Consider the following 230,686-nt stretch of genomic DNA (forward strand, 5'->3'; position numbering starts at 1 on the left):
ACGCCGGAAACCGGTCGCTGACTTCCTTCGCCTTCGCCTTGGCGAGGACGAGCGCCACAGTATCCGGCGTAGCGCCTTCTCGTTCGAGAGGCGCTTCAACCGCGCGCTCGTCAATCTGGGCTGCATGTGCGTCGAAGGCGAGCCCGGCATTTTGCATCAGCATGCGGCGGAACGGGCTGGAGGATGCGAGAATGAGCTTGGGTACCATGGAGCCTCGAACAGGTCTGATGTGACAGCGCTTAACGGAGCTTCGGACGGAGCGCAACAATCGCTGCTGCAGTCTCTTCGATGGAGCGGCGCGTCACGTCGATAAGGGGCCAGTTGTGCCGGGCACAGAGCGACCGCGCGTATTTCAGTTCCTCCGAGATGGCAGCCCGGTCGGTGTATTGCCCGCGGTCAAAGCCAGGAGTTGCTCCCAAAATACGGTTCTCGCGAACCTGCGATATCCGATCGGTCGTAGCAATCAGGCAGACAATCAGAGGTTTGGTCGCGGTGAGTAGTCCGTCCGGAAGCGGCACGCCGTGGACAATCGGGATGTTCGCCGTCTTGATGCCGCGATTGGCGAGGTAGATGCTCGTCGGAGTTTTCGACGTTCGACTGATGCCAATGATGACAACATCGGCGTCATTGTAGTCGTCGGGCATCTGTCCGTCATCGTGATCCATCGTAAAGTTAAGCGCTTCAATGCGGGCAAAGTAGCCGGCATTCATTACGTGTTGCGCACCGACGCGACGGCGTGACGGTGCACCGAGATAGATCTGGAAAGCGTTCATGACCGGTTCAAGCACGTTGACGGACGCAACGCCCATCTCCGCACAGCGCTGATCGATGAAGGTCGCGAGCTCGCGGTCGACAATCGTATAAAGAACGATCCCAGGCTGACTATCGATCGACTGCAGCACCTGCAGAAGCTGCTTGCGATTGCGGACCAACGGGTAGACGTGCTCGATCGGCTGTGCGGCTTTGAATTGTGCCGAAGCCGCGCGGCCGGCAGAAATCAGTGTTTCGCCGGTCGAGTCAGAAATCAGATGTAGATGGAAGAAGTTTGGGCGGTTCTCCACGTTATTATTGGCCACCTGTTGAAAAGACTGGACAGCCGAGAGCTAAGAGACACGGCGGGGATAAGGCAAGGGAAAACATGCCACCTTTTCCACAAATCGAATTTCGCGGAAGCTCAAAAAAGTCGCTTGTTGGTTCTGTGGATAGTTGGTGACCGTTCCACGAAAGTCGATACTTTTTCCACAGTTCCGCCCGAACTTGCGTTCTCTATCCGATTGTAAATATTCTCATATTTCCGTCTATCCCCGATTTTCGTGTAGCGGTTCTCCGTCTCCTCCCCTTGGCGCGGCGGCAGCGCGACAAAACGCTCCGGTAGTGGATCGATTTTAATCCTTGATAGAAACAGACTCTAAGAAATAGAAACCTTTTAAATTATCTTTGATTTTTTATAGGGAAGAGAAGCGTGGGAGACAGCCGCCGGAAAATCATGAGGGTCTTGGACGGCGAGACACTCAGCCCCCCTCCAATCTGGCTGATGAGGCAGGCCGGACGATACCTTCCCGAGTATAGAGAAACGCGCGCGAAGGCAGGAAGTTTCCTGGACCTTTGCTATACGCCTGACCATGCCGTTGAGGTAACGCTCCAACCCATTCGTCGCTATGGTTTTGATGCAGCCATCCTCTTTTCCGATATTCTCGTGATTCCGGATGCGATGAAACGCAACGTTCGCTTCACGGAAGGGCATGGACCGGAGATGGATCCGATCGATGAAACCGGAATCGGCCGACTGGAGTTCGACCACGTCGTCGACTACCTCAAACCGGTTCTCGAAACAGTTGAGCGTCTTCGAAATGAGCTGCCTGCCGAGACGACTTTGCTCGGCTTCTGTGGCGCTCCGTGGACGGTGGCGACTTATATGATAGCCGGTCACGGAACGCCCGATCAGGCCCCTGCCCGGCTCTTCGCCTACAAACATCCGAAAGCTTTCGAACACCTGCTTGCTGTTTTGGCGGAAGTGTCAGCCGACTATCTCGTCGCGCAGATCGATGCCGGGGCCGACGCTGTGCAGATTTTCGATTCCTGGGCCGGTGTTCTCGGTGAGCGGGAATTCGAGGCATTCGCGGTGAAGCCGGTCGCGCGGATGATCGCCTCCATAAAAGCACGACGGCCGAATGCCCGGATCATCGCCTTTGCAAAGGGCGCCGGCTTCCTGCTGAAGAGCTATCGTCAGCGGACGAAGGCGGATGCGATCGGTCTCGACTGGTCGGTGCCACTGAATTTCGCTGTAGAGCTGCAGAAAGACGGTGCGGTTCAGGGTAACCTCGATCCGATGCGCGTGGTGGCCGGTGGCGGAGCTCTGATGGATGGTATCAACGATATCCTCGACAAGCTCGGTAACGGCCCGCTGATCTTCAATCTCGGTCATGGGATTACCCCCCAGGCGAACCCTCAAAATGTCCAGCTGCTCGTGGACCATGTCCGCGGTTGGAGGCGATAGCCCATGGAGAAGCAGACCGATGAGAAACCTGGCGCCTACGCACGTCGCCGGGCGCATTTCGCGATCCTGTTCTTTGCACTTCTGGCTGTGGGGTTATTTCTCTGGAATCCGGATGATCTCTACCTTTGGATCAAGGCGCTTCATATCATAGCGGTGATTTCGTGGATGGCTGGCCTCTTCTACATGCCGCGCCTCTTCATCTATCATACCGATGCCGAGCCGGGTTCAACCCAGTCGGAAACCTTCAAGGTCATGGAGCGCCGTCTTCTGAAGGTGATCATGAACCCGGCAATGATGCTGACCTGGATTCTTGGCCTCTATCTTGCCTGGTCGGTCTACGACTTCCAGGGAGGATGGTTGCATGCAAAGATCGGTCTCGTCGTGCTTCTGACAGCCGTGCACGTCTTCTTCTCAAGCGCCGTCAAGGCGTTTGAGCGTGATGAAAACCGCCGGTCTGCACGCTATTGGCGTTTCATGAACGAGGCGCCGACCCTATTGATGATCGGGATTGTTATCCTCGTCGTCGTCAAACCGTTCTAAAGAGACGTTGTCGGTTAAATTTGCTTGATTTTAAGCAGCCCCCTTGCGGCGGTGAACCTTACTCGCTATTTTCCCTCCACCTCATCCTTGTGGCATGTATGTAAAGTTTGATCGTCTGCGATCTCTTCGCAGGACCGGTTACAGCCTCGACATCGCCTTCCCCCCAGAATTTAAGAGTAATGGTCACTTCATGGCTGAAATGAAGCTTCAAGAACTTAAGAGTAAGTCCCCGACGGATCTACTGGCGTTTGCCGAATCGCTCGAGGTCGAAAATGCAAGCACCATGCGCAAGCAGGAACTGATGTTTGCGATCCTGAAGGTGCTTGCCAGCCAGGATGTGGAGATTATCGGCGAAGGTGTTGTTGAGGTTCTCCAGGATGGTTTCGGCTTCCTGCGGTCCGCCAACGCCAACTATCTTCCGGGTCCCGACGATATCTATATCTCGCCCTCCCAAATTCGCCGCTTCTCGCTGAAGACTGGCGACACCGTTGAAGGCCCGATCCGTGGACCGAAGGAAGGCGAGCGCTACTTCGCACTGTTGAAGGTCAACACAATCAATTTCGACGATCCCGAAAAGATTCGTCACAAGGTGCATTTCGATAACCTGACACCGCTCTACCCCAATGAACGTTTCAGGATGGAGCTGGAGGTTCCCACCTCCAAGGATCTTTCGCCGCGCGTCATTGACCTTGTTGCGCCGCTGGGCAAGGGGCAACGCGGACTGATCGTCGCGCCGCCGCGCACCGGTAAGACCGTCCTTCTCCAGAATATCGCTCATTCAATTACGGCGAATCATCCCGAGTGCTATCTCATCGTTCTCCTCATCGACGAGCGTCCCGAGGAAGTGACAGACATGCAACGCTCCGTTCGCGGGGAAGTCATTTCGTCAACCTTCGACGAACCGGCCGTGCGCCACGTTCAGGTGGCGGAGATGGTCATCGAAAAGGCCAAGCGCCTCGTTGAGCATGGCCGCGACGTTGTCATCCTGCTTGATTCGATCACGCGTCTCGGTCGCGCCTATAACACTGTCGTACCCTCTTCCGGTAAGGTTCTTACCGGTGGTGTCGATGCTAACGCCCTGCAGCGCCCCAAGCGTTTCTTCGGCGCGGCCCGCAATATTGAAGAGGGCGGATCGCTCACGATCATCGCCACAGCTCTCATCGATACGGGTAGCCGCATGGACGAAGTTATCTTCGAAGAATTCAAGGGCACCGGTAACTCGGAAATCGTCCTCGACCGCAAGGTCGCCGACAAGCGTATCTTCCCGGCGATGGACATCCTGAAGTCCGGAACACGTAAGGAAGACTTGTTGGTACCGCGCCAGGACCTGCAGAAGATCTTCGTGCTGCGGCGTATCCTTGCGCCGATGGGCACGACGGACGCAATCGAATTCTTGATCGACAAGTTGAAGCAAACGAAGAATAATCCGGACTTCTTCGACTCCATGAACACCTGATCCTTAGCCGGATTCACCAAGGTAAACCGGTCACAGCGTGGCCGGTTTTTTCTTTTTATACACCTGTTATCTTCAGCCTTGCACTGGAGAAGGAAAATGCTGCCCAACATGGACACAATATTCGCGCTGTCGAGCGGTGCCGTCCCTGCGGGACTCGCGGTGGTTCGAATCAGCGGCGCTGATGTCCCTACGGTTCTGGCCTCACTGATTGGCGCGCCGCCCCCGGCTAGACAAGCAGCACTGAGGTCGATTCGGACTCGTAATGGTCTGGTGATTGACACCGCGCTCGTTCTATATTTCCCGGCGCCGCATTCTTTCACGGGCGAAAGCGTCGCGGAGATACATCTCCACGGCGGCCGCGCCGTGGTTGATGCTTTACATCGGGAACTTGCGGAATTCGAGAATCTACGACCAGCGGCGCCAGGAGAATTTTCGCGGCGCGCCTTCGAAAATGGCAAGCTGGATCTAATCGAAGTCGAGGGCCTGGCAGATTTGATTGCAGCCGAAACGGAGATGCAGCGGCGGCTGGCTGTCGAGCAGAGCTCGGGCGGCCTTTCATCGGTCTACAACGGATGGGCGGATCGGCTGACGCGCGCTCGCGCCCTAATCGAAGCAGAGCTTGATTTTCCGGACGAGGAGGATGTGCCGGGTTCCGTATCGGATCAAGTATGGGCTGACGTGGCGAGGCTGGTCACAGAAATGCGCGAGCATCTCCTACAGCTCGAGGCTGGTGAGATTATCCGAGACGGTTTCAAGGTTGTTATCGCCGGCAGACCGAATGCCGGTAAGTCGAGCCTGATGAACGCCTTGGCTAAGCGCGACGTTGCGATTGTCACCGATATCGCCGGGACAACAAGGGACGTACTGCACGTTGATCTGAACATGGACGGCTACCTGGTCAAACTTTACGACACGGCGGGCCTTCGCGCCGCAGCGGAGAGAGTTGAACGCGAGGGTATCCGACGGGCCGAGAAAGCGATTGCCGAAGCCGACCTCTTGATCTTTGTCGAGGATATGTCGGTAGATACCGCAACGAACACGTACCCTGAGGGTGCGTTGCTGGTCGGCGCCAAAAGCGACTTGCCCCGTAAGAGTATGAATGACTATGATCTCGTCATCTCGGCGGCGGACGGAACCGGCCTGGAAAGGCTGCGCGCCCTGATTGTCGAGCGTCTAAGAGCCAAAGTGCATCCGCAGTCGATGGCTATCCCGAGTCGGACGCGTCACAAAGATTCGCTGGCGAAATCACTCTCTGCTTTGGAGACGTCGTTACTAAACCCCACGCGAGGGTTGGATCTGCGAGCGGAAGACCTAAGAGCGGCCAGTGATGCACTGGGGCGCGTCACGGGACGTGTCGACGTGGAGAACTTGCTCGACGTGATCTTCGGAGAGTTCTGCATCGGAAAATGATTCACGTGAAACATCCGAATCGGTGCCGCCGCGGAGCGGTTTCACGTGAAACGCCTTGACTCGCTGCAACACTTCGATCATCACCGGACAATCTCAGGAGCTCGAAGAATGAACACCTCACGGTTCGATGTCATCGTCATCGGCGGCGGACATGCCGGATGCGAAGCCGCTGCGGCCGCTGCGCGTCTTGGTGCCAAGACGGCGCTGGTCACGCATCGCCGCGACACGATCGGTATCATGTCGTGCAATCCGGCAATTGGCGGACTTGGTAAAGGCCACCTGGTTCGAGAGATCGACGCCATGGATGGGCTGATGGGACGGGTGGCTGACGCCGCCGGTATTCAGTTTCGTATGTTGAACCGGAAGAAGGGGCCCGCGGTTCGCGGCCCGCGCACCCAAGCCGATCGCAAGCTGTATCGAGAAGCGATGCTCGCGGAAATCGAAAGCGTCGAAAATCTTACCGTCGTCGAAGGTGATGCGTTCGATCTGACGATAGTAGAAAATCGTGTTGCAGCTGTTGTCATGAAAGATAGCCGGATTCTTTCCTGCGGCTCTGTGGTGTTAACCACCGGAACTTTCCTACGCGGTCTTATTCACATCGGCGACAAGAAGATACCGGCTGGTCGCGTTGGTGAGGAACCGTCGCTCGGCCTCTCTCATACGCTTCTGAGCCTAGGTCTGGGGCTTGGACGCCTCAAGACCGGTACCCCGGCGCGCCTGGATGGCACTACCATCGATTGGCAGAGTGTTGGCCGACAGGGTGCTGATGACGAGCCCGTCCCGTTCTCGTTCATGACAGATCAGATCGTGAACCCGCAGATCGAATGTGGCGTGACACGTACCACCGAGGCAACACATCGGATCATCGTTGAGAATCTCAGGCGATCCGCAATGTACTCGGGTCAGATTGAGGGAGTCGGCCCGCGCTACTGTCCGTCAATCGAGGACAAGCTGGTGAAGTTCGGCGAACGCGACGGACATCAGGTTTTTCTTGAGCCTGAGGGTCTCGACGACAAGACGGTCTATCCCAATGGAATCTCGACCTCACTGCCTGCCGAGATCCAGGACACATTCATTCGAACGATTCCCGGTCTTGAGCGCGTTCAGATTCTGCAGCCGGGTTACGCGATCGAATACGATCATGTGGATCCTCGAGAACTGAAGCCGTCGCTGGAAGTCAAGAAGATGCCTGGATTGTTTCTGGCTGGGCAAATCAACGGTACAACGGGCTATGAGGAAGCGGCAGCTCAGGGTCTCGTCGCCGGTATCAATGCCGCCCGCCTGGCTGGCGGCCAGAGCGAGGTTCTCTTTAGTCGCACTGATTCGTACATCGGGGTGATGGTCGATGACCTAACATCTCGCGGTGTTGCTGAGCCATATCGGATGTTTACGTCCCGTGCCGAGTATCGTTTGTCGCTGCGGGCAGACAACGCAGATGTTCGCCTCACGCCGTTGGCTATTCAGATCGGGAGTGCTTCATCCCGCCGCCGTGATCGCTTTCAAGCCTATAGTGACGCGTTGGAGCGAGGCCGCTCGCACCTTAAGGCACTGTCAGTGACCCCAAACGAGGCCGGCCGCTTTGGACTCAAGTTGAATCAGGATGGCCAGCGCCGCTCAGCTTACGATCTTCTGTCGTATCCCGATTTTAGCTTGCAGGATCTTCGGCAGATTTGGCCTGAGCTGTCGCGTATTGACAGTCGGGTGGCTGATGCCCTGGAGATAGAGGCGGGCTATGCAGTCTACATGCAGCGGCAATCAGCTGATATCGCGCACGTGAAGCGTGATGAGGACCTGACGATACCGGGCGACTTTGACTTCAGCGTCCTCGCCGGTCTATCCAACGAGTTAAAGTCTAAGTTGCACAATACGCGCCCATACAACGTCGCGCAGGCCGCTAAGATCGACGGCATGACGCCAGCCGCCATCTCCTTGTTGCTCGTTCACTTGAGACGTGGTGTCTTTAGCGCCGCGGCATCAGGCTGAGGCGCCTATTGCAATTTACGAGAGTCCTATCATGCACCTAAACGGTCGGCGTGTTTCACGTGAAACACAGGAGCGCCTTGAACATTTCGTGGGCCTTTTCCAAAAGTGGGCAAAGGCTATCAATCTCACTGCGCCATCCACGCTAAATGACGCGTGGAACCGACATATTGCTGACTCCGCACAGGTCTTTCAGATCCAATCGTCGCCTCTCACGTGGGTTGACCTCGGTAGCGGCGGTGGCTTCCCTGGCGTTGTAACGGCTATTATGCTTGCCGAACTGGGTGGTGGATGGGTTCATTTGGTCGAGAGTAACCGCAAGAAGGCTGCGTTTCTCCGCACAGCACTTCGCGAGACCGGTGCTCGAGGGTCCATACACATCGAGCGAATCGAAGACGCTCCGCCGACTATCGAGAACTGCGATTTTGTCTCTGCTCGGGCGCTTGCAGACCTCACAAAGCTCCTGACCTATGTCGAGCCATGGTCGCAGAAGAATGCGGATCTTCGTGCTTATTTCCACAAAGGACGGGATTACCGTGCCGAGATCGAGAAAGCGCGTGGTGAGTGGCGATTCGATCTGTTAGAACATAAGAGCGCTGTCGAGGAGGATTCCGTGGTTCTGGAAATCTTCAACATTCGACGCTTGGCTTAACAGATCGGGCTTTGGCTATGGCTGGCGAACGAAATCGTATAATCACCATTGCAAATCAGAAAGGCGGCGTTGGTAAGACCACGACTGCCATCAACCTGGCGACGGCCCTGGCTGCGATCGGCGAGCGGGTTTTGATTGTTGACCTCGATCCCCAAGGCAACGCCAGCACCGGCCTCGGTATTGACCGGAAGCATCGCCGGCTATCTTCCTATGACTTGCTTTTGGGCGATTGCTCTGTGGAGGAGGTGGCGCAGGAGACTGCAGTACCCAACCTCTATATAGTGCCTTCGACAATGGATTTGCTCGGTGTCGAAATGGAGATCGCGAGCCAAAATGATCGCGTCTTCAAGCTGAAGAAGGCTCTCGCCAAAGAGGATGCTTTCCGCTTCTCCTATATTCTTGTCGATTGCCCACCCTCCTTTAACCTCCTGACGATGAACGCGATGGCTGCGGCGCATTCAGTGCTTGTGCCGCTGCAATGCGAGTTTTTCGCCCTCGAGGGTCTTAGTCAGCTCCTGGAGACTGTCGATCAGGTTCGACGTACCGTTAACCCCAACCTCGACATCCAAGGCATCGTGCTGACAATGTTCGATTCTCGCAACAATCTGGCGCAACAGGTTGTTAACGATGTGCGCACCCATCTCGGAGAAAAAGTCTACCATACGTTGATTCCGCGAAATGTACGCGTTTCGGAAGCGCCGTCCTATGGAAAGCCGGCAATTCTGTATGATCTGAAGTGTGCGGGGAGCCAGGCGTATCTCCAGTTGGCATCCGAGGTTATCCAGCGCGAGCGCCAACGTCTCGCCGCGTGATTTGAAGAAAGAATGGCGAGTTATTCATGAACGATGATGTCTCGAAGAGAAGACTTGGTCGCGGCTTAGCTGCATTGATTGGCGAGATGGACCAGCCGATTCCGGTTGATACTGCAAAGCCGGGAGTCAGCGCCGATCGTATGGTTCCGATCGAATTCGTCAGCCGGAACCCGCGCAACCCTCGGCGCTTCTTTGATGATGGCCAACTGCATGAACTCGCGAGTTCTATCCGCCAACACGGCATTGTCCAGCCGGTCGTAGTTCGCACGCTTGCAAGCAATCAGTTCGAGATCATCGCCGGCGAAAGACGGTGGCGGGCGGCGCAACTGGCCGGTCTCGTAGAAATCCCCGTGATCGTGCGCGACGTCGATGATAAAACCGCGCTCGAGATCGCGATTGTTGAGAACGTGCAGCGCTCCGACCTCAATCCGCTGGAAGAGGCGCTAGGCTATGATCAGCTGATGGCGGAATATGGTTATACGCAGAATGATCTCGGCGAAATTATCGGCAAGAGCCGTAGTCATGTTGCGAACTCGCTGCGTCTCCTGAAGTTACCGGAGCCGGTTCGCGATCTGTTGGCTGCGGGCAGCCTCTCGGCCGGCCACGCCCGAGCCTTGGTGCCGACCTCTGACCCGACCGCCCTCGCCCGTACGATCGTCGCAAAGGGCATGTCAGTGCGCGACGCTGAACGACTGGCTCAGAACGATATTAAGGCACAATCCGAGCCAAGGGCTCCAGGGCACCAGAAGGATCAGAAGGATTCGGACACGCTCGCATTAGAGCGGACATTGTCGGATGCACTCGGCCTCGATGTGATGATCAATCACAAAGCGAGCGGAGGACAAATTCGAATTTCCTATAAGTCATTGGAACAATTAGAAGAAATCTGCAGACTTTTGGAGCGTCGCTAAGCAGTTATCGACGTGCCGACTGTAATGTCGTTGAGAGCAGCGTTTGGAGAGCGATGCTGTCTTCCAGGGCTGCGCGCTTGCGGGTTTGTAGAATTGCAGCCTGCAGGCGATTTGCCTCCCGCGCCAAGGCCTCAGCGGACCAGGTTCGGAGTGCCTGTTCGATGATTGGCTTTCGTCGAAAGTGAAGATGGCGGCCTAACGTCTGCATGACCTGCGCAGCCGGCAATCGCTTCTCGTCCATCTCCGTCTTCATCGCGTCAAGCAGTTGAAATTGCTTTAGGCAGGCCTGAACAACAAGGAACACAGCGGTCTTGGAGGATATGATCTTCTGCATCGCGTGCAGAAAACTTGCTGGATTGCCGTTCAGCACCGCATCGACCGCATCATCTACCGATATTGCGCTAGCGTCGCCAATGATCTCTGTAACGTGGTGTTCTTCGATCGTCGGTTTTCCGCGGCAATAGAGTGCGAGCTTTCGCAGTTCATTGCGCGAGGCAATACGATCTCCCCCAATGAGTTCCAGCAAAGCTTGCCGTCCAGCCGGCGTGATGCCGATTCCAGCGCTGGAGAGTTCGCTGTCTATCAGGCTGTTTAGCGCACGGGTGTCATCCGCGTAACAGGGGATTGCCACCAAATTGCGCGCCGCTTCGGTTGCCTTTCGCAGTAGGGATCCTTTCTTCAGATCCCCAGCTTCGACGATCACGTACGTGGCTTCGGGCATGTTGATTGACAAAGCCTGGAGAGAGTCGACCAGATATTTCTCGTTCGCCGCTCCGCGTATCCAGATAAGTTTGTCCCCGCCGAAGAGGCCGATCGCCCCTGCCTCGTCCAGAAGACGGCCTTGATCCCGCTGCAAATCGGAGATGTCGAGCTTTATCAGGGAGAAGGGATCGTCAAGCGAAACTCTGGTCTTGCCCGCGAGCAGTGTCGCACGCTCAGAGACGAGGCCGCGGTCTGGTCCGTAGATGACGAACAGGCGGTAGTTGCGGGCGGATCGCTCAAGAAAGCCTTCAAATTCGTGCGATTTGATTTCCACCACGCTCCGGCTCCTCAGCGGCCGAGCGCAGCCGCAATATCTGCACCAACGAACTCGGCTGCCTGCCGCGCGGCACGATTTTCGGCATCACGAATGGCGCGCTGCTTCGCAAACTCCTGACCCGGAAAATCAAGCAGGGCGGTCGCATAGCGGTTGCCAGCCTTTATAACATGGCCGTCCTTCGTCGACTTCAGGGTATAGTCGACGCTAACCGTTGCACGGCCAGCCAGCGACTCATCCGACGACGCGACGAGCAATGTGCTAATGATGTTCGACCGCACGCTCAATTCCACCTTGTAGTCGGGGTTCTCAGGCTCGCCGGCCCCGCGCCCCGCGATAAAGATCAGCCGGTTGCGAACCTCCTGCCCGACACGGCTGGTCGCTTCGGAGAAGCCAACAGACGAGAGCTTGCCGGCTACGCCTGAGCTTTCGGAATAAAGGGGCCTAACTTGGCAGGATGCGAGAAAGGCCGTGGACGCAAGGATTGCGGCAATACCGGTGCCACGTACCAGCTTAAAAGCGATATCAAACGACAATGTTCACAATCCTTTGCGGAACCACAATGATCTTCTTGGGCGTCTGACCGCTCAGAGCCCTCTTAACGTCGTCCAATGCTAGTACGGCCTCGGTGACGGCATTCTGATCTGCGTCGCGTGAAATTGTCAATTCGGCGCGCTTCTTACCGTTGATTTGAACTGGCAAAACCACATCGTTTTCAACGACGAGGGCGGCATCGTAATGCGGCCAATCGGTGTGTGCCAGCAAACCATCGTTGCCGAGCGCTGCCCAGCATTCCTCGGCCAGGTGGGGCATCATCGGCGCTACCAGCTGGATAAGGATCTGCGCAGCGTCACGTACGGCGGCGCGATAGGCCAAATCGCCCTCGCCGGCAGCAACTTTGGTCAGAGGCGATGCAAGCGCATTGACCAGTTCGTAGATCCGCGCGACAGCCTTGTTGAACCAGAGACGATCATAATCGTTTTCAACGGCCTTGAGTGTCTTGTGAGCGATTTGCGAGATCGCTTGCCCTTCGCCATCCTTAGCCGGAGTCGCAGCCACATTCTTCAGAGCGTCCGCGGCTTCGGCGATCAGTCGCCACAACCGCTGGGTAAATCGGTGAGCGCCCTCGACGCCCGCTTCCGACCAGATGACATCCCGTTCCGGCGGCGAGTCCGAGAGGACGAAGAAGCGTGCAGTGTCGGCGCCATAAGACGCGATGATATCGTCCGGATCAACGACATTCTTCTTCGACTTCGACATCTTCTCGATCGACCCGATCGCGATTTCTTCCCCGCCGGAGAGGTGATAGGCGCGGCGTTTGCCGTCGAGCTCTTCAATGCGAATGTCGGCGGGCGCGACCCACTCGCGGCTCATTCCCGAGCCGCGGCTGTATGTTTCGTGCACGACCATACCCTGCGTAAAGAGACCCTTGAACGGCTCCCTGGCGTCGACGTGACCCGTCTCGCGCATCGCCCGGGTGAAGAAACGCGAGTAGAGCAGATGCAGGATGGCGTGCTCGATGCCGCCAATATATTGATCGACCGGGAGCCATCGATTGGCAGCGCTGACGTCGGTCGGCTTGTCCTCCCAGGGGGCGGTGAAGCGCGTGAAATACCAGCTCGAATCGACAAAGGTATCCATCGTGTCGGTTTCACGCCGCGCATCCTTGCCGCACTGCGGGCAGCCGACATGCCGCCACGTCGGATGACGGTCGAGCGGATTGCCGGGCTGATCGAAGGTAACGTCCTCAGGCAACTTTACCGGCAGATCCTTCTTAGGAACGGGAACGACGCCACAGTCATCGCAATGGATGACCGGTATCGGGCAGCCCCAATAGCGCTGGCGTGAAATGCCCCAATCGCGCAGGCGGAAGTTCACCTTGCGCTCCCCTTGAGGAGCATTCCCGAGCGTCATAGATGACAGGCGGTCGGCCACGATCTCGAATGCTTCAGTTGTGTTCTTGCCATCCAGGAAACGCGAATTGATCATCACGCCATCACCGTCATAGGCAACGTCACCGACACTGAACGTCGCGGCATCGCTATCCACCGGCATAACAACCGGAACAACGGGCAGACCGTACTTGCGTGCGAAATCGAGGTCGCGCTGATCGCCGGACGGGCAACCAAAAATCGCTCCAGTGCCATAGTCCATAAGAACGAAGTTCGCGACAAAGACAGGTAGTTCCCATGAGGGATCAAACGGATGCCTTACCCGAATCCCGGTATCGATGCCCTTCTTCTCCGCGGTTTCCAGTGCCGCGAGCGAGGTGCCGGCACGACGGCATTCCTCGCAGAAAGCATCGATAGCCGGATTTTTCGCCGCGGCATCCTTCGCCAGCGGATGGTCGGCCGCTATGGCCAGGAACGAAGCGCCAAACAAAGTGTCTGGTCGAGTCGTATAGACTTCGATCTCGGTTTCTCCGGTCGGAGCTGTCGGCTGGACGATCTCCCAGCGCAGCATCATGCCCTCGGATCGGCCGATCCAATTCTTCTGCATGAGCCGGACCTTTTCAGGCCACTGATCAAGCGTGTCCAGCGCGTCAAGCAGATCCTGACTGAAGTCGGTGATCTTGAAGAACCACTGCGTCAATTCTCGTTGCTCGACCAGCGCACCTGAACGCCAGCCTCGGCCGTCGATCACTTGCTCGTTGGCGAGAACCGTGTTGTCGACCGGGTCCCAATTGACCTTCGACTGCTTGCGATACACGAGCCCCTTCTCTAGGAAATCCAGGAAGAGATGCTGTTGGTGCTGGTAGTAGGCGACGTCGCAGGTTGCGAATTCGCGGCTCCAGTCCAACGACAGGCCCATCGCTTTCAACTGGGACTTCATGGAGGCAATATTCTGATAGGTCCAGGACGCGGGATGGACGCCTCGCTCCATCGCCGCGTTTTCAGCCGGCATGCCAAAAGCGTCCCAGCCCATGGGATGCAGGACATTGTAGCCGCGAGCGCGCTTGTAGCGGGCGACGACATCGCCCATCGCGTAGTTCCGCACATGGCCCATGTGGATGCGACCGGACGGATACGGAAACATCTCGAGGACGTAATACTTCTCGCGCGGATCGCTGTTGTCGGTCTCGAAGACCTTCGCCTCGTTCCATTTCTGCTGCCAGCGAGGTTCGGCATCGCGCGGGTTATAACGTTCGGTAGCCATGGTATTCGTATTTCCAGAAAATCAGGGGAAGTTGGTGGTGACCTTCACCATGAAACCGCGGTAGCGTCAAGTTTTGTGGGCGCCGTAGGCGCCGGATCTCGGTCTTCCGGCCACGATTTCAAGCATGTGGGCCTTGGCAAGCACAGCCCGGGCGTTTAGTGCATGGCCATCTTCTCACGCGACATCTCGAGGCGAACGATGGAACTAGAAGAGCGATTGAACGATGTACGCTCGCGTATTGCTGCAGCCGAGCTGCAAGGCAGACGACCGGATGGGTCGGTCCAGCTGGTTGCCGTCTCGAAGACATTCGACGCAGACGCGATTCGCCCAGCGCTCGAGGCTGGGCAGCGAATATTCGGAGAGAACCGGGTCCAGGAAAGTCAGGGAAAATGGCCTGACCTGAAAGCTGAAATACCCGGCATCGAACTTCATCTCATCGGACCCCTGCAGTCGAACAAGGCAGCGGAAGCAGTGGCGCTGTTTGATGTCATCGAAACTGTTGATCGCGAGAAAATTGCCCGCGTACTTGCCGATGAGATGAAGCGCCAGGCGAAGACCCCCCGCCTCTACGTTCAGGTGAATACCGGGCTTGAGCCGCAGAAAGCAGGAATCGCACCCAAAGAGACGATGCAGTTTATCGGTTTTTGCCGCGACGAGCTCGGCCTCACCATTGAGGGATTGATGTGCATTCCGCCCGCTGACGAAAATCCGGGCCCGCATTTCGCTTTGCTGGCGCAGCTCGCGAAGGCTTGCGGCGTCGAGAAATTATCGATGGGAATGTCCGGGGACTATGAAACGGCGATCGCCTTTGGGGCGACCAGCGTCCGCGTGGGGTCCGCGATTTTCGGCGCCCGCTGATACGCTGCTTTCGTCGGGCTTCCTCTCCTGCCCAGCCTCTCCTAGATTGCTAAGGTAACTTGCATATCCTGGGGAGGAGCAGATGCAGGGTGGCTATCAGCGAACCTATGCCAGATGGAAGGACGATCCCGAGGCCTTCTGGCAGGAGGCGGCGGCGCAAATTGACTGGTTCAAAGAGCCGGAACTGACGTTTTCACGGGAGGGCGGTCCATATGGCCGTTGGTTCCCCGGGGGCGAAACCAATACTTGCTATAATTGCTTGGATCGCCATGTTCGGGCAGGTCGCGGCGGCGACACCGCATTCATCTACGACAGCCCCATCAGCGGTGCGAAGACCATCTTTACCTACGGCGAAGTTCTCGCCGAAGTGAGTGCCATCGCCGCGACGCTGCGCGAACGGGGGATTGGCAAGGGCGACCGCGTTATCATCTACATGCCGATGGTGCCGCAAGCAGTCTTCTCCATGCTTGCATGCGCGCGCATCGGCGCTGTTCATTCCGTCGTGTTTGGTGGCTTTGCCGCAAACGAGCTTGCCGCGCGCATTGACGATTCGGGAGCGAAACTAATCGTGACCGCAAGTTGTGGGCTCGAGCCGGGGCGGGTGGTACCCTACAAGCCTTTGGTGGATCAAGCGATTGCCATCGCCAAGTCAAAACCAGCGCATTGTCTTGTCCTGCAAAGACCGCAGCTTGCGGCAGATTTGGTCGATGGTCGTGATGAGGATTTCGAGGCTGCTGTTGCGAGAAACCGTGGAGTGAAGGTGGAATGCGTTTCCCTCGGCGCTACGGACGAACTCTATATTCTCTACACATCGGGCACGACGGGCCAGCCTAAGGGCGTTGTGCGCGACAACGGTGGTCACATGGTCGCCCTTAACTGGTCGATGCGGAACATCTTCGGCATCCGGCAGGGTGAAGTCTTCTGGGCTGCCTCCGATATCGGTTGGGTTGTCGGGCATTCCTACATCGTCTATGCGCCGCTGCTGGCAGGCGCCACCAGCGTGATCTTTGAAGGAAAGCCGGTGGGCACACCCGATGCCGGCGCCTTCTGGCGGATCGCTTCGGAGCATGACGTTCGCGTTCTCTTCACCGCCCCCACCGCCTTCCGCGCCATTCGCCGCGAAGATAGCGAGGGTGTTCACCTCAAGGCGTATTCCATGCCGAATTTCAGGGCCCTGTTTCTGGCGGGAGAGCGCGCCGATCCGGAGACATTGAAGTGGGCCGAGCGTATGCTCGATGTTCCTGTGATCGATCATTGGTGGCAGACCGAAACCGGATGGCCGATGGTGGCGAATCCGCTCGGCCTTGAGGTGTTGCCGGTAAAGCATGGCTCCCCATCGGTACCCATGCCCGGATACAGCATCCACGTTCTCGATGACGCCGGCCACCCGGTTGCGCCGGGGATACTTGGCAATGTGGTTGTCCAGCTCCCCCTGCCCCCAGGTTGTCTGCCCACTTTGTGGAATGCGGATGCGCGCTTTCACTCAGCCTATCTGGCCGAATTTCCTGGCTATTACAAAACGGCGGATGCCGGGTATGTGGATGAGGATGGCTACCTCTTCATCATGTCTCGCACGGACGACATCATCAATTGTGCCGGTCACCGTCTGTCGACGGGGGCCATGGAAGAAGTTTGTGCCACGCATCCGGATGTCGCCGAATGCGCGGTGGTCGGAATTGCCGACCAGTTGAAGGGGCAGGTGCCCTGCGGTTTCCTTGTCCTCAAAAAGAATGTTTCACGGGAAACATCGGCGATCGAATCGGAGGTCGTTCAGCTCATCCGGGAAACGATCGGCCCGGTGGCTGCTTTCAAAACGGCGATAACCGTCGACCGCCTTCCCAAGACCCGCTCTGGCAAGATCCTGCGCGGCACGATCCAGAAGATTGCCGATGGCGTGCCGTGGAAAATGCCGGCGACGATCGACGACCCGGCAATTCTCGAGGAGATCGGTGAAGCGTTGCGCAAGCGCGGCTTCGGCTCGCTGCCGATGTAGATACAAAGTAAAAAGGCCCCGCTACGCAGGGCCTTCTAAATCATTCATCAAAACAATCAGTACTGATCGTCTTCGTCCTCATCCTTCGGAGAGGACTTCAGCGACTTGAGTTTTGCGAAGACGGCATCGGCGTCGATTTCCTTCTCCTCTTCGCGATCATGGCTCGTCAGACGTTCAGTTTCATGCGCCGACTGCAGGGTCGCGCCAAGCTCGGCCGCCGTCGGCAGCGGACGACCCTTTGCTGCCTTCTCGACTTCCATGTCGAGATCGATTTGGCTGCAGAGACCGAGTGTCACCGGGTCCATCGGCGCGAGATTTGCGGAGTTCCAGTGTGTGCGCTCGCGAATCTGTTCGATTGTCGATTTTGTGGTACCGACCAGCCGTGAAATCTGCGCATCCTTCAGTTCCGGATGGTTGCGCACCAGCCAGAGAATGGCGTTCGGACGATCCTGGCGCTTCGAAACCGGTGTGTAGCGCGGACCGCGACGTTTGGATTCGGGAACGCGAACCTTGGGCTCGGAGAGCTTCAGCTTATGCGCCGGATTCTTTTCCGCGCGGGCGATTTCGTCGCGTGAAAGCTGACCGGTTGCTATGGGATCGAGACCCTTGATGCCTTGCGCAGCTTCGCCATCGGCAATTGCCTTCACTTCGAGCGGATGCAGTCTGCAAAACTGAGCGATCTGGTCGAATGACAGGGCTGTGTTGTCGACGAGCCAGATGGCAGTCGCCTTCGGCATGAGCAATTGTTGAGCCATGGATATAGTCCTTCTGTCGTCCGCGCCGGTGTCGCGGTCCGTGGATTGTCACCACTATGTCCGGGAAATATGGCGCTATATAACCGCAGTGACGCAGAATTGCAATTGATCACGAATGAAATGACCTTTGTCTAATTGCCGGGCAAATGCGACCTGCTATGAATGCCTAGAGCCAAGCCGGACTGCTTCGTTCCGTCCGGTGTCCGAGTGAGGAGGAGTTCCATGTCCGAAAAGATCTACCCGGTGCAAAAACCGGTGAAGAACCATGCGCTTATCGATAGAGCCAAGTACGAACAATGGTACGAGGAAAGCGTCGAGAACCCTGACAAATTCTGGGGCAAGCATGGCAAGCGGATCGATTGGTTCAAGCCTTACACGAAGGTCAAGAACACGTCCTTTACTGGCAGGGTCTCGATCAAGTGGTTCGAGGACGGGCAGACGAACGTTTCCTACAACTGCATCGATCGGCACCTGAAGACCAACGGTAATCAGACGGCAATCATCTTCGAGGGCGACAACCCGTACGTCGACAAGAAGATCACTTACAACGAGCTTTACGAGCATGTTTGCCGGATGGCGAACGTGATGAAGAAGCACGGCGTCAAGAAGGGAGATCGCGTCACGATCTACATGCCGATGATCCCGGAGGCGGCCTACGCGATGCTCGCCTGCGCACGCATCGGCGCAGTCCATTCGGTGGTGTTCGGTGGCTTCTCTCCGGAAGCACTGGCCGGGCGTATCGTCGATTGCGAATCCACCTTCGTGGTCACCTGCGACGAAGGCGTCCGCGGCGGCAAACCTGTTCCGCTGAAGGACAATACCGACACGGCCATTCACATTGCCGCCCGCCAACATGTCATCGTCGACAAGGTGCTCGTGGTGCGCCGTACCGGCGGCAAGACCGGCTGGGCGCCGGGCCGCGACCTCTGGTACCATCAGGAAATCGCCACGGTTAAGCCGGAGTGCCCGCCGGTGAAGATGAGGGCGGAGGATCCGCTATTCATCCTTTACACTTCCGGCTCGACGGGAAAGCCAAAGGGCGTATTGCATACGACCGGTGGCTATCTCGTCTACGCGGCAATGACCCATGAGTATGTCTTCGACTACCATCCGGGCGATATCTACTGGTGCACCGCCGACGTCGGCTGGGTCACCGGTCATTCCTACATCGTCTACGGTCCGCTTGCGAACTGCGCGACGACGCTGATGTTCGAGGGGGTGCCGAACTTTCCGGACCAGGGTCGGTTCTGGGAGGTTATCGACAAGCACAAGGTCAACATCTTCTACACGGCGCCGACGGCGATCCGGTCGCTGATGGGGGCTGGCGATCACTTCGTCACCCGCTCGTCGCGCTCTAGCCTGCGTCTGCTCGGAACAGTCGGCGAGCCGATCAATCCGGAAGCGTGGGAATGGTATTACAATGTCGTTGGCGACAAGCGTTGCCCTGTCATCGATACCTGGTGGCAGACGGAAACGGGCGGTCACATGATCACGCCGCTTCCGGGCGCGACCGACCTGAAGCCGGGGTCCGCGACGATGCCGTTCTTCGGCGTGAAGCCGCAGCTGGTCGATAATGAAGGCAATGTACTCGAGGGTGCCGCCGACGGAAACCTCTGCATTACCGATAGCTGGCCGGGTCAGATGCGGACCGTCTACGGCGATCACGAGCGCTTCATCCAGACATACTTCTCGACCTACAAGGGCAAGTACTTCACCGGCGACGGCTGCCGACGGGATGAGGACGGCTACTACTGGATCACCGGTCGCGTCGATGACGTGCTGAATGTTTCAGGCCACCGCCTCGGTACCGCCGAAGTCGAATCCGCGCTCGTTTCGCACAACCTTGTCTCGGAGGCGGCTGTCGTGGGCTACCCGCATCCGATCAAGGGTCAGGGCATCTATTGCTACGTCACGCTGATGGCCGGCAACGAAGGTTCGGACGATTTGCGCCAGCAACTGGTCAAGCATGTCCGCAGCGAAATCGGCCCGATCGCTGCACCCGACAAGATACAGTTTGCCCCGGGTCTTCCAAAAACGCGTTCGGGCAAGATCATGCGCCGTATCCTGCGCAAGATCGCCGAAGATGACTTCGGCTCTCTCGGCGATACCTCGACGCTTGCCGATCCGGCAGTAGTCGATGACCTCATCGCCAACCGCCAGAACAAGGCGACCGCATAAAGAAGGAAGCCGCTCCGAGCGATCGGGGCGGCTTCAATTCTCTGCGCCGCAGGTTTCTCGCGGTTTTCGGCCGCCGTTGTAGGCCCGCACGATCCCGTCTTCCAGCATGTCTTGAGCCGGATTCCTGCCATCTGAAAGGGTGACGTTCGCCAGGATGCGGCCGAAATACTTGTCGCCCGCGATCTGCGTCAGCTGGATTTCCGATGATCCCGATGTCAGGGTTTCGAGGGCATGGCGCGCGTCGATCCCCGCGCGTCTTGTTTCAGCGCAGCTAGAGTGCATTTCGGGCGCGTCGATTCCGCGGATCCGGACATACACTTCCATTGTCTGCTGCGGCCAAGGACGCGCTTCGACCAGCAGCGTGTCGCCATCGATCACCCTCAGGATTTCCGCCGAAACAGGCCCTTCTATTTCGTCGCGAGCAACGGCCGTTACAGGGGTCGCAACAAGGGCAAGCGCAACGAGGGGAGCAATCTTTCTCATAAAAGGAATAAATTCCGATCATGAGTGAAAGTCAATAGGAATATTTACTTAGAAATCGATCGCCCTGCCATTGATTTCCCAATCTCCAAAGCGCGAGGGATCTGCGCCGCCGCGGCCACCTATCTCTGCAGGCATTTCTACCGGCTTCTCGTTTCGGCGCCGCTCTTCGGCCTCGGCAAGCGCGCGCTTGGCAGCCGGTGATAGCAACTTCCGAGGAGCCTCGGCAGCCTCAGTCGCCAGGGTTTCGTCGTTGTCGTTGTCTGCTGGCTGCATCATGCGATTCCGCCTGAAAAACATTGAAAATGGCTGGTGAATGACCAAATCATAGAGCGCCAGCGCCGCAATTGAAACCCTCTGGTTTTATGCGGTCCGCTCAGGGGCACTTTGGAGATAGCGATGAATCTTGTCCGTACAGCCATGTTGCTCGCCTTCATGACCGCATTGTTCATGGCCGTCGGCTTCCTAATTGGCGGGCGTGGCGGCATGATGATCGCGTTCGTGATCGCCGCCGGAATGAACTTCTTTTCCTACTGGAATTCCGACCGGATGGTGCTGTCGGCTTATCACGCCCAGGAGATCGACGAGCGCAATGCGCCGGAGTTTTTCACGATCATAAGGGATTTGGCGCGCAATGCTGGCTTGCCGATGCCGAAGGTCTACCTCTACGACAGCCCACAACCAAACGCCTTCGCGACAGGTCGTAATCCGGAAAACGCTGCCGTTGCCGCGTCCACTGGGCTACTGAGTGCGTTGACGCCCCAGGAAGTCGCCGGCGTGATGGCGCACGAACTGGCGCACGTGCAGAATCGCGACACCTTGACGATGACCATCACGGCGACGCTTGCCGGCGCGATTTCCATGCTGGGAAATTTTGCGTTTTTCTTCAGTGGCAACCGAGAAAACAACAACAATCCGCTCGGTTTCGTAGGGGTGTTGCTGGCGATGATCGTCGCGCCGCTTGCTGCAATGATGGTGCAGATGGCCATCAGCCGGACGCGCGAATACTCGGCCGATCGCCGTGGTGCAGAGATTTGTGGTAATCCGCTGTGGCTTGCATCGGCACTTGGCAAGATCGCACGTGGCGCCTCGCAGGTGCCGAACTACGATGCCGAGCGCAATCCGGCAACCGCCCACATGTTCATCATCAATCCGCTGACCGGTGCTGGGATGGATAATCTGTTCTCCACGCACCCGAACACGGAAAACCGGATCGCAGCGCTGCAGGAAATGGCGCGCGGTGGCATGAATATCTCGACGCCGCCGGTTCGCGCTGATAATCCGATGCGCAAATCGCGTTCGGTTCCGAATACCGGTATTGATCGCGGTGGTTCACAACCGCCAAAAGGTCCGTGGTCTTGAATTCTGACGGCAAGAAAAAGCCATTTCGCAAACCAAAGTCTTCCAATTCGGGCTCTGTCGCTGCTCCGGCAAAGCCCGGATTGCAGGTTCGCGCTGCCGCGGCCAAGATCCTGGCGGCCGTCGTCGACCGGAAGCTTTCGCTTGACGGTGCCTTGGACAATGAACATGGCAATCCGGCGTATAAGGCTCTCAATGAGGGTGACCGAGCCCTCGTTCGCGCCATTCTCAATGCGACGCTGCGCCATTTGCCGCGGATCGACGCCGCAATCGCCGGCTTGCTTGAGTCACCCCTTCCGGAAGGCGCGCGGGCCCTGCATCACGTTCTTGCGATTGCCGCCGCGCAAATTCTCTACCTTGATGTGCCGGATCACGCTGCGGTCGACCTCGCCGTCGAGCAATCAAATCAGGACCCCCGGAATCGCCGTTTTGCAAAGCTGGTGAATGCCGTTCTGCGCCGTCTTGGACGCGAGAAAGACCAGATCTTTGCCGAGATCAACTCCATTCCAGTAATGCCGGAATGGTTTCTCGACCGGCTTGAGAAGGCCTACGGCAAGGAAAGGGCGCGATCGATCTCTGACTCGCAGCTGGAGCCGGCGGCTATCGATCTTACGGTCAAGGATGACGCGCAGGGATGGGCGGAACGTCTGGGCGGCCTCGTGCTGCCGACCGGTGGTGTTCGGCTGGCTGCCTTCGAGGGTGGCGTCCCCTCACTGGAAGGATTTGCGGAAGGCGCGTGGTGGGTTCAGGACGCAGCAGCCAGCATTCCCGCCCAATTGTTTGGCGACTTGGCGGGCAAGCGCGTTGCCGATTTATGCGCAGCTCCCGGCGGTAAGACAGCCCAGCTCATCCTTGCCGGAGGCAACGTTACTGCGGTCGAACAGTCCGAAAACCGCATCAAGCGACTGCGAGGGAATCTCGATCGGCTTGGATTGAATGCCGAGACTGTTGCCAGCGACCTCACCAAATACGAGCCGACGGAGCTTTTCGACGCCATACTGCTCGATGCGCCCTGCTCATCGACGGGAACGACGCGTCGCCATCCCGATGTTCTCTGGGCCAAGGGACCGGATGACATAGCGAAACTTGCAAGTCTTCAGGAACGCCTGCTGCGACACGCGATAACCTTGTTGAAGCCGGGCGGGACGATCGTCTTTTCCAATTGCTCGCTTGATCCGGCCGAGGGCGAAGAGGTAATCGCGCGCGTACTTTCCGACACACCGATGCTTGAGCGTGTCGCCATTGATGCCCAGCAGTGGCCGGGCCTGGAATCTGCCATCAATGCCCTCGGAGAATTCCGCACCACACCCGACATGCTCGAAGCTCCCTCCGGTTTTGCCAGCGGACTTGACGGTTTCTACGCCGTCATGATGCGCCGTGTTGCCTGATTGAAAGGCAACTGGCATAGTTGAGCACCTGTCATAATTTGATACGTAAGTGTCACTGATTCCGGGCTTATTCACTTATTCTTAACGACGCGGGTCAATAGACAATAAACATGTGGTCCGGGTTCTCGACTCTTTACGTGGGAGAGGCTTGGCGGCGCACGCTGTGCCGCGGAGCAATCCTGCGGCTGCGTCTCTTCCGCCATACCGTTCACGCCCCGGAGCGGTTGATCGTCGCTCCCACCGACCTGCGCGCGGTCGATCCGCATGTGGCCGACGAGATTTTGAACGGTCGCTTCCCGCTCGCCGGTCGGCTCCTCGAAACCGGTGGCAAGTCGCCCTTCAATTTCAGTCTCCCATCCCGATCATTCGCCCTGCGGCTTCATAGTTTTGGCTGGCTCCGCCACATGCGGACCAAGAAGAGCGACCTGCATTCGAGCGTTGCCCGGTCCATCGTCAACAATTGGCTGTCGCTGCATGGCGGCCGCATCGAAGGTATCGCCTGGGAGATCGATGTTACCGCGCAGCGTGTTATTTCCTGGCTCTCGCATTCGCCTGTCGTTCTCCATAACGCCGATCGCGGCTTCTATCGCCGCTTCCTGCGCTCGCTAGCCTTCCAAGTGCGATTTCTGCGCCGCATGGCAAAGTACGCGCCACCCGGCGAGGTTCGCTTTCGATTGCGCATTGCCCTTGCAATGGCCTCTATTGCCATGCCGACGCGCGCAGGTGCCCTTCGGCGCGCTGCTGATGCACTGGACCAGGAGTTCGACAGCCAGATTCTACCGGATGGCGGGCATGTCTCGCGCAATCCGCGCGTCGGCCTGGAATTGCTCTTGGATCTTCTTCCGCTCCGGCAAACCTATGTCAATCTCGGGCATGATTTGCCGCAGAAGCTGATTTCCGGCATCGATCGCATGTACCCAGCGCTGCGGTTTTTCCGGCACCAGGATGGCGACCTTGCGCTTTTTAACGGCGCAACGTCGACGCTCGCGACGGAATTGATGTCGTTGCTTCGGTACGACGAGACTGCGGGTGATCCCTTCAAGGCGATGCCCCATTCACGTTATCAACGGTTAGCCTCAGGTAGAACGGTGGTCATTGCTGATACAGGATTGCCGCCGGCCGGCAGTCTGTCGCGCACGGCGCATGCGGGTTGCCTGTCGTTTGAGATGTCGTCCGGACGTCACCGCTTTATCGTCAATTCCGGATCGCCGAAGTTTGCCGGCAAGCGCTACGTGCAGATCGCTCGAACGACGGCTGCGCATAGCACGGTGACCGTCAACGACACTTCTTCCAGCCGTTTTGCGTCCTCCGACTTCGTCGCAAACGTTATCACTGACGGCGTGAAAAGCCTGAATGTGGATCGCGTGCTCGCCGATGACGGCCGCGACGTGATCAAGGCAAGCCATGACGGCTACCTCAACGCCTTCGGTGTTCTGCATGAGCGAGAGCTGACCCTGAACGCCACGGGATTGATCGTTACGGGCTGTGATCGGTTGGTTGCGCCGGAAGGCAAGGTCGATGAGGCCGTGCGTGCGGTGGCGCGCTTCCATGCTCACCCATCCATCAATCTGAAGCAGTTCGACAAAGAGTCGGTGATGATGACGGCGCCCGATGGAGAAACATGGCTGTTCTCGTCGCCCGGCAACGAGATCGTCATCGGCGAGGACGTTTTCTTTGCGGATGCTTCGGGCATTTGCGGTTCCGACCAGATCGAGATCGCCTTCTCCTATCCCGAGCGGCCGGAAATACGCTGGTTTTTATCGCGCAAGGGCTAGCGAGTGTTTCCGCGGCGGCAAAGCTGTGCTAACGCGGCGCCATCATCCGCTTATCCCTCGCCGGATATCTCCCGAAGACCAAACGGAGAAGCCTCATGGCCGTTGTTTCCAAGAAAATCCCCGCACCCGACAAGGTCGCAGTCAAGACCGCGTTGCTTTCGGTATCGGACAAGACCGGTATCGTCGAACTCGCGCGTGCGCTCGCCGACAAGGGCGTTCGCCTCCTGTCGACCGGCGGCACTCACAAGACAATTGCGGCGGCCGGTCTTACGGTGACCGATGTTTCCGAGGTCACGGGTTTTCCAGAGATCATGGATGGTCGCGTGAAGACCCTGCACCCGAAAGTGCATGGTGGGCTGCTCGCCATTCGGGACGATGCTGAACATCAGGCGGCAATGAAGGCGCATGGCATCGAGGGTATCGACCTGGTGGTCGTCAACCTCTATCCGTTCGAGGATGTTCGCGCTGCCGGCGGCGACTATGCGACGACTGTCGAGAATATCGATATTGGCGGCCCCGCGATGATCCGCGCATCGGCCAAGAACCATGCCTACGTGACGATCCTGACCGATCCGGCGGACTATCCTGAGTTGCTCGAGCAACTGGCTTCGGACGCCGGTCAGACCAGCTATCCGTTACGCCAGCGGATGGCCGCCAAGGCGTTCGCGCGCACGGCAGCTTATGATGCCATGATTTCCAACTGGTTTTCCGAAGCTCTTTCGATCGACACACCGCGTCATCGCGTCATTGGCGGCGTGCTCAAGGAAGAAATGCGTTATGGCGAAAATCCGCATCAGAAGGCGGCATTCTATGTGACGGGCGAGCGTCGCCCCGGTGTTGCCACCGCGTCGCTGCTGCAGGGCAAACAGCTTTCCTACAACAACATCAACGACACCGATGCGGCTTATGAACTCGTCGCCGAGTTCCTGCCCGAAAAGGCAGCAGCCTGCGCGATCATCAAGCACGCAAACCCCTGTGGCGTGGCGACCGGCACCAACCTGCTGGAAGCCTACAAGCGCGCGCTTGCCTGCGATTCCGTTTCGGCTTTTGGCGGTATCATCGCGCTCAACCAGACGCTCGATGCGGAAACGGCGGAAGAGATTATCAAGCTCTTCACCGAAGTTATCATCGCACCCGACGTCACCGAGGAAGCGAAAGCCATCGTTGCACGCAAGGCAAATCTTCGTCTCCTGACTGCAGGTGGCCTTCCGGATCCGCGCTCAGCCGGCCTGACGGCGAAAACCGTCTCCGGCGGCCTGCTTGTGCAGAGCCGAGACAACGGCATGGCCGAGGATCTGGAGCTCAAGGTGGTTACCAAGCGTGCGCCGACCCCGCAGGAACTCGAAGACATGAAATTTGCCTTCAAGGTAGCCAAGCATGTCAAATCGAACGCCGTGGTTTATGCCAAGGATGGACAGACGGCCGGCATTGGCGCAGGGCAGATGAGCCGCGTCGATTCTGCCCGTATCGCTGGCCTGAAGGCCGAGGAGGCAGCCAGGGCTCTCGGGCTTGCAGAGCCGCTGACACGCGGTTCGGCAGTGGCGTCTGAGGCCTTCCTGCCCTTCGCCGACGGCTTGCTGTCCATGATCGCCGCTGGTGCAACGGCAGTGATCCAGCCCGGTGGATCCATGCGCGACCAGGAAGTGATCGATGCTGCAAATGAGCACAACGTCGCGATGGTCTTCACCGGCATGCGGCACTTCCGCCACTAAACCCGTGGGCTGCCGTTACGCCCTGTCCGCTGGATAGGGCGTACGGAAAAGCAGGACCAGTCCTGCAGCGAGGAAGATTACCAGTGTTGCCATTCCCAAGCGCGACGAACCGGTCGCATAGGTTACGGCGGAAAAGAACAGCGTCGCCAGAAAGCTCGTAGCGCGCCCTGACAGCGCGTAGATGCCAAAATAGCGACCGGCCTCGCTCAGGCTTACGCTGCGCGCGAGATAGGACCGCGAGGACGCCTGCACCGGGCCGAAGGCAAGACCGATCAGCAGACCGTAGGCAATGTATGCCTTCTCCGCTGCCGTACCGAAGAGGCCGCCGGAATCGGCGGTTGGCAGCTTCAGCAAACCAAAGAGAGTGTATCCAGGCCCGGTCGACACTATCCCGATAGTGGCGATCAGCAACATTGTCAGGCTGATAACGATCGTCGACTTAGAGCCTATACGCCGATCAACGCGACCGGCAATGATGCAGCCGAAGATCGCAACGACGTTGAGTATGATTCCGTAGATCCCGATCTCAATCGTCGCCCAGCCGAACATTCCGGCAGCAAAAGCGCCGCCGAGGATCAGCAGCCCGTTGACGCCATCCTGATAGATCATCCGGGCGATGAGGAAGCGAACAATGCCACGGCGATGCTTGAGTTCGGCAAGTGTACTCTTCAACTCGGTAAAGCCGGCTCGCACCGCAGCGCCAAACGGAAGGCCCTTGCTGATGTCAGGTGTGAAAAAGAACATCGGCAGAATGAAGATCAGATACCAGACAGCCGAGATCGGCCCAGTGATACGGGCATCTTCGCCCTGGTGCGGATCGAGACCGAACAACGGATCGAGACCAAGAATTGTTTTGCCGGATTCGAGATTGCCGGCGAGCAGGACCACGACGGCGATAAGAACAATCATCCCGCCGAGATAGCCGAGGCCCCAGGCCGTATTGGATAGTTTGCCGACCTCGTCTTTGCTGACGAGCCGAGGCATCATGGAATCATTGAAGACGATCGAGAACTCGGCCGCGATCGAGGCCAGGATCATGAAGATTATTGGGTAGATCAACGGTGAGCCGGGCGCTGCAAACCAAAGGCCGAAGAGGCTCGCAATCTTGATCACCGCGAAAAACGCGATCCAGGGCTTTCGGGCGCCGGACTGATCGGCGATGGAGCCGAGGATTGGCGACAAAATGGCGATGATCACCGAAGAGATCGTCGCCATGTTGCTCCACATTGCCTGGGCGGAGACCGGATCGGCAGTCAGGCGCGACACGAAGTAGGGACCGAAGATGAAGGTCGTTACAACAGTGAAGAATGGCTGGGCTGCCCAGTCAAAGAGCATCCAGCCCCAGATGCCCTTCTCCGATGCCCTAGCCGGCTGCGTTCCCGTCCAGTCGATGCGATTCACAGTCCGCTCCTGATTCCGAGCGGAACTGTCTCACCTAGCCCCGTCGCGCGCAAGATCGGTCAACAGACCAGCCGCCACGGTGATACGGGCAAGGTTCGGGTCGCCGCTGTCGCTCAACCCCGACAGTTCCTCCGCTATCCGGTTGATCCTGATGCGATCGCCTGCATGCCAAGCTTGGACCGGAAGCTTGTCCTTACCGTGGTTGGCAAGTGCCGAAATGACGATATCGCGTCGCGCGCTTGCGATCTGGTCGATGCTGCGGGCCAGCGCCAGGTTTTCATAGTGGTCAGCCGTGATGATCCGTGAGCCGGCGGCAAGCAAGCGCCCGATCCGGAAGGTCTGGGAGACAGCAAAATAGCTTTCCGCGGCACGCGCCAGCGGTTCGCCCGTGCGGGCAGCGATTTGCATGATCTCAGGTACGAGGGCAAAGCCGAGCAGCCCCGAGATCTCGGCGGCCAACTTATCCGGCACACCGGCGTCACGATACTCCTGCTGCCGCGCTTCGAGCTCCGGCACCGTCTGGTTGGCGAAAATCGGCTTGAGCTTCTTGAGGGCAGTCTGAAGTCCCTCGACAGTTGCGGATATATCGCCCTTGGTCATCTGAGTCTTCAGGAGCAGGCGGGTCAGCACCGTGAACGTATGACTGATTTCCTCGTAGATGCGGTTCTGCATCTGGCCGGAAATCTTGCCATCCAATGCGTCTGTCTCCGCCCAGAGTCGGCTGAGGTCAAACCCATCGCGGGCGATTATCGCGGCCCGAACAACCTCAGGCGCGGATGCCGCCGTCGCATCCGTCATGCTGATGGCAAAGCTTGGGCCGCCGCGGTTGATGGCCTCGTTTGCCAACACTGTCGCAATGATCTCGCGCCGTAGACGGTGGGTATCGATATCCGACGCGTTCGTCTTGCGCATCTTTGCGGGGAAGTAGTTCGAAAGTGTTGCCGCGAAATAGGGATCGTCCGGCAGATCGCTGGCAGCCAATGCGTCGAACAGCACGATCTTCGCATAGGACAGCAGAACGCCGATTTCGGGTCGGGTGAGCGGCTTGCCAGCGGTATAGCGTTCCGCGAGGACCGTGTCGTCGGGAAGGGTCTCCACCTTCCGGTTCAGCTGCTTTGCGCCTTCGAGCACTGTCATGAGCCGAGCAAGTTCCAGCCCGTTGGCAGTGCCCTTGCGCTCGGTCAGCGATATCGCGAGAGACTGCAAATAGTTGTTCCGCAGCACGAGCCTGCCGACCTCGTCCGTCATGGAAGAAAGAAGCTGATCGCGCTTTGACCGAGTCAGGCGACCGTCGTGCATTGCTGCTGCGAGAGCAATCTTGATATTGACCTCGACGTCGGACGTGTTGACGCCGGCCGAATTGTCGATTGCGTCGGAATTGCAGCGCCCGCCTCGCATTCCATAGGCGATACGACCTTTCTGTGTGACACCAAGGTTTGCGCCTTCGCCGATCACCTTGGCGCGCACGTCTTCGGCAACAACGCGAATTGGGTCGTTGGCACGATCGCCGACTTCAGCATCGGTTTCCGACGGCGCCTTAACGTAGGTGCCGATGCCACCGAACCAAAGCAGGTCGACCGGGCTCTTCAAGATGGCCGTCATGATCTCGAACGGCGTTGCTACGGCCTTGTCGATGCCAATCGCAGCCACCGCTTCCGGCGTCAGAGTGACGGACTTTGCCGAGCGCGAAATAATCATCGCACCTTTCGAAAGGACGCTCTTGTCGAAATCCTGCCAGCTCGACCGTGCCAGGTTGAAGAGTCGCTGCCTTTCGGCAAGCGTCTTCGCCATATCTGGATCGGGATCGATGACGATGTCGCGATGGTCGAAGGCCGCAATCAGCCGGATTTTGGGCGACAACAGCATGCCGTTGCCGAAGACGTCGCCCGACATGTCGCCGACGCCGGCGACCGTGAACGGCGCGGTCTGGATGTCGATGTCCATTTCGCGGAAGTGGCGCTTTACCGTTTCCCAGGCGCCGCGAGCGGTGATCCCCATCTTCTTGTGGTCATAGCCAGCCGATCCGCCCGAGGCGAAGGCATCATCGAGCCAGAAGCCCGCTTCCTGAGCAAGCGCGTTGGCGGTGTCCGAGAAAGTCGCAGTTCCCTTGTCGGCTGCCACGACGAAGTAGGGGTCGTCGCCGTCGAGCCTCACCGTATCCATTGGCGGCACGATATCGGGGCCACTGATGTTGTCAGTAATGGACAGCAACGTGCGGATATAGGTCTTGTAAGCCTCGCGGCCGGCATTGAAGACTTCGTCGCGGCTGCCGCCAGCCGGCAGTTTCTTCGGGTAGAAGCCGCCTTTGGCGCCGACCGGTACAATGACGGCGTTCTTGACCTGCTGTGCCTTCACCAGGCCGAGTACTTCGGTCCGGTAATCTTCGGCACGGTCCGACCAACGCAAGCCGCCACGCGCCACCTTGCCGAAGCGCAGATGGACACCTTCGACTTCGACGCCGTAGACGAACATCTCGCGGAATGGTCGCGGTTCAGGGAGTCCGTCGACCAGATGCGGATCCAGCTTGAAGGCCAGCATCGCCTTCGGCGAGCCGTCCGCATTGCGTTGGAAGTAATTTGTCCTCAAGGTGGCGTCCACTACGTTGACGTAACGGCGAAGGATGCGATCATCATCGAGGCTCGGCACATCGGAGAGAGCCGCCTCGATCCTCTGATGATGCTCGGCCGCCTTCTTGATCCGTACCTTCTCGGAGATCTTGGGATCGAGCGCGTCGTAGAACAGCCGGAATATCATTGCCGCGATGACCGGATACTTGTCCAGCGTCGTAGCGATGTAATCCAGCGAGTAGGGAATGCCCGCCTGACGCAGGTAGCGCGCATAGGCGCGAAGTACGCTGGTTTCGCGTGCAGTCAATCCGGCCGAAACGATGAGCCGGTTGAAGTTGTCGTTGTCGATGACGCCGCTGAATGCAGCTAGGAATGCTTCTTCCAGCATTTCGCCATGACGGTGAAGGTCGATTTGTATGCCCCCCCGCGGCTCCAGTTCCATATCATGCAACACAACCAGCGTTTCCGCGCCGCCGTGGAGGGTTACGTCGATGTCGAATGTTCCCTCACTAATGACGTTGAAGCCGAGGTTTTCAAGCAGCGGTACGCGGCGGGACAGGGCAAGTTGGCCGCCGGAATGGAAGATCTTCAGGCAAAGCAGCTCAACGCCGTCTTTTTCCCGCGTGTAGAACGCGATGCGGATCGGCTCCCCGGCCGCGCAGGCGGCGATATCCTCGAGATCGTAAAAGGTTTCTTCCGGCGGGAAGAGATCCTGGAAGGCGTGGCTTACGTGCAACTGAGGGGCCTTCGGCCCGGCTAGGGCTTCGAACCGATCATCCCACCGCGCGGTGATGGCGCGAATGGCTTCTTCCAGCTTTGCCTGCGGTACGCGAGGGGTCTTGCCTCCGGACCGGCCGATGATGAAGTGGACGCGTGCGACACCACCCTCCGGGAAAGCCGGATAGTAGGCCGAGACACGGCCATCGTAGACGGTCTTCAGATAGGTCCCGATCTTCTCACGCACGATCGAGTCATACTCTTCGCGTGGGACGTAAACGATCACCGATACAAATCGGTCGAAATGGTCTATGCGCGGCAGGACTCGGACACGCGGCCGATCGGCAAGATCGTTGATCTGCTCGGCGAAGCCGGCCAGAAGCGGTGTGTCGATCTGGAAGAGGTCGTCGCGCGGATAAGATTCCAGCGTGTTATCGAGCATACGGCCCGAGTGGCTCATTGGGTCGAAGCCGAAATGTTCCTTCACTCGCTCGATCTTGGAGCGGAGCAGCGGGATATCGCTTGCAAGCGACGTGTAGGCAGTCGAGGTGAACAGACCGACAATACGCAGTTCGCCCGTCACATTGCCGTCGGCGTCGAAGCGCTTGACCCCCACATAGTCCATGTAGGCGCGGCGATGGACGATCGACTTCACATTGGCCTTGGTCACGATCAGGAAGTCCGGGCCATCCAGGAATGCCAGGATTTCCGGGGTCGTCGTCACCGCATCCTTGCCGGTGCGCAGAACGAGAACGTCGGGGTTCGACAGGATGCCAAGACCCGTGCCCTTGTCGCGTTCGACCTTCGCGCTCGCGCCCTTGCCGGAGTAGACATACTCCCGCATGCCGAGGAAGGTGAAATTTGCGTCGCGGAGCCAGGTCAGGAAGGCAAGCGCTTCGTCCCGTTCAGTCTTCCGCCGGCTGGCATTGTAGGCGGAAAGCTCATCGATCACCGTTCCAAGCTTATCCAGCATGGGTCTCCAGTCGGATACCGTTACCCGCACTTGCTCGACCACCGTTTTCACTCGCTTGACAAGCTCAGCGGCCTGGGCCGCTGTCAGGGGCGCAAGATGTAGCTGGATGTGACTGACGCGATTGGCCGGCTCGCTCGGGAGATCAGCGGAGTAAAGTTCGGGAGCCTTGCCGGGCTCCATCACCAGGATCGGATGCACGGCCATGTAAAGGTCGCGATAGCTGCTGGTAACCTCGCCCATCACCGATTCATACAGGAACGGCATGTTGCGGTCGGTCACCGAGAGAATGGATACCGCAACACCGCCCGGCTCCACGTCGGCAATCGTATCGATGGTGATACGTGCCGAGTTGCTGCCCCAGGCAGCCAGTTCCTTGGCCGAATGAACGGCGGAAAGCGCCAACATCTCCGGTGTGTATTGCTCCAGGTCATCGCCGCTGGCACGCCCAAAGAGGATATCAGGATCGAGATAGGTTTCCCCGGTTGCAGCCGCGATTTTGGTCGCGCTTTCAAGCTGTTTTTCTCGTTTCGGATTGTTTCGACCAGCCATCGCAGATACTCCCTCATCTCCTCGATTTGGCGCAAAGTAGCAGAAGATTTGACGAAAGAATCTCTAAATGAGCGCTTTCTGAGGCAGCTTTCATGCGTTTTTGGCCACCGCAACGCAAATTTTCGAAAGATTTTGCTTCGTCGTAGATATGTGGAAATTTCCCGAGCCGACGTTTTCATGTCTCTATGAAGAGCGGTTGACAGTGAAGCAGCAAAAAGGGGATCAACGGGTGTCGAAAGCTGAGTGGAGCATCATGTCGGAAAGTGCTGCAGGAACTGTCATCGTCATCTCCAGCCATGTTGTGCGTGGTTCTGTCGGAAATCGCGCGGCGGTCTTTGCGCTGGAGACCCTCGGCCACCAGGTCTGGGCGCTGCCGACGATCGTGCTCCCCTGGCATCCCGGCCATGGTCGGTCAACGCGGCTGACATTTACCGAAGCAGATTTTGACGCGGCGATTGAGGATCTCATCCGCGCGCCGTGGATCGGCGAAGTGAAGGCCGTTCTTTCGGGCTATTTCGGCAATGCGGCGCAGGCACGCTCGGTTGCCCGGCTCGTGACTGCTTTGCGCGAACGAAAGCCTGAATTGTTTTATGTCTGCGATCCGGTGATGGGGGACCTGGGTGGGCTCTATGTGCCGCAGGCAACGGCGGAGGCGATCAGGGATCATCTGATACCCCTCGCGTCGCTTGCGACGCCCAATCGCTATGAGCTTGCTTGGCTCGTTGGCGCCTCGCTGGATGACAATACGGCGATCATGGATGCCGCGCTGTCGCTGGGGCCGTCTCGCATGCTGGTAACGTCAGCCGTGCCGATGATGGCAGGCGGCACGGGGAACCTCTATCTTTCGGGGCGCCACGCGCTGTTGGCGGAACATCGCCTTATCGACAAGCCGCCGAATGGTCTTGGCGATCTCCTTGCGGCCCTGTTTCTATCGCGGCTTCTCTCCGGCATGGAGGACGAAAAGGCGCTCCAGCTTGCAACGGCAAGCGTCTATGAGGTGCTTGCTCGCGCTGTGAAGCGGGGCAGCGATGAACTGACGCTTGCGAGCGACTCCTCGAGCCTGACAACGCCGATGGCAATGGTTCAGATGAGGCGCCTGCTGCATCCGGCCCAAAGGCGCAAGGGCTAGCGGCTATCGTGCGGTGCGATATTGATCTTGTATTGCGCAGGCTGTAATCGAAGATCATGCAGCATTTTCCAAGCACCCTTCTAGACGGTTATCGCAACTTTATGAACGGGCGTTATGCGGACGCCCGTGATCGCTATCGGACACTAGCGGAGCACGGGCAGAACCCCAGTACGCTTGTGGTAGCCTGCTCGGATTCCCGTGCTGCGCCCGAACTGATTTTCGACGCCGGCCCGGGCGAACTTTTCGTCGTCCGGAATGTCGCCAACATGGTGCCGCCCTATGAGCCGGATGGGCATTTCCACTCGACGTCTGCCGCGCTGGAATTTGCGGTTCAGGCCCTGAAGGTTACAGATATCGTCGTCATGGGCCACGGCCGTTGTGGTGGCATTAGGGCGGCTCTGGACCCGAGCGCTGAACCTCTTTCTCCCGGTGACTTTATTGGACGCTGGATGTCGCTCGTGAAGCCTGCGGCAGAACAGATCGGCGCCAACGACGTGATGACTGCCGCCGAGCGTCAAACTGCACTCGAGCGAGTATCGATCCGCAATTCGATTGAGAATCTCAGGACATTCCCGAACATCAAGGCCTTGGAAGAGGCCGGTGAGATCGCGCTTCATGGAGCATGGTTCGACATTTCGACCGGTGAACTGTGGGTGATGGATGCCGAAACCCGCGACTTCATTCGACCGGATGTCTAAGCCCAAATAAAAAGCGCCGAACTTCAGTTCGGCGCTCGTGGCTCAGTGTTGGATTCTCAGTTTCCGTCGATCTGCTGGCCGATGTAGGCAATGGCCTGCTGATAGACCGTCGCGGCATTCCAGCCGGCGATCGCTGCAAAGTTGGGTTCGCCGGGCTGATAGCCGGCGCCGGCCTGCCAACCATGGCCCTTCAGGAAATTAGCCGTCGAGGCCAGCGCATCCGCGCGCGAGCCGACCATGTCGACGCGACCGTCGCCGTCGCCATCGGCGCCGAAGCGCACGACATTGCGTGGCAGAAACTGCGTCTGGCCAATCTCGCCGTGCGCGGCGCCTCGCGCCTGCGGGCTGAGGTAGCCTTCCGAGACGAGTTGAAGCGCTGCGTAAAGCTGATCGGTGAAATAATCAGAGCGCCGGCAATCGTAAGCAAGTGTCGATACGGCCGACATGGTGTGCTGGTTGCCCATGTAGCTGCCGAAGCCGGTCTCCATGCCCCAGATCGCGATCAGCGGGCCAGCGGGAACACCATATCGGCGTTCGATCGATGCAAAGAGCGCAGCATTGGCACGCTTCATACCCTTACCACGGGAAATGATCGTTGCACCGCCGCGCTTCTGCATGAAAGCGTCGAAGGAAAGCTTGAAGCTCTTCTGGCCGCGGTCTGCGGCGATGGTCGGTCTGTTATAGGAAACGTTCGCAAAAGCGCGATCAAGAACCGACGGGCTCACGCCGTTCGCAGCAGCCTCTTGCTTGAACTCGCCAACCCAGGCGTCGAAGCCGGCACCGTTATTGCCGCACTGGGCGGCTGTGGCCGCTGCCGGAACTGCGTGGAGAGTACAGGCCGCCGCAGCTGCCAGCAAAAATTTCGTCATGCGCATGGAGATACCCCGATCCCGATCTGACTAGCCTTCAAACCGGGCCAGCTGCCCGCTTCCGGCAATATTGTCACCGTCTTTGAATTGGCAAGCGCGGGAGGCCGAAAACGGCAAACCCGCGCCCAGCAAGCCCTACCTTAATAAGCGGGACTTAACAAATCACAGTTAACAGTTGGTTAGGCTGCCTTCTTGCGTGGCTTCACAAGTCCGCGATTGATGAGAAGCTCGGCGATCTGGATCGCGTTGAGCGCAGCCCCCTTGCGAAGGTTGTCGGAAACCACCCACATGTTCAGGCCGTTCTCGACCGTCGCATCTTCGCGGATGCGCGAGATGTAGGTCGCGTCTTCTCCGGCAGACTCGTATGGCGTGATGTAGCCACCGTTCTCGCGCTTGTCGATGACGAGGCAGCCCGGAGCTTCGCGCAGGATATCGCGTGCCTGATCGGCAGTGATTTCGTTCTCGAACTCGATGTTGACCGACTCGGAGTGGCCAATGAAGACCGGAACGCGAACTGCCGTGCAGGTCACCTTGATCTTCGGATCGAGCATCTTCTTGGTTTCGGCGAGAACCTTCCACTCTTCCTTCGTGTAGCCGTCTTCCATGAAGCTATCGATGTGCGGAATGACGTTGAAGGCAATACGCTTCGTGAACTTCTTGTTCTCGATCGGATCCGCTACGAAGACGGCGCGGGTCTGGTTGAACAGCTCGTCCATACCATCCTTGCCGGCGCCGGAAACCGATTGATAGGTCGAAACAACGACGCGCTTGATCTTGGCGAAGTCGTGCAGCGGCTTGAGAGCAACGACGAGCTGTGCAGTCGAGCAATTCGGGTTGGCGATGATATTGCGCTTGGTGAACTGGGTAACGGCGTCCGGGTTCACTTCCGGAACGATCAGCGGTACGTCCGCGTCGTAGCGCCATGCCGAGGAGTTGTCGATGACAACGCAACCCTGTGCGCCGATCTTGGGAGACCACTTCTTGGAGACCTCGCCGCCTGCCGACATCAGGCAGATATCGGTGTCGGAGAAATCGTAATTCTCGAGATTTGCGACCTTCAGCGTCTTGTCGCCGTAGGACACTTCCGTGCCCTGCGAGCGCGCGGACGCAAGTGCTACGACTTCATCGGCAGGGAAACCGCGCTCGGAGAGGATGTTGAGCATTTCCCGACCGACATTTCCGGTCGCTCCCGCAACTGCAACTTTAAAACCCATTTCTCAAGCTCTCTTTCTCTTCTCTCCTCTTGTCCGGTGAGGGGGGAAGCGCGAAAACATCGCGTCTTCCTTGTCCCCAGCCGAGCCGGGGAGAGAGCGGCAGGCCAGAGACGTTAGACGGTTTTCGTCGTCGTTTTGGCCTTGGTTTTGGAAGAAACCGGAACGGCAATATCCATCCCGGCACTAAGTGCCCGGTCATTGCATGCAGCAATGGCGTGTTCGTGGCGAACCATGGATATTCCTTTTCCGCCGTTGCTCTTAAAAGGTTTTCCACAGGAGTCAAGGTTTTTGCAATTGGAGTACGCAGCAGGATAGCGGGCTGGGAGCGTCGAACCGCCGAAAGCGTCTCGCCTCCTAACGCCGATCCCTAGAACGATCGACGTGCGCGGGAACCGGAACGAAACCTCGGTCGGGCAACCGCCTGTGGCTCCCGGCCTCCAATTTCCGCTTACGCTCAAGATGATAGGCATAGGCAAACTGGACAGCGATGCCGATCACCACAAAGATCGGGCCGACGATGCGATCGTGGTTGTTGATGTAGAGCACCACCTGACCCACCATCGCCAAAATCGTGCCGGCGACAAAAATGCTGAGCGAATGGCGACCAAGAATGGTCAGCGGGTTGTCCGTGGACCTGCGAAGCAAGCGCGAGATCGCTGGAATATTGAGGACGAGATAGGTGAGTGCCAGGACGTGCAGCAGCCTCGGCAGCGACAGGAATGTTTTGTCGAAGCCCGTCAGCACCGGCGGCAACCCGAACGACGCCAGCGCAATTCCGAAACTCCAGAGTTGACCGACAACCCAGGCAAAGGACAAGGTGACATAGGCGGCCGCAAGTCCAAAGAGAACGGGATGTTGCGGCAGTTTGCCGCCGCGGCGCACATGCATCATTCCGACAATGCCGATGGTGAAGAGGAATTGCCAGGACAACGGGTTAAGGAACCAATAGCCCTCAATCAGCATGTTGTGAGGAGCAATTTCGTAGACGCCGGCAACCAGCCATACGGCGCCCGAAACGGCAAGCGCAAGGAGCGGGCTTACGGCATTGAGCAACAGTATGACCGGCACCATCAACATCAGTGCGCCATACATCGGGAGAATATTGTTGTAGCCGATCTGGTGCCCAAGCAGTAGCAGCGAGGGAATGCCGGCCTTCAGATTGGTGAGAACGGCAAGGATGTTGATCTCACACAGAAGCCCAGGCCGATGGAAGATCCAAGCGCCGGTCAGAAAAAGAGCCAGCGTCATGAACGTCGTAATCATGTGAGCCAGGTAAAGTGTAAACGATCGCTTCGTGGCCTTCATCGCCGTCTGCCACCAGGTGGCCGGTTGAAAGCGCGATCCATAGGCCAGGCCGACCGCAATCCCCGAGATTAGGACGAAGCCTTCGGCTGCATCGGAAAATCCAAAATTCTTGGTTGTGAGATTCTCAAAAATCTGCCCTGGGACATGATTGATAAAAATCGTGATGAGCGCGAGGCCGCGCAGAACGTCCAATCTGGTGTCACGTTTCGGCGTCGCTACCGACACAGAAATTTGCTTGGCGCTGATCTTTCCTTCAAGCGCTACGGCCATGGACTTCTCCTGCTTTACGATTTGCAAACGCAGTTGCGGCCAAAAGGGTTCCCTTTTGGCCGCAACGAATCGCCGGATGATTAGCGTGGAAGAATGCTGTTATCCGACCGGATATCCCTCACCGGGATCGGTGACTTCGCGTCCGTTGATGGTCACATCGTAGCCCCTTGGTTGGGACGATTTTGAGACCGAAATGAGATATTTAGCACCTAAATGTTCGATCTCCGCAGAGAAGCCATCCCAAGTGCTCGGCAAGGCCGGACGCACATGCAAGCGGCTGTCCTTTATCCGGATACCGAGGATCCCCTCGGTCACCGCACGGTAGAGCCAGCCTGCGGAGCCGGTATACCATGTCCAGCCGCCGCGTCCTGTGAGGGAGCCTTCGCCGTAGACGTCAGCGGCAATGATGTAAGGTTCGACGCGGTAGCGTTCTGCCGAGGCCGGATCCCGCGCATGGCTGATCGGATTGAGGAGTTCAAAGCAACGCAAGGCCTCATCGCCGCGGCCAAGCTCGGCCAGAGCCATCACCACCCAGGTCGCGGCATGGGTGTATTGGCCGCCGTTTTCACGAACACCTGGCGGATAGGCTTTGATATAGCCGGGGTCCTTAGCCGAGTTAGCAAAGGGCGGGGTGAAGAGCCGGATGATCCGCGCTTCAGGATCGACCAGCTTGTCCAGCACTGAGTTCATTGCCTTTGCTGCGTGCGCCGGATCTCCCTCCCCGGAGAGCACGCTCCAGGATTGGGCAATCGAATCGATCTGGCACTCCAGGCTCTCCTTTGAGCCAAGGAGGCTGCCGTCGTCAAAGGTACCACGCCGGTAATAGCTGCCATCCCAGGCAACGGTTTCAAGCGCAGCCTTGAGCTCGGTGAGGTGCCTTGTCCACCGCTCGACACGTGCCGTGTCGCCGCGCTCTTGGGCATAGGCAGTGAAGGAGCGCAGCGCGCCGGCCAGGAACCAGCCGAGCCAGACACTCGTACCCTGTCCGCCGATGCCGACGCGGTTCATGCCGTCGTTCCAGTCCCCGCCGAGGAACAGCGGCAGACCGTTCTTGCCCTTCCGGGCGATGGCAAGATCAAGCGCGATGGCGGCATGTTCGTAAACGCTGACGGTGTCGTCGGACACCTCAGGCAAATAGAACGAGTCATGCTGGCCCTCGAGAAGTGCCGGACCTTCCAGGAAGGCGAGCTGTTCGTCGAGGACGCTCTTGTCGCCCGTAACGCTGCAGTAGTGGTGAATCGCATAGGCGAGCCAGACAACGTCGTCCGAAATGAGCGTTCGGACGCCTGCGCCGGTACCGGGCAGCCACCAGTGCTGCACATCTCCCTCGCGGAATTGTCGCGAGGCGGCGTTCAGGATCTGCTTCCGGGCGATCGACGGCTCGTGCACAATGAAAGCCAGCGTATCCTGGAGCTGATCGCGGAAACCAAAGGCACCGCTGGCCTGATAGAAGGCCGTGCGCGCCATGATGCGGCAACCGAGGCTCTGGTAAGGTAACCAGGTGTTGATCAGGTTGTTCATGCTCTGATCAGGCGTGGAAACCTGCAGCTTTCCAGTGAAATGCTGCCAGAAGCCGCGATTTGCCTGGACTACGTCGTCGAAGGCGACCTTGCGGATATCGTTGATTACCGCGCTCGCCTCGGCCCTCGTCTTGGTTTCGCCGAGGAAGAAGCAGACATCCCGCTCCTCGCCCGGCGCGATCTCGATATCGATCGCTAGCACCGCTGCCGGATCGCCGTCGAGCTCGGTGGCGCCGGAAAGGAGGGCGGCAGAGCTCACAGCGTGCGGTGCCTGGATCGTGCCTGTCTTGCCGATGAATTCCCGACGGCTGGCGGTAAAGCTCGACGGCTTTTCGCTCGCCACAAAGAAGGCGGTGCGACCGGAGTAGTCGATGCTGTAGTTGTTGCTGGCAAACAGCGCACCCGTCTCCGCGTCGTGCTCCGAGAGGATGAACGGCGCCGACTTTTGTGCATTGTTGCCGAGAATCCACTCGACATAGCCGTAGAGCCGCAGCTTCCTCGGCTTGGTGCCAGTGTTGCGTAGCCGGATTCTCTGAAGCTTGACCGGTTTTTCCCGATCGACGGTTTGCGTGACCTCAAGCGCGATTTCATTCTGGACGCTCGAGAATACGGAATAGCCCAGGCCATGCCGTGCTTCGAAGCGAATATCCTGCCGTTCCGAGAGGCTCGCAAACGGTGTCAAAACCGCTCCACTCTCGCGATCGACAACGTAGATCGCCTCACCCGGCCGGTTTATGACCGCGTCATTCGACCACGACGTCAGCTGATAATCGCGCGAGTTTACACTCCACGTGAACCCTGCGCCTTCTGCAGATACATGGAAGCCGAATTTTTCATTCGAGATCACATTGATCCAAGGCTGAGGCGTCGCGTGGCCACCGGGAAGACGCACGACATACTCGCGACCATCGACAGCGAAGCCGCCGATGCCGTTCCAGAAATTGAGATCGCCTTGCTCCTCGATTACGACCTTTGACGGACGTGGGGCGGGCGTCGGCGCAGCCCGCTTGACGGGCGCCTTTGCCCGATCGGCACGCTCCAGTTCCTGCTGTTCTTCCTTGGACGGAGCAAACAACGCGACGGCACGGTTGATCTGGTCAAGAATCTTGCCGTTCTTGGCGTGGAAGGTGACACGCGAGGCGGAGATGAGGGCGTGATACGTCGCTTCTTCCATCAAGTCCTTGCGCACCGTGAAGATATGCTGACGCAAACCATCGGCCTGGCCCATGCGGCGGACGTTTTCGGCCATCTGGTCGACGGCATGCTGCATGTCCTGGGCATAAGACGATGCACGTTCGTTCATGATGACCAGATCGGCAGTGACGCCGCGCGAGCGTAGGTATTCTTGCGCAAGCAGGGCTTCCCTGACGACGTCGAGGTCCATGTCGTCGGTGACGCGCAGCGTGAAGATCGGGAAGTCGCCCGAAATCGCGAGCGGCCAAAGCGATGACTGCGATTGCATGCCGGCTGCGACTGCGGCGGCATCGGCGCGCAGGTGCATGTCCGGATATACAAGGTGACGGCCAAGATGCTGAAAGGCCGCGGCCTGCTGCGATGTCACGCCGACATGGCGCATCTGCACCTGCGTGCGGGTCCATGCCTGGACCAGTTCGTGGTTGAAGGCGTCAGCATGCCGATAGCGATTGACTGCCTGGTCAACCTCGTTGCGGCTCGGCGCAGCAATGGTCCAGAAGATAACGCTGACCTTCTTGCCGGGGGGCACACGGACCGTACGGCGAAGCGAGAGAACCGGATCGAGGGTGAAGCCATCCGTGCCGGAAAGGGTCGCACCCGGGTCGAAGGCGGCAGCATTCGCGAGGCTGCGACCGCGGCCGAGGAACTTGCGGCGGTCCGTTTCGAACTCAGTCTCGCGCGTCGAGCCGGAGGTGTCGACGATAAGGTGAGCAACGGCCATGTTCGGCTCGTTCGGATCGCGCTTGTTGCGCTCGACGCGGATAACGTCACCGCGCTTTCCGACCTCCGTCTTGACGAACATGCGCGCGAATGCCGGATGGGCGTTGTCGACGTCGTCCGTCGCGAGAACGGGCTCGAGATAGGAGGTCACTTCGATAAATCGATCCTCCGTCCCGGAATTGACAAGGGTCAGGCGCCGCGCTTCGGCGTCATGCTCGGTGGCGACAATGCATTCGACTTCGCTCGTGATGTCGCCGACCGTCTTGGTGAACTCCGCCTTTTCGTCGGCGAAGAGAACCTTGACCTCTTCGCCTTCGACACTCTTCGGCTCCGTGGTTGCCGACCACCATTCGTTGGTCGCCGTATCGCGAAGGAAGAGGAAGGTGCCCCAGCGATCCTCGGTCGGATCAGCTTTCCAACGGGCGACCGATTGGCCGTTCCACCGCGAATAGCCGGCGCCTGTCGCGGTCAGCATCAACGAGTAGTGGCCGTTCGAGAGGAAGACCAGCTCGCGATCACGCGACGCGGGATCATAGATTTTGCGTAGTTCAGGGCGCAACAGATCGTCCTGAATGCTAGCGGGGGTGTCGGATTCGTGTTTGCCGCTCATGACCGGAATATCCCGCGGTGCCTTCTCTTGGAGAAGGAGCTCGGCAGCTTCGATCACTGGATCCGAGTGGAAGAGTTCGCGCAGGTGACCATTGAAGGCGACGTTCGCGACTGCAGCGATCGACATGCCATGGTGGTGAGCATAGTAGTTATAGACGACCGCGCAAGTCTTGCCTTCCGGCACGCGGGTCGGCGTAAAGTCGACGGCGTCGTGGTAGCCGAACTTGCCGAGCGCGCCGAGCTTGCGCAGGCGCTGTAGGTTTTCAAGCGCCGCGTCAGGGTCGTACTGGCTGGCAAGGATCGAAGCATACGGCGCGATGACCGCGTTGTGGCCGAGGCCGCGCTTCAGACCGAGCGATGGGACGCCGAAATTCGTGTACTGGTAGTTGAGGTTATGGTCGCGCGCATTGAAGGCCGCTTCCGAAATACCCCACGGGATGCCCAGCTTGCGGGCATGATTCATCTGCTCCACAACAACGAGATTATTGGTCTGGTTGAGGATGCCTCCGCCACGCTCCTGCATGACGAGCGGGGGCATGAGGTATTCGAACATCGAACCGGACCAGGAGACAAGCGCGCCGCGCGAGCCAACCGGAACGACCTGGCGGCCGAGACGGTACCAATGCTCCGTGGGCAGATCGCCCTTCGCGATGCCGAACAAGCTGGTGAGGCGGCATTCCGACGCCAGCAGGTCGTAGCAGGCCTGATCCAGCTCGGCGCTTTCGACGCGATAGCCGATCGAAAGCAGGCGACGCTCAGGTCGGAACAAGAAGCCGAAGTCCATCGAGAAGGCGAGGTCGCGGGCCTTGTCGCGCAGCGCAATCAGGCGAGGCCGTAGCGCGTCGATGTTGGACAGATCGAAGGTGCTGTCGGAGATATGGGCTTCGCAGACCTTAACCAGCGATTCCGCCCAGCGCGTGACTTCCGCGCTCAACGGGGACTTCACCTCATGGTCGAGGTTAGCGGCAAGTTTCTGAATGTCGCGCGCCAGGACGGCGAGGTTGATGATGCGGATCGATGCGAATTCATGTTCGCGTTTGACCGCGGCTAGCGCATTCTGGAAGCCGATGATGCGTTCCTCGAGGCGGCGGCGCAGCGGACGAACTGTCTTGCGATCATCCGGCAGCTCCGACAGCCCCTCGGCAAGAATACCCGCCGTATCGCCGACGCCGTCGAGGTTGCCCTGCATGTGGGCCGACGGCGCTTCTGCCCAGTCGCGGCAGGCGGACGAAATCGCGATCAAGTGGCCGGCAAGGTTGCCGCTGTCCACCGCTGAAACGTAACGCGGTCCGAGCGTCTGGAGCGTATCGGTGTGATACCAGTTGAAGAGATGGCCGCGGAATTTTTCCATCTTGTCGATCGTTGCGATGGTCTGCTCAAGCCGTTCGATCGTTTCTTCGAAGGAGAACCATCCGAATTGGCGGCCGGATACAACGGACAGCAGGTAGACGCCGATGTTCGTCGGAGACGTGCGTGTGGCCACAATCACATGCGGCGTTTCCTGGACGTTGTCCGGGGGCAAATAATTCTGCTCGGCGGTCGTAAACGTCTCGAAATACCGCCAAGTGCGGCGGGCGATCTTGCGAAGCTCGGTGGAGACAGATTCCGCAACTTCAAGTCGGTCTTCGGTCTCGGCCGACTGGCTGACATAGTAGGCGACCAACGGCGAGAGGATCCACAGGCAAGCGAAAGGGACGCCGACGAGATATGCATTGTCACCGGAGAGCGCCGCGAAGCCGAGCGCAAACAAGGCCAATACTGGTGCGTGCCACATGGCCCGGTAGTAAGACAGGATCGTTCCCTGCTTGCCCGCTTGGACGCTCGCCGCCGTGCGCCACTGCAGCATCAGCCTGTGGCTGAAAAACAGGCGATAGAGCGAGCGGCCGATAGCGTCGGCCATCATGCATGCGGAATCGGCGATGAAGATGATCCGCAAGGCGACTTGGGCATTGGCCGCACGAATGTCGGACCAAACGGTATAAAGGTGAGCGCTTGCGACCACATCGCTGCTGCGCGGAATGATGCCGTGAATAAGCGACAGGGTCGGGGCGACAAAGAGGCAGAAAATCAAGAGAATCTGCCACACGAGCGCGCCAAGCGGGCTCATGAAGTACCAGCCGAGCACGGAGGCGAAAAACCAGGCGATGGGCGTCAGCGAGCGGCGTAAATTGTCAAACATCTTCCAACGGCCGAGCCCGGTCACACCATGCTTCGGGTTGAACATATACGGCAGCAGCTGCCAGTCGCCACGCGCCCAGCGATGCTGACGCGAGGTTTCGACTTCATAGCGGATCGGGAAATCTTCAACCAGTTCCAGGTCGGTGACGAGCGCGCAGCGCGCCATCGAGCCTTCGAGGAGGTCGTGGCTGAGCACCGAGTTTTCGTCAATTCGCCCTTTCAGAGATGCCTCGAAGGCATCCACCTGGTAGAGCCCCTTGCCGGTGAAGGTGCCCTCGCCCGCAAGGTCCTGATAGACGTCGGACACGGTGAAGACGTAGGGATCAAGGCCGCGGTTGATCGAGAAGACGCGTTGGAAGACCGACGCGTCCTTGCCTGTCGTCAGCGACGGGGTGACACGTGGCTGCAGCACGCCATAGCCGCTTTCGACCCGCCCTGTAGCCTGATTGATGACGGGACGGTTGATCGGATGGTAGAGCTTGCCGGCGAGCTTCGTGACCGTGTCACGCATAAGGCGCGTGTCGGCATCGAGCGTCATCACGTACTGAATGTTTGCCGGCACGACATTGGCGCCCGGAAGGTAGGTCGTATCGCGATCACCGCGAAGCAGAAGGTTCAGTTCGTGCAGCTTGCCACGTTTGCGCTCCCAGCCCATCCAAGCGCCCTCGGACGGATTGTAGAGCCTGCGGCGATGCAAGAGGTAAAAGCGCGTCTTGCCATCAAAGGCATAGCGCGCTGAGAGGTTCGCGACCTCGCGACGGGCATAGTCTAGAACTTCGAGGTCGGCCGGCGTTTCCTCGACCTGGCTGTCCGGCCAGTCGCTGAGCAGCGCGAAGTAGATCTCGCCGCGGGGGTTGGCGAGGTAGTGTACCTCGAGATTGCGGACCAGCTCGTCAACACTGTCACGGTTCGAGATCAAGCACGGAACGACCAGAAGCGTACGGGCCTCCTCGGGGATGCCCTCCTTGAATTCGTAACCGACCAGTCGAGCCGGCGTCACGAAAAACGACAGCACGGTGTTGAAGAGGCCGGTCGCACCTTCGGAGGCCGGAAGCGAGAACATGATCAGCAGGATCGCGATCTCAAGTGGACCCATGCCCGCATTGGCCATGAACCTCCCGACGATCGCCATCGCGATGATGGTCAGAAGGATCACGGGAACGGCGATTGAGAGCCAGTTAAACCGACGAACGGTTCGAACAAAATGCTGCGTCAGAGTCGGGCGATAGTTTGACCGCGCTTCCAGCTTGGGTCTTTGCACGCCGGTCAGGAAACCGCCGACATTTGGTTCACGCTGCTGCGGTTCGTCGGAGGCCTTGGCCTCCTCGGTCATATCGAGCGCCAGCTGGGCGATCTCCATTTCCGACAGCGGCGAGCGCTTGGCAAGCTTTTCGATCTGCTTGCGGTATTTGTTGCGAGAGCCTGAATCGAGATCGCCATAATCGGAATGATCCCAAAGCAGCTTGTCGACGTGGCTGACCTGCTCCACCCAGACGGACCATTCGGTGTCGTCGATCTCGCGAAGACTGCGAATGATGTTGCCCATCGTGACGTTGCCGGAGGACAGGCGGCTGTGCTCCGCCATTGTCGTTTCTTCGGTATCGCGCCCGAGTGCCTCAAGGCGTTCGTCGAGCCAGGCGATCGCCACGCTGGACGCCTGAGAGCCGTCACGCATGCGGTAGAGGAACTGCGTCGCGAAGGTGTTGTCTTCCGCAAGCGATTCCAGCGACCTGAGATATTCGGCAGCCTTCGTCGGGTCCGTCAGCCGCACGAGCTCATCCGCAGCCTCATTGGCGCGTCGGCGCATCCGGCGGCTGCGTTCGACACGGATAGAGATGCGGCGCAGGTTCTCCACGAGAACGTAGCGGACCAGTGACGGCAGCGCCCAAAGCTCACCGATCTTCAGTGTCTCGCTCTGCTGAAATCCATCGACGAGGGCTGTGAGGCTTTCCTGCGAGATTGTGCTGTGGGTGTGGGCCACATAGAGCCATGCAAGCGCGAGCGTGCGCGGCACTTGTACGCCGTTGACGTCAAGCGTCGGCAGCTCTCGGTAGAAGCGACGCGGGAAATCGCGACGCACTTCCTGGATTGCTTCCTCGACAATGTAGTGGTTGTCGAGCAGCCACTCCGCCGCCGGAGTGATGGTTTCACCGGATTCCACGTCTGTTGCCGTGGTGCGGTAGACCCGCAGGATCTCCTTTTCGTTCTCCTTGTGCCGCGCGAAAAAATCGAAGGGCGCAAAAGCCGGCAGCGAGTCTATGCCGCGGGCAGCGACAGAGGCGCCTATGGCCTTGATATCTTCGATGGAAAGGTAAGTTGAGCGGATCGAGTCGTTATGATCGATCTGCTTCGTTTCGGGCTCGCGGGACGGGTTCGGAGACGTGGCGGAAATGTTCATGGGTTCGGTTCTGGATCCAAACAAAATTATGATGATTTTGCGTTGCCTTTTGCACTGCCGAATATGACTGCCGCATGAACAGCACCGGGGTTTCTAGATCCCGGACAGCAAGATCGGAACGGTAATCAACCAACGATGCGAAACGGTTTAAACGCGGACCTGTGTGGGCGACGCGCGACACGGCTCCGTTGTGCCCTCCACCCTTTTGGAGCCATTCCGGGAAAGTTGGACACCATTGCGATAATTCAAGTCAAGATGTTTCAAAGGAGGCATTTCGGCCGCACGTGGGATCGCACCTACCGACAAAAGGAAACCGGCGCTTGGGCAAGCGCCGGCTTTCACTTTGTAGATAGGTTTTCGTCAGGTGCGTCGCATGAGGCGCATGACCACAGACACGACGAACAGAATCAGGAACAGGAAGAAAAGAACCTGAGCGATCGAGGCGGAAGCGCCGGCAATGCCGCCAAAGCCCAATACGCCGGCGATCAGCGCCACAACGAGAAATACGAGTGCATAATAAAGCATGGCGATCTCCTTGTCTTAGCTGATGGAGTTAACGGGAGGTCGCTCTATTGGTTCCGTCAAAGCTACAAGACCGCCCCAGCCAAAAGAAAAGGCGCGCCCGTGACGCGCCTTGCCATAACCGCTAATCGATCGCAATTTTAGAATGCGTGGAAGAGGTAGAGCAGAATAATTACCGGGATCGGAATGCCGATCAACCAGAGTAAAATGCCTTTCATCGTCATTCTCCCTTTTCACAATGTCTGTGCGGAGAGAATGAGCAGCTAAGCGGATAGTTCCGCAGCGGCAGCCTTCAAGTGCCACTACGATATATTCTCTGGCTTAGCCTACGACGCCAAAGACGAGAGCTGCGACGAAAACAAATGCCGCCGTGACAAGCGTTGCGTTAATAGCAAGTTGGATCTTGCTGCGGGTCGTGCCCGGCTTCTTGGTTTGGACGGAACCATACTGATTCACATGAGCATGCGAGATACCCAGGTCTGCCATGTGTTGCCTCCGTTTCTCCGTGTTCTTTTTTGTTAGAGCGTTTTCGTATTTTCTCTATCTGATAGGTAGAGATAAAATTCTGTCCTGCTAGGGGGTGTTAAAAAATCCGCCCCTTTGGGTGGAATTAGACAAGAATCCGCCAGGCCCAGAGCAAGGAGCGGTCATCTTCCACCGCTTGGCGCGGGCTTCCTTTGGGTTCCGGTTTTTCGAGGAGCCGCCGGTCTTTCTCCGCCGGAATCGAGGTCGAAGCTGCAGCTTTTCTATCGGTCTTGGCCGGTGGGTGCAGATATCCCATGGTCATGCCGCCGAGAAAAAACATGCTTGATCTCCATGATCACGAAAATTAACGGGCGTTAACGGGATCATGACAGAAGTAAGGCGGGTGTCAATAGTCTAGTTGAATGGTCGTGTTTTAGCGGATCGTTAAGGCTAAGGCTCGCCGAGCCCTAGCGAAAACAATTCGTTGAAAGGATTGCGTTTCACGCTTTGACGAAACCTTTGCTGGCCACCATCAAATTTCGCGTGTAGTCCTCGGACACGGCCGCCCCTGCCAGCTGTGCGGATGTTAATCGTTCGACGACGGATCCATTGCGCATCACAGCGAGGCGATCGCACATATGGGTAACCACGCCGAGATCATGGCTGACCATAACGAAGGTCAGCTTGCGATCCCGCCGCACCTGTTCGAGGAGGTTCAGAACCTCGGCCTGCACGGAAGCGTCAAGGGCTGAGGTCGGCTCATCAAGCAGGAGGATGGACGGCTCGACGATCAATGCCCGGGCAATCGCAACGCGTTGGCGTTGGCCACCGGAAAGCTGATGCGGGTAACGGAAGCGGAAACCGTTTCCAAGTCCAACCTCATCGAGAGCGCGGGCGATCCGCATGTCGCTGTCGCGGATGCCATGGATAGCCAGCGGCTCGAGCAGGAGGCGATCGATGGTCTGGCGCGGGTGCAGGGATCCGTATGGATCCTGGAAGACCATCTGCACCTGTCTGTAAAAGGTCTTGGATCGCTTGGCGCCGACGAGAGGATCGCCATGGATCTTTATGGAGCCACTTGCCACCGGCGCCAGGCCGGCAACGGCACGAAGCAGCGTCGATTTTCCCGATCCGGACTCGCCGACCAGACCGAATGACTCGCCGGACTCGATATCGACGCTGACGTCTCTCAGCGCGTGGAAGTGATCATAGATCACGCTCAGCTTGTCGACTGAAAGTGCAACGCTCATGCGGCCCACTCCGGCTTGCGATCCAGAACCGGCAACGGATGCCTGCTTTCGCCGATTTGGGGCATGCAGTTCAACAAGCCCTGCGTGTAGGGATGGCGCGCATTCTTGAGCTCGGACGCCTTGAGTTCCTCCACGACCTTGCCGGCATACATGACGATGACGCGGTCGCAGAAGGATGAGACCAGGCGCAGGTCGTGGGATACGAAGATCAGGCCCATGCCGCGTTCCGAGACGAGCCGGTCCATGATCCTGAGAACATCGAGCTGGACCGTGACATCCAATGCGGAGGTCGGTTCGTCGGCGATCAGTAGCTCCGGATCGGCGATCAGCATCATGGCGATCATGGCGCGCTGACCCATACCGCCCGAGACCTCGTGCGGATAGAGGTCGAAGACCCGCCCTGGATCACGGATCTGCACGGCCTCGAGCATTGCGAGAGCGCGATCGCGCGCCTCCGCCTTGCCGACGTTTTCGTGGGTCCTCAGCGTTTCGCAGATCTGTCGGCCGATCGACATGACGGGATCGAGCGAATATTTCGGATCCTGTAAGACCATCGCGATACGTTTGCCGCGCAGTTTCCGGCGCTGTTTGGCGGACGCGCTGAGAAGGTCGATGCCATTGAAATCGAGCTTGTCGGCCGAAACAATGGCGTGCTTTGGGGTCAGACCCATGATGGCGCGCCCCGTCTGGGACTTGCCTGAGCCGGATTCGCCGACGATCCCGAGGCGTTCCTTGCCAAGCGTGAACGAGACGCCTCGAACGGCTTCGATCACGCCCGTGCGCGTGGGATAGCTAACCTTGAGGTTTTGAACGGTGAGGAGGTCGGTCATTGGCCGCTCTCCTTCGGGTCGAGCGCGTCGCGCAGGCCGTCGCCGAGAAGGTTGAAGCCGAGGCTGACGATGAGGATCGCAAAACCTGGCATGGCTGCCACCCACCACTGGTCGAGGATGAAGCGCCGGCCAGAGGCGATCATCGCGCCCCATTCAGGAAGCGGCGGCTGCGCGCCGAGGCCGAGGAAGCCGAGACCAGCGGCCGTCAAGATGATGCCAGCCATGTCGAGCGTGACGCGCACGATGAGTGAGGAAAGGCAGAGCGGCATGACATGCCGGACCACAATCCGCAGCGGCGATGCGCCCATCAGCTTGACGGCGGAGATGTAGTCGGAGCGGCGGACGGTCAGCGTCTCCGCGCGCGCAATCCGAGCGTAGGGCGGCCAAGAGGTGATCGCAATCGCGATGATGGCGTTCTGGATCCCAGGTCCGAGTGCCGCAACGAAGGCGAGCGCCAGAACCAGCTTTGGGAAGGCCAGGAAGATATCGGTTATGCGCATCAGCGTCGCATCCACCCAGCCGCCGGCATAACCCGACACCGTCCCGACGATCAGACCGATTGGCGCCGAGATGGCGGCGACGAGAACAACGACTAGCAGGGTTAGGCGGGAGCCGTAGATCAGGCGTGAATAGATATCGCGGCCCTGGTCGTCGGTACCAAGCCAATAACCCTCAGCGCCGGGCGGAAGCAGCCGCGCATTCTTCAGGTCGCCAACGATGGGCGAATGCGTTGCTAGGAGGTTTGCAAAGGCAGCCACGAACAGCAGGGCAATGATGATCAGCAATCCGACGACGGCCAGACGGTTTGCGGTGAACTGACGCCATGTCACATAGGCTCGGCCCAATTGCGCCTGTTTGCGCGACTGTGGCCGATCGGAAAGCAGCCACTCGCGGCGGCTCATCGGCGCTGATTGATGTGCGGGAACCGTCATCGGCTTCGCGTCCTAGGGTCGAGTGTCCGATAAAGAAGATCGGACAGAAGATTGATGCCGATGAAAACCGTGCCGATGACGATGGTGCCACCGAGAACAGCGTTCATGTCGGCATTCTGAAGGGAATTGGTGATGTAGAGTCCGATGCCCGGCCATGAGAACACTGTCTCTGTCAATACCGAACCCTCGAGCAGACCGGCGTAGGAGAGCGCGATGACGGTGACGAGCGGCACTGCGGCGTTGCGCAACGCATGGCCCCAGATCACACGTGTTTCGGACAACCCCTTGGCGCGCGCGGCAACCACATATTCCTGGCTGAGTTCATTGAGCATGAAGCTGCGGGTCATGCGGCTGATGTAGGCAAGCGAGAAGTATCCGAGCAGCGAGGCCGGCAGAATGATGTGGCGGAAGACGTCATAGAAAACGTCCCACTGCCCCTGCATGGCGCTGTCGATTAGATAGAAGCCGGTCACGGGCGTAAAACTGTACTCGAAGACGATGTCGATGCGGCCCGGGAAGGCGACCCATCGCAATTGGGCGTAGAAAATCACCAGCGAGATCAGCGCAAGCCAGAAGATCGGGACGGAGTAACCGATCAGGCCAATCACACGGACAACCTGGTCGGCAATGCTGCCGCGCCGAACAGCAGCAAGCACGCCAAGCGGCACGCCGATGACCGATCCGATAATGGTCCCGAGCGTCGCAAGCTCGATCGTCGCGGGAAACACACGCCTGATGTCGACCATGACGGGATTGGTGGTCAGGACGGAGGTCCCGAAGTCGCCCGACAGGATGCTCTTCAGGTAAATATAGAACTGCTGGTAGAGCGGTAGGTCGAAACCAAGCTCGCGACGAACGCGCTCGACGACGTGCGTGGGCGCACGATCACCGAGGATGGCAAGGACGGGATCGATCGGTACGACGCGGCCGATGAAGAAGGTTACAGCCAGGAGGCCAAGATAAGTCGTGACGGCGGCGACAAGAAATCGCCCGACCGCCTTGGCAATGGGAACGGCACGGCCCCGTTTGGGCCGTGCCTCCATCTTTGTTTCAACGATGCTCACGGATCAATCCTGCCGGATCATTCCTTGCCGATCGGGCCGACATAGTTGGTGTCGAAGCTCGGGCCGAGCTTGAAGTCCTTCAGGCTCTTGCGGGCGCCTGCGACTTCGATCTGCTGGAAGATGACCACGAACGGGCTGTTTGCGAGAAACTTCTTCTGAACGTCCTCGTACATGGCGGCGCGCTTGGCGCCATCACGTTCCAGCAGGGCGGCCTTCGTTTCCTTGTCGAGTTCCGGCGCTTCCCAGGTGTTGCGCCAGGCGAGCGTCTTGACGGTACCGGCATCCGAGTTGTCCGGATTGCTGGTGAACGTATCGGCGTTCGAATTTGGGTCGAAATAGTCCGAACCCCACTGACCGATGTACATGTCGTGGGTGCGCGCGCGGAACTTCGTCAGGGTCTGCTTGCCGTCGCCGGGGATGATCTCCATCTTGACGCCGGCCTGGGCGAGCGACTGCTGCATGGATTCAGCAATACCGGTTACCGGCTGCGTATTGCGGACGTCCATCGTTACCGAGAAGCCGTCCTTCAGGCCGGCCTTCGCAAGCAGTTCCTTGGCCTTGGCGACGTCGAGCTTGTACGGGTTTTCATCGAGCGCGCCGAGCTGGCCCTTCGGCAGGAAGGTCTGGTGGATTTCGCCGATGCCCTTGATGAGCGTCGAGCCGATCGCATCGTAGTCGACGAGATACTTAAAGGCTTCCTGGACCTCAGGCTTCTTCAGGTTCTCGTTCTTGGAATTGAGGCTGACGTAGTAGACAGTGCCCTTCGGCGCGCTGACAGTCGTCAGGTCGGCATTCTTGACGACTGCATCGAGGTCACCGGGCTCTAGGTTGCGCGCGATATCGATATCACCGGCTTCGAGCGCCAGGCGCTGCGCCGAACTTTCCTTCATGAAGCGATAGATAACCCGGTTGAGTTTCGCCTTGTCGCCGTAATAGTTGTCGTTGCGCTCCATCACGACGACTTCATTGGCGCGCCATTCGCGGAGCTTGAAGGCGCCGGAGCCGGCATAGCCGGTCTTCAGCCACTCGTTGCCGAAATCGTTGTCGTACTTGTAGTCGGCGCTCGGCGTCACGGACTTGACGTGATCCACGACCAGCTTCTTGTCGACGACGGATGCCACAGTTGCCGTCAAGCAGTTCAGCACGAAGCTCGGCGCATAGGGCTTGTCGACGGTGAAGACGAACGTGCTTTCATCCGTTGCCTTCGCCTTCTCGGTGACGTTGTCGCCGTTGATGCCGAATTGGGTGATGATGAAGGCCGGGCTCTTGTCGAGTTTGACGGCCCGTTCGAACGACCACGCGACGTCTTCAGCCGTGATCGGGTTGCCGGACGCGAATTTCATGCCGGGCTTCAGCTTGAAGGTATAGGTCAGGCCATCGTCGGAAACCGTCCAGCTCTCAGCAAGGTCACCCTTTACCTTCGAAGTGTCGCTCATATCGAGACGGACGAGCAGGCTGTAGGTGTTGCTCGTGACCTCAGCCGTCGACAGCTCGAATGCTTCGCCCGGATCCATGGTGATGATGTCATCGATGGCGAAGCCTTCGACCAGCGTGTCCTTCGGCGTTTCTGCGAAGGCGACCGGCGCGGCTGCCATCATGATCGAGAGCGCTGCCCCCGCAGAGAGTGCGCGGAAGGTGCGGTTGAATTTGCTGACTATCATGGTTTTGTTCCCCTGTTTTCCATTTCAACACAAAGCAATCGGCAGGCTTAGGCGTCCTGTTCTCCCCACGCCGAAGCCAGAATTCTCAGCCAGTTCCCGCTGGCCAATTTTTCAAGATCTCGGGCACCATAGCCAACGCGCTGGAGGGCAGCAATGAGCTTCTGATTGCCTGCGGCATCCCCTATTTCTTCAGGAATTGTCGCGCCGTCAAAGTCCGAACCGAGCGCCACGCAGTCGATGCCGACGCGCTCGACCAGATAGTCGATATGGCGCACCATATCCCTCAGTGGCGTGTCACCGTCGGAGCGTCCGTCGCTGCGCAGCATCGCAGTCGCGTAGTTTACGCCGACGAGACCGCGGCTTTCTCTGATGGCGTCGAGTTGTTTGTCGGTGAGATTGCGGGCAACCGGTGTCAGTGCATGGGCGTTCGAATGGCTAGCAACGAGCGGCTGATCGGTCGTCTTTGCGACATCCCAAAAGCCTTTCTCGGTGATGTGCGCCAGATCGATCATGATCCCAAGCCTGTTGCATTCGCGCACGAGGGCAAAGCCCGCTTCGGTCAGGCCGGGGGCCGTGTCCGGCGACATCGGGAAAGCGAAAGGCACACCGTGGCCGAAGATATTGTGGCGGCTCCATACTGGGCCGAGTGATCGCAGGCCGGCGGCATGGAACACTTCGAGCGCTGCCAGGTCGGGGCCTATTGCCTCGCAGCCTTCCATGTGCATCACCGCGGCGAAGACGCCGTCGGCCATGGCTTTGCGGATGTCCTTTACCGTGCGGCAAAGACGCCAGGCGCCGGCGCGGTCGAGGCGAAGCGCGATTGCGGCCATCTCCGTCGCGATATTCAGCGACGAAAGCGGCTCGAGCGGCGCGGCAAGGGGAGTCACGTAATGACCGTTCTTGTCGGGATCGGCGAAGACGAGATCGCCGGAAGGAACGTAGATTGCACAAAGGCCACCGGCCAGACCGCCAGCCTTGGCGCGTGGAGCATCGATGTGGCCTAGATCAGTTCCGTTTGAAAATTCAGCGATTGGATCGCCGCCATCCCGTTCATGTGTCCAAAGCCGGAGAAGGACGTCGTTATGGCCGTCGAATACGAATTGCATCTGCGTTCCTGTGTGCCCGAGCGGGCGATATGAAGAGCGCAGAATAGAAAAGCTGGCGGAATACGCTACCCCTTTTTTCAGAATTTTTGCGGTTCGGTAGCAATGGTTAGCGGAAACGAAAAACGGGAGCCGAGGCTCCCGTTCCAGAGTCCTTTTCGTCAGTGCTTCGCGCGTTTCTTTTGCCGGTAAACGTCGATCACGACAGCGGCCACGATGATCAGCCCTTTGACGATCTCCTGGTAATACGCATCAACCCTGAGGAAGGTAAAGCCTGAGGTCATCACGCCGAGGATGATCGTGCCGATAACCGTGCCGGTGATCCGACCGACGCCACCTGTCAGAGACGTGCCCCCGATGACCGTCGCAGCAATCGCGTCCAATTCGTACATGACACCCATGCCTGCTTGCGCGGTTTGAGCGCGGGCTGCGGTGACCACGCCGGCAAGACCTGCCAAGAGACCAGCGATGGCGTAAACCTTGATGAGGTGCGCCTCGATATTGATACCGGAAACGCGCGCTGCCTGAAGATTGGCGCCGATTGCATAGGTGAATTTGCCGTAGCGGGTATAGCGCAGGGCGATATGGAAGATCAGCGCGACGACGAGGAAGACGATCACAGGCCAAATGCCGGTGCCGATGAAATTGAATTGATCGGTGAGCCCCGAAACCGGCTGGCCTTTGGTGTACCACTTCGAAATGCCGCGTGCAGAGACCATCATGCCGAGCGTCGCGATGAACGGTGGGATCTTGGTTCTTGCGATCAGCTGTCCGTTGATGAAACCGGCCGCCAGGCCAATCAGGAGACCTACGCCGATCGGAATGAAGAATGGTAGGTCGGTCAACGACGGATAAAGTGCCCGAGGCCACGTCGACGCCTGCGCGAAGCTCGCCGCGATCATCGCCGTCATGCCAACGACGGAGCCGGACGACAGGTCGATGCCTCCGGTGATGATGACCTGCGTCACGCCCACCGCGATGATGCCAATGACGGAGACCTGGAGGATCATGATCGTCAGGCGCTGCGAATTGAACAGGAAGCTCTGGCCGATAAAGATCCAGCCAAGAACTTCGTAGACAAGCGCAATCCCAATCAGAACGAGGAAAATACTGAGCTCCGGCGGAACGCGTCGTCTGCGCGCCCGCGTTGCGAGTGGGGCTGCCGCCTCAGCTGCGTTGGTATTCATGATATCCTCCCTTCGGTTCCCGGAGCCCGCGCGTCATTGCGCGGCAAGCTCCATCACCTTGATCTGCGTTGCTTCGTCGCGATTGAGAAAACCGGTTACGCGTCCTTCATGCATCACCATGATGCGGTCGCTCATGCCGAGCACTTCTGGCATTTCCGACGAGATCATGATTACTGCCACTCCATTCCTCGCCATCTCCGACACAAGACGATGGATCTCGGCCTTGGCGCCGACATCGATGCCACGTGTCGGCTCGTCGAGAATGAGGATCTTCGGATTGGTAAGCAGCCAGCGACCGATCAGAACCTTCTGCTGGTTGCCACCGGACAGATTCTCCACGCGCTCATCGAGGTTTGGCGTCTTGACGCGAAGCTTCTTGGCCATGTCTTCACAGGTTGCCTCGATCGAGCCCTCCTGCACGAAGCCACCCTTGACGAACTTGTCCTGGAGAACGGCGATCTGCATGTTCTCGAGAACGCTGAGGATCAGCAGACAGCCCGTTTCCTTGCGGTCCTCGGTCAGGAACGCCATGCGGTTCTGGATTGCGACGGTTGGCGATGCGATATCTGTCTTCTTGCCGAAGAGTTCGATGGTGCCCGATGTCGCCGGCGTTACGCCGAACAAGGTCTCGGCGACATTCGATCGACCGGATCCCACAAGTCCGGCAACGCCGAGGATCTCGCCGGATCGTACGTCAAAGGAGACGTCGCGGAAAACATCGTTCAGCGAGAGGTTCTTGACCGAAAGGACGACGTCGCCGATCGGCACCTCCTCCTTCGGGAACATTTGTGTGATCTCGCGACCGACCATCATGCGGATGATGTCGTCGCGGGTGACGTCTGTCGACGCATGGGTGCCGATGTAGCGCCCGTCGCGGAACACCGAAAACTCGTCGGCAATCTCGAACAGCTCGTTCATCTTGTGCGTGATGTAGACGATGCCGATGCCTTGAGCGCGAAGGTCGCGAATGATCCTGAAAAGATGCTCGACCTCACGCTCGGTCAGTGCCGATGTCGGCTCGTCCATAATCAGAACGTCGGAATTGTAGGAAACCGCCTTGGCAATTTCGACCATCTGCCTGTTGGCAACCGAAAGATCGCGAACCTGGATCTCCGGGTCGATATCGATATTCAGCCGTCGAAACAGCTCGTCCGTCTGGCGGAACATTGCTGCGTGATCAACAAAGCCGAACTTGTTCTTCGGCTCGCGCCGGATCCAGATGTTCTCGGCAACGGTCATGAAGGGCATCAGGTTCAGCTCCTGATGGATCATCGCGATGCCATTTTCCAGCGCATCGAGCGGTGATTTCAGCTGAATCTCGACGCCTTTGAGGCGTACTTCGCCCTTGTCTGGGATGTATATGCCAGCGAGGATTTTCATCAGGGTCGACTTGCCCGCGCCATTCTCGCCCATCAAGGCGTGCACGGTACCGCGCTTCAGCCGGAACTGAACGTCATCAAGCGCGATGACGCCGGGGAATTCCTTGCGTACGCCTTCGGCGCTCAGCAGGTATTCCGCATTCGGAACAACGCCGCTTTGACGCACTGCGGCCATGGTAGACGGGCTGACAACCATCTCATTTCCTCCCGGACACGGACTGAAGGAAGGGATGCGGACCATGCCCGCATCCCGATTCTCTGAACGTTAGTTCTTCGCGACGAAGTCCTTGACGTTCTCAGGCGTGACGAGTTGGAAAGGAATATAGACCTTCTTTTCCACCTTTTCGCCCTTAGCCAGCTTCAGAGCTGCATCGAGCGCACCCTTGCCCTGACCTGCTGCATCCTGGAAGACCGTCACGTCGAGGTCGCCTGCCTGCATGGCGGCGAGTGCGTCCTGGGTGGCGTCAACACCGCCGATGACGATCTTGCTGAGATCCTTACCGGCTGCCTTGAGTGCCTGGATGGCGCCGATTGCCATTTCGTCATTGTTCGAGATGACAGCATCGAACTCGAGACCGCTGGAAAGCCAGTTGGTCATAAGGTCGGAACCTTGGGTACGGGACCAGTTAGCCGTCTGCTCTTCAATGATCTGGATGCCCTTGCACTCATCGGTCGCCACGACATCGTGGACGTCCTTGGTACGCATGCGCGCAGCCTGGTTGGAGAGTTCACCCATCATTACAACGGCCTTGCCCTTGCCACCGAGCAGCCGGCAAACTTCCTTGGCTTCGAGGGTGCCGGACTCCTGCTCATTCGAAGCAACGAAAGCCTGCTTGTCCGGAAGAGCGTCAACGTTGACCGGCTCGCGGTTTACGTAGACGAGTGGAATGCCGGCTTCGGCTGCGATCTTCGACATCGCCGCCGTAGCGTCGGTATCAACCGGGTTGACGACGATCGCGTCGACCTTGGACGCAATGAAGTTCTGGATCTGGCTCTGCTGCTTGGCCACGTCGTTCTGCGCGTCTTCAACCTGCAGTGTCACGCCGTTCATGGTCTTGGCGTAGTCCTGCATGCCGTTGCGTAGAACGGTCAGGAAGTTGTCGTCGAAGAGCGCCATAGAGACGCCGACCGTTTCAGCGTGAGCGGCCGTCGACAGGACGAGCGCCATGGCAGTGCCCAGGATAAATTTCTTCATTTTCTTTCCTCCACAAAGCGGTGTCCGGCTGCACCCTCCTCACGCCGGAGCTCCGGGCCATGCCCGAAAGCCAGTATATGTTCGTTGGGCCATCTCCCGTTGGCAGTCCGTCAAGAAACGGAACAAACGAACCGTAAAATGTGTATCACGGAATATTCATTCCATTTTCTGATAAAGGCGTCAAGTCCATTTCAATGATGGGTCCCGGACCGACCGCGAAAATCGCGCGAAGACACCTTGGCTGGCGCTGAAAAGCGTTCCCGCGCGAACTATATGCGCCAGCGGCAGCAGGTCGCTGCCTACCATGGAGAAACCGATGCCTATTTCGATGTACCGATTGACAGTTCCCGTCTTCCAGCACGGTCTTGAAAGCTTGAAGACCTATCTCGACAAAGCCGAGAACTTCGCGAAAGAAAGAGGGATCGATGGCGCGGATCTCGTTGCCGCGCGGTTGACTTCGGACATGTTGCCGTTCTCGGGTCAGTATCAGCGCGCGACCGATAGCGCCAAACTGGCGATCGCGCGGCTGACCGGCAGCGATGCGCCCAAATTTGAGGACAACGAGGCGACGATCGCCGAGTTGCGTGAGCGTGTTGCCAAGACGGAAGCCTATCTCGCTACCGTCGCGCCGGCCACGCTCGAGGGGACGGAAACGCGGGAAGTCACTCTGTCGCCAGGGGGCAATAAGCTCACGTTCCGCGGCGACGAATACGTGTTGACCTTTGCACTGCCGAACTTCTTCTTCCACCTTGCAACGGCTCACGCGATCCTGCGCAACCAGGGCGTACCCGTCGGCAAGATGGATTACCTCGGACGCCTCGGCGGATAGGTCGGAGGGCCATCGCGCCTAACTCGTTTCGTGCCGACTAGGCCTTGCCTTCAGCGTTGCCGTGCATCAGGAGCGGCCACGCACGTCAATCATCGCGCCGACTGAGCGCGGTGATTGACGTAACGTCTTCGACCGATCATGGATGCATTTCAGTGCTGATTTGATTTCGCGTGCCAGTTCCACGCCGACCGAATGATCTGAGATAGATCGTACTGCGGCGCCCAGCCGAGAATTTCCCGCGCCTTGTCATTGTTGGCAACGAGCGTGTGCGAGTCGCCTTCACGACGACCGACATATTCCACCGGAAACGGCCGCTCCGAGACGCGCTCGATTGTGCCAAGAAGCTCCTTAACAGTCGTTCCCGTGCCGGTGCCGAGATTGAGGGCAACCGACTCCCCGCCCCGAAGCAGATGTTCCACGGCACGAACGTGGGCGTCGGCGAGATCGAGGACGTGGATGTAGTCGCGGACGCAGGTGCCGTCACGCGTCTCGTAATCGGTGCCGAAGACCTTGAAGCCTTCACGGCGACCCAGTGCGGCGTCGATCGCCAGCGGTATGGCGTGGGTTTCAGGCTGGTGCCACTCGCCGATCCGACCCTCGAAATCGGCGCCGGCTGCGTTGAAGTAGCGAAGCACGACCGATCGAAAGCCCGTGTACTTGTCATAGTCGGCAAGCGCCTGCTCGACGATGTATTTCGTGCGGCCGTAGGGATTGATCGGCACCTGGCGATGCGTCTCGTCCAGCGGTACACTCTGCGGCAGGCCATAGGTTGCGCAGGTTGACGAGAACACGAACGCTTTCACGCCAGCAGCCTGGGCGGCTGCCAAAAGGGTCAATGTGCCGATGACGTTGTTTTCGTAAAAGGCTACCGGATCCTTGACCGATTCACCGACCTCGATAAGGGCGGCAAAGTGCAGGATGGCTGCTGGTTTGTGCTTGGCAAGGACCTCGTCGAGACGGGCTCGATCCCGGATGTCCCCTTCCTCTGCGGGTCCCCATTTCACAAATTCGCGATGACCGTTGGAGAAATTGTCGAAAACGACCGGTTTGAAGCCCTTGTTCGCAAGATCGAGACACGTGTGCGAGCCAATATACCCAGCGCCGCCCACGACCAGAACCGTTTCACCTGCCATGCACCACCTTTAATTCTCGTTTCGATGGAGAGGAGACTTAGGACAGGTCGATGGCAAGAAAAAGAAAGAAACGACCGGCGAGCGGCGAGGGCATCATTTTGTCAGCGATGGCATTAGCAAATTGATTGATCGAAGCTTTTCGGCCGGATTGACTGTCCGCCGGCTTAGTGGCGGCGCGGATTTCTCAATAGTTCTCTGCATCAAAACTTCAGACGCTTAAGCAACCTGATGCATCTCTAAAGACATATGCCGCTCCAGCTTAAATAGAATTGACTTATGTTCCTTTCTTCTGCGAAACATTGTCTCTCTCGGGGGGGCTGTTGATGCATCGGAAGGCGCGGTGCCATGAATTCATCGGTCAGAAAATTCATATTCCATGATCTTCAAGCGATTGAAGGATACATTGATCCGCCGGACGCGCTGGTCTTTCTTGCTATTTTGCGCTCCCAGCAATCAGCTTCCCTGCAAGGCGGCTTGGCCGAGATAGGTGTTTACTACGGCCGATCCTACTTCCTCCTGCGAAAGATCTGCGGAGACAGAGAGAAGATCGTGGCTATCGATCCGTTCGACATCGTCAAACCGGATCATAGTCTTACGCAGTATGAACGTTTTGCGGCGGGTGGCCGCCAACTCGGGCTTTCCGTAGATGAAGAGCGTGTCATCAAGAGCGATAGCACGCTGCTTCGGCCTGCGGACGTGATCGAGCGGGCCGGCCTGATTCGCTTCTTCAGCATCGATGGTGGCCACATGCTGCCCCATGTCGAGGCTGATAGCCGCCTGGCCGCCGCGTCGCTTGCCGAGCATGGCATCATCGTTTTCGACGACACGTTCAATCCGGCCTGGCCCGAGGTTACTGCTGGCGTGACCGACTTCCTGCGTGAAGAGGCCGGTCGCTATTCCGTCTTCTGCCTGACGAAATACAAGACTTACGTTTGCCGTCGGCCGTTCCATGAATTTTACGCGCAGACGATCAAGACTTCGCCCGAGCTAAAGACGTTCGATCACATTGAAACCGAGTTTCTGGGTTCTACGGCAATCCGACTGCACAATCCGATGCGCCGCCGCATCGCCTACGAAGTGATGGTGGGGCTCGGTATGCGAGCGTGGTCTGAGCGCGCGTACCGATGAACCGACTTAGGCCGGCGGCGGATCGGCTTCTTTCAACCTGTATCCGACACCGGTTTCTGTCGTGATGTATTGTGGCTGATCAGGGCTCTGTTCGATCTTCTGGCGCAGCTGGCGAACGTAGACGCGCAGATACTGGACATCGGCGGCGGGCCCCCAGATCTGCTTCAGCAGGAACTGGTGCGTCAGGACCTTTCCGGCATGCTGGGCAAGGACCCTCAGGATGTCGTATTCCTTCGGCGAGAGTTTGATTTCCCGGCCGTCGATCTTGACGATGCGCTTGACGAGATCGATGGACAGGCCGCCGGCCTGGAAGATCGCCCGCTCACCCTGCTGTTGTAGACGGTGGCGCAAGGCGACGCGTAGCCGGGCGCCGAGTTCGTTCATGCCAAACGGCTTCGTCAGATAATCATCTGCACCCGCTTCGAGGGCATTGACGATGCCGGTTTCATCTGTGCGGCTGGAAAGGATGACGATTGGCAGGGTGAGGCCCGCGTCTCGCCATTCCTGCAATAGTTCGTGGCCCGATTTGTCTGGCAGACCAAGGTCGAGCACAATCAGATCCGGCGGATCGTCTTTTGCCGATTGCAGGGCCGTCGCGCCGTTCGGCGCCTCGTTCACTTCGTAACCCTGTGCGGTTAAACCGACGCGAAGCAGCTTGCGGATCGGGGGTTCGTCGTCGACGACGAGAATTTTTACGGCTGAACCGGTCATTTGAGCTCATCCAATTTCGGAATTTCAGTTGGTCTCGGAAGACGGATTGTGAAGACGGCGCCAGAGCGATCGTTCCGGTTTCCGGCCGTTATCGTGCCGCCCATGGCCTCGACAAAACCTCGACAGATGGACAAGCCGAGGCCGGTTCCGGCGCGAACCTGGTCGCCTTTGCGCACGCGATAGAAAGTATCGAAGACCCGATCCACGTCTGCCGGCGGAATACCCGGCCCCTCGTCCAAGACCTGAATCATGACACTGTATGCGTCGGCCCAGGCTTCAATGCGGATCGATGACCCTTCCGGGGCATATTTGGCAGCATTGTCGAACAGGTTGAAAAGTACCTGCTCGAACAGCACGGGATCAACGCGGACCATAGGCAGGTCGGCGGGTATTCTTATCGCCGTCTGGTGGTGTGCGAGAATTTTCTCGGCACGGCGCAGGGCGCTTCCGGCAATGTCGCCGGGATAGTGCAGCGCGTAGTTCGGTTCCATTGCGCCGGATTCGATTTTCGTCATGTCGAGGAGGTTGGCGATAAAGCGGTTCAGCCGTTCCGATTCATCGATGACGGTCGACAGAAGATCGACACGATCTTCCGGAGGCATGGAATCGAGATAATCACGCAACGTGCCTGCCGCGCCAAGGATCGCGGCCAGCGGTGTCTTCAGGTCGTGTGAGATCGACGTCAGGAGGGCCGAGCGCAAGCGATCGGCTTCGGCGGCGAGTTTTGCGCGATCAACGTCTGCCACGAGTTGAATGCGTTCAATCGCAAGAGCGGCCTGGTCCGCCAGCGCGTCGAGAAGACGCTGTTGCTCAGGTGTCAGCAACGGCCCGTCTCGCCGGTCATTGTCCAGGCCGATCACGCCGACGGCCGCGCGTCCGGTTCGCAGCGGCACGTAGAGACGCTTGGCACCGGGCAGAGTGTCTGCACCGCGGCCGGCGGCGTGGTTGTGCTCCCACGCCCACCGGGCGGCGGCAATATCTGCCTCATCGAGGGTGTCGTCCGGCGGGTAGCCGGCTTTGACGGCAATGGTGCCTCCTTCCGGCAGCAGCAGAACGACTCGGACCTTGAGCATCGAGGCGAGCTGGAATGCCGTGGCCCAGAGAACGTCGTCCAGTGTGCCGGTGCCGGCCAGCTTCTTCGAGAAGAGGTAGAGGTCTTCCGTCGTTCTGGCGCGCTGTCGGGCAGCCGCGGCCTGGCGTTGAACCGTTGCCGTCAGATTGCTCGCGATAACGGCAACGCCCAGGAAGAAGAACAACGCCAGCACGCTTTCCGGATCATTGATCGTCAGCGTATAACGGGGCGGCAGGAAGAAGAAATTGAAGGATAGCGCGCTGAGGACGCAGGTGTAGAGCGCCGGACGTAGCCCGTGAATGACGGCCGCGGTGAGGACTGCCATCAGGAACACGAGGGCAAGGTTGCGGACGTCAAGAACCTGATCAAGCACAACGCCTGCGATGAGCGCGATCGCCACATAGGCTGTGGCGGAGACGTATGGCTGGATATTGAAGGCAGGGGACGACGGAGCGGCTTTCACACCGCGTGCAGACGTTCCATCCTTCTCGCTGCCGGAAATGACGTGGACGCTAATGTTGCCCGATGTTCGGATCAGATCGTCGGCAATGGAGCGGTGAAGCCAGTCCCGCCAGGTCGGCTTGCTTGGAGCGCCGATGACGATGTGAGTCACATTGTTGGCGGCGGCGTGACGGACCAGCTCTTCCGACACCTCGCGACCGGGAATGGTGAGGGCCTCGCCGCCGAGCTGTTCGGCTAGGCGCAGCGTTGCCGCAATCGTGTCGCGGTCGGCCTCGGTCAGGCTGATCGATTGATTGGTCTCGATATAGACGGCCGCCCACGGTGCGCGCAGCCGGGAGGCCATTCGGGACGCGTAGCGTACCAGCGAAGCTGAGCGCGCATGCTGATCGATGGATACAAGCACCCTTTCGCCGGCGGCCCAAGGGCCAGCGATGGCGTGTGCCTGCATGTGGGTCAGAAGCTGGTCGTCCACGCGCTGTGCGGTTTTGCGCAACGCGAGTTCGCGGAGCGCGGTGAGGTTTCCGGCGGTGAAATAATTCGTGAGGGCTTTTTCGGCGGTCTTTGGGACATAGACCTTGCCGTCGTGCAGCCGCTTGATCAGGTCTTCCGGCGTGAGATCGATGATCTCGACGTCATCGGCCATATCGATGACAGAGTCTGGCACTGTCTCGCGTACGCGGATGCGCGTGATCTGCGAGACGACGTCATTCAGGCTTTCAACGTGTTGGATGTTCAGCGTCGTATAGACGTCGATGCCGCGATCGAGCAGCTCCTTGACGTCGAGATAGCGTTTCGGATGCCGACTGCCTTCGGCGTTGGTATGGGCGAGTTCGTCGACCAGAACAAGAGAGGGTCTGCGCGCAAGAATAGCATCGATATCCATTTCCTCGAGAGGACGCCCCTTGTAGTCAATCTTGACGCGGGGAATGACTTCGAAGCCGTTGACGAGCGCCTGCGTTTCCTTGCGTCCGTGAGTCTCGACGATGCCGATGACCACGTCGACGCCATCGGACATCTTGGCGCGGCCCGATTCCAGCATCTCATAAGTCTTGCCTACGCCGGGCGCGGCGCCGAGGAAGATCTTCAGTCGGCCGCGGGTCTCCTGACGCGCTTTCTCGAGCAGCGCATCGGGCGAGGGCCTTCCAACCGTGTCGCGGTTGTCTTCCGGCATGCGTTTTATCTTTCCTTGACGAGCAAGCCCCGGGTGCACATAGGCGCCCGGGGCTTTTGACCTTACTCAGACATAGAAGCATCAAGGGACTGGTTCAATGCCAGCACATTGACGGTCGCTTCGCCGAGAATCCCTAGTTCAGGGTGCTCGACGGCGGCATCGACAATCGTCTTGAGCTTGCTCTCATCGATCCCACGTGCCTTGGCGACGCGTGGTATCTGGAAGTAGGCGGCTTCCGGCGAGATGTGCGGATCGAGGCCGCTGCCGGAGGCGGTCACGAGATCGATCGGAACCTCCGCATTCGGGTTGGTCGCTTTTGCCGCCTCGTAGTCAGTCTTTACGCGATCAAGCAGCTTCTGGCTCGTCGGGCCAAGGTTCGAGCCCGAAGACGCGGCGGCGTTGTATCCATCGCCTGCGGCCGAGGGACGGCCGTGGAAATATTTGTCGCTGGTGAACGCCTGGCCGATCAGTGTTGATCCGATCACCTTGCCGTCCTTTTCGATCAGGCTGCCATTTGCTTGCGCCGGGAAGAGTGCCTGCGCGGCGCCGGTCATGGCGAGCGGGTAAAGCAGGCCAGTGATTGCTGTGGTGGCAATGATCATGACGATTGCCGGACGAAGTTCTTTCAACATGATGTCAACTCCTTAGGCGAGACCGATGGCCGTAATGACCATGTCGATCGCCTTGATGCCGATGAAGGGGACGATGATGCCGCCGACACCGTAGATAAGCAGGTTGCGGGACAACAGCGCGCCGGCGCCGATCGCGCGATATTTCACGCCTTTGAGCGAGAGCGGGATCAGCGCGACGATGATCAGCGCGTTGAAGATGATCGCCGACAGGATGGCGCTTTGCGGCGTGGCGAGGCCCATGATGTTCAGCACACCAAGCTGCGGGTAGAAGGCCAGGAACATCGCCGGAATGATTGCGAAGTACTTGGCGATGTCGTTGGCGATGGAGAAGGTCGTCAGCGCACCGCGCGTCATCAGCAGCTGTTTGCCGATTTCGACGATTTCGATGAGCTTGGTCGGATCGCTGTCGAGGTCGACCATGTTGCCGGCTTCGCGGGCCGCGACCGTGCCGGTGTTCATGGCAACGCCGACGTCGGCCTGGGCAAGGGCAGGGGCATCGTTCGTGCCATCGCCGCACATTGCGACCAGCTTGCCCTTGGCCTGCTCCTCGCGGATCAGCGACAGCTTGTTCTCAGGCGTGGCTTGGGCAAGGAAGTCGTCGACGCCTGCCTCAGCGGCAATAGCGGCAGCAGTCATGGGATTGTCACCGGTGATCATCACCGTGCGGATGCCCATCCGCCGCAATTCGGTGAAGCGCTCGCGAATCCCGCCCTTGACGATGTCCTTCAGCTGGACGATGCCGAGAAGGCGTCCGTCGCGAGCAACAGCCAGCGGGGTGCCGCCTTGCTTGGCGATCTCATCGGCGATTGCCTGCAGTTCCCGCACGACCTCGGGGTTGCTGCGAATGGCGACGGCCGCATTGCCGGAAACCGGCGCTGGTGCGGCGCCCACGTAGGCAAGCACGGCATCCACCGCGCCTTTGCGGATGGACGAGCCCTCGACATCGACGCCGCTCATGCGCGTCTGGGCAGTAAAGGGCACGAAGGTCGCCTTCAGGCTCGTCATATCGCGACCGCGGATACCGTACTTTTCCTTGGCGAGCACGACGATCGAGCGGCCTTCCGGTGTTTCGTCGGCCAGCGAAGCAAGCTGCGCCGCATCGGCGAGGTCCTGTTCGGTGACGCCGCGGACCGGGCGGAATGTTGTCGCCTGGCGGTTGCCGAGAGTGATCGTTCCGGTCTTGTCAAGCAGCAGTGTGTCGACGTCACCGGCTGCTTCGACGGCACGGCCGGACATGGCAAGTACGTTGAAGCGCACGAGACGGTCCATGCCGGCAATGCCGATCGCCGAGAGAAGGGCGCCGATTGTGGTCGGGATCAGGGTCACGAAGAGAGCGACGAGGATGATGATCGGAATAGAGCCGCCAGCGTAGCTTGCAAAGCTCGGGATCGTGGCGGTGGCCAGAACGAAGATCAGCGTCATGCCCGCGAGCAAAATGTTGAGCGCGATCTCATTGGGGGTTTTCTGACGTTCCGCGCCTTCGACGAGCGAAATCATGCGATCGAGGAAGGTATGGCCCGCCGCAGCGCTGATACGGACACGAATCCAATCCGACAACACCTGTGTGCCACCGGTAACGGCCGAACGGTCGCCGCCGGACTCGCGAATGACCGGAGCCGATTCGCCGGTGATGGCAGCTTCGTTGACGGATGCGACACCCTCGATGACTTCGCCATCAGAGGGAATGATATCGCCAGCCTCGACGAGGACGAGGTCGCCCACCTTCAGGCTCGTGCCCGGGACCAGGCGATAGCCGGTGCCGTTATTGGCCGTCAGGAGCTTTGCCTGGGTTTCGGTGCGGGCCTTGCGCAGAGAGTCCGCCTGTGCCTTACCGCGGCCCTCGGCGACGGCTTCGGCGAAGTTGGCAAAAAGCACGGTGAACCAGAGCCAGAGGTTGATCTGGAACGAGAAGCCGAGATTTCCGCCGCCGCTGACGAGATCGCGGACGAACAGGATCGTCGTTAGCGCCGAAACCGTCGCCACGACGAACATCACGGGATTTTTGGCAAGGGTGCGTGGGTTCAGCTTCTTGAAGGCGGCGCCCACGGCCGGAATGAGAATGCGAGAATCCATGATGCTCGCTGATTTTGCCTGGCTCATAAGAGACTCCAGCTTGAAAGAGTAAGGCGACCGTTGTGGCGATCAGCCGTGTAGGATCCGAAAAACCGCGACGATGACGAGGAGCCCGGCGAGCATCACCAGAATGATGTCGGAGGCGCGGGTCATGCGCTGGCTGTCACGTCCCGGCGAACCGGGACGTGCGTTGAAGGATTTGCGAAGCTTGTGACGAAGGATCATTGCGTCCACCTCAGAAGGTCTGGCCGGCGATCATGACCAGGTGCTCGACGACCGGGCCAAGCGCCAGCGCCGGGAAGAAGGTCAGGCCGCCGACGATCAGGATCGTGCCGGTCAGAAGGCCCACGAAGAGCAAGCCATCTGTCGGAAACGTGCCTGCCGAGGCGGGGACGGTCTTCTTGGCGACCAGGGAGCCGGCGATTGCGAGCGCCGGGACGATTACAAGGAAGCGGCCCATCAGCATGCCGAGGCCGAGCGTGATGTTGTACCAAGGTGTGTTGCCGGTCAGCCCGCCGAAGGCCGAGCCGTTGTTGGCGGCGGCCGAGGTATAGGCATACAGAATCTCCGAGAAGCCGTGCGGACCTGCCGTGCCGATCGAGGCAACGGCCGACGGCAAAACGCTCGATATCGCGGTGAAGACAAGCATGGCGAGCGGCAGGCAAAGGATGGCAAGCACCGCCATCTTCATCTCCTTGGCTTCGATCTTCTTGCCAAGATATTCCGGCGTACGGCCGACCATCAGGCCAGCCACGAAGATCGCGATGATGATGAAGAGCAGGATGCCGTAGAAGCCAGCCCCAACGCCGCCGACGATGACTTCGCCAAGCTGCATGTTGATGAGCGGGATCAAGCCGCCGAGCGCAGTGAAGCTGCCGTGCATCGCGTTAACCGCACCGCATGAGGCAGCCGTCGTTATGACCGCGAAGAGCGAGGATATGGCGACGCCGAAGCGAACTTCCTTGCCTTCCATGTTGCCGCCTTGCAGGCCAAAGGCATGCATCAGCGGATTGCCGGCGGCTTCTGCCCAGTAGGTAACAGCCACGCCGGCGATGAACAGGATGCCCATGGTGGCGAGGATCGCCCAGCCCTGGCGCTGGTTGCCGACCATGCGGCCGAAGACGTTGGTGAAGGCGGCGCCGATTGCGAAGATCGATACCATCTGGATCATGTTCGAGATGTTGTCGGGGTTCTCGAACGGATGCGCCGAGTTGACGTTGAAGAAGCCGCCGCCGTTGGTGCCGAGCATCTTGATGGCAAGCTGCGAGGCGACAGGGCCGAGAGCGATCGTCTGCTTGGCGCCCTCGAGGGTCATCGCGTCGACATAGGGACCGAGGGTTTGCGGCACGCCAAGATAGACATAGACCAGCGTCAGCACGATGCAGATCGGCAGGAGGACGTAGAGTGTGCTACGTACCATGTCGACCCAGAAATTGCCGATTACCTTGCCGGATGCGCGCGAAAATGCGCGGATCAGGCCGATGGCGATCGCCATGCCGGTGGCCGCAGATACGAAGTTCTGCACGGTCAGGCCCGCCATCTGCGTGAGATAGGACATCGTGCTTTCGCCGCCGTAGTTCTGCCAGTTGGTATTGGCGACGAAGCTTGTTGCAGTGTTGAAAGAGAGTTCGGGGCCGACGGCAGCCATTCCAGCTGGATTCAGCGGCAAGACGTCCTGCATGCGCAGCAGCGCATAGAGGACGAGCGTGCCGAGCAGGTTGAACATCAGCATGGCGAAGGCGTACGACGTCCAATGCTGTTCTTCGCGTTCGCTGGTGCCGGCCAGCGCGTAAAGTCCCCGCTCTATTGGAACGAGGACCGGTGAGAGAAACGTGCGTTCGCCATTGAAGACGCGCGTCATGTAACCGCCGAGCGGTTTGACGAGCACGATGAGGATTCCGCAGAACAGCAGAATCTGAAGCCATCCGTTGAGGGTCATGGGAGGTAACTTTCAATACCCGATTGGTTCCACCTGTTGCGCGATGGGAGAGGCACGCGATGCTAGAAGCGTTCGGGGCGAATGAGAGCGTAGGTGAGGTATACCGTGAGGAACACGGTGACGGCACCGCTGAGAATATAGTCGAGGATCATGGCGCTTCCTCCGGTCAGAGCCGGTCGCAGGCTTTGGTGTAGGCAAAGCACAGAGCGAAAAATACGATTGCTGTGGCGAGTAGAACTATGTCCATCATCGATCTTGACTCCTGTTGTTCTTCTGGAGTCAGACAAGACAAAGGGCGCCACCCACCGGATGGCACCTTTCATGCTTTCTGGCGTGGAGATGATCCCTTGGATCTCTCGGACATTAATATGCGGCTGAAGCGCATAAGCGTTCGAGATTGGCGGCGGGCCGCGGATATAAAAATCTTATAAATACGGGAAAGAAAAATGCCTCGCCGAAGCGAGGCTAGTCCTAGGCCGCTTCGGGGAAAAGAAGAAGCGGCGCCGTTGTTCTATTGCCCGGCCGCACGGCTGCAAAGCGCACTTTCCGGCTTTTCGGTACGCTTGAAGACGAATGAGCAGATCTCATCAGCGACCAGCCTTCAGGCTTCGAACGATATTTCTGCCTCGCCGCAATGCTGTGAAGGCGGCGCCGATCGCGATCAGCCAGAGGCCTGCCTGCAAGACTTGATTGTGCCCGTTCCACAGCGGCTCGAGGATAGAGAGAACCGCCGCGGCCGTAATCGTCGCCATTCGGTGCTGCTTTGCCATCGGGCCTGAGAAGTCGCTCGGCGTCCCCGTTGCTCGTCCGAGCTCGCGAACATAGGCGGTCAACACCGCAAAGGCGGCTGCTGCCCAACCGAGGCCAGGGGATCCAACGCCATACCCCACGCCGACCAGGATCATGATATCGGCGATGCGGTCCGGGAATTCGTTCCAGAATGGTCCGTCAGAAGCGCCTTTGCCGCCTTCGACGGCAACCATGCCATCGAAGAGGTTGCACAGCAGCCGTAATTGGCAGAAGGCGGCCGCGAGAACGAGGACGACGACCCGGATCCATCCGATCTCAAATCCGGCAAGGCAAAAGGAGCCGCCGGCCAGCGCCGCCGCGATCATGCTCGCCTGCGAAATCTGGTTCGGCATGATCGACCGTGACGCTAGCCACTGCGCAATGCGCTTTGCCCATTGCGTGTCTCTGCTTGCCAGCGGCCGCCGATCGCCCGTTTCCGTCATGCCCCAATCCCCTTTTGGTAGAGAAAGTAGTTGTAGATGGCCGCATAGCTCGTCGAAACGGCCAGTGGCACCGCTATGGTCTTCAGGATTTCCGGCGTGCCGCTCAAGGCATGGATCGAGATCAGCACGCCAGTCGAGGCGAGGCATGCAATCAATGGCGGCGCCCAGAGCCTGGCGCGCCCCTTAAACTGCTTCGAGAGCCACTCGATCACGGTCTTGAGAAACAAGGTAAGACAGGCTGAGAGTCCGCCTTGTACAAAGCCGGCCAGCAGGGCCTGTTGCAGCGGATGGTTACCGTTGGCGAGGACCGCCCAGCCGCCCATGGCGACGAATGCGAAGAGTACGTGAGTCACACTGCTTTGGGCCAGGCGACGTGCCAACGCCATCATGTGGTCGACCACCAGTAGCGAACGATGTGAAAGAAGATCGGTGCGGAAAAGACCACGGAGTCGAGCCGGTCGATCAATCCGCCATGACCTTCGATCAGGTGGCCCCAATCCTTGACGCCGCGATCTCGCTTGATGGCTGACATGACGAGGCCGCCGAAGAACCCCATCATCGTGATAACGAAAGCCATGACCCCGGCTTGAAATGGCGTAAATGGCGTAATCCACCACAAGGCAGCACCGATCAATGTGGCGCTGGCCACGCCGCCGACAAAGCCTTCCACGGTCTTCGAAGGGGACAGGCTTGGCGCGATCTTCGTTCGGCCGAACAGCTTGCCCCAGACATATTGCAGGACATCGCTGAGCTGCACGATGATCACCAGGAAGGCGATCAGAAGAACGTTGCGCCCTTCGTAGCCCGGGATCGTCAAGGTCAGCAGCGCCGGAACGTGGGAGGCGCAGAAAACGCAGATCATCAACGCCCATTGAACTTCGGCGATGCGGATGAGGAAGCGTTCGGTATCGCCACGCAGGACGGAGATGATCGGCATCAAAAGGAATGCGTAGACCGGGATGAAGATCGAGAAGATGCCGTATTGTCTCTCCCACAACAGCCAATACTGAAGCGGTAGGACGATGAAGAAAGCGGCCGCGAGGGCCCAGTGGTCGGCGCGCTTGGTGTCGGTCAGGGTGATGAACTCGCGTAGCGCCGCGAAAGAGCAAAAGCCAAACAGCAGCAGCACGCCAATCCTACCGGCAAGAAAGGCGAGGCCTATCAGGATGACCATGATCCACCACGCCTTGATGCGTGCATTCAGATTCTCGATCGCGGCATTCGACTGACCGGCCGGCAGTCGCCGCTGCAACAGGTAGCCGATGGTCGAGGAAACGATGAGGAGCGTGAAAATGCCGAGGACGAGCGTCCACAGATCGGAGTTCGCTGCGTTCATTCTTTGCCGCCTGGGTGCGTTGGTGACAGATCGAGCAGTGCCGTACGCGCCCTGCCCAGGAAGGTCTCTTTATTCTCGCCGGCTTCAAGTTGTATGGCGTTGCCGAAGGTCACCGTGCAGATCAAGGGGATCGGGACAATCTCACCCTTGGGCATGACGCGATTGAGATTGTTGATCCAGACCGGCACGAGCTGAATGTCCGGTCGGGCCGAGGCAAGATGGAAAAGACCGCTTTTGAACGGCAATAGCTGCGCATCCGTCTGGTTGCGTGTGCCTTCGGGAAAGAGAATCAACGACGCGCCGGAATCAATGACCTCCGCCATGACTTCAATCGGATCACGTGTGCGCCTCTCGCGATCCCGCTCGATAAGCACAGCGTCAAAGACATCGCGGCCGATGAAGCGGTTGAACGACGACTTTAGCCAATACTCCGCGCCGGCAACGGGGCGTGTTCGCCGCCGCAAGCTTGGCGGCAGGACGGTCCAGACAAGAATGAAATCGCCATGACTGGAGTGGTTGGCGAAATAAACACACTGTCCGTCGGGAATACCGTCATTCGACCAGATGGCGCGTACGGCCGTTATTGCACGCGCGAATACCACGATGGCCGCCGCGACAGGCTTCGCGATTATCCTCCTCACCGATTTCCAGCCCCCCGCTGCACCGACAAAGCAGTCTGCAAAACCTAGCGACATTTTTGGCTATCCGGAAGTCCTGCCTATGGCGGAAGTGATTGGGGGCTTAATACTCCCATATCCACCCTTCAACTGGAGCTGGCATGATGTGCGACGAACCGAACGGGTGACTTTGTCGAGTATGAAAAGGAAAGCGTTAACCATGGTCAGCTAGGAATGAGTCGGACGCAACGGAATGAGTCGATGACAGTACAGTCAAACAAAACTCTGCAAGCAATGACGACGAGCGAGATCGTGCTTTTCCCGGTCGCTTCGCGCGCCGGTGACATCGAACGGTGCGCGGCCGAACTGGATCGCCGCCATGGCGAGGAAGCAGTCACCTTCTGGAAGACCGAGTGCCGCCGGCTCGCCGCTGAGCTGACGTCGTTTGGCTGCTCCGACGACGAGGTCCGTAACCAGGTCATGACATTCCAAGCCGAGGTCCAGGCTGAGCTGGTTCGCCGGCATCAAGTGCGGGCAATTGCCGAAAGCCGCAGTGGCCGCGCCATCAAGCGCTGACCGCATCACGATCGGTTCCAGCCGCATTTGGGCTGCCGCTTTGTCGGACAACCCTTGCGGTTGAACGCGTCGTCCCGACGACAAAATCTTTCCAAATTATGCGCGAGATGAACCGTCTTGGTTCAGAAATTCCGCGCGCCCGGTGCTAGCATCCCTTCGTTCTCGCGCGAATCTGTACAGATCCTGCGCGTATTCAGGTCGTTGCCTATCTCGGGAGGAAGGGCATATGCCGGCGGCAGATCTATCGGATATTCGCGGGAGCAAGCTGGCGGTCAGAATTGTCTGGCCGATCGGAAATGCTTGCCATTTTTGCGTTCTTCAACGAAATTTATAGGGCCGACCGGCAGTGGAGGAGCTGCCGACCAGATACGCGCGTGAAAACAATGACGGGAAAATAACGACACACGCATGCCGGACGCTGCGGTAACCGCGCGCCGGACTTGGGAGGGAAGGCATGTATTCCGGTGGTTTGAGATTTGGTCTGGCGGACGAGATCGAGGCGCTCCGCGACAGCGTTCGGCGTTTCGCGACGGAGCGCATCGCGCCGCTGGCAGCCGAGACTGACAGCAGCAACAGTTTCCCAGCGCCGCTCTGGCGCGAGATGGGCAACATGGGACTGCTTGGGATTACGGCCGAAGAGGCTTATGGCGGCGCCGGCTTAGGATACTTGGCCCATTGCGTTGCGATGGAGGAAATCAGCCGCGCTTCAGCTTCGGTTGGGCTCAGCTACGGCGCGCACTCCAATCTCTGCGTTAACCAGATCAGCCGCAATGGAACGGAAGCGCAGAAGTCAAACTATCTGCCGAAGCTTATTTCCGGCGAGCATGTCGGTGCGCTTGCCATGTCGGAGCCGGGTGCCGGGTCGGACGTCGTTTCGATGAAGCTTCGAGCGGAGAAGCGCGGCGACAGCTACGTTCTCAATGGCAACAAGATGTGGATCACCAACGGCCCGGATGCGGATGTGCTGGTTGTCTATGCGAAGACAGACCCCGATGCGGGACCGCGCGGCATCACCGCTTTCCTCGTCGAGAAGGCCTTCAAGGGCTTTTCAACCGGCCCGAAGCTCGACAAGCTCGGCATGCGCGGTTCCAATACCTGCGAATTGATCTTCGAGGAGTGTGAGGTTCCCGAGGCAAATGTCCTTGGTGCTCTCGGTGGCGGGGCACGCGTTCTGATGTCGGGGCTCGACTATGAGCGCGTCGTCCTTTCCGCTGGGCCGATCGGCATCATGGCGGCGTGCATGGATGTCGTCGTGCCCTATCTTCATGAGCGAAAGCAATTCGGCCAGGCGATCGGCGAATTCCAGCTGATGCAGGGCAAGCTCGCCGACATGTACGTCACCATGAACACGGCACGCGCCTATGTCTATGCGGTGGCGTCCGCTTGCGATCGCGGCGAGACGACACGCAAGGATGCTGCCGGCTGCATCCTCTATGCCGCGGAGAAGGCAACGCTTCTGGCCCTCGAAACGATCCAGGCACTTGGCGGCAATGGCTATACGAACGACTATCCTGCCGCCCGCCTGCTTCGCGATGCCAAACTCTATGAGATCGGTGCCGGAACCTCTGAAATCAGACGCATGCTGATCGGCCGCGAGCTCTTTGCCGAAACAGCCTGATCCGAACGTTCATCCGACAACCATGCTGGTGACCAATGACGGTTTTGAAGTCGCAGATTTCGACGAATTCGGAGAGCTTCAGGACAAATCGCGCGGCAATGGCCGAAGCGATCCGCGCTATCGAAGAGGCGGCCGTGAGCGCCGCAAATGGCGGCGGACCTGCAGCGCGCGAGCGCCATGTCGCCCGCGGCAAGATGCTACCGCGCGATCGGATCGCAGCCCTGCTCGATCCGGCTACACCGTTTCTCGAGATCGGGTTGACCGCAGCGCACGGCATGTACGGCAACGAGGCTCCCGGTGCCGGCCTGATTACCGGCATCGGCCGGGTTTCAGGGCGCGATTGCATGATCGTCTGCAACGATGCGACGGTCAAAGGCGGCACCTACTTTCCGATGACGGTGAAGAAGCACCTGCGTGCGCAGGAAGTTGCAGCTCAGAACAATCTGCCTTGCATCTACCTGGTGGATTCCGGCGGCGCGAACCTGCCGAACCAGGACGAGGTGTTCCCTGATCGCGATCATTTCGGCCGGATATTCTACAATCAGGCCAATATGTCGGCGGCAGGAGTTCCGCAGATTGCCGTCGTCATGGGCTCGTGTACGGCAGGCGGTGCCTATGTACCGGCCATGTCCGACGAGGCGATCATCGTCGAGGGGCAGGGAACGATTTTTCTTGCCGGCCCGCCACTGGTCAAGGCAGCAACCGGTGAAGTCGTCTCGGCCGAGGATCTCGGTGGCGGCGATGTGCACACAAGGCTCTCCGGTGTAGCGGACCATCTTGCGCGCGATGACGGACATGCGCTGGCGCTGGCGAGGCGTGCTGTCTCCAACCTCAATCGATCCAAGGCGGGTGGCGTCGAGCGCCAAGCGGTCGAGGCGCCATTGTTCGATCCCGCGGAAATCGCAGGGATCGTTCCGGCCGACTTGCGCGTGCCCTATGACGTGCGCGAGGTCATTGCCCGTATCGTCGACGGCTCGCGCTTCGATGAATTCAAGGCACGTTATGGGACGACGTTGGTCTGCGGCTTCGCCCATGTCCACGGTATCCCGGTGGGCATTGTCGCCAATAACGGGGTGCTGTTTTCGGAATCGGCCCTGAAGGGCGCTCATTTCGTTGAACTCTGCTCGCAGCGCAGGATACCGCTGGTCTTCCTGCAGAACATCACGGGCTTCATGGTGGGCCGCAAATACGAAACCGAAGGCATTGCGAAGAATGGCGCGAAGCTCGTTACCGCCGTCGCAACAACAGGTGTGCCGAAGGTAACGATGCTGGTTGGCGGTTCCTTTGGGGCGGGCAATTACGGCATGGCGGGTCGCGCCTTCTCGCCGCGCTTTCTCTGGACATGGCCGAACAGCCGCATCTCGGTCATGGGTGGAGAGCAGGCGGCAGGCGTGCTCGCGACTGTGCGGGGAGAGGCGCTTTCCCGCGCCGGCACGCCCTGGTCGCCAGAGGAGGAGAGCAGTTTCAAGCAGCCGGTGCTCGATCTCTTCGAACGGCAGAGCCATCCGCTCTACGCGTCGGCGCGGCTCTGGGACGACGGGGTGATCGATCCGGCAAAGAGCCGCGATGTGCTCGGTCTCTCGCTGTCTGCGGCGCTGAATGCGCCGATTGAAGAGACGCGCTTCGGCCTGTTCCGGATGTGAGGTAGCGATGTTCCAGAAAATTCTCATCGCAAACCGTGGCGAGATTGCCTGCCGGGTGATCCGGACCGCCAGACGCATGGGGATCGCCACCGTGGCGGTCTATTCGGATGCCGATGTTGGGGCACTGCATGTCGAGATGGCGGACGAGGCGGTTCGCCTTGGGCCGGCCAGTGCACAGGAAAGCTATCTCTCGATCGAACGGATCCTTTCCGCAGCGGAGCGGACCGGCGCCGAAGCCATTCACCCCGGTTATGGGTTTCTGTCCGAGAATGCCGACTTTGCGGCAGCCGTGGAGGCCGCGGGGATGGTCTTCATTGGACCGCAGCCGTCCTCCATCCGTGCCATGGGACTGAAGGACGCGGCAAAGGCGCTGATGGACCAGTCCGGCGTGCCCGTGGTTCCCGGCTATCATGGCGAGGAGCAGAATGACGGCTTTCTGGCCGATCAGGCGACCCTGATCGGTTACCCCGTGCTCATCAAGGCCCGGGCCGGCGGTGGCGGCAAGGGCATGCGCCGCGTCGATAGTGAAGAGGATTTTCCCGAGGCACTCGCGGCCGCACGGCGGGAGGCGAAAGCAGCCTTCGGCGACGATGCCGTATTGATCGAGCGGTATCTCATTCGCCCACGCCACATCGAAGTTCAGATCTTCGGCGATCGTCATGGAAACGTCGTGCATCTTTTCGAGCGCGATTGCTCGCTACAGCGTCGCCACCAGAAGGTGATCGAAGAAGCGCCGGCACCGGGGATGACGCCGGAGATGCGGCGCGCGATGGGCGACGCCGCCGTACGTGCGGCGCGTGCCATTTCCTACCGTGGGGCCGGCACCGTGGAATTCATCGCGGACGTATCGAACGGCCTCTGGCCGGATCGCTTCTACTTCATGGAGATGAATACCCGCCTTCAGGTCGAGCATGCTGTCACCGAAGCGATCACCGGCGTCGACCTGGTCGAGTGGCAATTGCATGTCGCTGCCGGCGAGCCCCTACCGAAGAAGCAGTCGGAGCTTGAGATCTACGGTTGGGCCTTCGAGGCCCGGATCTACGCAGAGGATGCCGCCAAGGGGTTCCTGCCCGCGACGGGAACGATCAGGCATTTGGACTTTCCGGATGTTACGGCGCGGATCGATGCCGGAGTCCGTCCGGGCGATACGGTCTCCGCCCATTACGATCCGCTGATCGCCAAGATGATTGTGCATGGACCAAACCGCAATGTCGCTCTGTCGCGGTTAACCCATGCGTTACAGAGTTCACATGTCGTTGGCGTCACCACCAATTTGGACTTTCTGGCCAGGTTGAGTGCGCAGGCGGAATTCGTCGCCGGCCATCCCGATACCGGCCTGATCGATCGCGATCTTCAATTGCTGACGGCAATCGAGTCGCCTGCAGACACGGTTGTTGCTCTTGCAGCGGTGCTGTCGCTGGGTGCGCTTAGGCAATCATCGGATGGCGATCCATGGCTGACGCTTGGGCACTGGCAGCTTTGGAGCGAAATGCAGCGCATCGTCGCGCTGACCTACGAAGGGGGGCATTCAACGCTACGGGTTGCCGCAAAGGGGTTTGATTTCTTTGCGGTACACGACGGCCGGCGCGTCATTCCGGTGAAAATCGTCAGTCGGCAGGAGGACGGATGCCGGGCTGAGATCGACGGCCGGCAAGTCCAGGTCAAGGCGAGCCTGGCGGCGCATCACTTGGTGGTCAGCGTCGATCACAGAACCCATATGTTCCACCTCGGAAACCCGCTCGATTTCAGTGCGAGCGATGTGGCGGATGGCAACAGGCTGATCGCCCCGATGCCGGGCTTTGTGAAAATCGTGCGCACGAGTTCGGGAGCCGCGGTCTCCAAGGGCGATGCGCTTGTCGTCATGGAAGCGATGAAAATGGAACTCACACTCGTTGCGGCCCGCGACGGAACGGTGGAAGCAGTCGAGGTGAGTGAAGGCCAGCAGGTCGATGAAGGCGCGGTGCTTCTGACGCTTCGGGTAGAGGAGACGTGATTGTGCAGCCCGGAGAATCGTCATTGCTGCCGCGGGATGTCTCGATCGTCGAGATGGCACCACGCGATGGGTTGCAGAACGAGAAGGATTTAATCCCGACCGCCACGAAAATTGCTCTGATCGACATGATCTCGGAATGTGGTTTCGAGCGGATCGAGGCGACAAGCTTCGTCAGCCCGAAGTGGGTGCCGCAACTTGCTGATGCGGCCGAAGTCATGGCCGGCATTAAGCGGAGACCAGGTGTTCGCTACGCAGTTCTGACGCCGAATATGAAAGGGTTCGACGCGGCAATCGCGGCGGGCGCGGACGAGGTCGCGATCTTCGCGTCCGCCTCGGAAAGCTTCTCGCAAAAGAACATCAACTGTTCCATCGCCGAGAGCATCGAGCGCTTCAAGCCGGTTGCCGAAGCAAGCCATGCGCGCGGCGTCCCGATGCGCGGCTATGTCAGCTGCGTCGTCGAGTGTCCCTATGAGGGTACGGTTTCGCCCGATGCGGCGGCGCGCGTCGTCGAGAGCCTGCATTCTTTAGGCTGCTACGAGATCAGCCTCGGTGATACGATCGGCAGAGGACGGCCGGAAGAGGTCGATCAGATGCTGGTCACGGTCCTCTCGTCTGCACCGGCGACGATGCTTGCCGGTCATTTCCACGACACCGATGGCTGGGCCCTCGACAATATCGAGGTTTCGTTGAAGCACGGGCTGCGGGTTTTCGACGCCTCAGTCGGCGGCTTGGGCGGTTGCCCCTACGCACCGGGCGCAAAGGCCAATGTCGATACATTGGAAGTCGCCCAGTTCCTTGCTCGCAAGGGTTATCGAACCGGGCTCTCGCCGCAAAAGCTGGAAGAGGCTGCGCGCTTTGCCCAGAGCCTCAGGAGTGCAGGGTAATGCCGGAAACGCTGATGATTTCGATCGACGAACACGGTGTTGCTCGGCTTACGCTGGCCCGCGAAGACAAACATAATGCCATGTCCGCCGGAATGATCGACGAACTGACGGAAGCGGCAAACGCTCTCGGATCGGATAGGAATGTACGCGTCATCGTACTTGCAGGGGCGGGTAAGAGCTTCTGTGCAGGCGGTGATCTGGAGTGGATGAGTGCCCAGTTCCAAGCAAGCCGGGCGGAGAGAATCGCCGAAGCCCGGCGGCTAGCGATGATGTTCAAGGTGCTGAACGAGGTTCCGAAGCCACTCGTTGGCTGCGTCCACGGGAGTGCCTTTGGCGGCGGGATCGGATTGATCAGCGTCTGCGATGCCGTGGTTGCTTCAGAAACCGCTCGTTTTGGCCTGACGGAAGTTCGGCTTGGCCTGATTCCAGCAACGATCAGCCCCTATGTCGTGGCGCGAATTGGCAGTTCTGCGGCGCGGTCCCTCTTTGCTTCCGGCCGAACGTTCGACGCGTCCCATGCCAAATCGATCGGTCTTGTTGCCTCCGTCGTGCCGCCAGGTGATCTCGAATGGGTCATCAATCAGGAAGTCGTCGAATTCCTCGCAGCTTCGCCGCAGGCCGCAGCGCGCGCCAAGGCCCTTGCACGTTCGCTTGCCACGCCAATCACAGACGAGATCATCGACAACGTGATTACCCAACTTGCCGACACGTGGGAAACAGAAGAGGCGCAAGCCGGCATTGCCGCCTTCTTCGAAAAACGCCGATAGAATTCCAGCGGGCGTCGACTGCCGGGGAAGACTGACTCAAGCCGGGTGTGGGATTTATGGCGGAGAGGGTGGGATTTGAACCCACGATACCCTTGCAGGTATGCCGCATTTCGAGTGCGGTGCATTCGACCACTCTGCCACCTCTCCGCGGTTTGGTCGGCGCTCGTTCGGCGCGGTGGGCTACATAGCGAGAGAATGACGGGCTGGCAAGACGAAATCTCAAAGCTTTTCATCCTTTTGCCTTGACAGTGTTTTTGGCCTCGCGTATCTCGGCTTCGCAATAGGTGTGGATAAGTCTGCGCCTTACCAGTCTCGCGTTCGCGCGGGGTGGATCACCGGCAGCGAGAGTTCTGGGCTAAGGCCTCTGAAATCCCTGCTTAACCTCGACTGATAAAAAGACGGCCACCTGCTTGTTGGGCGGGTATGAGCCGGAACGAACATGAAAGGATAAAAAATGTTCGCAGTCATCAAGACCGGCGGTAAGCAGTACCGTGTGGCGGCAAACGACGTGCTGACCATCGAGAAGCTTGAAGCAACCGCTGGCGACGCAATTGAATTCACCGAAGTCCTCGTAATCGGCGAAGGCGCCGACGCTGCGATTGGTGCTCCCTTCGTTAAGGGCGCTTCCGTCAAGGCCGAAGTGGTCGAGCACAACCGCGGCAAGAAGGTCATCGCCTTCAAGAAGCGCCGTCGTCAGAACTCGAAGCGTTCGCGCGGCCATCGCCAGCATCACACCGTTGTCCGCATCACGGACATCGTGGCTGCCAAGTAAGATCACGGGACTTAAGGTTTAAAGGAGAACACCAATGGCACACAAAAAAGCTGGCGGTTCATCGCGCAACGGTCGTGATTCCGAATCCAAGCGCCTTGGCGTGAAGAAGTTCGGTGGCGAAACCGTCATCGCAGGCAACATCATCGTGCGTCAGCGCGGTACGCAGTGGCATCCGGGCGCCAATGTCGGCCTCGGCAAGGACCACACCATTTTTGCGCTTACGGCCGGCAATGTGAACTACCGTACGAAGGCCAATGGCCGCGTGTACGTGTCTGTAATGCCGAAAGCGGAAGCAGCGGAATAAGCCGGTAGCGCTCTAAAACAGCCGGCGTCTCATCGACCCGGCTGAGCGTATCAGGTTCAGTCCAGAAAACAGGGGAGATGGGGCGCCATCTCCCCTTTTTTCTTGTCCAACGAAGGAGGACTGAACATGCAAGGCGAATTGTTGAGGGAAGGCCAATCGCGGTCTTTCAGGGAAGGCCAGCGGTCTCCCAAGGAACGGCTGAGGCCGGAGCCGTTAAGGACCGATTGCCCTGTCTTACTGTCGGAGCGGCTCGTCATGCGCGCGCCGCACGAAGAAGACATCGACGCCCTTGCCCATCTTGCCAACAACGCCAAAGTCGCCACCATGGTGTCGCGTATGCCGCACCCGTATACGGCCAATGATGCCGCCGACTTCGTGCGACGCACGAAAAACGGCGAGATTGGCAAGTGCGTCTATGCGATCACGAAAGCCGAAAATGGCGCCTTCATGGGGTGCTGCGGAGTTGAGCCGCATCTTGACGGGCGGACCGTCGAGATCGGTTACTGGCTAGGAGAACCTTACTGGAATCAAGGCTTTATGACTGAGGCGTGCCACGCCCTGGTCGATATGGTCTTTCGTACGAGGCAGGATGTCGATCAGATCGATGCTCGTTGCCGGGTGATGAACGTCGCTTCGCGGCGGGTCATCCAGAAGTGCGGCTTCCAGTTCCAGGGATCGGGCCTTGCGGCATCGCTGGCGCTCGGCAGTAACGTGCCGGTCGAGTGGTACAGGCTTGACCGCAAGACCTGGATGTCGCTGAGAAGCTGGGGGAGCGTCTTATGAACGCGATCAGTCTTCAAAGGCCCAGGAGCCAGTCGATGGCGCCCGGCTCGATGCCTGTCATTGCGACCGACCGGCTGGTTCTCCGGCCGCACCGGCTGAGCGATGCCGATGCGATCGCGGACACGTTGTCCGACTTCGCGGTGACCCGCATGCTCGCGCGTGTTCCTGCTCCTTACGACAAGCAGGACGCGCTCGACTGGCTGGTACCGGTGATGGCTGGCGGTATGCCCGACTGGCAGTTTGCGATCACGACTGGCGACGACGCCCATATCGGCGTCGTCGCGATCGAGCTTCGCCATGGTCTATGGCACCTCGGTTACTGGCTGAACCGTTTCTACTGGCGGCGCGGCTACATGAGCGAGGCGGTATCAGCTGTGTTGGAGCGTTTTTCGCGCCGCATGCCCGAGACCACGCTTCATTCCGGCGTGTTCGCCGACAACCCGGCCTCGCTGAAGCTGCAGGAGAAGCTCGGCTTCCGCATGACCGGTTGCAGCGAGATCTACAGCTTCGCACGCAACACCATGGTCACGCACGTCGAGACGATGCTGAAGCCGGGCGCGTTGCAACAGGCGAGGATTGCTTGAAGAAAGGAGAGGCGTCCCGAGGTGTTCGGGACGCCTGCCTATTCACCGTCGATCTCGACCCAGACGGGGAAGTGGTCGGAGCCGACCGAGTCGGTATCGATCTTTGCCGATTTCAAGCGGCCCACGAGGCCGCAGCTGACAAAGATGTAATCGAGATGCATGCGTTTGCCATGATCCTTGGGATCCATCCAGCTATAGCTGCCGGGCGGGTAAGCCTCCAACGTCGCAAGCGCGTCGACAGGCGTGCCGATGCGCGGGACGCGGCCGTAGTAGCCGTCCTTGGCGCCGGCAAGAATGCAGTATTCCGGCGACTCCGGCGTCATGTTGAAGTCGCCCATGATGAGGTAGTCCTCGGGCAACGGCGGATCATCGACGTCGACCTCTGCAGCGCCAGTGACGGAGCCGCCCTCGGAAACGAAGGCGTTGATGCGTTCGTTGAGGTGGGCGAGCTGGCGACTGCGCTCGTCGATGGAGACGTGATCGAGATGCACGGAGTAGACACGCAGCGCCCCCGCCGGCGTTTCGATCACGGCTTCAGTTGCGCCGCGCTGGAGATTGACCTTGGAGATCGTTCGGCTGCGCGGCAGAAGCAGCGTTCGGGTCGCGAGGATCGGCCAGCGCGAGAGTACCATGTTGCCGAATTGGAAGCGCGTTCCGCGTGGCGGCCAGCCATCGGAACCCTCTTCGATATGCAGGTCACAAGCCGGTCCATAGACCCAGAAATGGTTGGGAAAAAGCTCTGCAAGGTCGGCAACCATGTCGGCATAGTCGTTCCTGGCGAAGCCGCGAGTGACCTCCTGGAGCGCGATGATGTCAGCACCCTCGAGGCTCGCGGCGATTCGGTCGAGGTCGTAGATGCCATCAAGACCGAAGCCGTACTGTATGTTATAGCTCGCAAACTTCACGATAATCCTTTGACCTCCGATTGAACCGCCTATATCGAAAGCGGCAAGAGGGGCGATGAACAGCCACCGGACATGGAAGTAAAATGAAATTTCTCGACGAAGCAAAGGTCTATATCAAGTCTGGAGACGGCGGCGCGGGCAGCGTCTCGTTCCGACGCGAGAAATTCCTCGAATTCGGCGGCCCGGATGGCGGTGACGGCGGACGCGGCGGCGACGTCTGGGTCGAGGCAGTAAATGGCCTCAACACGCTGATCGATTTCCGCTACCAACAGCACTTCAAGGCCAAGGTCGGCACGCACGGGATGGGCAGGGACCGCACCGGCGCCAATGGCGACCACGTGACGCTGAAGGTGCCAGTCGGTACGCAGGTTTTCGAGGAAGACCAGGAAACACTGATCTGCGACCTCACCGAGGAAGGCCAACGCTTCCGGCTCGCTACCGGCGGCAACGGGGGCTTCGGAAACGCGCACTTCAAATCCTCGGTCAACCAGGCACCGGACTGGGCCAATCCCGGTCTTCCCGGTGAGGAAAAGACGATCTGGCTGCATCTGAAACTGATTGCAGATGCCGGTCTCGTCGGATTGCCGAATGCCGGCAAGTCTACGTTCCTTGCGGCTGTCACTCGCGCCCGGCCGAAGATCGCTAATTATCCCTTCACGACATTGCACCCGAACCTCGGCGTAGCGACGGTTGATGGCCAGGAGTTCATCCTTGCCGACATTCCGGGGTTGATTGAAGGCGCGCATGAAGGCGTCGGGATTGGGGACCGGTTCCTTGGTCACGTCGAGCGTACGCGTGTGCTGCTGCATCTTGTCTCCTCGCAGGAGGAGAAGGTTGGCAAGGCGTACACGACCGTGCGCCGTGAACTCGAGGCATACGGCGGTGATCTTGGCGACAAGCTGGAGATCGTTGCGCTTTCGCAGATCGATGTGCTTGATGATGCTACGCTGAAGAAGAAGACCAAGGAACTTGCCAAGGCCTGCGGCAGGACGCCGTTCCAGATTTCCGCAGCCACAGGCACGGGCATGACGGAAGTGCTGCGCGCCTTGCGGGACATCATCGTCGAGGCGAATGCCGGTACGGCCGAAAAACTCGCCAAGGCACCGAAGCTCCGCCACCGCGATATGGTGTCGGACGATGAAGGCGAGGCCAATGACGACGCGTAAGTCGCTCGAGCGCTATCGCCGCGCCGTCATCAAGATCGGCTCGGCCCTCCTCGTCGATCGCAAGACGGGCCTGAAGAAGGCGTGGCTCGACGCGATGTGCCGCGATATCGCAGCGCTGAAGGCCAAGGGCGTTGATGTCCTCGTCGTTTCCTCCGGTGCTATTGCACTCGGTCGCTCCGTCCTCGACCTGCCTTCGGGCGCCTTGAAGCTGGAGGAAAGCCAGGCGTCGGCGGCCGTCGGCCAGATCGCCTTGGCCCGCGCCTGGTCGGAAAGCCTGTCGCGGGACGAGATCGTTGCCGGTCAGATTCTTCTGACGCTCGGCGATACCGAAGAGCGCCGCCGCTATCTCAACGCGCGCGCCACTATCAACCAGCTTCTGAAGATTGGCGCGGTGCCGATCATCAATGAGAACGATACTGTTGCCACCAGCGAAATCCGCTACGGCGACAATGATCGCCTGGCCGCGCGTGTCGCGACGATGACCGGCGCTGATCTGCTCATTTTGCTGTCCGATATCGACGGGCTCTACACGGCACCGCCGCACCTTGATCCGCAGGCCGAGTTTCTCGCTACGATCGCTGAGATCACGCCTGAGATCGAAGCCATGGCTGGGGGCGCGGCATCCGAACTGTCGCGCGGCGGGATGCGCACCAAGATCGATGCCGGCAAGATCGCGACGACGGCTGGCTGTGCCATGATCATTGCGTCAGGCAAGACGGACAGCCCGCTTTCGGCAATCGAGAACGGGGCGCGGTCCTCTTGGTTTGCGCCCTCTGGGACGCCCGTAACAGCGCGAAAGACCTGGATTGCTGGTCAATTGCAGCCGGCGGGCGAACTTCACGTCGACGAGGGCGCCGTTGCGGCGCTCGGCGCCGGCAAGAGCCTGCTGCCAGCCGGCGTGCGCAAAGTGGTCGGGCTTTTCAGCCGCGGCGATACGGTGGCAATCGTTGGCCCGCACGGGCGCGAGATCGCGCGCGGGCTTGCCGGCTACGATGCCGAAGAGGCGCGGCAGATAACCGGTCGTAAGTCGGCGGAGATCGAGGCAATTCTCGGCTACGCGGGGCGAGCGGCAATGATCCATCGCGACGACATGGTGATGACGTCGCAGATCAGTTCGAAATCGGAAAGGCAGAAGAAGGACACAAGCTATGCTTGATACCGTTGCGCAGAGCCCTGACATTGACGCGCTGATGAATGACATCGGCCGCAAAGCCAAGGCCGCCGCGCGACCGTTGGGCTTTGCGTCCACTGAAGCCAAAAACAAGGCGCTGAACGCCATGGCGGATGCGATCCTCGCCAACAAGGATCATATCCTCGCCGAGAATGCCAAGGATCTGAAGGATGTCGCCGGTACGGATATGCTGGCCTCATTCGTTGACCGCCTGACGTTGACCGACAAGCGCATTGCCGAAATGGCCGACGGGATCCGCGCGATTGCGGCCCTCAAGGATCCGGTCGGCGAAGTGATCGCGGCCTGGGATCGGCCGAATGGTCTGAAGATCGAGCGCGTCCGCACGCCGCTCGGCGTCATCGGCGTGATTTTCGAGAGCCGCCCGAATGTGACTGCGGATGCTGGCGCCCTGTGCCTGAAGGCCGGCAACGCTGTCATTTTGCGGTGTGGTTCTGATTCCCGGCGTTCCTCGCAGGCAATCCATAGCTGCCTTGTGCAAGGCCTGAAGGTCGCAGGGCTTCCGGAGCATGCAATTCAGCTTGTGCCGGTAAGCGACCGGGCTGCCGTCGGCGCGATGTTACGCGGACTGGGTGGCGCGATCGACGTGATCGTTCCGCGCGGCGGCAAGAGCCTTGTTGCACGCGTTCAGAACGAGGCGAGAGTGCCGGTCTTCGCGCACCTTGAAGGGCTTTGCCATATCTACGTGGATGCCTCGGCCGACCTCGGCATGGCGAAGGAGATCGTCGTCAACGCAAAAATGCGGCGCACGGGTATTTGCGGTGCGGTGGAAACGATCCTCGTCGACAGCGCTGCGGCCAGTACCCATCTCCGCCCGCTGTTGGAGGCCCTCGCAGGCGCCACTTGCGAGATTCGCGGTTCTACTGCCGTCGTTCAAGCGATGCCCGGTGTGAGGGCCGCCACCGAGGAAGATTGGTCGACGGAATATCTGGATGCCATCGTTTCGGTTGCCGTTGTCGACGGCATCTCCGGTGCGATCCAGCATATCCAGACCTACTCCTCCAATCACACCGAGGCTGTTATTGCCGAGGATCCGGATGTGGTTGAGCGATTCTTCACCGAGGTTGATTCCGCAATCCTGCTGCACAATGCATCCACCCAGTTTGCCGATGGCGGCGAGTTCGGGATGGGGGCAGAGATCGGAATCGCCACGGGCAAGATGCATGCCCGCGGCCCCGTCGGCGTCGAGCAATTGACATCCTTCAAGTATCGGGTGCGCGGCACCGGACAAACCCGGCGCTGACGTGATCAACGACGAAATCGACCGACCTTATCTTCGCATGCCGCATACGGAGCGCGGCATGGTCGTCGGTCTTTTCGGCGGCTCCTTCAATCCGCCGCATGACGGCCATGCGCTGGTTGCCGAAATCGCGATCAAGCGGCTCGGCCTCGATCAGTTGTGGTGGATCGTTACACCGGGCAATCCCCTCAAGGACCGGCGCCAGTTGCTGCCGCTTTCCGAGCGGATTGCTTTGAGTGAGCGGCTTGCTCGGCATCCTTCGATCAAGATCACCGCATTCGAGCGTGATTTCGCGACGAGCTTCACGGCCAACACGTTGGCGCGCGTCAAGGCGCGAAATCCGCATGTCCATTTCATCTGGATCATGGGGGCTGATAGCCTGAAGACGTTCCATCTGTGGCAGCGCTGGCAGGACATCGTCAACACGTTTCCAATTGCCGTCATCGACCGGCCGGGTTCCACGCTGTCGTTCCTCTCGTCGAAGATGGCGCGGACGTTCGATTTCGCTCGTATTGACGAGGACGATTCTCAAGCCCTCTGGAAACGGCGCGCACCTGCCTGGACCTTCATACACGGTCCGCGCTCGGGCCTCAGCTCGACCGCTATCCGCGACGCCTTGAAATAGTTGGTTTTTTCGGGATCGAACAAACGAAAAGCCCGACGGGGGAGGAGATCCGTCGGGCTTCGTAAACTTGATCGACAACTGGGAGGAGGAGTGTTGCCGATCCATATCAAACGACTTTGGGAGGAGGAGGTCGTCGTTTGATGAGTGTGTTGTACCACATTTTCCGTGTTTTTAAAGCTAGTGTATTGCATTGCAGCAATGCGTAGAAGGCATATCTCTCGATCGAAGCCGCTTCTGTGATGCTCATTTCTTTTGCATTCTCAAGGATTTCGGCCAAGCCTCCGCGTTTTTGGCACGCCCTCATGCGGAATTCCAGCTCTTTTAGTGGACGGTGGTGCCCAGCCATGCACTTCACGAATGTGTGAAGTGCTGCGATCAAGCAGAATGGTTATGCCCTGGAAAATATAACGGTAGCCAAGGCGCGGGCGACGTTATATTTCTCCGGATATTGCGAAACTCGGGGAGAGATCATGTACAGTCGCCGCCAATGGATCAACGTTGCCGCCGCTGCCATTTCGGCAGTTCTTTTGGGTGTTGCAGCAACGCCGGCAATCGCCGCGGAAAAGGTTACCGTTTTCGCGGCAGCCAGCCTGAAGAACGCCCTTGATGCGGCGAATGCCGCCTGGGCGAAGGAAGGCGGCAAGGAAGCGGTTGCGTCCTATGCTGCGAGTTCGGCGCTTGCCAAGCAGATTGAAGGCGGTGCGCCTGCCGACATCTTCATGTCGGCAGATCTGGACTGGATGGACTATCTCGCAAAGAAGAACCTGATCAAGGCTGACACTCGGTCAAATCTCCTCGGCAACAAGATTGTACTCGTCGCACCCAAGGACCATGCCAAACCGGTCGACATCAAGAAGGGCTTCGACCTTTCTGCTCTGCTCGGTGATGGCAAGCTCGCGATGGGCGAGGTCAAGTCCGTGCCTGCCGGCAAATACGGCAAAGCGGCGCTTGAGGCGCTCGGCGTGTGGCCTTCCGTTGAAGGCAAGGTAGCCGGGGCCGAGAGTGTTCGGGCGGCACTTGCTCTGGTCTCGCGCGGTGAGGCACCGTACGGCATTGTCTATCAGACCGACGCATCTGCGGATCCGGGCGTTGCGGTTGTTGGAACCTTCCCGGCGGATTCGCACCCGCCGATCATCTATCCGGTTGCTGTTCTCTCCGAGAGCAAGAACCCGGATGCCGCTGCTTACCTGGAATTCCTGAAGTCGGAAAAGGCAGCTCATTTCTTTACCGATCAAGGTTTCACCATCTTGAAATGATTGCGAATTTTCGCACGAGGACTTAGCGTGAGAAGGCCCGCCGAACGGGCCTTCTGTTTTTGGAGAAATGGCTTGAACGCACTCGGCCTGAGCGACGACGAATGGACGGCAATCTTGCTCAGCCTGCGCGTGTCAGTGGTCGCGATGCTGGCGAGCCTGCCATTCGGCATCGGAGTGGCCCTGTTGCTCGCGCGCGGGCGGTTCTGGGGCAAATCTGTTCTCAACGGTGTCGTTCATCTGCCGCTGATCCTGCCGCCGGTGGTCACGGGTTTCATCCTGCTGATCCTCTTCGGGCGACGCGGACCGATTGGCAGCGTCCTCGATCAATATTTCGGCATCGTCTTTTCGTTTCGTTGGACGGGTGCGGCACTTGCCTGCGCAGTCATGGCCTTTCCCCTGATGGTGCGCAGCATCCGGCTTTCTATCGAAGCGGTGGATCGAAAGCTGGAGGAGGCGGCCGGCACACTGGGCGCCAGCCCGTTCTGGGTCTTTTTGACCATAACGTTGCCGTTAACGCTGCCCGGAATCATTGCCGGAATGATCCTTTCCTTTGCCAAGGCAATGGGGGAATTCGGGGCAACAATCACCTTCGTTTCCAATATCCCGGGGGAAACACAGACGCTTTCAGCTGCGATCTATTCCTTCACGCAGGTTCCTGGCGGTGATGTCGGTGCTCTACGGCTGACACTTGTCGCAGTCGCCATCTCCATGGTCGCTTTGCTCGCGTCGGAGTTTCTATCGCGTATCGCCGGTCGGAGGATCGATCCGGAATGACGCTCGTTGTCAACGCAAAGCAGCGTCTTGGCACCTTTTCGCTCGATGCCGCTTTTACCTCGGAACGCGGGATCACCGCGCTGTTCGGCCGGTCCGGTTCCGGCAAGACGTCGATGATCCGCATCATCGCCGGGTTGGCACGGCCCGACAGAGGACAGGTCATCCTCGACGGGCAGACGATGACGGACACCGACCGGCGGATCTTCGTGGCGAAGCACCGCCGAAGGTTCGGGTATGTCTTTCAGGAAGCACGACTGTTTCCGCATCTCAATGTTCGTCACAATTTATCCTATGGCAAATGGTTCGCCCAAGCTGCCGGCTCGCCGGAGGACCTGGACCGCATTGTTGCGTTGCTCGGTATCGAAAGCCTGCTCGATCGCCGACCCGAAAAGCTTTCAGGTGGCGAAAAGCAGCGCGTGGCGATTGGCCGGGCTCTGCTCTCGGCTCCCCGTTTGCTGTTGATGGACGAGCCGCTGGCGGCGTTGGATGATGCCCGAAAGGCTGAGGTGATGCCCTATCTCGAGCGGTTGCGCGACGAGATGGACATTCCGATCGTCTATGTCAGCCATTCGATCGCCGAGGTAGCACGCCTCGCCAACCAGGTCGTGGTCATGCGGGACGGCAAGGTCGAGGCGGTCGGCTCAGCGGCAGATGTCCTTAGCCATCCGCCGGCCTCGTTCGAGCGGCGTGAGGCGGGTGCGCTTCTTGAGGGAAAGGTGGAGAGCGTTGACGAACGGCATCGCATTGCGACGATTGCCCTGAAATCGGCAAGACTTCACATCCCTGGAGCAATGCTGGTGCCGGGCAAGACCGTTCGGGTGCGAATCCCCGCGCGCGATGTGATGCTCGCAATGAAAAGGCCCGAAGCCTTGAGCGCGCTCAACGTGCTTGAAGGTCACGTTCAGGCCATGACCCAAGCCGACGACGCGACAATCGACGTGTTCGTTGATTGCGGCGGAGATCCCATCCTTTCCCGGATTACCAGCTTTTCGGCAGAGCGGCTGGGCCTGCGTGTCGGGGCGCCGGTTTTCGCTGTCATAAAGACGGTTGCTCTAGAGCCGTGATCAGCGGCTGTTTTGGGTGGATCGGTTGGCCTCCAGCCATGCCAGGTCATCCGCGAGGGTCGCCTTCATGACTTGTTCCATCTTTCGAAAGCGGGCAAGCAGTTCATCGCCAAATGGTGTCAGCGCCGCCCCGCCTCCCTTTTGCCCTCCCCTTTGCGATTCGACCACGGGCTCGAGGAACATCCTGTTCATGTCGCTCACCAATAGCCAGGCGCGACGATAAGACATGTCCATCGCCCTGCCGGCTGCGGAAATCGATCCTGTTTCCCTGATGTGCTCGAGCAATTCCATTTTGCCGCGCCCGAGCCGGTCTTCGTGGGGAAAGCTGATACGGAGGACTGGAGTAAGCGTGTTTATTGCGGAGCTTTTCATGGCAAGGGTCTTTGCGATCGGAAACGGACTTACTTTACGTATGGTCGGAAGCACTGTACACAGCCGGCCATATACAGTCTTCCATCCAAGGATGAGTTGTCGCGCCAAAGCGGATATTCACGCTTTGTGATTGTGCGCGTCTTGAAACATTAATGGTTTGGTGCCTATCTTAACTATGATTTGGTTGTCCAAATCAGTGATGTGCATGTTTTGTCATTCCGAGAAAGGGAAAGCACTGACAACAGTACACGCCAAGGGAAAAACGCTTGCCGTTGTCCCGAAGAGCCCGGAACGTGGCGCCGATGCTGCCGCCCGCGCCCTACACGCCGTCCTCACAAGCCTTGAGGACTCTAAAGCTGAAGATATCGTCACCATCGACATCGCTGGAAAATCGGCACTGGGAGACTTCATGGTCGTCGTCTCCGGGCGCTCGAGCAGGCATGTCATGGCGATCTCCGACCACTTGCTGACCGATCTGAAAGACGAGGGCCTTGGAAGCGCCCGCGTCGAGGGTCAGGAAGGCGGTGATTGGATCCTGATCGACACCGGCGATGTCATCGTCCATGTCTTCCGTCCAGAGATACGCGAGTTCTACAACATCGAAAAGATGTGGGCCGCGCCCGACATGGACGAAGAAACGGTGCACTAACAGGCTGCCTGGACGCTGCGTCTGGTGCCGGATAGACGGCAAGCAATTTAGGCCGGATGATTGGATCCGGCCAGGTGGCATATGTGCGCCGCCCTTTGCCGAATTGCAGGAGCGGATAATGCGTGTTGGTCTTTTTGCAGTGGGGCGGCTGAAGTCCGGCCCCGAGAAGGATCTTGCGGCCCGCTATTTCGATCGTTTTGCCAAGGCCGGTCCTGCTGTCGGCCTCGAATTCTCCCGCGTCGCCGAAGTTGCTGAAAGCCGCGCGTCGAATGCCGATACGCGCAAGCGTGACGAAGCGGCAATGCTGCAGAAGTCGCTGGCGGATGGGAGTATCCTCATCCTGTTGGACGAGCGGGGCAAGGCGCTGGACAGCGAAGGCTTTGCCAATCTCCTTGGAAACTATCGCGACCGGGGCAAACGTGACCTGATGATCGCCATCGGCGGTGCTGACGGTCTCGATCCGTCGCTGTATGATCTTGCCGATGCCACGCTTTGCCTCGGCAAGATGACCTGGCCGCATCAGCTGGTTCGTACTCTGATTGCTGAGCAGTTATATCGAGCCGTCACGATCCTTTCCGGCCATCCCTATCATCGCGTTTGATGGGTTCCGTTGCTCACGCGAGCGTGTCCATCCTGGGGCGCGCAAACCCTCAATCGATCTGGCAAAGAATGTCAAATCAGCTTAATCTCCGCGCGATTTGAAAGGGATCTCGAAGTTCATATGCCGACGCGTGTGTTCAAGCCAAAATACGTCATTTTGTCGGCCCTGGCCGCAGGCTTGAGCATGTCTCTGGCGGCAGTTGTAAGCCGCCCTTTCGCCGCCAGCGCCTTCGCACAAGATGCGCCGGAAGTTGCAGGGATGTCGCCGGGCGAGGCGCCTACTGTGGCAGGTGCAGCCGTTGCCCAGCCGCCACCGGATCCGGCGGCCGACCTCGCGAAGAAACGAGACGAGACGCGAGCCGAGCTTGATGCCTTGTCGAAGACGATAGGCCTCTCATCCGGCAAGGTTGCCGAGTTGGAGAAGAGCATCGCGGATCTGGACAAGAGCAGCGGCAGTGTTCGTCAGGCGCTGATCGATTCAGCGACGCGGCGCAAGGCGCTCGAGAAGCAGATTTTGGAGAGTGAGAAGAAGCTTGCCGATCTGGGCTTGAAGGAAGATACGGTTCGGCGTTCCCTGTATGAACGACGCGGCTTGCTGGCGGAGGTGCTAGGGGCCTTGCAGCGGATGGGTCGCAATCCGCCACCTGCCCTGCTCGTCACACCCGACGACGCGCTCGCCTCAGTGCGCAGCGCGATCCTGCTCGGCGCCGTGGTTCCCGGAATTCGAAAGGAGACAGACAAGCTCGCTGGCGATCTTGCTAACCTTTCTGCATTGCAAGCAGCAAGTGCTGCGGAAAAGTCAGCGCTCACCACGACGATGACGAACAACATCGAAGAAGAGCGCCGCATGGATCTGCTTCTTGCCGAAAACGAGAAGCTGAGCCGCAGCAGCGCCGCAGAACTGAACGCGGAGAAGAAGCACTCGGAAGATCTTGCCAGCAAGGCGACAAGCTTGGAGGGTCTGGTGGCGTCGATGGAAACCGAGATTGCATCGGTTCGGGAAGCGGCGGCTGCAGCTCGCCAGGCCGAGGAGAACCGCAAGCTCTTGACCGAGGAGCAGCGTGCCCAAGCCAAGGCGCTCGCGGAGAGCGGTGTGCCTGATAAAAACCGCATTGCGCCCGCATATCCCTTCGGAGAATTGAAGGCGAAGCTGGAATTGCCTGTGGCAGGCGATGCGCTCCGCCAGTTCGGCGATGCCGACGGAACCGGCCATGAGGCATTGGGAGTGACGCTTGCCACCAATCCGGAAACGGTGGTTACCGCTCCCGCAGATGGCCTTGTTGTCTATGCGGGCGCATTTCGCAGCTACGGCCAAATGATCATCCTAGACGTCGGCGACGGCTACCATCTCGTCCTCTCCGGCATGGAGACGATCAGCACGCGCCAGGGCAAATTCGTCTTCGCTGGCGAACCGCTTGCCGCAATGGGTGCAAAAAGAGTGGCGAGCGCGACTGCATTGGCGCTGGAAACCAACCGTCCAACGCTTTACATTGAATTTCGAAAAGATGGAAAACCGGTCGATTCCCGGCCTTGGTGGACCGCTAAAGACACTGGAAAGGCACGCAATGATTCGTAGGGCTTCTCTTGTTCTGGTCGGCGCATTGATGGGTGCGACCGCGATGAGCGTCATCTATTCGGCGGGCGTGCCTGCGGAAGCAGCTGGAGCCTCCACCTATAAGGAGCTTTCCGTTTTTGGTGACGTCTTTGAGCGCGTGCGCGCACAGTATGTGACGCCGCCGGCCGAGGACAAACTCATCGAAAATGCCATCAATGGCATGCTTTCCTCGCTGGATCCGCATTCGAGCTACATGAATGCCAAGGATGCGGCCGACATGCAGACCCAGACGAAGGGTGAATTCGGCGGCCTCGGCATCGAGGTCACGATGGAAGACGAGCTTGTCAAGGTCATCACCCCGATCGACGACACGCCTGCGGCAAAGGCCGGCGTTCTTGCTGGAGACTACATCTCCGAGATCGACGGTCAGTCGGTTCGTGGCCTGAAGCTGGAAGACGCTGTCGAAAAGATGCGCGGTCCGGTCAATACGCCGATCAAGCTGACGTTGATCCGCAAGGGTGCCGACAAGCCGATTGAACTGACGATCGTCCGAGACGTTGTCGCGGTTCAGGCCGTCAAGTCGCGCGTCGAGGATGATGTCGGTTATCTGCGCGTCATCTCCTTCACGGAAAAGACCTATCCCGACCTCGAGAAGGCTATCGAGAAGATCAAGAAGACGGTCCCGGCCGACAAGCTGAAGGGCTATGTGCTCGACCTTCGCCTGAACCCCGGCGGTCTGCTCGATCAGGCGATCCAGGTATCGGATGCGCTGCTGCAGCGTGGCGAGGTGGTGTCGACCCGCGGCCGCAATCCGGACGAAACCCGCCGCTTCAACGCTGGCCCGGGCGATCTGACGGACGGCAAGCCGGTGATCGTGCTCATCAACGGTGGTTCGGCGTCTGCTTCGGAAATCGTTGCGGGTGCGCTGCAGGACCTGCGTCGTGCGACGGTTCTCGGCACGCGTTCGTTCGGAAAGGGCTCGGTCCAGACGATCATCCCGCTCGGTGAAAACGGCGCGCTGCGCCTGACGACTGCGCTCTACTACACGCCGTCGGGCCGCTCCATCCAGGGCACCGGTATCACGCCTGATATCAAGGTCGAGGAGCCGCTGCCCGATGATCTGAAGGGCAAGATGGTCACCGAAGGCGAGTCCAGCCTGCGCGGGCACATCAAGGGTCAGAGCGAGACGGACGAAGGCTCCGGTTCGGTTGCCTATATTCCGCCGGATCCGAAGGACGACGTCCAGCTCAACTACGCGCTTGACCTGCTTCGCGGCAAGAAGACCGATCCGGCCTTCCCGCCGAATCCGGACAAGGCCGTCAGCGCCAAGTGATTGCAATTTGAGGCGTCAGGCTGGATGGTGTGTCCGGCCTGACGCCTTTTTGCTGTCCTGACTCTGAAGCGGAAAAGAAGTTTGAATACCGATCTGCACGCCCCTCTGGGACAGAACCGAAAGGCCAAGCGCCAGCGGCCGGGTATTCTGCGCACCGGGCGCGTTGTCGCCGGGATTTGTCTCGTGCTGATCGGGGCTTCATCGCTCTACACTGCGTTTCGCGGTGACGGATTGAAACGAGAAAAGCCGCCGGCGCAAAACCAGACGACTGCCCCACCTTCTGACACAGTTCAAAATCAGGTGCCGCCGCAGCCCCCATCCGCAGCCGCTCCTGGCATGGCGCCATCCGGCCCTAGGTCGGGCGCGAATGTGGAGCAGATGGTCACCGGCGACGGATCGGTGGTCACGAAATACTCCCCAAGACAACGCGATGGAAATGGTCCAGTGCTGGTCGATGCCTCGCAGATCGGACAGGATCCACGGGTGGCGGCCTTGCCGAACGACGCGCTTCTGGAGGAGACGCCATTTGGGCGACTGCCGATCGTTGGGCCGGACGGACGGCGCCCGATGGACCAGTATGCACGGCCATGGTCGGGCGCTCACGGAACACGCATCGCGATCGTTGTCAGCGGTCTCGGGCTTAGCCAGACGGGCACGCAGCGGGCCATTCAACAGTTGCCTGAGGAGGTCACGCTCGCCTTTGCCGCCAGCGGCAACAGCTTGCAGCGCTGGATGCAGGAGGCGCGCCGTGGTGGCCACGAAATCCTGTTGCAGGTTCCGTTCGAGCCTTTTGATTATCCGGCAAACGATCCTGGACCGGATACGCTCCTGACCTCGACATCGGCTGCGAAAAATATTGAAAACCTGCACCGGGCGATGGGCGAGATCACCAACTATACCGGCGTCATGAACTATCAGGGCGGGCGCTTCCTTTCCGACCCCAATGCCATGGAGCCGGTTTTGCGGGACATCGAAAAGCGCGGGCTGTTGTTCCTTGATGACGGAACGTCAGCGCAGTCCAAGACCGCCGCGATCGCCAAAGGAACAGAAACGCCCTACGCCTTCGCAGATGTGCAGTTGGACAAGCAGCTTGACGTGAAAGCCATCATCCAGAAACTGGACGAGCTGGAGCGCGTTGCAAAGCGCAACGGCCAGGCGATCGGCGTCGCTGCCGCCTTCGATGAGAGCATTGACGCGATCGCGCAATGGACACAGGAAGCGGCGATGCGAGGCATTGAAGTCGTGGGTGTCGCAGCACTGACCAATGATCTCAAAAGACCTTGAATAGAGAGAGCCGATGAGCAAGCCGATCGTCAAAGCCGAGGACCTGCCGTACCGCCCCTGTGTCGGTGTCATGATCCTCAACCGTCAGGGCCTGGTGTGGGCGGGGCGACGGATTCCGGAAGAGAATTCCGAGTATGATGGATCGCCGCAGCTTTGGCAGATGCCGCAGGGCGGCATCGACAAGGGCGAGGATCCGCTTGAGGCGGCCTACCGCGAGCTTTACGAGGAAACAGGCATTCGTACCGTGACGCTGCTCGCGGAGGCGCGGAACTGGATCAATTATGACTTGCCGCCGCAGCTGATCGGCATCGGATTGAAAGGCAAGTTCCGCGGTCAGACGCAGCGCTGGTTCGCGTTCCGCTTCGATGGCGATGAGAGCGAGGTCGCAATCAATCCGCCGCCAGGCGGGCATGCGCCTGAGTTCGATGCCTGGGAGTGGAAGCCGATGGAGAGCCTGCCCGGTCTTATCGTACCCTTCAAGCGGGCTGTCTATGAGCAGGTCGTCGACGAGTTCAGGCACTTGGTTGGTCTAAGCGCCGCAGAGTGAATGACCGGCGGCCGGAGCTGCCGGTCACTACGAGGATTACTCGGCCTCGTTGGCAGAGTCGGCGTTGAGTTGGCCGTATTTCGATTCGCCGATCTTGCCGAGCAGATCAAGCTGCGTCTCGAGGAAGTCGATGTGGCCTTCCTCGTCCGCGAGGAGCTCTTCGAAAAGCTTCATCGAGACGTAGTCGCCGGCCTCATGACAGATGTCGCGTGATTTCTTGTAGGCCGTGCGCGCATCGTATTCGCCGGCAAGGTCGGCTTCCAGAACTTCCTTGACGTTCTGGCCGATGCGAAGAGGAGCGAGGGTCTGGAGATTGGGATGGCCTTCGAGGAAGATGATACGTGCAACCAGGCGATCGGCGTGGTGCATTTCCTCGATGGATTCCGCCCGCTCCTTCTTGGCTAGCTTGGTGTAGCCCCAATCTTCAAGAAGTCGGTAGTGGACCCAGTACTGGTTTACGGCGCCGAGTTCGAGAAAGAGGGCCTCGTTAAGCCGCTCGATGACTTTTTTGTCGCCTTTCAATGTCCGCTCTCCTGTTTTCTTCGTGGAATTCTCTGAGGCGGGACATGAAATCAAATATTTCGGCGTCCGTCGAGTCGTGACGGGCGTGATATTCTTCGGTTGTCTGGATGATGATATCGACCACATTCGGGAAGCAGCCGCAGCAGCGGCCCCGTTTTTCCATGGCGTGGTAGACCTTTGCTGGAACAATGAGCTGCCAACAGTCCTGATCGAGAAGCTCATTGATGACTTCCCGGATTTCGTGATCAGTTATGTAGTTGCAGCTGCAGACAAGCACGGCATCATTCCAAACATGACATTCACTATCCCCTTTTCTGCAAAAGAAGATGATATGTGTCAAGAAAAAATCGAGTCGCGGGGGGTAGTTCATTGGTCGCAGACCGTGTGGCGCTCGGAACAAGCTTTCAGGTGCATTGCGAATCCACCAGATCGCGATCTCAATGAAAATTGCGGCCCCTTGGCATAATGTTAGCTGTTTCTCTCGCTTCGGAATGGCTTGAAGTCAGCCTCTTCTCCATGGCAGCCTTTTCAAGTGAGTTTGCGAGTTTCCTTTGTCGCGGGTCCATCGTCGGATTGAGCGCTTCGTCCGAACGATCGCTCACGCCGAAGCGACGGGCTTCCTTCTGGAGGATGCCAAGCGCAGGGGTCATATCCTCGATATGGTCGACGACAGTGTGGATCACGCCGCTCTGGCTCTGAAGCTTGCCATATATTTTCACGAGCCGCGCACCCATGACGATCGGGCGATACTTCTCGAAGACCTTCTTCCAGACAATCGCATTGGCAACGCCCGTCTCGTCCTCGAGTGTCATGAAGATGACGCCCTTGGCTGAGCCGGGACGCTGACGCACCAAAACCAGGCCAGCGATCGTTACTCTTCTTCCGTTCGGGACGGTCAGAAGATCGACATTCCGCACCACCCCGGCCTTGCGGAACTCGTTACGAAGGAATGAGACGGGGTGGCCTTTCAAAGATAGCGAAAGGTAGCGATAGTCTTCAACCACCTGTTCACCAGCCAGCATTTCCGGCAGACGCGTCTCAGGCTCGAGCTGTAGATCGATGTGACTCACTTGGTCGAACAGAGGGAGTTTTTCAGCGGCGCTTTTCGCATCGAGCGCCCGCACGGCCCAGAGCGCTTCGCGTCGTGATAGTCTTATGGAATGAAAGGTATCCGCATCGGCGAGCCGTTCTATATCCGCTTTATGCAGGCCTGAGCGCAGCCAGAGATCGCGAATCGAGGAATAGCCCTTGCCTCTATTTGCGACGAGTTGCTGCATGCTCGCTTCCGAAAGGCCTTTTATCTGCCTGAAGCCAAGCCGAACGGCTCGCTTCGTCTGGATGATTTCCCGCATGGCGGCATGCCGGAAATCAACGGTCCGTCTGTTGAATTCGGCCTCCTCAAGCAAGCAATCCCAATTCGATTCATTGATGTCGACCGGCCGAATCTCAACGCCATGCTCCCGGGCGTCCCGGACGAGTTGAGCTGGGGCATAGAAGCCCATGGGCTGTGAATTCAGCATCGCTGCACAGAAGACGTCGGGGTAATAAGCCTTTACCCAGGACGAGGCATAGACCAGCAAAGCGAAAGAGGCGGCGTGGCTTTCCGGGAAACCATATTCGCCAAATCCCTTGATCTGGTTGAAACATTGCTGGGCAAAATCACGAGCGTAACCCTTCGCGACCATGCCTTCCATGAACCGCGTTTCGAAATTGCCGATGGTGCCTGTCCGCTTGAAGGTCGCCATGGCTCGCCTCAGTTGATCCGCTTCGGCTGGCCGAAAACCCGCTGCCGTGATGGCGATCTGCATGGCTTGCTCCTGAAAGAGTGGCACGCCAAGTGTTCGCTCCAAAACCCCCTTCAGTTCCTCGCTCGGGTAAGTCGCTGGGATGCCACGTGCCTCGGCTTCTCTGCGCTTCAGGTATGGGTGAACCATGTCACCCTGGATGGGGCCGGGTCTGACGATGGCGACCTCGATGACAAGGTCGTAGAACTCCTTCGGTTTCAGACGTGGCAACATGCTCATCTGCGCCCGACTCTCGATCTGGAAGACGCCAAGCGTGTCGGCTCGACACATCATCGCATAGACAGGCTTCTCGTCTTCATGCGTAGCGTTGCCGAGATCGGCAAGCGTCTTTTTGACGTCGTAGTGCAGGAGAAGCAGATCGAATGCCCGCTTCAATGCGGTCAGCATTCCGAGCGCCAGAATGTCGACCTTGAGGATTTTCAGATTGTCGAGATCATCCTTATCCCATTCGACCATATAGCGCCCGGGCATTGCCGTCTTCATGATCGGAACGACTTCATCCAGCCTGTCCCTTGTGATGACGAAACCTCCGACATGCTGGGTGAGGTGCCGGGGAAAACTGAGAAGCTCGGATGCATATTTCAGCACGTTCTTTGTCATGGGATCGGAGGTTTCGAGCCCGGCGGCCCTTGCTTCGCGCTCGGACAACTTCTCTTCCGACCAGCCCCAGACCAGGCTGCCGATTGCCGACTGGACGTCCTCCGAGAGGCCGAAAGCCTTAGAGACCTCGCGCCCGGCGGACCGGGTACGGTAGGTCGTTACCCCTGCCGTCAAGCCGGCATGTTCCTTGCCGTACGTCTGATAGATATACTGGATGACCTCCTCGCGCCTCTCGTGCTCGAAATCGACATCGATATCAGGCGGCTCGTCGCGGTCCATCGAGAGGAAGCGGTCGAAAAGCAGGGTGCTCTTCTCCGGATTGACCTCGGTTATCTCCAGGCAATAGCAAATCACCGAGTTTGCAGCGGAGCCGCGCCCCTGGCAGAGGATCCTCCTCTCGTGCCGGGCATACTGGATGATCCGATGGACCGTCAGGAAGTATGATTCATATTGCTTCCGGCGAACGAGATCCAACTCGTACTCAATGTTCTTCTGAACTTTCTCAGGTACGCCGTCGGGGAAGCGCTTTGCTGCACCTGAATTGGTCAGGCGTTCCAGTGTTTCATAAGGCGTTTCCCCCTCGTCATTCTCGGAGGGGTAATTGTGTTCCAGTTCGTCGAGCGAAAAGGAAAGGCTGCCAAAGAACTTCGCTGTGTTCGTGACTGCCTGCGGATAGTCTCTGAAGAGGCGCAGAATTTCGCTGCCACTCTTGAGATAGCGTTCGGCATTTGGAGCCAGGAGAAAGCCAGCCACGGGAATGGAAACGTGCTCCCGGATTGATGTCACGATATCGGCGAGAGGGCGGCGGGCGGTATCGTGGTAGAGCGGCTGGTTGGTTGCGATCAGCGGGATGCGGTTGCGGTCCGCCAGCATGGCGATGGTCGCAAACATGCGCTTATCGCGGCCGTCATAGGCGGGAGCGAGCGCCATGTGGATGTTTTTCCGGAAGCGTCTTCTGAACCGCTCCAGACAGGCTTCGAAAGCGGCGTGATTGTTATCATCGGCAATGGATGGATGCGGAATGATTGCAAGCATCATGCCGTCGCCCCATTCCATCAGATCCTCTTCCGACAGAATGCACTTACCCTTCTCGGCTCTCAGGTTTCCGTTGCTCAGCAACCGGCAAAGATGCGCCCAGCCTCGACGATTTCGGGGGTAGGCAAGAATGTCAGGCGTTCCGTCTGTAAAAACCAGACGGGCTCCCGGCTGGAAACGGATCGGATCGGGAATGATGTCCTTCTTCTCGCGCTCCTCCAGAAGCCCGGCTCTCATTCGTTCGAACTTTTTCCGGATCGCCTCTGCCTGGGCATGGGCCCGGACGACACCCGCAACTGAATTTCGGTCGGCAATGCCAAGGCCTCCAAGCTTCAGAACGGCAGCCTGAACGATCATCTCCTCGGGCTTGGAGGCGCCCTCCAGAAAGGAGAAATTGCTCCTTGCGCCGATTTCGAAGAAGGCGGACATCAGGCAATGATCCCATGCATGAACCAGCTCTGTGCGGTGTCCCGCTCATAATGGCCCTGGCGATAGATCCAGAAGCGACGTCCCTTATCGTCCTCGATCCGGAAATAGTCTCGATCCGCAGCTTCCGCACCATCTAGCCACCATTCCGTTGCCAGTCGCTCCGGTCCCTCGCTCTTCAAGACACGGTGCTGCATGCGTCGCCAATGAAAGCTCGCTGGTGCGCCATCGGGAATTTCGATGGCAAAGGCCTCCATCGGCTCCGCTTTCCGCAATAGCCGGATGGGCCGCTCGCTCCTGGCCGGCGGTGGATGTCCCTCCCGGGTTTTCGGGGCGGACAGATGATCGATCGCTGGCACTGTAACGGAGGCTCTTTCCGGTATGTGGCTCTCCCGCAATTGGAAGGTTTGCAGGCAGTCTTCTCCAAGGCGGGCGGAAACCCGATCCACGAAGGCAGCAAGAGAGGCATCCTTCTGCTGGCGGTGTTCGAAATCCCCCTGCGAGGTCACGAAGTCCTCGTGCAGGAGTACGTTGAGACGAAGGATCTCGAATCCGTAACCGGCATCGAAATCGTCGTGAATTGCCTGCAGGCGTTCGGCAAAGAGGGCGGCGATGCGGTTGGGCTCCCGCAAGGGCTGCGCGGTTCCGGCAGAAATCCGAAACACCTTGCCGTCGACACGGAACAGCACCAGTTCGAAGATGCGGCCGCCGGCGCCACGCGCTTCGAGCAAGGGCTTCAGGGAGACGGCAATCTGGTCGGTGAGCGCAAGGATATCGTCTTCGGCCGCGATCGGCTCAATCAGGCGACGTTCGACCGAGAGGCTTGCGACGGGCAGGCGTGGAGAAACCGGTTCCTCATCGGTTCCAAGCGCCTGATCGAGTCTCAAGAGCACCGTTCCGCCAAAGCGGCGGGTGAGCGGGGCGCGCGGCGCGGTCAGCAAATCGCCGACATATTTAAGGCCCATCTTGTTCAGGCCTCCTATCGTTTCTTCCTCTAGACGCAAGGCCGCGACGGGCAAGGGGGCCAGCGCCTGTTCGGCCTCTCCATACTCGATGATGCCGCCTTGGCCGAAACGGCTGATGGCCCAGGACAATCCAGGTGAGGAAGAGATCGCGCCGCGGGCGTCAATTCCCATCTGGAAGAGTCTTGCGAGAATATCCTTGAGAAGGGACGTCTCACCACCGAACAGATGGGCGCAGCCGGTTATGTCCAGAAACAGGCCATCCACGCCATCGAGAGCGACAAGCGGAGTGTAGCGATCGCACCAATCGGCAATCGCTTCCAGGAAGCGCCGGTTGGCGGCCGGGTCGTCCTCGATCACATCAAGCGTGGGGTGGATGGCGCGGGCTTCGGCGACGCCCATGTGCTTTCGGAGATTGAGGGTTTCGGCTGCCTCGTCCAGCGCTGTGAGCCGCATGGTATTGTTGAGACGGCTAGAACAGACGATCGGTGCGGCCTCAGGACGTCCGCGCGAACGCCAGGAGAGCCCCCATTTCTTTCTTGATATCCGGTCGGTTGGAAGATGTGGAAAGTGGAGTGCCAGAATGCGTTGCGCGTTCGTCTGGAAGGCGAGGGTCGACTGATCGGGAGACGGCGAAAAAACGGCGGTCATGAGGGTTCCACTCCAGTAGAAAGGAGAGGGGAGCCGGGTTGCGGCTCTTCTCCAGGGTGAGATGAAAAACCGGATTGCCGATGCTACCGCCCAGCATCGTGCCATCCGGCAAGGGTCGCGCCTGTGCCGGCGCGGGTGCCACAAGGAAGCGGAAGCAAGCGCTGCTGGCTTCTTCCTCTCCAGCTTGCCGCAACAGGAAAAGCGGGCGTTTAGATGCTTTCGCCCGCAAGCTCAAACGACGGCTTTCCGTCAGGCCGAAGGGCTTCGGATTGCCGCGAACCTCCAGAATCGTCGCAGGAAAGACGCCGCTTTCGACTGCGGCCTCGGCAAGCCAAAGGGCATCTTCAAGCTTGCGTGGGCTGGCATAGAAGAACTGGTCCGGTTTCAGGCCGAAATCGCGCAGGCCCACGGCGTAGGGGACGCCTGCTTCCATCGTGGAAACGATGTCTGCGATCCAGAGGATCGGCAGCGAAGCACTGTGGCTCTCTTCCACTTGGCGCTGCAGCATGGCGGCAAGCGCCAGCATGAAGCCACTGCCAGCGCCGGCTTCGCGTAAGAGGTCGGAACGAACCTCGGTGATCCCGTCGAGCGGCAGGCCGCCATCAACTGCCTCGTCGAGCGCGGGGATTCCAAGAGGAAGACGCAGGCCACTGTCGTTGTTGGTGGAGAGGTCCCTTTCGGCCAAGGCTTCGCCTTGCGCTGCAGCCAAGGCCGGCGCGGGCTTTCCTTCAAGCTTTGCAATGGTTTCGCGGAGCGCAAAAAGCCGCTCGCGCGTCACGGCCGACTGTGCCATGACGTTCTCCAAGTCTCATATGTTCCTGTTATGTTCTTATGGATTCCAGAGGCGGGCGAAAGAGTCAACAGGCATTCGATGTGAATTTATTCCTGCCTTTGATTCCGCTCTCGAAAATCGTACGCAAAGGTTCTATATGGGCGGCAAAGGAAGGGAATTTTTATGGCCCGCATAGACCAGAGCGATAATTGGCAGGATCGCCACGCTCCGACGATCAGTACTTTCGAGTCGTTGGCAATGGAGGCGTACAGCCACCTGCCGGAAGAGTTTCGCTCACTGACCACCAATCTGACGATCGAGATCGAGGACTTCCCTGACGACGACGTGTTCGAGGACATGGCGCTGGAAACGCCGTTCGACCTTCTCGGCCTCTTTGAAGGCCGAGGCATCTCCGAGCGTTTCACAATGGAAACCGGCGAATTGCCGAACCGTATCCGCCTCTACCGGCGGCCGATCCTCGACTACTGGGCCGAGAACGATGAGACGCTGGGCGACATCATTACTCACGTCCTCATCCATGAGATCGGCCACCATTTCGGTCTTAGCGACGACGACATGGAACGGATCGAGGCGAGCGCCGAAGAGGCGGCCGAACGCTAAGCCTTCGCTTACTGTTCGGACAGCTTCATGTCCGGGTGGTAATCCTTGCCTTCGACTTCCTTGACGATCGCCTGAGCACAAATCACCTGGCCGGTCTGGGTGTTGAAGGTCAGCGACGGCGAGCCGTTCAACGACCAGCCCTTGTTGAGGGCGTCGGTTACGCGGTGACAGAAAGCGGCATCATCCTGGCCGGTCAGAAGGCGATAAAGCTTCATCTAAAGTCGTCTTTCACTTCGCCGTTTGGCGTTCTGCAATCAGGCGGGCTTTATGAACCAGACTTTCCGCCTGGACAAGGTGTAGCCGCTCGATCATCCGACCATTGGCATTGATGACATTCAGGCCATCTGCAGCGGGGTCGGCAAAGGCGGCGATGATCGCCTCCGCCTCGGCAATTGCCGCCTCATCCGGGCCGAAATGCCGGTTGGCGGCTTCGATCTGAGCCGGGTGAATCAGCATCTTACCGTCGAAGCCCATGGCGCGGGCGTGCGCGCATTCGGCATCGAAGGCATCGGCATCCTTGAAATCGTTGAAGACGCTGTCGATCGCGTCGAGGCCATAGGCGCGCACGGCAAGTACCACCTGCATCAACCAGGGCACGAGATAGGTACGGCCCGGCTGTGGCAGGACGCCGGTCTGCTTGCGCAGGTCGTTGAGGCCGACGACGAAACAATCGAGCCGTGAGCCAGGCGTGCGCCCAGCTTCGGCAATCGCGGCCGCGTTCAGAATGCCACGGGGTGTTTCGATCATCGCCCAGATGCGGAGGCTTTCCGGCGCGTCGGCATCGGCAAGCCGGTCGCTTATGGACATCACATCCTGAGGCTCGTCCACTTTCGGCAGGAGTACGGCATCCGGCTCCAGTGCCAATACCAGTTCGATGTCCGCATTTCCGAATGTGGAATCCAGCGCATTGATGCGGATGATCCGCTCCTTGTTCACAAGAGGAGCGCCCGAAAAAAAGGCCTTTAGATTCTCGCGGGCTTCCTCCTTCCGTTCCGGGGCCACGGAGTCCTCGAGATCGAAGATGACGGCGTCGCAATCGAGCGCATGAGTCTTTTCCAGGGCGCGCGCATTGATGGCAGGGACGCTCAGCACCGAGCGGCGCAGGTTCAAGGAACGAGTCGGAGAATTGCGGGTCATCACAAATGTGTGCCAAGCTTTATGACAGGTGGCAAGACAACAAAAAGCCATGCTCACCTTGCAGAGAAAGAAAAGAAGGACCACATTCCTTTCCGAAGAAAGGTCTAAAACCATGCAAAGCATTCGTTCCGTCTTCCTCCTGCTCGCAGGCATCACCGCCTTCGTTGCGCTGGCGTTCGTCACATTTTCCGTGACGCTGGCAGTCGGTGGTATCCTGACGGTGCTTATGGTTGGCCGCGCGCTTTCGCTGAAGATGAAGCCGGCACCGGTCCGCGCCACAGCCAAGGCAAAACCACATTCCGGCGAGAACATGCGCATCTGGAATGACGGGCGCGGCACGATCATCGACCTCTAATCTCAGGTCGCTTCCAGAAAAATTTTGCATCGCTGTCGGCTCGACTGATCTTCCCGCGTCTTTGAAAGGTCAGGGTTTTACCCGAACCAATCAAATCATGGAGGACAGTATGGATACTGCAACGGAAACCGGCACGATGAAGATGCCACCGGTCAAGAATGGCTTGCTGCCTTATGTCACGGTCGACGGCGCGCTGAAGGCCGCAGAATTCTACAAGCGTGCATTTGGTGCTGAGGAGGCGTTTGTCGTCCCGCCTGACGAAAACGGGCGGACGATGCATGTCCACCTCTACATCAACGGAAGCTCGTTGATGCTTTGTGATGCCTATCCCGAGCATGGTCATCCCTTTGAAAAGCATCAGGGCTTCACGCTTCAGCTTGTTATCGACGACATCGATTTCTGGTGGGACCGCGCCGTTGCCGCCGGCGCCGAGGTGATCCTACCCGTCCAGCTGATGTTCTGGGGTGATCGATACGGTCAGCTCCGCGACCCTTTCGGGGTTCTCTGGGCGATGAATGCGCCAGCGAACGCAAACTGATCTCATGACGACCATGGCGGCTGTGCGTCGAATCCGCGCGCAGCCGCATAGACGATATAAATTTTCCTTCATTTCGGTCGAAATCTGGACTAAACGCAGATTAACAAAACTACGTCTGCTGACATTGGAGCCAGGCCATGGACAAATTCGCAAAGCTGACGGGCGTTGCTGCCCCTCTGCCGGTTGTCAACATCGATACCGACATGATCATTCCGAAGGACTACCTGAAGACGATCAAGCGCACGGGTCTTGGCAAGGGTCTTTTCGCTGAAGCGCGTTACAATGAAGACGGCTCCTTGAACCAGGATTTCGTGCTGAACAAGCCCGCCTATCAGAATGCAAAGATCCTCGTTGCCGGCGACAACTTCGGTTGCGGCTCGTCGCGCGAGCATGCGCCGTGGGCGCTCCTCGACTTCGGCATCCGTTGCGTCATCTCGACCAGCTTTGCCGACATCTTCTACAACAACTGTTTCAAGAACGGCATTCTGCCGATCAAGGTCAGCCAGGAAAACCTCGACAAGCTGATGGATGACGCCTCGCGCGGCTCCAACGCGATCCTGACGGTCGATCTGGAAAACCTCGAGATCACCGGTCCGGACGGTGGCTCGATCAAGTTCGATCTCGACGAGTTCAAGCGTCACTGCCTACTGAACGGCCTCGACGATATCGGCCTGACGCTCGAGAAGGGCGAGGCGATCGACAGCTTCGAAGCCAAGAACACGGCATCGCGCCCCTGGGCAGCGTAGTCCTGGAAAACATACCAGTCGTCAAAGCCGGGCCTTTTGCCCGGCTTTTTCTTTGGTCGGCTTACAGCAACAGCTCTTTCCACGTTTTAAGCTTCTCCATGGAAACGCCGATGCCGCCGCAGACCTCGATCAGCGGATTTTTGAACCGCTCGAGGATATCGGCATGGACGTCGGCGACCGCGAGCGCTGCGCCACAAGCGGGTTCGACCAGGATGCGATAGGCATCGGCGAACTTGATGCAGGCGGCGACTGCCTGTGCGTCGGTCACCGTCACGCTCTCGATCGGGTGGTGTTTCGGCAGGTTGAAGACGTGTCGGGCCACCTGGCGCGCACCGAGCGAGCTGGCGATGGAAGTAATCGCCGGCAAGGTGATGCATTCGCCTGCGGCAAGGCTGGCATGAAGGGACGCGGCTCCTTCGGTTTCAACGGCAATGACGGGCACATCAGACAAGCCGTTTCGCTGAAGTCCGGCAACGATCCCCGCAAGTAAGCCGCCGCCGCCGACGCTCGTGATGACGCAATCAAAGTGAGCGCCCTTTGCGACAACCTCGTCGATCAATGTGCCGTGCCCTTCCCACAAAAGCGGATGGTCGAACGGGTGCACATAGGCTGCGTTTCTGGCATTCGCACGTTCGATTGCGTAGGCATTGGCTTCGTCGAACACCGATCCGTGCACCAGAACCGTCGCGCCGGTCGCCTCGATCGATTGGCGCACTTCCGGCGACGTCGTCTCGGGCACGACGATCGTCACCGGAATGCCGAGCGCTCGTCCGGCATAGGCGGCGGCGATCCCCGCATTGCCACCGGAGGCGCAGAAAATCTCACGGGCGCCATTTTCGATTTCATGCTGACAAAGCCTGCCGACTCCGCGGAGCTTGAAACTGCCGGATGGCTGCAGCGCATCAAGCTTCAGCCAGAGCGGCTTGTTGCTTGCGCTGTAATCGGCGGAGGTGCGGAAAAGCGGTGTGTCGAGGTGGAGCGGTGCAGATGGCATGGTGGTACCCGATGAGCTTGGCGATACAGGCTCTCCTTGTGGACCCGCTTGCGCGGGTCGGTCAACGAGGGATCTCGGCCGTAATTCCGCAACCGTACCGAATCGGCCTCGCACTCGCTTGAAATGCCGATTTTGCAGGTCTAAGAAACCGCAACTTGTTTTTCCGCGGAGGGTTTCATGACAGCGCGCAATCTTTTCCTGCTGCCGGGCGACGGCATCGGCCCCGAGGCCATGGGTGAGGTCCGCAAGATCATTGCCTATATGAACGAGGCGATGAATGCCGGCTTCGTCACCGACGAAGGCCTCGTCGGTGGCAGCGCCTATGACGCGCATGGTGCCGCGATCTCCGAAGGCGACATGCAGAAGGCGCTTGCCGCCGATGCCGTTCTCTTCGGCGCCGTCGGCGGCCCGAAGTGGGATGATGTTCCCTATGAAGTGCGCCCCGAAGCCGGCCTACTGCGCCTGCGCAAGGATCTGGAGCTGTTCGCCAACCTGCGTCCGGCCATCTGCTACCCGGCGCTCGCTTCCGCTTCCTCGCTGAAGCCGGAGTTGGTCGAAGGCCTCGATATCCTGATCATCCGCGAACTGACGGGCGGCGTCTATTTTGGCGAACCGAAGACCATTACCGATCTCGGCAACGGCCAGAAGCGCGCGATCGACACGCAGGTCTATGACACCTACGAGATCGAACGCATCTCGGCCGTGGCCTTCGAAATGGCCCGCACGCGCCAGAATCGCGTTTGCTCGATGGAAAAGCGCAACGTCATGAAGTCGGGCGTGTTGTGGAACCAGGTGGTCACCGCGACGCACAAGGACAAGTATTCGGACGTCAAGCTCGAGCACATGCTGGCGGATGCCGGCGGCATGCAGCTGGTGCGTGCGCCGAAGCAGTTCGACGTCATCGTCACCGACAACCTGTTCGGGGATATGCTCTCCGACGTTGCCGCCATGCTGACGGGCTCGCTCGGCATGTTGCCTTCGGCTTCGCTCGGCGCGCCGGATGCCAAGACCGGCAAGCGCAAGGCACTCTACGAGCCGGTGCACGGTTCGGCTCCTGACATCGCTGGCAAGGGCATTGCCAATCCGATCGCGATGATTGCGTCCTTCGCCATGTGCCTGCGCTATTCCTTCAACCTCGTGCAGGAAGCCGACAACCTCGAAAAGGCGATCGCCAACGTGCTCGATAAGGGTATCCGCACCGGCGACATCATGGCCGAAGGCTGCACGAAGGTCGGAACCGCTGAGATGGGCGACGCGATCCTCGCCGAATTCAAGGCGCTTTCTGCCTGATATTTCACGTGAAACACGCTTTTGGCCTTCCGCATCGCCCGGTGCGGAAGGCCTTTGCTTGAAGGCGGCCGATGCTGTTCCTATTTCCCTTCTGCGCTGAGCAAAGAGCGGGAGTAGAATGAACGAAGCCATCGATCGCAAGCCGAACTGCTGGAGCTATTTGCGAAAGCGCTACGCTGCGCGGCGCTCAATCCACCGTCGGGTTCCCTGGAAAGGCTTCGCGCTTTTTGCCATCAACGCTGTTGCCATTGCCTTCTTCGTCTTCGACCGCCCGTTGGGGCAGGCAGTCAAAAGCCTTTCGCCTCCGCTGGTGTCGATCGCCGGGGATGTCACTGACGTCGGCAGGCTTGTCTGGATCCTCGTCGGTCTTTTGACAATCCTGGCGACCGGCTATTTCGTTCGTCGACGACTATGGAAGGTACGCGGCCGTTTCCGGCTCGCCTATTTTGGGCAGATGACCGCATATGTCGGGTTCTCGGTTCTGTTCGCCAGCATCGTTTCCAATCTGCTGAAGTTCGCAATCGGGCGTGCTCGACCGCTGCTTTATGATCAGGAAGGCATTTTCAGCTTCGTCCCTTTCAGTACCGATTTTCTTCATCAGAGCTTTCCGTCGGGCCACTCCTCCAACGTCGGCGCTCTGTTCATGGCGCTGGCGCTTCTCTTTCCACGGTTCCGCCTAGGCTTCATCGGCATCGGTCTTTGGCTTGGAGCCACGCGCGTCATCATTGGCGTGCACTATCCCAGCGATGTGGCGGCCGGCCTCGCATTGGGCGCGTGGTTGGCTTTTGCGACATCCATTTTGTTTGCACGCTTCGGACTGGTCTTCTCGATCGGTCGTGATGGTTGGCCGACGCCGAGGCTCAGCCGCCTTCTCTAGGGTTGGCCAGACACGAAAAAGCCCGGCGTCTTGCGAGCGCCGGGCTTTCTTAGATTTCGGTTACCTGGATCAATCCATCGCGTGGATGTCGCGATCCTTCGTTTCCGGCAGGAAGATGAGACCGATGACCAGTGTGATTGTAGCGAACACGATCGGATACCAGAGACCGTAGTAGATGTCGCCGGTTGCCGCGCTCATTGCGAAGGCCGTTGCTGGCAAGAGGCCACCGAACCAACCATTGCCGATATGGTAGGGCAGGGACATGCCGGTGTAACGGATTCGGGTCGGGAAGAGTTCGACCAGAAGCGCCGCGATCGGGCCATAGACCATCGTAACGTAGATCACGAGCACGAAGAGAATGGCAATCGTACCGATCCAGTTGACGCGGGCCGGGTCGGCCGTCATGGCAAAGCTGCCGCCATTGGCGATGCTATAGACCGCCATATCGGTGGCGCCCTTCGCTTCATCAGCCGTTAGGAGCTTGTCGGCGACGAGCTTGTCTGCCGGCACGGTCTGCTTTTCACCGGCGCGGACTGCATCGGCGTTGAGAGCAAGCTCCGGGTTGGCTGCAATGAAGGCGTCCAGTTTTGCATCTGGAACCTTGATGGCACCGCGCTTCAGCGGATATCCGGCATCATGAAGGGCGATGTTGACGCCTTTTTCAAAGGCGCCGGTCATTGCCTTTGCCTTGTCGCCGGCGGCGACGGCATCGAAGCTGGCGATAGTTTCGTCACCGATTTTTACGGTTGCGGGCTGCCCCGCCGGGCCAGGCACGACGTCATAAGGCACCGAGTTCTTGGTCAGGAAAGCCGTTGCCACATCGCAGGAACTCGTAAACTTCGCGGTTCCGGTCGGATTGAACTGGAATTTGCAATCCGCCGGGTCGGCCGTGACCGTGGCCCGTATGGAAGCCTGTGCTTCGGCAAGCGCCGGATTGGCCGTCCAGGTCATGGCCTTGAACAGCGGATTATAGGTCACTGCTGCGATCAACAGGCCGGCCATGATGATCGGCTTGCGGCCGATCCTGTCGGACAGGCCGCCAAAGACGACGAAGAAGGGTGTGCCGAGGATGAGGGCAATCGCCACCATGATGTTTGCCGATTGCAAATCGACCTTGAGGACGTTCTGCAGGAAAAACAGCGCATAGAACTGACCGCCGTACCACACGACTGCCTGACCCATCGTTGCGCCGAGAAGCGCGATCAGGGCGATCTTTGCATTTTTCCATTGGCCGAAGGCTTCGGTCAGTGGCGCCTTGGACCCCTTGCCTTCCGCCTTCATGCGCTGGAATGCCGGCGACTCGTTCATCTTCAGGCGGATCCAGACGGAGACGCCGAGAAGCACGACCGAGAGCAGGAACGGGATACGCCAGCCCCATGCTGCAAAAGCTTCCTTGCCCATTAGGAACTGAACGCCGACGATGACGATCAGAGAAAGGAAGAGGCCGAGCGTTGCAGTGGTTTGGATCCACGAGGTGAAGTATCCGCGGCGCCCATTTGGCGCGTGTTCGGCCACATAGGTTGCCGCGCCGCCATACTCACCACCGAGCGCCAGGCCCTGCAGGAGGCGAAGGCCGATCAAAATGATGGGTGCTGCGATGCCGATCGATGCAGCACCGGGAAGAATACCGACGAGGAACGTCGAGAGACCCATGATGAGGATCGTGACCAAGAACGTATACTTGCGGCCGACGAGATCGCCGAGGCGCCCGAAAACCAGCGCGCCAAACGGGCGCACCAAGAAGCCGGCGGCGAAGGCCAGAAGCGTGAAGATGTTGCGCGTCGCTTCCGGATACTGGGTGAAGTAGGTCGCGCCGATATAGGTGGCGAGCGAACCATATAGATAGAAGTCGTACCATTCGAAAACCGTGCCGAGCGACGAGGCGAAGATAACCTTCTTCTCCTCGCCCGTCATCGGACCGGCTTTTGTGCCGTCGACGCTTGCGATATTTGCCATTTTCTGTCCTCCACAGAACGATGTGAAACGCGGCGCGCGACCTTGCTCTCCTCAAAGCATACCCCGGGTCGCGGTTCGCCTGATGAGAGTGTGACAGAAAAGCTCATCCATACAGAGAGCGGCTTTGGGATTATGACTTTAGTCTAACGCCTTTGCAGGGACGGCCGACGCCGTGCGACGGCGCCGGATCGGCTCGACTTTTGGTCTCATGGCCTGTGCGAAAGGATATTTACGACTGTCCCGAAGGGATCGCGCACATAGAAGCGACGAACCCCCCAAGCCTCGTCGGCCGGGCCGTAAATGACCTCGAAAGCTGAAGAGCTCATGGCCGCGAAGACTTCGTCGACATCGTCGACCTCGATCGAAAGACCCGGGACGGGCGTCCCGGAGCCGCCCTCGCTCGCGAAGCTTACCTGGACCGGCATTGACTGGTTTGAGCCAAAGGTGGCGATCCAGCCGTGATCCATGAGGATGTCTAGGCCAAGGATGTCCTGATAGAAGACCTTCGCGGCGAGAGGGTCGGCGGTCTCGATGTTTGCTACGATTCGCAGGACCTTCATGTCGCCTCCTCAGCCACGCCAGTTTTGCCTAAATTATGCGTGAACTCTCAAGCGGCAAGAAAAAAGCCGGGCGGCGAAGTGCCGTCCGGCTGTTGTTGGTACGATCTGCTCAGCCTTACGCGGCTTCGGTCGTGTGTGCCTTGCGAACTTCTTCATCCGTCAGGATGCCGCTAGCGCGCAACAGTGCCGCAAAGCGACCGTTGCTCTGGCTGAGCTCATCGAAGCTACCTTCTTCAACGACACGGCCGCCGTCCAGGAACAGCACCTTGTCAGCTTCACGAACCGTGGAAAGACGGTGCGCGATGATGAAGGTCGTGCGGTTCTGGCGCAGGTTGTCGATTGCGGCCTTCACGCGGTTTTCCGTTTCGACATCAAGTGCGCTTGTTGCCTCGTCGAGCACCAGGATCGGCGCATCCTTGAGGATGGCGCGGGCGATTGCCACACGCTGACGTTCACCGCCCGAGAGCTTGTTGCCGCGCTCACCGACGTGGGTGTTGTACTGGTCCTCACGTGTCTCGATGAAGTCGGCTGCTGCGGCAGCTTCGGCTGCACGGCGCATGTCTTCATCCGAAGCTCCTTCCCGGCCGAGGCGAATGTTGTCGCTGATCGAACGGTTGAGCAAGCCGGCATCCTGGAACACGGTTGCGATGTAGCGGCGAAGCGACTTGCGGGTGATCTTCGTCGTATCATGACCATCGACCAAGATGTGGCCGCTGTCCGGATCGTAGACGCGCTGCAGAAGGTTGATCATCGTCGTCTTGCCGGAGCCGGTCGGGCCGACGATCGCAACCGTCTGGCCAGCCTTGGCGGTGAACGAGACGTTGTGCAGACCCTGAGCCGTGTTGCCGAAGCGGAACGACACGTTGCGGAACTCGACCTCGCCCTTGACGTCGGTGATATCGGCATTGCCGGCCGGCTCTTCGCGGTCGCGGACGGAGTCTTCCAGCGAATAGAAGTCTTCGAGCTTCGAACGGGCTTCGAAGATCTGCGTCGCGAACTGGCGCATCTGGTCGAGGCGCGAGATCAGCAGGTTCGCAAAACCGATGAAGGCAATGACGTCACCGATGCGCAGTTCGCCGGACTGAACCATCAGCGTACCGATCACCAGGATGATCATCATGGCGATGGTCGATGCCATGCGGTTCATGGCGCCGGCCAGAGCCCACCAGTCGAGAACCGGATACTGAGCCTGCAGCAGACGGTCGGCAAAGGACCTCAGCGCCTTGGTTTCCGCCTCGATGCGGTTGTAGCTGTGCAGGACCGATACGTTGCTGATCGAATCGCTGACGTGCGAGAAAACCGTGTGGTAGTGGTTTTCGACCGAAGCCTGTCCGTCCTTGGTGCGGCTCATGACGAGACGACCGATAAGCCAGTAGGCAATGCCGAGCACAACCAGCACGCCCGAAAGACGCAGGTCCATGGACATCGCAGTCGGCACCAGAAGCGCGATGGCTACGACCGTCGCCAGGTGATTGCGCATGAACTCCAGCCACAGGCCGAAAAGCGTTTCACAGGCGCGAAGCAGCGTATGCAGCGCATTCGACGTGCCGCGCTGGTGATGCCAGGAGAGCGGCATGGAGATAATGCGGCCGAACGCTTCCGTCAGCAGCGTGGCGCGACGGCCATGAGCCAGCCGGTCGGCCTCACGAGCGACAAGAACGAACGCTATGGTGTTGAAGACGGCAAAGCCGGCCCACATGAAAAGAATGGGTTTGACTTCACCCTTGCCTGAAATCGCGTCGATGATGCGACCGAACAAAATCGGTTCAGCGATCGTGATCGCGGCAAGCACGATGTTCGCAATAACGACTAGGGATACGCGGAGCTTGTAAGCGCCAAGATAGCGCAAAGCTCGAGCATAGACCTTGAATAGCGACACGGCGATACCTCTTGTGCATGTGCGAAATAAGGGACGCTGCAACGCTACAAAAAGATACCTGAACCAGCGATTAACAGAGCGTTCAGGCAGGCGGCAATGGCCAGATTCTTTTGCATGAGCGGCGATCTCACAGTCGGTTATTTCCACTGGGCTTCTGAAATTTTTTGGGGCACATCGCAATTTTCGCAATTTTCGCTTGCGCCCCGGGGTCGGGCTGGCACACCATAGATTGACGCTTGTTTTGCGTCGAAGGGCCCCAGGCAAGCACGTCCCACTGGTTCGTGACATTCGGCGCGGAGCCCAATTGGGGTAGGGGCATTTCCGTGAGTATTCATTCTTTAATTCAATTGCTTGTCGTTTTGGAAGAGTGTCGCAGACCTGAAGGAGTTGTCGCCGAACTGGAGCATGTCATCCATGCCTACGGGTTCCAGTACTACGGCCTTTTGCGACATCTGAAAGCGACGGAAGATCCAATCAGTCTGATGTTTGCTGGTCATTGGCCGGAGAAATGGCCGCAGATCTATATTTCGAAGAAATACGTTCTGACTGACCCGACGGTTCGCTATCTCGCATATGCGCAAAGACCGTTCCGTTGGAGAGACAGCCTGGCCGCCTTCCGCAAGGATCCGCACTATCGCCGGATGGAACAGATGATGGCCGACGCACATAGCCATGGGCTTAGGGACGGCTACATTTTTCCTATCCACGGTCGAAACGGGATCCTCGGTACCATGAGCGTCGGCGGAACGCAGGTCGATCTGTCTCCTGTCGAAATCTCACTGTTTGATGCCATAGCGCGAAAAGCGTTCTGGCGACTGCTCGAGCTCAAGGGTGAGATGCACACGCTCGAAGAAGTTTCCGGCATCGACACGCGGTTGACGCGCCGCGAGATGGAGATACTGCAATATCTTGCAGAGGGCATGACCTCCGTTGAGATCGGAAAACGCCTCAAGATTTCCAATCACACCGTCGACTGGTACATGAACGGCCTGCAAGACAAGCTGCAGGCAAGAAACAGACAGCACGCCGTTGCTGTCGCCTTCCGTCACGGACTCCTCACCTAATCTGAGAAATTCTATCTGAGTCGTTTCTGGAAATTGAACTTTCCGTGACAGCACGTTAAGACTTCTCTTCGCGGGTGCAGCAATTGCCCGTTTCGATGCCGTGAGGAGACAGCATTGCCCATTTCCAAGATACTTGTTGCCAACCGTTCGGAAATTGCCATCCGCGTGTTTCGCGCGGCCAACGAGCTCGGGATAAAAACGGTCGCGATATGGGCGGAAGAAGATAAACTGGCACTGCATAGGTTTAAGGCCGACGAGAGTTACCAGGTCGGCCGTGGACCGCATCTTGCCCGTGATCTCGGCCCAATCGAGAGCTATCTGTCGATCGACGAAGTGATCCGCGTCGCCAAGCTTTCGGGCGCCGATGCGATCCATCCGGGTTACGGCCTGCTGTCGGAAAGCCCGGAATTCGTCGATGCCTGTAACAAGGCAGGCATCATCTTCATCGGCCCGACGGCCGATACCATGCGTCAGCTCGGCAACAAGGTCGCGGCGCGCAACCTCGCCATCTCCGTCGGCGTTCCTGTCGTGCCGGCAACGGAGCCGCTGCCGGATGATATGGCCGAAGTCGCTCGTATGGCGGCGGCGATCGGCTATCCCGTTATGCTCAAGGCTTCCTGGGGCGGCGGTGGACGCGGCATGCGCGTCATTCGCTCGGAAGCCGATCTCGCCCGCGAGGTGACGGAAGCCAAGCGCGAGGCGATGGCTGCCTTCGGCAAGGACGAGGTCTATCTGGAAAAGCTCGTCGAGCGCGCTCGTCACGTCGAAAGCCAGATTCTGGGCGATACGCACGGCAACGTCGTACATCTCTTCGAGCGCGACTGCTCGATCCAGCGCCGCAACCAGAAAGTCGTCGAGCGCGCGCCGGCGCCTTACCTCAGCGAGGCGCAGCGCCAGGAACTCGCGGCCTATTCGCTGAAGATCGCGGGTGCCACCAATTACATCGGCGCCGGTACCGTCGAATATCTGATGGACGCCGACACCGGCAAATTCTACTTCATCGAAGTCAATCCGCGCATCCAGGTCGAGCACACGGTCACCGAAGTCGTTACCGGCATCGATATCGTCAAGGCGCAGATCCACATTCTTGACGGCTTCGCGATTGGCACGCCGGAATCGGGCGTGCCCGCGCAGAATGACATTCGCCTCAACGGCCACGCTCTGCAGTGCCGCATCACGACCGAAGATCCCGAGCACAACTTCATCCCTGACTATGGCCGCATCACCGCTTACCGTTCGGCATCCGGCTTCGGCATTCGCCTTGATGGCGGCACCTCCTATTCCGGTGCGATCATCACCCGCTATTACGATCCGCTGCTGGTCAAGGTCACGGCCTGGGCGCCGAGCCCGTCTGAAGCGATCTCGCGCATGGACCGTGCGCTGCGCGAATTCCGCATCCGCGGCGTTGCCACCAACCTGACCTTCCTGGAAGCGATCATCACGCATCCGAAGTTTAGGGATAACAGTTACACCACACGCTTCATCGACTCGACGCCGGAACTCTTCCAGCAGGTTAAACGTGCTGACCGTGCAACTAAGCTGCTCACCTATTTGGCGGACGTGACGGTCAATGGCCATCCGGAAGCCAAGGACCGCCCGAAGCCATCGGCGGACATCGCCGAGCCGGTCGTCCCCTATACCAACGGCAATGGGATTCCCGACGGCACCAAGCAGCTTCTAGACAAGCTCGGCCCGAAGAAGTTCGGCGAGTGGATGCGCAATGAGAAACGCGTGCTGATGACCGATACGACGATGCGCGATGGCCATCAGTCGCTGCTTGCCACGCGCATGCGTACCTACGACATTGCCCGGATCGCCGGCACCTACGCGCATGCGTTGCCGAACCTGCTGTCGCTGGAATGCTGGGGCGGCGCGACCTTCGACGTCTCGATGCGCTTCCTGACGGAAGATCCATGGGAGCGCCTGTCGCTGGTCCGCGAAGCGGCACCAAATCTGCTGCTGCAGATGCTGCTGCGCGGCGCCAATGGCGTCGGCTACAAGAACTATCCTGACAACGTCGTCAAATACTTCGTCCGCCAGGCAGCTGCCGGCGGTATTGATCTCTTCCGCGTCTTCGACTGCTTGAACTGGGTCGAGAACATGCGCGTCTCGATGGATGCGGTGGCCGAAGAGAACAAGCTCTGTGAAGCAGCGATCTGCTACACCGGCGATATCCTGAACTCCGCGCGCCCGAAGTACGATCTCAAGTACTATACGGACCTCGCCGTAGAGCTCGAAAAGGCCGGCGCGCATATCATCGCACTGAAGGACATGGCCGGCCTGTTGAAGCCGGCTGCCGCCAAGGTGTTGTTCAAGGCACTGCGCGACGCTACCAGCCTGCCGATCCATTTCCACACGCACGACACTTCGGGCATCGCCGCCGCGACGGTTCTCGCCGCCGTCGATGCTGGCGTCGACGCCGTCGATGCCGCGATGGACGCTCTGTCCGGCAATACTTCGCAGCCCTGTCTCGGCTCGATCGTCGAGGCGCTGCGTGGTTCAGAGCGCGATCCGGGTCTCGATCCGGAATGGATCCGCCGTATCTCCTTCTACTGGGAAGCGGTGCGTCATCAGTATGCGGCCTTCGAAAGCGACCTGAAGGGGCCGGCCTCGGAAGTCTATCTGCACGAAATGCCGGGTGGCCAGTTCACCAACCTCAAGGAACAGGCCCGCTCGCTCGGCCTCGAGACCCGCTGGCACCAAGTGGCGCAGGCCTATGCCGACGCCAACCAGATGTTCGGCGACATCGTCAAGGTGACGCCGTCCTCGAAGGTCGTTGGCGATATGGCGCTGATGATGGTTTCGCAGGACCTGACGGTCGCCGATGTTGTCAGCGCCGACAAGGAAGTCTCCTTTCCAGAGTCGGTCGTCTCGATGCTGAAGGGCGATCTCGGTCAGCCTCCTTCCGGCTGGCCAGAAGCACTGCAGAAGAAGGCACTGAAGGGTGACGCGCCCTATACGGTGCGTCCGGGCTCGCTGCTTGCCGATGCCGACCTCGATGCCGAGCGCAAGACGATCGAGACCAAGCTGGAGCGCGAGGTCAGCGATTTCGAGTTTGCTTCGTACCTCATGTATCCGAAGGTCTTCACCGACTTCGCACTGGCCTCCGACACCTATGGCCCGGTCTCTGTCTTGCCGACGCCGGCCTATTTCTACGGCCTGGCGGACGGCGAGGAGCTGTTTGCCGACATCGAAAAGGGCAAGACGCTTGTCATCGTCAATCAAGCGATGAGCCAGACCGACAGTCAAGGCATGGTCACTGTCTTCTTCGAGCTCAACGGCCAGCCACGCCGCATTAAGGTTCCGGATCGCGCTCACGGTGCGACCGGTGCCGCCGCCCGCCGCAAGGCGGAACCCGGTAATGCCGCGCATGTCGGTGCGCCGATGCCGGGCGTCATTTCCCGCGTCTTCGTCTCGCCGGGCCAGACGGTCAACGCCGGCGACGTTCTCGTCTCCATCGAGGCGATGAAGATGGAAACGGCGATCCATGCCGAAAAGGACGGTGCGATCGCGGAAGTGCTGGTCAAGGCGGGCGATCAGATCGACGCCAAGGACCTGTTGGTCAGCTACGCCGGCTGACGAATATCGGAATCAAACTATGGGGCGGCCTCTGGGCCGCCCCATGCATTTTCATGAAAAGGATTTGATATGAGTAAGCTCAAGATTGCCGTCATTGTCGGAAGCACGCGTATTGGCCGCTTTGCGGACCATCCGGCCAAGTGGATTGCCGAGATCGCCGCAAGCCGGCCTGAACTCGAGGTCGAGATTCTCGATCTGTTGGATTATCCGATGTCCTTCCTCGGTCAGGCAAGCGCGAGCGAAGCCCAGAACGAAACGGCGGAGCGCTGGAAAAAGAAGCTGCGCGAGTTCGACGGCTACATCTTCACGGCGGCCGAATACAACCACGGCCCGACTGCCGTTCTCAAGAATGCGATCGACCTCGGTGAGTTCATCCACAAGCCGGTCGCTTTCGTTGGCTACGGCGGTGTCGGTGGCGCCCGCGCGGTAGAGCAATTGCGACTGATCTTCGTCGAAATGAGCGCCGTTTCCGTGAAGACCGGCGTTCACATCTCCTTCCCGGAATACCTGTCGGTTATCAAGGACGGAAAGAGCCTGAGCGACTACGCTCACCTCGCCGAGGCCGCCAAGAACCAGCTCGACCAGCTTGCCTGGTGGGGCAAGGCATTGAAGGCTGCCCGCGCAGTCTGACGCTCTACCGCCGCCCGTGTCTAAATGTCGTAGGTATGGGCGGCGTTAATTGTCGAGATGAAGCGTTTGGTACGTTCGCGCTCCGGCGCGGTAAAAATGTTCCGTGCACTTCCCGTCTCGACCACGCTGCCGGCCTCGAGAAAGACAACGTCGTTGGCAATCTTGGAGGCGAGACGCAGGTCATGCGTCGCCATCACCATCGTTGTTCCCTCCTTGGCTAGGCGACCGAGAACATCGACCACTTCAGCCGAAAGTTCGGGATCGAGCGCCGATGTCGGCTCATCGCAAAGAAGAACCCGCGGAGACGGGGCAAGCGCGCGGGCGATTGCGACGCGCTGCTGTTGACCGCCCGAGAGCGTCGAGGGCCATGCGTCAGCCTTGTGGGCCATGCCGACCTTCGTCAACAGCTCCATTGCCCGTTCCCGGGCTCTTTCCTTCGGCCACCGTAGAACCGTGATGAGGCCTTCCATCACATTCTCGATGGCTGTTTGATGCGGAAAGAGCTGAAAGTTCTGGAACACCATGCCGGTCTGCCGGCGGATCTTCTGGATTGCCTGCCAGGCAGTCTTCTGCCCCGGTGCAAAGCTCAGCTTCTCCTCGCCGAGGCGGATTGTGCCCGCTGTTGGGATTTCCAGCAGGTTGATGCAGCGGAGCAGCGTGCTTTTGCCGCCGCCGGAAGGGCCGACGAGTGCCGTGACGCTGCCCTCGGGAATGCGGATGCTGATGTCCTTCAGGATGACGGCGTCGCCAAAGCGCTTTTCGATATGGGAAAGCTCGATCATGCGTTTGCCTCCAGCATGCCGCCATAGCGTGCGAAGCGGCGCTCGAGGCGGACCTGCAGCGCCGAGAGAACGGAGCTCAGCGCAAGGTATATCAACGCAGCTTCGATGTAGAGGATAAGCGGCTCGTACGTGGTTGCGACGATGCGCTGTGCGGCCTGAAACAGTTCGGGTACCGTAATGGCAGCCGCAAGCGAGGTGTCCTTGACGAGCGAGATGAACGTGTTGGAAAGCGGCGGCACTGCGACGCGCCCGGCCTGCGGCAGGATCGTGCGGCTCATGGCCTGACGCCAGTTCATGCCGATCGAATAGGCTGCTTCCCATTGACCTTTCGGCACGGACGAAATGACGGCGCGGATGATCTCGGAGCTGTATGCACCGATGTTGAGCGTGAAGCCGATCAGTGCGGCCGGAAAGGCGTCGAGCAGGATGCCAATGCTCGGCAGTCCATAAAAGATCACGAAGAGCTGCACCAGAAGCGGTGTGCCTCTGATGACCCAGACATAAAAGCGGGCGATGGCAGCGACCGGCGCCGGTCCAAAAAGCCGGGCGATCGCGGTGATCAGGCCCAGGATGAGGCCGAACGCGAAAGAGAGGAGGGTCAGCGGAATGGTGAAGATCAGACCGGCCCAGAGGAGGGGCCCGAGCGAATCCGCCATCAAGTGAAGCCAGTTCGGCAAGGTGCAATCCCCAAAGAAAGACGCGTCCAGCGAGTGTTCGCTGAACGCTTTTCAGGCACATATAAAGGATGTTGCGGCGGCAGCAAGCCGCCGGCTGTATTGACTTACTTCGAAACGTCCTGGCCGAAGTACTTGTCGGAAATTTTCTGGTAAGTGCCGTCGGCCTTGATGTCGGCGAGCGCCTTGTTGATGGCTTCCAGCAGTTCCGGCTCGCCCTTGCGGATGATGATGCCGGAGTAGTCGGCATTTTCCTGCTGGGCGGCGATCTTCACCGGAGCGTCAGGCTTGTGCTTCTTGAAGTCGAGGAAGGAGAGGCTGTCGTTGATCGTCGCGTCTGCGCGCTTGGTCAGGACAAGCTGGATCGACTGGTCGAAGCCGTCGGTGCCGACGAGTTCAGCGCCGGACTGTTCGGCAAGTTTGCCGAAGTTGCTTGTCAGCGACTGCGCCGACTTCTTGCCCTTCAGATCCGCAAAGCCCTTGATGCTGTCGTCGCCGTCGCGAACGATGAGCACAGCCTTCGACGCGATATAGGGCTCGGAGAAATCGTACTTCTGCTTGCGGGCCTCGGTAATGCCGACCTGGTTGATGACCGTGTCGTAGCGCTTCGCATCGAGACCGGCGATCAAGCCGTCCCACTTGCCCTCGACGAATTCCGGCTTGACACCGAGCTTGGCGGCAATCGCTTCGCCGATCTCCACGTCGAAGCCGACCAGTTTGCCACTGTCGTTATGGTAGGTGAATGGAGCGTAAGTCCCCTCGGTGCCGATCTTGAAGACACCAGCGGACTTGATGGCGGCGAGATTTTCACCGGCAACGGCGGGGAGGAGCGCGGCGGCCTGGATCAGTGCTGCGGCGGCGATGGTCTTCAGGAGGTTCATTTTGTTATCCAATTCACCAGAGTGTTTGCTGCGGCGAAAATCGCAGAAAAGCCCGCTGTTGCGAAGCGTAGAAAACTGCAAAGACAATCGGCATCTGCAAATATTTTTCTCATTTATCACGAATTCGGCGCGGCATGTTTCAGTTTGTGAAGGCTGACCTGAGGCCGGACGCTTGCCTGCATGTTTGTATCCGTTTATGCATGTTTGTAACGATTTTATCTAAACCGGGCTGAAGTCGGCATGAACACGAATGAACTCCTCCTGCAGGAGAGACAGAGCGTCATCCTGCGGAAGCTGCAAGCCGAAGGTCGAGTGCTTGCAGCAGATCTTGCGATTGAATTCGGCGTGTCCGAAGACACGATACGTCGGGATCTGCGTGAAATGGCAGCCGCCGGCCTTTGTGAGCGTGTGTATGGCGGTGCGTTGCCCGTTTCGCCTGCCGGTGGAAGCCTCAATCATCGCGCGGGTATCGCGCGAGATCGTAAGGTGGCGCTTGCCACTGCTGCGGTGTCGCAGATCCCCCCTGGCTCGATGGTGTTTTTCGATGCGGGCAGCACCAACCTCGCAATCGCGACCGCGCTGCCGATGGACTTGCCCTTGACTGCCGCAACAAACGCTCCTGCGATCGCCGCTGCCTTGATGGAGAAACCTGCCGTCAATGTGATCCTGATCGGCGGCTTGATCGACCGCCAGGTTGGCGGCGCACTTGGCGCGAAAGCGATGCGCGACATGGAAGCCCTGTCGCCTGATCTTTGTATTCTTGGCGCCTGCGGGATTGATCTTGTGGCTGGCGTAACAACCTTCGGCTTCGAAGACGCGGAATTCAAGCGGTTCGCTGCATCGCGAAGCAAGAAGGTTCTTGTGGCCGCAACGTCCGACAAATTCGGTACCGCCGCCCCGCATAGCGTACTTCCGGTGGCGCAATGCGAATGCCTGGTGGTCGAACGCGACGCGGACCAGGAAATGTTGGCGCGCTATCGCGACAATGGCTGCAGAACGATCGTAGCCGGAAGCATAACGTAAGCATCATTCAACAACGCGTCGTGTCCGAGTGCTGGCGCTGAGACATTTTGGGAAGAAAAATGGACAACCACGTTAATACGGCACCGATTGTCAGAAGTGGCTTCATAACAAAGAACCGGGTCGCGGTTTCGCTGCTGTTCCTCATCAACGGCTTCATCGTCGGCTGCTGGGCGCCGAAAATTCCCGAATTTGCTGAGCGCCTGCAACTCAGCAAGTTCCAGTTGGGACTAATGATTCTGGTTCTTGGTGTGGGTTCGCTTACTCTCATGCCAATCGCGGGATCACAAATCGCCCGTTATGGCTCGAAGCTTGTCGCGCAGATTGCGGCCGTTTGCCTGCTGCCGGCACTTCTGGCGCTGACGCTTGCGCCGAATGTTGTGACAGGGGCGATCTCGATCTTCCTGTTTGGCGGATTCATGGGCGCCATGGATGTCGCCATGAATGCCAACGCGGTTGCAGTCGAGCAATCGATGCGTCGCTCAATCATGTCCTCGTGCCACGCTTTCTGGAGCTTGGGTGGTTTGATCGGGGCTGGCCTTGGCGGCTTGCTGATCGCCACTGTTGGTGTGCTCTGGCATGCGGTGATTGCGACCTCATTGGCAGCGCTCGTGCTGGGCCTGGCTTGGAACATGATCCTCGCAGATCCTCCACATCCGGACGAGAAGAAGGAAAAGCTCCGGCTGCCAATGGAGCCGCTGCCCTGGTTGATTGGTCTGATGGCACTATTCTCGATGGTTCCTGAGGGCGCCGTGTTGGATTGGGGTGCGCTCTACCTGCGTCAGGAACTCGGCGCGTCGGTGGCACTTTCCGGCTTCGGCTTTGCGGCGTTTTCGCTGACGATGGCTGTGATGCGGTTTGGCGGCGACCTTGTTCGCGACCGGCTTGGCGGCGTGATGACGCTTCGGATCTGCACGTTGTTTGCAATCTCAGGTATGCTGCTCGCCGCATTCGCACCCAATGCGGAAACTGCAATCCTCGGCTTTGCACTGTGCGGGATCGGCATTTCGAACATGGTCCCAATCGCCTTTTCGGCTGCCGGCAATATTCCCGGCCTCCGCGCCGGCATCGGCCTCTCGGTTGTTACAACAATGGGCTATTCGGGCATGCTGGTGGCACCCTCCGCAATCGGCTTCGTGGCCGAACATATCGGCTTTAGCGTCGTGTTCATGGCTTTGCCTGTCTTGCTGGTTGTCGTCCTGCTGTTCTCGAACCTTGCACGTTATGCCGACGGCATATCGGGCGGCGGTCACTGAACGGCTCCAAGCAAAAGTGATGCGCGGGGCGGGTTGACAACAAAGCAGGCATGATCCACCTGAAAGACACGAATTTCAGGGGTTCAAGAACTCTCTATGTCTTCAGCTGCAGATTTTGATCCGAAGCCGCGCCGCGCATCCGTCGCCGTCGATGTTGGCGGCGTCATCGTGGGCGGCGGTGCGCCCGTTGTCGTTCAGTCAATGACGAACACCGACACGGCGGATATCGACTCCACGGTCGCCCAAGTGGCGGCTCTCTTCAAGGCCGGATCAGAGATCGTCCGCATTACCGTCGACCGCGACGAAAGTGCGGCAGCGGTTCCGAAGATTCGCGACCGGCTGTTGCGGCTCGGCATGGACGTGCCGCTCGTAGGTGACTTCCACTACATCGGCCACAAGCTTCTTGCGGATCATCCGGCCTGCGCGGAGGCGCTAGCGAAGTACCGTATCAATCCGGGCAACGTCGGCTTCAAGGACAAGAAGGACAAGCAGTTCGGCGACATCATCGAGATGGCGATCCGCTACGACAAGCCGGTGCGCATCGGTGTGAACTGGGGTTCGCTGGATCAGGAATTGCTGACGGCACTGATGGACCAGAACGCCGAGGCCGGCTCGCCGCTTTCGGCGCGCCAAGTGACCCGCGAGGCGATCGTGCAGTCCGCGCTGATCTCGGCCAATCTGGCCGAAGAGATCGGTTTGCCGCGCAACCGGATTATCCTCTCGGCCAAGGTCAGCCAGGTACAGGATCTGATCGCCGTCTATTCGATGCTCTCCGAACGCTCCGATCACGCGCTGCATCTCGGTCTTACCGAAGCCGGTATGGGTAGCAAGGGGATCGTCGCCTCATCGGCTGCCATGGGCTACGTCCTGCAACAGGGCATCGGCGATACCATCCGCGTATCGCTGACGCCGGAACCGAATGGTGACCGGACCCGTGAAGTGCAGGTCGCCCAAGAGCTGCTGCAGGTCATGGGCTTTCGCCAGTTTATTCCCGTGGTTGCGGCTTGTCCCGGCTGCGGCCGCACGACCTCGACCGTCTTCCAAGAATTGGCGCAGAACATCCAGAACGACATTCGCAAGAACATGCCGGTCTGGCGCGAGAAATATCCGGGTGTCGAGGCGCTCAACGTTGCGGTCATGGGCTGCATTGTCAACGGGCCGGGTGAAAGCAAGCACGCCGACATCGGGATCTCATTGCCTGGTACCGGTGAAACGCCGGCTGCGCCAGTGTTCATCGATGGGACCAAGGCATTGACGCTGCGCGGACCGAATATCGCTTCGGACTTCGAAGCATTGGTCGCTGACTATATCGAAAAGCGCTTCGGGCAGAAGACCGCTGCGGAATAAGGCCGGAGAAAGCCGTCAAATGCGGCTGGTCAGCAGTTTCAGTCCGGCGACACAGTAGAAGGCGGCCACAGCCCCTTCGATCCAGCGGCGCAGATTGCGGTAAATCTTCAAGGCGTGTGGTGTCGAGAAGATCACTGCGTAGCCCATGAAGATGGCAAAGCCGGTCGTCATGCACATGCCGATGATCAAGCCGGCGACGGATGCCGGCGCGCCCTGAGGCATCCCGAGCGCGATGATCGCCAGCCAAGCGAAGATGGCTTTCGGGTTGGTGACGTGAATGCCATAACCGCGCAGCAACAGCGCGCGCGTCGTAAGGCTCTTTTGCACGACCGCCTGCGGCAGATCATCGTTGCCGCGCACAGCCCTGAAAGCCTTGTATGCGAGATACAGTAGGTAGATGCCGCCGAAGATCTTCAGGATCTGCAGCGCCATGGCATAGGTCTGGAGGATTGTTGCCAAGCCGAGAGCGGCAGCACAAGCCCAGGTGAACGAGCCCGCAAAGATGCCGAGCGAGATCGTCATGCCTGCCTTTCGGCCATGCGTCATCGACGTCGACACGATTGCCATGATCGCCGGGCCAGGGCTGATGACGGCAATCAGATAGGCGACATAGGCCGGCAGGATCTGCGGCAAATAGATCAGGATCTCACGCATCTGCGTCTCTTGTGCCCGGCGGTCAGTTGTTTCACCTGTTTGTGACGTGGCTCCCGACAGCCGGCAAGTGACTGTGCCCGATGTGTTGGCGGAAATATTGTCTCGGTGACGCTTTTCAGCTCTTTCGACCGGCGATGAAGCGAGCCGTCTCGGCCAGAATGGTACCGCGCTCCGAGTAGGGAGCCACCAATGCCTCGGCCGCGAGCACCTGCTCGGCAAGCTTGGCTTCCGCCCATGCCATGCCGTGCATCGCCACCAGCGTTCCTTTGCCGCGGCCGGCATCCTTGCCGGTCGCCTTGCCCATCGTGGCGGCATCGGAGGTGAGATCGAGAATGTCGTCGGCAAGCTGGAAGGTGAGGCCAATCCGCTCGCCGAACTGGCGCAATCGCACGCGATCCTCTGACGAGGCGCCGGCGATAATGGCGCCGGCCTCGCAAGCAAAACGGATGAGGGCGCCGGTTTTCATCGCCTGTAGGGTAACAATGCCTTGTTCATCCGGCGCCTGTTTCTCGGCCGCTAGGTCGAGAGCCTGCCCGCCTGCCATGCCTCCAATGCCGGCTGCGCGGGCCAGCGCCAACGTCAGCGTCACCTTAGCCTTATCCGGCAGGACGGTTTCGGGGGACGCGATGATGTCAAAAGCATAGGTCAGCAGACTGTCGCCGGCGAGAATGGCGGTCGCCTCGTCATAGGCGATGTGCACGGTCGGTTTGCCTCGACGCAGATTGTCGTCATCCATTGCCGGCAGATCGTCGTGAACGAGCGAATAACAGTGCACGCATTCAAGCGCCGCGCCCACGCGCAGAGCCGCATCCCTGTCGCCGCCGAGCAGCGATGCCACCTCGACGACAAGGAAAGGCCGAAGTCGCTTGCCGCCGTTCAGGCTGGCATAGTGCATGGCTGAACGCAGCCGTTCCGGCCGGGCGATCTCGCCCTTCAACACGGATGGCGACAGCAGCGTCTCGAGCACAGCCTCGATTTCGCGCGCGGTGGCCGTCAATCTGGCTTCGAATGTTTCAGTGCTTGCGTCCATGGCGCGCTGTTTGGCATGAGCCGCCTTCTGCTGGCAACGGAATTGTCGATGGCGCGGCGAAGATTTCCTTTGTCTCTGGCAATGCCAGTTCGCAAACGGTATGGAGAAGAAGGGCAAGAGACTGGGTCGGGGAATTGGACATAACGCCGGAGAGAGAGGAAAGCATGACCGTGCCGCTTCACAGGCACGCGTATCTTTGGCTTAAGAGTCGTCCCGTGATCATGCGCATCGTCCTCGCTCTGGCGGCGCTCGTCATCCTTCCCTATGTCCTGATCGTCCTTTACCTACTGCCCTTCGTTCACCCCGTTTCCACGCTCATGCTGCGCGATCTTCTGTTGCTGCGTGGCTACGACCGTCAATGGGTGTCGCTCGATGACGTTTCTCCGGTTCTGGTTCAGTCGGTGATGATGTCGGAAGACGGGCAATACTGTTTCCACGGCGGCGTCGATTGGGGCGAGATGCAGATGCTTCTCGAGGATACACTGAGCGGCCAGGCGACCCGTGGCGGCAGCACGATCCCGATGCAGACGGTGAAGAACCTGTTTTTGTGGAATAGCCGGTCCTTCGTGCGCAAGGCGTTGGAGCTGCCATTGGCTGTGACGGCGGATTTCATCTGGTCGAAGCGGCGCCTGATGGAGATCTACCTCAACATTGCTGAATGGGGACCAGGGATCTATGGCATCGAGGCCGCGGCCCGCCACCATTTCAAGGTGCCGGCATCCAAACTGACCAGCCGGCAGGCCGCTCTTCTTGCCGTGTCGCTCCCCAATCCCTTTGATCGCAACGCGGGCAAGCCCGGTCGGGGATTGCGACGACTCGCCGGCCTCATCGAGCGACGCGCTCGCGGGTCGGGCGATTACATCAGATGCATTTATGATTGATATCGCAATAAGTCGTTGGTGTTGACGAGTGTCATCTGGCATTCGTTGCTTCAATACGATGAACGGAAATCCCGCCACCAGCGACTGGACTGCCAGCGAGGATTTCTGCTTTTTCGCCCGCGCTTGAAGTTGCCGGCCTTCTGCGCTTTCAACGATATGAACCATTTCGAGGAGCGGCTGGTGTTCGCCCCTGTAGTGTAAACGGGAGATTCCATGGATAAACTCACGCTCTATATCGGCAACAAGAACTATTCTTCCTGGTCGTTTCGGCCATGGATCGCCATGACGGCTGCCGGCATTCCCTTTGAGGAGGTACTGGTTCCTTTCGATTTCGCCGCCGGCAATCCGCGCTTTAAGGAGTTCTCGCCGACCGGTCAGGTCCCCGTGCTTCAGCACGGCGATGTTCGTGTCTGGCAGTCGCTGGCGATCATCGAATATGTGGCCGAGCTTTTCCCGGAAGCCGGGATATGGCCGAGGGAGCGTGAGAGGCGAGGTGTTGCACGCGCCGTTTCTATGGAGATGCTGGCAGGTTTCAGGGCGCTGCGGAACGCTTGCCCGATGAATATCCGGCGGCCGAAGGGCAAGATCGCGCTTGCTGACGGCGTGATGGCCGACGTCGCCCGCATCGAGACGATCTGGCGGGACTTGCGGGCTCACTCCGGCGGACCGTTCCTGTTTGGTGGGTTTTCCGGAGCCGACGCGATGTTCGCGCCAGTTGTCAATCGTTTCGAGGTTTATGACCTAGTATCGGCCGGCGACACGCTAAGTTATATTGCAGCCGTCAAAGCGCATCCCGCCTGGAAAAAGTGGGAAGAGGCGGCGCGATCCGAGCCCTGGATTGTCGAGGAAGACGAGGTCTGAGCCGTGAATCGCAGGAATTTCAAAAAATAAGCTTGGGGACTGGTCAAGTACCTCTAAGGCATGTATAAGCGCGCAAAATTTCCGAAATCGCGATACGTCGTTTCGGCCGCCAGTCTGGCCGTTGGATGTGTTTGCCCGTGAAGTGGAGTAAGAGAAATGGCTGTACCGAAGAGAAAAACGAGCCCGTCGAAGCGCGGTATGCGCCGCTCTGCCGACGCGCTGAAGGCTGCGACCTACGTTGAAGACAAGAACTCCGGCGAACTGCGCCGTCCGCACCATATCGATCTGAAGACCGGTATGTATCGCGGCCGTCAGGTTCTGACGCCGAAGGAAAGCGCATAATACACGGGCGTTCTGCCTGCGTAGGACTTGCGAGGTCGGCCCTGTGCCGGCCTTTTGCTTTTTCGATCAGCAAATACTCGGCAAATACATTGTCGTGATATCTTGAAGTGATGCGGTTGTTTACGGCACTATTCTCCGGCTGAGGGGAGCTATGCCATATGTTCAATGCCGTACCACTGATGATTATTCCATTCATTCTTTACAATATGTCGATGCTTGGCCTGATGGGGGGCGGCGGGCTTCCTTCACTGGAAAACGACGTTATCGTTTTGTCCATGATTTCGGGAGCCATGTGGAGCATGTCGCTCGGCGATCTGTTCATCGTCGTCGCGCTTGCGGTGCTGTTCTTCGAAATACTGAAGGCGACGCGCAGTGACGGCAGCCTGACAAATCATATGTTGTCGATGCTTGTCTTCATCGCGTTCTTGGTCGAGTTTCTTCTCGTCCAGGATGCGGCCACCCAGGTTTTCTTCATCCTGATGACGATTGCATTGATCGATGTGATTGGCGGCTTTGCCGTATCTATTCGCACCGCCGGCCGCGACGTTTCGATCGGTCTCTGAGCTTAGAGATTATCGAGTTTGTTCTGAAGCGCGCGCAGCTGTTCTTTCAGCTCGTCGATGTCCTTTGCTTCCGCCTTACGGCTTTCCTTGGCCGGTGGGGTCATGAACGGCGAGAACATCTGCATGGCCTGCTGGAACATCTCGGTATTGCGGCGGACCTGATCTTCGACCATTTGCATCGGCAGTTGCAGATTCTTGCCCATCGGCGTTTCGCCGAAGGCGCGCGTAACTTGCTCGCGCATCTGAGACTGCTGCTCTGTAAAGGCGCGCATGGAATGTTCCAGGAAGCTTGGAACGACCATCTGCATCTGGTCGCCATAGTAGGTGATCAGCTGGCGAAGGAAGGAGATCGGCAGCAGCGTGTTACCCGTCTTGGATTCTTGCTCAAAAATGATCTGCGTCAGTACGGAGTGGGTAATATCGTCGCCGCTTTTCGCATCCTGGACCGTAAAATCCTCGCCCTTCTTCACCATCTCCGCCAGGTCTTCCAGTGTCACGTAAGTGCTGGTGCCTGTGTTGTAGAGGCGGCGATTGGCGTATTTCTTGATTACGATCTGCCCGTCATTCTTCGCCATATCAGTCTCCCGAAGCCCGTCTGATTGTTATGGAAATTCCTCCACCTAGGAATGTAGACGCAAACGAAGCCCGGTGACAATCTCTTTGTGCGATGCGGCAAGCCCTTTTACAGCAGAGATAATTTGCTTCAGTGTAAGTGATCCCTAAAATTGGATGACGCAGTCTTGTCGTTTGACTCGGCGATGAAGCTTTGTCAGTTTCCTCTAATCTGGTGGAGTTAACGAGGAGATTGTCATGTCGAGTTCATCCATCGTCATCGCTAGTGCAGGCCGCACTGCCGTTGGCTCATTTAATGGCGCCTTCGCGACTGTCCCGGCCCACGAATTGGGCGCGGCTGCGGTCAAGGGCGCATTGGAGCGTGCAGGTGTCGACGCCGGGGAAGTCGATGAGGTCATTCTCGGTCAGGTTCTCCCGGCAGGCGAAGGTCAGAACCCGGCCCGCCAGGCGGCGATGAAGGCGGGTATTCCGAAGGAAGCGACCGCCTGGGGTGTCAACCAGCTCTGCGGTTCGGGTCTTCGCGCCGTCGCGCTCGGCATGCAGCAGATCGCCCTCGGCGATGCAAAGATCATCGTCGCCGGCGGCCAAGAGTCGATGTCGATGGCGCCACATGCCGCGCATCTTCGCGGCGGCGTCAAAATGGGCGACATGAAAATGGTCGACACCATGATCAAGGATGGCCTGACGGACGCTTTCTACGGCTACCACATGGGCATTACTGCCGAGAACATTGCGCGCCAATGGCAGCTCTCCCGCGACGAGCAGGACCGATTTGCCGTCGCGTCGCAGAACAAGGCGGAAGCCGCGCAGAAGGCCGGCCGGTTCGCGGATGAAATCATTCCCTACGTCATCCAGACACGAAAGGGCGACGTGACTGTCGATGCCGACGAGTACATCCGGCACGGCGCGACGCTGGACTCGATGGCCAAGCTGCGTCCGGCCTTCGACAAGGAGGGCACGGTTACCGCGGCGAATGCCTCCGGCCTCAATGATGGCGCCGCCGCAGCTGTCCTGATGACCGAAGCCGAAGCCGCTCGTCGTGGCATCCAGCCGCTCGTCCGCATCGTCTCCTGGGCAACCGCAGGCGTTGATCCGCAGGTCATGGGGACCGGCCCCATCCCGGCATCGCGCAAGGCGCTGGAAAAAGCCGGTTGGTCCGTTGGCGATCTCGATCTCGTCGAAGCGAATGAGGCCTTCGCCGCCCAAGCCTGTGCGGTCAACAAGGACCTCGGCTGGGATCCGTCGATCGTCAACGTCAACGGCGGTGCGATCGCGATCGGCCATCCGATCGGCGCATCGGGTGCGCGGGTGCTCAACACGCTTCTCTTCGAGATGAAGCGTCGTGGCGCGAAAAAGGGACTGGCGACTCTTTGCATCGGTGGCGGCATGGGTGTCGCAATGTGTTTTGAAGCTCTTTGAATAGCAGGCAGTCCAACTATAACCTGAGCCCCGCGAAATAGCGGGGCCTTCAAATGAGGGAGCGGAACATGAGCAGAGTGGCTGTTGTCACTGGTGGTACGCGCGGTATTGGCGCCGCGATTTCCGTCGCACTGAAGAATGCAGGCTATACAGTTGCCGCCAACTATGCCGGCAATGATGAAAAGGCGAACGCCTTTCATGGCGAAACAGGCATTCCCGTCTTCAAATGGGATGTTTCCGACTATGCATCATGCGGCGAGGGTATCGCGAAGGTCGAGGCGCAACTGGGTCCAGTCGATGTCCTAGTCAACAACGCCGGCATTACCCGGGACGCAATGTTCCACAAGATGACACCGCAGCAGTGGCACGAGGTCGTCAACACCAACCTCACCGGTCTTTTCAACATGACGCATCAGGTCTGGGGCGGGATGCGCGACCGAAGCTACGGGCGGATCGTCAACATCTCCTCGATCAATGGCCAGAAGGGGCAGATGGGGCAGGCGAATTACTCGGCTGCTAAGGCTGGTGACCTCGGGTTCACCAAGGCGCTTGCGCAGGAGGGTGCCGCCAAGAACATCACCGTGAACGCCATATGCCCCGGCTACATCGGCACGGAGATGGTTCTCGCGGTTCCGGAAAAAGTGCTGAACGAACGGATCATCCCGCAGATTCCGGTGGGTCGTCTCGGAGAACCTGAGGAAGTCGCGCGCTGCGTCGTCTTCCTGGTTTCCGACGACGCAGGCTTCATCACCGGATCGACGCTTAGCGCCAATGGTGGGCAGTTGTTCGTTTAGCGGATGGACGCCGTAAGGCCGTTATCGTGGCTCTCGACCTGCTGCGAATAGCGGCCTTGCTGGCTGCGAGTATCGTACGGATTCAAGTATGCCGCATAGGCCGCCATGACGATGGTCAACATTGCGGCCGCGCCGATAATTCTGGTCATTGCCCTGCACTCCAAATTCCCCACGAGGCATTCGTCGTTCAAGCCGGTGTCGATATTGGGGCCGATTTGAGGAATTATTTGGCTGTCTTTCAGCCCTTTGGGTGGCGTCTTGCCTTAGCCCTGACTGGTACCCTCTGCAGAGCGCGGTTTTCGCCGCGAAGGGCGGCTGTCGCTGTTGTCATGAAGGCGGCCGCAATGAGGATGGCGACCGCTGAATTCAAGATGATCTCGGCCATCGGATCGTTCCTTTCAAAGCCGGCGGGACATGGACTCGCCGTGGTTGTTGAACGAAATATGCGCCTCATCGCTCCGGCGCGGTAGATTGAACTTTGACGACCGACTGTCGGTGTGGTGTTGACAATCGGGCGTCAGATGGACCTAGAGGTGAGGATTGCGGGGCCGATACTTCTTTACCAGTTGCTCGTTCACCGCCTTGGCACCGGGCATGTTGGCGCTGAGATAAATCGGTGCGTCCCCCTCTTTCGCCAATTCCGAGGCCACCTCAGCCAAGATCGCGTTGAGGACCGTTGCACCAATGGCGGTCGAAACTGGGCCGACCTTCAGCTCCGTACCCGGCAGTTCAATCACCGCATCGCCGGGAGGAAGGCCGTTGTCCAATACGACGTCGGCAATGTCCGCCAAGCGGCGCCGGCCATTTGCGACTGCACTGGAATAGGAGACCGAGGTGATCGCGATCACCTTCGCACCAATCTCACGGCCATAGTCGGCGGCTTCGATCGGCGCTGCATTGACGCCGGAATTCGACGCGATGATGATGACGTCTCCAGGCTGCATGCCATATCGTTCCAACACCGGTCGCACCAATCCTTCGGTTCGCTCGTAGACGGAGCTGATCACCGCGCCCTCGTGCAGCATCGCGGAGCCGACGAGAACGGGAACAGTGAAAGCAAGCCCGCCTGCGCGGTAGTGCACCTCTTCCGCCAGCATATGCGAGTGGCCGGTACCGAACACGTAGACGCGCTTGTCGTTGCATGCGGCCTCGAGGATCGCATCGGCCGCCAACGCCATCGGCTCGGCGATTTCCTTCCTTAAGGTCTCGAGCCGGCCGATGAGGTTGGAAAAATAGGCATCGGTGATCGCAGTCATCACGTCCTCGCTTCTACGCCGGTTCGCCACTGATAAAGGTCCGCGTGACCTCCAGAGCGTCAGTCAGGTGGACGAGATCAGCGCGCGCACCCGGCGAAAGGTGCCCGTAGCCTTCAAGGTTGAGAAAGCGTGCAGGATAAAGCGTCGCCATTCGAAGCGCTTCCGCGAGCGTTAACTCGAGATAGGTCACGCCATAGCGGATGGTGGACGCCATGTCGACGTCGGAACCGGCAAGCGTGCCATCCGATAGGACCAGTTTTGAACAAAAGCCGCCGCGTTCGCGCCGGACGGTACGGCCGTTCAGTGTAAAGGAGTCCTTCTCGGAGCCAACCAGCGACATCGCGTCGGTGACGAAGAAGAGTTTGCCTTCGCCGCGCTTTGCGCGAAGAGCAGCCCGAAGCGCCTTCGGATCGACATGATGGCCATCGGCGATGATGCCGCACCAAACCGAAGGATGATCGATCGCCGCGCCGACGAGGCCGGGCGCTCGGTGGCCGAGTTGGCTCATGGCGTTGAAAAGATGGGTGACGCCGCGCGCGCCCGCATCAAAGCGCGTCTCTGCTGCTTCGCTGGAGCTATCGGAATGGCCGATGCTGATGGTGACGCCGGCTTCGCTGAGTTCGCGCACCTGCTTCGCGGTGACTTGTTCAGCAGCCATTGTTACCAACAGGGTGCCGATAGCCTCCTTGGCCGAAATGAAGGCTTTCACGTCCTTTTCTTCGACCGGCCGCATAAGCTCGGCAAGATGGGCTCCCTTGCGCGCCGGTGCCAGGTGTGGACCTTCGAGGTGGAGGCCCGCGACGCCGCGGTTCGTCTTGACGGCTTCCTTGGCCGCTTCGATCGCTGCCGCCGTTGCATCCGCCGTATCGGTGATCAGCGTCGGTAGCAGAGCGGTCGTTCCGTAAGGTCGATGGCCGTCGGCAATCATGTACATGGAGGCGGGCGACGGCTCGTCGTTGAGCATCCTGCCGCCACCGCCATTCACCTGTGCGTCAATGAAGCCTGCGGAAAGCACACCACCGTCGAAGCGTATGTGATCGCCGTCCGGCAGTTCACCTGCCGCTGCAATGGCCTCGACGCGTCCGCCCGAGATGATGAGCGCTTTGTCGTCGTGAAAGCGCTGACCGTCGAAGATCCGCGCGCCGGAGAAGATCTTGCGAACCATCACATCGTCTCCGTCACCTTGAGCAGGTTGGCCGGCTTGTCCGGGTCGAAGCCCTTGCGGCGCGTTACCGACTCGATCAGGCGGTAGTAGACCAGCAGCGAAACGAGCGGGTCGAGCAGGCCACTTCCCGTCGTCGGTACCTGCAGATTGGTACCGGAGACCGGCTGGCCGGAGAACGGCACGGTCGTCGCGCCGAGCTTGCGTAGCCGCTCAAGCGCCTGGACGTTGTTGGCAAATGCCGGATCGTCAGGCGTGAAGGCGACAATCGGGAAGCCCGGTTGCACAAGCCGCATCGGACCATGCATCAGTTCGGCAAGCGAGAAGGCTTCCGCATGCAAACCGGCCGTTTCCTTGGCTTTCAGTGCTGCCTCGAGCGCAATAGCGAAGGCGGGACCACGACCCGCCGTATAGAGCGAGCTTGCCTCAAACAGAATGTCCTCGGCTGCCTTCGTATCGATTCCGTTGGTCGCCTCAAGGGCGTCCGGCAGCTTTTCCAGCGAGGCGTGCAGATCGCGCTTGCCGCTGATGGCGGCGGTGACGCCGGAAAGGGCGGCGACCGAGGCGATGAAGGACTTGGTCGCCGCTACGCTCTTTTCCGGGCCTGCGTTGAGGCCGAGCACAATGTCGGCCTGCTTGGCGAGTGGGCTGTCGGTGACGTTAACGACGGCGATGGTCGTTGCGCCGCCATGCTTCGCAGCCTCCTGCAAAGCGATGATGTCGGGGCTTGCACCGGATTGCGACACCGTGAAGTGAATGCCGCCCTTCAGATGCAGAGACGCGCCGTAGACTGATGCGATCGACGGACCGATCGAAGCGACCGGCACTCCACAGGTAATCTCGAACAGGTATTTGAAGAACGTCGCGGCGTGGTCCGAAGATCCGCGCGCTGCTGTGGTCACCACGCTCGGGGCGCCCGATGCAAACAGCTTCGCAATTGCGTCAAAGGCAGGCTTTTCCTTCTGGAGCAGTGTTGCGACGACCTCCGGCGATTGGCCGGCTTCCTGCAACATCAGCGAATGGGTTTCACTCATAAGTCATCTCCAATTCTTAATTCCGCAACAAAATCATATGCATCACCACGATAGTGGGAGCGGGTGTATTCGACGACACGCTGGTCTTCCAAGCGCGACACACGTTCGATCAGCAACGCTGGCGCACCGGCATTCACGTGCAGTGCAGCGGCCGACGACGGATCGAGAGTGACCGCCGTCAGCCTCTGCAGCGCTCGAACGGGGCGGTGACCGCTTGCCGTAAGCGCTTCGTAAAGGGACCCCTCGCCGCCGCCATTTTCACCAAGGAATTTTATCGGCACGACGGCGCGTTCGATGGCCAGCGGCAGCCCGTCGGCAAGGCGCAGACGATCAAGCCGAAGGACGGGTTCGTCGAGCCCTAGGCCAAGCAGGAACGCTTCTTCAGGAGATGGCGTATTGACCGTCCGCGACAAGATCCTCGCGGCCGGCGCGCGTCCGCGTGAGCGCATGTCCGCGGAGAACGAGGAAAGTCGCCATAGCGACTGCTCCATGCGCTCGACTTTGCTGGAGACGAATGTGCCGCTTCCGTGTCGCGACTCGAGCACGCCTGAATTCATCAAGTCGCGATAGGCGGTCCGAACGGTCACGCGCCCCACCTTCAACGCTTCAGCCAGATCACGCTCGCCAGGCAGGGCCGTTCCAGGCTTCAACAATCCTTCCTGAATGAGGCCGGTCAGGGCTTGCCCCAGCCGCTTGTAGAGCGGTCCGGTCAGCGCTTCGTCGCGCAGGCCGCGGCTCTTCAGTTCCGCCATCAGACTGGTTCTATCCATGTCGCCATAATAGAACCTATTTAGAACCAATCACAAGATCGAAAATCAGCTGGAAAAGAAAAAACCCTCGCAGGCGGCCTGTGAGGGTTTTCTTTGATCGGGCAGGGAGCGCGCGTTAGCTCTTCGAGAAAATATAGTCCGTTTCCTGACGCAACACTTCGCCAGGGCGCAAAACAGCGTTGGGGAACCCCCGATGGTTGATTGCATCCGGCCAGACTTGTGTTTCCAGGCAGAAGCCGGCGAAGGGGCCATATTTGCGCCCGTCAAGGCCGGGAACGGTCACGTCGAGTTTGAAGGCGGCATAGAACTGCACGCCGGGCTCCGTCGTGCGCACCTCCAGCGAAACGCCTGAATTCAGGCTGCGGGCGAGCGCGACAGACCGCTTCGCCGTTCGATCCTCGGAGAGGCAGAAATTATGATCGTAGAGCGCCTGTTCGCTGCCGTCGAACCGCTGCATCGGGGACATCTCGCGGAAGTCGAAGACGGTTCCGGCAACGGATCGGATTTCTCCCGTCGGAACCTGCAGCTCATCCGTGACGAGATAGCCGTCGGCCGCGATCATGATGTCGTGGCCGAGGGCATCGTCACGGCCGTCGAGGTTGAAGTAGGTGTGTTGGCAAACATTGGCGATCGTAGGCTGGTCGCTGATCGTTTCGTAGATGACGGACAGTTCGCCGTCGCCATGGACCCGGTACGTGGCCTGGATGGTGCAATTGCCGGGGTAGCCGGCGCGCCCGTCCACATCGACGATCTTCAGGACGACCCGGTCGACGTCATGCTCGACGATTGTCCAGTTTTGCTGGGCGATATTGCCGTTGCCGCCATGAAGATGCGTCACGCCCTTCTCGTTGAGATCGAGCTGATACTTCACGCCGTCCAAGGTGAATTTGCCGCCACCGATGCGGTTCGCGCAGCGGCCTGGTGTCGCACCAAAATAGGAGGAGTGAGTCGGGTAGCTGTCGAAGTCGTCGAAGCCGAGCACGAGGGGCGCCTCGTGGCCGTCGAGGCGGAGATCCTGAATAACGGCGCCCCAGGTGAGAACCTTGGCCGTCAACCCACCGCCTTTGATCTCGACGCGATGGACGGTTTCGCCCGATTTGGTCTGCCCGAAAACTTCCCGTTTCAACATTTCCGCCATTGCGACTGTCCTGATATACCTTCAAGTGAGGCAGGAACGTGCCCCCATTTACCGCAAACCGCAACGGGTGTGCCGCAAAAAAGTAATACTTTCAGTTTGCCTGCACTTCTTCAGCGTTGTGCTAACGCCGGCAGCGTTAGGCGTCCTTGCCGATATCGTTGAGATCGTAAGGGGTGGTTTGGTAGATCTCGTTGATCCAGTTGCCAAACAACAGATGAGCGTGGCTGCGCCAGCGGTTCTGCGGCGTCAGCGAGGGATCGTTATGCGGGAAATAGTTGTGCGGCATCTTGATCGGCACGCCGGCATTCACGTCGCGAAAATACTCGTCGGACAGGGACGTTGAATCATACTCCACGTGATTGAACATGTAGAGCCGCTTGCCCTTCCGTTCATGCACGAGGCAGACGCCCATCTCGCTGGATTCCATCAGGATCTCCAGGTTCTCCGACTTCTCGATATCGTCGCGGCGAACCTCGGTCCAACGCGAAACGGGAACCTCGAAATTGTCCGAGAAACCGTTCAAGTAGACCGACGATGGCTTCAAGTTCCGGTGGCGGTAGACGCCGAAAGCCTTCTCCTTGAGTTCGTACTTAGGAACACCGTGGAAGTGATAGATGGCGGCCATCGCACCCCAGCAGACGTTCATCGATGAATGGACATTGGTTTCCGTCCAGTCGAAAATCTGCTGCATTTCGCCCCAATAGTTCACATCCTCGTAGGGCAGCGTCTCGATGGGCGCGCCGGTAGTGATGAAGCCATCGAACTTGCGATGCTTCACTTCCTCCCACGTCTGATAGAAGGCGAGAAGATGGTCTTCCGAGGTGTTTTTTGCTTTGTGATTACCGACGCGAATGAGCGAAAGCTCGACCTGCAGCGGAGAGGCGCCGACCAGGCGAGCCACCTGCAACTCCGTCTTGATCTTGTTCGGCATGAGGTTGAGCAGGCCGATCTGCAGCGGCCGGATGTCCTGACGGATCGCCACCGTCTCGGTCATCACGCGAACGCCTTCCTGAACCAGGGTTTCGAACGCAGGCAAGGTATCGGGGATCTTGATTGGCATTGCGGTCACTCGATCAAAACAACGAATACATCGCTATCGGTCCGCACGCGGCCCTTTAGCAACTTCTTTAACGTGGCTGCAAGCCGGCCGGCCAAATCACCACGGAGCGTTTTAAATAGCGCTAGTCCTTCAGCGAATCAATTGCCTAAACGAATGGATGGGTCGATGTGAAGTCACTGCCGCGTTAATGACTGCTAGAATCTGTTGGTGGACATGGCGAGTCACCATGGTTATTGAAATAGAATGACGGCTAGGGACGCGTAATGGCAGATGACCTCGAAGGCAGGCCAAGCATTCAAGGGCAGGACAGAGTAGGGTACGACCTGAGCCTGGGCTATCGCTTGAAGGTGATGTTCTCGGCTTTCTGGCATTCACCGGTGCGAGGAAAGGTGCTGGTGATCGCGCCGGCGCTGATTGGCATCATTCTCGCCACTGCCTATGCGACCGTGATCCTCAACCAGTGGAACGCCCCGTTTTACGACAGCATCGCTCGACGAGATCTGCCTGGGTTTTTCCATCAGTTGAAGGTCTTCGCGGTGATTGCGGGCATTCTGCTGCTGCTCAACGTCGTGCAGGCCTGGCTCAATCAGATGACCGCAGTCTACATGCGCGAGGGCCTGACGCGGGACCTGGTCAGCCAGTGGCTTCAGCGCAAGCGTGCTCTCCGTCTCTCGGCCAGCGGCCTGATCGGCGTCAATCCCGATCAGCGTCTGCATGAGGATGCGCGCAACCTCGCTGAAAGCACCACAAGCCTCATGATCGGGCTGGTGCAGGCGACGATCCTGCTCATCAGTTTCATCGGCGTGCTATGGGACCTGTCCAGCGGCTTTGTCTTTCGTTTCGGCGCGCATTCCTTTTCCATTCCAGGTTATATGGTCTGGGCAGCCATTTTCTACGCGGCATCCGCATCCATTCTCAGTCAGCTGGTGGGTCGCAAGCTTGTAAAGCTCAACGCGGATCGCTTCTCGAAGGAGGCGGAACTGCGCTTCGCGTTGATGCATGCCAACGAGAACATGCCGGCTATCACCGTCGCTCGAGGGGAAGAAAACGAGCAGAAGCGTATCAATACCGACATCAGCGCGGTTCTCACCGTTATCAAGCGGGTAGCGATGGCCAATGTCAATCTGACCTGGGTATCGGCCGGTTACGGCTGGCTCGTCGTTGTTATCCCGATCATCGTCGCAGCACCGGCCTATTTCTCTGGCGGATTGACGTTCGGGCAGTTGATGGTGTCGGTCGGCGCCTTCAACCAGGTCAACACCGCCCTTCGCTGGTATGTCGCGAACTTCGGTCCCATTGCCGAATGGCGTGCCACGCTGATGCGTGTCACCGATTTTCGTCAGGCTCTTACCAGCATGAACGACGAGATCAACATGAGGGGCACGATCAAGTATGAGCGGAATCCTCCCGGAACTCTGACGCTCGATCATGTCCGGATCGCCGCCAAGATCGGCGAAGAGATCGACCAGTGCGGTGGCTTCCGTATCCAGGAAGGCGCGGTGACGATCAAAGCCGGTGAGAAGATCATGATCAACGGCGATCACAACGTGAACCGCAAGCTGCTTTTCCTTGCGCTTTCCGAACTCTGGCCCTGCGGTGGCGGCAAGATCGGCCTGCCACCCGCGGATGACATGCTGTTCGTCCCGCAGTCGGCCTACATCCCGGGCGGCACGCTTCGCGAAGCGCTAGCGTTTCCGGAGCCCGTGGAGACTTATCAGAATGCCGACGTCGTGGTGGCATTGGAGAGGGCCGGCCTTCACAATCTGGTTTCCCGACTTGATACGCGAGCCCGCTGGGACAAGCTGCTCGATTCCGATGAGCAGCGGGCTATAGGCTTCGCGCGCTTGCTTCTTGTACGCCCGAAGTGGATTGTCTTCGATGAAGTGCTGGAAGGCATGGAGCCGGAATGGCAGTCCACAATGATGGAGGTTCTTGCGTCCATGCCGGAGGCGGCGATGATCTATATCGGCCGGTCAGACACATACGTCGAGACCTTCAAGCCTCGTGTGCTGCATCTGGAGGCTTTGCACGCGAAGCCGGAGGCCAAGGTGGTGACAAAAGCAGCAAACGCGCCCGCGCCCGTCGTCTGACGACCTACATGGGCGGGACGACGCCGTTTGTGCCGACCGTTACGTTTGTGGCGGACACTGTCCCGTCAGGTGCCTTCTGACCCATCACGATCACGCGAGCGCCGGCGACGAGGTCGGCCTTGTCAGCCGGAGCGAAGGTGACAATCGGTGTATCATCGGCGATGGATATCGTCTTTTCCTTGCCCTGATAGGTGAGCGTGATGGTATGGCCATCGACTGCCTTGACGGCCTTCGCGACGGTGGCGTTGGTCATCGTGCTGTTTGGCTTCAGGTCCCAGGGGCGACTGCCTTCGCCGGTGCCCTTCATTGCGGCCGGGAAGATCAGCACTTCAAGAGCGCCGTCGCCGCCGTCGGCACTCGGCAGCGACGCAACGCCAACGAAATCGCCCGGCTTGATGTCTTCGACGGAAGCTTTCTTGATGCCGCGGACCTTCCAATCCGGCTTCAATGTCACCGTTTGCTCTGTGCCTTCTCGCGTCTTTACCACCAGCGTGTTGCCGTTCAGGCTCTCAATGGCTCCACGCACGCGCTGCGCTTCCTGCGCAAGCGCTACGTGCGATGCAATAGTTAGGAAACCCGCGGCCCAGATGAGCGCGGTCGATGTTTTGAGGATGTATGGCATGATGTGCTTCCTTGCCTCGTGCAAGTTGCGGATAGGCAAGCTTAATCTTGCCAATCGCGGACTGACGAATCAATGAAACGTGAAAATCGAGTTACGCGGATAAAGTGCGATCAGGTCGAAGGGGCGCGAAGGCTCAGCCCTCCAATTCCTCCCGAAGCATCTCGAGTTCCAGCCATTCCTCTTCCATCTTCGTCAGGCTGCCACGGAGCTTCTCCATCTCCGCCGCAAGCCGGTTGAAGGTTGTGGGGTCCCTGGTGAACAGGCTGGGGTCGGCCATGCGCTCCTCGCGTTTGGCAATCTCGGCCTCTGCCTTGGCCATTTCCTTCGGAAGATTCTCGAGCGCGAACTTTTGTTTGAAGGAAAGCTTGCCCTTTGCTTTTGCCGTCTCGGAGGAGGCGGCTGTTTCCTGGGGCTTCGCTCGCCCTGCCGCCTTTTCGGCCTTCCTTCGCTCTTCGATGGCGCCTTTTCGTTGCGCGAGCATGTCTGAGTAGCCGCCTGCATATTCAATCCAGCGACCGTCCGGCGCATCCGGCACAGCAGGTGCAATGGTCGAGGTCACCGTGCGGTCTAGGAAGTCGCGGTCGTGGCTGACGAGGATCACGGTGCCGGGGAAGCCCGCGACGATTTCCTGCAGCAGATCTAGCGTCTCGATATCAAGGTCGTTGGTCGGCTCGTCGAGGATTAATAGGTTCGCCGGGCGCGACATGATGCGGGCGAGCATCAGCCGCGCGCGCTCGCCGCCGGACAGGCTCCTGATCGGCGTGCGGGCCTGTTCCGGCTGGAACAGGAATTCCTTCATATAACCAGTCACGTGCCGCTGCTCGCCGTTGACGAGGAGGTTCTCGCCGCGGCCATCCGTCAGGTAATGGGCGAGCGTCTCTTCCGGATTGAGGTCCTCGCGCTTCTGATCGAGCGTCGCAATCTCCAGATTGGTTCCGAGCTTGACGGTGCCGCTATCAGGCGCCAGCTGGCCGGTCAGCATCTTCAGCAGCGTGGTTTTGCCGGCGCCGTTCGGGCCAACGAGACCGATGCAATCACCGCGATGTACGCGAATGGAGAAGGGGGTAACAATCGGCCGGTCGCCGAAGGTTTTCGTGATCTTCTCGGCCTCGATGACGAGCTTGCCGGACTCCTGCGCGTCCGAAACCGTAGCCTGCACGGTGCCCTGTGGGCCTTTGTGGCCACGATATTGCGATCGCATCGTCTGCAACTCACCAAGGCGGCGCATGTTGCGCTTGCGCCGTGCCGTGACGCCGTATCGCAGCCAATGCTCTTCGCGCTCGATTGCCTTGCCGAGCTTGTGCTGCTCGAGCTCTTCCGCTTCCAGAACTTGGTCACGCCAGGCTTCGAAATGCGCAAAGCCCCTGTCGAGCCGACGCGATGTGCCACGGTCGAGCCAGACCGTCGCCGTCGAGACCTTCTCGAGGAAGCGTCGGTCGTGGGAGATCAGCACGAGGGCACTGCGGCTCTTCTGCAGTTCGCCTTCCAGCCATTCGATGGTCGGCAGGTCGAGATGATTGGTCGGCTCGTCAAGGAGAAGGATGTCGGGCTCCGGCGCGAGAACGCGCGCAAGGGCTGCGCGGCGTGCCTCTCCGCCTGACAGGTTTTTGGGATCCTCCTCGCCGGTGAGGCCGAGATGCGAGAGCAGATAGGTGACACGGTAGTGATCGTCGCCCGGGCCGAGGCCGGCCTCGGCATAAGCCTGCACGGTCTTGAAGCTGGCAAAATCGGGCGCCTGTTCGAGATAACGCACGGTTGACGAAGGATGGCGGAACACCTCTCCCGACTGCGCTTCGACGAGTCCGGCAGCGATCTTCAGCAACGTCGACTTTCCGGAGCCGTTGCGGCCGACGAGGCAGATCTTGTCCCCGGGCTCGACCTGCAGCGCGGCACCGGCGAGCAACGGCGTGCCGCCGAAGCTGAGAAAGACGTCGTCGAGTTTCAGGATGGGGGGCGCCAAAGATCAGACTCCGGAAAGATCGTAGGGGCGCGCGAGCACAATGGCGCGACCGCTCTCGAGCGAAAGGCGCACCTTGCCTTTCGCGACATTGGAAATGGTGCGTGACGAGCCGAAGGGCAAATGGAAATCGGCAAGCGGGTAGCGCGCGTTCTCGATTGTCAGGCCGCGAAGCTCGCTAAAGCCGGGAACAGAAAACAGACTGTCAGGTGGCAGGTCCAGTTCGATTGCGCCTGAAATCAGCGGCACAGCCTCCTCGCCGCCGGATGTCAGAAGCATATCGTAACCCTGCTCTGCCAGGCTGACGGCATAGAGCAGGTGCTGGATCGCGTGGTCGGAACGCTCGCCCGCAAGGGCGCCGGCCAATACAAGACGTTTCGCGCCGCGGGCGATCGCTTCCGCAACCGCAATCTCGCCATCGGTGAATGCCTTCGCAGCGGGATAAGGTTGCCTGGGCACATCGGGAAAGGCACCCTCGAGATCTGGGGGCGTCGAGTCGAAATCACCGACCCACAGCTCTGGGATGACGCCGAGTGCTGCTGCGTGACGCATACCACCGTCGGCGGCGATGAAACGGCTGCCAGAGACGGCATTTCGCAGGCGATCGGTTATCTGCAGCTCGCCGCCAAGCAGAATGGTGAAGGTGGATTGGCTCATGGGCACTGCCCATAGCGCAAAGCAGGGGGGAAGGGAAAGGGCCGTCGCTCAGGCTTCGTCTGCGATATCCTTGACGCGTGCCTCAAAAACACTCTCGAAGCCGGAAATGAACTTCTCGAACAGTTCTCCGAACGCCTCGATCTCTTCAGGTTTCCAGTCTTTGACCACCTCGGAAACGAATGAGAGCTTCTGCGCACGTATTTCCGACAGCAACCTCTGTCCAAGTGGCGTCATCACGACGATAATCCGCCGCGCATCCGCCTGAGATGCCTTTCGCCGCAGGATGTTCCGCCCCACCATCTCTGCGACGATGCGGCTTGCGCGCGACGGGTCGATCCGCATCATCTCGGCAATCGTCCCGACCGTCACGTCGCCGCTTTCCTGAGCGCGTCGTACTGCGTCCAGCACGTCAAGGTGCGATAGCTCAAGACCGGGTGCCACTGTTTGGATGGCGAGCCGCCCGATCAATCGACGTCCGGTCATCAGGCGCATGCGGGTCATACTTTGACCAATGCGCAAAATGCCGGCGTCTTCGTTCGCGTCAGGGTCGTTCAGTTTCATCAGGCTCTCATTCATTCCGAAACCATAACACGCCACGCGTCGATTGAGAATATGCCGAAGTCAAGCGCGTGACATTGACAATTATATGCTGATAGCACATAACGAGATCAACTCATCGTTTGGAACGACGCTTTATGGACACTCAAATTGCTGCTGCGGCGCCGCTTGTGACGGATCATCGCCGGCGGTTCATTCTCTTCCTTTTCCTGATGGCCGCGATGTTCATGGCGACGCTCGACAATCAGATCGTCGCAACGGCTCTGCCGACGATCGTTGGCGAGTTCGGCCACCTCGAGCGGTTCAGTTGGGTCGGCTCAGCCTATCTTCTCGCCGTAAGCGCCGTGATGCCTCTCTACGGCAAGCTCGGCGATCTCTTCGGCCGCAAATATGTGATGATGGCCGCGATCATGATCTTCACCGTCGGCTCTGCCGTCTGCGGACTGGCTGTATCGATGAATACGCTGATTGCTGCCCGCGTGCTGCAGGGACTTGGCGGCGGCGGTATCATGGTGTCGATCTTTGCCGTCAACGCGGACCTGTTCGAGCCGCGGGAACGGGCGCGGTACCAGAGCTATTCCAGCCTCGTGCTGATGGCATCGGGCGCCATCGGGCCTGTCCTTGGCGGCGCAATGAGCGATCTCTTCGGCTGGCGCTCGATCTTCCTTGTCAACGTTCCGATCGGTTTCGTCGTCCTTGTCGGCCTGGCTTTGATGCTACCTTACCGGAAACCAAACCGCCGCCCGAAGATCGATTACGCTGGCGCCCTGCTGCTCGCCTTGACGACGGCAAGCATCGTTCTGGCCGCCGACGGCGCTCAGGTCTTCGGCTCGCTGTTTGCTCCGCAAAACCTGGCCATCATGACGCTCGGCGTAGCTGCGGCCATCGGTTGGATTTTCGTCGAGCGCCGCGCTGCAGAGCCGATTGTTCCCCTGTCTCTATTTCACAATTCGACGTTCAGCCTGTTGCTCATCATGTCGATCATGAGCGGCGCGATTGGAATTGGGATGGTCAATTATTTCGCGTTGTTCCTACAAACGACGACCGGTCTTTCGCCGTCGGCGGCTGGAGCGTTCTTTATTCTTCTGACCGGCGGCATCGTTTGCGGGTCACTCTCGGCAGGCCGCATCATCTCCATCACTGGTCGCTACAAGCCGTTCGCCATCGCAAGCCTGACTTGCAGCGCCATTGCGTTTGTGCTGCTGACGCGGGTTCATGTCGGAACACCGGTCCTGTTGATCGGGGCGGTGATGGCCCTCCACGGCTTCGGTGTCGGTCTTGCACAACAGGTTCCGGTCATCGGCGTCCAGAATGCTGCCCCGGCGCGCGACGTCGGCGCCGCAACAGGATCGGTGACGCTGTCGCGTATGGGCGGAGCATCGATCGCCATCTCCATCTACGGCGCGATCGTCGGCTCGCAACTCGGCAAAACGGGCGTTTCCATTCCGGGAGTAGCCGACATCGAGCAACTCACTCCAAAGATGCTGGCAGCTTTGCCGGAGCAGGCGCGTCAAGCCGTTGCCGAAGCCTATGGCAGTGCGTTCATGCCGCTTTTCATGGCATCCTGCGTAATCGCTCTGATTGGCCTTTGCGCTGCCTTGATGCTGAAACCAACACAGTTGCCTCGTGTCGTTGAGGTGCGGCCGACCGCCAACGCCGAAGCCGCGGAGTAAAACGCCGATGGCGGCCGCAAGGCCGCCCCTTGCAAGACGCCAAGCGTGGCGATACATCTCAAACGCTCTAACGGGGTGCCCCGTGCCATGAGGCGCGCGGCTGAGAGGCTCAAAGCCAACCCGCGGAACCTGATCCGGCTAACACCGGCGGAGGGATTAGACGCGTGACATCTGGCACCGCCCTTTTCCCCTCCAAGCAAACCAGAGGAGAGGTGCCATGTTCAAATTCAAGTTCACGAGCCGTTCGTTGCTTGCCACGATCTTTGTCGCGACCATCGGCTTGGCCGGCCAAGGCGCACAGGCGGCAGACAAGACGCTCACCGTCTACACCTATGAGAGCTTCACATCCGAATGGGGTCCGGGGCCGAAGGTCAAGGAAGCATTCGAGAAGACCTGCGGCTGCAGCGTCAAGTTCGTGAGCGTAGCCGATGGCGTGGCGTTGTTATCGCGTCTGAAACTTGAGGGCGCTGCGACGAAGGCGGATGTCGTGCTCGGTCTGGATACGAACCTGACCACGGAAGCGAAGGCAACCGGCCTCTTCGATGCGAGCGGTGTCGACGTCAGTGCGCTCAAGGTGCCGGGAAACTACAAGGATGAGGTATTTGTGCCTTATGATTATGGCCACTTCGCCGTCATCTACGACACGCAGACGATCAAAAATCCTCCGAAAAGCATGAAGGACCTGGTCGAAGGCGATCTTTCGCAAAAGATCGTTATTGAGGATCCGCGCACCTCGACGCCTGGGCTAGGCCTCTTGCTGTGGGTGAAGTCGGTCTACGGCGATAAGGCGCCTGAGGCCTGGGCAAAACTCAAAAAGCGGGTGCTGACGGTGACCCCCGGCTGGTCGGAAGCCTATGGGCTCTTCACCAAGGGTGAGGCGCCGATGGTGCTCTCCTACACGACCTCGCCTGCCTATCACATGGTCGCCGAAAATACCGACCGCTATCAGGCGGCTGCGTTTTCAGAGGGCCACTACATCCAGATCGAGGTGGCGGGCCTGCTGAAGAATGCGCCGGACAAGGAGCTTGCACGCGAGTTCCTGAAATTCATGGTGACGCCGGGCTTCCAAGATACGATTCCAACCAACAACTGGATGATGCCGGTTTCGGCGACGTCGCAGCCGCTGCCGGATGCGTTCGGCAAGCTTGTAAATCCATCAAAGACCTTTCTGATGAGCTCGGATGAAGTCGCTGAGAAGCGCAAGGCCTTCGTCGATGAGTGGCTGGCCGCCATGAGCATGAATTGATGCCTTTGACCGAGGCTGAGATGCGACGGGCGGTGCTGGGTGGGGCTTTTAGTCTCGCCGGCATTGCCCTTTTCGTCGGCTTTGCAGTCTTCGTCTTGCTCCTTTCGAGCGATGTTTCCTCCATTCTGACGGCGGTGCTTGAACCCTACATCCTGCAGGTCCTGCGTTTCACCTTGTTGCAGGCCTTGCTCTCGACGCTGCTCTCGATCGCTTGTGCCATTCCGGTCGCGCAGGCCCTGGCGCGTCAGCAGCATTTCCCCGGTCGCATCTGGATCATTCGACTGATGGCCGTGCCGATGGGGCTTCCTGTCCTAATCGGGGCGCTGGGGTTGATCGGCATCTGGGGGCGGCAGGGCCTTACGAACGCGCTGCTGCTCAAGCTCGGCATGGCGGAACCGATCAGCATCTACGGGCTTTCCGGGATCCTGTTGGCGCATGTCTTCTTCAACATGCCGCTGGCTTGCCGCCTGATGCTGGCGGCATTGGAGCGGGTGCCGGCGGAATACTGGCTGATGGCGAGTGGTCTCGGCATGCGGCCCGGTTCGATTTTCCGTTTCATCGAATGGCCGGTTCTGCGCTCGGTCATTCCTGGGATCGCCGGCCTGATCTTCATGCTCTGCGCCACGAGCTTCACGCTGGTGCTGACACTGGGTGGCGGGCCGGCCGCAACGACCGTCGAGGTTGCCATATATCAGTCGCTGCGTTTTGATTTTGATCCGGGCCGGGCCGTCACGCTTTCCCTGCTGCAGATCGCCCTTACATCGGTCGTCCTTGGGGCGCTGTCATGTCTTCCTGCGTACGGGGATGAAGGGATGACTGTCGGAAAGGCGATCAGGCGCCCGGATGGTAGGCTGTTGGGAGCGCGGCTCGTGGATGGAAGCATCCTGCTGTTCGCCGCTCTGTTCCTTGGTTTACCTCTGATGTCGGTGCTTCTGGCTGGCCTTCGGTCCAATCTCATGAGGCTGCTCGGTGAACCCATTTTCTGGCAGTCGGCTGCGACCAGTCTTGCCATCTCGATCTCTGCGGCCACTATCGCCTTACTTGTCTCGATGATGCTGGTGGGTGCGCGCCGGGCGGCGCTTCTCCGGCGTTCAGGGATCTCAGGCGCAGGAGCGTTCTTTGCCGCCATGGGTGGCGCATCATCGTTGGTATTGCTCGTGCCGCCGATCGTCCTGGCGACGGGCTGGTTTCTAGCGCTGAGAAGCTTCGGTGACGCCAGCGCCGTGGCTCCGCTGCTGATTGTCGCGATCAACGCTTTGATGTCCCTGCCCTTTGTGATGCGTGTCCTCGAGCCGGCTTTCATCGTCCACAAGCGCCGAACGCAGAAACTTGCGGCGAGTCTTGGTGTCTCGGGCTGGATGCGGCTGCGCCTGATCGATATGCCGGCCCTGATTAAACCAGTGCTCACGGCATTTTCGTTTGCGATGGCGCTGTCGCTCGGCGATCTTGGCGCCGTCGCGTTGTTCGGCTCGGACAGTTTCGTCACGTTGCCTTGGCTCGTTTATAGCCGCATGGGGAGTTACCGGACGAACGATGCGGATGGTCTAGCGCTGATCCTTGGCATCCTCTGCCTGCTGCTCACAATCGCCGGCACCATGGGGCCAGCGCGACGAGAGGTGGCTTTCCATGGTTGAGCCGCGGTTCTCGGTCGAGATGCGCGACGTCGGTCTCCAATTTGGTGTGCAGGAGTTTCACTTCGATTGCCGGCTTCCTGTCGGTGCTGTGATTGCTGTGACGGGCGCGTCCGGTGCTGGCAAGTCAACCTTCCTCAATCTGCTGGCTGGCTTTGATGTGGCTGAGCGAGGGCAGATCTTGATCGCGGGGAAGGATGTGACCAGCGAGTACCCGGCCCGGCGGGCCGTCTCTCTCGTCTTTCAGGACAACAATCTGTTCGCGCATCTCGATGTCCTTACCAACATCGGCCTTGGCATCAACCCGTCGATGAAGCTCACAACTGCTGACCGCCAATCGATCACGTCTTCGCTTGAAAAGGTCGGGCTCCGCGGGTTTGAACGACGAATGCCGGGAACGCTTTCCGGCGGGGAACGGCAGCGGGTGGCCTTTGCACGTGCGCTAGTTCGCAACCGGCCGGTGCTCCTGCTGGACGAACCTTTTGCAGCGCTTGACCCCGGCTTGCGAAATGGAATGGCGGCGCTGCTGCTCGACATGCATCGCGAGACGAGCAATACCGTCGTCGTGGTGTCGCACGATCCGGACGAGGTCAAACGCATCGCAGACTTTGGTCTTTTCATCGAGAACGGCAGGATCGCGGTAGCCGCCCCAATCGATGAATTTATTGGCCGCCAGGATCATCCCGGATTGACGCAATTTCTCCGCAGTTAACGAATCTGGCGGTTGCAACGGCACTTTCGCCATAATTTGAGGCGACCGAGGAAACTCAAAAGCACGTTAGGCTTGCTAAAATACAACGGCGCCACATTTACTTAGAGTCTCGCTATGCAACCGATGCGGAAATCAGTTACAGCAAAGACTTGTGTCCCCGATTGTGCAGTGCAAGGACGGGGACGGACGCCTGTTGAATCACCATGAGACCGACCGGGTCGCGGAAGCGAACCGGTCGACAAGCAAGATGACCTGGAGAGACAGACTGGACAGTATGCCGACGTGGAAATTCCCCGCGCCTTCCAGTGATGTGCTCTCGTCGGCGTGCCGTCTGGTACGACGAGCCTCGGTCGTATGTGCGACAAGCATGGCGCTATATGGTTGCCAATCCATTCTTGAGCAATCCTATCAGCCAAGTGTTGCGCCGTCCTCTAATCCGCAGATTGTCGACGAGGTGCAGAAGAATGATCCGCGTGCCGCCATGGGTGCGCGCGAGCATCCGCGCATCGTGGCGAGCTATGGCGGCGAGTATAAGGATGCGAAGACCGAGCGTCTGGTTGCCCGTATCGCGGGGGCGCTGACCGCTGTCTCCGAGAATCCGAGCCAATCCTACCGCATCACCATCCTGAACTCCCCGGCCATCAACGCGTTTGCCCTGCCCGGGGGCTATCTCTACGTGACGCGTGGTTTGCTGGCGCTCGCCAAAGATGCATCCGAGGTTGCCGCGGTTCTCTCGCACGAGATGGGTCACGTCACGGCAAACCATGGCATCGAACGGCAGAAGCGCGAGGAGGCAGAAGTCATCGCCAGCCGCGTCGTGGCCGAGGTGTTGTCGAGCGATATTGCCGGCAAGCAGGCGCTGGCGCGCGGCAAGCTGCGATTGGCAGCTTTCTCGCGACAGCAGGAATTGCAGGCCGACGTTATCGGCGTCCGGATGCTCGGGGAAGCAGGGTACGATCCCTACGCCGCCGCGCGGTTCCTGGACTCCATGGCCGCCTACAGCCGCTTCATGTCTGTCGACCCCGAGGCGGACCAGAGCCTCGACTTCCTATCCAGCCATCCGAATTCCGCCCAGCGCATCGAACTGGCGCGCGATCATGCGCGAGCCTTCGGTCAGGAGGGCAAGGTCGGCGATACGGGCAGGGACTATTATCTCGACGGCATCGACGGCTTGCTGTACGGCGACAGCCCTGAGGAAGGCTATGTGCGCGGGCAGACCTTCCTGCACGGCGGGCTTGGCATTCGCTTCGACGTGCCGCCTGATTTCAAGATCGACAACAAGGTCGAGGCGGTCATGGCGACTGGGCCCGGCGATGTTGCGATCCGTTTTGACGGCGTGGCCGACAATCAGAACCAGAGCCTCACGAACTATATCTCGAGCGGGTGGGTTACTGGCCTCGATCCCTCCACCATTCAGCAGACCACGATCAATGGAATGGAGGCTGCCACGGCGCGGGCGAGCGCAGATCGCTGGGACTTCGACGTCACGGTGATCCGTAACAATGCTCAGATTTTCCGGTTCCTGACAGCCGTGCCGAAAGGTAGTGCCGCTCTGCAGCAGACGGCGGACGTATTGCGAGCAAGCTTCCGTCGCATGACCCCGGAAGAGACGGCATCATTGAAGCCGTTGCGCGTCAGGGTGGTCAAAGTGCGGCCGGGCGAAAACATCACGACGCTTGCTGCACGGATGATGGGTACGGATCGAAAGCTCGATCTGTTCAAGCTTATCAATGCGCTGCCGACCGGCGCCTCAGTTTCTCCCGGCGATCGCGTCAAGATTATTGCGGAATAAAAAGAGGCCCGGCTTTCACCGGGCCAAGTCCATCGCTGGGGGAGTAAGCTCGTTCAGGCCGATGCGGCCATGTAGGGGTCTGCGCTCACGAGTGCGCTGCGTAGTTTTTCCATCGCCCGGCTCTCGATCTGCCGAACACGTTCCTTGGAGATGCCGAGATCTGCGCCGAGTTCCTCGAGCGTCGCGCCATCTTCAGCAAGCCTCCGAGCGCTGATGATCTTCATCTCCCGCTCATTGAGGTGCTTCAAAGCAGAAGCGAGCCAGTTGCGCCGGCGCTCGCCGTCGATCATGTTCGATACTTGCTCATCCGGCAGAGGCTCGTCGCTAACGAGGAAGTCCATCTTCTCGGCGCTGTCGGCATCGCCGGAGACCGATGGGGCCTGCAGCGAGGCATCGTTGCTCGAAAGCCTGGCATCCATCGTTTGGACGTCGGAAAGGCTGACGCCGAGTGCTGCTGCGATTTCTTGATGAATGGATTGAAGTGTCAGCTGCGTGTCGCCTCTGGCGAGCTTGGCGCGCAGGCGGCGAAGATTGAAGAACAGGGCCTTCTGCGCCGAACTCGTACCGCCGCGAACGATCGACCAATTGCGAAGGATATAGTCCTGAATCGAGGCACGGATCCACCAGCTTGCGTAGGTAGAGAAGCGGACGTCACGCTCGGGCTCGAAGCGCGCAGCCGCCTCCAGCAGACCGACGTAACCTTCCTGCACGAGGTCGCTCATCGGCAGACCGAAGTTGCGGAACTTTCCTGCCATCGAGATAACAAGGCGCATGTGGGCCATGGCGATCTGATTGCGAGCGCCGCGGTCATCATTGTTCTTCCAGCGGATTGCGAGATCGTGTTCCTCTTCGCGAGCAAGGTAGGGAGCCGCCATGGCGATTTTAATCATGCGCCGGTCTGCAGACATGTTCTTCATATCGGTCTCCTGAATTCAGGCGTGACGCCAAAAAAGGGCAAAGAATTCTTGCTTCCGGACATCGCTGCCCAGACCAAATTCATGTCTTGAACGTATAAAGGCCCCGAACTCTGGACGTTTCCAGATGGGGCCCTAGCTTAGGGTTATGCGCCGGTAGTACAGCGGGGTGGGATCAAGTTCCTCAAGTTGCCCGCTAGGCAGAACGTGGAAAGCATGATCCGCTCCTCATCGAACGTTTACAGATATGCGAGCGTTCGAGGGTGATGTCAGTTCCCGACGCGGTCCGCAGCTACATTATTGAAACGTGCCAGCAGAGAAAAAGTTCCAAAAAAAACCCGGCACAAGGCCGGGTTTTTTTGCAGGAAAAACAGGGAGCTTATGCAGCTTCGTCCTGAGATTCGTCTTCTTCGATCGCCTTGCCGCGCTTCGGCCCCTTGTTGAGATTGGTCTCTACGAGGCGGACAGCTTCCGTTTCCGACATCTTGTTCACCGCAGCAATTTCGCGTGCCATGCGGTCAAGCGCAGCTTCGTAAAGCTGGCGTTCGGAATAGGACTGCTCCGGCTGGTTCTCGGCGCGATAAAGATCGCGGACAACTTCAGCGATGGAAATGAGGTCGCCGGAATTGATCTTTGCATCATATTCCTGCGCCCGACGGGACCACATGGTACGCTTAACGCGCGCCTTGCCCTGCACAACCTTCAATGCACGCTCGACGAAATCGGTCTCGGAGAGCTTACGCATGCCGATGCTCATGGCCTTGGCGACCGGCACTTTAAGGCGCATCTTGTCCTTCTCGAAATCGATAACGAAAAGTTCAAGCTTCATGCCTGCTACTTCTTGCTCTTCGATAGCGCTGATGGTACCGACGCCATGTGCGGGGTACACGATCGATTCACCGGTCTTGAAGCCGTGACGTGCGGAAGAAGGTTTTTTCTGCTGGGTCGTCATTCTATTCAAACACTCCCTGTTACGCTTCCGGCTGCAGCCGGAGCCGGGTCAGTCAGGCCCGGGTGAGACGGTCAGATCCGTCGGGTGACTTACTTCTGGTCCCACCGGATAAAAGCAAACATATCCATGCGCACAAGCTTGGAACCTCACGGCTCAAGGCGTTGATATGTCACGGAAACCGCGTTTTTGGATTTGTTTTGCTTTCGTGGTGGTTTGGGCATGCTTCATGCCGCAAATGGATCAGTGTCCGAAAGCTATCACAAAAATATGAGGAAATCAATAATTTACTGCGCCTGAGTCATGCGCGCAACACATGACACCCATATGCCGCGGACACACTTCAGGCGTTTTTTGGCTCACTGAACCCGGTTTCAGGCCCTAGTAGCGAGAATGAAGGATCAGTCACCCGATCCGGGCTTCTCAGAGAAGTACTTCTCGAACTTGCCGGTCTCGCCGTCCATTTCCTTCGCTTCGGCCATGGCGTCCTTCTTGACCGTAATGTTCGGCCAGATGCTCGCATACTCGGCGTTGACCTTGAGCCACTTGTCGAGGCCCGGCTCCGTATCAGGCTTGATTGCCTCGGCGGGACATTCCGGTTCGCAAACGCCACAGTCTATGCATTCGTCAGGGTGAATGACGAGGAAGTTTTCACCCTCATAGAAGCAATCGACGGGGCAGACTTCCACGCAGTCGGTATATTTGCAGCGAATGCAATTGTCGGTCACGACATAGGTCATGAAGAACTCCAGGACTTCCATACAATGGGGCCGGGCAACCTGGAACGTCGCGCCTTTCCCCAACCGGAAAGGAAGCAGTGAGATGCTTGGGAGGCATTCACGCTATCCGGCAAGTTGATTGTGACGTACCGGCTTTGCCCGAGGATTTCAAGAATAAAGAAATCGCAAAACCCGGCAGTTCGGATAGAGTTTTCTAATCCTCGTCCGACATCAGCTTGTCGATTGCACGACGTTCCTTTTTGGTGGGTCGTCCCGCCCCTGTGGCCCGCATTGCCTGCTCATAAGGGGTGAGGCGTTTTGTCTCGTCGGGCGGAGGCGTCAGGTCCTCATAAAGCAGCCGAGCTTCCTCGTAAGGACCACGCCGCTCGCCGCCCGACCTGACGACAAGGACAATATCGCGCCGCTCAAGAGCCAGCTCGATCTTGTCGCCGGCTTTGACCATTTGGCTCGGCTGGAGGGCGCGCTCGCCGTTGATCCTGACATGTCCGGATTGAATGTGGCTTTGTGCCAGCGAGCGCGATTTCACCATGCGCGTGAAGAACAGCCACTTGTCGATGCGTTGCCGCGAACCGCCTCCTGGCTGTGTCTCCCCGCCCATGCGCTTACTTCTTCATCTGCTCCTTCAAGGCAGCGAGCTTTGCGAAGGGAGAATCCGGATCGATCGGCTTTTCCTTGCGTGGGGGCTTTGCCTCGAAGCGCAACGGCTGCGGGCCGCCGCGGTTGTTGTTGCGGTCCTTGCGATCGCCGCGGTCCTGACGGTCGCCGCGCTGTTCGTTACGATCGCCCCGTCCCTGTTGCGGCTTACCGCCATCCTTGCCGCGATGCTGGCGGTTGCCATCACGGCCCTCGCCACCTTCACCACCTTGGCGACGCTGGCCATTTCCGCGATCTTGGCCGCGATTGTTGCCGCCGCGGCGTTCGCCACCCGGGCTGCGGGCCTGACGCTGATTGTCCGTACGGCCACCGAGGCGCCAAAGAAGAACCGGCTTCGGTTCCTCTGCTTCTTCCGACGTTGCGGCAACCGGCTGTTCTTCAGCCGCGACCTCAACGGTGGGAGCCTCCGAGGCAGGCTCCTCCGACGCGCTGTCGGCATCGTCGTGATCGGCCTTCTCCGCGCTCTCTTCGGTTGCGGTCTCGGCCGTCGGCGCTGTCGAGGCGTCCTGAACCGACAGATGAGCTGCTGCCTCCTCTGCCTTTACGGCATCGGCGCGATAGCCGAGCCCCTTCAGGATCTCTTCCATGTCCTCGAGCGTTGCACCGAGGATCGAAAGCATGGCGGTCGTTGTCGTGAAGCGACGGCCGTCATATGCACCTTCAGGACGGTTGGCCTGGCCAGGCTTCCACTGAAGCAACGGGCGGATGATATCCGCAAGGCGCTCCAGGATGTCAATGCGAACTGCGCGTTTGCCAAGGAATCGGAAGCCGGCCAGCTTGTAGAAGGTGCGCTCGAAAGCTGGATCTGTCACCACCGACGTGCGGCCTGCAGCCAGAACGGGAATGAGATCGCCGTAGCCCGGCTTGTCGAGACCGTCGTTCTTTAGCGCCCAGAGAAGCGTGATGAGCTCGGCTGGAGCAGGCTTCAGAAGGGCAGGGACGAAGATGTGATAGGCGCCGAACCGGACGCCATAGCGGCGCATCGAGGCGCGCGCATCCTGATCCAGTGACTTCACCTCTTCGGTCACGTCGCGTCGGAACAGGACGCCGAGATTCTCGACGAGCTGGAACGCCAGACCCTTTGCCAGGCCCTGCAGGTCTTCGGCACGCGACAGATCGTCGAGCGGCTTCAGAACCGTGCTGATGTGATGATTGACGAAGCGCTCGATACGGGCTGCCACGTGGTCGCGGGCATTGCCGGTCAGCTGCTCGTCGGCGAGCAGGATGACGCGCGGGCGCATCACATGATCACTGCCCGCAAGGCGCGCTACCGGATCGCCCAACCAACGGATCGCGCCGTCGGAGCTGATCGCGAGATCGCCGTTGCCGGCCGCATGGAGGCGCGCAGCACGTGCCTCGAATTCCAAAGCGAGCGCCTTTTGCGAAGCAGACTGAACAGCCTTGGCGTCCGGCCCTTCCGCTCCCGAAATGGGCGTGAATCGGAATCCCGACAACTGCCCCACATGATGTCCTTCAACGAAGACATCGCCATTTACACTGATTTCAGCTTCCAGCATCGCATTCTCTCTCAGGCGCTTCATGAGCACAGATGTCCTGCGATCAACAAAGCGTTTCGTCAACCTTTCATGTAACGCATCGGACAATCGATCTTCGATTTCCCGCGTCTTTTCCTGCCAGTGTGTCGGATCGGCAAGCCAATTGGGCCGATTCGACACATAGGTCCAAGTCCTTATCTGCGCGATTCGCGCCGAAAGCGTGTCAATCTCGCCGTCTGTTCGGTCCGCGCGATGGACCTGCTCGGCGAGGAAGTCCTCGTTTACCGTGCCATAGCGAACGAGATCGGAAAAGAGGGTCGAGATCAGATCGGCATGTTGCGCCGGCGCAATGCGCCGGTAGTCCGGAAGCGCGCAGGCCTCCCACAACTTCTCGACGCGCGATGGATTGGTTGCAAGGTCGATGATTTCCGGGTAGCGCGACAGGTGTTCCAGCGCCTGCTGGTCGACCGCAGGCAAGGCGCGCGTCAGGCCGGGAACAGTGGGTCCGGTCTCGAGGCTTGTGCGTAGCGCGTGAATGGAAGCGAAATCGAGGTTCTTCGTGCGCCATTGCAGCACTTTCACATTGTCGAACTCATGGCCTTCGATGCGTTCGACCAGCTCCTCGTCAAAGGGATCGACCTGGCCTGTGACGCCAAACGTCCCGTCGCGAACGTGCCTGCCGGCACGGCCTGCAATCTGCCCGAGTTCGGCGGGGTTCAGGTTGCGGAACTGATAGCCGTCGAATTTGCGATCTTGAGCAAAGGCGACGTGGTCGACGTCGAGATTGAGCCCCATGCCGATCGCATCGGTCGCGACCAGATACTCGACGTCTCCAGCCTGATAAAGCGCTACCTGTGCGTTGCGCGTGCGCGGGCTAAGGGCGCCAAGTACGACGGCCGCTCCGCCGCGCTGTCTGCGGATCAATTCGGCGATCGCGTAGACTTCATCCGCCGAGAAGGCGACGATTGCCGAGCGCTGCGGCAGGCGCGTGATCTTCTTCTGTCCAGCATAGAAAAGGTGGGAAAGCCGGGGTCGCTCAACCACCGTGATCCCAGGGAGAAGTTGCTGCAAGATCGGTCGCATCGTACCGGCGCCAAGCAACAGCGTTTCGTCGCGACCGCGCAAATGCAGAATACGATCCGTGAAGATATGCCCCCGCTCCAGATCGCCAGCGAGCTGAACTTCATCAATGGCGACGAACGCTGCCTTGGTCTCGCGTGGCATTGCCTCGACCGTGCAGACCGAAAAGCGGGCATTGGGAGGCGATATCTTCTCCTCGCCCGTCACCAGTGCAACATTCTGCACTCCGACCTTTTCGGCGACGCGCGTGTAAACCTCACGCGCCAGCAGTCGCAGCGGCAGGCCGATCACGCCGGTGCCATGTGCAACCATGCGCTCAATGGCATAATGCGTTTTGCCGGTATTGGTTGGCCCGAGCACCGCGGTTACCCCGCGTCCACTCAGTATCATCGGCTGCGATGTCAGTGTCATGGTCCTGCAGATGAGGCCGGGGAGCCCCAGATCAAGTCAGCTCCTCTCCGAAGCAGACAACACATGGACAGCCGTTGTCGCAAAGGCAAGGGCTGATTTGAATTTCCTCCGCAGTTTCTGTTGCGCGAATAGCTTGCAGATTGCTCGTTTTCCGATTCGGAACAGCTTGAGAACGAATCGGAGACGAATCGCTGACTCCGGCTGATTCAGTGTTTGTTCACGGCTAAGTATTGATTTTGAATCGCTTTTTCCCACAAGATGCTGAATCGGAAAATTCACGTCATGCGTGCAGCGCGATTTGCATCCATTCTGTCAACTGCCTTTGTCGAAAATCTTAAGGCGAATTTCTGCCGGAGCCTTTTCGCGATGTTACTTGCATTCCATGGAGCGGCAGAAAACGATGTGGTTCGTATGATTTTGCCGCCAAAGCTAAACATTTGATACACGCGGAACAAAAATCGGTGATGCGTGTTTCTGGTCCATTCCTGGTGTAATGACGTCGAGGACTTGAACCATGCTTGGAACCATACTTCTCATTATCCTTATTCTGCTTTTGATCGGAGCTCTACCAAATTGGGGTTACAGCCGCGGCTGGGGCTATGGACCTTCCGGAGGTTTAGGGCTAGTTCTCGTGATTATTATTATTCTTGTGTTGCTCGGTCGTATCTAAGCGACGGAAAAATCTGGGAGATATGTCATGATGAAAAAGATTGTGCTTATTGGTGCACTGGTTGGCGCGCTTGCGTCCTGTACGGCGACGGAACAGGGAACCGCGATTGGTGCAGGCAGCGGCGCCATTATTGGCGGTGCTGTAAGCCACAGCTGGGGTGGGGCAGCAATTGGTGCCGTAGCCGGCGGTCTTGCTGGCGCATTGATCGGCCAGTCCGTTGAGCGTCGCGGTTACTGCGTCTACAGAGACCGATATGGCCGTCGCTACGAGGCCCGTTGCCCGCGCTACTAGGCCGGGCTGCCCTGCTGGGCATGATTTGAAAGTTCAAAGCGCCGACTAGACCGGCGCTTTTTTATTTGGCGAAAGCCGTAAGAAAGAAAAAGGCCGCGCTGCAAACGCGACCTCTGATTCACGGCTGTCGATCGATCAATTCTTGGCGCGTTCGACGTAGGAATTGTCTTCCGTTGCAATAACGACGCGCGTGCCGGCGTCAATATGCGGGGGTACCAAGGTGCGGATGCCATTCGAAAGCATTGCCGGCTTGTAGGAAGACGACGCCGTCTGGCCCTTCACAACCGGTTCGGTTTCGGTGATTTCGAGAATGACGTGGCGCGGCAGCTCGAGGGCTAGCGGAACACCTTCATGGATCGACAGGATGCAGGTCATGCCTTCCTGCAGGTAGGCCTTCTGATCGCCCATCGTTTCATCGTTCACGACCACCTGGTCATAGGTCACCGGGTTCATGAAATGGAACCCCTCGCCGTCCTCGTAAAGATACTGGAAGTTCACGTCTTCGACGAAGGCGCGCTCGACCTGCTCGGTCGTACGCCAGCGTTCGGAAACCTTTACGCCGTCGACGATACGACGCATGTCAACCTGGGTGACCGGCGTGCCCTTGCCCGGATGAAAGTTCTGGGCAGTCAGAACGACGTAGAGTTTGCCATCTACGTCGAGAACGTTGCCCTTGCGGACGGAAGAGGCGATGACCTTGACCATTAAGACTTCCTTGTAACTCGGCTTTTGGCGTCGTAGAGGACTGTCGATACGGCCTCCGAGACGCAACTGATTGTTCTTTGGGGGCGCAACTAACCTAAAATCCGGCAAATAGCCAGCCCCAGCGTTGGATAGACCGGCCAGGACGATGTCGATGAAACCCTCGATCGCCAAAGTATCGCCGTGGTGGACGCCGAGCGTGCATGCGGACCGCCGCCCGTTCCTGCTCGGGCGGAATGCGATCCAGACGGCCCTGCGCGGCTATTTCATAAGCGAGGACTTTCTGGAGGTCGACACTGCCACGCTGCAAGTGTCGCCAGGCAACGAGGCGCATCTGCACGCCTTTGCCACCAAAGCGCTGACGACTGACGGCCAGACAGCAGCGCCGCTATATCTGCACACTTCGCCTGAATTTGCCTGCAAGAAACTGCTTTCGGCCGGAGAACAGCGCATCGCCTGCTTCGCTCACGTTTATCGCAACCGCGAGCGCGGTCCGTTGCATCATCCGGAATTCACCATGCTTGAATGGTATCGCGTGGGCGAAAGCTATGAGAGTCTGATGATGGATTGCGTTCGCATTCTGGCCCTTGCTGCAGAAACCATGAAGACGACGCGGCTCACCTATCGAGGAAGCGAGTGCGATCCGTTCGCGGGGCCGAACCGGTTAAGCGTTGCCGCAGCCTTCGACCGCTACGCTGGCATAGATCTGCTGGCGTCCGTTTCGACCGACGGCGCCACGGATCGGGCGCATCTCGCGGACCAGGTAACGCGGACCGGCATTCGCGTTGCCGAAGATGACGGCTGGGCGGATTTGTTCAGCCGCGTGCTGGTCGAAAAGGTGGAACCGCATCTAGGCTTTGGCCGCGTCACGATTCTGGACGAGTATCCAGTATCGGAAGCTGCGCTGGCGCGTCCTTCCGCAAGCGATCCCCGGGTTGCCGAACGTTTCGAGGTCTACGCCTGCGGCGTTGAGCTCGCGAACGGTTTTGGGGAGCTCACCAATGCGGCAGAACAGCGCCGCCGCTTCGAGATCGAGATGGCCGAGAAAGCTCGCATCTACGGCGAACGCTATCCGCTCGACGAGGATTTCCTGGAGGCGCTCGCCATAATGCCGGAGGCAAGTGGCATCGCGCTCGGCTTCGATCGGCTGGTGATGCTGGCAACCGGGGCGTCACGGATCGATCAGGTGCTATGGGCGCCGGTCGCGGAGTACGGCACATGAACAGCATCACAGCCATCAAGACCGTCGAGGGTCTGGAACGCGCCGGGTTGCTCGGCGAAAGAGACCGGGACGCTTTGGCGGATGTCGCCGCACGCTACGCCATTGCCTTGACGCCGACGGTCGTGGGTCTGGTTGATCCTGCGAATGACGCCGACCCGATTGCCCGGCAGTTCGTTCCTGACGCGGCCGAGCTGAGCGTTGCGCCTGAAGAGCGTGCGGATCCGATCGGCGACGAGGCCCATAGTCCCGTGCAAGGCATCGTTCATCGCTATCCGGATCGCGTGCTGTTGAAAGCCGTGCATGTGTGCCCGGTCTACTGCCGCTTCTGTTTTCGACGCGAAATGGTTGGTCCACAAGGCTTGGGGACATTGGACTCCGAGGCAATGTCGGCAGCTTTTGCCTATATTCGCGACCACCACGAGATCTGGGAAGTGATCCTGACGGGCGGCGATCCGTTAATCCTCTCCCCGCGACGGCTCGAAGAGATCCTTCGCGAACTGGCATTGATCGATCACGTGAAGATCGTGCGGTTCCACACGCGCGTTCCTGTCGTCGATCCATCAAAGATCGATGCGGCCCTGATTGCGGCGCTAAGAGCGAGTGGCAAGAGCGTTTACGTGGCTTTGCATGCCAATCATCCGCGCGAACTGACAGACGAGGCAAGAGCGGCATGCGCGCGCCTAATTGATGCCGGGGTGGTCATGGTCAGCCAGTCGGTGCTGCTCAAGGGCGTCAATGACGATCCGGCCGTGCTCACGGAACTGATGAAGGCTTTCGTCGAGACGCGCGTAAAGCCCTATTATCTGCACCATCCTGATCTGGCTCCCGGGACGAGCCATTTTCGGCTCACGATCGAAGAGGGACAGAGGATCGTCGCGGCTCTGCGCGGTCGGATTTCTGGTCTCTGCCAGCCCACCTATATACTCGACATACCTGGTGGCCATGGCAAAGCCGTGATCGCTGAACAGTCGATCAGAGCGATGGGCGAGGGCTGCTATTCGGTTTCGGATTATCGCGGGACCGAGCACCTGTACCCGCCGCTCGTCTAGTAAAAAACGCGAGAGAAGTATTGTTCCTGAACAATGTGTCAGAAGACCCCTTTCGTGGCGTGTTGATTGCAATCGCGGCAAGGGTTTGAAATCTCAACTAAGTTCCGCTTCCTGTCGTCGTCTCTTCTAAGAATTTAGCTGAAGTGATCAGTTCGCTTTAACTACGTCATTTAGCAGAATTTTGTCTTTTCCGGACTACGCCTATCCCGAGAACAAGGCCGTTTCGCCACTCGAGATATGATCATCTTGGAGAAGTCATAATGAATACTACGATCCGTGATCTCCTGGTCAAATTCGGAAAGCTTCCCGTTTCTGTTGACCAAGTTGCCGACGATGACGACCTCTATGCCGTCGGTTTGACTTCCTTCGCTTCCGTCCAGCTCATGCTTGGTATCGAAGAGGCCTTCGATATCGAGTTTCCTGACAATCTTTTGAATCGCAAGTCATTCGCCAGCATTGCAGCAATCGCGAGGACTGTCGACCAGATCAAAGATAGCCGGAAGGTCGCCTAAATGAACTTTCCGGTCAAAATCGCGCAAGAGGATCTTGCCGCCAGGGTCGCCCGCGTGGCAGCGATCGCGGCAAAGCATGCAGACTCCGTCGATTTTGATGGGAGGTTCCCGCACGAGGCCGTGGAGGCCATGAGAGCCGAGCGGCTGTTTGGAATTCAGATCCCGCGTCACCTCGGCGGTGAAGGCGCGACGATCGCTCAGATCGCTGAATTATGCTCGACGCTTGGACAGGGTTGTGCCGCCGCCGCCATGGTCTTCGCGATGCATCACATCAAACTCTGCAGCCTCGTCGAGCATGGCGGCGAGAGCGAATGGCATCGGGCCTTCATGCAACGCGTGGCTGGCGAGCAATTGTTGATCGCGTCTGCGACGACCGAAGGCGGCATCGGCGGCAATCTCCGAAATAGCATCTGCGCGATCGAGGTCGAGGGCGATACCTGCCGTCTGGAGAAGGACGCGAGCGTCATATCCTACGGTTCCCACGCCGATGCAATCATGATTACCTCGCGGGCCCATGCAAATGCGGCTTCTTCCGATCAGGTCCTGACCGTTTTCCTCGAGGAGCAGTACGCGCTGGAAAAGACCCATGCCTGGAACACCCTCGGCATGCGCGGCACTTGTTCGGATGGCTTCCTCTTCAAAGGTGAGGCGCCTGCCGAACAAATCCTGCCGAAGCCCTTTGCCGAGATTGCTGCTCAATCGATGCTGGCATCGTCGCACCTCCTGTGGAGCAGCGTGTGGTATGGCATCGCCGTCGACGCGGTGGGCCGGGCGCAGTCGTTCGTGCGCGCCGCTGCACGCAAGTCGCCGGGAACACCGCCGCCCGGAGCCCTGCGGCTGGCCGAGGTCTCCAACCTGCTTCAGATGGTTCGCTCAAATGTCGTCGCCGGTCTCAAGGCTTACGAAGGAGCCAAGGATGACGCGGACAAGCTTTCCTCCATCGGCTTTGCCGTCACGATGAACAACGTGAAGATCGCATCGTCGGAAACGATCCTCGAGATCGTCAATCATGTGATGCTGATCTGCGGGATCATGGGCTACAAGAACGGCACGCCGTTCAGCGTCGGACGCCACCTGCGCGACGCCCACTCCGCACAACTCATGATCTCGAACGACCGCATCCTCGGCAACACGTCGAGCATGCTTCTTGTTCACAAGCAGGACACTAGCTTACTGGGGTGACGACATGGACGTGCAGACAACGTTTTTGGACAGGCTATTTGAATCGGGCCTTTTGATTGATACCGGCGTTGACGGGCTCTATGGCCGCAGCGGACAATTCGAAGATGTGATTGCCGCCTTCGAGCGCTTGATCGACAAATTCGGCGGCGCCGACGGCGCCGAGGCAATGCGTTTCCCGCCGGGCATGAACCGCGCCTTCTTCGAGAAAAGCGGTTACATGAAGAGCTTCCCGCAGCTCGCCGGCACTGTCCATAGTTTCTGCGGCAACGAACTCGACCACATCAGCCTGCTTCAATGCATGGAAGTGGGCGACGACTGGACGAAGGATCAGCAGGCAACTGATATCGTACTGACGCCTGCGGCCTGCTACCCGCTCTATCCGACTGTTGCTCGTCGCGGCAAACTGCCGATGAGTGGCGGTCTTTTCGATCTGCAATCCTACTGCTTCCGGCATGAGCCATCACAGGATCCGGCGCGCCAGCAGCTTTTCCGCATGCGCGAATACATCTGTATGGGCACGGAGCAGCACGTCACGGATTTCCGGCAGCGCTGGATGGACCGCGGCGTCGAGATGATGAAGGCGGTGGGCCTGGATGTGACGATCGATGTCGCGAACGATCCCTTCTTCGGCCGCGCCGGCAAGATGCTGGCCAACAACCAACGCGACCAGAACCTGAAGTTCGAGCTGCTCATTCCGATCACCTCGGTTGCCAAGCCGACGGCCTGCATGAGCTTCAACTACCATCAGGACGCGTTCGGCACGAAATGGGACCTCTATCTTGAAGACGGCAGTGTTGCCCATACCGCCTGTGTCGGCTTCGGACTTGAGCGTATTGCGCTCGCGCTCTTCCATCACCACGGACTGGAGCTCAAGCACTGGCCTTCCAAGGTGCGGCAAGCGCTGTGGGGCTGAGTGGTTTGATGACAGCCGTCTTCCCGCGGGCGCGCCCGGACGGCTATCAGTCGCATCCGCTGCACTCCAGCGAGCGCATGTGGCCGGAAACCAATTGCTACGTCGACCTTTGGATCGAAGTGTTGAACGCCGCGGGTGCTGCGCCGGAGGCGATGCTTGGCTTCACGCTGACGCAGGATTTCGAGGGCGACCAGTTCACCTTCTTCAAGGTGCCTCTCGAGGATCTCGAGTCACTCTACGACATCCGGGTTACCGAACTCGCTATCTTCGATCGGGTCGAACGGCACGTCGAAACCCAGATTGCGCGAGGTCGCCTCTGCCTGATCGAGATGGACTCGTTTTATATGCCCGATACCCAGGGCACGGCCTACCGAACCGAGCATGGCAAGACCACGGTGGCAATCAACAGGCTCGACTTCACCGGCAAGCGCATCGAGTATTTTCACAACGGCGGCTATTTCCAGCTTGTGGGAGAGGATTTCGACGGGCTGTTCCAGCTGCATTTGTCCGCAGATGATCCGCCGTTCCTCCCCTACACGGAGTTTGCAAAAATTCCCGTTCGCATGCCTGATGCGATGCAGGTCAGCACTATGGCACGCGAGCTTCTCGGACTTCACTTCGGCCGCAGACCGACCACCAATCCGATCCGCGCCTTCGCTGAAGTGTTTCCGCAGCAGGTGGAAGCCGTGGCAGAGCGTCCCTTCGGTTTCTTTCACAAATACGCGTTCAATACGTTGCGTCAGTTCGGCGCCAATTTCGAGCTTGCCGGAGATCACCTAGCTTGGGTCTCGGCCAGCGAATTTTCCTCCGCCATTGACGACGCGCGTCGAATTTCCGAAGTCGCAAAGTCGGTGCAGTTCCAGCTCGCCCGGGCAGTGACCCGGAAGAAGTACGATCCGCTGCGCACGGCGCTTGATCCGGCAGCCGATGCATGGGATTCCATGATGGCTTCTCTCAAGGAGCGCTTGTGAAGCCGGGAGTCTGAGGATGCGGGGACGGTTGGCGAGTGTCGGTGCGGAGGAAACCCTGCTTGCCGAAGGGTGGAACCTGGTCCTGACGGAATCGGGCGCTTGCGCAACGCCCCATGACATTCCCTTGTCCGCGCAGTTTATTGCCGCCGAAGTACCAGGTACCGTCGCCGCAGCTTTGGAAAAGGCGGGGCAGTTCGACCGGGACAATCCGGAGCCGCTCGACACCCGCGACGCATGGTATCTCTGCCGGCTTTTTGACGTCCAGCCCGGTGATGCGATCCTTCGCTTCGAGGGATTGGCGACGCTGTGTCATGTCTTTCTCAACGGCCAAGAGATCCTGTCGTCGGAAAGCATGTTCACAATACACGAGATACCTGTGACGCTCTCTGGCGGCGACGAGTTGGCGCTGTGCTTCCGAGCCCTTGCGCCGAGGCTGGCCGAGCCCGGCCCACGCGCCCGCTGGCGGCCGCAGATGATCACGCCACAAGGCTTGAAGAATGTCCGCACGACGCTTCTGGGCCGCATGCCCGGCTGGTGTCCGGAAATTCATGCTGTCGGTCCGTGGCGACCCATCACGGTCGTCCGCCGCGATGTCGTTTCGATCGATAACGTTTCGGTCCGCGCCGTGCTCGAGGCGGATGGCACTGGGCGACTGAGTGTTTCGCTTCATACCAATGTCGACAACCCGGACCTCGTGCTTCGGTGCGGAGCTGTTCAGCAGGCTTTCGAAAAAGTCGGAGAGAACCACCATTCGGCAATCCTCAGGCTAGAGGACGTCGATCTCTGGTGGCCGCATACGCACGGTGTACCGCAGCTCTATGATTTCTCGATCATCATTGATGGTGTCGAGCACCATGCGGGCCGAACGGGTTTTCGCCGCATCGACGTTGATCGCGGATCGGGGGGGGATGACTTTGCGCTGCTGGTCAACGGCGAGCGTGTCTTTTGCCGAGGGGCGGTCTGGACGACCGCCGATATCGTTCGGCTGCCGGGCGGCAAGTCAGACTACGAGCCGTTCCTGCGCCTTGCCGCCGAGGCAGGCATGAACATGATCCGCATCGGCGGCACCATGGCTTACGAGACGCCAGCGTTCTTTCAGCTCTGCGACGAACTCGGTCTGCTCGTCTGGCAGGACTTCATGTTTGCCAACTTCGACTATCCGAAGAACGACAAGGCGCTAACCGCGCACGTCCACGCGGAGGTCGAGGAATTCCTGCACGCCGTCCAGGGATGCCCATCGGTGGCGGTTCTCTGCGGCGGCAGCGAAGTCTATCAGCAGGCGGCGATGCTTGGCCTGCCGCGTGAATATTGGGCAGGCCCAATCACGGAGGAGATCATTCCGGCGATCGCCGGCCGCATGAGGCCCGACGTGCCGTATGTGGTGAACTCACCATCGGGTGGCGCGATGCCCTTCTCGTCAGATGCTGGTGTTACTCATTATTACGGGGTCGGCGCCTATATGCGACCGCTCGTGGATGCCCGTCGTGCGAATGTCCGCTTCGCGGCCGAGAGCCTGGCTTTCTCCCAGGTGCCGCAACAACGAACGCTGCAACGGCATCTGGACGTTCCCCCGGTCCACAGTCCGCTATGGAAGGCGCGCGTTCCCCGCGATCGCGGCGCATCGTGGGATTTCGAGGATGTTCGCGATTTCTATCTGACCGAACTTTACGGCGAGGATCCGGCGCGACTTCGTCGTGAAGATCGCGACCGTTATCTGGACCTCTCGCGTGTCGTTACCGGCGAAGTTGCTGAAGCGACCTTCGCCGAATGGCGGCGCAGCGGATCGACCTGCAACGGCGCCTTGGTGTGGACCTTACAGGATCTGATGCCAGGTCCCGGTTGGGGGGTGATCGATTCGACCGGCGAGCCGAAGCCCGTGTGGTATGCCCTGCGTCGTGCCTTTCGGCCGGTTCAGGTGGTGGTGACCGACGAGGGGACGAATGGCCTCGACGTCCACGTGCTGAATGAAACCGAACATACCTTACAGCTTGATCTCGAACTGGTTTGCCTGCGCTACGGCAGGCAGCACGTCGTCAGCGGTGGCCGCATTCTGACTTTGGCGCCCAGAAGCTGTGAAACGTTTGCCGCAACCGATCTCTTCGGCGCGTTTTTTGATACGACCTACGCGTTTCGCTTCGGACCACCGTCGCACGACGTCACCGTTGCCCGTCTACGTCTGCCGGATGGCGGCCCGGTGGTCGCCGACGCTTTCCATTTTCCGTTGGGCCGCGCCAAGGCCTTCCACGATACCGAGATCCAGGCGGTGGTGACGCGGCAGGACAATGAATGGGAGCTCGATATCGCAGTCGACAGGTTCGCGCAGTCCGTCCATGTCAGCGTCGATGGTTATCGACCGGACGACGACTGGTTTCACCTTGCCCCCGGCGGCGCAAAACGCATCCGGCTGCTTCCGCTATCGGGATCGGCAGATGAACAAGCGCCATCCGGTCAGATCACCAGCCTCGGCAGCTCGCGAGCCGCCTCATTTTAATGCCCGAGATCGCCCTTGCGCGGCTGCCAGGGGTTTGAAACGGCTTCCTCAGAAAGCCTTGAACGTCAGCGTCGTCAGCGAACGCACGATACCGGGAATGTTGGCGATGTTGTCATTGATGAACTTGCCGATGTCCTGGCCTTCCTCGACGTAGACCTTGAGCAGAAGATCGTAGTCGCCGCTCGTCGAGTAGAGCTCTGAAGCGCGCTCTGTCTGGTAGATGGCATCGGCAACCTCGTAGGTTTTGCCGGGTGCGCATTGGAGCTGAACGAAAATGGGCTTCATGGGAATTTCCTGCATCATATTTTGGTTTGCGGCATAATGGTCGAAAGCACCATGCCGGCGCAAGCTGTTCGTCAGATGGCGGCTTCCCGAACGATCCAATCGCGAAATGCTTCCAGCGGCGCGTAGTCGGCCCGCTCCGGTGGATAGACGAGATAGTAGTGCTCGCTGCTTTCCATTTCTCGGTCGACGGCTGCAACCAGATCGCCGCGTTTCAGTTCATCTTGAATGAGGAACGTCGGAAGCAGCGCAACACCGAGACCGGCCATCGCTGCTTGCGCCGCAGTCGCAAACTGATCGAAAAGCATGCCGTGCACGGTTTGAAAGCTCACGCCGCTGTCTGCGAACCAGCGCTCCCATGCATCCGGGCGCGTCGTCAGGTGCAGTAGCGGAGCTTGAAGCAGGTCCTCGGCAACTTTGATCGCGTGTCGGCTGCGGAATTCGGGGCTGCAGGCCGGCACAGTTTTCTCCGACATCAGAAATGTCAGCTCCGCCCCCGGCCAATGCGCGTGGCCGAAATGAATGGCCGCATCGATCGAATCGAGCCGGAAGTCGAAGGGCGAAAGCCGGGTGACAAGATTGATCGTCACTCCCGGATTGGCCGCCAGGAAGCCTCCCAGCCGGGGTGCCAGCCAACGCGTCCCGAAGGTAGGAAGAATCGCCAGATTGAGCGTACCGCCGTGCGGATTGGCGCGCAGGTTCAGCGATGCGCTCGAAATGCGCCGAAGCGCTTCGCGTATCTCGCGGGCGTAGCCGTCGCCGGCGAGCGTCAATCGTACCGTCTGGCGTTCGCGCACGAACAGCTCGACGCCGAGCTGCTCTTCCAGCGCCTTTATCTGACGGCTGACGGCGCTCTGGGTGAGGTCGAGTTCACGCGCGGCGGCCGTCACGCTGCCTGTGCGCGAGACCGACTCAAAGGCCACAAGCAAGGATGTCGATGGAAGAAAGCGTCGTGAAAGCAGCACCAATCATTCCATTTCAGAATAAGCTATTTCCTAAATGTCGATATTTAGGGCTTATCCAGCTTTGTAAAGTCATTCATCTGACAGAATCGGAATGAACTGAAATTACGATCGAACTGCCCGGTACGGCCTCCTGGGCTGCGATCGGCAACCTGATCAGCGGTTTAACAAGCAATCGCACGGCGCTAGAATGCTGCCTGCTTAACCAATGGATTTTGATCGATGCTGAACGATCCCCGCTCCCATGGTCTCTGGGAAAAAACCGCTCCTCAGCCGCCCGTTACCTCCTCACTCGCGGGCAGTTTGAGTGCCGATGTCGTGGTTGTGGGGGGCGGCTATACGGGTCTTTCCTCCAGTCTCCATCTGGCGGACGCGGGTTCGAAGGTCGTGTTGCTGGAAGCCAAGGAGATCGGCTTCGGTGGTGCAGGCCGAAACGTCGGCCTCATCAACGCCGGCATGTGGGTCATGCCGGACGATCTTCCGGGCGTTCTCGGCCCGGTCTACGGCGGACGTCTGCTCGACTTGTTGGGCAACGCGCCACGGCTTGTAATGGAATTGATCGACAAGCACGGCATCGCCTGCGAGCTTGAACGAAACGGCACGCTTCACGTCGCCGTCGGCGAAAGTGGCCTGAAGGAAATCGAGGATCGTGCGCGGCAATGGGCGGCACGCGGCGCGCCGGTGACAGTGCTCGACGCGGCGGAGACGGCCAAGCGCGTCGGCAGCAGCGCCTATACGGGGTCGTTGCTGGATATGCGCGCCGGTACGCTGCAGCCGCTCGCCTACGCGCGCGGCCTTGCGCATGCGGCGGTCAAGGCTGGCGTTTCAATCCACACGTCGAGCGCCGTCATCGGGACTGAGCGGAAAGGCAATCGCTGGATCGTCAGGACGGCAAAGGGAGAGGTTACGGCCGACTGGATCATTGTGGCGACGGACGCCTATAGCACCGGCCCTTGGGAAGCGGTGCGCAACGAGCAGGTCCATCTGCCCTATTTCAATCTTGCAACCCGGCCGCTCAGCGACAATTTGCGCCGCTCCATCCTCGCTGGGCGCGAAGGCGTATGGGATACGAAGGAAATCCTCTCCTCCTATCGCATGGACCAGGCCGGGCGTTTGGTCTTCGGCAGTGTCGGTGCGCTACGCAATACCGGGCTTCAGATCCACACGGCCTGGGCCAAACGCTCCTTGAAGAAGCTCTTTCCGCAGCTTGGCGATGTCGAGTTCGAATGCGAGTGGTACGGCAAGATCGGAATGACCGACAATGCATTGCCGCGCTTCCACAGGTTCGCGCCGAATGTTGTAGGCTTCTCCGGCTATAATGGTCGCGGGATCGCGCCCGGTACGGTGTTTGGCCGCACGCTTGCGCAGCTCATCCTGGGGCAGACAACGGAAGCGGATCTGCCGCTGCCCCTGACAGCGCCGTCCGAACCGAGCTTCCGCGCCGTGAAGGAAATGTGGTACGAAGCCGGCGCCCAAGTGGCCCATTTCGCAGACGCCCGATTTTGAGAACCGAGGTTGAACCCATGACCATCTCCGCACTTGATCTCGCCACCGAGACGAAAAACCTGCTTACGGAACTGGGCGTCGGCGCCGACCGCTATACCGGCGGCACCCTTCGCGTTACCTCGCCGGTAACCGGCAAGGAGATCGGTGCGCTGAAGGAGCATTCTGCCTCGGAAGCAAAGGACGCCATCGAGGCGGCACACAAGGCATTCCTCGAGTGGCGGGCCGTCCCGGCTCCGAAGCGCGGCGAACTCGTCCGCCTGCTCGGCGAAGAACTCCGCGCGGCAAAAGCCGCACTCGGTCGCTTGGTCTCGATCGAGGTTGGCAAGATCACCTCCGAGGGTCTCGGCGAAGTCCAGGAAATGATCGACATCTGCGACTTTGCCGTCGGCTTGTCGCGTCAGCTCTACGGTCTGACCATTGCCACCGAACGCTCAGAGCACCGGATGATGGAAAGCTGGCACCCCTTGGGCGTGGTCGGCATCATCTCGGCCTTCAATTTCCCGGTGGCCGTCTGGTCCTGGAATGCTGCCCTGGCGCTGGTTTGCGGTAACTCAACAGTCTGGAAGCCGTCTGAGAAGACGCCGCTGACGGCGCTTGCCGTTCAGGCCCTGTTTGAAAAGGCTCTGAAGCGCTTTGTCGCCGAAGGCGGAGTGGCTCCGTCGAACCTGTCGACGTTGCTCATTGGTGGACGCGATGTCGGGGAAGTCCTTGTCGACCATCCCAAGGTGCCGCTCGTCTCCGCCACCGGCTCGACGGCCATGGGCCGCGTTGTCGGCCCCCGCTTGTCACAGCGCTTTGCCCGATCGATCCTCGAGCTCGGCGGCAACAATGCCGCGATCATCTGCCCGACGGCCGATCTGGACCTGACGCTGCGGGGCGTTGCCTTTTCCGCCATGGGGACCGCCGGTCAGCGTTGCACGACGCTGCGCCGCCTGTTCGTTCACGAGAGCGTCTATGACAAGCTCGTTCCGCGCCTACAGAAGGCCTATGGCTCGGTCTCGATTGGTAACCCGCTGGAAACGGGAACGCTTGTTGGGCCTCTGATCGACAAGCAGGCCTTTATGAACATGCAGTCGGCTCTTGAGCAGGCGAGAGCTGGCGGCGGTAAGGTCACGGGTGGCGAGCGCGTCGAAAACGGCGCGGCAGACGCCTTCTATGTTCGTCCGGCGCTCGTTGAAATGCCCGATCAAACCGGCCCTGTGGAGCATGAGACTTTTGCGCCGATTCTCTACGTGATGAAGTACACGGATTTCGACCAGGTGCTGGACCTGCACAACGCGGTGCCGCAGGGGCTGTCCTCTTCGATCTTCACGAACGACATGCGCGAGGCCGAGACCTTCGTTTCTGCTCGCGGTTCGGATTGCGGCATCGCCAACGTCAACCTCGGTCCGTCCGGGGCCGAAATCGGTGGTGCCTTCGGCGGCGAAAAGGAAACTGGCGGCGGCCGCGAATCCGGTTCGGATGCCTGGAGAGCCTACATGCGTAGGGCGACGAACACCGTCAATTACGGCAAGACCTTGCCGCTTGCGCAGGGCGTAAAGTTCGACGTCGAATGACCGTTGCTGCATTGCAGCTGTAAGGGTGATGGCATAACACGTCATCACCCTTTCTTTTTCGCAGGTCGCTATGCATCTGACCCTATCTGCGGCGGAAACGCTGGTTGTCGACGCTCTGGTGCGCAATCGTGTAGACGAGGCCAATGCACACTCGGTTGCAAGGGCTCTCGTTGCCGCCGAAGCCGCCGGGCAGGGTGGTCATGGTCTGCGCCGGGTCGAGGCCTACGCAAAGCAGGCGAAGGCAGGCAAGGTCGATGGATTTGCCAAGCCGCGGCTCGAACGGCCGTTTCCCGCCGTCGTGCGGATCGACGCCTGCCATGGCTACGCCTATCCGGCCTTCGATCTTGCCGTCACTGCGCTTCCGGAGATTGTCCTGCAGCAGGGGATCGCCTTGGCTGCGGTTCACCGTTCGCACCATGCCGGCGTCCTTGCCTTAACCGTAGAGCGGTTTGCGGAAATGGGCCTTGTCGCTCTGATGGTCGCGAACGCCACGGCGTCCATGGCCGCTTGGGGTGGACGGAAACCCGTCTTTGGAACGAATCCCATCGCGTTCGCCGCGCCGATTCCGGGTGCCGACCCTCTTGTCATTGATCTCGCTTTGTCACGCGTCGCCCGCGGCAAGGTGATGGCTGCGCGGCAAAAAGGCGTCGCCATTCCTGCGGATTGGGCCTTTGACCGCAATGGCGAGCCGACGACGGATGCGGTTGCGGCGCTCGAGGGCGCAATGGCGCCCTCTGGAGAAGCCAAGGGCGCTGCATTGGCGATGATGGTGGAGTTCCTCGCCGGTGCATTGACCGGGGCCAATTTTTCCTTCGAGTCCTCCTCGCTCTTTGACGACAAGGGCTCGGCGCCCGGCCTTGGTCAGATGCTTATGGTCATCAACCCCGCGGCCAGCGGTGGGAAAGGCGTCGCCGATCGAGTGGCTATGCTGGTCGGCGAGATTTCCTCCGATCCCGGTGTACGGCTTCCAGGACGTCGCGGCCAAACGGCCCGACGGCAGGCACTGGAACATGGCATTGACGTGGAGGATGAAGTCATCGCCGCAATCCGCACGCTCTAGAATGATTCTAAAGTTGACGAATGTTTTCAAGTATTTGTGATGCCAACGGCATCACTAAAACTTGAAATGCGAAATCAACAAAAATATACGGGCTCCATCACCCTGGGGATCTCGGGTGAAACACCATGGAGGGCTTCATGAAAACTTCCCTTAACCGCGTTTCCGGCGCGCTGGCGCTTGCCGCTTCGCTCGTTGCCGCAACGTCGTTGGCCACCGGCGCCGCCGTGGCGCAAGAATCCGAAGGCATTGTCGTCTACAACGCTCAGCATGAGAGCCTTGGCCGCGAGTGGATTGATGCCTTCACCAAGGCAACCGGCATCAAGGTGACGATGCGCCAGGGCAGCGACATGCAGCTCGCCAATCAGATCGTCCAGGAAGGCGACGCGTCGCCAGCCGACGTTTTCCTGACTGAGAACTCCCCGGCTATGACGCTCGTTGACGCCGCTGGCCTCTTTGCGCCGGTCGACAAGGAAACGCTGGACCAGGTTCCCGAGCAATATCGTCCGTCCGACGGCATGTGGACCGGCATTGCTGCCCGTTCGACGGTTTTTGCTTACGACAAGACGAAGCTGACCGAAGACAAGCTCCCGAAGTCGCTGCTCGACCTCGCCGATCCGGCGTGGAAGGGTCGCTGGGGTGCTTCGCCGGCCGGCGCTGACTTCCAGGCGATCGTCAGCGCCTTGCTCGAGCTCAAGGGCGAGGAAGCAAGTGCGGCTTGGCTTAAGGCGCTCAAGGAAAACTCCACACCATACAAGGGCAACAGCGTCGCGATGAAGGCGGTGAATGCGGGTGAAGTCGAGGGGGCGGTGATCTATCACTACTACTGGTTCGGCGATCAGGGGAAGACCGGTGAAAACAGCAAGAACGTAGGTCTGCACTACTTCAAGAACCAGGATCCGGGTGCTTTCGTCAGCGTCTCGGGTGGCGGCGTTTTGAAGTCGAGCCAGCATGCCAAGGATGCTCAGGCGTTCCTGAAGTTCGTGACCGGCAAGCCCGGTCAGGACATCCTGAAGAATGGCACCTCCTACGAATATGCTGTCGGCAAGGATGCAGCATCGAACGACAAGCTGGTCCCGCTGGCTGACCTCGATGCGCCGAAGGTCGATGCGGCCAACTTGAACAGCAAGAAGGTGACGGAACTGATGACCGCCGCCGGTATCATCTAAGTCCTTCTGACACATGTCCGGCTGGTCAAAACTGTTGCTTTTGGCTCAAGAAAAACGTAGGGCATGACGAAATCGGCAACCGTCTTCCGTGGGCGGTTGCCTTCCTTTTTCAGCGTGTGAAGGCGGCGGCCTTGCTGCAGGACAACAGATTGCTTGTTCCCGGCCATGAAGGGCCGATGGCACGGCCCGTGACAGGAATAGATCGGCTGCGGGCGCGTCTGCCTCACGCTTCCGTCATTCTCTTTGCCTCCGTCGTGGCGTTGTTTAGCCTGGTTCCGCTTGGTTTTATCGGCTGGATCACCTTTGATGTCGGCTGGCAGACCGTCAGGGAGCTCGTTTTCCGCGCGCGTGTCGGCGAACTGCTCGTCAACACGGTGCTGTTGGAAGCCTTCACCATTCCTCTGTCGATAGCTCTTGCTGTCACGCTGGCCTGGCTGGTCGAACGGACGGACATACCCTTCGCACGGCTTTGGTCGTGGCTGGCTGTCGCGCCCCTCGCGGTGCCGGCCTTCGTCCATAGCTACGCCTGGATCAGTCTCGTACCGGGGATGCGTGGGCTGCAGAGCGGTGTCTTCGTGTCCGTGCTGGCGTATTTTCCGTTTCTCTATTTGCCGGTTGCTGCCGCGCTTCGCCGGCTTGATCCCGCCATTGAGGACGCGGCTTCTTCCCTTGGCCTCGGGCCTTGGCGTCTGTTCTTTCGCACGATCCTGCCGCAGCTGCGCTTCGCCATTTGCGGCGGTTCGCTGCTGATCGGGCTGCACCTGCTGTCGGAGTACGGCCTCTTCGTGATGATCCGATTCGACACCTTCGCGACCGCGATCGTCGACCAGTTCCAATCCGCTTACAATAGCCCGGCCGCCAACATGCTGGGTGGTGTTCTGGTCGCTTGCTGCTTGCTTTTGCTGGGTCTCGAAATCCTGTTGCGCGGCAACGAACGATATGCCCGCGTCGGCTCCGGCTCGGCACGGCCGGCGGATCGCCGTCGGCTCGGCTGGTTCGCAGTGCCGGCGATCGTGCTTCAGGTGGGGCTGGCGGCATTGACCCTCGGGGTTCCCCTCGTGACGCTCGTGCGGTGGCTCTATCTGGGTGGGCTTGAAGTCTGGCGCGTCGACACGGTCGGCAATGCGTTTGTGCAAACCATCATTCTTGCCATCTCCGGCGGCATTCTTGCCACGATTGCCGCGGCACCAATGGCTTGGCTTTCCGTCCGAGCGCCGGGGCGTCTTCAGCGCCTGCTCGAGGCCTGCCATTATTATGTCGGCTCATTGCCTGGCGTGGTCGTCGCGCTTGCGCTGGTGACGATTACGGTCCGGCTCGTTCTGCCTCTCTATCAAACCTTCGCGACCCTTGTTGCTGCCTACATCCTGCTGTTCCTGCCACGTGCCATGGTAGGCCTGCGGGCAAGCATCGCCCAGGCGCCCGTAGAGCTTGAGCGGGCCGCAATGGGCCTTGGGCGGACGCCTGCCCAGGCTGTGCGACAGATCACCATGCGACTGGCCGCGCCGGGCGCGGCGGCCAGCGTCGCCCTCGTTGGTCTCGGCATTACCAATGAGCTCACCGCGACATTGATGCTGGCACCCAATGGGGTGGAAACTCTCGCCACGAAGTTCTGGTCGCTGACCAGCGAGATCGACTACGTCGCGGCCGCGCCTTACGCATTCATGATGGTCGTGCTATCGCTGCCGCTCACCCTCCTTCTCTATGCCCAATCGAAACGGACTGCCGGACAATGACGCTGCTTACGATTGATCGCATCAGCAAGCGCTACGGGCATGTCCAGGCATTGCAGAACATCTCATTCGATGTCGCCGCCGGAAGCCGCACCGCCGTGGTCGGGCCTTCGGGGTCGGGAAAGACGACGCTGCTGCGCATTATTGCCGGCTTCGAGCAGCCTGATAGCGGTCGCGTCACGCTGAATGACGAGCTTCTGGCCGACGGTCCGGCAACGGTGCCCGCGCACAAGCGAGGCATCGGTATCGTGTCGCAGGATGGCGCGCTGTTTCCGCATCTGAGTGTCGCCGACAACATCGGTTTTGGCTTCGAGCGCGGCGCCCCCGATCGCGAGCGACGCATTGTCGATCTACTCGATATGGTTGAGCTTGACCGCAACATGCTCACCCGCCGGCCGCACCAGCTTTCCGGCGGTCAGCAGCAGCGCGTGGCCCTGGCCCGCGCGCTTGGCCGCAAGCCGCGCCTGATGCTGCTCGATGAACCGTTTTCGGCACTCGATACCGGTCTGCGTGAGAATATGCGTAAGGCCGTGGCGCGCGTCCTACAGTCAGCAGGCATCACGACGATCCTCGTCACCCATGACCAGGCGGAAGCGCTCTCCTTTGCCGATCAGGTCGCCGTCCTGCGGGAAGGCCGGTTGATCCAGGCCGGGTCACCGCAATCGGTTTACCTGCAGCCGATTGATCGCGAGACAGCCCTGTTTCTCGGAGACGCGGTTATGCTTCCGGCCATTATTCGCAATGGCTTTGCCGATTGTGCGCTCGGCCGCGTCGCCGTCGATGGCGGCCATAAAGGTAAGGTCGAGATCATGCTGCGGCCTGAACAGATCCGCGTCGTTCCCGATGAAAGCGCGCAGACCTACCGCGGGCGGGTCGTCGAGGTGGAGTTCGGCGGGGCGACCTGCACCGTCGCCGTGTCGCTGGAAGGCGTTGCCCTGCCCCCTATCATGATCAAGACCTCAAGCGTGGCGCTTCCGGAGCGCGGAGATCATGTGCGTCTCGACATCGCCGGCAAGGCGCATGTTCTCGGAAGCCGCTGATCAGGCGATCTTGAGTTCGGAACTCTCGTCTTCCGATAACCAGCCGCCGCTATATCCCGCTAGCTCAAGACCGCGCCGGATAACCGATGAACGCCGCATAAGGCTCCAAATGAAATCGGACCGATCGTTTTCGATTGTCATCACCAGCAGTCCCTGGTCGATGCCGACGCAGCGGTCGTCGACCCAGCCCTCAGGTCGCTTGGTCTTGACTGTCGGGTTGAATCCGCCGGGGAAACGATCCTCGTAGAGCAGGTTCGGATAGGTGGATATCAGGGCGCGAAGACCGTCGAGCGAGGCTCGGCGGTCATATGGGAGCGATGCAAGCGCTGCCCAGGGAGCAATCGTGCCATCATCCGGCCCGAGCGGTGCGCCACGCGCAGCATAGCCGAGCACGCGCGGATGCCGACCGCCACGCATGTTGCGGGTGGGAGGCGGGCCATCCGAGGCGGACAGGCCCCATATGTCCTTGTTGTAGCCGACGAAGTGGCCGGGATTACGCTCGGCATAGTCTCGCTGCACGGCGATCGATAACTGGGTGTTGCGGAAATAATCCCAGTTGCGCTCGGCCATTGCCTTGTCCTGGATCCCACGGAAATCGATCCACGCATGCGAGAAGAAGTGAATGAAGAGTGGGCCGGCATAGACGTAAGGCTGGTCGCCGAACAGCATCCACGAATAGCTCGCGGTAAAGGCATCGTAGCTCGACGGTGGGATCGGATGCGTCGGGGAGGCAAGCGCCAGCGTATAAAGCAGGATCGCTTCGTCGTAGCCCTGCCAGCGCCAACGCAGGAAGCCGCTGCCTGGCTTCCAGCCCATGGAGACGGTCTGGCCCTTGTTTAGCGCCCAGTGCCAGTCGATCCTCTCGTAAACCAAACTCGCGAGCCTGCGAATCTCCGTTTCGGCTTCGGTGTTGCGGTCGAAATAGGCGGCGGCGGTCAACATGCCTGCCACCAGAAGCGTAGTGTCGATCGTCGACAGCTCGCTGTTCCAGGCGCGGTGGCCCGTATCCATATGCAGGAAGTGATAGAAGAAGCCGCGATAGCCGATCGCGTGTCGCTCACGGCCTTGGTGACCGTTGGCAAAGAAACAAAGTGTCTTCAGTGTGTAGTCGATCGCGTCGGACCGCTGCATCCAGCCACGCTCGACGGCGACTGGATAGGACGATAGGGAAAAACCGACCGCGGCGATGCTGCAGGGGACCCCCGTGATGGACGTGTCCGCGACGAGCCCGTTGGCGGGATTGTAGTGCTTCGGGAAATAATTGAATGCGCCTTGCTGAAGCCTGTCGATTAGCGCGGCATCCGTTTCCTCGGTCCGTTGTAACATGCGTGCCAAGCCCAACCTGTTGTTCGCCCCTGTTTGAAAATGGCGAAGGAGAATGCGCAAATCAATCATTTTTGAAGGCGTGCGACAGCACGCCCCTCGCTGCCCGGTCCTACTACCGATGCGGTGACGTTTTGGCAGCTCGCCAGCGTGTGGTGGCAGCGAGCCATTCCCGTGTCCGCGTTTCGGGATCAGCGCTGCGCGTGATATCGGTCACGACAGCGGCGCTATCCGCTCCGTGCGCGAAGACCCGTTCAATTCGATCGACGTTCAAGCCGCCGATGGCGACGAGCGGCAGGTCGCCCACCTGCGCCTTCCATGTGCGGAGGCGTTCTGGTCCCTGCGGCAACCATTTCATCTGCTTGAGAATGGTCGGATAGATCGGACCAAGCGCAATATAGTCCGGCTTTGCCGCCATTGCAGTCTCGAGCTCCGCATCGTCGTGCGTAGAGAGGCCGAGTTTCAAGCCAGCGGCGCGAATGGTATCGAGGTCGGCCGCTTCCAGATCCTCCTGACCGAGGTGGACGAAATCGCATCTTTCCTCGATCGCCAGCTGCCAATAGTCGTTGACGATCAGCTGGCAGTCATACGCTGCGCAAATTGCCTTTGCGGTTCGAATTTCGGCGCGTAACTCGGTCGTTTCCTTCTCCTTGATCCTGAGTTGCACAAGCTTGACGCCGAGCGGCACCAGACGCGCGATCCATTCGGCGCTATCAACGATGAGATAGAAGGGATCGAGCCTCATGCGAATACGGCCTTTCCGATGATGGGTGTCGAGGGAACCGCGACATCGCGCGGTTCGAGCATGCCGGCGCCGAAAGCTTCATGACCCGATTCGATCGCCTTGGCGAATGCACTGGCCATGGCAACCGGGTCGCCGGCGCCGGCAACGGCGGTGTTCAGGAGGACGGCATCGAAGCCGAGTTCCATGACAAATGTCGCGTGTGACGGCCGACCGATGCCGGCGTCAACGATAAGCGGAATGTCCGGGAAATGCGCGCGCATAGAACGGAGCGCCGTTGGGTTCAGCGGTCCCGCGGCGCTGCCGATCGGGGCGCACCAGGGCATCAATACCCCGCAACCCGCTTCGAGCAGCTTCTCCGCCACCACGAGGTCGTCGGTCGTGTAGGGAAAGACCTCAAAACCGTCGGCTGAAAGGATGCTTGCCGCCTCTACCAGACCGAACACGTCAGGCTGGAGCGTGTCGTGATTGCCGATCACCTCCAGCTTGATCCAGTTGGTGCCGAACAGCTCACGTGCCATCTTGGCCGTCAAAACGGCCTCGGAGACCCCATGGCAACCGGCCGTGTTCGGCAGAACCCGAACGCCAAGCGAGCGGATCATTTCGAAGAACGCACCACCACTTCGTCCGCCTGCGGTTTCACGGCGCAGCGAGACCGTGACGATCTCCGTTCCCGATCGTTTAACGGCCTCCGCGAGGATCGCCGGTGAGGGGTATCGTGCTGTTCCTAGAAGCAGGCGGGAAGAGACTTCGGCGTCATAAAGCTTCAGCATGATCAGCCTCCCTGCATTGGTGACAGGATTTCGATCCTGTCGTTGTCGTTGAGTGCATGGTCGGCGCGATCCTCGCGGTGGACGATTTCGCCGTTGACGGCGGTCGCCAGCCAGTCGCCTTCGTATTCCATCACCGTCAGCAGTTCGGACAGCGTTGGTGCAATCAGGTCGTGATGCTCACCGTTGACGATCAGTTTCATCGGTCACTTCCTCCTGGTTCGGTTCGGGAGAAGACAAGGTCGACCGCTTCCTTCGCCATCGCGGGCGCCAGCAAGAAGCCGTGGCGGTAGAGCCCGTTCAGCACGACGGCATCGGCTTCGCGGGACACGCGCGGAAAATTATCGGCGAATGCCGGCCGGATTCCGACACCCGCTTCGACGACAGCCGCGTCCGCAAAGGCGGGATGCACGGCATAGGCGGCGTTCAGCAGCTCCATCATTGAACGCGCCGAAATCGGGCCACCGTGTTCCGTCTCGATCATGGTGGCGCCAACCATAAACAAGCCATCTCCACGCGGAACGATATAGACGGGGAAGCGGGGATGCAGTAGGCGCACCGGTCTGGCGAGGGCAACGTCCTGAGTGTCCAGATAAAGCATCTCGCCGCGAACGCCACGAAGTCCGCTCATCTGCCCTATGCGCGCTGCGCCCGTGCAATCGACGATGTCGTCGTAGCCGGTGGTTTCATTCATCTGGTCGATGAATTTGACGCGTCGAGCGATCAGCTTTTCTCGCAGCAGACCCAGCGCCCGCCTTGGATTGAGATGGCCCTCCAGCGGGAAGAAAAGCGCGCGTCGGAAGCGGCCTGCCAAAGCCGGTTCCAATGCAGAGATTTGTTCGTCGTTCAGCCATTCATGGCCGCTGGTGCGGCCGGCGAAGCGATCAAGTTCGCCTTGGTCACGCGCTGGAGCAACGACCAGCGTTCCGTTTCGCTGGACCTCGCCAGGCAGCATTGTGTCCCAACGGTCGATGGCATCCCCGCCGCGCAGCAAGACGGCTTCATCGGCGCTTTCACACTCACACCAGGGCGCAAGCATACCACCAGCAAACCATGAGGCCGCTTGGTGAGAACCTGGATCCATAACGGTGATGTCGGCGCCACGAAGGCTGAGTTCGTGCGCGACCGCAAGGCCGGCAACGCCGGCCCCTTTGACGAGGACATGCATCTCAGTCACGCGACTGTTCGATGGGGTCGATCGGCATATAGAGATCGCCGCCCTCGCGGTATTTCGCCGCCATGGCGTCGAGCCCTTCCTTCTGCGCCTCGGCGCGGATGTCGTGTGATATCCGCATCGAGCAGAATTTCGGGCCGCACATGGAGCAGAAGTGCGCGACCTTGTGGGCTTCCTTCGGCAGCGTCTCGTCGTGAAAGCTGCGGGCCGTCTCCGGATCGAGCGACAGGTTGAATTGGTCCTCCCATCGGAACTCGAAACGAGCGCGCGACAGGGCGTCATCGCGCAATTGAGCGGCCGGATGCCCCTTGGCGAGATCGGCGGCATGGGCGGCGATCTTGTAGGTGATGACGCCGGTCTTCACGTCGTTGCGGTCGGGCAGGCCAAGATGCTCCTTCGGCGTGACGTAGCAGAGCATTGCCGTGCCGAACCAGCCGATCATCGCGGCACCGATGCCCGAGGTGATGTGGTCGTAGCCGGGGGCGATATCTGTCGTCAGTGGTCCCAGCGTGTAGAAGGGCGCCTCGCCGCAGACGGCGAGCTGCTTGTCCATGTTTTCCTTGATCTTGTGCATCGGGACATGGCCCGGGCCCTCGATCATGACTTGGCAGTCCTTGGCCCAGGCGATCTTCGTCAGTTCGCCGAGGGTCTCCAGTTCGGCGAATTGCGCGGCGTCGTTGGCGTCGGCAATCGAACCCGGACGCAGCCCGTCACCGAGCGAGAATGAGACGTCGTAGGCTCGGCAGATGTCGCAGATCTCTTCGAAATGCTCGTAGAGGAAACTCTCACGATGGTGATGAAGACACCACTTGGCCATGATCGAGCCGCCGCGCGAGACGATGCCGGTAACGCGGTTGACGGTCAGCGGGATGTAGTGAAGCCGGACACCGGCATGGATGGTGAAATAGTCGACACCCTGCTCCGCCTGCTCGATGAGCGTATCGCGATAGACCTCCCAGGTCAGGTTTTCGGCAATGCCCTCGACCTTCTCCAGCGCCTGATAGAGTGGGACAGTGCCGATCGGCAGCGGCGAGTTGCGGATGATCCATTCGCGAATGTTGTGGATGTTGCGGCCGGTGGAGAGGTCCATCACGGTGTCGGCGCCCCACCGGGCTGCCCAGACCATTTTCTCGACCTCTTCGGCCATCGAAGACGTAACCGCGGAGTTTCCGATATTGGCGTTGATCTTCACCAGGAAGTTCCGGCCGATGATCATCGGTTCGGCTTCGGGATGGTTGATGTTGGCGGGAATGATCGCGCGACCGGCGGCCACCTCCAGACGGACGAATTCGGGGGTGACGTGATCGGGAATGTGAGCGCCGAAGCTTTCACCGTCGCGCTTGACAGCCTCAGCCTTCGCCTTGCGGCCGAGATTTTCGCGGATGGCGATGAACTCCATCTCCGGTGTTACGATTCCGGCGCGCGCATAGGCGAGTTGGGTGACGGCTTTGCCGTCCTTCGCGCGGAGCGGCTGACGCTTGGCGGGAAATTCTGGCGTCAACCGTTCGCCGCTGGCAAAGCCGTTATCCTCCGGGCGTACCCGGCGGCCGTGGTAGGCTTCGACGTCGCCGCGAGTGAGAACCCAATTGCGGCGCAATTCCGGAAGCCCTTGCTCGATGCGGATGTCCGCATTTTCGACGGTATAGATGCCCGACGAATCATAAACCGTGACCGGCGGCTCGCCTGACGTCGGATGGACGCTGATCTCGCGCATGGGAACGCGGATATGGGGGTGGATCTCGCCCGGGATGTAGATCTTGCGGGAGGCCGGTAGCGGGCCCGTTGTAACGGTCGGGGGGATGTTCTTTGCGGCAATATTCATGGTTTGAGGCTCCAAGTTTTAGGTTTGGAGACCCAGTCATCAGCCGGAATGATGAAAAGACGCCGGCACGGATTCCACGCGAGAACCCAATGCCTTCGAGCGCTTGCACCGTCCCTACGCCAGTATGAACTGGATCAGGTTCAACGGGTCACTGCGCGCGATAGCAGTATCTCAGCCCCTTGCCGGGACCCCCCTGGTGAATGCGAAAAGGTTAGAGCCAGAGCGGCAAAGCTGTCAAGCCAACTGCCGCAACTACATGGAAAGGTCCAGAGCGCGGCCTTCGAAGAGGCGGCTCTGCGAGCCCTCAAGATGGGCCTTCATCAAGGCTCGTGCGTCTTCCGCGCGGCCTTCGACGATCGCGAGGTAAATCTTGTTGTGTTCCTCGTAGACCTGCTCCAGGCCTTGACGCGGACCAAGAAGCGATAGGCCGTGAAGGTGCATGCCGACAGCGATGTGTGCCTTCAGGGCGTCGATCGAGGCTGTGTAGTAGTGATTGTTGGCGGCTTCGGTGACCGCACGATGGAACGTGAAATCGGCGTCGGTGCGATGCAGCTGGTGGCTGGTTGCCTCGCGCAGATCGGCAAGCGCAGCGGCAATCTTTTGGATCGCCGCCTCGTCGCGGCGCTTGGCAGCAAAGTAGGCGGCAGCAGGCTCGATCGTCAGGCGAAACTCATAGCAGCGCTGGATATCCGCGATCGTCTTGACCGGCGAATAGGAAAGTTGCGTGGTCGGCGAACCGTGGGCGCTGACAAAGGTTCCGGCTCCCTGACGGGCATAGACGATTCCCTGATCGCGCAGCCGTGCCAAGGCGTCGCGCACGATCGGGCGGGAGACGCCGAGCATCGATGCAAGTTCGTGCTCGCCGGGAAGACGCGAGTCCGGAGGATAGTTTCCTGAGCGAATGCGCTCCTGCAACTGATCAAAGACCCGATCGACCAGCTTCACGGCCTTGCCACGCTCCGGCTTGGCTGCCGGGGTCGTCTGGGCTTTCGCCGATACACCGCTTGCTTCGTCCACCTTCATTCTCCCCGCCGGCATTGCTTATGCCGCCTGATTCTGTGCAATCAGTCTTAGCAAACTATCAGAATTCCCAAAGCCCCCGGACTTCACCGCACAGCGCAGACGCAAGCCATCAGCAGTCGTAACGTCAAACCACGGAATCCCCGCCTCGATTTCGCCCTTCGGCATCAGGACCCGAATTCCAAGTTCACAAAATACCGCCAGCGCCGTGTCACCGCCCCCGACCATCAGCATTTCCGGGCGCGTGGCATCTATGACTGATTTTACGCCTTTCGCGAAGCGGTCGGCAACTGCTGCTGCATCGCTGGTTATTTCACCCGTGCAACGCAGAAGCAGGGGCAAGGTAAATTGCCCTTCGCGGGGCACTGCTCCGATAGGGGCATCAATGGTCGAAGTCAGGGCGCCAGACCCTTCCAGCTTGGTCATTTGTGCTGCCGTGATCGGATCGCGAGAGCCAAAGGCAAAGATGGTCTCGGATGATGCAGCAAGCGGTTTGCGTGGTCGGTCCGTCTGCCCGATCTTTCGGGCAAAGGCAGCACCCAAGCCGCGAGCGCCGACAGCAAGCGTCGTCCTCCACTCATACTCGCCAACCAGTCGGTCAAGGTCACTGTCAGTCTCGGCGTCTCGCACGAACACTTCGCCGTCATTTGCCTTGAAGAGCTCAGCAATCGGGATGGGTTCGGCTACGCCACGACCAAAGACATGGCCATCGCGGGTCAAGCGCTGCTGGTCGGGGATGGCAGGCGCCACAACGATGGCTCCGTGACCGAAAATTTCAGCCAAGGCAGCGCTTTCGGCTGCAACATTGCCCTTGAGACGGGAGTCTATCTTCTTCAGGACAATGCCCGGCGAGGCGGCAAGAAGAGCCTTCGCCGCAGCAGTGGCTCTTCTCGCCGCTTCCTCCCCCAGGAGAGCTCGTGAAGCTGTGTTGACCACAACCACGTTGCAGCCAGTCAGAAGCGCTTCGGGAATTGCATCCACATCGATTGCGACAGCGACGGATAGACCGGCATCGACAAACGGAGTGCCCGTGTCGAGCGCGCCGGTCAAATCGTCAGCGATGATCGCGACCTCAAGCGTCATGCGTTCGTTTCCGTGTTGACCGCATGGCAGGCGACGAGATGGGCGGGCCTTGCTTCCTTCCACTCGGGGATCATCTTGCTGCAGACCTCCATGGCGATCGGGCAACGGGTATGGAAGCGGCAGCCGGTCGGTGGACTAAGCGGGCTCGGCACATCGCCCTGCAGGATCTGGCGCTTGCGAGTACGCTCCAGCTCCGGATCGGTTTCCGGAACGGCGGAGAGCAGCGCTTTGGTGTAAGGGTGCAGCGGGTTCTCGAACAGCTCCTCGCGGGTCGCAAGTTCGGCAAGGCGACCGAGATACATGACGCCGACGCGTGTGCTGATATGGCGTACGACCGCCAGATCGTGGGCGATGAACAGATAGGTCAGCCCGTATTTTTCCTGCAGGTCGAGCAGCAGGTTGATGATCTGCGCCTGAATGGAAACGTCGAGAGCGGAGATCGCCTCATCGCAGACGATGAACTTCGGCTGACACGCCAACGCCCGGGCGATAACCACGCGCTGGCGCTGACCGCCGGAAAGCTCATGCGGATAGCGCTGCGCAAAACGGGTCGGCAGCCCGACGTCGGTCAGCAGCGTCGCGATCCTGTCCTTCAGTTCCGCCTTGGTGCAAAGCTTGTGGAACAGGATCGGCTCGCCGATTGCCTCGCCGATCGTCATTCGCGGGTTGAGCGTCGAGTACGGGTCCTGGAAGACGATCTGCAGGTCGCGGCGGAACGGCCGCATCTGCTTCTCATCAAGGGTCGCGAGATCCTGCCCCTTGTAGACGACCTTGCCTGATGTCGCCTTGTAGAGGTTGAGGATGGTAAAGCCGGTTGTCGACTTGCCGCAGCCGGATTCGCCGACAAGGGAAAGCGTCTCGCCTTCCATGATATCAAGGTTGACGTTGTCAAGCGCATAAACCGTCGCCGCACGCTCGCCGAAGGCGCCGAGCTTGACGTGGAAATGCTTGACGAGGTTTTCGACCTTGAGAAGCGGTTGTGCACCCATCACGCAGCCTCCTGCACTTTCTGGACAACGAAACAGGCGGCCCGATGATTCCCGGCTCCGGCGAGCGGCTCGAGCTTTGGCACGCGCTCATGGCACACGGGTTCGGCCAACGGACAGCGTGGCGCAAACGGGCACCCCTTCGGCCGGCGACCGGGCTCTGGTGGTGTGCCGCCGATTGAAGAAAGCCGGCTTGCCGGGGCGTCGGAAAGCTTGGGAATGGAGGCCAGAAGGCCGCGCGTATAGGGATGGCTGGGACGAGAGTAGAGTTCGTCCACCGGCGCATCTTCCACAACCGTGCCGGCATAGAGGACGGCGACGCGATCGACGAGACCAGCGATCAGCGCGAGATCGTGCGTGATCCAGACGACAGACATGCCGAGCTTGGCACGCAGATCCTTCACCAGATCGACGATCTGGGCCTGGATGGTCACATCGAGCGCGGTCGTCGGTTCGTCAGCAATCAAGAGCTTCGGATTGCAGGCAAGGCCGATGGCGATCATGACGCGCTGGCGCATTCCGCCCGAAAGCTCGTGCGGATAGGCCTGCAGCCGCTCTTCCGGCCCCGGAATGCCAACGAGCCGCAGCAGTTCGACAGCCCGCTGGCGGGCCTGCGCCTTGCTCATCTTGCGGTGATAGATCAGCGGTTCGCAGATCTGGTCGCCGATGCGCATCACGGGGTTCAGCGATGTCATCGGATCCTGGAAAACGAAGCCGATGTCGCCGCCGCGGACCTTGCGCAGTTCCTTGTTGGACATCTTCTGAAGGTCGTTGCCGTCGAAGCTCGCGGAGCCCTTCGTCACCTTGATCTTGTTGGGCAGGAGCCGCATCAGGCTGAGCATGGTCAGGCTCTTGCCGCAGCCGGATTCGCCGACGACGCCGAGCGTCTCGCCCTTGTTGACGTGTAGGTCGATGCCGTCGACAACGACGGCAGGGCCATTGCGTCCGTCGATCTCGACGGTGAGACCGCGCACATCGAGTAGGCGTTCATTGGATTTGGTTGTGTTCATCACTTGCTGCCCCGCGGATTGAGTGCGTCGTTGAGGCCATCGCCGAGGAAGCTGAAAGCAACCGAGGCAAGGCCAAGAACGGCTGCCGGTGCGGCGAGGAGATGCGGATAGTGCTGCCAGACGCGCAGGCCATCCGAGATCATGTTACCCCAGCTGGGGGTCGGCGGATTGACGCCGACGCCGAGGAAGCTGAAGGCGCTCTCCAGAACCATGGCGGTGCCGAGGCCAGCACTGACGGAGACGATGAGTGGTCCGAGCGCGTTTGGCACGACGTAGCGCTTCATGATCACCCAGTTGGAGAGGCCAAGCGCCTGTGCCGCGGTGATATAGGGGCGGCTGCGGATCGACAGCACCTGAGCGCGCACGAGGCGGGCATAGGGCGGCCAGGAGATCAGCGCCATCGAGCCGAAGACGAGGAAGAAATCGACCCAAATGGTCTGGCGGTAGAATGGATTGAGGGTTGCCATGTACTGGGCCTCCATCCATTTTGCGATCGGCGTTTTCAGCGAAGCGTTGATGACGACGACGAGCAGCAGATTCGGCACCGACATGGTCACGTCAGTCAGCCACATGATGGCGCTGTCGAACGGGTTGCCGAAGAAGCCGGCGATGGCACCGAGCACGAGACCGATCGCAACCGCGATGAAGGTCACGACGATAGCAACCAGGAAGGCCGTGCGCGTTCCGAAGACGACGCGGCTGAAAACATCCCGACCTAGATCATCGGTACCGAACAGGTGGTGAAGTGACGGAACCGCGTTTCGCGCCTGCAGATCCTGCGTCAGATAGTCGTAAGGCGTCAGGTATGGACCGAAGATTGCGGTGAAACCGAGGATCAGCACGACAACCAGACCGAAAAGGGCAAGCTTGTTGCGCTTCAGACGGTACCAGGCGTCACGCCACAGGTTGACCGGCGGCTCTTCCTGCGTTGCTTCGATCGTGGAGAGAGGGATGGCGGACATGGTCAGCGGCTCCTTCTTGCATCGTTGGCGCGCGGATCAAGCAGCGGATAAAGCACATCGACCAACAGGTTCGAGGCCATGACCAGGAAGGAACCGATCAGCGTGATCGCCAGGATGACGGGATAGTCAGAATTGGTCAGCGCCTGCACCGTCAGGCGCCCGAGGCCCGGCAGGCCGAAGACGAGCTCGACGAAGATCGCCCCGTTGACGATCGTGATCATGATCAGGCCGAGCTGAGTGACGACAGGCGTCAGCACCGGGCGCAGGATGTGGCGCAAAGCGACGACGATCTCAGGCACGCCCTTGGCGCGGGCCGTCCGGACGAAATCCTCGGACAGGACTTCGATGACCGCAGCGCGCGTCTGGCGAACGATCAGTGCGATCGGCTGGAACGACAATACGAGCAGCGGCAAGAGGATGCGCACGTCGAACACGCCGCCCCAGCCATAAGGCACCTTGATCATCGGCAGCAGCACGATGAGCGCGACCATCAGCAACGGACCGGCGACATAGGCAGGGATCGCCCAGAGAAAGAGCGCGCTGCCCAGGATCGTGTAGTCGAGTCGCGTGTTCTGGTTGAGTGCCGCGATCATGCCGAGCGGAATGGCGACGACAGCGGTCAGAATGATGGAACAGAGCGCGAGTTGGAAGGAAACCGGTGCCGCAGCCGAAACCATGGCCCAGACCGAACGGCCCGAAGTCAGCGAATTGCCGAACTGGCCATGCAGAAGATTCCAGATGTAAAAGCCGAACTGCTCGATGAACGGCTTGTTGAGGCCGGCGCTCTCGCGGATGGCTTCGATGCGCTGTGGGTTATAGGCAACATCGCCGGGTGCGCGCAGAAAGATCAACTTGATCGGATCGCCGGCGCCGTAGAAAGCCAGCGCGTAGACGGCCAGCATGACGATCAGCACGGACGGAATCCAGATGGCAAACCGGGTTAGCACGTAGCGTAACAAGGTCATCTCCCACCGGTTGGCAGACACCTTTCCGCATCAAGGCGGACATGCGATGTCTTCTTGAAACTTGCGCGAAGGCCCTGCGGTCTTCGCGCGGTTGCTAATTTGCCAGAAGGCTATCTATTCGGGACGTTCGACAGCTCAGCCGACGGAAATGTCCCAGGGCGCGACGACCTGCCAGTCGAGGTTCTTTTCCATGCCCTTGACCTCCTTGGTGGCCCAGCGCGACATCGCCTGAGAATACCACGGAATGAACGCCCAATCCTCGCGGAACGCCTTCTGCGCATCTTGGGCGAGCTTGACGCGTTGCGGATCGTCGGCGGCCTTCGTGGCCGCTTCCGCAAGGGCCGCGTCGACCTTCTCGTTCTTGTATCCGCCAAGCTTGTTCTGCGCGTTCGATGAGGTCGAAGCGATGCAGCCCGCAAGATAGGAAACGGCGTCCGGAACACGCGTGCCGACGTCGTCACGGAAGATCTGTACCGCGTTCTGGTCCGGACCTGCGTAGGAGTCCTGCTGCGGCTTCATGTCGACGGCGGTGATGCCGAGATTCTGGCGCCACTGCTCGGCAATGAACTGGGCCGCAGCTTCGATGGCCGGCGCGGAAATGCCGACGAACAAGATCTTCGGCAGACGCTCGGGGCCGCCATAGCTCGACTCGGCGAGCAGCTTCTTGGCGGCTGCCGGATCGTACGGATAGGGCTCGAAGCCGGAATTGTCGGCGCCGGGCACGGAATTGAGGATCTGATCCGCCTTCTTGTGCGGTCCATCCGGGTAGGAAGCCTTGAAGAGACCGTCGCGGTCGATCGCCATGATCAGCGCCTGGCGAACCTTGGGGTCGTCCATCGGGGCACGAGTGACGTTGAACCAGAAGTGCTGGCTGGTCGGGATCAGCGGGCCGGAGGAGAATTCCGGACCGAGGTCCTGGATAATGGTGGATGTCACGAGCTCGGTGTGAGCGTTGAACTCGCCCGAATTGATCAGCGAGGTCGCGGTGACGTTGTCTTCCACCGACGTGATTTCGATGCGCGCCAGCTTCGGCTTCGGCCCGAAGAAATTCTCGTTCGGTTCGAAGACCAGCTTGCCGGCGTCGATGTCGAGGCTGGTCAGCTTGAACGGGCCGGAGAAAACGGGCTTGCTGTCAGGCTTGTACCAATCGGCAACTTCCTCGCCGTCACTGCCGCGCGACTGCGCCGCCTTGGTGATGGGAGCAATGTGGTTGGCAAGGCGCATGAAGAAGATCGGGTCGACTTCCGTCAGGGTGACGACAACCGTGCCTTCATCAGGCGTTGCAACGCCCGTCAGTTCGTTGCCGGAACCGCCGCTGATTTCCTTATAGCCCTGAACCTTGCTCAGCACTTGGTCGGCGCGCTGGCTCTTCGTGTTGGGCATGGAAGCAACTTCCCAGGAGCCCTTGACATCAGCCGAGGTGATCTTGCTGCCGTCGGAGAAGACGGCCTTGGGGTCGATCTTGAAGGTCCAGACCTTGTTGTCAGGCGAGTCCCAGCTGGTGAAGACATATGGCTTGATCTTGCCTTCGCTATCGAAATACATCGGCGAAGCCCACCAGATCGAGTTCCAGCGGAACGGGCGTCCGCCGCCGCGCAGCGGTGACCAGTCTTGGTCGAACGCCGGATGCGCGGCCTTGAGAACCTGTCCCTCATCGGCGAACACGATCCGGGCGTTCATCCCGAATACGGTGAGGCCAACGCCAGCGGCGAGGCCGAGCTTCAAAGCCTCGCGGCGTGACATCTGCGTTCCCTGCGCAGATTTCCCTTCATTGCGGTCAGTCATAGTGTCCTCCCATGGCAAAATTGATGGCGTCTCCACTTTCCACTCTATCCCGAAAGTGCATCACGACATGGCGCAGACACTCGCTCGATAATGTAAATATGTCAACTAAAATTAATCCATGCCTCGAGCTTGAGGAAGATCTAAAATATTTTATTTCGCGTTTTCAGTTAGTTACAAATATCACAAGCCGCTGTCGCATATTGTCATATTGACAACATCTGCTGTGAGGAAGATGAAAACCGCATCTCGCGGGCTCGAGTTCCCGCCTTGGCCGCCAGCTGTGCGGCGTTCATCCGAGGAGGACGATATGAACGATTACAAGATTTCAGGCGTATTCAGCGCGGCGGCGACCCCGCTCAATGCGGACGGCAGCCCGGACCTGGACCTTTTCACCGAGCACTGCCAACGCTTGTTGCGGGAAGGATGTCACGGCGTAGCGCTGCTTGGCACGACCGGTGAGGCGAATTCCTTCTCCTCCGGCGAGCGTCGGTCGATCCTTGAGGCAGCCCTCAAGGCAGGCGTGCCCGCCGACAAGCTGCTTCCCGGTACTGGTGTCGTTGCCATTCCGGAAACGGTGGAGTTGACCAAGCATGCGCTCTCTCTTGGCGTGACAAAGGTCGTGATGCTGCCGCCCTTCTATTATAAAGGCGTATCCGACGACGGGTTGTTTGCTGCCTATTCGCAGGTTTTGGAAAAGATCGGCGATGTCAGGCTGCAGGTCATTCTCTATCATATCCCGCAAGTCTCAGGCGTTCCGCTTTCGATCCCGTTGATCGGCAGGCTGATCGAAGCATTCCCGAACACGGTCGTCGGAATCAAGGAATCCGCAGGTGATTTCAATAACATGCAGGCGATCATCGCCGCTTATCCGGGCTTTTCCGTGCTGGCCGGAGCTGATCCACTGCTCTTGCCGCTCCTGAAGGCGGGAGGTGCGGGCTGCATCACGGCAACCTCCAACCTCGTCGCGGACTCGCTGCGCACCGTATACGACAAGGTCCACGATGAGGCGTGTGCCGGCGAGGTCGAGATTGCCCAAGCTCGCATCAATGCCTATCGAACGCTCTCTAACTCCTATGTCCAGATTCCGACGATCAAGGCAATGGTGGGTCTCAAGACCGGTAACGCAGCCTGGCGGCGGACCCGTGCGCCGTTGATGCCAATCAGCGACGCCGACTATGCGGCGCTTTCCGAAGCCTATGCCAAGCTGCCGTGAGGGATGGAACATGAGCTTTACAGGTTTGCCGCCCGAGGCGGTTCCGGCGTTGATGACCGGAGACATCGCCGAGCAGTCCGCCGAGAAGGGTCGCGCTGAAGCGTATCTACCCTCTCCCTGTATCCAGAATCACGCGGCCAATCTCGCATTTCTGCCAGATGGAACCCTGACTTGCGTTTGGTTCGGAGGCACGATGGAGGGAATGGGTGATATCTCCATTTACATGTCGCGACTGGCGACGGGAGCGGCGGGCTGGTCGCAGCCGGAGAAGATGTCGGACGATCCGGCGAAATCCGAACAAAATCCTTTAGTTTTCAATGCGCCAGACGGAAAAGTCTGGTTACTTTATACCTCGCAGACCTCGGGCAACCAGGACGGCTCGATTGTAAAATGTCGTATCTCGGAGGATGGCGGAAAAACCTTCGGAGAGGTGCGCGTTCTCTGTGATATTCCGGGCACGTTCGTGCGCCAGCCGATCATCGTCAATCGCACTGGCACCTGGCTGTTGCCGGTCTTTCGCTGCATTGGATTGCCCGGAGAACGCTGGACGGGAGACGTCGATACGGCGGGCGTGCTGATCTCGCGCGACGCGGGCAAAAGCTGGGTCATGACGGAGGTCCCGGATAGTATCGGCGCGGTTCACATGAATATCGTGCCGATCGACGGCGACAACCTTGTGGCCTTCTATCGCAATCGATTTGCCGAATCGGTCTTGTCCAGCCGCTCGAGTGATGGCGGCGCACATTGGAGCGCGCCTCGGCCGATTGATCTGCCGAACAACAACTCGTCGATCCAGGCGACGCGACTGGAAAACGGCATGATCGCAATGGTTTACAACCATTCCAATGCCTCGACCTCGGATGCTCGGCGCCAGTCGCTTTACGATGAGATCGAAGGCGACGAGGGGACAAAGGTGGCGCCGGTGCAAACAAGCGAGCGACGCAAGGCCGTCTGGGGCGTCCCTCGCGCGCCGCTCAGCCTTGCCCTCTCCGGTGATGGCGGCGTGAGCTTTCCCCGACGTGTCGATCTTGATACCGGTGACGGATATTGCTTGAGCAACAATTCGAAAGACTCGGTGAACCGTGAGTTTTCCTACCCCTCGATTATTCAAGGAGCGGATGGCGTGGTGCATGTCGCCTACACTTATTATCGCCGTGCCATAAAATACGTGCGGCTTTCCGCCGATGCGATAGCGTAACACCTTCATAGGTTGTCAGTTGTGAATTTCCTCGATCCGATTCCACTTCTTGACGGAAGAAGTGGGTCGGATCGCGCGCTCATTTAACAACTTCCCGTTTTCTTATGGCCATTCGGCTCCAACTCCACCTCAATGACCTCAATTTCAGGCTATTGTCATTTTTATTTGCAAAATCAACGATCTGGACGCAAAATTTGGATGGATTGGCGTGCGATGTGATTGGCAAAAGCACGATTTCCTCGTCGCGGGCGATCTGACTGCTTGCCAAATGCAGTAGCTTTGTATAACAAATTTACATCTTATGCGACGGAGATAAGTCGCCAGCACTTGCACGGAGGAGTGGTCCAGTGGTCAGCTTGGATTCGCCTATCACAATCGTCCGGCCGCACCTGATCGAGTTCGGCGTCGGCACGGCAGAGCGGCTCGGCAAGTGGGCCAACGAGAAAGGCTACAGCAGGATTCTCGTTATCTCCGACGCCTTCAACGCGACGCGCGTCGATACGCTTGCCCTCAAGGGCGACGTCACGGTGTTTGCCGATGTAACCCCAGAGCCGGATACTGCCAATCTCGACAAGGTGTTGGCCGTGGCAAATGCAGCAGACGCCCAACTGGTGGTTGGCTTCGGCGGCGGCAGTGCCATGGACCTTGCCAAGCTTGCCGCAGTGCTTGCCGGTTCCTCGCAGACATTGCATGAAGTTGTCGGGCCGAACAAAGTCAGGGGGCCGCGCCGCGTTGCGCTAGCTCAGGTGCCGACGACATCAGGCACCGGCAGCGAGGCCGGCATCAGGGCCCTCGTCACCGACCCCACGACGATGGCCAAGCTTGCCGTCGAGAGCATGCACATGCTGGCCGATATCGCGGTTGTCGATCCGGCGCTGACCTTCAGCGTGCCTGCGCGCACGACCGCGGCAACCGGGGTCGACGCGATGGCGCACTGTGTCGAGGCTTTCACCAATCGCAAGGCGCATCCGATGATCGACCTTTATGCGATCGAAGGAACGCGGCTGGTCGGCAAGTATCTTGCTCGCGCCGTTCAGGATGGCTCCGACGCCGAGGCGCGTGCCGGCCTGGCGCTTGCCTCCCTGTATGGCGGCTTCTGTCTCGGCCCGGTCAATACCGCTGGTGGTCACGCTCTCGCCTATCCGCTCGGTACGCGTTGGCATGTGGCGCACGGCGCGGCAAATGCGCTGATCTTCCCTCATGTGCTCGCCTTCAATACGCCGGCGGTGCCTGAGAAGACCAATATCATCATGGAAGCATTGGGTCGCCAGACTTCAGGCCATATCGAATCTGTTTTCGATGCCGCCTATTCCTTTTGCGCCGAACTCGGGATTGAAATGAAACTCTCTGGCCTCGACGTGCCGGAAAGTGATCTGGATGCGATGGCTGACGATGCCTTTGCGATCCGTCGCCTGCTGGACAACAACCCGCGCGACCTGTCGCGCGCCGATATCCGCTCGATCTACCAAGCCGCTTTTTGAGGCCGCTTTCATTCAAAGAGGACCGTGAGTGATGGACAGGAATGCGAAAGTTGCCGTGACGCTCGGCGATCCGGCCGGTGTCGGCCCCGAGGTGATTGTCAAGGCGCTTGCCACGATGCCGGAGCAGGAGCGTCGCGATTTCGTCATCGTCGGCAACACGGAAGCGCTCGAGCGCGCCAATCGCGCCGCCGCAACCGGGCTTTCCTTCGCGCCGGCGGATGCAGCTGGCGCGGGCAAGATTGCCGTCGACGAGGTCGAGCTTGGTGCGCCGCTGCCTGAGATCGGCAAGGTCAGTCCAGTCGCGGGTGACGCGTCGGTGCGCTACATCAGCCGTGCCGTCGATCTTGCGATGTCAGGCAACGCCGATGTCATCGTTACCGCGCCGATCAATAAGGAAGCGATGAATCTCGCCGGCCATCACTATGACGGCCACACCGGCCTGCTGGCGCATCTCACCGGTTCGAAGAGCTCGTTCATGCTGCTCGCTTCGGAGCGGCTGAACACCATCCACGTTTCTACCCATATCTCGCTGAAGGGCGCTATCGAACGCGCCAAGACCGAGCGCGTTCTCGCAACGATCGAGGCGGGGCACAATCATTTCATGCGCCTTGGCAGAAAGGCGCGGATCGCGGTTGCCGGTCTCAACCCGCACTGCGGCGAGAACGGCCTGTTCGGCACCGAGGATAGTGAATTCCTCGCGCCTGCCGTCGAACTGGCGCAGGCGAAGGGCATCGATGTCGTTGGTCCGATCTCGGCCGACACGGTCTTTGCGCGTGCCTATAATGGTGCCTTCGATCTTGTTATCGCGCAGTATCACGACCAGGGCCATATTCCGATCAAGCTCATCGCATTCGACACGGCGGTCAACGTCTCACTCGGCTTGCCGATCGATCGCGTGTCCGTCGACCACGGCACGGCCTTCGATATTGCCGGCACGGGCAAGGCAAACCACGTGAATATGCTTTCAGCCATCGCCTATGCGCGGTTGATGGCGCGGTCTCCACGCCGGCGGGCGGCTTAGCGCGTCGGTTCTTGCGGGGTTGTTGGCCGTGCCGTGGTGTGCCGCCTGCTGCTTTGCTCGCTGGAGGAGTTGAGCGAATGGAAAAGACTGTTGTCATTCTTGGTGGCGAATTGGCGCCCGAAGGCCGGGCGCTTTTGGAAAATGCCGGAGTACGCGTCATCTCCACGCCGCCCTACATCGACCGGCAGGCCGTCATTGAGGTTATGAAAGCCCACAAGCCGGATGCAGTCATCGTGCGTCTGCTCGCCGACTTGCTTGGGGCTGAGGAAATGCAGGCGGGGGGAAGGCTCCGACACATCGCCAAGCACGGGGTCGGAACGAACGACATCGACGTGAAGGCGGCCGCAGCGCTCGGCACCCCCGTGTCGATGACGACGGGAAGTAACGGACACTCGGTCGCCGAGCATGCGCTCGCGCTGATCATGGCGCTCGTCAAGGACTTGCCGCGCCAGGACAGGCTCGTCCGGGACGGTATTTGGGACAAGAACCAATATAACGGGCGCGAGTTGCGCGGCCAGCGGCTTGGTCTTGTCGGGTTTGGCTTCATCGGCCAGACGCTCGCCCGTATGGCGGGCGCCATCGGCATGATCGTCTCGGCCTTCGATCCACATACGCCCGGTCACGCGTTTCACGATGGGGTCACCCGCGAAACCGACCTGGATACACTCATTGCGAACTCCGACATTGTCAGCCTCCACTGTCCGTTGACGCCGGAGACACAAAACCTCATCGATGCTCGTCGCATCAGGCTGATGAAGCGGGGCGCGCTATTGATCAACACGGCGCGAGGCGAAGTGGTCGACGAGAAGGCATTGATTTCCGCGCTTGAAGATGGGCACCTCGCCGGGGCCGGTTTGGACAGTTTCGCCGTCGAGCCGCCCGGCATCGACAATCCCTTATTCCGACTGCCGAACACGCTGGTGACCCCGCACGTCGCCGGCGTCACCCTCGACGCGAAACGCGCCGTGTCGATCATGTCTGCCGAGAACGTGCTTGCGGCGTTCGATGGCAAGACATTGGAACCCCGCTTTCTCGCGCGCTGACCGGCTCGCTGCCGCCAAATGATGGAGAACAACATGGGCGAGGCTCCCGATATCCGCTATGCACCGGATACGTTGCGCATGTTTGCGCAGTCCTTGTTTGGCGCCGCCGGACTTGAGGAGGAAAAGGCGGGCGCCGTTGCGCACTATCTCGTCGAAGCCGATTTGATGGGCCACACGACGCATGGCCTGGCATTGGCCGGCTGGTATCTGCAAAGCATCGCCGATGGTGTGATGAACCGTGAGGGCGTGCCGGATATTCTGTCGGATCGTGGTCCAGCCGTTGCCTGGCGTGGGCGCCGCCTTCCCGGTGCGTGGCTGACATCCGAAGCGGTGAAACTCGCCTGCGAGCGCGCTGCCACCTACGGCACAGCCACGATCGCGATCGCCGACAGTCATCATATCGGTTGTCTCGCCGCCTATCTCACCATCGCCACGGATCGCGGCTACATGGTCAGCATCGCAAGCTCCAGCCCATCCGGTGGACAGGTCGCGCCTTTCGGCGGACGAAAGGGTGTCTATACTCCCAACCCGGTTGCCCATGGCATCCCAACGCCCGGCGATCCCATCCTGATCGATATCAGCGCTTCGATCACGACGGTCAACATGGCGCAGCGGTTGGTGCGCGAGGGCCGGCAATATGAGCACGAGTGGCTGATGGATGAGAACGGCGAGCCCAGCCGTGATCCGCGGGTGATCGACCGTGGCGGCACGCTTATGCCGGTGGGAGGGCTCGATCATGGCCAGAAGGGCTATGGCATGGCGCTTCATGTCGAGGCCTTCACGCAGGGGCTTGGCGGTCTTGGGCGTGTCGACGAATTGAAGGGGACAAACGCGGCAGTCACCGTCCAGGTTTTCGACCCTGAAGCTTTTGGTGGCCGCGATGCCTTTCTACGGCAGACGGGCTGGCTTGCCGAGGCATGCCGCAGCAATCCCCCGCGACCGGGTGTTGCGCGCGTTCGGCTGCCGGGAGAAAACGGGCTGGCCCGCAAGCGCGAGGCTCTCGCTGAAGGGATCATGCTCCACCCCAATATCATGACCTCACTTGCGCCGCATGCCGAACGGCTAGGGGTGGCCACCCCCTAGTCTCGGGCGCTTGTCTTGTCCCCGAAAAAGCACGGGGAGAGTTCGATCGAACCATTTCGATCAGCGCTGTGACCCGCTAAATGTTTACAAACGGTAAACAGGGCGAGGGAAGAGATGAGGAGCTTTGCAGGCGGACTGACAGCGGCTCATTTGGAGCAAATGCTGGCACCCTACATTGCCGACCGGCAGGCCGAAACGGTTCGCGACAACGCCGAGCAGCGGGATGAGCGCGACCTTGCGCTGGCAAAGAAAGCCGCGGAAAATGCCTGGACGTCGCCCGCAACTAAAATCCGCTGACCGCCCTTCGAGGATCTAAGGACCGACCATACCGGTATTGCGGAAAGGGCAGGAACGCGGGTGGCATGGTCGCCGCGATCATGGGACAGGCAAAGTTGTTGGGCCTGGAGGCTAAACAGAAACTTTAGATTATCCATAAGTCATCATCACTACCAACGCGTGTTCTTGAGCTTTCCGTTTCGGAGTGGGAGGCGCAGTTTGCGGTCGGGCGAGGACCAAACGCGCAGTAGCCCAACTGACGACATCCAGCTACCACTACAAGAGGTGAGATTTTCGCGGAGCTTGGATGATGACGGACGACACCTCTATTGCGCAGCAATCACGCAACCTTCCGATGGCTTTAGGTGGTGGAGGTGTCATCGGCGCATTCGCTGGACTGATCGGCCTCGGTGGTGGTCAGTTTCGCTTGCCCCTTTTGATTGGCCTTTTCAATTTTCCGGCTTTGGAAGCAATCATTCTCAACAAGGCCATGAGCCTCGTTGTCGTTGCATCGGCATTGCTGTTTCGGGCGGCAACGGTTCCTTTCGGCACGATTGCGGCAAGCTGGCCTATCATCGTCAATCTCCTCGCCGGAAGCCTTTTAGGCGCATGGTTCGGAGCGGGTTTGGCTACGCGTCTAAAGTCCGACACGTTGTACAAAGTCATCGCCATTCTGCTCGTAGAATTCGCGATCGTGTTGGTAGTTGGGCGTGACGTAGCGGCTGGGCAGCCGCTTCTGACGGGGGGCGCGCAACTGGTCGCGGGGGTCCTCGCGGGCTTCGTCATCGGGACAGTTGCCTCGCTGCTTGGTGTGGCGGCCGGTGAACTTCTAGTCGCGACTTTGGTGATATTATTCGGGGCAGACATCAAGCTAGCTGGCTCTATCTCCCTTGCAGTGAGCCTGCCGACAATGCTTGTCGGTTTCACGCGCTACAGCCGCGACCAAAGTTTTTCCGTTCTTGGGCGCAACCGGCTTTTCCTGCTCGTCATGGCAGCTGGGTCGATCGTCGGAACTTTCATCGGCGGCAAGCTGCTCGGCATCGTGCCCAACGCTTTCCTGCTCCCAGCTCTTGCTTTGATCCTGCTGGTTTCCGCCCTCAAGGTCTGGCGACACCGCTAGTTCCGACAAAGCCCTGTCTCCCCCGTAAGGAATCTAAATCTAAGAGTAAGCGCCCACCAGCGCCGGAACCTGACACCCCCGAGCAGTAGTAAGAAGGGGTTGATTGGCTCCCGCCCCTGCGGGGGGGCTTCGGCGGGATGGAGGCGGCGTTGTTAAAAGGAGCCCCCTTCCCACAAAGAAACCGTGCCGATAAAATCCCCACCCGTCGTGACCTTGTTCTTCCATGACATGGCTCCATTCGGCCACAGAAGCCCGGCAGCGCAAGCAAGGTATAGCCCGTCGTGAGTCGGTTGGGTACTGAGGTGCCGTTACGCTGCGCCGTCTTTCCGGTGGCGACACGGCCAAAAGCCCGAATTGGCTCCTCGACAAGCGAGGTCTTAAGATGTTGACTTATTCGAGGAAATTTGGAGCGGGCGAAGGGATTTGAACCCTCGACCCCAACCTTGGCAAGGTTGTGCTCTACCCCTGAGCTACACCCGCTCAATCCGCACCGGTCCGGGGTAGTTGTGAGGACCGTGGGCGCCACCTTGCGGCGACGGGCGCTATATCGCCCAAACGATTTTCAAATGCAACAGGGAAATGACGGAATTTCGAAGAAAAATTTCCGGGCCTCGTTCGAAGACATCGGAAGTGCCGCAAATGCAGGGCCAAGCGTCAACCACGAACATTGCAAAAGGCGATCGCGGACCGTAATCAGGCACCTTGTCGCTCTCAGACCCACGGATTTTACGATGACCGATGTGACGCCGAAGACCAGAAATGACCTTTTTGCTTTCCTTGACGGCCTGGAGATAAAGCACAGCACCAAGGATCATGCGCCGGTCTTCACGGTCGCCGAATCGGTGGCACTGCGCGATGAAATTCCCGGGGGCCACACCAAAAATCTCTTTGTGAAGGACAAGAAAGATCAGTTCTTCCTGCTGACGGTAGAAGAGAATGCAGCTGTGGATCTGAAAACGGTGCATACGCTGATCGGCGCTTCCAGCAAGGTCTCATTCGGGAAACCGGAAAAGCTGATGGAGTATCTGGGCGTTGTTCCGGGGGCGGTTACGGCTTTTGGGGCCATCAACGATACAGGCGGACATGTCACATTCGTTCTCGATGCCGATCTGATGAAGGATGAGATCATCAACTGTCATCCGCTGTCGAACGATGCCACGACATCGATTGCCAGCAGCGACCTTATTCGCTTTATGGAAGCAACAGGACACAAGCCGCTTGTCTTGAAAGTGACGTCCTGACATACGATTTTAGCGCTACACAAGCCGGCTGACCGGCACGGCGGGAGATATCCATGAGCGGCAACGACAATCCTTACAGCAATTCCTTGGGCCAGATGACGGCAACGGCAAACTACGGGGCAGCGCCGGCACCCGGCGCGGGCGGCTATATCAAGGATACGACGACTGCGAATTTCACGAAGGATGTCATTGAGGAATCGCGCAACCAGCCGGTTCTCGTCGATTTCTGGGCACCGTGGTGCGGTCCCTGCAAGCAGCTGACGCCGGTCCTGGAAAAGGTCGTCAACGAAGCGCAGGGGCGCGTCAAGCTGGTCAAGATGAACATCGATGACCATCCCTCGATTGCCGGGCAGCTTGGTATCCAGTCGATCCCGGCCGTGATCGCCTTCGTTGGCGGTCGCCCCGCCGATGGCTTCATGGGCGCAGTGCCAGAGAGCCAGATCAACCAGTTCATCGATCGGATCGCCGGTCCGGCCGGCGCCGACCAGGCGGCAGAAATCGAGGGCGTTCTCAAGGAGGCCGACGAGCTGCTGGCTTCAGGCGATATCAACGGTGCCGCGCAGCTCTATGGTGCTGTCATGCAGGCCGATCCCGAGAATGCCAAGGCGTTGGCGGGAATGGCGGAGTGCATGATAGCCGCCGACCAGCATGAGCGTGCGCGCGAGGCGCTAACCGAACTGCCGGAGGAAATGGCGAAGGATCCGGCCATCCAGGCGGTCTCGAAGAAGCTCGATCAGATCGAGGAGGCGCGCAAGCTCGGCGATCCCGTAGCCCTGGAGCAGGAGTTGGCGCGAAATCCCGACGATCATGAAGCGCGTTTGAAGCTTGCCAAGATCCGCAACGTCGAGGGCCGGCGTGACGAGTCGGCAGATCACCTGCTTTACATCATGCGCAAGGACCGTGGCTTCGACGACGACGGCGCGCGGCGCCAGTTGCTGCAGTTCTTCGACGTCTGGGGCTTCAAGGATCCGGCTACGGTTTCGGCACGCCGCAAGCTTTCGGCGATGCTGTTTTCGTAATTCAGACTCCAGTTTCGATTCGTCGCCCTTGCGTTTTTAGAGGCGGGCACCACATTTCCGTTTGTGCGGGCGTGTCGCGCCCGCCGGTAATGCAGGACCAGTCTCTATGCAAGTGGGGAATGCACGATATCTGAAACCCGGTGATCTGCCTGATACGATCGCGGTCTTTCCGCTGGGCGGTGCGCTGCTGCTGCCGACAGGGCAGTTACCTCTCAATATTTTCGAGCCGCGCTATCTTGCCATGTTCGATGCGGCCTTATCAGGCAATCGATTGATCGGCATGGTCCAGCCCGCGCTGGGCGACCAGGAAGGGCAGGGCGAGGCTAATCTGGCGCCGGTTGGGTGCCTCGGACGCATCACTTCTTTTGCCGAGACCGGCGACGGTCGCTACATCGTGTCCCTGACTGGCATTTGCCGTTTTCGGCTGCTGGAGGAGCGGGAAACCCACAATCCGTTCCGAACCTTCCGCATTGCGCCGTTCATTGCTGATCTTTCGGCACGCGACGAGGAAGATGCGGTTGATCGGACCGCGCTTCTGGCCGCCTTCAAGGCCTATCTCGATGCGAACAAGCTCGAGGCGGATTGGGAAAGTGTCGAGCGCGCCAGCAATCTGACGCTCGTCAACTCGCTGGCGATGATGTCTCCGTTTGGACCGGCGGAGAAGCAAGCGCTACTGGAGGCACCGGATCTGAAAACACGCGCGGAAACACTGATCGCGATCACCGAGATCGTGCTGGCACGCGTCTTCGGTGACTCGGACACCGTTCTGCAGTAAAGCTGAGACATGGACGAAAAGCTCAGCCGCGTTGACCCGAAACTGCTGGAACTATTGGTATGCCCCCTGACCAAGGGCCGGCTAACATACGATCGCGAGCACAATGAACTCGTGTCGGAGAAGGCGCGTCTCGCCTATCCGATCCGTGACGGCATTCCGATCATGCTGGTCTCCGAGGCGCGCGGGCTGGACGACTGACTAGATCGTCTGTCCCGCGAGCAGGCGGGGGTTGTCCTTGGCGGTCGTGCCGGCTGCCTGCCCGATAAAGAACGATTTGAGGCCTGGCAGCCGATCGACGATCCCGAGGCCAAAGTCGCGGGCGATACGCAGTGGCCCTACGTCGTTCGAGAAAAGCCGATTCAGCACATCGGTGGTGACGCCCATCCGGAAGGTGTCAAAGCGTCGCCACGCCTGGTAGCGCTCCAGTATGTTGATCGAGCCGATATCAAGGCCAAGCCGATCGGCCTCGACGACGGTTTCGGCAAGGGCGGCGACATCCTTGAAGCCGAGGTTGAGGCCCTGACCTGAAATCGGATGAATACCATGCGCCGCATCGCCGGCGAGCGCCACACGTGGAGCTACGAAAGCCCGTGCAAGCGTCAGCCCCAGCGGGAAGGCGCGTTTGTCGCCGGCAACCCTCAATGCACCGAGCTTGTGACCGAAGCGGCGCTCCAGCTCTTCCTCGAAAATCAGATCGTCGGATGTGACGAGACGGTTTGCCTCCGGCGTCGGCTCAGTCCAGACGAGCGAGGAACGGTTGCCTTTCAGGGGCAGGATGGCGAACGGTCCGGACGGAAGGAAATGCTCTTCCGCGCAACCGTGATGCGGGCGCTCATGCTCGACAGTCGTGACAATCCCGGACTGCCCATAGTCCCAGGAGACGGTCTTGATGCCCGCCAGGTCCCTGAGGTGTGAACGGACGCCGTCGCAGGCGACGACCAGCCGGGCTTCCTGCACGCTACCATCCGCGGCGGTGACTGTCGCATGCGTATCGGCAATGGAGAGGCCGGTCGCGCTAAAGCCGTGATGAATTTCGATCCCAAGCCGTTCACATACGCCACGCAGCGCCCGGACGAGCACGACATTCGGAATCATATGTGCGAACGGCCGTCCATCCTCCACCTCGCCATCGAAGGTCAGGAAGACCGGACGTACGGGATCCGATGTCTTGGAATCGGTGACGATCATCTTGCTGATCGGCTGAGCGTCGGGCTCGATCTCATCCCAGATGCCGAAAACCCCGAGCATCCTGGTCGCGGCGGCGATAATGGCCGAGGCGCGCATGTCCTTCTGCCATACGCCGGCAGGGGCAGCCTCGACAACCGCGACATCGAGGTGAGGTGCTGCCTGCTTGACCGCCACGGCCGCGGAAAGCCCCACATAACCCGCGCCTACAACCAGCATGTCCCGCATGGATTCCGTTCCGTTTCTTGTGAATATCGTATTGATCTATATAGATCATCGCTGCCGTACTTCCTACCGCCCGGAGCCGTACAAAATGACGCGTGACACCGAAAAGCCGACTGCGATGGAGACCCTGCTTTCTACGCTGGATCTCGAAGCGATCGAGGTCGACATCTTTCGGGGTCGCAGCCCGCAGGTTGGCTGGCAGCGCGTCTTCGGCGGTCAGGTCATCTCGCAGGCCTTGATGGCGGCACAGCGCACGGTGGAGCGCGACAGGATCGTGCATTCGCTGCACGCCTATTTTATGCGACCGGGCGATCCCTCCGTGCCGATTGTCTATCAGGTGGAAAGGATTCGCGACGGGTCGAGTTTCAATACGCGCCGGGCCGTCGCCATCCAGCATGGAAAAGCGATCTTCGCCCTGTCGGCCTCGTTTCAGATCGAGGAACCTGGTTTCGATCATCAGATCGTCATGCCCGACGTGCCCGTTCCGGAAAAGCTTCTCGATGAGCGGCAGATCGCGGCCCAGTTTCTAGCCAACGCGCCCGCGCCGATTCGGAAATACTGGGAGCGCGAGCGGCCGATCGAGATTCGCCCGATATCGCTCACGCACTATTTCTCTGACAAGAAGCTCGATCCGGTGCAGCATGTTTGGGTTCGGGCGACGGGGCCAGTTCCCGACGATGGGCACTATCAGGCAGCCATTCTTGCCTACCTCTCCGACATGACCCTGCTCGATACGTCGCTCCATCCGCATGGAACGTCGATTTTCGATCAGAGCATCCAGGTGGCCAGCCTTGATCATTCGATGTGGTTCCATCGGCCTACCAAACTCGATGATTGGCTTCTCTACACCCAGGACAGCCCCTCGGCTTCCGGTGCCAGGGGGCTCACCCGCGGTAGCCTGTTTACGAGAGACGGTGTCTTGATTGCGTCGGTGGCGCAGGAGGGGCTGATTCGTAAACGGGCAATTGAATAAATCGTAGGCATATTCATTCATTTGAACATTTTTTGAGCGATTATTGGGCAATCAATTGCCCGTTTATTAGCGCCGTTATAAATAACATATATTTTTCAATCCATTAGATCGCCAGATCGAATCTGGCACGTCCTTTGAATGTCTAGTCCCGGTCGCTGTTCGTGAACGTCAGCGGCAAGGAGAGTCGGCTCCGTGCCGAGGATAACGAAGGATGGGAAACCAGATGAAAATTGTGATGGCCATTATCAAGCCGTTCAAGCTGGATGAGGTGCGCGAAGCCCTCACGGCGATCGGCATCCAAGGCCTGACCGTGACCGAAGTGAAGGGCTACGGGCGCCAGAAGGGACATACTGAAATTTATCGCGGCACCGAATATGCGGTCAGCTTCCTGCCGAAGCTCAAGATCGAGATCGCGGTCGCCTCCGAACTCGTCGACAAGGCTGTCGAAGCCATCGCCTCATCTGCCAAGACCGGCCAGATCGGTGACGGCAAGATCTTCGTCTATTCGATCGACCACGCCGTGCGCATTCGCACCGGCGAAACCGACACAGAAGCGCTGTAAGAGCCGCAGAGCAAGGGAGCCTGTTTCAATGTCAATTTCGAAGTTTTCTTCCACCTATGCGCGGCTTGCTGCTGCGTCGGCTGCGCTGCTCGCGCCAGTCGTCGCTTTCGCGCAGGATGCAGCTGCTCCTGCAGCCGCCGCTGCTGCTCCTGCGATGACGGTCGACAAGGGCGACAATACCTGGATGATGATCTCCACGGTTCTCGTCCTGCTGATGACGATCCCGGGCCTCGCCCTCTTCTACGGCGGTCTGGTTCGCGCCAAGAACATGCTCTCCGTTCTCATGCAGGTCTTCATGATCACGGCAGTGGTGATGATCATCTGGGTGACCTACGGCTACTCGCTCGCGTTTACGGACGGCGGCTCGCTTAACAGTTTCGTCGGCGGCTTCTCGAAGGCTTTCCTCGCAGGCGTGGACACGACCACTCTGTCCGAAACATTCACAAAGGGCGTTGCCATTCCGGAGCTGACCTACGTTTGCTTCCAGATGACCTTCGCCTGCATCACGCCTGCCCTGATCGTCGGCGCTTTCGCCGAGCGCATCAAGTTCTCGGCCGTCATGCTGTTCGTCGTTCTGTGGGTCACCTTCGTCTACTTCCCGATGGCACACATGGTCTGGTTCTGGGGTGGTCCGAGCTCCTACACTTCGGCGTCGGGTCTGATCTTCTCCTACGGCGCACTTGACTTCGCCGGCGGTACGGTCGTCCACATCAATGCCGGTATCGCCGGTCTGATCGGGGCCATCATGCTCGGCAAGCGCACCGGCTATAAGAAGGAAATCATGGCTCCGCACTCCATGACCCTCACCATGGTCGGCGCATCGCTTCTGTGGGTTGGTTGGTTCGGCTTCAATGCCGGCTCGAACCTCGAAGCCAACGCCTATGCCTCGCTCGCGATGATCAACACCTTCGTCGCAACGGCTGCAGCGGCTGTGTCCTGGTGCCTCGTCGAAAACTTCACTCGCGGCAAGGCGTCGATGCTCGGCGCAGCTTCAGGTGCCGTCGCTGGCCTGGTTGCCGTTACGCCGGCAGCAGGTTTCGCAGGCCCGATGGGTTCAATCGTCCTCGGCCTCATCGTTTCGCCGGTTTGCTACTTCTTCGTCGACGTCGTGAAGAACAAGTTCAACTATGACGACTCGCTCGATGTCTTTGGCGTGCATTGCGTCGGTGGTATCCTCGGCGCCATCGGCACTGGCATCCTGGTCAATCCGGCGCTCGGCGGCGCAGGCATCGTCGATTACTCGACGGCCGACTTCGCGGCCAGCTATCCGGGTACCGCGACGCAGGTTTTCGCCCAGCTGAAGGGCGTCCTGACGACGATCGCATGGTCGGGCATCGGTTCCTTCATCCTCTACAAGATCGTTGATGTCGTCATCGGTCTGCGCGTCTCTGTCGAAGCGGAGCGCGAGGGTCTCGACCTCGCAACCCACGGCGAAGCCGCGTACCATTCGTAATCTAGGCATTGCGGCGCTTGCATAACAGGCGCCGCTGAACAGCCCGTCGCGGCCTATTCGTCCGAATAGTCCGCTTTTGGCCCGGACCTCCATAGGTTCGGGCTTTTTTATTTTCAGATGCAAGATGTGGGGGTGGCATGGTTAATACCGCTTTAACCGTCCTTTGATTAGGTGGGGCGAAGGTACTGGGCGCAGACGCTTGGCGATTCGCACGCTCTCACGCATTGGACGGGTACACACATGGCAAGAAGCACATCGCCTGCAATGGATGGCCGGCCTGACCGTTTTTCCCTTTCGGGTTTCATGTTCCGGCAGGCGCAAACCCTTATCGGCTTCGGGATCTTTCTGCTGCTCGCTTTGGCGGTTGCTGCGCTTGCGACCTGGAATGTTGCGGATCCGAGCTACTCCTATGCAACAGGAAACGAACCGACCAACATTCTAGGCTATAGCGGGGCGGCCTTTGCCGACCTTGCAATGCAGTTCTTCGGACTTGCCAGCGTCGTCGCGCTTTTGCCTGTGGTCGCCTGGGCGCTTGCGTTGATCTCGGGACGCCGCATCAGCCGCATCCCGGCGCGCGCCGCCGCCTGGGGTCTGGGATCGGTGCTTTCTTCCGCCGTAATAGGTTGCTTCCCGCCGCCGCTCACCTGGCCGATTCCCAACGGTATCGGCGGTGTCATCGGTGACATGATCCTGCGGTTTCCTGCGCTGTTTGTCGGCGCCTATCCGACCGGCGCCTTCGCAACAGCGGTTGGCTGCGTGTTCGCCATCCCCACCGTCTGGATGCTGCTGTTTTCTGCCGGTCTCGTCGGTCGCAACGAGGAGGATGAGGACGAAGCTGCGCAAGACTACGCAAAAAGCCGCTCCAAGCTGCCTTCGGTAGGTGACGAGGAAGAAGATGACGATGAAGGCGGCTGGCTGGCGTTCGGCGCGCTGACGCATGCCTGGTACATGAGCCAGGCTCGCATGCGTCGCTTGCTCGGCATGGGTCCTCGCAAGCGGCGGCAGGACGATTTCGAGTCGCCCTACGACTTCAATGACGACGAGTTTGGTAAACTGAATGAGCCGGTCCGCGCCAAGGTACCGGCTGCACGTGGAGAGCGCATGGATCCATCGATGGATCCGCGCGCCGCCTCACAGCGCCGTGTTGTTTCCGCGCCGTCCATTTCGCTCAATGACGACGACGATGATGATCTGCCGTTCGATGACATGCCGCCGCGTCCAGCCGACATTCTGCCTGATGACGACGACTGGATGATGCGCGCTCCCTCCAAGCCCGCCGGCGGACGTTCGGAGCCGCGCGTGGTACAGCCGACGGCGCGGCCGAAACCCGGCGCCCGCGTCGAACGCGAGCAACAGGGATCGTTCATCCGCCCCGAGGGCTTCCAGCTTCCGTCGATGCATCTCCTCGCCGAACCGAAGAATGTCGTGCGTGATTCGACGCTGTCTGCCGATGCGCTGGAACAGAATGCGCGCATGCTTGAAGGCGTGCTCGAGGATTTCGGTGTCAAGGGCGAAATCATCCACGTCCGTCCCGGTCCGGTTGTCACCCTCTATGAACTGGAGCCTGCTCCCGGTATCAAGTCGTCGCGCGTCATCGGCTTGGCCGACGATATCGCCCGCTCGATGAGCGCGATTGCTGCCCGCGTCGCGGTCGTGCCGGGCCGCAATGCCATCGGTATCGAGCTGCCGAACTCCACGCGCGAAACCGTCTATCTGCGCGAACTCATCGCCTCACGCGATTTCGAAGGCTCGAAGGCGAAGCTTGCCATGGCGCTCGGCAAGACCATCGGCGGCGAAGCTGTCATAGCGGATCTGGCCAAGATGCCGCACCTGCTAGTTGCGGGTACCACAGGCTCGGGTAAGTCGGTCGCCATCAACACAATGATCCTGTCTTTGCTTTATCGCATGACGCCGGAGCAATGCCGCCTGATCATGATCGATCCTAAGATGCTCGAATTGTCTGTTTACGACGGCATTCCGCATCTTCTCTCGCCTGTCGTCACGGACCCCAAAAAGGCTGTCGTTGCGCTCAAGTGGACCGTCCGCGAGATGGAAGAGCGCTACAAGAAGATGTCGAAGATCGGCGTCCGCAATATCGACGGCTTCAACAGCCGCGTCGAACAGGCCCTTGCCAAGGGCGAGGTGATCTCGCGCACCGTGCAGACCGGCTTCGACCGCCACACGGGCGAGGCGATGTACGAGACGGAAGAATTCGACCTGCAGCCGATGCCTTATATCGTCGTCATCATCGACGAGATGGCCGACCTGATGATGGTTGCCGGCAAAGACATCGAAGGCGCGGTGCAGCGACTGGCGCAGATGGCGCGTGCCGCCGGCATCCATGTCATCATGGCGACCCAGCGCCCGTCTGTCGACGTTATCACCGGCACCATCAAGGCAAACTTCCCGACCCGCATCTCCTTCCAGGTGACGTCGAAGATTGATAGTCGCACCATCCTCGGCGAACAGGGCGCGGAGCAGCTGCTCGGCATGGGTGACATGCTCTATATGGCCGGCGGCGGACGCATCCAGCGCGTCCACGGCCCGTTCGTTGCCGATATGGAGGTCGAGGAGATCGTCTCCTACCTGAAGACGCAAGGCGCGCCGCAATATCTCGACGCCATTACGGCTGACGAGGACGAAGATAGCGACTATGGCGGTGGTCCGGCGGGAACGTCCAATCTTTCTGAATCCGACGATCCGTACGATCAGGCCGTGGCCATCGTTCTACGTGACGGAAAGGCATCGACGTCGTATATTCAACGCAGACTTGGCATTGGATACAACCGCGCCGCATCACTGATCGAGCGGATGGAGCAGGAAGGCATCATCGGTCCCGCCAATCATGCTGGAAAACGCGAGATCCTGGTTCCGACCGAGGGCGATATTCTTGACCGCTGAGGCCGGCAGCATTGAATGATGCCAACCTCACGGAAACCTGATCGCATTGAAACCGTTAGTTTATGCAGGCCTGCGAGCTCCGCCATGAAGGCGCCGCGTTTCCGCAGCATTCAAAATGCATAAAGGAGACATAGATGAACAACTCCAATTCCGTCATGGACCGCATCTCGCTGACCCGGCGCCATCTTCTTGGCACGCTGGCCGTCGCTGCGGCGTCGGCAATCCCGATTGCGGCCTATGCGCAGGCGGCGGCCGCTGCTTCCAGCGCCTCTACCGCGCAGGCGATTGCGGACCACTTCTCAAGTGTTGCGACGATGCAGGGCGAATTCGTCCAGTTTGGCCCGCGCGGCGAGCAGACCGGTGGGAAGTTCTATATCCAGCGCCCCGGGAAGCTGCGCTTTAACTATGACAACCCATCGCCTATCCGTGTCATCGCGGACGGAAAGAACGTTGCCGTTGGCAATATGAAGCTCAAGACGTGGGATTTGTATCCATTGTCGAAGACGCCGCTCAGCCTGCTGTTGGCACAGCGGATCGACCTCTCGGCAGGCTCCGTGAAGAGCGTGAAGCAGGAATCCGACCTGACGACGATCGCGCTTGGCAACAACACGATCTTTGGTAACTCGACGATTACGATGATGTTCGATCCGAAGACCTATGATCTCCGTCAGTGGACGATCACCGACAACCAGGGCAAGGACACCTCCGTCATGGTGTTCAACGTCAAGACCGGCATCCAGTTCGACGACAAGGTGTTCAGGGTGCCTTACGAAGTGATCCCCGGAACGGCCGCCTACCGAGATTGATTTCCCGCTGTTTTGTCAGGACAACGCCCTGCAATCTTACAGGGCGTTTTTCTTTGCGCGCATCCGTTCCATAGCGACAGCCTTTCCTCTAAAGCCAGTTCGTCCGGTTTTTGAAAGGCAATGGAATGGGCTTCTCGGTCACGACTTGGAATATCAACTCTCTGCGGTTGCGCATGCCGATCGTCGAGCAATTCGTCCTCAAGCATAAGCCAGACATACTTTGCCTCCAGGAAACGAAGGTGCCAAACGATCTGTTTCCTGCCTCGCCGCTACGCGCGATGGGCTATGAACACATTATCATCCATGGCCAAAAGGGCTATCATGGTGTTGCCATTGCCTCACGTGTCCCGCTCGTCGAGGATCACCGTCAGGACTACTGCAACGTCGGTGATGCCAGGCACATCTCCGCCGTCTTCGAGCGCGGAGGCCGGCGTATTCGCCTGCATAACTTCTATGTGCCGGCCGGCGGCGACGAACCGGATCGGACGATCAATCCGAAGTTCGGGCACAAGCTCGACTTCATCGAGGAAATGAAGCAACTCAAGGCGAACGGCGAGACGAATACCTCAGCAATCCTTGTCGGCGATCTCAATATCGCTCCGCTCGAGCACGACGTATGGTCGCATAAGCAGCTGCTCAAGATCGTCAGCCACACGCCGGTGGAGACCGAGGGCCTTCTCGAGGTCATGCAGCGGGGCGCCTGGCTCGACCTGATGCGCCAGCACGTTCCGGAGAATGAAAAACTCTATACGTGGTGGAGCTATCGCGCCAAGGATTGGCAAGCAGCTGATCGCGGCCGTCGGCTCGACCATATATGGAGTTCAAAGGATCTCGGGCCACACCTGCAGCGCATCGATATTCTGAAGGAAGCGCGCGGATGGGAACGGCCGTCCGACCATGTGCCAGTAACCGCGCACTTCAATCTCTGATCTGCTCAGACGAAGCGGTGGAGCTGTGCCACTGCTTTGGCCGCAAGCTCGGCGATGTTGTCCCGAATGCGGCTCTCGATCAGCCGGGCAGCCTCCGGGTATTCCTCGATAAGCCGGTGGAACAGCGAACGCGTGATGCGAATGATGCTCGTGTCTTCGGTTGCAACGGCCGTGAACTTGCGCTCGACCAACGTGATCAGCGCAAGTTCGGACAGAAGCGTGCCAGGTCCGACCGTGCTCTGGACGTCAGGTTGGCCATCGCGGCCGGTCCGGCTGAGTTCGACGCCGCCAGCGAGGATGACGTAGGCGCTTTCCGCCGGCGAGCCTTCGCGGAAGAGCATCTGGCCTGCCGAAATGACGCGTCGATCCGCGCCGAAGGCGATCAGCCGCAGCTGATCCTCGGACATCCCGTGGAACAGCGGCAGCTGCGACAATAGCCGGATGTCATCGTTCAGAGCCATGCTACGGGATGATCTTGTAGCCGCCGTTTTCTGTCACCAGAATCTCGGCGTTGGATGGATCGCGTTCGATCTTCTGGCGCAGGCGGTAGACGTGGGTTTCCAACGTGTGCGTGGTGACGCCGGAATTGTAGCCCCACACTTCTTCCAGGAGCACGTCGCGGGTGACGACCTTCTGCTCGGCGCGATAGAGGTAGCGAATGATTGCCGCTTCCTTCTCCGTCAGCCGGATCTTCTGGCCGCTGTCCATCGTCAACAGCTTCTGGCTCGGCTTGAAGACATAAGGGCCGACGCTGAAGGTGGCGTCCTCGCTTTGCTCGTGCTGGCGCAGTTGCACGCGGATGCGGGCAAGCAGGACAGCGAAGCGGAAGGGCTTGGTAACGTAGTCGTTGGCGCCCGCTTCGAGGCCGAGGATGGTATCGGAGTCCGTGTCATGACCGGTCAGCATGATGATCGGGGCTTTCAGTCCGCCCTTTCGCAGCAGCTTGACGGCCTCGCGTCCGTCCATATCGGGCAGCCCGACGTCCATGATGAGCAGGTCGATCGGCGTTGATCGCGCACGCTCGACGCCCTTGGCCGCCGTTGTTTCCTGAAGCACCGTGAATTCGTCGTAGAGCGAAAGCTGTTCCGTGAGTGTCTCGCGGAGGTCGTCATCATCATCCACCAAGAGAATGGTGCGTGCGGTCATGCGGCTCTATCCCTCGCCTGCGGTCCCTCACTCCTACGCCAATTCGCTAGCATTGGCAAAGATTGGGCAACCGAGCTGTTGTCGTATACGATGCTATATGTTTTCAATCGTAATCCTAGCAATCGCAACCACATTTGAGAAAAATGGAGAAAACAAGGCGTCCGAGACCGATACAGTCGACGACCCTCGTTGTTCGTCCTGCACCAGGCAAAAAAAGTAGGGCCCTGATCAAGTTCGGTACGATTATCGTGCCGGCCGCAATCGGTCGGTCTGGCCGAACGGTGCTCAAGCGTGAGGGAGATGGGGCCACTCCTATTGCCTCGATGAAGCTACTTTCCGGCTTTCGTCGCGGCGAGCGACCCACGCGTCTTGAGTCACCGCTTGCGATTCGCCGTATTCGTGGCGATATGCTGTGGTGCGACCAACCTGATAACGCCAACTACAACAGGCTAGTCAAAGCACCGTTTCGGCCGAGCCATGAGGAAATGAAACGCAAGGACGCCCTCTATGACGTCTGCCTCGTCATGGACTGGAATATCACCTCGCGAGCGCGCAATCGCGGCTCGGCGATCTTCTTCCATCTGATCAAGCCCGGCTACGAGCCGACCGCTGGGTGCGTGGCCGTTCACCAAAGAGACATGCGGCGCCTCTTGCCGTTCTTGCGCAAGGGGACGGTCGTGCGCGTTCTTTGATCCGCGGGGGTGATAAACCAGCCCCGCCGACCTATATGCCCTTTCGACCGGCGCACGGGCTGAAATGCGCGCAGGGAAATCCGCAACCGCGGCTTCAATCACGCCCCGTCCAATTCTTCAAACTTCCGGAGACATATTGTGGCACAGCAACCCATCATCACTTTCCATGACGGACATTCAATTCCCCAGGTCGGCCTCGGCGTCTGGCAGACGCCCCAGGAGATCGCCGCACCGACGGTGCGTTCAGCCATAGCGGCTGGCTATCGGCACATCGACACGGCGTCCGGCTACGACAACGAGGAAGGCGTCGGCGAGGGCATCCGCTCGTCCGGCCTCGATCGCAAGGACATTTTCGTTACCACCAAGCTCCGCAACACCGATCAGGGCTACGACGCGACCATGCGCGCGTTCGAGGGCAGCCTGAGGAAGCTCGGCATGGAGTATGTCGACCTCTACCTCATCCACTGGCCGTCGCCGCACCGTGGGCTCTATCGCGAAACCTGGAAGGCCTTCGTGAAGATCAGGGAAGAAGGCCGTGCTCGTTCGATCGGCGTTTCGAACTTCTATCCGGATCATCTCGAACAGATCATCGGCGATACCGGCGTCGTTCCCGTCATCAACCAGATCGAGTTGCACCCCGATTTCCAGCAGAAGGCTGCGCAGGAAGCGCACAAGAAGCTGAACATCGCCACCGAATCGTGGAGCCCGCTCGGTCAGGGCAAGTTGATCGCCAATCCGGCGATCGGCGAGATCGCCAGGAAGCACGGAAAAACACCGGCTCAGGTCATCATTCGCTGGCATATCGACAGCGGCCTTGTTGTCATTCCGAAGTCGGTTACGCCGTCGCGGATCGAGGAGAATTTCAAGGTCTTCGATTTCAAGCTGGATGCGGCCGACATGGAGGAAATCGCCAAGCTTGACGACAAGAGCGCCCGCATGGGGCCAGATCCATATACGGCCAATTTCTGATCGAAACTCTGCTCTCCCTTCTCTCTATTTCGAGGGAGGGGAGAGACGCCACCTCAGGCAAGCGAACGTGGCGTGATGAAGCGTTCCAACATGCCACTTCGCGGCTTCAGATCCTTCCAGCGATCGGCATCGAACTCGATCACCGCAAGTGCGGCCGTCGGGAATTTCTCCCTGATGCGAGCGCATGCGTCGGCATCGCCTTCGCCGATCAAACCGTCTGCGAGATCCTGAAAGCCGGGATTGTGCCCGATCAGCATAAGCGTCCGAACCTTGGGATCGATGGTTTGTACGACAGCCGCGATCTTTGCGGCAGAAGCTTCGTACAAGTCCTCCGCATCACGCTTTGCGATCGCAGACGGAAGCTTTTTGGCAAGAAGCCCCCAGGTCTCCTGGGTGCGCCGAGCCGAGGACACCAGAACCAGATCGGGGATAAGCTTTTCACGCGCGAGATAGCGGCCCATCAACGGTGCTGCCTTCTCTCCGCGACCCGCTAGCGGGCGATCGTGGTCGGGCACGTTCTCCGGCCATGCGGATTTGGCGTGACGAAGAAGGAGCAGGCGTCGTTTTGTGGACGGTTTTGCAGCGCTCATATGCTCACCTGAAAGGTGCTAAGGTTCGAACGCGGCTATTGTCTCACCGAATGCGTCCGGTGTCTGCTGAGGTGGCCTCCCCGTCGTTTCCGAGGGGAGGCCGTCATGTCTTAGTTCCACTCGCGGATATCGACGAAGTGGCCGGCGATCGCGGCGGCAGCGGCCATCGCCGGAGAAACCAGGTGGGTACGGCCCTTGAAGCCCTGGCGGCCTTCGAAGTTGCGGTTCGAGGTGGAAGCGCAACGCTCGCCCGGCTTCAGGCGGTCGTCGTTCATGGCGAGGCACATGGAGCAACCCGGCTCGCGCCAGTCAAAGCCGGCTGCCTTGAAGATCTTGTCGAGACCTTCCTGCTCCGCCTGTTCCTTCACGAGGCCGGAGCCCGGAACGATCATGGCGTTGACGGTCGAGGCGACGGTCTTGCCTTCGACAACCTTGGCAACGGCGCGCAGGTCTTCGATGCGGCCATTCGTGCAGGAGCCGATGAAGACGCGGTCGATGTTGATCTCGGTGATCGGGGTGCCGGGCTTCAGGCCCATGTAGTCGAGCGCACGCCACTTGGAAGCACGCTTCGTCTCCTCCGGAATTTCGTCCGGGTTCGGAACGACGCCCTGAACGGAGATGACGTCCTCCGGCGAGGAACCCCAAGACACAATCGGGGGCAATTCGGCGGCGTTGAGCTTCACAACGCGGTCAAAATGCGCGCCTTCGTCCGACTTCAGAGTCTTCCAATAGGCGATCGCTTGCTCCAGCGCCTCGCCTTTCGGCGCGCGCGGCTTGCCCTTGATGTATTCGAAGGTGGTTTCGTCCGGCGCAATCAGCCCGGCGCGGGCGCCGCCTTCGATCGACATGTTGCAGATGGTCATGCGGCCTTCCATCGACAGCGCGCGAATGGCTTCGCCGGCGTATTCGATGACGTAGCCGGTGCCGCCGGCGGTGCCGATTTCACCGATGATGGCAAGAACGATGTCCTTGGCGGTGACGCCGGCAGGCAGCTGCCCGTCAACCTGCACCAGCATGTTCTTCGCCTTCTTCTGGATCAGGGTCTGCGTGGCGAGCACGTGCTCGACCTCAGAAGTACCGATGCCATGGGCGAGCGAGCCGAAGGCGCCGTGCGTCGAGGTGTGGCTGTCGCCGCAGACGATCGTCATGCCGGGCAGGGTGAAGCCCTGTTCAGGTCCGATGATATGGACGATGCCCTGCCGCTTGTCGTTCTCCGAGTAGTATTCGACATTGAACTCGGCGGCATTGATGGCGAGCTGCTCGACCTGAATGCGGCTCTCTTCGTTCTTGATGCCGAGATGCCGGTCGGGTGACGTCGGAACGTTATGGTCGACGACAGCCAGCGTCTTTTCCGGCGCGCGAACCTTGCGGCCAGTCATACGCAGGCCTTCGAAAGCCTGCGGCGAGGTGACTTCGTGGACCAGGTGGCGGTCGATGTAGAGAAGACAGGTGCCGTCAGCCTGTTCATCAACCAGATGGTCGGCCCAGATCTTGTCGTAAAGGGTACGCGGTGCGCTCATGGCGTTGTGTCCGTATTGAATGCGTATGGAGAGATAGAGTTTGGGCGGACAAGGCTCCGCCGGCCGTCATTCGATCAACGAAGTCGGCTGTTGAGTGCACCGGACACCGACGCAAAGAAGCGTGCCGGCAGGCGGTAATGATCCTGCAGCACGAAAATATGCGCGCCAATGCACTTGAACTTGGATTCCATGGGCCGTCACATATCAATTTTTGGCGACGGCGGCAATTCGAATCATGACGCCGTTATCGCCCGTCTCTTCTGCGCATCCGCTTCTCGACCTGGCGCAATGCAAGCGACAGGCCGATCGTCAGGATGAGATAGATGTAGGTGACGATCGAGTAGGTTTCAAAGAAGCGGAAGGAGCCGGAGGCGTAGATTTTTCCCATCTGGGTGATGTCGGACACGCCGAGGACCGATACCAGCGACGAGTCCTTGACCATCGCCACGAAGTCGTTCGATAGCGGCGGAAAGATCACCTTGATGGCCTGCGGGAAGACCACGAAGCGGAAACGGTGATAGCGCGAGAGGCCGAGCGCCTTGGCGGCCTCGATCTGCCCCTGATCGACTGACTGGATGCCGGCGCGGAAGACTTCGGCGATGAAGGAGGAGTAGCCGATCATAAGCGCGATGATCGCTCGCCACATCAGCGAGAAGTCGCGCACCATCACCGGTTCGCTGAAGCCCGCCTGGACCAGTGGACTGGTCAGGAAGTTGTAGGCGGCGACGATGCCGGGGGCGCCGACGAAGGCGACGTAGAATAGCAGCACCAGCATCGGCACGCCGCGGATGACTTCGACATAGAAGCGGGAGATCTGGCGAAGCACGACACTGTCGGACAGTCCGAGCAACGCGATGCCAAGGCCAAGAAGGGTCGCGAGCGCAAACCCTACCAGCGTCACGAAGATGGTAACGCCGACGCCATTGAAGACGGTGCGGAAGACCTGCGCGTAGATGTCGTTGGTGACGATGACGACGGCAAGGACGATGCCGATCGCGACGAGGGCGACAAGCCACCAGGGGTAGTCGCCCTTACTCTGCCCAACCGGGGCCGGCTGAGGAGCCATTACGTGTTAACCGAAGAAAGGATCATTGTCCCATCTTGTAGTCGAAGAACCACTTTTTGTTCAGCGCGTCGAAGGTGCCGTCCGCCTTGAGGCTGGCGATCGCCGCGTTGACGGGTGCCACGAGATCGGAGCCCTTCGGGAAGATGAAGCCGAAATCTTCGGTGCCGAGCGGGCCGCCGACGACCTTCAGGCCACCGTTCGAGGCATCGACATAGCCTTTGGCGGCGACGCTATCGGTGAGCACGACATCGACGTCTCCAGCCTTGAGGGCCTGAACGGTGGCGCCGAAAGTCTCGAAAAGCTTGATGCGCGGATTCTGCTCGTTGCCGTCGAGGATCTCGTAGACGGCCGTGTAGAAGGGCGAGGTGCCGGGCTGCGCGCCAACGAGGCCTTCATTGAAGGCGCCGAAGGTCTTCGCGTCGTTGAACCGGTTTTCGTCGCCGCGCACCAGCATGAACTGCTGCGAGCGCATGTAGGGATCGGAGAAATCCACCTTTGCCTTGCGGTCGTCCTTGATGGTGATACCGGTCATGCCAATATTGTACTGGTTGTCGGAGACGGCCTGGATCATCGCGTCCCAGCTGGTGTTCTGGTACTCGACCTTGAAATTCAGCCGCTTTGCGATCTCGTTCATCGCGTCATATTCCCAGCCGATCGCCTTGCCGGACTTCGGGTCGACGAACTGCAGCGGCGGGTAGGCGTTTTCGGTCACGACAACGACTGCCTTGCCCTTGAGGTCGGGAAGATCGGCGGCAAAGGTCGCGAGCGGCGACAGGATGAGAGCGGTCAGTCCTGCAAGGACGGCGCGGCGGAACGGCATTAGGTATCTCCCCGAAATATAGCTCGCGAAACCTGTCATAGTTGCGAAGCGGATAGCAAGAGAATTGCCGCATGTCGCCGTGCAAAAACAGAAAAGGCGGCCCCAAAGACCGCCTCTTCCTGCGAAGATTTTTGCGAGATGCATTGCGAGCATCACCGGCCAAGTAACAAGATGGCAACGCTTCCATCACAGCCGCGAAAGCTAGCTCACTTTTGCCGATGCGATGCCGTTCAATTTCGCAATCGCATCGGCGGGCAAGCCAATGTCTGCGACCGCGAGATTCTCCCTGAGGTGGACCCGTGACGAGGTGCCAGGTATGAGCAGGATATTCGGTGCGCGCTGCAGGAGCCAGGCTAGCGCAACCTGCATCGGCGTTGCGCCCAGATCCTCGGCGACGTCCGAAAGCGTGGAGGATTGCAGCGGCGAGAAGCCGCCGAGCGGAAAGAACGGAACATAGGCTGTCTGCTCCACGGCAAGCTGGTCGATCAGCGCATCGTCCTCCCGATGCGCAAGATTGTATTGATTCTGGACACAAACGATCTCGGTGATCTTTCGGCCGTCGGCAATTTGCTTGGCGGTGACGCTGGAGAGTCCGATGTGTTTGACAAGGCCCTGGCGCTGAAGGTCGGCGAGGACCGTGAGAGGCTCCTCCAAAGATCCTTCCGCGGGGCCGTGAACATCAAACATGGCGCGCAGATTGACCACCTCGATCACATCGAGGCCGAGGTTCGTCAGGTTGTCGTGGATCGCCTTCGTTAACGCTTCCCGAGAGAAGGCCGGGTTCCAGGATGCATCCGGGCCGCGTGTCGCTCCGATCTTGGTGACGATCACGAGACTGTCGCTGTAAGGATGCAGCGCTTCCCTGATGATCTGATTGGTGACGTGCGGGCCATAGAAGTCGCTGGTGTCGATGTGGTTGACGCCGCTTTCGATGGCTTCACGCAGAACGGCTATGGCTTCGCCGCGGTCTTTCGGTGGGCCGAAGACGCCCTTGCCGGCCAGTTGCATGGCACCATAACCGAGCCGCGTCACCGCACGGTCGCCGAGTGTGAATGTGCCCGATTTTTCGAGATTGGACATGATCTACTCCGTTTAAAGACGGGGTAGACATAGGGCAGGTTCGGTCTGCTGATAACGCCATGCTTTCCGCACGGGTTGTTCGCAATTCCGGACAATGGTCCTTGGGGGAACTGTCTGCGTATCATCGCACGCAATAAAAAAGGCGACCCGAAGGTCGCCTTTTCCAACAATCCGTGAGGATTGAAACTTATTCTGCTGCCGGCTCGGCCGCTGCTGCAGCTTCTGCTGCTGCCTTGGCTTCTGCGGCTTCCTGAGCTGCCTTTTCGGCCGCGAGCGCCTGAGCTGCTGCAACCTTTTCGGCTTCCAGACGTGCCTTTTCCTCGGCAACGGCCTGGCGCTCGGCGTCGTTGAGCTTGCGGGCGCGCGTGCCGGTGTTCTCGACGATACGAGCCGACTTGCCGCGACGATCGCGCAGGTAGTAAAGCTTCGCGCGACGGACCTTACCGCGGCGAACGACTTCTACGCTTTCGATTGCCGGGGAGTAGACCGGGAATACGCGCTCGACGCCTTCGCCGTAGGAGATCTTGCGAACCGTGAAGTTCTCCTGCAGGCCACCGCCGGAGCGAGCGATGCAAACGCCTTCGTAGGCCTGTACGCGGGTACGGTTGCCTTCCTTGACCTTCACGTTGACGCGAACGGTATCGCCTGGGGAGAATTCAGGAAGCGTGCGCTGGGCTTCGATCTTGGCGACCTGTTCGGCCTCAAGCTGCTGAATGATGTTCATGACTCAACCTCTTTGTTGGTTCAACAGCCAGAGCGCTCTGAACGATCTATCCTTGGTCGAGCCTCAGATATTTGCCGGTGAGGGCAGGAGCGAATTCGTCTGTTTTTCTTTGCATGGTTGATGGGAGTTTTCCCATTCCGGGCGTGCGCATACCGTATTGCGCAGGCTTTGTCACCCCTTCGGCCCGGAAATTTCGCTGCGTCGGCCGATAAAACGCGGCCTTCAACGGCGCTGCACAATATCAAGCCTGTGACTCATTTGATTAAATATTTGTCAAATGCCCAACCGAGGAGCAGATTCTGTTTCGGATCAAATTGTGATCCGTCGGAGTTTTCGGAGGGGAATGAATGACAGTCAGTAATCCGTCGCCCTCGTTATATAACGAGGACCTCGCGCCCGCTCAGGAGAGGAAGTGGGGCGCTTTCAGTATATTCAATGTGTGGACTTCTGATGTTCACAGCCTTTGGGGCTATTATCTCGCCGCCAGCCTTTTCCTGCTGTGCGGCAGCTTCATCAATTTCGTGATCGCCATCGGTCTCGGCTCGCTGGTCATCTTCTTCCTCATGAGCCTCGTCGGTAACGCCGGCGTCAAGACGGGCGTACCGTTCCCGGTACTTGCGCGCGCTTCGTTCGGCACGTTCGGAGCCAATGCCCCGGCTCTGGTTCGCGCCGTTGTCGCCTGCTTCTGGTACGGCGCACAGACGGCGGCTGCATCCGGCGCGATCGTCGCTCTTCTCATTCGCAACGAGAGCATGCTGGCCTTCCATCAGAACAGCCACATGCTTGGTCACTCCACGCTCGAGGTGATCTGCTACGTTGTCGTCTGGGCGCTGCAGCTCCTGATCATTCAGCGCGGCATGGAGACGGTGCGCAAGTTCCAGGACCTGGCCGGCCCTGCCGTCTGGATCATGATGCTTGTTCTCGCCGTCTATCTCATCACCAAGGCCGGCACCTTCTCCTTCGGCAGCGAGATCCCGCGCGACGTGCTGCTTGAGAAGACGAAAGACGCGGGCATTTCCTACGAACCCGGCACCTTCCCGGCTCTTGCCGCCGTTGCCGCCACCTGGATCACCTACTTCGCAGCGCTCTACCTGAACTTCTGCGATTTCTCGCGCTATGCCAAGGACACGAAAACCCTGCGCACCGGCAATCTCTGGGGCCTGCCGATCAACTTGCTCGCCTTCTGCCTCGTCGCAGGCGTTACCACCACGGCTGCGTTCACCGTCTACGGCGAAGTGTTGCTGCATCCGGAAGCAATCTCGGCGAAATTCGACAGCTGGTTCCTGGCATTGCTTGCCGCCTTGACCTTCGCTGTCGCAACGCTTGGCATCAACGTGGTGGCCAACTTCGTCTCGCCAGCCTTCGATTTCTCGAATGTCTTCCCTCGCCAGATCAGCTTCAAGGGCGGCGGCTATATCGCAGCCCTGATCGCGCTGGTGCTCTACCCCTTCGCACCGTGGGAGACGGGTGCTGCACACTTCGTCAACTTCATCGGTTCGACAATGGGTCCGATCTTCGGGATCATGATGGTCGACTACTATCTGATCCGGAAGGGTGAGCTGAACGTCTCAGACCTCTATCAGGAGAATGGCGAGTTCCGCTTCCAGAATGGCTGGCACACGAATGCGTTCATCGCCTTCCTCATCGGCTCGCTGTTCTCGTCGGTTCTCCCGACTTTCACGTCGATCTTGCCGGAATGGTGGGGGACCTATGGCTGGTTCTTCGGCGTCGGCATTGGCGGTGTCGTCTACTACGTGTTGCGCATGGGCACACGTGGCTCCGCAGTCGGCGCTACGAACTGACACCAAACAATGCAATGCCCGGCTTTGGCCGGGCATTTTTCATTCTTCCAACAGGTCCGGGCGTCGTTCGCGAGTCAGCTGCAGCGCCTGCTCGCGGCGCCATTTTTCGATTGCGCCATGATTGCCCGACGTCAGGATCGCCGGGATCTCGCGGCCCTCCCATTCCTGCGGACGGGTGTAGTGCGGATGCTCCAGCAGGCCGCCTTCGAAACTCTCATGCAATCCGGAAAGATCGTTTCCCATGACGCCCGGCAGAATGCGGACGATTGCGTCCAGCACGGTCAGCGCCGCCGGCTCGCCGCCCGACAGCACGTAGTCGCCGATCGAGACTTCTTCCAGCTCGCGCGCTTCGATGACGCGCTGATCGACGCCCTCGAAGCGACCGCAGACGATGATGACGCCATCGCCGGACGCCAGTTCGCGCACGCGCTCCTGGGTCAGCGGCTTCCCGCGCGGGCTCATCAGCAGGCGTGGACGGCTGTCGTTCTCTGAAGCACTGTCGATGGCGCGGGCGAGGACGTCGGGTTTGAGCACCATTCCGGCGCCACCGCCAGCGGGCGTATCATCGACAGTGCGGTGCTTGTCGGTGGCAAAATCGCGAATCTGCAACGTGTCGAGCGACCACTGGCCACGTTCCATCGCCTTGCCGGCAAGGGAATAGCCGAGGTGACCCGGAAACATTTCCGGGTAGAGGGTCAGCACGGTCGCGCGAAACGCCATCGACCGCCTCACTTCTTCTTTTTCGGCGTGTCTGGCGTGAATTTCGCGCTGTCATCCTCGGTATCGACGAGACCGGCAGCCAAGGGATCGATGGTGATCCTGCCGCTTTCGAGGTCGATATCGAGAACCGAGGCTTCCGAGAAGGGGATCAACACGGGGCGCTTGCCGGGACCCTTCAGTTCCAGGAGGTCGCCGGCACCGAAGTCGAAAACGCCGGTCACTGTGCCGTAGCTGACGCCCTGGTCGTCGAGCGCTTCCAGGCCCTCGAGGTCGGCGTAGAAGAATTCGTCTTCCTCCAGTTCCTCGTCCGGCAGGTTGTCGCGCTCGATATAGAGCTCCAGTCCGTTCAGTTCCTCGGCAGCATTGCGATCGTTAATCCCGCGGAAGCGGACGACAACGACGTTCTTCATTTCCCGGATGTCGAGGATTTCGAAGGTACGGCCATCAAGGCTGTGCAGGTTGCCATAGTCGCCGAGGGCCGTCGGGTCGGCAGTGTAGGCCTTGGCGCGCACTTCGCCGCGCAGGCCCTGGGCGCCACCGATCGTTGCCATCAGAACGGGATTTTCAAGCTTTGCCATGACGTCCTTCACATGAAGCCGCAAATCTTGGCTTCTCTTAAACGAAGTGCGGCGGAATGGAAACGAAAACGGGCGGCATGTCGCCATGCCGCCCGTTCGATAAGGGAAAGTCCCCGATTATTCTGCGGAAGCAGCAGCTTCAGCAGCGTCGGCGGCCTTCTGAGCCTTTTCAGCAGCGCGCTCCTGAGCCTTCTTGCCCGGCTTTGCCTTTTCCGGGTTGCTCTTGGCGTCACGCTTTGCGAGGCCGGCTTCGTTGAGGAAGCGCAGAACGCGGTCGGTCGGCTGTGCGCCCTGATCGAGCCAGTGCTTGATACGGTCGTTGTTCAGGGTGATACGAGCGCCGTTGTCCTTGGCGAGCATCGGATTCCAGGAACCGAGGTTTTCGAGGAAGCGGCCATCGCGCGGCGAACGGGCGTCAGCGAGAACGATGTGGTAGTACGGGCGCTTCTTGGAACCACCGCGTGCGAGACGAATTTTCAGTGCCATTTTCTTTACTCCTTGGACTTTTCTGGACCGCCTGATCCGGCGGTATGGTTCATTTTGCTGCGGCGCCGTTTTCGGCGTGGTCTGCAGCGATCTGCTCATGATGCCGGATGACTTCCTTGATGATGAAGTTCAGGAACTTCTCGGCGAAATCCGGATCCAGATTGGCATCCTTCGCCAGATGGCGGAGGCGTTCGATCTGGTATTCTTCGCGCGCCGGATCGGCCGGCGGCAACTTGTACTTGGCCTTGAGAACGCCGACTTCTTTGGTGCAGCGGAAACGTTCGGCCAGGATATGGACCAGCGCGGCGTCGATGTTGTCGATCGACTGGCGATAGTTCGAAAGCTGGGCTTTGATTTCAGGATCAATCATTGTCTACGCGACCCCTTCACTTCTTCTTGGGCAGGCCGGGAAGGCCCGGGAAACCACCGCCGAGACCCGGAAGCTTGGCGCCGCCCAGACCCGGCAAACCGCCGCCGCCAAGACCGGGCAGCCCGCCGCCCGGCTTTCCTAGACCGGCAGCTTCAGCCTGCTTCTGGAGCGCTTCGAGCTGCTTGGGATCAATGTTCGAAAGATCGGGCATGCCGCCGCCGAGGCCGCCAAGACCCATCTTGCCGGCAAGGCCACCCATCATCTGCTTCATCAGGCCGCCCTTGCCCTTGCCGCCCATCATCTTCATCATGTCCGCCATCTGGCGGTGCATCTTCAGAAGCTTGTTGATGTCGGAGGCGTCGGTGCCGGAGCCGGCAGCGATGCGCTTCTTGCGCGAATGCTTGAGTATGTCAGGGTTGGCACGCTCGGCCTTGGTCATCGAACCGATGATGGCGAGCTGGCGACCGAACAGGCTGTCGTTGAGGCCGGCCGAAGCCATCTTGTCCTTCATGCCGGCCATGCCGGGCATCATGCTCATGATGCCGCCCATGCCGCCCATCTTCTGCATCTGGCGCAGCTGGTCGGCGAGGTCGTTGAGGTCGAACTTGCCCTTGGCCATCTTGGCGGCCATGGCCGCCGCCTTTTCGGCGTCGATGTTTTCGGCGGCGCGCTCAACCAGCGAAACGATGTCGCCCATGCCGAGAATGCGGTCGGCGATACGGCGGGGGTGGAACTCTTCGAGTTCGCCCATGCGCTCGCCGACACCGATGAGCTTGATCGGCTTGCCGGTAACGGCGCGCATCGAAAGGGCGGCACCGCCACGGCCATCGCCGTCCATGCGGGTGAGCACCAGGCCGGTGATGCCGACACGTTCGTCGAAGCTGCGCGCTAGGTTGACGGCATCCTGACCGGTCAAGCTATCCGCGACCAGCAGGATTTCATGCGGGTTCGACTTCTTCTTGATGTCGGCCATCTCGACCATCAAGGGCTCGTCGATATGCGTACGGCCGGCGGTGTCGAGGATGACGACGTCATGGCCGCCGAGCTTGGCGGCCTGTACGGCGCGCGCAGCGATATCGGTCGGCGACTGGCCTGCGATCACGGGCAGCGTGTCAACGTTTGTCTGCACGCCGAGCTGGCGCAGCTGTTCCTGGGCGGCCGGACGTCGCGTATCGAGCGACGCCATCAGCACTTTCTTCTTCTCGCGATCGGTGAGACGCTTGGCGATCTTCCCCGTCGTGGTCGTCTTGCCCGAGCCCTGCAGACCGACCATCATGATGACGACGGGGGCAACGGCATGCAGGTCGACGCCCACGCCTTCGCCGCCGAGCATCTCGATCAGCTCATCATGGACGATCTTGACGACCATCTGGCCGGGCTTGATCGACTTCAGGATCTCGGCGCCGACGGCCTTTTCGCGGACGCGATCGGTAAAGCCGCGCACCACGTCAAGCGCGACATCAGCCTCCAGAAGCGCACGGCGAACCTCGCGCAGCGCTGCGGAAACATCGCTTTCCGAAAGCGCGCCACGGCCTGTCAGTCCATTCAGAATGGATCCAAGACGGTCCTGGAGGTTCTCAAACATCGGCTCTTCCTTGTGATTTCCTGGAGACGGAAACCTTGTGCTTTTCCTTGACGAAAACAAGACGCATAGCCAAAAACCACCCGAGGGCGCATCGCGCTGTCGGGTGTGGACCTCCGGGATCGATTTATACCTTTGCGGGTCCCGGTCGGTGGCTCGAGTCTTGAAGCTCGTCGCAGATTGAGCGGCGGTAAACAGGAAAAAGCGGCGCGAGTCAAGGCAAAGCCGAGAAAAGACGGCGTTTCGGCCTTTCAAAACCGCGCGCCCGATCCCAGATCTGCTTTTCCTTCAACGGAAACGCTCTTGCATGCCCACGGCCAAACGACGCAATCCCTATTATCAAGGTCCGGTCTCCGATCACTTCGACGGTACGCATTTCTTCAATCCTGACGGTATCGAGCCTCTCGGTTTCAGAGATCTGATGCGATGGCAGTTCGGCGGCGGCCGGGATCGCTGGCCGAAGTCGGTACCGAGCCCGTTCCAGCCAGCCAAGCCGGATTTGCGTGTCGCTGGCGAGAACATCAGGGTAACGATGGTCGGCCATGCGACTATGCTAATTCAGGTCGCGGGGTTGAACATCCTGATGGATCCCGTCTGGTCCGATCGAGCCAGCCCCTTTGCCTTCGCCGGGCCTAAACGCGTCGTTGCGCCCGGTATAGCGTTCGACGATCTGCCGCCGATCGATCTCGTGTTCGTTTCGCATAACCACTACGATCACCTCGACGTTGCGACGCTTCGCCGTCTGCAGGCGAAACACCGGCCGCATGTCGTCACACCGCTTGGCAACGATACGATCATTCGCCGTGCCGTCCCCACCATACAGGTGACGGCGATGGACTGGGGCGAGCGCATCTCGCTTGCGGGGATCAATATCTACGCGGAGCCCGCCCACCACTGGTCGGCGCGCGGCACCGGGGATCGTCGCATGGCGCTCTGGGCTGCCTTCGTGTTGGCGACGCCGGCCGGGAAGATCTATCACATCGGCGATACGGGCTTTCATGGCGGGGTCAACTACAAGGCCGCCCAGCAGGAACATGATGGCTTTCGCCTCGCCATCCTGCCGTTCGGGGCCTATGAGCCGCGCTGGTTCATGAAGGGCCAGCATCAAAATCCCGATGAAGCGGTCATGGGAATGAAGCTTGCCAATGCCGCCTATGTTGCCGGGCACCACTTCGCCACATTCCAGCTGACGGACGAGTCGGTCGATGCGCCGGTCAAGGCGCTCACTACAGCGATGATCGAGCACGGCATATCCCCGGATCGGTTCCGGCCGCTCCGGGCAGGTGAGGTCTTCGACGTGCCGCCGGTATGATCAGTGCGTCTGGGCGCCTGAACCATGCGCATTGATGATGCTGTCGGCTTCCTTGCCGTAGAGCTCTTCGAAATGATCGAAGGTCTTGGAGAAATGGCCGATGCCCTGCGTTGCGGACTTGAGCGACCGGGCGAGATCGTCAAGCACGCCACCCGGTACCAGCGCTCGAAAGATGTCCCAGCCCTTGGCGTTCTCGTCGCGGTCGAAGCCGAGCACCTGTCCCTTGAGCGAAGAAACGAGTGTCACCATGCCGCCTGAGTAGACCGAGGGGATATGGATTTCCACCCTGACGACGGGCTGCATGAGGACGGCTGACGCCTGCGACAGCGCCTGCTTGACCCCCATCTTTCCGGCGGTCCGAAAAGCGAAGTCGGAGCTGTCGACCGAGTGATACTGGCCGTCCGTCAAGGTGACATCGACGTCAATGACCTGGAAGCCGAGCGGCCCCTTTTCCATCGCTTCGCGGGCGCCGGCCTCGACAGCCGGGATGTAGTTTCGCGGCACGGTGCCGCCCTTGACGTTTTCCGCAAACGTAAACCCGTGGCCGCGCTCGTTCGGCCTGACGCTGAGTTGCACATCCGCGAACTGCCCGGCGCCGCCTGTCTGCTTGCGGTGTCGATAATGGACGTCCGAGGGCTTGGAGATCGTCTCCCGGTAGACCGGGTTGGGTGCGCGTTCCGAAACCTCGACCCGGAAAACCTCGGAAAGCGTCTTGCGGAGATCGCGCAGGTGAACGGGCCCTTGGGCGCAGATCAGCGCCGCGCCGGTTCCTTCTTCCTGCATGACCTTCAAGCCGCGATCGGTTTCCGCCAGCTTTGCAAGCGTCGCCGAGAGCTTGGTCTCGTCGCGCTCGCTGCCGGGAATGAGGATCCTCTCCAGCATCGGTGTCGGCGGTGTTGTCCAGTCGGGGGGCTCGAGGCTTCCGGCTTGCGTCAGCAATGCGGGCACGGGCAGATGGTCCGATTTCAGAGCGGCAAAGATACTGCCGGCCTGCACAGGGCCGCTGATCGGTTTTCCGTTGCCGGCTTCCTGCAGGGGACCCAGCGTAGGACCGCCAAGGGAGGCGCCCTGTTTCAGGCCATCGACGAGTGCCCGCACAAGGACCGTCTTGCCAACATTGGCCTTGTGGTAGGCGTGGAAACTCACGGCTGAAAGTGTCGCTTCGTCCGCAGCGGAAGAGGCGGCAAGCCGAGTTCGAAGCGCTGTTGCCGGCGGCGCCTCGTGGCGGAGCGCCTTCATCAGACGCATGATGCCGTTGCTATGTGAGGCGGAGCCGAACAATACGGGGATGATCCGATTTTCCTTGAGGATGCGCGAGGAAATCGCAAACAGCGTGTCGCTTGCCGGCTCTCTATCCTCGATGAGTTCCTCGAGAAGCCAATCGTCGAATTCCGAAAGCTGCTCCAGCATCTCCGTTCGCGCCTCGTGCTCGCGCTCGGCAACGTCCTTGGGTAGTTCGATCAGCGCGGAAGGCTGACCTTCGCGATAGCGCCAGGCGCGTTCGGAAATCAGGTCGCAACTGCCGACGACCGTGTCGCCTTCGCGGATCGGCACCTGCCGCAGAACGAGGGGGTGGTTTGAGTAGGCCTGGAGTGCGCCGATGACGTCGCGCAATCGGCCGCGCGGCTCGTCCATCCTGTTAATGAAGACCAAACAGGGCGTGCCGGACGCCTCGATCGCCCGCAGATAGGGTGCCACCAGAACCGCTTCGTCGGGTGTTGGTGATATGCAGAGAATACAGGCGTCGCTAGCGAGCAGGGCATCTTGCGCCAAGGCCAGCGCCTCGTTTGCTCCGGGTGTGTCGATCGCACACCACGCTTCGTCCTTGAAATCGAACTCCGTCAGGCTTGATCCATATGGAGAGGCTGACTTTCTGGGCGTTCCCTCGAGCGAGGCCAGCTTTGCGACGAGCGTCGTCTTTCCCGTCTGCGAGGGCCCAAGTACCGTGAAGCAGCGCATCGGCGATCCTCCCTGCCAAAAGCACCATCCGAGAGCAAGAATGCCTCGAAGCGGCGAAAAGCGCTAGATATTTGCAGTCATTCTTAAATATGAAGTCTGGCTATCTCCTTCTGCCAATGTGTAGCTGAAGCCACGCCAGTCAACCCACTGGTAATTCCCATGCATTTCCGCCATATACAGCCCAAACAGAGACGGACATGACACTATGAGCGCAACGGTCGAATTCGCGAAGATGAACGGGCTTGGCAACAAGATCCTCGTCGTTGACATGCGCGGTCGTGCCGACAAGGTGACGCCGGCCGCGGCGATCGCGCTGAATGCCGCACCCGACACGCAGTTCGACCAGATCATGGCGATCCACGATCCGAAAGCAGCGGGCACGGATGCCTGGATTGATATCCTGAACTCCGACGGCTCGAAGGCACAAGCCTGCGGCAACGGCACGCGCTGCGTCGTACAGGCGCTTGCTTCGGAAA

The 230,686-nt window shown here is 59.5% G+C and carries 209 protein-coding genes, 2 tRNA genes, 1 pseudogene and 3 riboswitches (2 of these 215 only partly in view); of the genes and pseudogenes, 104 read left to right on the forward strand and 108 right to left on the reverse strand.

All coding sequences use genetic code 11. The annotated features are described in order from the left end of the window. Together FHT76_RS13065 and FHT76_RS13070 are read right to left on the reverse strand one after the other, a co-directional pair. Nucleotides 1-208: the 5' portion of a Maf-like protein gene (locus FHT76_RS13065; protein ID WP_183864392.1), read on the reverse strand. It extends 392 nt beyond the left edge of the window; the window shows 208 of its 600 coding nt (coding positions 1-208); it begins with the start codon at nt 206-208; the stop codon falls past the left edge of the window. Nucleotides 209-239: 31 nt separating this feature from the next. Further along, nucleotides 240-1,061: a pyruvate, water dikinase regulatory protein gene (locus FHT76_RS13070; protein WP_183864391.1), complete on the reverse strand. Its 822-nt coding sequence runs from the start codon at nt 1,059-1,061 to the stop codon at nt 240-242. Nucleotides 1,062-1,462: 401 nt separating this feature from the next. On the opposite strand from FHT76_RS13070, the gene hemE reads away from it, so the two are divergent. The 8 genes from hemE (at nt 1,463) to FHT76_RS13110 (ending at nt 10,258) form a co-directional block, all read left to right on the forward strand. Beyond that, on the forward strand, nt 1,463-2,497 hold the full coding sequence (hemE, locus tag FHT76_RS13075) for a uroporphyrinogen decarboxylase (RefSeq protein WP_259126957.1): 1,035 nt from the start codon (nt 1,463-1,465) through the stop codon (nt 2,495-2,497). Between the two features lie 3 nt (nt 2,498-2,500). Then, complete coding sequence (gene hemJ / locus FHT76_RS13080) at nt 2,501-3,037, forward strand: protoporphyrinogen oxidase HemJ (protein WP_183864389.1); 537 nt, start codon at nt 2,501-2,503, stop codon at nt 3,035-3,037. 190 nt (nt 3,038-3,227) lie between these two features. Next, on the forward strand, nt 3,228-4,493 hold the full coding sequence (rho, locus tag FHT76_RS13085) for a transcription termination factor Rho (protein ID WP_183754898.1): 1,266 nt from the start codon (nt 3,228-3,230) through the stop codon (nt 4,491-4,493). A gap of 96 nt (nt 4,494-4,589) precedes the next feature. Then, nucleotides 4,590-5,903: a tRNA uridine-5-carboxymethylaminomethyl(34) synthesis GTPase MnmE gene (gene mnmE, locus FHT76_RS13090; RefSeq protein ID WP_183864388.1), complete on the forward strand. Its 1,314-nt coding sequence runs from the start codon at nt 4,590-4,592 to the stop codon at nt 5,901-5,903. 108 nt (nt 5,904-6,011) lie between these two features. Continuing rightward, nucleotides 6,012-7,886: a tRNA uridine-5-carboxymethylaminomethyl(34) synthesis enzyme MnmG gene (gene mnmG / locus FHT76_RS13095; protein WP_183864387.1), complete on the forward strand. Its 1,875-nt coding sequence runs from the start codon at nt 6,012-6,014 to the stop codon at nt 7,884-7,886. Nucleotides 7,887-7,917: 31 nt separating this feature from the next. After that, nucleotides 7,918-8,535 carry a 16S rRNA (guanine(527)-N(7))-methyltransferase RsmG gene (rsmG, locus tag FHT76_RS13100; protein WP_183864386.1) on the forward strand — a complete coding sequence of 206 codons (618 nt, stop codon included), beginning with the start codon at nt 7,918-7,920 and terminating at the stop codon, nt 8,533-8,535. 17 nt (nt 8,536-8,552) lie between these two features. Beyond that, a complete protein-coding gene (locus FHT76_RS13105; RefSeq protein WP_183754906.1) occupies nt 8,553-9,347 on the forward strand; it encodes a ParA family protein in 795 nt (264 codons plus the stop codon). Between the two features lie 26 nt (nt 9,348-9,373). Next, entirely contained in the window at nt 9,374-10,258 is an 885-nt protein-coding gene (locus tag FHT76_RS13110; RefSeq protein WP_183864385.1) for a ParB/RepB/Spo0J family partition protein, read from the forward strand. 4 nt (nt 10,259-10,262) lie between these two features. Here FHT76_RS13110 and holA read toward each other — a convergent pair whose 3' ends face one another. Genes holA through leuS form a run of 3 tightly spaced genes read right to left on the reverse strand, consistent with a single transcriptional unit; the run spans nt 10,263 to nt 14,450 of the window. After that, the gene (holA, locus tag FHT76_RS13115; protein WP_183864384.1) at nt 10,263-11,297 is read right to left on the reverse strand and encodes a DNA polymerase III subunit delta; all 1,035 of its coding nucleotides are present in this window, start codon (nt 11,295-11,297) and stop codon (nt 10,263-10,265) included. Nucleotides 11,298-11,308: 11 nt separating this feature from the next. Then, nucleotides 11,309-11,830, reverse strand: a complete 522-nt coding sequence (gene lptE, locus FHT76_RS13120) for an LPS assembly lipoprotein LptE (RefSeq protein WP_183864383.1) — start codon at nt 11,828-11,830, stop codon at nt 11,309-11,311. Further along, nucleotides 11,820-14,450, reverse strand: a complete 2,631-nt coding sequence (gene leuS, locus FHT76_RS13125; protein ID WP_259185619.1) for a leucine--tRNA ligase — start codon at nt 14,448-14,450, stop codon at nt 11,820-11,822. Before leuS ends, lptE begins: the two co-directional genes overlap by 11 nt. A 198-nt stretch (nt 14,451-14,648) precedes the next feature. Here leuS and FHT76_RS13130 point away from each other — a divergent pair, with 198 nt between their 5' ends. Together FHT76_RS13130 and FHT76_RS13135 are read left to right on the forward strand one after the other, a co-directional pair. Next, nucleotides 14,649-15,308 carry a YggS family pyridoxal phosphate-dependent enzyme gene (locus FHT76_RS13130; protein ID WP_183864381.1) on the forward strand — a complete coding sequence of 220 codons (660 nt, stop codon included), beginning with the start codon at nt 14,649-14,651 and terminating at the stop codon, nt 15,306-15,308. A gap of 82 nt (nt 15,309-15,390) precedes the next feature. Then, a complete protein-coding gene (locus FHT76_RS13135) occupies nt 15,391-17,301 on the forward strand; it encodes a propionyl-CoA synthetase (protein WP_183864380.1) in 1,911 nt (636 codons plus the stop codon). A gap of 56 nt (nt 17,302-17,357) precedes the next feature. Here the strand turns inward: FHT76_RS13135 and FHT76_RS13140 are convergent, their stop codons facing one another. Beyond that, nucleotides 17,358-18,056, reverse strand: coding sequence for a DUF1013 domain-containing protein (locus FHT76_RS13140; protein WP_016556837.1), 699 nt, complete (start codon nt 18,054-18,056; stop codon nt 17,358-17,360). A gap of 222 nt (nt 18,057-18,278) precedes the next feature. On the opposite strand from FHT76_RS13140, the gene acs reads away from it, so the two are divergent. After that, nucleotides 18,279-20,234, forward strand: coding sequence for an acetate--CoA ligase (gene acs, locus FHT76_RS13145; RefSeq protein WP_183754920.1), 1,956 nt, complete (start codon nt 18,279-18,281; stop codon nt 20,232-20,234). Nucleotides 20,235-20,267: 33 nt separating this feature from the next. On the opposite strand, the gene FHT76_RS13150 is transcribed toward acs, so the two are convergent. Together FHT76_RS13150 and FHT76_RS13155 are read right to left on the reverse strand one after the other, a co-directional pair. Further along, nucleotides 20,268-20,717 (reverse strand): thermonuclease family protein, encoded by a 450-nt coding sequence (locus FHT76_RS13150; RefSeq protein ID WP_183864379.1) that lies wholly within the window; start codon nt 20,715-20,717, stop codon nt 20,268-20,270. A gap of 48 nt (nt 20,718-20,765) precedes the next feature. Beyond that, the gene (locus tag FHT76_RS13155) at nt 20,766-20,990 is read right to left on the reverse strand and encodes a DUF1674 domain-containing protein (RefSeq protein ID WP_183755320.1); all 225 of its coding nucleotides are present in this window, start codon (nt 20,988-20,990) and stop codon (nt 20,766-20,768) included. A 123-nt stretch (nt 20,991-21,113) separates the two neighbouring features. Here FHT76_RS13155 and htpX point away from each other — a divergent pair, with 123 nt between their 5' ends. From htpX to purH, 4 genes are all read left to right on the forward strand, one after another. Continuing rightward, nucleotides 21,114-22,076, forward strand: coding sequence for a zinc metalloprotease HtpX (gene htpX, locus FHT76_RS13160; protein ID WP_183864378.1), 963 nt, complete (start codon nt 21,114-21,116; stop codon nt 22,074-22,076). After that, a complete protein-coding gene (locus tag FHT76_RS13165; protein ID WP_259126950.1) occupies nt 22,067-23,461 on the forward strand; it encodes an RsmB/NOP family class I SAM-dependent RNA methyltransferase in 1,395 nt (464 codons plus the stop codon). Before htpX ends, FHT76_RS13165 begins: the two co-directional genes overlap by 10 nt. Nucleotides 23,462-23,571: 110 nt before the next feature. Then, nucleotides 23,572-25,236, forward strand: a complete 1,665-nt coding sequence (locus FHT76_RS13170; protein WP_183864376.1) for a heparinase II/III family protein — start codon at nt 23,572-23,574, stop codon at nt 25,234-25,236. A 95-nt stretch (nt 25,237-25,331) separates the two neighbouring features. Continuing rightward, nucleotides 25,332-26,948 carry a bifunctional phosphoribosylaminoimidazolecarboxamide formyltransferase/IMP cyclohydrolase gene (purH, locus tag FHT76_RS13175; RefSeq protein ID WP_183864375.1) on the forward strand — a complete coding sequence of 539 codons (1,617 nt, stop codon included), beginning with the start codon at nt 25,332-25,334 and terminating at the stop codon, nt 26,946-26,948. A gap of 15 nt (nt 26,949-26,963) precedes the next feature. Here purH and FHT76_RS13180 read toward each other — a convergent pair whose 3' ends face one another. Then, the gene (locus FHT76_RS13180) at nt 26,964-28,349 is read right to left on the reverse strand and encodes an MFS transporter (RefSeq protein WP_183864374.1); all 1,386 of its coding nucleotides are present in this window, start codon (nt 28,347-28,349) and stop codon (nt 26,964-26,966) included. A 30-nt stretch (nt 28,350-28,379) separates the two neighbouring features. Continuing rightward, the gene (locus tag FHT76_RS13185; protein ID WP_259126948.1) at nt 28,380-33,155 is read right to left on the reverse strand and encodes an NAD-glutamate dehydrogenase; all 4,776 of its coding nucleotides are present in this window, start codon (nt 33,153-33,155) and stop codon (nt 28,380-28,382) included. Nucleotides 33,156-33,408: 253 nt separating this feature from the next. Between FHT76_RS13185 and pdxY the strand changes: the two genes are divergently transcribed. Then, nucleotides 33,409-34,284: a pyridoxal kinase PdxY gene (pdxY, locus tag FHT76_RS13190; protein WP_183864430.1), complete on the forward strand. Its 876-nt coding sequence runs from the start codon at nt 33,409-33,411 to the stop codon at nt 34,282-34,284. A gap of 56 nt (nt 34,285-34,340) precedes the next feature. Then, nucleotides 34,341-34,982, forward strand: a complete 642-nt coding sequence (locus FHT76_RS13195; RefSeq protein ID WP_016556826.1) for a carbonic anhydrase — start codon at nt 34,341-34,343, stop codon at nt 34,980-34,982. A gap of 56 nt (nt 34,983-35,038) precedes the next feature. Here the strand turns inward: FHT76_RS13195 and FHT76_RS13200 are convergent, their stop codons facing one another. The 17 genes and pseudogenes from FHT76_RS13200 to FHT76_RS13280 all read right to left on the reverse strand — a co-directional run bounded on the left by FHT76_RS13200 (nt 35,039) and on the right by FHT76_RS13280 (nt 58,847). After that, on the reverse strand, nt 35,039-35,857 hold the full coding sequence (locus FHT76_RS13200) for a lytic transglycosylase domain-containing protein (protein ID WP_114714200.1): 819 nt from the start codon (nt 35,855-35,857) through the stop codon (nt 35,039-35,041). A 173-nt stretch (nt 35,858-36,030) separates the two neighbouring features. Further along, nucleotides 36,031-37,065, reverse strand: a complete 1,035-nt coding sequence (locus tag FHT76_RS13205) for an aspartate-semialdehyde dehydrogenase (RefSeq protein WP_183754936.1) — start codon at nt 37,063-37,065, stop codon at nt 36,031-36,033. Nucleotides 37,066-37,178: 113 nt separating this feature from the next. After that, nucleotides 37,179-37,364 (reverse strand): annotated as a pseudogene (locus FHT76_RS13210) (hypothetical protein); the annotation flags it as partial. A 55-nt stretch (nt 37,365-37,419) separates the two neighbouring features. Then, nucleotides 37,420-38,640, reverse strand: a complete 1,221-nt coding sequence (locus tag FHT76_RS13215) for an OpgC family protein (RefSeq protein ID WP_183864372.1) — start codon at nt 38,638-38,640, stop codon at nt 37,420-37,422. Between the two features lie 99 nt (nt 38,641-38,739). Next, complete coding sequence (locus tag FHT76_RS13220) at nt 38,740-47,259, reverse strand: GH36-type glycosyl hydrolase domain-containing protein (protein WP_183864371.1); 8,520 nt, start codon at nt 47,257-47,259, stop codon at nt 38,740-38,742. Between the two features lie 360 nt (nt 47,260-47,619). After that, entirely contained in the window at nt 47,620-47,784 is a 165-nt protein-coding gene (locus FHT76_RS13225; RefSeq protein WP_016556821.1) for a DUF1328 domain-containing protein, read from the reverse strand. 318 nt (nt 47,785-48,102) lie between these two features. Continuing rightward, on the reverse strand, nt 48,103-48,267 hold the full coding sequence (locus FHT76_RS13230) for a hypothetical protein (RefSeq protein WP_016556820.1): 165 nt from the start codon (nt 48,265-48,267) through the stop codon (nt 48,103-48,105). A gap of 124 nt (nt 48,268-48,391) precedes the next feature. Beyond that, complete coding sequence (locus tag FHT76_RS13235; RefSeq protein WP_183754942.1) at nt 48,392-48,586, reverse strand: hypothetical protein; 195 nt, start codon at nt 48,584-48,586, stop codon at nt 48,392-48,394. Between the two features lie 160 nt (nt 48,587-48,746). Beyond that, nucleotides 48,747-49,496 carry an ABC transporter ATP-binding protein gene (locus FHT76_RS13240; RefSeq protein WP_183864370.1) on the reverse strand — a complete coding sequence of 250 codons (750 nt, stop codon included), beginning with the start codon at nt 49,494-49,496 and terminating at the stop codon, nt 48,747-48,749. Next, the gene (locus FHT76_RS13245) at nt 49,493-50,326 is read right to left on the reverse strand and encodes an ABC transporter ATP-binding protein (protein WP_259126945.1); all 834 of its coding nucleotides are present in this window, start codon (nt 50,324-50,326) and stop codon (nt 49,493-49,495) included. The genes FHT76_RS13240 and FHT76_RS13245 overlap by 4 nt, the downstream gene beginning before the upstream one ends. Then, on the reverse strand, nt 50,323-51,258 hold the full coding sequence (locus FHT76_RS13250) for an ABC transporter permease (protein ID WP_183754948.1): 936 nt from the start codon (nt 51,256-51,258) through the stop codon (nt 50,323-50,325). Before FHT76_RS13250 ends, FHT76_RS13245 begins: the two co-directional genes overlap by 4 nt. Next, a complete protein-coding gene (locus FHT76_RS13255) occupies nt 51,255-52,322 on the reverse strand; it encodes an ABC transporter permease (RefSeq protein ID WP_183754949.1) in 1,068 nt (355 codons plus the stop codon). Before FHT76_RS13255 ends, FHT76_RS13250 begins: the two co-directional genes overlap by 4 nt. A gap of 17 nt (nt 52,323-52,339) precedes the next feature. Further along, nucleotides 52,340-53,983: an ABC transporter substrate-binding protein gene (locus FHT76_RS13260; RefSeq protein WP_183864368.1), complete on the reverse strand. Its 1,644-nt coding sequence runs from the start codon at nt 53,981-53,983 to the stop codon at nt 52,340-52,342. Nucleotides 53,984-54,030: 47 nt separating this feature from the next. Then, nucleotides 54,031-55,089 carry a dipeptidase gene (locus FHT76_RS13265; protein ID WP_183864367.1) on the reverse strand — a complete coding sequence of 353 codons (1,059 nt, stop codon included), beginning with the start codon at nt 55,087-55,089 and terminating at the stop codon, nt 54,031-54,033. Between the two features lie 158 nt (nt 55,090-55,247). Next, nucleotides 55,248-56,273 carry an ABC transporter permease gene (locus FHT76_RS13270; protein WP_016556812.1) on the reverse strand — a complete coding sequence of 342 codons (1,026 nt, stop codon included), beginning with the start codon at nt 56,271-56,273 and terminating at the stop codon, nt 55,248-55,250. A 33-nt stretch (nt 56,274-56,306) separates the two neighbouring features. Continuing rightward, on the reverse strand, nt 56,307-57,848 hold the full coding sequence (locus tag FHT76_RS13275; protein WP_183864366.1) for a sugar ABC transporter ATP-binding protein: 1,542 nt from the start codon (nt 57,846-57,848) through the stop codon (nt 56,307-56,309). A 69-nt stretch (nt 57,849-57,917) separates the two neighbouring features. Further along, entirely contained in the window at nt 57,918-58,847 is a 930-nt protein-coding gene (locus FHT76_RS13280; protein ID WP_183754957.1) for a sugar ABC transporter substrate-binding protein, read from the reverse strand. A 316-nt stretch (nt 58,848-59,163) separates the two neighbouring features. Between FHT76_RS13280 and FHT76_RS13285 the strand changes: the two genes are divergently transcribed. After that, nucleotides 59,164-59,676, forward strand: coding sequence for a DUF1993 family protein (locus FHT76_RS13285; RefSeq protein WP_183864365.1), 513 nt, complete (start codon nt 59,164-59,166; stop codon nt 59,674-59,676). 149 nt (nt 59,677-59,825) lie between these two features. Here the strand turns inward: FHT76_RS13285 and galE are convergent, their stop codons facing one another. Further along, nucleotides 59,826-60,809 (reverse strand): UDP-glucose 4-epimerase GalE, encoded by a 984-nt coding sequence (gene galE / locus FHT76_RS13290; RefSeq protein ID WP_016556808.1) that lies wholly within the window; start codon nt 60,807-60,809, stop codon nt 59,826-59,828. Between the two features lie 345 nt (nt 60,810-61,154). Between galE and FHT76_RS13295 the strand changes: the two genes are divergently transcribed. After that, nucleotides 61,155-61,937 carry a class I SAM-dependent methyltransferase gene (locus tag FHT76_RS13295; RefSeq protein ID WP_183754961.1) on the forward strand — a complete coding sequence of 261 codons (783 nt, stop codon included), beginning with the start codon at nt 61,155-61,157 and terminating at the stop codon, nt 61,935-61,937. Nucleotides 61,938-61,943: 6 nt separating this feature from the next. Here FHT76_RS13295 and FHT76_RS13300 read toward each other — a convergent pair whose 3' ends face one another. From FHT76_RS13300 to FHT76_RS13350, 11 genes are all read right to left on the reverse strand, one after another. Then, nucleotides 61,944-62,648 carry a response regulator transcription factor gene (locus tag FHT76_RS13300; RefSeq protein WP_183864364.1) on the reverse strand — a complete coding sequence of 235 codons (705 nt, stop codon included), beginning with the start codon at nt 62,646-62,648 and terminating at the stop codon, nt 61,944-61,946. Further along, nucleotides 62,645-65,353 (reverse strand): sensor histidine kinase KdpD, encoded by a 2,709-nt coding sequence (locus FHT76_RS13305; protein ID WP_183864363.1) that lies wholly within the window; start codon nt 65,351-65,353, stop codon nt 62,645-62,647. Before FHT76_RS13305 ends, FHT76_RS13300 begins: the two co-directional genes overlap by 4 nt. 62 nt (nt 65,354-65,415) lie before the next feature. After that, complete coding sequence (gene kdpC / locus FHT76_RS13310) at nt 65,416-65,985, reverse strand: potassium-transporting ATPase subunit KdpC (protein WP_183864362.1); 570 nt, start codon at nt 65,983-65,985, stop codon at nt 65,416-65,418. Between the two features lie 12 nt (nt 65,986-65,997). Next, complete coding sequence (gene kdpB, locus FHT76_RS13315; protein WP_183864361.1) at nt 65,998-68,085, reverse strand: potassium-transporting ATPase subunit KdpB; 2,088 nt, start codon at nt 68,083-68,085, stop codon at nt 65,998-66,000. Nucleotides 68,086-68,127: 42 nt separating this feature from the next. Further along, nucleotides 68,128-68,283, reverse strand: coding sequence for a hypothetical protein (locus tag FHT76_RS13320; protein ID WP_183754971.1), 156 nt, complete (start codon nt 68,281-68,283; stop codon nt 68,128-68,130). Nucleotides 68,284-68,293: 10 nt separating this feature from the next. After that, entirely contained in the window at nt 68,294-69,997 is a 1,704-nt protein-coding gene (kdpA, locus tag FHT76_RS13325; RefSeq protein WP_183864360.1) for a potassium-transporting ATPase subunit KdpA, read from the reverse strand. 62 nt (nt 69,998-70,059) lie between these two features. Continuing rightward, nucleotides 70,060-70,149, reverse strand: a complete 90-nt coding sequence (locus tag FHT76_RS13330; RefSeq protein ID WP_183754975.1) for a K(+)-transporting ATPase subunit F — start codon at nt 70,147-70,149, stop codon at nt 70,060-70,062. A 435-nt stretch (nt 70,150-70,584) separates the two neighbouring features. Continuing rightward, complete coding sequence (locus tag FHT76_RS13335) at nt 70,585-71,229, reverse strand: CDP-alcohol phosphatidyltransferase family protein (RefSeq protein WP_183864359.1); 645 nt, start codon at nt 71,227-71,229, stop codon at nt 70,585-70,587. Next, the gene (locus FHT76_RS13340) at nt 71,226-71,618 is read right to left on the reverse strand and encodes a hypothetical protein (RefSeq protein WP_183864358.1); all 393 of its coding nucleotides are present in this window, start codon (nt 71,616-71,618) and stop codon (nt 71,226-71,228) included. The genes FHT76_RS13335 and FHT76_RS13340 overlap by 4 nt, the downstream gene beginning before the upstream one ends. Continuing rightward, nucleotides 71,615-72,565 carry a phosphatidate cytidylyltransferase gene (locus tag FHT76_RS13345; RefSeq protein ID WP_183864357.1) on the reverse strand — a complete coding sequence of 317 codons (951 nt, stop codon included), beginning with the start codon at nt 72,563-72,565 and terminating at the stop codon, nt 71,615-71,617. The genes FHT76_RS13340 and FHT76_RS13345 overlap by 4 nt, the downstream gene beginning before the upstream one ends. Beyond that, entirely contained in the window at nt 72,562-73,206 is a 645-nt protein-coding gene (locus FHT76_RS13350; RefSeq protein ID WP_183864429.1) for a lysophospholipid acyltransferase family protein, read from the reverse strand. Before FHT76_RS13350 ends, FHT76_RS13345 begins: the two co-directional genes overlap by 4 nt. 237 nt (nt 73,207-73,443) lie before the next feature. On the opposite strand from FHT76_RS13350, the gene FHT76_RS13355 reads away from it, so the two are divergent. From FHT76_RS13355 to FHT76_RS13380, 6 genes are all read left to right on the forward strand, one after another. Further along, on the forward strand, nt 73,444-73,758 hold the full coding sequence (locus FHT76_RS13355) for a DUF6074 family protein (RefSeq protein WP_183754983.1): 315 nt from the start codon (nt 73,444-73,446) through the stop codon (nt 73,756-73,758). 454 nt (nt 73,759-74,212) lie between these two features. Then, the gene (locus FHT76_RS13360) at nt 74,213-75,376 is read left to right on the forward strand and encodes an isovaleryl-CoA dehydrogenase (RefSeq protein ID WP_183864356.1); all 1,164 of its coding nucleotides are present in this window, start codon (nt 74,213-74,215) and stop codon (nt 75,374-75,376) included. A 35-nt stretch (nt 75,377-75,411) separates the two neighbouring features. Beyond that, complete coding sequence (locus tag FHT76_RS13365) at nt 75,412-77,019, forward strand: carboxyl transferase domain-containing protein (RefSeq protein ID WP_183864355.1); 1,608 nt, start codon at nt 75,412-75,414, stop codon at nt 77,017-77,019. A 7-nt stretch (nt 77,020-77,026) separates the two neighbouring features. After that, entirely contained in the window at nt 77,027-79,012 is a 1,986-nt protein-coding gene (locus tag FHT76_RS13370) for an acetyl/propionyl/methylcrotonyl-CoA carboxylase subunit alpha (protein WP_259185620.1), read from the forward strand. After that, entirely contained in the window at nt 79,009-79,896 is an 888-nt protein-coding gene (locus tag FHT76_RS13375) for a hydroxymethylglutaryl-CoA lyase (RefSeq protein ID WP_259185621.1), read from the forward strand. Before FHT76_RS13370 ends, FHT76_RS13375 begins: the two co-directional genes overlap by 4 nt. Next, nucleotides 79,896-80,663, forward strand: coding sequence for a crotonase/enoyl-CoA hydratase family protein (locus tag FHT76_RS13380; RefSeq protein ID WP_259126937.1), 768 nt, complete (start codon nt 79,896-79,898; stop codon nt 80,661-80,663). The genes FHT76_RS13375 and FHT76_RS13380 overlap by 1 nt, the downstream gene beginning before the upstream one ends. A 57-nt stretch (nt 80,664-80,720) precedes the next feature. Here the strand turns inward: FHT76_RS13380 and FHT76_RS13385 are convergent. Beyond that, nucleotides 80,721-80,810: transfer RNA gene (locus tag FHT76_RS13385), tRNA-Ser, on the reverse strand. Nucleotides 80,811-81,117: 307 nt separating this feature from the next. On the opposite strand from FHT76_RS13385, the gene rplU reads away from it, so the two are divergent. The 4 genes from rplU (at nt 81,118) to FHT76_RS13405 (ending at nt 83,106) form a co-directional block, all read left to right on the forward strand. Continuing rightward, nucleotides 81,118-81,435 carry a 50S ribosomal protein L21 gene (gene rplU / locus FHT76_RS13390; protein ID WP_007528566.1) on the forward strand — a complete coding sequence of 106 codons (318 nt, stop codon included), beginning with the start codon at nt 81,118-81,120 and terminating at the stop codon, nt 81,433-81,435. A gap of 34 nt (nt 81,436-81,469) precedes the next feature. Next, on the forward strand, nt 81,470-81,739 hold the full coding sequence (gene rpmA, locus FHT76_RS13395; RefSeq protein WP_018855954.1) for a 50S ribosomal protein L27: 270 nt from the start codon (nt 81,470-81,472) through the stop codon (nt 81,737-81,739). A 126-nt stretch (nt 81,740-81,865) separates the two neighbouring features. Further along, a complete protein-coding gene (locus FHT76_RS13400) occupies nt 81,866-82,522 on the forward strand; it encodes a GNAT family N-acetyltransferase (protein WP_183864352.1) in 657 nt (218 codons plus the stop codon). Then, nucleotides 82,519-83,106 carry a GNAT family N-acetyltransferase gene (locus FHT76_RS13405; RefSeq protein WP_183864351.1) on the forward strand — a complete coding sequence of 196 codons (588 nt, stop codon included), beginning with the start codon at nt 82,519-82,521 and terminating at the stop codon, nt 83,104-83,106. The genes FHT76_RS13400 and FHT76_RS13405 overlap by 4 nt, the downstream gene beginning before the upstream one ends. Nucleotides 83,107-83,144: 38 nt before the next feature. Here the strand turns inward: FHT76_RS13405 and FHT76_RS13410 are convergent, their stop codons facing one another. After that, nucleotides 83,145-84,011 carry an endonuclease/exonuclease/phosphatase family protein gene (locus tag FHT76_RS13410; RefSeq protein ID WP_183864350.1) on the reverse strand — a complete coding sequence of 289 codons (867 nt, stop codon included), beginning with the start codon at nt 84,009-84,011 and terminating at the stop codon, nt 83,145-83,147. A gap of 83 nt (nt 84,012-84,094) precedes the next feature. Between FHT76_RS13410 and obgE the strand changes: the two genes are divergently transcribed. From obgE to modC, 7 genes are all read left to right on the forward strand, one after another. Beyond that, entirely contained in the window at nt 84,095-85,177 is a 1,083-nt protein-coding gene (obgE, locus tag FHT76_RS13415; protein WP_183864349.1) for a GTPase ObgE, read from the forward strand. Next, complete coding sequence (gene proB / locus FHT76_RS13420) at nt 85,164-86,333, forward strand: glutamate 5-kinase (RefSeq protein WP_183864348.1); 1,170 nt, start codon at nt 85,164-85,166, stop codon at nt 86,331-86,333. Before obgE ends, proB begins: the two co-directional genes overlap by 14 nt. Beyond that, nucleotides 86,326-87,609 (forward strand): glutamate-5-semialdehyde dehydrogenase, encoded by a 1,284-nt coding sequence (locus FHT76_RS13425; protein WP_183864347.1) that lies wholly within the window; start codon nt 86,326-86,328, stop codon nt 87,607-87,609. The genes proB and FHT76_RS13425 overlap by 8 nt, the downstream gene beginning before the upstream one ends. Before the next feature lie 37 nt (nt 87,610-87,646). Further along, on the forward strand, nt 87,647-88,231 hold the full coding sequence (locus FHT76_RS13430; protein WP_210296766.1) for a nicotinate-nucleotide adenylyltransferase: 585 nt from the start codon (nt 87,647-87,649) through the stop codon (nt 88,229-88,231). A gap of 470 nt (nt 88,232-88,701) precedes the next feature. Further along, nucleotides 88,702-89,487, forward strand: coding sequence for a molybdate ABC transporter substrate-binding protein (gene modA, locus FHT76_RS13435; protein WP_183864345.1), 786 nt, complete (start codon nt 88,702-88,704; stop codon nt 89,485-89,487). A gap of 72 nt (nt 89,488-89,559) precedes the next feature. Then, nucleotides 89,560-90,261: a molybdate ABC transporter permease subunit gene (gene modB / locus FHT76_RS13440; RefSeq protein WP_183864344.1), complete on the forward strand. Its 702-nt coding sequence runs from the start codon at nt 89,560-89,562 to the stop codon at nt 90,259-90,261. Further along, nucleotides 90,258-91,325, forward strand: a complete 1,068-nt coding sequence (gene modC / locus FHT76_RS13445) for a molybdenum ABC transporter ATP-binding protein (RefSeq protein ID WP_259185622.1) — start codon at nt 90,258-90,260, stop codon at nt 91,323-91,325. Before modB ends, modC begins: the two co-directional genes overlap by 4 nt. Here modC and FHT76_RS13450 read toward each other — a convergent pair whose 3' ends face one another. After that, on the reverse strand, nt 91,326-91,697 hold the full coding sequence (locus FHT76_RS13450; protein ID WP_183755323.1) for a winged helix-turn-helix domain-containing protein: 372 nt from the start codon (nt 91,695-91,697) through the stop codon (nt 91,326-91,328). Between the two features lie 205 nt (nt 91,698-91,902). Between FHT76_RS13450 and rsfS the strand changes: the two genes are divergently transcribed. The 6 genes from rsfS to FHT76_RS13480 all read left to right on the forward strand — a co-directional run bounded on the left by rsfS (nt 91,903) and on the right by FHT76_RS13480 (nt 97,665). Next, entirely contained in the window at nt 91,903-92,346 is a 444-nt protein-coding gene (rsfS, locus tag FHT76_RS13455; RefSeq protein ID WP_016556777.1) for a ribosome silencing factor, read from the forward strand. A 118-nt stretch (nt 92,347-92,464) separates the two neighbouring features. Further along, entirely contained in the window at nt 92,465-92,947 is a 483-nt protein-coding gene (gene rlmH, locus FHT76_RS13460) for a 23S rRNA (pseudouridine(1915)-N(3))-methyltransferase RlmH (RefSeq protein ID WP_183864342.1), read from the forward strand. Nucleotides 92,948-93,067: 120 nt separating this feature from the next. Next, the gene (locus FHT76_RS13465) at nt 93,068-94,522 is read left to right on the forward strand and encodes a murein hydrolase activator EnvC (protein WP_183864341.1); all 1,455 of its coding nucleotides are present in this window, start codon (nt 93,068-93,070) and stop codon (nt 94,520-94,522) included. Next, nucleotides 94,512-95,834, forward strand: coding sequence for a S41 family peptidase (locus FHT76_RS13470; RefSeq protein WP_183755017.1), 1,323 nt, complete (start codon nt 94,512-94,514; stop codon nt 95,832-95,834). The genes FHT76_RS13465 and FHT76_RS13470 overlap by 11 nt, the downstream gene beginning before the upstream one ends. 81 nt (nt 95,835-95,915) lie before the next feature. Next, on the forward strand, nt 95,916-97,118 hold the full coding sequence (locus FHT76_RS13475) for a divergent polysaccharide deacetylase family protein (RefSeq protein WP_183864340.1): 1,203 nt from the start codon (nt 95,916-95,918) through the stop codon (nt 97,116-97,118). A 13-nt stretch (nt 97,119-97,131) separates the two neighbouring features. Beyond that, nucleotides 97,132-97,665 carry an RNA pyrophosphohydrolase gene (locus FHT76_RS13480; protein ID WP_183864339.1) on the forward strand — a complete coding sequence of 178 codons (534 nt, stop codon included), beginning with the start codon at nt 97,132-97,134 and terminating at the stop codon, nt 97,663-97,665. A gap of 36 nt (nt 97,666-97,701) precedes the next feature. Here the strand turns inward: FHT76_RS13480 and bfr are convergent, their stop codons facing one another. From bfr to FHT76_RS13505, 5 genes are all read right to left on the reverse strand, one after another. Then, nucleotides 97,702-98,187, reverse strand: a complete 486-nt coding sequence (gene bfr / locus FHT76_RS13485; RefSeq protein WP_028827993.1) for a bacterioferritin — start codon at nt 98,185-98,187, stop codon at nt 97,702-97,704. Next, complete coding sequence (locus FHT76_RS13490; protein ID WP_246712741.1) at nt 98,153-98,557, reverse strand: (2Fe-2S)-binding protein; 405 nt, start codon at nt 98,555-98,557, stop codon at nt 98,153-98,155. Before FHT76_RS13490 ends, bfr begins: the two co-directional genes overlap by 35 nt. A gap of 67 nt (nt 98,558-98,624) precedes the next feature. Beyond that, nucleotides 98,625-102,056, reverse strand: a complete 3,432-nt coding sequence (locus tag FHT76_RS13495) for an error-prone DNA polymerase (protein ID WP_259126932.1) — start codon at nt 102,054-102,056, stop codon at nt 98,625-98,627. Further along, nucleotides 102,056-103,600: a DNA polymerase Y family protein gene (locus FHT76_RS13500; protein WP_259185671.1), complete on the reverse strand. Its 1,545-nt coding sequence runs from the start codon at nt 103,598-103,600 to the stop codon at nt 102,056-102,058. Before FHT76_RS13500 ends, FHT76_RS13495 begins: the two co-directional genes overlap by 1 nt. Further along, nucleotides 103,512-104,459 (reverse strand): ImuA family protein, encoded by a 948-nt coding sequence (locus tag FHT76_RS13505; protein ID WP_246712740.1) that lies wholly within the window; start codon nt 104,457-104,459, stop codon nt 103,512-103,514. Before FHT76_RS13505 ends, FHT76_RS13500 begins: the two co-directional genes overlap by 89 nt. 162 nt (nt 104,460-104,621) lie before the next feature. On the opposite strand from FHT76_RS13505, the gene FHT76_RS13510 reads away from it, so the two are divergent. Beyond that, nucleotides 104,622-105,059 carry a metallopeptidase family protein gene (locus FHT76_RS13510; RefSeq protein WP_016556767.1) on the forward strand — a complete coding sequence of 146 codons (438 nt, stop codon included), beginning with the start codon at nt 104,622-104,624 and terminating at the stop codon, nt 105,057-105,059. 8 nt (nt 105,060-105,067) lie between these two features. Here FHT76_RS13510 and FHT76_RS13515 read toward each other — a convergent pair whose 3' ends face one another. Further along, the gene (locus FHT76_RS13515; protein WP_183755031.1) at nt 105,068-105,274 is read right to left on the reverse strand and encodes a DUF1737 domain-containing protein; all 207 of its coding nucleotides are present in this window, start codon (nt 105,272-105,274) and stop codon (nt 105,068-105,070) included. 13 nt (nt 105,275-105,287) lie between these two features. Next, nucleotides 105,288-106,196 carry a CoA ester lyase gene (locus FHT76_RS13520; RefSeq protein WP_183864335.1) on the reverse strand — a complete coding sequence of 303 codons (909 nt, stop codon included), beginning with the start codon at nt 106,194-106,196 and terminating at the stop codon, nt 105,288-105,290. Between the two features lie 112 nt (nt 106,197-106,308). Here FHT76_RS13520 and FHT76_RS13525 point away from each other — a divergent pair, with 112 nt between their 5' ends. The 3 genes from FHT76_RS13525 (at nt 106,309) to leuD (ending at nt 107,835) form a co-directional block, all read left to right on the forward strand. Beyond that, the gene (locus tag FHT76_RS13525) at nt 106,309-106,551 is read left to right on the forward strand and encodes a hypothetical protein (RefSeq protein WP_028827987.1); all 243 of its coding nucleotides are present in this window, start codon (nt 106,309-106,311) and stop codon (nt 106,549-106,551) included. Between the two features lie 109 nt (nt 106,552-106,660). Then, on the forward strand, nt 106,661-107,089 hold the full coding sequence (locus FHT76_RS13530; RefSeq protein WP_183864334.1) for a glyoxalase/bleomycin resistance/extradiol dioxygenase family protein: 429 nt from the start codon (nt 106,661-106,663) through the stop codon (nt 107,087-107,089). A gap of 137 nt (nt 107,090-107,226) precedes the next feature. Continuing rightward, nucleotides 107,227-107,835 carry a 3-isopropylmalate dehydratase small subunit gene (gene leuD / locus FHT76_RS13535; RefSeq protein ID WP_183864333.1) on the forward strand — a complete coding sequence of 203 codons (609 nt, stop codon included), beginning with the start codon at nt 107,227-107,229 and terminating at the stop codon, nt 107,833-107,835. Nucleotides 107,836-107,896: 61 nt separating this feature from the next. Here leuD and FHT76_RS13540 read toward each other — a convergent pair whose 3' ends face one another. Further along, complete coding sequence (locus FHT76_RS13540) at nt 107,897-108,829, reverse strand: pyridoxal-phosphate dependent enzyme (RefSeq protein ID WP_183864332.1); 933 nt, start codon at nt 108,827-108,829, stop codon at nt 107,897-107,899. Between the two features lie 177 nt (nt 108,830-109,006). Between FHT76_RS13540 and leuB the strand changes: the two genes are divergently transcribed. Then, nucleotides 109,007-110,119 carry a 3-isopropylmalate dehydrogenase gene (gene leuB, locus FHT76_RS13545; RefSeq protein WP_183864331.1) on the forward strand — a complete coding sequence of 371 codons (1,113 nt, stop codon included), beginning with the start codon at nt 109,007-109,009 and terminating at the stop codon, nt 110,117-110,119. A gap of 118 nt (nt 110,120-110,237) precedes the next feature. After that, nucleotides 110,238-110,996 carry a phosphatase PAP2 family protein gene (locus FHT76_RS13550; protein WP_183864330.1) on the forward strand — a complete coding sequence of 253 codons (759 nt, stop codon included), beginning with the start codon at nt 110,238-110,240 and terminating at the stop codon, nt 110,994-110,996. Nucleotides 110,997-111,065: 69 nt separating this feature from the next. On the opposite strand, the gene FHT76_RS13555 is transcribed toward FHT76_RS13550, so the two are convergent. From FHT76_RS13555 to FHT76_RS13565, 3 genes are all read right to left on the reverse strand, one after another. Then, entirely contained in the window at nt 111,066-112,952 is a 1,887-nt protein-coding gene (locus FHT76_RS13555; RefSeq protein ID WP_183864329.1) for an MFS transporter, read from the reverse strand. Between the two features lie 206 nt (nt 112,953-113,158). Continuing rightward, the gene (locus FHT76_RS13560) at nt 113,159-113,512 is read right to left on the reverse strand and encodes a VOC family protein (RefSeq protein ID WP_259126925.1); all 354 of its coding nucleotides are present in this window, start codon (nt 113,510-113,512) and stop codon (nt 113,159-113,161) included. A gap of 115 nt (nt 113,513-113,627) precedes the next feature. Next, nucleotides 113,628-115,391, reverse strand: coding sequence for a glucan ABC transporter ATP-binding protein/ permease (locus FHT76_RS13565; RefSeq protein WP_183864327.1), 1,764 nt, complete (start codon nt 115,389-115,391; stop codon nt 113,628-113,630). 323 nt (nt 115,392-115,714) lie between these two features. Between FHT76_RS13565 and FHT76_RS13570 the strand changes: the two genes are divergently transcribed. The 3 genes from FHT76_RS13570 to FHT76_RS13580 all read left to right on the forward strand — a co-directional run bounded on the left by FHT76_RS13570 (nt 115,715) and on the right by FHT76_RS13580 (nt 120,664). Then, nucleotides 115,715-116,455: a LuxR family transcriptional regulator gene (locus FHT76_RS13570; protein ID WP_183864326.1), complete on the forward strand. Its 741-nt coding sequence runs from the start codon at nt 115,715-115,717 to the stop codon at nt 116,453-116,455. 114 nt (nt 116,456-116,569) lie between these two features. Beyond that, nucleotides 116,570-120,034 (forward strand): pyruvate carboxylase, encoded by a 3,465-nt coding sequence (gene pyc / locus FHT76_RS13575; RefSeq protein ID WP_259126922.1) that lies wholly within the window; start codon nt 116,570-116,572, stop codon nt 120,032-120,034. 69 nt (nt 120,035-120,103) lie between these two features. Continuing rightward, nucleotides 120,104-120,664 carry an NADPH-dependent FMN reductase gene (locus FHT76_RS13580; RefSeq protein WP_183863813.1) on the forward strand — a complete coding sequence of 187 codons (561 nt, stop codon included), beginning with the start codon at nt 120,104-120,106 and terminating at the stop codon, nt 120,662-120,664. Between the two features lie 20 nt (nt 120,665-120,684). Here the strand turns inward: FHT76_RS13580 and FHT76_RS13585 are convergent, their stop codons facing one another. The 3 genes from FHT76_RS13585 to FHT76_RS13595 all read right to left on the reverse strand — a co-directional run bounded on the left by FHT76_RS13585 (nt 120,685) and on the right by FHT76_RS13595 (nt 123,001). Further along, nucleotides 120,685-121,446 (reverse strand): amino acid ABC transporter ATP-binding protein, encoded by a 762-nt coding sequence (locus FHT76_RS13585; protein WP_114714143.1) that lies wholly within the window; start codon nt 121,444-121,446, stop codon nt 120,685-120,687. After that, nucleotides 121,443-122,123 (reverse strand): amino acid ABC transporter permease, encoded by a 681-nt coding sequence (locus tag FHT76_RS13590; RefSeq protein ID WP_114714142.1) that lies wholly within the window; start codon nt 122,121-122,123, stop codon nt 121,443-121,445. Before FHT76_RS13590 ends, FHT76_RS13585 begins: the two co-directional genes overlap by 4 nt. A gap of 104 nt (nt 122,124-122,227) precedes the next feature. After that, nucleotides 122,228-123,001: an amino acid ABC transporter substrate-binding protein gene (locus tag FHT76_RS13595; RefSeq protein ID WP_183863812.1), complete on the reverse strand. Its 774-nt coding sequence runs from the start codon at nt 122,999-123,001 to the stop codon at nt 122,228-122,230. A 240-nt stretch (nt 123,002-123,241) separates the two neighbouring features. Here FHT76_RS13595 and FHT76_RS13600 point away from each other — a divergent pair, with 240 nt between their 5' ends. The 3 genes from FHT76_RS13600 to ispG all read left to right on the forward strand — a co-directional run bounded on the left by FHT76_RS13600 (nt 123,242) and on the right by ispG (nt 126,624). Then, on the forward strand, nt 123,242-124,024 hold the full coding sequence (locus FHT76_RS13600; RefSeq protein WP_183863811.1) for a DeoR/GlpR family DNA-binding transcription regulator: 783 nt from the start codon (nt 123,242-123,244) through the stop codon (nt 124,022-124,024). Nucleotides 124,025-124,083: 59 nt separating this feature from the next. Continuing rightward, on the forward strand, nt 124,084-125,277 hold the full coding sequence (locus tag FHT76_RS13605) for an MFS transporter (RefSeq protein ID WP_259126921.1): 1,194 nt from the start codon (nt 124,084-124,086) through the stop codon (nt 125,275-125,277). Nucleotides 125,278-125,373: 96 nt separating this feature from the next. Next, entirely contained in the window at nt 125,374-126,624 is a 1,251-nt protein-coding gene (gene ispG, locus FHT76_RS13610) for a flavodoxin-dependent (E)-4-hydroxy-3-methylbut-2-enyl-diphosphate synthase (RefSeq protein WP_183755057.1), read from the forward strand. Nucleotides 126,625-126,639: 15 nt separating this feature from the next. Here ispG and FHT76_RS13615 read toward each other — a convergent pair whose 3' ends face one another. Next, complete coding sequence (locus tag FHT76_RS13615) at nt 126,640-127,278, reverse strand: LysE family translocator (RefSeq protein ID WP_259185624.1); 639 nt, start codon at nt 127,276-127,278, stop codon at nt 126,640-126,642. A gap of 115 nt (nt 127,279-127,393) precedes the next feature. After that, nucleotides 127,394-128,308 (reverse strand): polyprenyl synthetase family protein, encoded by a 915-nt coding sequence (locus tag FHT76_RS13620; RefSeq protein WP_183863809.1) that lies wholly within the window; start codon nt 128,306-128,308, stop codon nt 127,394-127,396. Nucleotides 128,309-128,442: 134 nt separating this feature from the next. Between FHT76_RS13620 and mtgA the strand changes: the two genes are divergently transcribed. The 4 genes from mtgA to FHT76_RS13640 all read left to right on the forward strand — a co-directional run bounded on the left by mtgA (nt 128,443) and on the right by FHT76_RS13640 (nt 130,955). Continuing rightward, nucleotides 128,443-129,189 (forward strand): monofunctional biosynthetic peptidoglycan transglycosylase, encoded by a 747-nt coding sequence (mtgA, locus tag FHT76_RS13625; RefSeq protein ID WP_183863808.1) that lies wholly within the window; start codon nt 128,443-128,445, stop codon nt 129,187-129,189. Nucleotides 129,190-129,402: 213 nt separating this feature from the next. Continuing rightward, nucleotides 129,403-130,050 (forward strand): glutathione S-transferase family protein, encoded by a 648-nt coding sequence (locus FHT76_RS13630; protein ID WP_183755065.1) that lies wholly within the window; start codon nt 129,403-129,405, stop codon nt 130,048-130,050. 156 nt (nt 130,051-130,206) lie between these two features. Then, nucleotides 130,207-130,392: a 50S ribosomal protein L32 gene (gene rpmF, locus FHT76_RS13635; RefSeq protein ID WP_016556742.1), complete on the forward strand. Its 186-nt coding sequence runs from the start codon at nt 130,207-130,209 to the stop codon at nt 130,390-130,392. A gap of 158 nt (nt 130,393-130,550) precedes the next feature. After that, complete coding sequence (locus tag FHT76_RS13640) at nt 130,551-130,955, forward strand: hypothetical protein (RefSeq protein ID WP_183755067.1); 405 nt, start codon at nt 130,551-130,553, stop codon at nt 130,953-130,955. Nucleotides 130,956-130,957: 2 nt separating this feature from the next. Here FHT76_RS13640 and phaR read toward each other — a convergent pair whose 3' ends face one another. Beyond that, nucleotides 130,958-131,530: a polyhydroxyalkanoate synthesis repressor PhaR gene (gene phaR / locus FHT76_RS13645; protein WP_016556740.1), complete on the reverse strand. Its 573-nt coding sequence runs from the start codon at nt 131,528-131,530 to the stop codon at nt 130,958-130,960. Between the two features lie 235 nt (nt 131,531-131,765). Here phaR and FHT76_RS13650 point away from each other — a divergent pair, with 235 nt between their 5' ends. Both FHT76_RS13650 and FHT76_RS13655 read left to right on the forward strand, forming a co-directional pair. Further along, nucleotides 131,766-132,947: an acetyl-CoA C-acetyltransferase gene (locus FHT76_RS13650; protein WP_183755068.1), complete on the forward strand. Its 1,182-nt coding sequence runs from the start codon at nt 131,766-131,768 to the stop codon at nt 132,945-132,947. A 68-nt stretch (nt 132,948-133,015) separates the two neighbouring features. Continuing rightward, nucleotides 133,016-133,741, forward strand: a complete 726-nt coding sequence (locus FHT76_RS13655) for a beta-ketoacyl-ACP reductase (RefSeq protein ID WP_183755070.1) — start codon at nt 133,016-133,018, stop codon at nt 133,739-133,741. Here the strand turns inward: FHT76_RS13655 and FHT76_RS13660 are convergent. The 8 genes from FHT76_RS13660 to metA form a co-directional block, all read right to left on the reverse strand. Beyond that, nucleotides 133,738-133,890 (reverse strand): hypothetical protein, encoded by a 153-nt coding sequence (locus FHT76_RS13660; RefSeq protein WP_183755071.1) that lies wholly within the window; start codon nt 133,888-133,890, stop codon nt 133,738-133,740. The two genes, FHT76_RS13655 and FHT76_RS13660, sit on opposite strands and share 4 nt — an antisense overlap. Before the next feature lie 89 nt (nt 133,891-133,979). Then, nucleotides 133,980-134,126: a hypothetical protein gene (locus tag FHT76_RS13665; protein WP_183863807.1), complete on the reverse strand. Its 147-nt coding sequence runs from the start codon at nt 134,124-134,126 to the stop codon at nt 133,980-133,982. A gap of 142 nt (nt 134,127-134,268) precedes the next feature. Continuing rightward, on the reverse strand, nt 134,269-134,997 hold the full coding sequence (locus FHT76_RS13670; protein ID WP_183863806.1) for an SIS domain-containing protein: 729 nt from the start codon (nt 134,995-134,997) through the stop codon (nt 134,269-134,271). A gap of 13 nt (nt 134,998-135,010) precedes the next feature. Next, entirely contained in the window at nt 135,011-136,162 is a 1,152-nt protein-coding gene (nagA, locus tag FHT76_RS13675) for an N-acetylglucosamine-6-phosphate deacetylase (RefSeq protein ID WP_259126920.1), read from the reverse strand. After that, the gene (locus FHT76_RS13680) at nt 136,162-137,193 is read right to left on the reverse strand and encodes an SIS domain-containing protein (RefSeq protein WP_183863804.1); all 1,032 of its coding nucleotides are present in this window, start codon (nt 137,191-137,193) and stop codon (nt 136,162-136,164) included. Before FHT76_RS13680 ends, nagA begins: the two co-directional genes overlap by 1 nt. Beyond that, complete coding sequence (locus tag FHT76_RS13685) at nt 137,190-137,963, reverse strand: GntR family transcriptional regulator (protein ID WP_040675493.1); 774 nt, start codon at nt 137,961-137,963, stop codon at nt 137,190-137,192. The genes FHT76_RS13680 and FHT76_RS13685 overlap by 4 nt, the downstream gene beginning before the upstream one ends. Before the next feature lie 115 nt (nt 137,964-138,078). Next, the gene (locus FHT76_RS13690) at nt 138,079-139,101 is read right to left on the reverse strand and encodes an aldose epimerase family protein (RefSeq protein WP_183863803.1); all 1,023 of its coding nucleotides are present in this window, start codon (nt 139,099-139,101) and stop codon (nt 138,079-138,081) included. Between the two features lie 136 nt (nt 139,102-139,237). Beyond that, nucleotides 139,238-140,161, reverse strand: a complete 924-nt coding sequence (gene metA, locus FHT76_RS13695) for a homoserine O-succinyltransferase (protein ID WP_183863802.1) — start codon at nt 140,159-140,161, stop codon at nt 139,238-139,240. A 35-nt stretch (nt 140,162-140,196) separates the two neighbouring features. After that, a riboswitch (SAM riboswitch) is annotated at nt 140,197-140,274 on the reverse strand. Nucleotides 140,275-140,424: 150 nt separating this feature from the next. Between metA and FHT76_RS13700 the strand changes: the two genes are divergently transcribed. Continuing rightward, on the forward strand, nt 140,425-142,251 hold the full coding sequence (locus FHT76_RS13700; RefSeq protein WP_183755078.1) for an ABC transporter ATP-binding protein/permease: 1,827 nt from the start codon (nt 140,425-140,427) through the stop codon (nt 142,249-142,251). Nucleotides 142,252-142,255: 4 nt separating this feature from the next. Here FHT76_RS13700 and FHT76_RS13705 read toward each other — a convergent pair whose 3' ends face one another. The 4 genes from FHT76_RS13705 to FHT76_RS13720 form a co-directional block, all read right to left on the reverse strand. Continuing rightward, nucleotides 142,256-142,873, reverse strand: coding sequence for a DUF5666 domain-containing protein (locus tag FHT76_RS13705; RefSeq protein WP_183863801.1), 618 nt, complete (start codon nt 142,871-142,873; stop codon nt 142,256-142,258). Nucleotides 142,874-143,006: 133 nt separating this feature from the next. After that, the gene (locus tag FHT76_RS13710) at nt 143,007-144,833 is read right to left on the reverse strand and encodes an ABC-F family ATP-binding cassette domain-containing protein (RefSeq protein WP_183863800.1); all 1,827 of its coding nucleotides are present in this window, start codon (nt 144,831-144,833) and stop codon (nt 143,007-143,009) included. 3 nt (nt 144,834-144,836) lie between these two features. Further along, a complete protein-coding gene (locus tag FHT76_RS13715) occupies nt 144,837-145,487 on the reverse strand; it encodes a thiamine diphosphokinase (RefSeq protein WP_183863799.1) in 651 nt (216 codons plus the stop codon). A 48-nt stretch (nt 145,488-145,535) separates the two neighbouring features. Further along, nucleotides 145,536-146,063, reverse strand: a complete 528-nt coding sequence (locus tag FHT76_RS13720; RefSeq protein WP_183755082.1) for a MarR family winged helix-turn-helix transcriptional regulator — start codon at nt 146,061-146,063, stop codon at nt 145,536-145,538. A gap of 119 nt (nt 146,064-146,182) precedes the next feature. On the opposite strand from FHT76_RS13720, the gene FHT76_RS13725 reads away from it, so the two are divergent. The 5 genes from FHT76_RS13725 to FHT76_RS13745 all read left to right on the forward strand — a co-directional run bounded on the left by FHT76_RS13725 (nt 146,183) and on the right by FHT76_RS13745 (nt 153,099). Beyond that, nucleotides 146,183-147,718, forward strand: a complete 1,536-nt coding sequence (locus tag FHT76_RS13725) for an MDR family MFS transporter (protein WP_183863798.1) — start codon at nt 146,183-146,185, stop codon at nt 147,716-147,718. 61 nt (nt 147,719-147,779) lie between these two features. After that, a riboswitch (TPP riboswitch) is annotated at nt 147,780-147,891 on the forward strand. Between the two features lie 44 nt (nt 147,892-147,935). Then, nucleotides 147,936-148,964: a thiamine ABC transporter substrate binding subunit gene (gene thiB / locus FHT76_RS13730; RefSeq protein WP_183863797.1), complete on the forward strand. Its 1,029-nt coding sequence runs from the start codon at nt 147,936-147,938 to the stop codon at nt 148,962-148,964. Next, complete coding sequence (thiP, locus tag FHT76_RS13735; protein WP_259185625.1) at nt 148,964-150,598, forward strand: thiamine/thiamine pyrophosphate ABC transporter permease ThiP; 1,635 nt, start codon at nt 148,964-148,966, stop codon at nt 150,596-150,598. The genes thiB and thiP overlap by 1 nt, the downstream gene beginning before the upstream one ends. Beyond that, nucleotides 150,591-151,307: an ATP-binding cassette domain-containing protein gene (locus tag FHT76_RS13740; RefSeq protein WP_183863795.1), complete on the forward strand. Its 717-nt coding sequence runs from the start codon at nt 150,591-150,593 to the stop codon at nt 151,305-151,307. Before thiP ends, FHT76_RS13740 begins: the two co-directional genes overlap by 8 nt. A gap of 247 nt (nt 151,308-151,554) precedes the next feature. Continuing rightward, the gene (locus tag FHT76_RS13745) at nt 151,555-153,099 is read left to right on the forward strand and encodes a M48 family metalloprotease (RefSeq protein ID WP_259126918.1); all 1,545 of its coding nucleotides are present in this window, start codon (nt 151,555-151,557) and stop codon (nt 153,097-153,099) included. Between the two features lie 53 nt (nt 153,100-153,152). Here FHT76_RS13745 and FHT76_RS13750 read toward each other — a convergent pair whose 3' ends face one another. The 5 genes from FHT76_RS13750 to FHT76_RS13770 form a co-directional block, all read right to left on the reverse strand. Then, nucleotides 153,153-154,016 carry an RNA polymerase factor sigma-32 gene (locus FHT76_RS13750; RefSeq protein WP_007528357.1) on the reverse strand — a complete coding sequence of 288 codons (864 nt, stop codon included), beginning with the start codon at nt 154,014-154,016 and terminating at the stop codon, nt 153,153-153,155. 376 nt (nt 154,017-154,392) lie between these two features. Continuing rightward, on the reverse strand, nt 154,393-154,965 hold the full coding sequence (locus FHT76_RS13755) for a CarD family transcriptional regulator (protein ID WP_007528356.1): 573 nt from the start codon (nt 154,963-154,965) through the stop codon (nt 154,393-154,395). Between the two features lie 398 nt (nt 154,966-155,363). Next, nucleotides 155,364-155,702, reverse strand: coding sequence for a ferredoxin FdxA (gene fdxA / locus FHT76_RS13760; RefSeq protein WP_183863793.1), 339 nt, complete (start codon nt 155,700-155,702; stop codon nt 155,364-155,366). Between the two features lie 193 nt (nt 155,703-155,895). After that, entirely contained in the window at nt 155,896-156,300 is a 405-nt protein-coding gene (locus tag FHT76_RS13765) for an RNA-binding S4 domain-containing protein (RefSeq protein ID WP_183863792.1), read from the reverse strand. Between the two features lie 4 nt (nt 156,301-156,304). Further along, a complete protein-coding gene (locus FHT76_RS13770; protein WP_183863791.1) occupies nt 156,305-159,343 on the reverse strand; it encodes a helicase-related protein in 3,039 nt (1,012 codons plus the stop codon). A 514-nt stretch (nt 159,344-159,857) separates the two neighbouring features. On the opposite strand from FHT76_RS13770, the gene FHT76_RS13775 reads away from it, so the two are divergent. After that, entirely contained in the window at nt 159,858-160,013 is a 156-nt protein-coding gene (locus tag FHT76_RS13775; RefSeq protein ID WP_007794620.1) for a DUF3309 family protein, read from the forward strand. Nucleotides 160,014-160,040: 27 nt separating this feature from the next. Then, entirely contained in the window at nt 160,041-160,304 is a 264-nt protein-coding gene (locus FHT76_RS13780; RefSeq protein ID WP_018855881.1) for a YMGG-like glycine zipper-containing protein, read from the forward strand. Nucleotides 160,305-160,439: 135 nt separating this feature from the next. On the opposite strand, the gene efp is transcribed toward FHT76_RS13780, so the two are convergent. Continuing rightward, nucleotides 160,440-161,009, reverse strand: a complete 570-nt coding sequence (efp, locus tag FHT76_RS13785; RefSeq protein WP_259126917.1) for an elongation factor P — start codon at nt 161,007-161,009, stop codon at nt 160,440-160,442. A 151-nt stretch (nt 161,010-161,160) separates the two neighbouring features. On the opposite strand from efp, the gene epmA reads away from it, so the two are divergent. From epmA to FHT76_RS13820, 7 genes are all read left to right on the forward strand, one after another. Further along, nucleotides 161,161-162,228, forward strand: a complete 1,068-nt coding sequence (epmA, locus tag FHT76_RS13790; protein WP_259126916.1) for an EF-P lysine aminoacylase EpmA — start codon at nt 161,161-161,163, stop codon at nt 162,226-162,228. Next, nucleotides 162,225-163,277: a lysine-2,3-aminomutase-like protein gene (locus FHT76_RS13795; RefSeq protein ID WP_259126915.1), complete on the forward strand. Its 1,053-nt coding sequence runs from the start codon at nt 162,225-162,227 to the stop codon at nt 163,275-163,277. The genes epmA and FHT76_RS13795 overlap by 4 nt, the downstream gene beginning before the upstream one ends. A gap of 260 nt (nt 163,278-163,537) precedes the next feature. Then, nucleotides 163,538-163,789 (forward strand): acyl carrier protein, encoded by a 252-nt coding sequence (locus FHT76_RS13800; protein ID WP_183863788.1) that lies wholly within the window; start codon nt 163,538-163,540, stop codon nt 163,787-163,789. Beyond that, nucleotides 163,790-164,971, forward strand: coding sequence for an acyl-CoA dehydrogenase family protein (locus tag FHT76_RS13805; protein ID WP_183863787.1), 1,182 nt, complete (start codon nt 163,790-163,792; stop codon nt 164,969-164,971). It begins immediately after the preceding gene. 4 nt (nt 164,972-164,975) lie between these two features. Next, entirely contained in the window at nt 164,976-165,884 is a 909-nt protein-coding gene (locus FHT76_RS13810) for an amino acid--[acyl-carrier-protein] ligase (protein ID WP_183863786.1), read from the forward strand. Nucleotides 165,885-165,892: 8 nt separating this feature from the next. Beyond that, entirely contained in the window at nt 165,893-166,855 is a 963-nt protein-coding gene (locus tag FHT76_RS13815; RefSeq protein ID WP_183863785.1) for a DUF1839 family protein, read from the forward strand. A gap of 16 nt (nt 166,856-166,871) precedes the next feature. Continuing rightward, nucleotides 166,872-169,346 (forward strand): glycoside hydrolase family 2 protein, encoded by a 2,475-nt coding sequence (locus FHT76_RS13820; RefSeq protein WP_183863784.1) that lies wholly within the window; start codon nt 166,872-166,874, stop codon nt 169,344-169,346. 48 nt (nt 169,347-169,394) lie between these two features. On the opposite strand, the gene FHT76_RS13825 is transcribed toward FHT76_RS13820, so the two are convergent. Next, nucleotides 169,395-169,631, reverse strand: a complete 237-nt coding sequence (locus FHT76_RS13825; protein ID WP_024315373.1) for an Lrp/AsnC ligand binding domain-containing protein — start codon at nt 169,629-169,631, stop codon at nt 169,395-169,397. A 71-nt stretch (nt 169,632-169,702) separates the two neighbouring features. Further along, the gene (locus FHT76_RS13830) at nt 169,703-170,593 is read right to left on the reverse strand and encodes a LysR family transcriptional regulator (protein WP_183863783.1); all 891 of its coding nucleotides are present in this window, start codon (nt 170,591-170,593) and stop codon (nt 169,703-169,705) included. A gap of 219 nt (nt 170,594-170,812) precedes the next feature. On the opposite strand from FHT76_RS13830, the gene FHT76_RS13835 reads away from it, so the two are divergent. The 6 genes from FHT76_RS13835 (at nt 170,813) to FHT76_RS13860 (ending at nt 178,648) form a co-directional block, all read left to right on the forward strand. Then, on the forward strand, nt 170,813-172,096 hold the full coding sequence (locus FHT76_RS13835; protein ID WP_183863782.1) for an FAD-binding oxidoreductase: 1,284 nt from the start codon (nt 170,813-170,815) through the stop codon (nt 172,094-172,096). A gap of 17 nt (nt 172,097-172,113) precedes the next feature. Continuing rightward, a complete protein-coding gene (locus tag FHT76_RS13840; protein WP_183863781.1) occupies nt 172,114-173,652 on the forward strand; it encodes an aldehyde dehydrogenase family protein in 1,539 nt (512 codons plus the stop codon). Between the two features lie 70 nt (nt 173,653-173,722). Beyond that, nucleotides 173,723-174,712 carry an Ldh family oxidoreductase gene (locus FHT76_RS13845; protein WP_183863780.1) on the forward strand — a complete coding sequence of 330 codons (990 nt, stop codon included), beginning with the start codon at nt 173,723-173,725 and terminating at the stop codon, nt 174,710-174,712. A gap of 137 nt (nt 174,713-174,849) precedes the next feature. Further along, the gene (locus FHT76_RS13850) at nt 174,850-175,878 is read left to right on the forward strand and encodes an iron ABC transporter substrate-binding protein (RefSeq protein ID WP_259185626.1); all 1,029 of its coding nucleotides are present in this window, start codon (nt 174,850-174,852) and stop codon (nt 175,876-175,878) included. A 176-nt stretch (nt 175,879-176,054) separates the two neighbouring features. Next, a complete protein-coding gene (locus tag FHT76_RS13855; RefSeq protein WP_210280862.1) occupies nt 176,055-177,611 on the forward strand; it encodes an iron ABC transporter permease in 1,557 nt (518 codons plus the stop codon). Further along, nucleotides 177,608-178,648, forward strand: coding sequence for an ABC transporter ATP-binding protein (locus FHT76_RS13860; RefSeq protein WP_183863778.1), 1,041 nt, complete (start codon nt 177,608-177,610; stop codon nt 178,646-178,648). The genes FHT76_RS13855 and FHT76_RS13860 overlap by 4 nt, the downstream gene beginning before the upstream one ends. Here the strand turns inward: FHT76_RS13860 and FHT76_RS13865 are convergent, their stop codons facing one another. The 13 genes from FHT76_RS13865 to FHT76_RS13925 all read right to left on the reverse strand — a co-directional run bounded on the left by FHT76_RS13865 (nt 178,649) and on the right by FHT76_RS13925 (nt 192,290). Then, nucleotides 178,649-179,974, reverse strand: a complete 1,326-nt coding sequence (locus FHT76_RS13865; protein ID WP_183863777.1) for a glucoamylase family protein — start codon at nt 179,972-179,974, stop codon at nt 178,649-178,651. It lies immediately after the preceding gene. A gap of 112 nt (nt 179,975-180,086) precedes the next feature. Then, entirely contained in the window at nt 180,087-180,716 is a 630-nt protein-coding gene (locus tag FHT76_RS13870) for a thiamine phosphate synthase (protein WP_183863776.1), read from the reverse strand. Continuing rightward, nucleotides 180,713-181,486 carry a thiazole synthase gene (locus tag FHT76_RS13875; protein WP_028758963.1) on the reverse strand — a complete coding sequence of 258 codons (774 nt, stop codon included), beginning with the start codon at nt 181,484-181,486 and terminating at the stop codon, nt 180,713-180,715. The genes FHT76_RS13870 and FHT76_RS13875 overlap by 4 nt, the downstream gene beginning before the upstream one ends. A gap of 2 nt (nt 181,487-181,488) precedes the next feature. Beyond that, nucleotides 181,489-181,686, reverse strand: coding sequence for a sulfur carrier protein ThiS (thiS, locus tag FHT76_RS13880; protein WP_028758962.1), 198 nt, complete (start codon nt 181,684-181,686; stop codon nt 181,489-181,491). Then, nucleotides 181,683-182,651: a glycine oxidase ThiO gene (gene thiO, locus FHT76_RS13885; RefSeq protein WP_183863827.1), complete on the reverse strand. Its 969-nt coding sequence runs from the start codon at nt 182,649-182,651 to the stop codon at nt 181,683-181,685. Before thiO ends, thiS begins: the two co-directional genes overlap by 4 nt. A gap of 1 nt (nt 182,652) precedes the next feature. Continuing rightward, complete coding sequence (gene thiC, locus FHT76_RS13890; protein ID WP_183863775.1) at nt 182,653-184,479, reverse strand: phosphomethylpyrimidine synthase ThiC; 1,827 nt, start codon at nt 184,477-184,479, stop codon at nt 182,653-182,655. 93 nt (nt 184,480-184,572) lie between these two features. Next, a riboswitch (TPP riboswitch) is annotated at nt 184,573-184,684 on the reverse strand. Between the two features lie 47 nt (nt 184,685-184,731). Next, the gene (locus FHT76_RS13895; protein WP_183755105.1) at nt 184,732-185,502 is read right to left on the reverse strand and encodes a FadR/GntR family transcriptional regulator; all 771 of its coding nucleotides are present in this window, start codon (nt 185,500-185,502) and stop codon (nt 184,732-184,734) included. An 18-nt stretch (nt 185,503-185,520) separates the two neighbouring features. Beyond that, entirely contained in the window at nt 185,521-186,582 is a 1,062-nt protein-coding gene (locus tag FHT76_RS13900) for a four-carbon acid sugar kinase family protein (RefSeq protein WP_183863774.1), read from the reverse strand. After that, nucleotides 186,579-187,571 carry an ABC transporter ATP-binding protein gene (locus tag FHT76_RS13905; RefSeq protein ID WP_259185627.1) on the reverse strand — a complete coding sequence of 331 codons (993 nt, stop codon included), beginning with the start codon at nt 187,569-187,571 and terminating at the stop codon, nt 186,579-186,581. Before FHT76_RS13905 ends, FHT76_RS13900 begins: the two co-directional genes overlap by 4 nt. Further along, the gene (locus FHT76_RS13910) at nt 187,571-188,578 is read right to left on the reverse strand and encodes an ABC transporter ATP-binding protein (protein WP_183863772.1); all 1,008 of its coding nucleotides are present in this window, start codon (nt 188,576-188,578) and stop codon (nt 187,571-187,573) included. The genes FHT76_RS13905 and FHT76_RS13910 overlap by 1 nt, the downstream gene beginning before the upstream one ends. Further along, nucleotides 188,578-189,540: an ABC transporter permease gene (locus FHT76_RS13915; RefSeq protein WP_016556690.1), complete on the reverse strand. Its 963-nt coding sequence runs from the start codon at nt 189,538-189,540 to the stop codon at nt 188,578-188,580. Before FHT76_RS13915 ends, FHT76_RS13910 begins: the two co-directional genes overlap by 1 nt. 2 nt (nt 189,541-189,542) lie before the next feature. Next, complete coding sequence (locus FHT76_RS13920) at nt 189,543-190,499, reverse strand: ABC transporter permease (protein ID WP_183755109.1); 957 nt, start codon at nt 190,497-190,499, stop codon at nt 189,543-189,545. 141 nt (nt 190,500-190,640) lie between these two features. Continuing rightward, entirely contained in the window at nt 190,641-192,290 is a 1,650-nt protein-coding gene (locus FHT76_RS13925; protein WP_183755110.1) for an ABC transporter substrate-binding protein, read from the reverse strand. 307 nt (nt 192,291-192,597) lie between these two features. Here FHT76_RS13925 and FHT76_RS13930 point away from each other — a divergent pair, with 307 nt between their 5' ends. The 8 genes from FHT76_RS13930 to FHT76_RS13965 all read left to right on the forward strand — a co-directional run bounded on the left by FHT76_RS13930 (nt 192,598) and on the right by FHT76_RS13965 (nt 200,725). Further along, on the forward strand, nt 192,598-193,503 hold the full coding sequence (locus FHT76_RS13930; protein WP_183863771.1) for a dihydrodipicolinate synthase family protein: 906 nt from the start codon (nt 192,598-192,600) through the stop codon (nt 193,501-193,503). Between the two features lie 10 nt (nt 193,504-193,513). Next, nucleotides 193,514-194,701, forward strand: a complete 1,188-nt coding sequence (locus tag FHT76_RS13935; RefSeq protein ID WP_183863770.1) for an exo-alpha-sialidase — start codon at nt 193,514-193,516, stop codon at nt 194,699-194,701. A gap of 347 nt (nt 194,702-195,048) precedes the next feature. After that, nucleotides 195,049-196,182 (forward strand): iron-containing alcohol dehydrogenase, encoded by a 1,134-nt coding sequence (locus tag FHT76_RS13940; protein ID WP_183863769.1) that lies wholly within the window; start codon nt 195,049-195,051, stop codon nt 196,180-196,182. A gap of 31 nt (nt 196,183-196,213) precedes the next feature. Then, nucleotides 196,214-197,203: a 4-hydroxythreonine-4-phosphate dehydrogenase PdxA gene (pdxA, locus tag FHT76_RS13945; protein ID WP_183863768.1), complete on the forward strand. Its 990-nt coding sequence runs from the start codon at nt 196,214-196,216 to the stop codon at nt 197,201-197,203. 77 nt (nt 197,204-197,280) lie between these two features. Beyond that, nucleotides 197,281-198,246 carry a hydroxyacid dehydrogenase gene (locus tag FHT76_RS13950; RefSeq protein WP_259185628.1) on the forward strand — a complete coding sequence of 322 codons (966 nt, stop codon included), beginning with the start codon at nt 197,281-197,283 and terminating at the stop codon, nt 198,244-198,246. 33 nt (nt 198,247-198,279) lie between these two features. Then, nucleotides 198,280-199,329 (forward strand): Ldh family oxidoreductase, encoded by a 1,050-nt coding sequence (locus FHT76_RS13955; protein ID WP_183863766.1) that lies wholly within the window; start codon nt 198,280-198,282, stop codon nt 199,327-199,329. 114 nt (nt 199,330-199,443) lie between these two features. Further along, a complete protein-coding gene (locus FHT76_RS13960; protein ID WP_183863765.1) occupies nt 199,444-199,626 on the forward strand; it encodes a hypothetical protein in 183 nt (60 codons plus the stop codon). A 289-nt stretch (nt 199,627-199,915) separates the two neighbouring features. Next, a complete protein-coding gene (locus FHT76_RS13965; protein ID WP_183863826.1) occupies nt 199,916-200,725 on the forward strand; it encodes a sulfite exporter TauE/SafE family protein in 810 nt (269 codons plus the stop codon). A gap of 405 nt (nt 200,726-201,130) precedes the next feature. Here the strand turns inward: FHT76_RS13965 and FHT76_RS13970 are convergent. Then, a tRNA-Gly gene (locus FHT76_RS13970) sits at nt 201,131-201,205 on the reverse strand. Nucleotides 201,206-201,456: 251 nt separating this feature from the next. Between FHT76_RS13970 and FHT76_RS13975 the strand changes: the two genes are divergently transcribed. The 4 genes from FHT76_RS13975 (at nt 201,457) to FHT76_RS13990 (ending at nt 203,958) form a co-directional block, all read left to right on the forward strand. Next, entirely contained in the window at nt 201,457-201,966 is a 510-nt protein-coding gene (locus FHT76_RS13975; protein ID WP_183755118.1) for a prolyl-tRNA synthetase associated domain-containing protein, read from the forward strand. Between the two features lie 53 nt (nt 201,967-202,019). After that, nucleotides 202,020-202,985: a thioredoxin gene (trxA, locus tag FHT76_RS13980; RefSeq protein WP_259126904.1), complete on the forward strand. Its 966-nt coding sequence runs from the start codon at nt 202,020-202,022 to the stop codon at nt 202,983-202,985. A gap of 106 nt (nt 202,986-203,091) precedes the next feature. Then, complete coding sequence (locus tag FHT76_RS13985; RefSeq protein WP_016556679.1) at nt 203,092-203,760, forward strand: LON peptidase substrate-binding domain-containing protein; 669 nt, start codon at nt 203,092-203,094, stop codon at nt 203,758-203,760. Nucleotides 203,761-203,769: 9 nt separating this feature from the next. Further along, entirely contained in the window at nt 203,770-203,958 is a 189-nt protein-coding gene (locus FHT76_RS13990) for a Trm112 family protein (protein WP_007794429.1), read from the forward strand. Here the strand turns inward: FHT76_RS13990 and FHT76_RS13995 are convergent, their stop codons facing one another. Then, complete coding sequence (locus FHT76_RS13995) at nt 203,959-205,173, reverse strand: ubiquinone biosynthesis hydroxylase (RefSeq protein WP_183863763.1); 1,215 nt, start codon at nt 205,171-205,173, stop codon at nt 203,959-203,961. It lies immediately after the preceding gene. An 85-nt stretch (nt 205,174-205,258) separates the two neighbouring features. Here FHT76_RS13995 and tesB point away from each other — a divergent pair, with 85 nt between their 5' ends. The 6 genes from tesB to xth all read left to right on the forward strand — a co-directional run bounded on the left by tesB (nt 205,259) and on the right by xth (nt 212,794). Continuing rightward, the gene (gene tesB, locus FHT76_RS14000) at nt 205,259-206,143 is read left to right on the forward strand and encodes an acyl-CoA thioesterase II (protein ID WP_183863762.1); all 885 of its coding nucleotides are present in this window, start codon (nt 205,259-205,261) and stop codon (nt 206,141-206,143) included. A gap of 211 nt (nt 206,144-206,354) precedes the next feature. Continuing rightward, nucleotides 206,355-206,705 (forward strand): P-II family nitrogen regulator, encoded by a 351-nt coding sequence (locus FHT76_RS14005; protein WP_019280527.1) that lies wholly within the window; start codon nt 206,355-206,357, stop codon nt 206,703-206,705. 28 nt (nt 206,706-206,733) lie between these two features. After that, nucleotides 206,734-208,158: an ammonium transporter gene (locus FHT76_RS14010; protein WP_183863761.1), complete on the forward strand. Its 1,425-nt coding sequence runs from the start codon at nt 206,734-206,736 to the stop codon at nt 208,156-208,158. Between the two features lie 240 nt (nt 208,159-208,398). After that, nucleotides 208,399-211,059 (forward strand): DNA translocase FtsK, encoded by a 2,661-nt coding sequence (locus tag FHT76_RS14015; protein WP_183863760.1) that lies wholly within the window; start codon nt 208,399-208,401, stop codon nt 211,057-211,059. 134 nt (nt 211,060-211,193) lie between these two features. Then, nucleotides 211,194-211,865: an outer membrane lipoprotein carrier protein LolA gene (locus FHT76_RS14020; protein ID WP_183755125.1), complete on the forward strand. Its 672-nt coding sequence runs from the start codon at nt 211,194-211,196 to the stop codon at nt 211,863-211,865. Between the two features lie 125 nt (nt 211,866-211,990). Next, complete coding sequence (xth, locus tag FHT76_RS14025) at nt 211,991-212,794, forward strand: exodeoxyribonuclease III (protein WP_259126902.1); 804 nt, start codon at nt 211,991-211,993, stop codon at nt 212,792-212,794. A 5-nt stretch (nt 212,795-212,799) separates the two neighbouring features. Here xth and FHT76_RS14030 read toward each other — a convergent pair whose 3' ends face one another. Then, the gene (locus FHT76_RS14030; RefSeq protein ID WP_183863758.1) at nt 212,800-213,255 is read right to left on the reverse strand and encodes a cyclic nucleotide-binding domain-containing protein; all 456 of its coding nucleotides are present in this window, start codon (nt 213,253-213,255) and stop codon (nt 212,800-212,802) included. A 1-nt stretch (nt 213,256) separates the two neighbouring features. Next, nucleotides 213,257-213,940 (reverse strand): response regulator transcription factor, encoded by a 684-nt coding sequence (locus FHT76_RS14035; protein WP_016556671.1) that lies wholly within the window; start codon nt 213,938-213,940, stop codon nt 213,257-213,259. A gap of 143 nt (nt 213,941-214,083) precedes the next feature. Between FHT76_RS14035 and FHT76_RS14040 the strand changes: the two genes are divergently transcribed. Both FHT76_RS14040 and FHT76_RS14045 read left to right on the forward strand, forming a co-directional pair. Beyond that, nucleotides 214,084-214,632 carry a L,D-transpeptidase gene (locus tag FHT76_RS14040; protein ID WP_405049265.1) on the forward strand — a complete coding sequence of 183 codons (549 nt, stop codon included), beginning with the start codon at nt 214,084-214,086 and terminating at the stop codon, nt 214,630-214,632. Nucleotides 214,633-214,770: 138 nt separating this feature from the next. Beyond that, nucleotides 214,771-215,601: an aldo/keto reductase gene (locus tag FHT76_RS14045; RefSeq protein ID WP_183863757.1), complete on the forward strand. Its 831-nt coding sequence runs from the start codon at nt 214,771-214,773 to the stop codon at nt 215,599-215,601. A gap of 53 nt (nt 215,602-215,654) precedes the next feature. On the opposite strand, the gene FHT76_RS14050 is transcribed toward FHT76_RS14045, so the two are convergent. From FHT76_RS14050 to rplS, 6 genes are all read right to left on the reverse strand, one after another. Then, on the reverse strand, nt 215,655-216,191 hold the full coding sequence (locus FHT76_RS14050; protein WP_183863756.1) for a histidine phosphatase family protein: 537 nt from the start codon (nt 216,189-216,191) through the stop codon (nt 215,655-215,657). A 110-nt stretch (nt 216,192-216,301) separates the two neighbouring features. Beyond that, complete coding sequence (leuC, locus tag FHT76_RS14055) at nt 216,302-217,711, reverse strand: 3-isopropylmalate dehydratase large subunit (RefSeq protein WP_016556667.1); 1,410 nt, start codon at nt 217,709-217,711, stop codon at nt 216,302-216,304. A gap of 244 nt (nt 217,712-217,955) precedes the next feature. Beyond that, nucleotides 217,956-218,777, reverse strand: a complete 822-nt coding sequence (locus FHT76_RS14060; protein ID WP_183863755.1) for an amino acid ABC transporter permease — start codon at nt 218,775-218,777, stop codon at nt 217,956-217,958. Nucleotides 218,778-218,799: 22 nt separating this feature from the next. Further along, on the reverse strand, nt 218,800-219,597 hold the full coding sequence (locus FHT76_RS14065; RefSeq protein WP_183863754.1) for a transporter substrate-binding domain-containing protein: 798 nt from the start codon (nt 219,595-219,597) through the stop codon (nt 218,800-218,802). A 201-nt stretch (nt 219,598-219,798) separates the two neighbouring features. After that, the gene (locus FHT76_RS14070; RefSeq protein WP_259126901.1) at nt 219,799-220,677 is read right to left on the reverse strand and encodes an aldo/keto reductase family oxidoreductase; all 879 of its coding nucleotides are present in this window, start codon (nt 220,675-220,677) and stop codon (nt 219,799-219,801) included. A 187-nt stretch (nt 220,678-220,864) separates the two neighbouring features. Next, complete coding sequence (gene rplS, locus FHT76_RS14075; RefSeq protein WP_016556661.1) at nt 220,865-221,401, reverse strand: 50S ribosomal protein L19; 537 nt, start codon at nt 221,399-221,401, stop codon at nt 220,865-220,867. Between the two features lie 347 nt (nt 221,402-221,748). On the opposite strand from rplS, the gene FHT76_RS14080 reads away from it, so the two are divergent. Next, complete coding sequence (locus FHT76_RS14080; RefSeq protein WP_259126900.1) at nt 221,749-223,203, forward strand: NCS1 family nucleobase:cation symporter-1; 1,455 nt, start codon at nt 221,749-221,751, stop codon at nt 223,201-223,203. Nucleotides 223,204-223,242: 39 nt separating this feature from the next. On the opposite strand, the gene trmD is transcribed toward FHT76_RS14080, so the two are convergent. The 5 genes from trmD to ffh form a co-directional block, all read right to left on the reverse strand. After that, a complete protein-coding gene (gene trmD, locus FHT76_RS14085) occupies nt 223,243-223,923 on the reverse strand; it encodes a tRNA (guanosine(37)-N1)-methyltransferase TrmD (protein ID WP_183863751.1) in 681 nt (226 codons plus the stop codon). Nucleotides 223,924-223,931: 8 nt separating this feature from the next. Beyond that, the gene (rimM, locus tag FHT76_RS14090) at nt 223,932-224,501 is read right to left on the reverse strand and encodes a ribosome maturation factor RimM (protein WP_183863750.1); all 570 of its coding nucleotides are present in this window, start codon (nt 224,499-224,501) and stop codon (nt 223,932-223,934) included. Nucleotides 224,502-224,618: 117 nt separating this feature from the next. Continuing rightward, nucleotides 224,619-224,987 carry a 30S ribosomal protein S16 gene (rpsP, locus tag FHT76_RS14095; protein WP_016556657.1) on the reverse strand — a complete coding sequence of 123 codons (369 nt, stop codon included), beginning with the start codon at nt 224,985-224,987 and terminating at the stop codon, nt 224,619-224,621. Between the two features lie 49 nt (nt 224,988-225,036). Further along, entirely contained in the window at nt 225,037-225,357 is a 321-nt protein-coding gene (locus FHT76_RS14100; RefSeq protein WP_016556656.1) for a chorismate mutase, read from the reverse strand. Nucleotides 225,358-225,373: 16 nt separating this feature from the next. Then, on the reverse strand, nt 225,374-226,942 hold the full coding sequence (ffh, locus tag FHT76_RS14105; RefSeq protein WP_183863749.1) for a signal recognition particle protein: 1,569 nt from the start codon (nt 226,940-226,942) through the stop codon (nt 225,374-225,376). A 304-nt stretch (nt 226,943-227,246) separates the two neighbouring features. Here ffh and FHT76_RS14110 point away from each other — a divergent pair, with 304 nt between their 5' ends. Continuing rightward, on the forward strand, nt 227,247-228,251 hold the full coding sequence (locus FHT76_RS14110; RefSeq protein WP_183863748.1) for an MBL fold metallo-hydrolase: 1,005 nt from the start codon (nt 227,247-227,249) through the stop codon (nt 228,249-228,251). Here FHT76_RS14110 and FHT76_RS14115 read toward each other — a convergent pair whose 3' ends face one another. Then, nucleotides 228,252-230,210, reverse strand: coding sequence for an elongation factor G (locus FHT76_RS14115; protein WP_259126896.1), 1,959 nt, complete (start codon nt 230,208-230,210; stop codon nt 228,252-228,254). A 205-nt stretch (nt 230,211-230,415) separates the two neighbouring features. On the opposite strand from FHT76_RS14115, the gene dapF reads away from it, so the two are divergent. After that, a protein-coding gene (gene dapF, locus FHT76_RS14120; RefSeq protein WP_183755138.1) for a diaminopimelate epimerase crosses the window boundary here: on the forward strand, nt 230,416-230,686 show its 5' portion. It continues 635 nt past the right edge of the window; only the first 271 of its 906 coding nucleotides appear in the window; it begins with the start codon at nt 230,416-230,418; its stop codon lies beyond the right edge, outside the window.

Source organism: Rhizobium sp. BK176 (assembly GCF_024808055.1).

Coding starts and splice junctions, on each gene's coding strand:
- FHT76_RS13580 (WP_183863813.1), top strand. CDS start 120,104: ATGAGTAAGCTCAAGATTGCCGTCATTGTCGGAAGCACGCGTATTGGC.
- FHT76_RS14115 (WP_259126896.1), bottom strand. CDS start 230,210: ATGCGCTGCTTCACGGTACTTGGGCCCTCGCAGACGGGAAAGACGACG.
- FHT76_RS13305 (WP_183864363.1), bottom strand. CDS start 65,353: ATGCCGGAAGACAACCGCGACACGGTTGGAAGGCCCTCGCCCGATGCG.
- FHT76_RS13515 (WP_183755031.1), bottom strand. CDS start 105,274: ATGAAGCTTTATCGCCTTCTGACCGGCCAGGATGATGCCGCTTTCTGT.
- FHT76_RS13750 (WP_007528357.1), bottom strand. CDS start 154,016: ATGAAGAACATGTCTGCAGACCGGCGCATGATTAAAATCGCCATGGCG.
- FHT76_RS14035 (WP_016556671.1), bottom strand. CDS start 213,940: ATGACCGCACGCACCATTCTCTTGGTGGATGATGATGACGACCTCCGC.
- FHT76_RS13740 (WP_183863795.1), top strand. CDS start 150,591: ATGGTTGAGCCGCGGTTCTCGGTCGAGATGCGCGACGTCGGTCTCCAA.
- FHT76_RS13975 (WP_183755118.1), top strand. CDS start 201,457: ATGACCGATGTGACGCCGAAGACCAGAAATGACCTTTTTGCTTTCCTT.
- FHT76_RS13235 (WP_183754942.1), bottom strand. CDS start 48,586: ATGTTTTTTCTCGGCGGCATGACCATGGGATATCTGCACCCACCGGCC.
- FHT76_RS13220 (WP_183864371.1), bottom strand. CDS start 47,259: ATGAACATTTCCGCCACGTCTCCGAACCCGTCCCGCGAGCCCGAAACG.
- FHT76_RS14005 (WP_019280527.1), top strand. CDS start 206,355: ATGGGAAACCAGATGAAAATTGTGATGGCCATTATCAAGCCGTTCAAG.
- FHT76_RS13555 (WP_183864329.1), bottom strand. CDS start 112,952: ATGGCAAATATCGCAAGCGTCGACGGCACAAAAGCCGGTCCGATGACG.
- modA (WP_183864345.1), top strand. CDS start 88,702: ATGTACAGTCGCCGCCAATGGATCAACGTTGCCGCCGCTGCCATTTCG.
- FHT76_RS13720 (WP_183755082.1), bottom strand. CDS start 146,063: ATGAATGAGAGCCTGATGAAACTGAACGACCCTGACGCGAACGAAGAC.
- FHT76_RS13805 (WP_183863787.1), top strand. CDS start 163,790: ATGAACTTTCCGGTCAAAATCGCGCAAGAGGATCTTGCCGCCAGGGTC.
- FHT76_RS13905 (WP_259185627.1), bottom strand. CDS start 187,571: ATGGGTGCACAACCGCTTCTCAAGGTCGAAAACCTCGTCAAGCATTTC.
- mnmG (WP_183864387.1), top strand. CDS start 6,012: ATGAACACCTCACGGTTCGATGTCATCGTCATCGGCGGCGGACATGCC.
- FHT76_RS13270 (WP_016556812.1), bottom strand. CDS start 56,273: ATGAATACCAACGCAGCTGAGGCGGCAGCCCCACTCGCAACGCGGGCG.
- FHT76_RS13230 (WP_016556820.1), bottom strand. CDS start 48,267: ATGGCAGACCTGGGTATCTCGCATGCTCATGTGAATCAGTATGGTTCC.
- FHT76_RS13615 (WP_259185624.1), bottom strand. CDS start 127,278: ATGCGTGAGATCCTGATCTATTTGCCGCAGATCCTGCCGGCCTATGTC.
- FHT76_RS13425 (WP_183864347.1), top strand. CDS start 86,326: ATGCTTGATACCGTTGCGCAGAGCCCTGACATTGACGCGCTGATGAAT.
- kdpC (WP_183864362.1), bottom strand. CDS start 65,985: ATGTTGAAAGAACTTCGTCCGGCAATCGTCATGATCATTGCCACCACA.
- FHT76_RS13185 (WP_259126948.1), bottom strand. CDS start 33,155: ATGGCTGGTCGAAACAATCCGAAACGAGAAAAACAGCTTGAAAGCGCG.
- FHT76_RS13490 (WP_246712741.1), bottom strand. CDS start 98,557: ATGAACTACCCCCCGCGACTCGATTTTTTCTTGACACATATCATCTTC.
- rplU (WP_007528566.1), top strand. CDS start 81,118: ATGTTCGCAGTCATCAAGACCGGCGGTAAGCAGTACCGTGTGGCGGCA.
- FHT76_RS13950 (WP_259185628.1), top strand. CDS start 197,281: ATGGAAAAGACTGTTGTCATTCTTGGTGGCGAATTGGCGCCCGAAGGC.
- FHT76_RS13745 (WP_259126918.1), top strand. CDS start 151,555: ATGACCTGGAGAGACAGACTGGACAGTATGCCGACGTGGAAATTCCCC.
- FHT76_RS13925 (WP_183755110.1), bottom strand. CDS start 192,290: ATGACTGACCGCAATGAAGGGAAATCTGCGCAGGGAACGCAGATGTCA.
- FHT76_RS13205 (WP_183754936.1), bottom strand. CDS start 37,065: ATGGGTTTTAAAGTTGCAGTTGCGGGAGCGACCGGAAATGTCGGTCGG.
- FHT76_RS13655 (WP_183755070.1), top strand. CDS start 133,016: ATGAGCAGAGTGGCTGTTGTCACTGGTGGTACGCGCGGTATTGGCGCC.
- FHT76_RS13525 (WP_028827987.1), top strand. CDS start 106,309: ATGCAAAGCATTCGTTCCGTCTTCCTCCTGCTCGCAGGCATCACCGCC.
- rpmA (WP_018855954.1), top strand. CDS start 81,470: ATGGCACACAAAAAAGCTGGCGGTTCATCGCGCAACGGTCGTGATTCC.
- FHT76_RS13550 (WP_183864330.1), top strand. CDS start 110,238: ATGAACGAAGCCATCGATCGCAAGCCGAACTGCTGGAGCTATTTGCGA.
- FHT76_RS13470 (WP_183755017.1), top strand. CDS start 94,512: ATGATTCGTAGGGCTTCTCTTGTTCTGGTCGGCGCATTGATGGGTGCG.
- FHT76_RS13215 (WP_183864372.1), bottom strand. CDS start 38,640: ATGGCCGTAGCGCTTGAAGGAAAGATCAGCGCCAAGCAAATTTCTGTG.
- FHT76_RS14050 (WP_183863756.1), bottom strand. CDS start 216,191: ATGAGCGCTGCAAAACCGTCCACAAAACGACGCCTGCTCCTTCTTCGT.
- FHT76_RS13505 (WP_246712740.1), bottom strand. CDS start 104,459: ATGGCACAGTCGGCCGTGACGCGCGAGCGGCTTTTTGCGCTCCGCGAA.
- FHT76_RS13360 (WP_183864356.1), top strand. CDS start 74,213: ATGTATTCCGGTGGTTTGAGATTTGGTCTGGCGGACGAGATCGAGGCG.
- FHT76_RS13140 (WP_016556837.1), bottom strand. CDS start 18,056: ATGGCTCAACAATTGCTCATGCCGAAGGCGACTGCCATCTGGCTCGTC.
- FHT76_RS13930 (WP_183863771.1), top strand. CDS start 192,598: ATGAACGATTACAAGATTTCAGGCGTATTCAGCGCGGCGGCGACCCCG.
- fdxA (WP_183863793.1), bottom strand. CDS start 155,702: ATGACCTATGTCGTGACCGACAATTGCATTCGCTGCAAATATACCGAC.
- FHT76_RS13275 (WP_183864366.1), bottom strand. CDS start 57,848: ATGGTTGTCAGCCCGTCTACCATGGCCGCAGTGCGTCAAAGCGGCGTT.
- rlmH (WP_183864342.1), top strand. CDS start 92,465: ATGCGTGTTGGTCTTTTTGCAGTGGGGCGGCTGAAGTCCGGCCCCGAG.
- FHT76_RS13620 (WP_183863809.1), bottom strand. CDS start 128,308: ATGGACGCAAGCACTGAAACATTCGAAGCCAGATTGACGGCCACCGCG.
- FHT76_RS13465 (WP_183864341.1), top strand. CDS start 93,068: ATGCCGACGCGTGTGTTCAAGCCAAAATACGTCATTTTGTCGGCCCTG.
- FHT76_RS13990 (WP_007794429.1), top strand. CDS start 203,770: ATGGACGAAAAGCTCAGCCGCGTTGACCCGAAACTGCTGGAACTATTG.
- FHT76_RS14100 (WP_016556656.1), bottom strand. CDS start 225,357: ATGATTGATCCTGAAATCAAAGCCCAGCTTTCGAACTATCGCCAGTCG.
- leuD (WP_183864333.1), top strand. CDS start 107,227: ATGGACAAATTCGCAAAGCTGACGGGCGTTGCTGCCCCTCTGCCGGTT.
- FHT76_RS13110 (WP_183864385.1), top strand. CDS start 9,374: ATGAACGATGATGTCTCGAAGAGAAGACTTGGTCGCGGCTTAGCTGCA.
- phaR (WP_016556740.1), bottom strand. CDS start 131,530: ATGGCGAAGAATGACGGGCAGATCGTAATCAAGAAATACGCCAATCGC.
- FHT76_RS13150 (WP_183864379.1), bottom strand. CDS start 20,717: ATGAGAAAGATTGCTCCCCTCGTTGCGCTTGCCCTTGTTGCGACCCCT.
- FHT76_RS13850 (WP_259185626.1), top strand. CDS start 174,850: ATGAAAACTTCCCTTAACCGCGTTTCCGGCGCGCTGGCGCTTGCCGCT.
- ffh (WP_183863749.1), bottom strand. CDS start 226,942: ATGTTTGAGAACCTCCAGGACCGTCTTGGATCCATTCTGAATGGACTG.
- FHT76_RS13345 (WP_183864357.1), bottom strand. CDS start 72,565: ATGAACGCAGCGAACTCCGATCTGTGGACGCTCGTCCTCGGCATTTTC.
- FHT76_RS13605 (WP_259126921.1), top strand. CDS start 124,084: ATGGACAACCACGTTAATACGGCACCGATTGTCAGAAGTGGCTTCATA.
- FHT76_RS13495 (WP_259126932.1), bottom strand. CDS start 102,056: ATGTCCGCCTTCTTCGAAATCGGCGCAAGGAGCAATTTCTCCTTTCTG.
- FHT76_RS13705 (WP_183863801.1), bottom strand. CDS start 142,873: ATGCCATACATCCTCAAAACATCGACCGCGCTCATCTGGGCCGCGGGT.
- FHT76_RS13650 (WP_183755068.1), top strand. CDS start 131,766: ATGTCGAGTTCATCCATCGTCATCGCTAGTGCAGGCCGCACTGCCGTT.
- thiO (WP_183863827.1), bottom strand. CDS start 182,651: ATGCATGTCCTCGTCAAAGGGGCCGGCGTTGCCGGCCTTGCGGTCGCG.
- efp (WP_259126917.1), bottom strand. CDS start 161,009: ATGGTCAAGGTCATCGCCTCTTCCGTCCGCAAGGGCAACGTTCTCGAC.
- FHT76_RS13300 (WP_183864364.1), bottom strand. CDS start 62,648: ATGACCGGTTCAGCCGTAAAAATTCTCGTCGTCGACGACGAACCCCCG.
- galE (WP_016556808.1), bottom strand. CDS start 60,809: ATGGCAGGTGAAACGGTTCTGGTCGTGGGCGGCGCTGGGTATATTGGC.
- FHT76_RS13660 (WP_183755071.1), bottom strand. CDS start 133,890: ATGACCAGAATTATCGGCGCGGCCGCAATGTTGACCATCGTCATGGCG.
- FHT76_RS13820 (WP_183863784.1), top strand. CDS start 166,872: ATGCGGGGACGGTTGGCGAGTGTCGGTGCGGAGGAAACCCTGCTTGCC.
- FHT76_RS13935 (WP_183863770.1), top strand. CDS start 193,514: ATGAGCTTTACAGGTTTGCCGCCCGAGGCGGTTCCGGCGTTGATGACC.
- rsmG (WP_183864386.1), top strand. CDS start 7,918: ATGCACCTAAACGGTCGGCGTGTTTCACGTGAAACACAGGAGCGCCTT.
- FHT76_RS13365 (WP_183864355.1), top strand. CDS start 75,412: ATGACGGTTTTGAAGTCGCAGATTTCGACGAATTCGGAGAGCTTCAGG.
- FHT76_RS13510 (WP_016556767.1), top strand. CDS start 104,622: ATGGCCCGCATAGACCAGAGCGATAATTGGCAGGATCGCCACGCTCCG.
- FHT76_RS13560 (WP_259126925.1), bottom strand. CDS start 113,512: ATGAAGGTCCTGCGAATCGTAGCAAACATCGAGACCGCCGACCCTCTC.
- FHT76_RS13845 (WP_183863780.1), top strand. CDS start 173,723: ATGCATCTGACCCTATCTGCGGCGGAAACGCTGGTTGTCGACGCTCTG.
- hemJ (WP_183864389.1), top strand. CDS start 2,501: ATGGAGAAGCAGACCGATGAGAAACCTGGCGCCTACGCACGTCGCCGG.
- FHT76_RS13795 (WP_259126915.1), top strand. CDS start 162,225: ATGAACAGCATCACAGCCATCAAGACCGTCGAGGGTCTGGAACGCGCC.
- FHT76_RS13665 (WP_183863807.1), bottom strand. CDS start 134,126: ATGGCCGAGATCATCTTGAATTCAGCGGTCGCCATCCTCATTGCGGCC.
- FHT76_RS13875 (WP_028758963.1), bottom strand. CDS start 181,486: ATGCTGAAGCTTTATGACGCCGAAGTCTCTTCCCGCCTGCTTCTAGGA.
- acs (WP_183754920.1), top strand. CDS start 18,279: ATGTCCGAAAAGATCTACCCGGTGCAAAAACCGGTGAAGAACCATGCG.
- FHT76_RS14070 (WP_259126901.1), bottom strand. CDS start 220,677: ATGTCCAATCTCGAAAAATCGGGCACATTCACACTCGGCGACCGTGCG.
- FHT76_RS13280 (WP_183754957.1), bottom strand. CDS start 58,847: ATGAAGAAATTTATCCTGGGCACTGCCATGGCGCTCGTCCTGTCGACG.
- thiC (WP_183863775.1), bottom strand. CDS start 184,479: ATGAATATTGCCGCAAAGAACATCCCCCCGACCGTTACAACGGGCCCG.
- FHT76_RS13770 (WP_183863791.1), bottom strand. CDS start 159,343: ATGACACTGACATCGCAGCCGATGATACTGAGTGGACGCGGGGTAACC.
- FHT76_RS13690 (WP_183863803.1), bottom strand. CDS start 139,101: ATGGCGGAAATGTTGAAACGGGAAGTTTTCGGGCAGACCAAATCGGGC.
- purH (WP_183864375.1), top strand. CDS start 25,332: ATGGCCGTTGTTTCCAAGAAAATCCCCGCACCCGACAAGGTCGCAGTC.
- FHT76_RS13330 (WP_183754975.1), bottom strand. CDS start 70,149: ATGATCCTCGACTATATTCTCAGCGGTGCCGTCACCGTGTTCCTCACG.
- FHT76_RS13995 (WP_183863763.1), bottom strand. CDS start 205,173: ATGCGGGACATGCTGGTTGTAGGCGCGGGTTATGTGGGGCTTTCCGCG.
- mnmE (WP_183864388.1), top strand. CDS start 4,590: ATGCTGCCCAACATGGACACAATATTCGCGCTGTCGAGCGGTGCCGTC.
- FHT76_RS14065 (WP_183863754.1), bottom strand. CDS start 219,597: ATGCCGTTCCGCCGCGCCGTCCTTGCAGGACTGACCGCTCTCATCCTG.
- FHT76_RS13400 (WP_183864352.1), top strand. CDS start 81,866: ATGCAAGGCGAATTGTTGAGGGAAGGCCAATCGCGGTCTTTCAGGGAA.
- FHT76_RS13840 (WP_183863781.1), top strand. CDS start 172,114: ATGACCATCTCCGCACTTGATCTCGCCACCGAGACGAAAAACCTGCTT.
- FHT76_RS13250 (WP_183754948.1), bottom strand. CDS start 51,258: ATGACGGTTCCCGCACATCAATCAGCGCCGATGAGCCGCCGCGAGTGG.
- FHT76_RS13800 (WP_183863788.1), top strand. CDS start 163,538: ATGAATACTACGATCCGTGATCTCCTGGTCAAATTCGGAAAGCTTCCC.
- FHT76_RS13245 (WP_259126945.1), bottom strand. CDS start 50,326: ATGACCGACCTCCTCACCGTTCAAAACCTCAAGGTTAGCTATCCCACG.
- FHT76_RS13530 (WP_183864334.1), top strand. CDS start 106,661: ATGGATACTGCAACGGAAACCGGCACGATGAAGATGCCACCGGTCAAG.
- FHT76_RS13680 (WP_183863804.1), bottom strand. CDS start 137,193: ATGAGTGAAACCCATTCGCTGATGTTGCAGGAAGCCGGCCAATCGCCG.
- kdpA (WP_183864360.1), bottom strand. CDS start 69,997: ATGACCCTCAACGGATGGCTTCAGATTCTGCTGTTCTGCGGAATCCTC.
- rplS (WP_016556661.1), bottom strand. CDS start 221,401: ATGAACATCATTCAGCAGCTTGAGGCCGAACAGGTCGCCAAGATCGAA.
- FHT76_RS13895 (WP_183755105.1), bottom strand. CDS start 185,502: ATGAAGGTGGACGAAGCAAGCGGTGTATCGGCGAAAGCCCAGACGACC.
- FHT76_RS13775 (WP_007794620.1), top strand. CDS start 159,858: ATGCTTGGAACCATACTTCTCATTATCCTTATTCTGCTTTTGATCGGA.
- FHT76_RS13835 (WP_183863782.1), top strand. CDS start 170,813: ATGCTGAACGATCCCCGCTCCCATGGTCTCTGGGAAAAAACCGCTCCT.
- FHT76_RS13240 (WP_183864370.1), bottom strand. CDS start 49,496: ATGAGCGTTGCACTTTCAGTCGACAAGCTGAGCGTGATCTATGATCAC.
- FHT76_RS13170 (WP_183864376.1), top strand. CDS start 23,572: ATGTGGTCCGGGTTCTCGACTCTTTACGTGGGAGAGGCTTGGCGGCGC.
- FHT76_RS14040 (WP_405049265.1), top strand. CDS start 214,084: ATGGAGAAAACAAGGCGTCCGAGACCGATACAGTCGACGACCCTCGTT.
- rimM (WP_183863750.1), bottom strand. CDS start 224,501: ATGGCAAAGCTTGAAAATCCCGTTCTGATGGCAACGATCGGTGGCGCC.
- pdxY (WP_183864430.1), top strand. CDS start 33,409: ATGTCGGAAAGTGCTGCAGGAACTGTCATCGTCATCTCCAGCCATGTT.
- FHT76_RS13685 (WP_040675493.1), bottom strand. CDS start 137,963: ATGGATAGAACCAGTCTGATGGCGGAACTGAAGAGCCGCGGCCTGCGC.
- FHT76_RS14010 (WP_183863761.1), top strand. CDS start 206,734: ATGTCAATTTCGAAGTTTTCTTCCACCTATGCGCGGCTTGCTGCTGCG.
- FHT76_RS13810 (WP_183863786.1), top strand. CDS start 164,976: ATGGACGTGCAGACAACGTTTTTGGACAGGCTATTTGAATCGGGCCTT.
- FHT76_RS13865 (WP_183863777.1), bottom strand. CDS start 179,974: ATGTTACAACGGACCGAGGAAACGGATGCCGCGCTAATCGACAGGCTT.
- FHT76_RS13600 (WP_183863811.1), top strand. CDS start 123,242: ATGAACACGAATGAACTCCTCCTGCAGGAGAGACAGAGCGTCATCCTG.
- htpX (WP_183864378.1), top strand. CDS start 21,114: ATGAATCTTGTCCGTACAGCCATGTTGCTCGCCTTCATGACCGCATTG.
- FHT76_RS13765 (WP_183863792.1), bottom strand. CDS start 156,300: ATGGGCGGGGAGACACAGCCAGGAGGCGGTTCGCGGCAACGCATCGAC.
- trmD (WP_183863751.1), bottom strand. CDS start 223,923: ATGGCGTTTCGCGCGACCGTGCTGACCCTCTACCCGGAAATGTTTCCG.
- thiS (WP_028758962.1), bottom strand. CDS start 181,686: ATGAAACTGATCGTCAACGGTGAGCATCACGACCTGATTGCACCAACG.
- FHT76_RS13340 (WP_183864358.1), bottom strand. CDS start 71,618: ATGATGGCGTTGGCACGTCGCCTGGCCCAAAGCAGTGTGACTCACGTA.
- FHT76_RS13630 (WP_183755065.1), top strand. CDS start 129,403: ATGGATAAACTCACGCTCTATATCGGCAACAAGAACTATTCTTCCTGG.
- metA (WP_183863802.1), bottom strand. CDS start 140,161: ATGCCAATCAAGATCCCCGATACCTTGCCTGCGTTCGAAACCCTGGTT.
- rsfS (WP_016556777.1), top strand. CDS start 91,903: ATGTTTTGTCATTCCGAGAAAGGGAAAGCACTGACAACAGTACACGCC.
- obgE (WP_183864349.1), top strand. CDS start 84,095: ATGAAATTTCTCGACGAAGCAAAGGTCTATATCAAGTCTGGAGACGGC.
- FHT76_RS13860 (WP_183863778.1), top strand. CDS start 177,608: ATGACGCTGCTTACGATTGATCGCATCAGCAAGCGCTACGGGCATGTC.
- FHT76_RS14060 (WP_183863755.1), bottom strand. CDS start 218,777: ATGGCTCCTCAGCCGGCCCCGGTTGGGCAGAGTAAGGGCGACTACCCC.
- pdxA (WP_183863768.1), top strand. CDS start 196,214: ATGGACAGGAATGCGAAAGTTGCCGTGACGCTCGGCGATCCGGCCGGT.
- proB (WP_183864348.1), top strand. CDS start 85,164: ATGACGACGCGTAAGTCGCTCGAGCGCTATCGCCGCGCCGTCATCAAG.
- FHT76_RS13870 (WP_183863776.1), bottom strand. CDS start 180,716: ATGAGGCTCGATCCCTTCTATCTCATCGTTGATAGCGCCGAATGGATC.
- FHT76_RS13520 (WP_183864335.1), bottom strand. CDS start 106,196: ATGACCCGCAATTCTCCGACTCGTTCCTTGAACCTGCGCCGCTCGGTG.
- FHT76_RS13965 (WP_183863826.1), top strand. CDS start 199,916: ATGACGGACGACACCTCTATTGCGCAGCAATCACGCAACCTTCCGATG.
- FHT76_RS13135 (WP_183864380.1), top strand. CDS start 15,391: ATGCAGGGTGGCTATCAGCGAACCTATGCCAGATGGAAGGACGATCCC.
- FHT76_RS13700 (WP_183755078.1), top strand. CDS start 140,425: ATGGCAGATGACCTCGAAGGCAGGCCAAGCATTCAAGGGCAGGACAGA.
- FHT76_RS14020 (WP_183755125.1), top strand. CDS start 211,194: ATGAACAACTCCAATTCCGTCATGGACCGCATCTCGCTGACCCGGCGC.
- ispG (WP_183755057.1), top strand. CDS start 125,374: ATGTCTTCAGCTGCAGATTTTGATCCGAAGCCGCGCCGCGCATCCGTC.
- rho (WP_183754898.1), top strand. CDS start 3,228: ATGGCTGAAATGAAGCTTCAAGAACTTAAGAGTAAGTCCCCGACGGAT.
- FHT76_RS14080 (WP_259126900.1), top strand. CDS start 221,749: ATGACAGTCAGTAATCCGTCGCCCTCGTTATATAACGAGGACCTCGCG.
- FHT76_RS13855 (WP_210280862.1), top strand. CDS start 176,055: ATGGCACGGCCCGTGACAGGAATAGATCGGCTGCGGGCGCGTCTGCCT.
- FHT76_RS13355 (WP_183754983.1), top strand. CDS start 73,444: ATGACAGTACAGTCAAACAAAACTCTGCAAGCAATGACGACGAGCGAG.
- FHT76_RS13815 (WP_183863785.1), top strand. CDS start 165,893: ATGACAGCCGTCTTCCCGCGGGCGCGCCCGGACGGCTATCAGTCGCAT.
- FHT76_RS13285 (WP_183864365.1), top strand. CDS start 59,164: ATGCCTATTTCGATGTACCGATTGACAGTTCCCGTCTTCCAGCACGGT.
- FHT76_RS13540 (WP_183864332.1), bottom strand. CDS start 108,829: ATGCCATCTGCACCGCTCCACCTCGACACACCGCTTTTCCGCACCTCC.
- trxA (WP_259126904.1), top strand. CDS start 202,020: ATGAGCGGCAACGACAATCCTTACAGCAATTCCTTGGGCCAGATGACG.
- FHT76_RS13825 (WP_024315373.1), bottom strand. CDS start 169,631: ATGAAGCCCATTTTCGTTCAGCTCCAATGCGCACCCGGCAAAACCTAC.
- kdpB (WP_183864361.1), bottom strand. CDS start 68,085: ATGAGCCAGGCAAAATCAGCGAGCATCATGGATTCTCGCATTCTCATT.
- FHT76_RS13105 (WP_183754906.1), top strand. CDS start 8,553: ATGGCTGGCGAACGAAATCGTATAATCACCATTGCAAATCAGAAAGGC.
- FHT76_RS13260 (WP_183864368.1), bottom strand. CDS start 53,983: ATGATAGTCAGCAAATTCAACCGCACCTTCCGCGCACTCTCTGCGGGG.
- FHT76_RS13130 (WP_183864381.1), top strand. CDS start 14,649: ATGGAACTAGAAGAGCGATTGAACGATGTACGCTCGCGTATTGCTGCA.
- thiB (WP_183863797.1), top strand. CDS start 147,936: ATGTTCAAATTCAAGTTCACGAGCCGTTCGTTGCTTGCCACGATCTTT.
- FHT76_RS13755 (WP_007528356.1), bottom strand. CDS start 154,965: ATGACGACCCAGCAGAAAAAACCTTCTTCCGCACGTCACGGCTTCAAG.
- FHT76_RS13430 (WP_210296766.1), top strand. CDS start 87,647: ATGCCGCATACGGAGCGCGGCATGGTCGTCGGTCTTTTCGGCGGCTCC.
- leuC (WP_016556667.1), bottom strand. CDS start 217,711: ATGAGCGCACCGCGTACCCTTTACGACAAGATCTGGGCCGACCATCTG.
- FHT76_RS13585 (WP_114714143.1), bottom strand. CDS start 121,446: ATGATCGAGCTTTCCCATATCGAAAAGCGCTTTGGCGACGCCGTCATC.
- rpmF (WP_016556742.1), top strand. CDS start 130,207: ATGGCTGTACCGAAGAGAAAAACGAGCCCGTCGAAGCGCGGTATGCGC.
- FHT76_RS13295 (WP_183754961.1), top strand. CDS start 61,155: ATGAATTCATCGGTCAGAAAATTCATATTCCATGATCTTCAAGCGATT.
- FHT76_RS13670 (WP_183863806.1), bottom strand. CDS start 134,997: ATGACTGCGATCACCGATGCCTATTTTTCCAACCTCATCGGCCGGCTC.
- FHT76_RS13200 (WP_114714200.1), bottom strand. CDS start 35,857: ATGCGCATGACGAAATTTTTGCTGGCAGCTGCGGCGGCCTGTACTCTC.
- FHT76_RS13320 (WP_183754971.1), bottom strand. CDS start 68,283: ATGATCCTTCGTCACAAGCTTCGCAAATCCTTCAACGCACGTCCCGGT.
- epmA (WP_259126916.1), top strand. CDS start 161,161: ATGAAACCCTCGATCGCCAAAGTATCGCCGTGGTGGACGCCGAGCGTG.
- leuS (WP_259185619.1), bottom strand. CDS start 14,450: ATGGCTACCGAACGTTATAACCCGCGCGATGCCGAACCTCGCTGGCAG.
- FHT76_RS13265 (WP_183864367.1), bottom strand. CDS start 55,089: ATGCAATTCGTATTCGACGGCCATAACGACGTCCTTCTCCGGCTTTGG.
- tesB (WP_183863762.1), top strand. CDS start 205,259: ATGACGCGTGACACCGAAAAGCCGACTGCGATGGAGACCCTGCTTTCT.
- FHT76_RS13715 (WP_183863799.1), bottom strand. CDS start 145,487: ATGAGCCAATCCACCTTCACCATTCTGCTTGGCGGCGAGCTGCAGATA.
- FHT76_RS14030 (WP_183863758.1), bottom strand. CDS start 213,255: ATGGCTCTGAACGATGACATCCGGCTATTGTCGCAGCTGCCGCTGTTC.
- FHT76_RS13780 (WP_018855881.1), top strand. CDS start 160,041: ATGATGAAAAAGATTGTGCTTATTGGTGCACTGGTTGGCGCGCTTGCG.
- modC (WP_259185622.1), top strand. CDS start 90,258: ATGACGCTCGTTGTCAACGCAAAGCAGCGTCTTGGCACCTTTTCGCTC.
- FHT76_RS13955 (WP_183863766.1), top strand. CDS start 198,280: ATGGGCGAGGCTCCCGATATCCGCTATGCACCGGATACGTTGCGCATG.
- thiP (WP_259185625.1), top strand. CDS start 148,964: ATGCCTTTGACCGAGGCTGAGATGCGACGGGCGGTGCTGGGTGGGGCT.
- FHT76_RS13915 (WP_016556690.1), bottom strand. CDS start 189,540: ATGTCCGCCATCCCTCTCTCCACGATCGAAGCAACGCAGGAAGAGCCG.
- FHT76_RS14015 (WP_183863760.1), top strand. CDS start 208,399: ATGGCAAGAAGCACATCGCCTGCAATGGATGGCCGGCCTGACCGTTTT.
- FHT76_RS13985 (WP_016556679.1), top strand. CDS start 203,092: ATGCAAGTGGGGAATGCACGATATCTGAAACCCGGTGATCTGCCTGAT.
- FHT76_RS13450 (WP_183755323.1), bottom strand. CDS start 91,697: ATGAAAAGCTCCGCAATAAACACGCTTACTCCAGTCCTCCGTATCAGC.
- FHT76_RS13725 (WP_183863798.1), top strand. CDS start 146,183: ATGGACACTCAAATTGCTGCTGCGGCGCCGCTTGTGACGGATCATCGC.
- xth (WP_259126902.1), top strand. CDS start 211,991: ATGGGCTTCTCGGTCACGACTTGGAATATCAACTCTCTGCGGTTGCGC.
- FHT76_RS13900 (WP_183863774.1), bottom strand. CDS start 186,582: ATGACGCTTGAGGTCGCGATCATCGCTGACGATTTGACCGGCGCGCTC.
- FHT76_RS13335 (WP_183864359.1), bottom strand. CDS start 71,229: ATGACGGAAACGGGCGATCGGCGGCCGCTGGCAAGCAGAGACACGCAA.
- nagA (WP_259126920.1), bottom strand. CDS start 136,162: ATGGTTCGCAAGATCTTCTCCGGCGCGCGGATCTTCGACGGTCAGCGC.
- FHT76_RS13155 (WP_183755320.1), bottom strand. CDS start 20,990: ATGCAGCCAGCAGACAACGACAACGACGAAACCCTGGCGACTGAGGCT.
- rpsP (WP_016556657.1), bottom strand. CDS start 224,987: ATGGCACTGAAAATTCGTCTCGCACGCGGTGGTTCCAAGAAGCGCCCG.
- FHT76_RS13370 (WP_259185620.1), top strand. CDS start 77,027: ATGTTCCAGAAAATTCTCATCGCAAACCGTGGCGAGATTGCCTGCCGG.
- leuB (WP_183864331.1), top strand. CDS start 109,007: ATGACAGCGCGCAATCTTTTCCTGCTGCCGGGCGACGGCATCGGCCCC.
- FHT76_RS13910 (WP_183863772.1), bottom strand. CDS start 188,578: ATGAACACAACCAAATCCAATGAACGCCTACTCGATGTGCGCGGTCTC.
- FHT76_RS13225 (WP_016556821.1), bottom strand. CDS start 47,784: ATGCTTTATTATGCACTCGTATTTCTCGTTGTGGCGCTGATCGCCGGC.
- FHT76_RS13380 (WP_259126937.1), top strand. CDS start 79,896: ATGCCGGAAACGCTGATGATTTCGATCGACGAACACGGTGTTGCTCGG.
- FHT76_RS13960 (WP_183863765.1), top strand. CDS start 199,444: ATGAGGAGCTTTGCAGGCGGACTGACAGCGGCTCATTTGGAGCAAATG.
- FHT76_RS13480 (WP_183864339.1), top strand. CDS start 97,132: ATGAGCAAGCCGATCGTCAAAGCCGAGGACCTGCCGTACCGCCCCTGT.
- FHT76_RS14110 (WP_183863748.1), top strand. CDS start 227,247: ATGCCCACGGCCAAACGACGCAATCCCTATTATCAAGGTCCGGTCTCC.
- FHT76_RS13405 (WP_183864351.1), top strand. CDS start 82,519: ATGAACGCGATCAGTCTTCAAAGGCCCAGGAGCCAGTCGATGGCGCCC.
- FHT76_RS13595 (WP_183863812.1), bottom strand. CDS start 123,001: ATGAACCTCCTGAAGACCATCGCCGCCGCAGCACTGATCCAGGCCGCC.
- FHT76_RS13195 (WP_016556826.1), top strand. CDS start 34,341: ATGCAGCATTTTCCAAGCACCCTTCTAGACGGTTATCGCAACTTTATG.
- FHT76_RS13640 (WP_183755067.1), top strand. CDS start 130,551: ATGTTCAATGCCGTACCACTGATGATTATTCCATTCATTCTTTACAAT.